The organism is Bacillus sp. Au-Bac7 (assembly GCF_021341655.1).
In the GTDB taxonomy this organism is placed as follows: domain Bacteria; phylum Bacillota; class Bacilli; order Bacillales; family Cytobacillaceae; genus Niallia.
Map to the genome: position 1 here is coordinate 519,043 of NZ_JAJTTG010000001.1, position 230,686 is coordinate 749,728.

Below are 230,686 nucleotides of genomic sequence, written 5' to 3' on the forward strand. Positions count from 1 at the left end.
AAATAGAGCAAATTGATTCTCCGCAAAATATTTATAATTATCCTGCATCCCTGTTTGTTGCTCAATTTATAGGAAAGATGAATTTTCTTACAGGTTATGCGGAAGGAAACAAAATTCATATCGGTTCACTTAACTTTCCTAACATGAATCGTTATAACAAAACAGTTACTGTTGCAGTCAGACCAGAAGATGTTGTTCTTGCAAGTGAGGTAGAAAATGGCCTTGATGCCATGATTGAAAAAGTGATGATGTTAGGTCATTATGCAGAGGTCAGCTTGAAAACAGAGTTTGGAAAGCTAAAAATGTTTATTGATCGCAGTGAAATAAGTCAATTTAAAATGCTTCAAAATATCCGCATAACTTTCGCAACCATTCAAACCTTTACAGATGAAAACGACTTACATACTAATGGTTATTCAAAAATACAAAATCTAACTAAAGAGGAGATTGAAGTATATGAGAAAGTCTAAATCATTAAAAAGAATGTTAACAGGAACAATATTAGCTGTCAGTACCTTTTCATTAGTTGCTTGTAATTCTAGCGAGACAAACAGTGCGGCAAGTGGAGGAGATGATGTAACAAAAATATCACTATACAGTTCAGGCTCTCAAAATGTTGAGACTTTCTGGGAAACGGTTATTCCTAAATTTGAAGAAGCACATAAGGATATTGATGTTGACTTCGTGTTCGTTCCGTCTGGGACTGGTGGACAGGCTACAATTGATCGAATCGTTGCAGCTAAAAAAGCAAATAAAGATTCAGAGATTGATGTTTATGAAGGAGCACTAGCTGATATTATCCGCAGTGAAGATGAAGGTGGACTTTTTTATGAACTTTCAACAGATTCGATTGAAAATCTAGAGAATGTTCAAGAAGAAAATTTGGAGGGTACTCAAAATCTAGCAGTTCCTTACCGTGCATCATCCGTAGTTCTTGCGTACAATTCGGACAAAGTAAAAGATGTACCGAACACAGCAGAAGAATTGAATACTTGGATAGAAAAAAATCCTGGTCGCTTTGCTTATAATGATCCAAATACAGGTGGAGCAGGAAGCTCCTTTGTCCTCTCGACTGTATATAACGAACTTGATGACAATGCTATGAATGTTCAGGATGAAAGTATTATAAAAGAGTGGGACAAGGGAATTCAAATACTGAAGGACATGGCACCAAACCTATATAAAGAAGGAGTTTATCCTAAAAAGAATCAAGGAACACTTGACCTGCTTGCAAACGGAGAGGTTGATATGGTCCCAGCATGGTCTGATATGGCTCTAGAACAAATAAATTCAAAATTATTGCCTGATACTACTGAACTAAAACAAATCGATCCAGCATTTACTGGCGGACCAGCCTATTTAATGGCTGTAGATAATGGGGATGAAAAGCGGAGAGAAGCCACAGAAACGTTCCTTGATTATGTGCTTACTCAAGATGTTCAAAAGTTAGTTATTGATACAATGTACGGCTATCCAGGTATTAAGTGGGACCTGTTATCAGCTGAGGATCAAAAGAAATTTGAAGCAGTAAGTGGCGGTTATCGAACTTTTAACGGTGGCGATCTATCGAGTGAATTAATGAAGGTTTGGCAAAAAGAGGTAGCAAGTCAATGAGTAGGGAAGTTGCCTTAAGAGAGAGTTATGTGATGAAGAAAAAAACAAAATTAGCAGTGTTAGGAATAGGGCTTGTGATGCCCTCTTTCCTAACTTTGCTAATTTTGGTCATCTACCCAGTGGCACTTGCTATAATGGAGAGCTTTCAAAATGAAGAGGATGCCTTTTCACTTGAAAACTACCAATATATTTTTACAGAACCATTAATCTTGCAAAGTATTCAACATACGTTAGTAATTACGTTCATTTCTTGTTTTTTGACTTTAGGATTAAGCTATATATTAGCCATTTATCTTAACTTTAGTAACAGTATTTTTTCTAAAATAATCAACAAGCTGTATTTTATCCCGTTGTTTATTCCTGGAGTCATCGCCATTTATGGATTTTTAAATTTTTATCGAGATAATGGCTGGGTTGCAAGAATCATCGGTGAAGGCAATATGCCTTCCATTATATATGACATGAAAGGATTATTAATGATTAATGTGTGGTTTAATATTCCCTTTACTACCATGCTGTTATTATCTGCTTTACAAGCCATTCCCCGTTCAGTCATTGAAAGTGCAAAAGATACGGGTGCATCAAAGTTAAGATTGTTTATTCATTTTATATTTCCTCTTTCTTATAAGACAATGCTAGTTGCTTTGACGTTTCTGTTTATGGGTTTAATTGGCAGTTTTACAGCACCTTTTCTCATCGATCGAAATGCGCCGCAAATGCTTGGTGTATCCATGCAGCAACATTTTTCTGTATACAATGAAATTGGTCAATCAAGCGCCCTTGCAGTCTTTATGTTTGTACTATGTTCGATAGTAGGCTATGTATATATTCAAAACAACATGAAAAAGTCAAAGAAAAATCTGTTTTAATTTTAGACTGGGGAGTTGGATAGGATGACGGTATTAAACCCTGTAAAAATGAAGCATTTAGAACGTGAGCAATCTAGCATTATTATTGAGGAAAAAGGATATTATGCAATTAATCTTCGCGCATATGCGTCTACCTCTTGGCAGGAAGAAAACAATGAATCACTCATGTTGAGACTGTATGTGAATAACGTGCATCACCAAGACATTGTATTATTCTATGGAAGACGGGACTTCACCTATAAGCGTCTGCTTGGCATGATGGAGCCTGGAACGTACGAAATAGAATATGTTTGTGAATCACCCCGGAACAGGGAAGCGGTTGCTCAGATTGAGAGCTGTACGATAGAAAAATTAGATTTATCTGACCGAGAAGCACTTGCGGTTCAGTATGCTCCTAAACTTTATGGTCGGGCAGTATATAGCCAGTTTGATAATTTATATACAGATACCCCTTTAGAAATGATTTATTTTTTTGATCAGTGGGAAAAAGGGTCGGTAATTGAATATCATATGGTATTTAGTCATGAAGATGAGGGTACACCTGCGGTTTTGTTAATGTCAAAGTGGGGGCGCTTATTAGATATTGAATATATGGCAAGAGTTTATTTGAATGAACATAACGAAATGGACCATGTTGAATATCAAGGGGCAGAACATCAGGTTAAATCTTATAAAATCGATGATAACCAAATTATTCTTCAAACTGCTACATGCAATGGGAACTTTACGGATGAAATTACAAGTTCCTATCATTTTTCCTTCATTCCAAGTTACGAATGGAAAATAGAAAATGAGGCTCGAGAAACAGTCATGGAGCGTTTTCCATATATCAATCATGTTATGAAATGGGAAGCTGAGCGCCAGTTAAAAAACGCTCCATTGCCTTACAATAGAATTCAAAATGTTAGTCAATATATTTTCCTTCAATCCTCTGTATGGGGGATTGAGCATGGTATCCCGAGTATAGACTTTCTATGTAGGCTTAATGGAGAAAACGAGTGGTACTCAAGTTCTCTCCATAATAAAAAGATAGGTGTATTCTCTGCAGCTTATACTGGCCCGTACAATCACTTTGGAACAGCTATTTGTCTACCGGAAGGGAAATCTATGGAAGAATAGTAGAAATAAAGATTGCTCTTATTAATGAAAAGTTACATACAATCAACGTGAAAAATTTGAAGATATATGCTTACGATGGAAATGACGACTTGCAGAAATATATGGAAGAAAGCTTTGACGAAGAGCTAAACAATATAGAATCGGCAAAGACAATCTGGCGAAAAGAACGGTAAGGAAGGTGTAAAACAACACGATGAGAGAAGAAGAGGCACATATATTATTTGAAATCAATTCAACCATTACGAATAAAAGTATGCAATCACACATACAACACACCTTTTTTGTCCCGGAAGATACGGACGTAATTTATGTGGATTTTTCTTTTGATCCACCACATCAAACAGTTGTAAATGAGAATAAACGACTAATGGAAGAAGCATCGATGTATTATGAATCAAAGTTACCACAGAATGGTGAAGAATTGATTAGAAACTTATTAACATTATCGATTGATGACCATGATGGTTTTAGAGGGGCACGCCATTATCATTCGCCTACCCAACATGTAATGATTAGTGATTTTCATTCATCTCCTGGATTTCTTAATAAAAGAAATCCAGCTGGGTTGTGGTCTGTAACGGTAAGTATTCATGCATTGGTAACGGAAAGCTGTCAATTTAAGCTGCGTGTATATAAAAAGCCTCATTCAGCAAACAAAACCTTGATTCCATGGAGAGATAAGCCTTTATGTCAACCAATTAATGAAAATGTTATAAGTATTCCAAGTTATCCATCAATAGAAGGTCCGGTGAAATGGGTGCCATCTGAATTGCATACACATACATTTCATAGTGATGGTAAACAGTCGCTGATTGAGATGGCAAGGGTTGCGAAAGAAATGGGCCTTAAAGCAGTCGTAATGACAGACCATAATACAATCAGTCCTTTTGAAGAAATGAAACAAGCAGAAGTTCTTTCTGGTCTGCATATCCTTTATGGTTTGGAATGGACGACCTTTTACGGACACCTCCTAACGGTAGGTTATGAATCGCCAACCTATACTGATTGGCGAGCAATAGGTCCTTTAGATATTGAAAAGGGCATAAGTGAAATTCGTCGTCATGATGCCTTGGTTGGCATTGCCCACCCGTTTCGGATAGGGAATCCAATCGGGACAGGGTGTCATTTTGAATTCCCAGTCGAATCAATCAATGCTTTTGATTTTATCGAAGTTTGGAATTCCACAAGGCCAGGGTCAAAAGCTTACAATCAGCGTGCCTTTCACTATTGGACAGACTTGTTAAATAAAGGCTATAGAATAACCGCAACAGCAGGAAGGGATTGGCACCATAATGAAGAAATAAATCCTTTGCCAGCCATTACATATGTCCAAATGTCACAAATCAGTGAAGATAAAAATATTTTCAGAACAGCTTTTTTACAATCCATCCGTGCTGGACGAATCAGTATTTCCTATGACAAACCACTTGAGCTTATAGTGATGCAAGAGGAAAAGACTTATAGAGTTGGAGATGTAATAAATAAAGTTGAAAATCAGCCATTCATTGTGCAAGTTACTTCAGAGGAGTGGGATTTTAATGACCGCATTGATAGGAAAGGCGCATTTATGGTGATAGTAACAAACGAGGGAGAACATTTTACTGGAAGCATAGGGCAGTTTCAACTCGAAACAGAGATAGCTAACAAAGACTTAAAATGGATTCGCGCAGAGTTATATGCGTCGATTGATAATGGAGACCCAGAGTTGGTGGCATTCACCAATCCTATCTATATGAAGTAATAATATGTCAGCTATACTGAATGAAAGAAGAAGGGTTCGGTATAATCGGACCCTTCTTCTTTCATACTTATTACATGTTTAGTTATTCCAAACATTGCAATTCTTGTAGATTACAATTTAAACTTCTTAACACTGTCGCGCAAACTTTCAGCCATTGTCGACATAGTGGAAGCTGAATTTGCAATTTCTTCAAATATGGCCGTTTGTTCTTCTGAGGTTGCTGCAATTTGTTGAACATTACTTGTTGTTTCAACAGATATTCCGCTAAGCTCCTCCATTGATTTGGAAACTTGCTGCACACCATTATTCATATCCTCAATCGCAACATTAACTTCTGTGATTTGCTTGTTAACTCCTTCAACTGACTTTTGGATGTTTACAAAAGCACCTCTAGCCTGGTCAAACGTTGCAACTCCATCTTCTAATTTGCTATAGCCGGTGTTCATTGCTTCTACAGCGTTGGAAGATTCTACTTTTATCGTTTCTATTTTATTTGTAATGTCATTTGCAGCAGTTCTTGATTCTTCGGCTAATTTTCGTACTTCCTCCGCTACGACTGCAAATCCTTTACCGTGCTCACCAGCTCTTGCAGCTTCAATCGAAGCATTTAATGCCAATAGGTTAGTTTGGTCTGCAATTGCAGTGATTAATGAAATAATTTCACTGATTTCATTCGTTTGTGTACTTAATCTATTTACAACTTCAGAAGTATGCTTCATCGATTGATGAATAACATTCATTTGCTCAATCGCTGAGTCAATAACCATTGATCCATTCGTGGCAATATCAGCAGTTTGATTTGAGTTTATGGAAACTTCTTTTGCATTATCAAAAATGAGTTCCATTCCTTTAGAAACATCAAATATTCCTTTGTTCATTTTATCAATATTTTGCGTCTGATTCTCGACACCATTTGAAACTTCCTGAATAGATTCAGTTACTTGAACAACAGAAAGATTTGTTTGCTCTGCACTTGAGCTTAGTTCTTCAGCCGTTGTCGAAACTTCTTGAGCGTTCTTAGCAATTTTATGAATAAGCGTGTTAAGGTCTGTGACCATATGCTGAACTCCACTTGCAAGCTGTCCGATTTCGTCTTTTCTGTTTATATTTAAATCTTTTATAGCCAAGTTGCCATCAGCGACTTCATTTACGTAGTCCTTTAAAGAAATAATCGGTTTAGTAATTCTTTTGCTGACAAAGTAGGCAATGACTATTCCTAAGATAATAAATATCAGTGTTAAAGCTAATGACGTATAAAGGGCTGAAGATTTTAAGCTATTGATAAAAGAAGCATCCATATCAACTCCAGCAATCATATCTGTTCCTTTAATAGGTGCAAATATCGATTTGTGAATGCCGAATTCATCCTTATAAATGTCGCTGAAATGAGTTGTTCCCTCAGAAAGAGTTTTTTTCATTTCATCTGAGAAAGTATAGTCTGAACCCTGCGCATCTGTGTTGCTTAAGGCAACAATGTATTCTTTATTATCCTTTTTCGCTAGAACATAAGTATTTTCAACCTCATGTTTTACTTGGTATTGATTTACTGTAGTTATTAGCTCGTGATAGCTTGTGCTGCTTCCGCTGTCGGCGCTTTGAACTATAGCTGGATCAATATTTTCTACCATGTCATTTAGAACAGTTTCTAAGCGATTCTCAAATTGATCAATAACATAATTATTGATAATATTCATCGAAAAAGTATAAAGAGTAGCACTAAAAATAACAGAAAATATAGCAATCGGTATAACAAAATCTAGAATATTTTTAAATAAGATCGATTTATTTCTAGATGGTAACTTCAATTTTTAGTCCCTCCATCTTTTTAATAGAATTTTCAATCGCGTTAATAAAATGATCGATATGTTCTACTTCCGTATATGGAGAAATGGAGAATAATTTTGCTACATAAATCGGCAGGCGCTCTTTTGAATCACTAGCATTCACTAAGCATTGTTTTTTCGTATCTCCAAAAAACACATCTTCCCGCTGTTGACCAAGTATTTCAAATAATTCATTGTTTAATTCGTTTGTATGTAAGATTTGTTCTGTCGTCGCTTGGCCATTTTGTTCTAAATCCCAATGAACTGTATCTTGATAGAGTCGGAATGTAGTAATAGGACCGATATTTTGATAGTTTGTGATACCCATATTAGGAATTCTTGCTGTTAATTTTTTTCTAAACTCAAGATTTACGCGTACATAATTAGCGAGTATTTGCTGGTAACCTTCCACGCCGAATGCCAATAAAGCAGCATATATTGCGATGGCACTTCCCATTCTTGAACACTCTAACGTATAACCTGTATGGTAGCTTCCATACCCACGATTACCGACATAAGGTGTTTCGAATTCTTCCAGATCAAGCAGACCAAGATCTTCGCCATTTTTAATTAAGAAAAGGCTTGTTAAATATGGTGTTTGACCAAGCTTTTGGAAATCAAAGCATAAGCTGTCTGCCAAGGAGATATGCTGCATTCTTTCATTAATATGACGCAGTCCCTCTAAAACCTCTTTTTCAAACCCAAGAGGATTTTGGGTGAAATCATAGGATGAAAATAGGGAATAAAAACCGCCTAAAGCAGAATCGGCATGAATATGTATTGGTTTTAACTGATGCTTTTTCTCTATTTCTGTTGTAATTTCTTTGATTTGCTTTACATCATCAATGCCGAAACTATCTGTTGTTCCAGTAGTTGCGACAACATATACAGGGATACCGCCTTTTTGAATGACTTCTTCCAGTTTACTTCTGAAATCTGTCATATCCATCGCAAAGTCATTGCCTGCTTTCACACGAATTAAATGGTTGCTTCCAATTCCAGTTGCTTCAACAGATTTTAACAAGCTGTAGTGAGCATTTTCAGAAGCAAAGCAGTATAGGTTATTAGGGATTCCTTCTTCTTTAGCATGCGGGAATTGCTTGGCAATTGCTAAACGGAGACCGCTGAAAACAGCTCCTTGGCCGCCCCAAGTTGTATAACCCCAGCTTTTTTTGTAATCATAACCAACCAGCTTGGACATCATGGAAATAACTTTTACCTCTGCTTCAGAAGCTGCCGGACCATATACATCCCATAAGTTATTTCCATTTAGAATCGATGTGGTTAATAGTCCAATAATCCCAGGTATGCTTGCCATTGGTAATACATTCGTTACGAAATTTCTTGTATGGTAAGGATGTCCGTTTGATAGATCAACTAGTTTTTTGACTATTTCCTCCATATCCATTCCTGATTCGGGAGCTGCCGCAGACTCCACGATTTCTTTGTAGAAATCATCACTTTTTTCTTGCATTGGACCTAATGTAGCTTTGTTTGGATCTTTTTTGCTGTCAATACCGGCAATTAGTTGTTCAATATAACCTAATAGCCTTAATTGCTGCCCGCGATCTCCATCCTCACTTGGAAATAACTGCTGTACTTTCTGTAAATCCATAATTTCCTCCTTATGATATGTATTGGATGCCTTTATGTGTTCTAACAAAAAAAGCCCTTAAAGAATCAAGGGCTGCAAAGAATATGGAAACATCCTGCAACCCAGCCGTCGTAGCTTTATACGCCTTAGACCTGAAGCTTTGCGTCCTCATCTTTCAATGAGTTTGCCAGAAAAACAAAAAGTATGTATGTAATGAACGTATTTTCTATCGTCCAAATTTCCTATTTTTTTAGGAAAATATTAAAGTTCATAAATTCTAAATATTAAATCTAAAGATATTATTCCTACCTAAAGAAGTTGGATGTGCATTGTTCATGTGGAAGAAGCGATCCTTAAGGAAAACAGGTAAGCTTGCCGCCAAAGCACATGATTTATGAAAGAGTCCTATTTTAACTTTTTTTGTTAGAAATTTGTACAAATTCATATATAATAAACGGATAAAATACACTTATCGAGGAGATTTATGATGGAATGGAATTTGAAAGCATTTAATGAGCTAAATACTGTTGAAATGTATACGATTTTACAAGAAAGAACAGCTGTGTTTGTTGTCGAGCAAAATTGTCCTTATTTAGAGGTGGATGGAAAGGATATTGAATCCTATCATTTGTTCGCCCAATTAGACGGAGAAATTGCTGCCTATGCAAGAATATTGCCAGCAGGGGTGTCTTACAAAGAAGCGTCAATCGGCAGAGTGCACGTTAAAAAAGCATACAGAGGACAGGGCCTCGCCCATGATTTACTGAAAAAAGCAATTATGTTTATCCAAGATGACCTAAACGAGACAGCAATCAAGATTCAGGCTCAGAGTCATTTAGAGAAATTTTACGCTTCATTTGGCTTTAAGTCTATTTCTAGTAGTTACTTAGAGGATAATATTCCTCATATCGATATGCTGCTCACTTTTTCAGAGTAAGAGGGAGGTTATATTGGGAAAGGGAGAGTGGCTAAGTTGAATCTCCAGCAGCTTGATGAATTATTGCGAAGTCTTGATTATATTGAAGAACTTCAAATTAAGACAGGAGAAAATGTGAATGACTTTGATGGTCATGAATTACATATAGAAAATGGGGATGCAATCCCTAGAATGCGGGAAGAGTATTTTTTTCATAGAGGACCAATATTTATAAATAAACATCATCGCTATGCAGACATGCCTTTGCATATGCATTCCTTTATAGAAATCAATTATGTGTATTCAGGCACATGCCGCCAAATTATAAATGGTGAGGAAATACTATTAACGAAAGGACAAGTATGTATTCTTGATACAGATGTTCCACACAGTATTCCTGCACTGGGGAAGGATGATATCCTCGTCAATATCATTATGAAGAAAGACACCTTCTCCACTGCTTTTTGGTCGCAATTTACAGGGAAAGGTGTCGTTTCTGAATTTTTACTGAATGCTATAACAGAGAATCAGCTTCATGACAGATATATTCTGTTTCATTCAGAGCAGCATGACGAACTGCAGCATACTATCAAAAAATTGCTGTGTGAGTTCTTTTTTCCGACAGACTATTCGACAGATATTATTAATGCCTTGCTGCCTGTTTTGTTTTTTGAACTGATGCGAATTTATCAGCTTGATAAAAACTTCGAAACTTACGAAAAAATCGGCCGCACGAATATGATGGAAATTCTTCATTATATTGAAAATAACTATAAGGACTGTACATTAACCTCACTTGCAAAGGTATTTAACTTTAATCCAAATTACTTAGGCAATATGCTAAAAACGCGCACCGGCAAGACGTTTATTGAACTGCTACAGTCACAAAGAATGGTTAGAGCAGCTGTTCTCTTGAAAAACACCTCTAAAAGCATCGCTGACATTGCCTATGAAATTGGTTATGAGAGCAGCAGCTTCTTTCATCGCAAATTTAAGGAGCATTATCATTGCACACCATATCAATATCGGAAAAAGGGGAATTGACACAGCTTAAGACCTCACCTGTAAAAAGAGCATATTTTATCTGTAAACCGTTTATTGTATCCGTATTCAGAAAGCGTTTTAATAAGTGTAAGAACTAGTTCGACTTTTTGAATCACAGGAGGTAATGAGAATGAACGGAGCAGTAAGTGTATGGCGTCAGCGCATTGGCTATGGCGTCGCTGATTTTTCATGTAATCTCGTTTGGCAGATGATTGGATTATATTTAATGTTTTATTATACAGATGTTGTCGGCATTGCAGCCGCCCAAGTAAGCTTATTGTTTTTGCTGACAAGAATAATTGATGGTGTTGCTGATGTATTGATGGGAATCATCATTGACAAGACTAACACAAAATGGGGCAAATCACGGCCGTATTTCCTATACGGAGCCATCCCGTTTGCTTTGCTTGGTATACTGGCCTTTTATGTACCGGATGTGGGTCCTGCTTCTAAGCTGCTTTATGCATATATTACGTATACAGGTCTGTCGATTGCTTATACGATGGTTAATATCCCGCTGGCGTCCATATTGCCGAACTTGACAAGTGATCCGCAGGAGCGGACAATGCTTGCAACTGTTCGGATTATCTTTGCCTTGTTCGGCTCGACAGCTGTCAGTGTACTGACAATGCCGATGGTAAATACATTAGGTAACGGGTCCCAATCTCAAGGCTTCTTTTGGACAATGGTTATCTTTTCTGTAATCGCATGCCTTTTATTCTTCTACACATTCCGCAATGTGCGCGAGAAGGTTGTTGTACAAGCAGAAAAAACAACTGTAAAACAAGCATTATCTACATTGAAAGGCAATAAGCCTTACTATGTTTTTGCAGTGAATATTTTGTTTATGTGGGGAGCCTACTTCTTTCAGCAAGGAGCGCTTATCTATTATTTCACTTATAATCTAGACCGAGCAGACCTTGTTGCCCTGATTGCAGGTATCGGGTCATTCGTTCCTATTGTCGGCACGGTGTTAACACCGATTATTGCAAAAAGAATGTATAAGCGCACACTATTTATGATTTCAAGCGCCGTTAATTTAGTAGGACTTTTCATTATGCTGGCGGCAGGCGGCAATATTGCGATTCTTATTACAGGTGCTATTGTGTCAGCGATTGGCCATGGAGCACGGCAAAGCATCTACTTCTCCATGCAGGCAGACCCTGTTGATTATGGGGAGTGGAAAACAGGTATCAATGCTGCTGGGATTTTGAGTGCGTTGAATGGCTTTATCGGAAAGGTAACGATGGCAGTTGCCGGCGCCCTTTTTGGCATGATGCTGACATGGGGGAATTATGTGCCGAATGAAGTGCAAACGAAAGAAGCATTGCTGGCAATTAAAATGGGCTACCTTATTATTCCGGCAATTTGTGTGATTATTTCGATGATTATTATGCGTTTTTATAATCTCGACAAAATCTATCCGCAAATCAGAGCCGAAATTGATGCCCGCATCAAGACGGAAACAAAGGAGGAAGCCATATGAACTTTCAAAAAATCGACGACCAAGTGATTGTCCGAAACGAAGGGTTCGAAGAAACCGCAGAAAAGCTAAAGCCTGTTCTTCACGAAACAGCTGTTAGTCCTAAAGCTTTGGTTAAAGTCAAAGCGGATGAAGCTGTAATCCATGGATGGAAAACAGAATTTATCGCACCAATCAGCTCATTATCGCAAAATGACTATGGTAAAAACGATTCCTTCATTCTAGATTTTGGCGACCACTATGTAGGATATCTTTCGTTTGATGTTCGTCCTGTCGGAAGCCCTCCCGATGCTCCGCTAAAGCTGCGTTTAACAATCGGTGAAATGCCAGTTGAAATGGCAGAGCCGTTCACAGATTATGATGGCTGGCTAAGCAGTTCATGGCTGCAGGAAGAAACGGTTTATGTCGATGTGCTCCCAGGTGCTATCACACTGCCGCGAAGATACAGCTTTCGGTACGTTAAGTTAGAAGTTTTGGCTACATCACCAAAATACCGTGTCGCATTTGAAAATGTAGAATGCAGGGCCGTAACTTCTGCTAATCAAATAGGGGTGGCAACGTTACATGAAGATCAACTGTTACAAAGCTTAGATGAAATCAGCATAAAGACACTAGCTGATTGCATGCAAGATATATTTGAGGATGGTCCAAAACGCGACCGCCGCCTCTGGCTGGGAGATCTGCGGTTACAGGCACTCGCAAACTATGAAACTTTTCAAACAAATGATCTTGTGAAACGCTGTCTGTATTTGTTTGCAGCAGTTCCTGATAAAGGTGGCCGAGTTGCTGCAAATGTATTCGTTGCCCCACAGCTGATTGCTGATGACACGTATTTATTTGATTATTCGTTATTTTTCTTGTCAACACTACGTGATTATTATGCTGCTACAAACGATTTAGAAACCTTGAAAGAACTGTGGCCGACTGCATACAGACAGTTGGAGCTTGCCTTAGAACGTTTGGATGAAAATGATATTCTTAGAGACTCTCCTGACTGGTGGTCGTTCATCGACTGGCAGGATGGGTTGAACAAGCAAGCACCTTCACAAGGGGTTTTAATCTATGTAATGAAACAGGCAATAGAGCTTTCAAGTATCCTTCAAACAGAGCAAACGGAATATTTAAAGCTGCGGCTAAAGGAAATTATGGCAGCAACAAAAGAGCATCTATGGGATGAAGAGAAGCAATTTTTTGTGAGTGGGCAAGACCGCCAAGTTTCATGGGCCAGCCAAATTTGGATGGTGCTGGCAGGTGTTCTCCCACAGCAAGAAAATCGACAGCTGTTAAATCGTTTGTTTCAAGAAAACCCAGATATCGGCATTGCAACACCGTATATGTACCACCATTTAGTCGAAGCATTGCTGCATGCGGGGGACAAAGACAGAGCCATTCTGGAAATGAAAGCATATTGGGGAGGCATGATTAAGGACGGAGCAGATACCTTCTGGGAGCTTTATAATCCTCATGACAAGAAATTTTCCCCGTACGGAAGCTATCTTATCAACAGCTATTGCCATGCATGGAGCTGTACGCCAACATATTTGATTCGAAAATACAATTTATAAGAAAGTAAGAGGCAATCGCAACATGATTGTCTCTTTTTTTGTAAAGGAGTGTTTCCGATTGTTTATTCTTATGTTATTTTAGTATAGATGTAAAAATATAGAAGGTGAGGAAAAGAATGCAACAAGATTGGCAGCTAATATGGCGTTTTTTAGGAATAGCATTTTACGTACTGTTTTATTTTGCGTGTATATTTATCATTAATATTGGTCAATCTTCCTTTAGCATCATAAGTGTTCCTGCTGTTTTGGTGCCCATATTGCTGATTTGGATTACAGGCTTAATGAGGAGAAAAGGTAAACTAACGCTTACAAACAGCATATCATTGCTGCTATTTACCATTCCTCCAATCATTTGTTTATATTTGTTAGGCCAAAATGAATACAAATCAACATTCACAACCGATAAATGGCTTCAATATGAGACAGAAAGAACCTATATGATTGATGATTTATTAGCAAACCATCCATTAAAGGGCAAACAGGAACAGGAGATTATTGCCTTGTTAGGCAGCAATATCGAGATGAACTACTTTAAAGAGGATGATAATATTGTTTATCATCTTGGGATGGAGCGCGGATTAGTTTCTATAGACAGTGAGTGGTTGGTCATTCATTTGGATGACAACAGAGTAGCTGATAAGGTGGAGGTTGTCACAGACTGAGCTTATTACAGAAAGAGGTTAAAAATTCCTTGTTAATTTTTAACCTCTTTTTATTTTGCCCATTATTCTAAAAAAGTTTGAATAAAGGAACGAAACATTTTGGTTAATAGATTGAAAGAAATAAGACGAAAGAAAGTCTAAAATTTTAATGGAAGAGCTAAATAATGATGTAAGTGAATTTAATTCAAGAAGGTGAAAAGGATGAAGCTGGGAATCATCGCGAAACCCACCCGAGAAAGCTTTAAGGATGCTAATCAAAGCCAATTAGATTTTATCGAACTATGCGTGAACGAAGGCCAGGATGTTGCTGAGTTCCATAAGAACCGAAACCAATTAATAAAGTGGAAAAAGCAGTATGGGATAGAAGTTGCTTCCATAGGCAGATGGAAATCCATTCGCTTAGATAAGCAAGGGCATGTCATACAAGCTGAGTTAGAGAAGTGTTTTCAATTAATTGATGTTGCAAGTGAATTAGAATGTGGAAATTTTGTAAGCGGTTGTAACTATGTGGATGAGTTATCTTACTATGATAATTGCTCTTCAGCAATCGCGTTTTTTTCTGCTCTCATTGATTATGCAAAGCCAAAGGGAGTCAAAATCTCTTCCTATAATTGCAGAAAAGTGAATTTTGTTCATAATCCGGAAGTCTGGAAAATCATTCATGGTCATTTAAAAGATTTAGGGATTAAATTCGATCCGTCACACAGCAGGTATTTTGGTGGAGACTATTTACAGGAGACTTTAGATTGGGGTGACCGTTTTAATCATATTCATTTAAAGGGTTCATTAATAGTTAATGGAACAAGAGTAGATGATCCTCCGGCTGGACTGGACCAAACTGATTGGAAATCATTTATTTCTTTATTAAGAGCAAAAGGCTATACAGGGGGATTAAGTATTGAACCGCATTCACCCATCTGGACGGGGGAACTTGGAAAGAGTGGTGTGAATTATACAATTGAATTTATGAAAAAACTCATTTTTTAAAGAGCAGGAGGATTAATATGACTAAGAAACTAAGATATGGCTTAATTGGAGCCGGCAGTAATGCAGAAAAAAAACACTTAAGCAATTATTTAAGTTTGCCTAATATTGAACTAGTTTCCATTTGTGATGTCAATCAGGAACATGCTAATAAGATAGCAAAAAAGTATCATGTTAAAAACATCTATACTAGCTATTCTGACATGATTGATAAAGAAAATTTAGATATTGTTAGCATTTGTACACCTAATTCCTTTCATACTCCAATCGCTATTTATGCTTTGCTGCACGGTGTCCATGTACATTGTGAAAAGCCGTTAGCACTAAATGCTATAGAGGCCCAAAAAATAGTCGATGCTAAAAATAAATCAGGTAAACAGTTAATGATTGGCCTAAATAATCGGTTTACAAATGAAGCGGTTTTTTTAAAAAGGCTTATTGATGCCGGCTATTTAGGAGAAATATACAAGGCGAAAACTGGTTGGATTAGAAGAAGCGGCATACCAGGAAGAGGAACTTGGTTTACAAATAAGGAGGTTGCTGGAGGCGGGGTTATGATTGATTTAGGTGTTCATTTTCTCGACTTAGCTCTTTATTTAATGGGACTGCCTGAGCCGAAATATGTTACAGGGGCAACCTATCAAAATTTCCACCAAACAGCTACTCGAAATAGAAATGGCTACAGTGGAAATCCAGCAGGTGTTTTTAATGTAGAAGATAGTGCTGCTGGCTTACTAAGCCTTCAATCCGGTGCTATTGTGCATTTTGAATTTGCTTGGGCTTCTAATATTGAAAACGATCAAACATACCTTGAAATATTAGGAACAAATGGAGGAGCAAGCATTATTAACGGGGAGCTGAAGGTTTTTTCTGAATTACTTGACACAACTGTTGATATTACTCCAATTCTTAATCCTAACATAAAGCTAAAGAATGAGTTTGAACACTTTGTAAACAGCATTGTTTTTGCTGAAGAATTATCTGCTCCTGCAGAACATGGTGTATATATGATGGATATTATCGATTGCTTTTATGTATCTGCAAGTATGGGCGAACCTGTGTTTTTTAAAAATAAAGAGAAAAGAGTAAGAATAATAAACTAAGTTAAAAACCATGATTGAAAAAAGGAGAGAAGTAGGAATGAAGCTGGGATTTAATAGTGCTATTTTAGATGGTTGTACTTTTGAAGAAGTCATAGATTTTGCATCAGAAAACGGATTTGCATGTGTGGAATTATGTGCTTGGCCAAGGGGAAAAGCGGTCCGAAAATATGCTGGTGTAACACATATTGATGTGGAACATGTAGATGTTGACTATATCCGTAATTATCTGGAAGCTAAAAATGTGAAAATCTCTGCTATTTGCTACTATCCGAATCCTCTTGATGGGGATAAGGAAAAGAGCGAGTATTATATTGCTCATCTTAAAAAATGTTTAGAGGCTGCTAAACAACTCAATGTGAATCTCGTAAACACTTTTATTGGCAGAAATCAGCATCTGTCTGTAGCTGAAAATCTTAAAATGGTAAGTGCTGTTTGGCAGCCTATTGTGGAATATGCGGAAAACTTAGGGGTGAAAATTGCCATTGAGAATTGCCCAATGCTTTTTACAAATGACGAATGGCCAGGGGGCCAAAACCTTATGACAACTCCAGCTATCTTTCGAAAAGTATTTGAGTTGATTCCAAGTAAAAATTTTGGGCTTAATTTTGATCCATCCCATTTTGTCTGGCAGCAAATGGACTATATTAAACCAGTGTATGAATTTAAAGATCGAATCTTTCATGTGCATTTTAAAGATGTGAAAATATATAAAGATCGTTTACATGATGTAGGAGTTATGGCTGCGCCCCTTGAATATCTATCTCCCAAATTACCTGGGCTTGGTGATGTTAATTGGGGTACTTATATATCTGCACTAACAGATATCGGCTATACAGGCAATGCCGTGATTGAAGTGGAGGATAAAGCATTTGAGGATTCATTAAAATCAAGAAAAGACTCTATTATCATTAGCAAAAATTATTTAAGTCAATATTTTGTGTAAGCAGATATCTGGCTGCAAAGTCTTAAACATGGGAAATTAAATTGTATAAAAAAATAGCAAGTGATATAGTATAGAAAATATTTACTAAAGCGCTTACAAATTTAAGTGAAACGGTTCATCCTAAAATTAGAGGGAGGTATAAAGCTGTGTTTGAACAATATTTAGTGTGTGAGGAAGGTTTTAGGAATGTAGAAGATAATGGTGAAATAATAGGTTTTGAGCTGAAAATCCGGATTCCCTACTACCGAGGTATTGCATTGTCTTTAATTAATCATATAGAACTAGAAGTTAACGGAACAGCCTTTTTACAGGATGATATGGTGTTCACCGTTAATTCCGGCAGTTTCCCTTATAAAGAATTAGCAACCGTTATAAATAATCGTTGGGAATTTGGCGAAAAAGCAACACTATTTGTTCGAAAACAAGGCGGATTAAACCCAGGAGAGCATCAGGTTCGCGTATTTGTTAGTTTGCGAATCTCCTATCTACCATGGCCAAATATAGGAGAAAATCAAAAGATACTGACACTGGAAGAGAATATTAGTTAATTATTTAATGACGGGGGTGGGAAAAATGACACAGAAAGCGAATATTAAAAGAGGGGTATCACTATATAGTTATCAGGAAGAGTTTTATACAGGAAAATTAAATCTCGAACAGTGTATTGCTGAAGTTGCCAAAACTGGTGCAAAAGGGATTGAACTTTTACCAGAGCAAATGCTTTTTGGATACCCGAAAGCTTCCGATGAATTTGTTGAGCAATGGTTTGGCTGGATGGAACAATATGGTGTAGAGCCTGTTGCGTATGATGCCTTTTTAGATAATAAATTGTATGCGAATCGACTTTTAACATTGGAAGAAAATGTAGATATGATGGTAAGAGATTTAAAGCTTGCAAAGAAACTAGGATTTAAGATTCTCAGAACTTTAGTATCAACACCTCTAGAAGTTGTACAAGCAAGTATTCCTTATGCCGAAGAGTACGGAGTAAAAATTGCGTTGGAAGTACATTCTCCTTTTACGTTCGGAACTCCTTGGTTTGAGGAAAGAATGGAGTATATCATTAGCAGTGGTACCCAGTGGTTTGGAATAATGCCGGATTTAGGGATTTTTGTTAAACGTATACCACCAGTTATGGAACAAAGATATATTCGTGACGGTGGCACACCAGAAATAATCCAATTTATAAGTGAAAACTATGCAAACGGTGTGGAAAAAGATAAAACATTAGAAATTGTTGCTAGTATGGAAAATTCCAATAAAGTGGACCTGGCTTATGCTGAATTGGCAAAGCATTTAATATACACAGATCCGCATATTTTGAAGAATTATATACCGTATATCATGCATGTCCATGGTAAATTTTATGATGTGACAGAAGATTATCAAGAGCCTAGTATCCCGTATAAGGAGATTATTGACATATTAGCGGAGGCTGGTTACGAAGGATATATTAATAGTGAATATGAAGGGAATCGGCATATACAAGATTTTATGGAGGTCGATAGTATTAAAAAGGTAAGTTATCATCAAACCTTATTAAGTAATTTATTAGATAAATAGTAAGTTTGGGCCTGTGTTTAGTAAGTACAGGTCCTCCCCTTTTTTTAACAAGATTATAGCGGCAGTTTTTAAGAAAAAATAGAATAACTATGGAGGCTAAAGGATGTTTAATACACAAACTGTCCAAACTTCAATAGATTCAAAAATTATAGCTATTTCCGTCATGCATGGCAATAGTACCCTTGATCACGTCCATAAGGATATAGAAATAATCTATGTCATAAAGGGAAATTTACAGGTAAAAGCGAACAATAAAACGACCGAACTGAATAAATCTGATTTTCTACTTGTTAATTCAAACGAGCTGCATTCTTTTCATTCTGATTCTGATAACTTATTTATCGTTTTTCATTTGAATTATTTGCAAACTTGCTCTCTTCTTGGTCAGGAAAATCCATTATTTCAATGTAATTCAATAGAACAGATAGCTTTATCACATCAAAAACTGCGAAGCAGCCTAGATGAGCTGTTGGCTGTTTACTTAAATCAACGCAATTCCTCGATGGTATTTTTTTTAGAGAAAGTGTTTAACGTAATTTCTATCCTTCAGCTAGAGTATTTAAAGGATAGCAGGCCGCTTGAAAAAAGAAGTTATACAACAGAAAATGGTCAAAATGAAAGATTAGTAGAAATACTTGAATATATTGAGAATAACTTTAGAGAGCCATTGTCCCTTGAAGAGGTTGCAAGTATTCAATATATAACAGTGCCGTATTTATCGAAGTTCTTTAAAAAGCAAACAGGAAAAACCTTCTCCGAATATGTAAACAAAGTTAGAGTAGCACATGCAGTTAATGAGTTAATATACACAAATAAATCGATTACCCGAATTGCATTAGACAATGGTTTCCCTAATTTAGCAGCTTTTAATAGAGTCTTTAATGAAAGATTTCAGGTGAAACCAATAGAATATAGAAAACAGCATATAGAACCAAAGGAACAACATGAAATCTTAAAAGAAGATAAAACAGCTGAAAAAAAAGAGGCTTTTAGAGCATTACGTACATATTTAGAAGATGTAATTACAGCAGACGATTTAACCAAGAAGATTTCTGAAGAAAAGGATATTATAGTTAAATTAGGCAAGATGGATGCTTTTACAAAATATTGGAACAAAACAATTAATATAGGATATGCAACCGATATATTAAGCTCAGATATGCAGGAACAAATCACTTTTATGCAAAACGAAATAGGATTTACTTATGCGAGGTTTTGGGGATTATTTAGTGATGAAATGCATGTGGAAGACTATTCTAAAGATAATTCCACTTACAACTTTACAAATATAAATAAGTTATTGGATTTTTTAATAAAAAATAGATTAAAACCGTTTATTGAACTTGGACCCAAGCCGAAAATAGTGTCCAAGTCTTTTGAGCATACCATCACATTTCAAACAAACAGTAAAAGATCACTTGAAGAATGGAAGAAATTATTAAGAGCGTTTTTATTACATTGTATTGAACGATATAGTATTGAAGAAGTGGAAACATGGTACTTTGAAATTTGGAGCAATGAAATTGATCCTATACATAATTTAAAGAATCCTAGTAATAATTTTGTTAAAAACATCCGGCATGACCCGGGGCAGTTTGAGGGATATTTTAATATTTTCAGCTGCTTAAAACAGACGGTAAATGAAATTGTTCCATCTGCTAAAGTTGGTGGATGTGGATTGCCTATGGATTTAGAAAGGGAAAAATTAGATAAGTTCTTTCGACAGTGGAAATTGAACGGAGTAATGCCGGATTTTTTGTCGATCTATTTGTACTCCATTGAAGTGGATTCAGATAGAAATGTTCCTAAAAAGAATATGCTCTCTACCAATCCTGATTATATGAAGATGAAGCTTAAGCAGGTAAGAGAATCTATGCTGAACGCTGGTTTTGACAATATGGAGCTTAATGTAACAGAGTGGAATATTTCCATATCTAACAGAGATTATCTTAATGACAGCTGCTTTAAAGCGGCATATATAGTGAAGAATATTGTAGATAATATTAAACAAAATGTTAATATGATGGGCTATTGGATGTTTTCCGATATTTTTAGTGATTTTAGAGATGCTAAAAATCTTCTCCATGGAGGAGCAGGGCTCGTTACGAAAAATGGAATCAGAAAACCTGGTTATCATGCCTTTGTATTATTAAAACATTTAGGGGAAATCCTTGTTGCCAAGGGACCGAACTATATTATCACCAAAAAATCAGGGGATAGATATCAAATCATCTGCTTTAATTATAAACACTTTGACTATTCCTATTATTTACATCCAGAAGGAAGCACGGATATAAAGGAACAATATGATATTTTTGAAAATAATGACAAGCTTACTATTTCATTGGAGATACAAGGTGTCACCAAGGGTGAATACAGAATGAAAGAACAAATCCTAAACAGAGAACAAGGCAGTGTGCTTGATGAGTGGTTAAATTTTGGTTCTGTTTATGATATGAAGCCAGACGAGGTTGGATATTTAAAGCGCAGATGTGTACCTTCCATGAAAGTTGATCATATTTATGTCGAAAACAATGCAATCAAAATAACTGCAGAGCTCAAGCCGCATGAAATCAGATTGTATGAATTGAATTTATTATATCGAGAATGAGCAGATGCCAGAAAAGAGGATGAAAAATGATCATTATTTTTCATCCTCTTTTTTTATTGGTTCTTAAAGATAGGAGCAAGCTGTGTAAAAAACCTTTGCCTGAAAAATAGTTATAAACATAAGAGGTTAAAAATGTCACCGTAACTTTTAACCTCTTATGTTTTACATTTGAAACAGAGCCTAGAAAAAGTCCAAAATTTGCGTTTGAGATGTTAAGAATTGAAAAGGAATATGCTGAAATAAAAGGTAAAATTATCTTTGTAAGCGGAACCAATATACCTGAAAAATAAAGGAGACTTAAAATGAGTAAACTTCGAATCGGAATTATCGGTTGTGGCGGAATAGCTAATCAAAAACATTTTCCAGCATTATCGCAATTTAAAGAGATGTGTGAGATGGTAGCTTTTTGTGATATTCATATCGAACGTGCAGAAAAAGCAGCTGCGGAATTTGGATCAACCGATGCAAAGGTTTATGAGAATTATCTGGAACTATTAAAAGATGAATCTATTGATATTGTACACGTTTTAACACCTAATGTTATGCACAGTCCGATTACTGTTGCAGCATTTGAGGCAGGAAAACATGTTATGTGTGAAAAGCCGATGGCTCATAATACAGAGGCTGCTGCGAAAATGATGGAGGCTTGGAAAAAGTCTGGGAAGAAGTTCACCGTAGCCTATCAAAACCGATTTCGAGAGGAAGTACAAGCTTTATATAAATCCTGTGAAAAAGAAGAGCTTGGAGATATCTATTTTGCAAAAGCACATGCTGTCCGCCGTCGTGCTGTTCCAACTTGGGGAGTGTTTCCTGATAAATCACAACAAGGCGGTGGGCCACTAATTGATATTGGTACACATGCTCTAGATATTACTTTATGGCTGATGAATAATTATAAGCCGGTTTCTGTTTCAGGCTCTGTATTTAATAAGCTTGGCAGCTTAGCAGAAGCTACAGAAGGAAATTTATTTGGTCCGTGGGATCCTGAAACATTTGAAGTAGAAGACTCAGCATTTGGATATATCAAAATGGACAACGGAGCCACTATTTTCCTTGAATCCTCCTGGGCACTAAACATATTAAACGCAAAAGAAGCGGCAACTACTCTTTGTGGCACAAAAGGAGGAGCAGAAATCATTTCGGGCATGGGTTATAAGGATAAAGAATTAGTTTATAACACAACACATAATGGACGATTAGTGGAAGAGCGAAGATCACCGGTTGGAAACATTGCCTATTTCGATGGCAGCAATAACTCACCAGAAGTGCTCGAAGCAAAGCAATGGCTAGAGGCTGTCCGAGAAGATAAAGAACCCCTTGTTAAACCAGAGGAAGCGTTTGTCGTAACGAAAATTTTAGACGCTATTTACCAGTCAGCAGAAACAGGGAAAGAAATTATTTTTGAAAAGGAGTAACAAAATGACGTTCATAATGAAATTGCCTTTTGTTGATACTGTCGTAGATAATAGTTTAATTAACACAACAATAAATGGAAAAAAGATTGGCTATGAATTTCAAATAAGATTAAGCTATTATCGCGGTCATTACTTATCTTGCATTGAAGAGCTATCAATTGCTGTAAACGATAAAATAATTGATTCAAATGATATTAATTTCTGTCTTAATGGAAAGGAATTCACAATAGGTCAATTGCCTAATTTAGTTTCAGAATTTTGGAATGTAGATAAGCCAGCTACTATTAAAGTTTATTCTCCAGGAGGAATAAAAGAGGGGGATTATAAGATTGATGTAACCCTCTTGCTTCGAAATGCATATATGTATGTTCCTGGAAATACAGATAACCACAATTACGCAGTATTAGATTCTTGCGGCAGCAAGACGCTGACACTAAATACGAAGGAAGGGAGAACTAAATTAGATGTCTGAGATAAAATTAGGAGTTTCCCTATTTAGTTTTTCAACAGATTTTGTAAAAGGCAAGCTATCATTAGAAGATTGTATCCGTTCAGCGGCAGAAATAGGGGCGGAAGGCTTTGAGCTAGTTGGGGCAACCATGCTGCCTTCTTACCCATATGCAAGTGAAAAAGTCGTGAATGAAATGAAAAGCATGATCGATCATTATGGAATTGATTTTGTCTCTTACGGAGCTAGTGCTGATCGAGGTGTCATAACTGGAAGAGATTTAACAGATGATGAATTAGTGCAGTCGACAATTTTAGATATAAAAACAGCAAGCAAATTGGGATGTAAATTAATGAGGGTACAACCACACTTATCACCAGCGGCAGTTTCGAAATTAATTCCTTATGCTGAGAATTACGGAGTGCAAATAGGTGTTGAGATTCATAATCCGCAAACACCATCTTCTCCAAAGGTTCAGGAGTATGTGGAAATATTTGAGCAAACAGGATCCAAATATATTGGCTTTGTTCCAGACTTCGGCTGTTTTGCAACAAAGCCAAATAAAGTTTACTGGGATGAAGCATTAGAAAAAGGTGCGCCATTAGAGCTGTTAGAAATGGCTGCTAATCTTCGCTATGACAGCATCCCACAAAATGAAGCTAGACAACGTTTAATCCATGCTGGAGCGAATGAGGCGGTAATGGGAGCTTTTCAGGGAATGTATGGCTTTGTAACGTTTACCCGCCAACCTGATTTAACAGGACTAGCGAAAATAATGCCACATGTCTTATATTTTCATGGGAAGTTTCATTATATGTATGATCATTTAGAAGAAGCGAGTATTCCGTATGAAGATATATTGCCAGTTATCAAGCATTCTAAATTTACAGGCTATATTATGTCAGAATATGAAGCATCAGAAAATGCTGTTGAAATGACAAAACGCCACTTACAAATGGAACGTAAAATATTACAAAATCTACAAACAGTATAATATTGATTGCTCGGTAAGCTCCCATACTAAAAGTATGGGCTTTTTTTTGCTGACAAAACGTTAGGTAAAAGCAGTATGCAATTTTTAACCCATTGTAAAAACAGATATTTATTAGATTAAATATCATGTGCTAACAGTGTAAAAAAAGGATATCTGCAGGAAGGTGATGTATATACAATATGATTAAGTAAGCGCTTAACTTATTGTAAATACAAGGCAGAGAGGAAGAGATTATAATAGTGAACTGATTTGGAAGATTTATATAATATAAGGGGGTAAGTATAAATGAGCAAAGGCTTGGATGGTAATGCTGTTACAGAGAGTATAAGTTCACAGAGCATAATCGTGAAGGATAAGGAAAGACTGTCTTTCTCAACCAAAATTAGCTATGGATTAGGAGATTTTGCAAGTCAGCTATTTTGGAGCTTCAGCGGTTCCTATCTTACGATTTTTTATACGGACGTAGTTGGGTTTACACCAGCAATTGTTGCGATGATTATGTTAGTTGCTCGAATCTTAGATGGAGTTAAAGATCCGATGATTGGTGTTTTAGCAGATCGTACAAAATCAAAATATGGCAGATTCAGACCATATATATTATATGGGACACCATTTCTCGCTTTATTCAGTGTACTTGCCTTCACAGCTCCTGGTTTTGGCGGAAATACGGAAGCTAAAATTGCCTGGGCTTTGTTTACGTATATCGGTTTAGGGCTGTTATATACAGTTGTTAATTTACCTTATGGATCTTTAGCTGCAGTAATGTCAAAAGATTCTGGTGAACGCACAGCATTAAGCTCCTTCAGGATGCTTTTCACAAACCTAGGCAGTGTGTTGCTTGCTGTTATCTCTATGCCATTAATCTTGTTTTTTAGTGGAGGCACAGGAGAGCAAATAACGGCAAAAGGATATACCATGACAGCGCTTGTTCTCTCAGTAATTGCTATCCCGCTGTTTTATATGGTTTTTTTCAAATGTAAGGAAGTGGTTCAGCCGATAAATAAAAATAAAATATCTATTAAAGATTCCCTTGCAGCTATTGTTACGAGTAAATCCTTAATATGTATATTCTTTATATTGTTAGTTTCCTTAACCGCCTTTTTTGGCAGAATGGGAGTGCAGATTTATTACTACCTATATGTTATAAAAAGGATGGATTTAATTGCGCTATTCATGCCTTTACCAGCCATAGGCGCAGCTATCGGGATTATCGTATTTGCAAGATTTGCTAAAAACATTGGCAAAAAAAATATGTTATACATCTCTTACAGTTTAGCGTCTCTTTCACTTCTTCTTTTATATTTTGTAGATTTTAATAATATACCGTTACTATTAATAGGGACATTCATTTTTGGACTAACGCAATTCGGTATTCCACTTGTAATTGCGATGGTGCCTGATGCGATTGATGAAATGGAGGATAAAAAAGGGGTGCGTGCAGATGGTACCGCTTACGCTGCAACGAGTATTGCTACGAAATTTGCCAGCGCTATTGGCGGTGCAGCAACTGTTTCGTTACTAGGATTTTTTGGGTATGTTGCCAATGCAGAACAAACCGCAGAAGCGATGAACGGCATCAATCTAGTAGTTAATATTGCTCCAGCCATCTTGTTCTTGTTAGCTATTATTCCAGTTAAATTGTATGGCTTAACAGAAGAAAAGGCAGCGAAAATTAGAGAAAGCTTAGATGAAAAACATCTCAATAAAGACAATAAATAAAATGTAAGGGTTATCATAACACGCAGTTCTTTTTGAACCTTCTTTTAGCAAGCATAGGGGATAAATAAATGCGTGTTTTTTTATGTCTTTGTACGAGAGATTAAAAAATGACCATAAATTTTTAATCTAAATAAGGGAGCAGTAAAGGAAGGATAAAAATTTAATACTTTGTGAAAAAGGATGAGAAAGTCCTTTTAAAAGAAAATCGCTAAAATGAAAGAGAGTTGTAAATTATATGTAATCAGAAATGAGGGCACAAGATGAACGAATCAACCACTATAACGATACACAACAGAAAAATATTAATGACCTTATTATTAGTCGGTACTTTTATTGCAGTCTTAAATCAAACATTATTAATTACAGCATTGCCGCAAATTATGGAGGAGTTTCATACAGATGCCAATAATGCACAATGGCTTATCACATCCTTTATGCTAACAAATGGAATTGTCGTTCCTATCTCAGCATTTTTAATTGCCAGGTTTACAACAAGGCAATTATTCTTTTCTGCTGTAATCATTTTTTTAATAGGCACTATATTAGGAGCTTTGTCCTTTTCCTTTTCGATGCTGCTAATGGCAAGATTTATTCAAGCTATCGGTGCGGGCATTATGATGCCGTTAGTCTCCAATATCATCTTAACAATAACTCCAAAAGAGAAGCGGGGAAGTGCCATGGGCTTGCTTGTTCTAGTAATCTGTTTTGCCCCTGCAATCGGTCCCTCCTTAGCTGGAGGAGTTGTAGATGTTTTATCATGGCGCTATCTGTTTTACGGTACTCTCCCAATGCTTTTAATAGTGTTAATTTTTTCGCTTGTAACACTAAAGAATGTGACAGAAACAAATAAAGATGAGCGTATTGATAGTCTTTCCATTATATTATCAAGCCTTGCTTTCGGAGGAATTCTATATGGACTCAGTCTTGCAGGATCGTTAGGCTGGGGAAGCCTGATTACTTATGCATGGGTCAGTATCGGAATTGTTGCACTAATATTGTTAGTGAAAAGACAATTAAAGCTTGCTCAGCCAATGCTTGAATTTAGAGTATTTAAATACAAAACATTTACAGTTTCTAGCATACTGATTGCGATTGCATTTGGAACAATGTTTGGTACAGAAACTATTGTCCCGTTATATACGCAAAATGTGGAGGGAGTTTCTGCCCTTACTTCAGGACTTATTTTGCTGCCAGGTGCGGCATTAATGGGGCTGATATCACCATTTGTTGGACGAATCACTGATAAAGTTGGGGTGAAATTGCTTGTCGTTCTTGGATTCGGGGTTATTACACTATCTACAATCCCTTTAAGTATCTTAAATATAGAAAAGTCAATTCTGCTCCTTGTTATCTTATATACGATAAGAATGGTTGGGATTGGTATGCTGATGACGCCAGTTCAAACAGGTGCTATGAATATATTGCCTCAACACCTATTCAGACATGGGGTAGCTGTGTATAGTACCTTGACCTCGATAGCAGGTTCTGTTGGAATATCGATATTAGTCTCTTTTTACACAAGCCTTGACAACCATTTAAGTTCGGAACAAATGGCGTTAGGAATAACTTTTTTGGTTATTACAGTAGTTAGCGGGTTAGGATTTCTGTTATCACTTAAGCTGCCAAAAGATAAATCAGCAGCGAAGGTCAAGGAAGTATCTGTTAATTCTTAATAGCATAGATAAACAAGCGGTCCATAATAATACAGAAGTGTTTAAGAAAAGCGTAGTTTACTTAAGACTATGCTTTTTTTGTTGCTGATAAATACGATAACTTTCCGATGCGTTCTCTCATTTTTTTAGTTAATACCGTATAAAACACGTGATATACTTAATGGAAAGCGGCGGAAGGGGGCAATAAACCAATTTGCAACGATGCTAATATAAGGAAACCTATAAAAGGATCAATCTACATAGGATGAATTAGCACTCTATTTTTAGAGTGAATGAGCTAAAGGAAAGGCTTCATTGATAAGCCGGGAATGTCTGCTTTTTGTTAACACATACTCACCGTCAGGGGGGAAACCAATGGCATTAGAACGAGGCCGATTGCTTATTGTTGATGATGAAATTCTGATAAGGCAGGGGATTAAGCATTACGTCAATTGGGAACAAGAAGGCTTTGAAATTGTCGGCGAGGCAGCGCATGGGCAGGAAGCTCTTGATTTAATAGAGGTTGTAAAGCCGGATTTTATCATTACTGATATTGTTATGCCAATAATGGATGGAGAAGAATTAACGAGAATTGTGAAGGAGAAATATCCTCATATTGAAGTGGTAGTGTTAAGCAGCTTTGGCGATTTTGATTATGTGCGCTCAACTTTTCAAAATGGGGTTCTAGATTATATTCTAAAGCCAAAGCTAGATGCAGAAAGTTTGTTAGCTGTGTTGAGAAAGATGAAAAAAAGGCTGCCTGCTCGCAAAATAGATGAAGAGGAGGCTTTGAATACCTTTGTTGCGAATGCTGTCCGAAAAATGCTGTCAGGCTATGAAGTGGAACATTCTCTTAAACTAACAGATCGCTTTTTGCATAGGAAGTATTGTCTCGTTTCAGTTGAGCAGAGAGACGGAACAGGAGAACTGTCTTCTGCTGTTAAAACATGGATTAACAGTGGTTTAAACGAACAAGGCTATATCTGCTTTATTACAGACAACATCCTCCTTATTAACGGGGACAATTTTAAAGCACTGCACTCTTTTTTGGAAAACACAGTGGCCATAAAATACAATCTTCAATTGATAGTAAGTGGAGAATTTGAGGATTTTATGCAAATAGGAAAGATATATAAAGAAGAAATTCTAAAATTAATAAAATGCAGCTTTTACTTTCCAGATATTCCGGTTCTCACTGTACAACATTTGCATATCACTGTGACAGACCTGGAGAAATTTCATTTAGACTGGTTTATTAATGAATTTAAATGTAAACGCTTTGATTCTGCTTTTGCTTATTTGGAGGATCATGTTGCAGCTATTTCTTCTATGTATACATTGGATGTGTATGAGTATAAGTCTTTTTTTAGCAATATTATTTTTAATATCACCATCCTGCTTAGCAATATGGAATATGAGATTCATAGCTTGGAACAGTCGAAATATGTTTACTTGAAAGGAATAGAAGAGGCAAATAGTGCAGAAGAAGTTGTTAAAAAGCTGGAGTGTTTTTTGCGTGATACAAAAACGGTAATTAATACAGTAAAAACGAAGCCGGAAAATGTCAATATCAAAAACATCATTGCATATATGAATGAGCATTATCGTGAGCCTTTGACACTTACTAATGTAGCGCAGCATTTTCATTTTAATCCATCCTATTTATCCAGCTATTTTTCAACACATATGAAAGAAGGCTTCAGCGAGTACCTTAACAGAGTTAGAATAGAAGAGGCATCTAAGCTTCTTGTTGCAGGCACTGCACCAATTTCAGAAATCAGCGGAATTGTCGGCTATTCAGACCACAGCTATTTCTGTAAAGTTTTCAAAAAGATGACAGGATTATCACCGAGCCAGTTCAGGCGCAGGCAATGGGTGGAAAAGAGTTGAGCATACTATGAAGCTAATTCCTGAACGTTTTAGACACAGCAATTTATTTATTACGATGTCCTTGATTACTGTAATGATTATCATCATCGTATCCATCACCATCACATGGACAACAATTCGCATGAGTGAACAATTCTTTTTCGATAAATTCAGTATTACGAATGCGAAGGTGATGAATCAAGTGAAAGAAAGTTACGAGAAATATCATTATTCAGTCGTTCTTGCAACTAACAGCATACAGCAAAGCATTGCCATAAAGGACATATTGACAGAAAAAAGGGAAACAAATGCAGTACAGTTTCAGTCCATCTATCAGATGAGCCAATTAATTAAACGGGTTGAACCTAATATGGCAGCATATGAGGTTGGCATTATTGTAGTTGGTGCAAATGGTCTGAGCTATGCGACAAACGACAGAACGTTTTGGCCAATTACTGATACAGAGTTAAAGGAAAGCAGTTTAGCGGAGAAAACGGCTGAAAACCCGAACAGATTAATCTATCAATATGACAAGCGGCTAAATGATGATGAGAGCGGCAGCTATATTGTTGCTTCACGGGCACTTGTGAATAGGTCTGGATATACTTACGGAGCGGCTTATATATCTATACGAGAAAACGAATTTCGGAAATTTTACTCTAGTTATACAAGTCCAGGCAATGATGTTTTTTTAGTTGATAAAGAAGGCGTCATTGTCTCAAGCAGCTTGTCAGAAAAAGTCGGCAGCACCTCTAAAGAGCTAAAAGAGTATGCCTCAGAGCTTGGCAATAGTGATCATGATGATTATCTGATAGGGGAGTTTATGGGTAAGGAGCAAATAATGATGATGGAATATGTACCAGCCTTTGATATGTACATGTTCAATATCATTGATAAGCATACAGCTTTTGGTGATTTAATTGATAAGAAAAAAATTATGCTTATTTCATTAAGCATTGTTATCGCAGCGCTGTTTATCGTTCTCCTTGTTTCAAGAAGGCTGACGAATTCTTTGTCCAGTCTTGTCAAACAAATTGAGAGTGCATCAGATTATGACTTTGATGAATATGTTGCTGTTTCAGGAACATATGAAACTCGAAAGATTGGTATTGCCTTTAATTCCATGCTTGATGAATTACATGAGTATGTCGATCAGCTCGTACTGTCACAGAAACAACGGCGGAATGCTGAGCTTGCTGCCTTACAGCAGCAAATTAATCCCCACTTTTTGTACAATACACTCGCATCCATTAAATTTATTGCAAGTAAAGGCAATATTGCCGAAACAGAAGCAATGATTAATTCGCTCATATCCTTATTGCAAAATACAATTGGTGATGTAAATGAGACGATTACCGTAGATCAGGAAATAAATAATTTGCGCAATTATGTGCTTATTAATCAGAAGCGCTATGGCGATTCCGTTAAGGTGAATTATTTTGTTGCACCGAACTGTCACGACATACTGATCCCAAAGCTAATTTTGCAGCCGTTTATGGAAAATTCCTTTTTTCATGGCTTTATCCATAAACCGCAAGGGTATATTCATGTTCTTGTATGGCATGAGGGCGACTGTTTGATTTGTGAAATTGTTGATAATGGGGATGGGATGGTAATAGCTGATGAGCATCTTCCGCAAACAAAACGGAAGCAGCAGTTTTCTGGCATTGGCATAAGAAATGTGCATGAGCGGATTCAGCTCATCTATGGCGAATCATACGGCGTGGAAATTTCCAGTGAGGTTGGCGAAGGAACAAAGGTACGAATCACCCTTCCTGTTCAAAGAAAATAATAAAATCTAAAAAAAGTCCTATTTGAACATTGGAAGCGGATTCATTTTTGTGAAAATACTACAAAAACACAAAAATATCTTCCTAACGATGCACCCCAATAGGATGATAACATAATAGTTGTAAGTGATAACGCTTACAAATAATATTCATACTTGGGGGGAAATCGATGAAAAAGATTCTTGCACTAATACTAGCCAGCGTTCTACTTTTGGCAGCCTGTTCATCTGGCTCCAATACAGAGAATGCTTCAGGAGACTCTAAGGATACAAATAAAATTACGGTATGGGCTTGGGATCCTAACTTCAACATTAAGGCGATGAACTTGGCAGTAGATTCCTATGCCGCTGAAAATGCTGACCTTGATATTGAAGTAATTGAAAACGCTCAAGATGATATCATTCAAAAGCTTAATACGTCTTTAAGCTCAGGAACGACGAAGGGGCTGCCAAATATAGTCCTAATTGAGGATTATCGTGCACAAAGCTTTCTTCAAGCATATCCAGACATGTTCTATGAGTTGAGTGATTCTTTTAAGCAAGAGGATTTCGCTCAATATAAAATTGCACCTACAAGTGTAGACGGCAAAAACTATGGTCTCCCATTTGATACAGGGGTAGCAGGTTTGTATGTCAGAACAGATTATTTAGAGCAAGCTGGCTATACAGTGGATGACTTAAAGGATATTGATTGGAATGAGTATATTGAAATCGGCAAAAAGGTGAAGGAAGCAACAGGCAAAAACATGCTTACACAAGACCCTAATGATCTTGGTTTGATTCGTATGATGATTCAGTCTGCTGGATCATGGTATACAAAGGAAGATGGTGTGACGCCTGACTTATCGGGAAATACAGCTTTAAAGACAGCGTTTGAAACATATAAAGCACTATTGGATGCAGATATTGTTTCACCTGTTTCGGACTGGAGTCAATTTTTAGCAGGTTTCAATAGCGGTGAAGTAGCCACAGTTCCATCAGGCAACTGGATTACTCCATCTGTTAAAGCAGAAAGCTCTCAAGCTGGTAAATGGGCAGTTGTTTCTATGCCGCGCTTGCCAGATGTGGAAAGCTCCATTAATGCTACTAACTTAGGCGGAAGTTCTTGGTATGTTCTAAATGTTCCTGGAAAAGAAAAAGCAGCTGAATTCCTAGCGAAAACGTTTGGCTCTAATGTTGATTTTTACCAAACATTGAATAAAGAAGTAGGTGCTATCGGCACTTATTCTCCAGCAGTGGAAGGTGAAGCATATCAAGAAGCAGATGATTTCTTTAATGGTCAGCAAGTCATCGCGGATTTTGCGAACTGGACAGAGCAAATCCCGCAAATTAACTATGGACTGCACACATATGCCATTGAAGATCTGCTTGTCGTAGAGGCTCAAAACTACTTAAAAGGTAAAGCTCTTGATACTGCCCTAGAGGATGCCCAAAAGCAGGCAGAGGCGCAGATTAAATAATCGAGTAAACTTTAGAGCCTTGGATTTTCTTACTAAATACCAAGGCTCTCTTTTATTACAGAATGCAAGGAGTGTTGAGTTGTGATTCCAGCTAGAACGAATCAGGATCTTCAGACAGCAAGAACTTCCAGAAGCCTGCGCACAAAAAATAATGCGATCGGTTGGTCTTTTATAACTATTGCCGCGGCCATGATTTGTTTATTTTATTTTTATCCAATGGTGCAAGCTTTTATCTTGTCCCTTCAATCAGGAACAGGCACTAACCTGACCTTTGTCGGTTTTGATAATTATGTCCGGTTATTTAAGGACCCGACTTTTCTGACAACAGTGAAAAACACGGTTATCTATCTCATTATCCAAGTTCCAGTAATGATACTGCTGGCATTATTTATCTCCGTTCTGTTAAATGATAAGACGTTAAAGTTTAAAGGTGTATTCCGGACGGCTATCTTTTTGCCATGTGTAACTTCATTGGTAGCTTACTCGGTTATTTTTAAATATTTATTCGGTAATGATGGCATTATCAATATGTTCTTATTAAAGGTTTCTATTATCTCCGAGCCCATTCAGTGGCTGACAGATCCTTTTTGGGCCAAAATCGCCATTATTGCAGCAATCACTTGGCGCTGGACTGGCTATAACATGATTTTCTATTTATCTGCATTACAAAATGTCGACCAGTCTATTTATGAAGCAGCTAAAATGGACGGTGCATCTAGCATTCAAACCTTTTTTAAGATTACAATTCCAATGCTGAAGCCGATCATTTTATTTACATCGATTACTTCTACAATTGGCACACTCCAACTGTTTGATGAAGTTATGAATATAACCCAGGGAGGGCCAGGGAACGCCACGATGACGATATCCCAGTACATTTATAATCTCTCCTTTAAATACACCCCAGACTTTGGGTATGCGGCAACGGTTTCTTATGCCATTGTTATTATGATTGTTATTTTCTCTATCATCCAGTTTAAAGTGGCAGGTGACAAAAATGATTAAGAAAGTATTTAGTTACAGTTTTTTAACGATTGTTTCAATCGTTTCGATTTTCCCTTTTTTATGGATGATTGTCAGTGCAACGAATAAATCAGTTGATGTTACAAAGGGGCGTCTATTGCCAGGTGGGCATTTTGTTGAAAATTTCAAAAACCTGCTTGAAACAGTAGAGATCATTCCAGCGTTGATAAATTCCGCGAAAATATCAATCATTACTACTGTTTTATCACTGCTGATTGCATCACTGGCAGGCTATGGCTTTGAAGTTTACAAAAGCAAAGCGAAAGACATGGTTTTTAACATTCTTCTGCTGTCGATGATGATACCGTTTGCAGCATTAATGGTGCCTTTGTTCAGAATGTTTGGCATGATTTCACAATCTGCGCCATATATAGGTATTGACACGATTGCAGCTGTTATTTTGCCGACAGTTACAACTGCATTTTTAATTTTCTTCTTTCGTCAGAGCACAAAGATGTTTCCAAAAGATATTTTGGAAGCAGGCAGAATTGATGGTTTGACAGAGCTAGGCTGTTTTTTCAGGATTTATGTGCCGACAATGAAAACGACTTATGCAGCAGCAGCCATCATCACGTTTATGGCGAGCTGGAACAGCTATTTATGGCCATTGGTTGTGTTACAGTCTCCAGAAAACCAAACAGTGCCATTATTGATTTCTGTTCTTGGGTCGAGCTATTCTCCCGATTTCGGCGTAATTATGACTGCGATTGTTATCGCGACATTACCAGCAGCATTCATTTTCTTCATCATGCAGAAGCATTTCGTTGCCGGCATGATGGGATCAGTTAAATAGAAGCAAGGGGAGTGTAATCAATGACGAAAATTATTCCAACATTAGATTGGCTTGAAGATGTGAAGGTATTTGCTGTTAACCGTCTTTTGGCTCATTCAGACCATAATTATTATGAAACATTTGAAGAGGCAAATCTTCGAGTGCCGATGAAGCTCAGGCACAGTCTGAACGGAGATTGGAAATTCCATTATGCAGAAAATCCACACAGCAGGCCACAACAGTTTTATGAAAAAGATTTTGATTGTGAAGGCTGGGAATACATCACCGTTCCGGGTCATATACAGCTGCAAGGATATGGCACGCCTCAATATGTGAATACGATGTATCCGTGGGACGGCCACAATGATATCCGTCCCCCTGAAATTCCTTCCGATCATAATCCTGTAGGCAGTTATGTCAAATATTTTTCTGTTCCAGAAAATATGAAGGGGCGTGCTGTTAATGTGTCTTTTCAAGGGGTAGAATCAGCTTTCTACGTATGGCTGAATGGGGAATTTGTCGGCTATAGCGAAGACTCCTTCACACCTGCTGAATTTGAGCTCACGCCCTATTTGGCAGAAGGGGAAAACAAGCTTGCAGTTGAAGTGTATCAGCGCAGTACTGGCAGCTGGCTTGAAGATCAAGACTTTTGGAGGTTCTCTGGGATTTTCCGCGATGTCTATCTTTACACAGTGCCTACCACTCACATCACAGATCTTCATGTTCGTCCTGAACTGGATGAAAATTTTACAAAAGGTAAATTAACAGCAAACGTTAAGCTGACAGGAAAACCTGCGTCTAAACTAAGCGCAGAGCTTAGAGACAAAACGGGCAAAACAATAGCTGCAGCAATGGGAGTGGAAGAGGCAAGCAATTGGTCCTTAACAATCAATGTAGACCAGCCGTCCCTTTGGAGCGCAGAAAGTCCATATTTGTATACATTATTCATTAGTGTTTATGACGAATCTGGCAACCTGACAGAAGTGGTGCCACAAAGGCTCGGCTTCAGGCGATTTGAGCTATCAGATAAAATTATGCGCCTCAATGGTGAACGAATTGTGTTTAAAGGTGTTAACCGACATGAATTTAATCCAAGACAAGGCAGAGCAATTTCGAAAGAAGACATGCTGTGGGATATCAAAACATTAAAGCAGCATAACATCAACGCTGTTCGTACTTCTCACTATCCAAACCAAAGCTATTGGTATGAGCTCTGTGACGAATATGGTGTTTACGTTATTGATGAAATGAACTTGGAAACACATGGGTCATGGCAAAAAATGGGGGCTGTTGAGCCGTCGTGGAATATTCCTGGAAATAAACCGGAATGGCAAGATATTGTTATGGACAGAGCCATTTCAATGGTGGAGCGCGATAAAAATCATCCTTCCATCTTAATTTGGTCGTGCGGGAATGAATCCTATGCTGGTGAAGTTATCTTGAACGTTGCCAACTATTTCAGAGAGACAGACCCAAGCAGACTCGTCCATTATGAGGGAGTGTTTCACAACCGTGCTTATAATGATTCAAGTGATATGGAAAGCCGTATGTATGCAAAACCGGCTGTAATTGAAAAATACTTGTCTGAAAATCCAGAGAAGCCATATATAAGCTGTGAATATATGCATGCGATGGGAAATTCACTTGGAGGCATGTACAAATATACAGAGTTAGAACAAAAATATCCTATGTACCAAGGCGGATTCATCTGGGATTATATCGATCAGTCCCTTTATAAAAAAGACCGGTTTGGCAAGGAATACTTAGCATATGGCGGCGATTTTGACGACAGGCCGACAGATTACGGTTTTTGTACAAATGGAATTGTATATGCAAACCGCCAACTGTCACCCAAAATGCAGGAAGTTAAATATCTTTACCAAGACTATAAGCTCTTATTAGACGAAAATGGTGTCACGATAAGAAATGAGAGTCTCTTCACAAATACAGACAGCTATCAATTAGAATATAAGCTGTTTTTGGAAGGAAAGGAACTGTACAGAAAAAGTACTTTGGCAGGAGTTGAACCGCAAAGCTCTCAATATTTCAAGTTCGATCTGCCTGAAAATCTGGATGCAGCTTTAGGTGAATATAGTATTCAAGCATCACTTACACTGAAGGAAAATACCCTTTGGGCAGAAGCAGGCTTTGAGATTGCATTCGGACAGTATGTTTATGAAAAGGGCAGCAAACAATTTAGTCCGCCTGTTGGAGAACTGCGAACTGTCCATGGTGATGTTAATATTGGTGTTCATGGTAAAGATTTTTCTGTGCTATTTTCTAAAGCATCTGGCAGTCTCGTTTCTTTGAGCTATGCTGGCAGAGAAATGATCTCATCACCTCCTGCCCCACTGTTTTGGAGAGCGACAACAGACAATGACCGTGGGTTTTCACAAAGCTATCATTCGGGAATCTGGTATGCGGCAAGTCTTGCGCGTAGGTGTAAGGACATTCAAGTGAAGGAAAGCAACAGTCAAACAAGTGTTGCATTCACATATGAATTCTCTGTGCATCAAGACATCGAGGTAACAGTCACCTACACCGTTTATTCAGATGGAAGTGTGCATGTGAAGTCAGCGTATAAAGGAGCTGACAGTCTGCCTCAGCTGCCGATTTTTGCGCTTACGTTTAAGCTTCCAGCAGATTACAGAAAGCTTGAATGGTATGCTCTCGGACCAGAAGAGAACTATTCTGACAGGAACATGGGCGCAAAACTATGCCATTTTCAGCAAGAGGTGGAAGAGAGTCTATCAGGGTATGTTATGCCGCAAGAATCAGGAAATCGAACAGGTGTCAGACATGTATCTGCCACATCAAAAGATGGCCGTGGTATTTTAATATCTTCTGTAAATACACCACTTGAATGTAATATCTCGCCATATACTGCCTTTGAGCTTGAGAATGCGCAGCATGTTTATGAGCTGCCGCCTATCCATTATACAGTTGTGACTGTGGCGGGCAGGCAGATGGGCGTTGGCGGTGATGACAGCTGGGGTGCGCCGGTTCATGAGGAGCATTTAATTCATGCTAATGAAACGATAGAATTTGAATTCCTCATCCAGAGAAAGTAAATTAGTTAGAGCGGTTCCGCTTAAAAATTTTGTTACAATAGCCTTATTATCCTTAATGTTGGATGATAAGGCTTTATTTTGCTAAAATAATGAAGGTGATAATTTTTGCAAAATTCAAATGATACTTCCTGATTTCAATCAAACAGATTTTGCAGTTATAATAGTTACTATATATTTTAGTTGTTGAAATAATTAACAAAGGATGTTAAACGTGATAAAACAAAACGATGATACAGTTCGAAATTTAATGGAGGAGATGTTTCATATTCAAGTTAAGTCCAATAACTTTATGCGGCTGCTAACCTTTGATGAGGACTTATCTGAAAATCTCGTGCTCCTCATGCTTCGCTTGAAACTGTTTGGATTTCTGAAAATCACGCAAATAGCAGAGGTTTTCCTACTGACACCAGGTGCTGCTACTAATATGTGTGATAAGCTGGAAAGAATGGGCTATGCGGAAAGAATTCGCTTGCAGGATGACAGGCGTATTGTCCGTGTTGCTTTAACGAAAAAAGGGGAAGACAGAGTCAACGCCATCTTTTCAAAATTTACAGATGAACAGCTCCTGAGTATTACCAACACACTGGCAGAGATTAATAAGCTCTTTAAACATATTGAGGATATAACTTAAACAGGTCGCAACGATCTGTTTTTTTCTTTGAATTAAATGGATATTTTATCGAATTTAGAATATATTATAATTATTAAATGTTTTAGTTATTAAAATATTAAGGGTGGGGGGAGGATATACTATGTCCATAAAGAGACTTATTTTAGGAGGGGTATTAATAATGGCATTATTTTCAATAGCAGGAATTATGTCTACGAAATTTGAACAACGCATCAGTTTAAAAAAATCTAGTCATCTAATTCTACAATCAGATTTTTCCGATCTTAAAGTAGTTACCGACAAGCCGGATTTATCCCTTGAATTAAACGGAAAAAAATCATTGCTGTCTACACCGTCTGTTCAAGTAAAGGAGGAAGGTGATAAAGCCTATATATCTATAAATATATTAAATAAAGGCTGGAAGAAATACTTGCCTGGTCGAAAAATGAGAGCGAAGTTAACACTAAATATCCCTTCTGGAATGATAGATACATTAGAAATAACTAATCAGAACGGAAAGACAGAAATCGGTCAAATTACGGATTTAAGGCTACTTTCCATAAATTCCGAAGTAGGAAGTATTCAGTTAAGTAGTTTTCAAGGAGGAAAGCTTGCCATTAAATCAAACAATGGCAGTGTCTCTTTAGGGAAAGTAAGTGCCCAAGTGAATATTGATAACAAAGTAGGCGGAATAAAAAGTCTTGAGCTGCTGCGTGTTCAAGGAGAAAATTATCTAAAAGTCTCTAATGGCAATATTCATATACAGCTCCCGAAAGAACTTTATACAACTAATACAGCCATACATGCCATCACTAAAAACGGAGCGATAACAGCAAATAACTCCCTTTTAACTGTGAAAAAAATTGGGCCGGGCAAAGAGCTGGTAAAAGAAGCCTCCAGTGCTGAAGACAAGTTGACCATATCCGTTTCTGTCGGCAATATCAACATAAAATAATGGTCAGTGATTCCGAAATATAACCATTCCAATACCCATTGGCACAATCATTAACAATCCGATAGTCAGTGTAGGGAAGGGAAGCTTTTCAGCAAAAATCGTACCCATTTCCCCTAAAAATCCTGCAGCAACAAAGGGAATTGCAGACCTTGTTTTATCTGCACCTTCCTTAGCATAAAACCAAGCATCCCAGACTGCATAAACATAAAATCCAGGATAAAAGAGCAGAACGTCAAATGAGGCTGTTTCTACTGCTTGCTGATGGTAACCGTTAAAATCAAGTGCGATAGCTTCATTAATTCTGCCAAGCATATTATCGAAATGCTCAAAAATAATAAAAATTACGCCCTTTAACAGCTCACGATTATAAATTTGGCCAAAGCCTGGCATGATCATGGAAATCAATGCAGCAATAATTCTCATATAAATACCTCTTAAAGTTAACTTAATGTCAGTTTCTCCTGTTACTACTTAAGATATACAAAATATGTAAAATGAATTATCACCTTCTCTACAAGGATAAAAATATGAAAATTCAGGCAGCACCGTATATAATAGGATATAGAAACGAAAATATTTTTTATAGAGAGGAAGGAATGTCAATGGAGTACCGTCTTGAAAGAGATACAATCGGAGAAATTAAAGTGCCGGCAGAAAGTTACTGGGGAGCACAAACACAGCGAAGCAAAGAGAATTTTCCAATTGGAACAGAAAGAATGCCGATGGAGATTATTCACGCCTTTGCTATTTTAAAGAAAAGCGCTGCTATTGTAAACCAAGAACTAGGCTTATTAGCAAAAGAAAAAGCGGAAGCGATTGGCTACGGTGCTGACCAAATCTTAAATGGCAGTCTTGAAGAGCATTTTCCCCTTGTGGTTTGGCAAACGGGAAGCGGCACACAGTCCAACATGAATGTTAACGAAGTGATTGCTTTTGCAGGCAACAAATGGCTTGCTGAAAAAGGATTAGACATCAGGCTGCATCCGAATGATGATGTAAACAAATCGCAAAGCTCAAATGATACATATCCGACAGCACTTCATGTGGCTGCAGTTGTTCAGCTGGAAGATACGGTCTTGCCGGCGATAGCCAAACTAAAAGAGACTTTTAAGGAAAAAGCAGCTGCGTTTTCTGAAATTGTTAAAATTGGGCGAACTCATTTACAAGATGCGACCCCATTGACATTAGGGCAGGAAATCAGCGGCTGGCACCGCATGCTTGAAAAGTCCGAAAGCATGATAGCAGCGAGTTTGCCGTACTTGCGTGAGCTGGCAATTGGCGGCACAGCAGTCGGTACAGGCTTAAATGCCCATCCAGAGTTTTCTGAAAGAGTTTCCGAAAAAATCTCCTTATTCACAAACAAAGAGTTTTTATCAGCAAAAAATAAGTTTCATGCACTGACAAGCCATGATGAGATAACATTCGCACATGGAGCGTTAAAAGGATTGGCTGCAGACATGATGAAAATAGCGAATGATGTGCGCTGGCTTGCGAGTGGGCCTCGTTGCGGCATTGGAGAAATCATGATTCCAGAAAATGAACCAGGCAGCTCTATTATGCCAGGAAAAGTGAATCCAACCCAAAGTGAAGCCGTAACAATGGTAGCTGTTCAAGTTATGGGAAATGATGCTGCAATCGGCTTTGCGGCAAGTCAGGGGAATTTTGAACTGAACGTCTTTAAGCCAGTCATTGCCTATAACTTCCTTCAGTCCGCCCGCTTGCTTAGTGACAGCATTATTTCCTTTAATGATCGTTGTGCGGTTGGAATTGAGCCAAACCTAGAGAAAATCGACAGAAATTTAAATGAGTCCTTAATGCTTGTAACAGCCTTAAATCCGCATATCGGCTATGAAAATGCGGCAAAAATAGCGAAAAAAGCATACGCGGATAACTCCACTTTAAAGCAGGCAGCATTAGAACTAGAATTATTAACAGAAGAAGAGTTTGATAGCTATATCCAACCGAAAGAAATGACATATCCGAAATAAGCAATCTTTTTATAACTGCACCTTTTAATAAAAGAGGTGCAGTTTTTAGTGCATTAAAAAGATAATATTTGTTAACTAAAAGAAAAAATAGTAGTATAGTCGTATGATAAAAGTAGTGTATAATAAATCTTCATAGATTAATAAATGAAATATAGGAACATGCTAAAACTTCAGGAGGTCATATCATTGCCTTTTCATCACATCTTAGACCATTTTCATACACAATATATGATCGTAATTCCTATCCTGTCTATCATAAGCTGTGCTTTAGGGCTGTGGATCAGCAAGAAAGTAAGGAAGAACGAAAATGAGAAAAATAGAAATGGAATTCTTATTTTTGGTTCATTGCTCTTAGGCTTTACTTTTTGGATAACCCTTTATCTCATTATGCAAATGGTGCCATTACCATATTCGCCTAGTAATTATCTGCTCTATTTAATCAGCATCTATTTGTTTTGTTTTATCGGTTCCTTAGTAATTCTGGCATTGGCACAAACCAAGGAAGTGAAGGAAAGCCAATATTTTTGGGGGAGTTTATTTTTAGCAGTATGTATTCTCGCCGCTGATACGATTGGTTTTGCCCTGATGTTTAAAAATCATCTCCATTTCAATATCATCCTGTATATTACTACTTCTTTGCTAACAATAGGATCTGCTTTTTCTGTGTTCCGGTTTGTGATTTTGATAACCACTGATGATGTCTTTCAAGCAACATCAAAAAGGCTGGAATATATCGGAATTGTCCTTGCAGGTGTGTCTCTTGCAAATATCCCCTATATTGTATTAGTTTCTATTTTGAAATTTAATTTAGGCTATATGTATAGTGATTACGAGATTTTTATTCCGTTCACCTTAACAATCGCAGCGAATTTATTATTAATGCTGCTGCCATATTTTTTAGGAGATACTATTTTAAATAAAAAGGCAAACTTTTATACATCCCTGTTTGAGCATAACCCCGTTGCCGTTATTGGCATCGATTTAGCTGGAGTAATCAATAGTGTGAATTCTGAAGGTATTAAACTACTAGAATATGAGGAAGAGGAATTGGTTGGAAAGAGCATTTCTGAAATCTTCATGAAGGTGGATAAGGAGAAGATTAAACACTATCTATTAGGTCATTTTAAAGGGAAGGTTCATAAATTTGAGACAGAAATAGTTTTAAAGAATAATACTCGAAAAGATGTTTTTGTTACGGCAGTCCGGATTATCACAAAGGAAAAGTTCATCGGCACCTTTGTACTGGTTGAGGATATTACCGAAAAGAAAAAATCAGAAGAGCAAATAAAACATCTAGCCTTTCATGATGATCTTACACAGCTTTCAAATAGACGGCTTGCAAAGATTACGATGAATCAATATGTGGAAAACAACACTCCGTTTACATTAATGCTCCTCGATTTTGACCGCTTTAAAAGCATTAATGATACTCTGGGGCATTCATTCGGGGATAGTCTGCTGCAAAGAATAGCAAAACGGCTTAATAATTTAGTAGAAGAGAACGGCAAAGTGGCAAGATTTGGCGGAGATGAATTTTTGATTATCATTCCAGATGGCAGTAGTGACAAGGATATGTATAAATCAATTGCTAAATCTATTAATCATGTTTTTAGACAGCCAATCCTTATAGACGGTTATGAGATTATTTTGACAGCAAGTGTTGGCATCAGCAGATTCCCCGAGCATACAACAGATGTGGATGACCTTGTAAAGTACGCAGATATCGCGATGTACCAGATGAAAGAAGCAGGGGCTAATGGGTTCAAGGAATTTAACAAGGAAATGTCCTTACATGCAGACCATAAAATCGGTTTAGAGAGTGATTTGCAAAAAGCCATGGATTATCAGGAGCTGTCCGTTTACTATCAGCCTAAGTATCATATAAAAAGCGGCAAGATTATTGGAGCTGAAGCTTTACTTAGATGGAAACATAATAAAAAAGGCTTTATACCGCCCAATGAATTTATTCCGCTGGCAGAAGAAAGCGGTCTAATCGTAAAGTTGGAAAAATATGTGTTTGCTCAAGTGTGCAAGCATATTCATAGATGGGCAACTTCAAGGAAAACATTCGGCAGGATTTCTATTAATATTTCAATTGTCACATTATTAAGAGAGGACTTCGTCTCATTTATTGCGGGACTTTTGCAAAAGTACAAAATAGACGGCAGCATTATTGAATTGGAAATAACCGAAAGAATTGTCATGAAGAATGAGCTTGTTGTCAATGAGACATTAAAGAAAATAAGTGAGCTTGGCATCAGCATCAGCATGGATGATTTTGGTACAGGCTATAGTTCGTTGTCCTATCTTCATAAGCTTCAGGTCGATTGCATAAAAATAGATAAGTCTTTTATTGATCAAATAGAAGGCAATATTGAAGTAGTTTCTGCCATAATCTCTATGGCACATAATCTTAAGCTGGAAATTATCGCAGAAGGTGTTGAAACTGAAGCACAAGTACAAAAGCTTATACAGCTTGGCTGTGAGCAGGCTCAAGGTTTTTATTTCTCCAAACCAATCACAATGGAAAGCTTTGAGGCCATCCTTTAAGTGTATCTTCAGCTGAAGGTGCATTTTTTTATTGATTTCCTATAGTAGATATTTACAATTCACTTTTGCTCTCTGTTACTATTAAAAGGGAAGCAATAAAAAAAGAGGGTGTAATCATGATACAAACAGAATTAGACATTAAAGAGTGGATTCATGACGATGAATGGATGATGGACATTTTACGAACGGTCCGTAAGCTCAACTTGCCTGATTGGTGGATTTGTGCAGGGTTTGTCCGAACAAAAATCTGGGATAAAATCCATGGTTTTTCACATAGAACACCTCTTGCTGATATTGATGTGATTTATTTTGACTCAACCGAAATATCAGAAGAGAAGGAAAAGCAGCTAGAGAAAAAATTAGAACAATACAATCCGAATCTGCCATGGTCTGTAAAAAATCAAGCTCGCATGCATGTTTTAAATAACTTCCCGCCATATGAATCTTCTGCTGATGGGATAGCACATTTTCCTGAAACGGCTACAGCGCTTGGAGTAAAGCTTCATAAAGATGACAGCATCGTTCTTTGTGCTCCATGGGGGATAAAAGATGCTGTTTTCCTTGAGGTTAAACCAACCCCGCCCTTTAAGGCAAACAACAGACATATTTACGAGGCAAGAATAAAGCAAAAAAAATGGCATTCTGTATGGGATAAACTGCGTATCACAGAATAAAGAAAAAACGGTTTTAGGATGTGTGTTTCCTAAAGCCGTTTTCTTTGAAAAATTACAGCAGCTTTGTCATAAACATGCTGTTCTCATCATGTTTATAATCTGCAAATGGACCACAATAAGTAAATCCTAATGTTTCATATAGCTTTCTTGCAGGCAAAAAAGCATCCATTGAGCCTGTTTCAAGGCTTAAGCGTTCATAGCCGCGGAATTGTGCGGCTTCTAAAATATGTAACATAATTTGTTTAGCAACACCTTTTCGCAAGTGGGCAGGAGCAGTCTTTACCGATTTTACCTCTGCATGATTTTTATCCAATTCCTTTAATGCGCCGCATCCTAACAGCGCACCATCCTCCCAGGCGCTCCAAAACGTTATTTCCGGCTTGCGTAATCCCTCTAAATCAAGGGCGTGGATGCTTTCAGGCGGTGAATGAAGTGTCATGCTATGAAGGTGATCCTCTAATAAGCCTGCAATTTCAGGTCCTTGTAAATCATCAACTTTAATGATCAATGTATGTGTTCTCCTCTCTTTAAACTAATTGAAATGACAATCTAATAGTATTATCCTACCATAAGGTTATTTGAATAGCATTATTATTTAGAATATTACTATTTTAGTCAGTTTGAAAGAGAAATAGACTCACTTCACAGCTAAATGGTGATGATTTGCAAATATATGTTGAACATTTAAGCATGAAGGTTATTGTTAATTTCTGGATCTTCACTGTTATTTTTATCTTTCATTCTGCTGAACAGATTGGCAAGAAGCGAACCAGACAAGTTATGCCAAACGCTGAAAATGGCGCTAGGAACTGCTGCCAGCGGTGAAAAATGAGCTGTAGCAATCGCAACTCCCAATCCTGAATTTTGCATGCCTACTTCCATTGCCACAGCCTTTTGCTTGGCCAAGTCCATACCACAAAGACGTGCAAAGAAAAAGCCGATGATAAAGCCAAGGACGTTATGAAGGATAACGACTCCAAAAATAATCAGCCCAGTTTCAGCCAATCTTTCAGCACTGCCAGCAACAACGGCAGACACAATTAAAACAATCGCAATTACCGAAACAAGCGGCATCGCTTTAGCACCAGCTTTAGCCTGCTTTCCAAAAAAGCGTTTAACGATAAAACCAAGAACTAATGGAATGATGACAACTTGTACAATTGAAAGAAACAAGGAACCTACACTGATATGTATCCATTTACTTGCAAACAGCAAAATCAGCAATGGTGTCACAATTGGTGCTAATATCGTCGAAACGGATGCAATGGCAACTGCGAGGGCAACATTTCCTCTCGCCAAAAATACCATAACATTAGATGCTGTACCGCTTGGGCAGCAGCCTACTAAAATGACGCCAACAGCAATTTCACTTGGCAAGTCCAACCCAACTGCGAGCAAAAATGCAAGCAACGGCATAATGATGAAATGACCAATTACTCCAAGAGCAACATCCTTAGGACGTGTGAATACTTCTTTAAAATCGGATAATTCTAAAGTAAGCCCCATGCCGAACATAACAATCCCTAATAAAGGAACAATATAGCTGCCAATCCAAACGAAATGATTGGGCATAATGTAGGCAACAGCGGCAAAAATTAACACCCATAATGTAAATGTTTTTCCGGCAAAGCTGCTGATTTTCTCGATGACTCCCATAACGAAACCTCCAAAGTATGATAATTCAGATTTTTGTAATAAAAACACTAACTATATTAGATTAAATATTAAGAAAAATCAATGTTTGACTATTTAAATAAATCTGCTTACATTTTGAAGGCAAAGAATTAAATTATTGTAGAAAATGTGGGAGTGGGTAAGTTGTTAGGAGGAGAATGGGAAATATGTCTATTTTTCTACATTTGTTTGTGAAGTATTGCTTTTCTAACTATACTTGCTATAAATAAAATAGACTCTATTTCCCCTCGTAAACTATATTTCAACAATCACAGGAAATAATAATCCTGTTCTCGTTGCGATACGTTTCAGCTGCATTCTCAGCACAGGACTTTTTTGAATGATAATAATCATTCTTTCTACGCCGAATTCTTTATATAAACGAAATGAGTTTTCCATGTATGGAATCATCTCTTGGGTTAGAACATCCATGTTTTTACAATCGATGATTAATCTGTACTCTTTGACAGGCACTCCTATCATTTTATTTTTGTAATCAGTGACAAACTCGAAAACTTTAGAGGGATCAAAGGTACCTTCTATTAACATATCAATCGTTTTGGAGAAGTGATTCACCTTAATGTCAAAACATCCTTTTTTTTCCATAAGATTATATCTCCTTAATAGTACTTCTGTATGAATTTTTTGTAATTATAGCATAGAGATAAGTAAAATAGGATAAATTTCTGTTTCTGCATGTGGTTTTTCTTCATAAGGACAGGGAATAGTGAAATAAATGGATATTAATGAGAAAGCAGGTGGGAACATGAATGTGATTTCCTACGCTTACAGAAAAAAAGGCAGCATGGAATTTAAATATGATAAATTTGCTTATTCCAAAGTAATACTATACCCAATCAAAAACTATTATTTTATTAAATTTATAAAATGGAATGCATCAGACCCATATGTTACAACAAAAGATCTCGAAGAAATGGAAATACTTGCAAATGAGGAAATGGGAACACTGGAATTTTATCTGCAGCGCAAAGGACGAACACTGGCGAAATGAAGCTTTTTCCAGTGTTTTTTATTATAAGCTAAAAAAGGAGTTTATCTTTATAGACGCGAAATAAAAAAACAGAGATTAAGCAGATAGGGGAGAATGTTTTGGAACGGAAAGAGTATTATGCAGTTATTTTTACATCAAAAAGAACAGATGGAGAAAATGGCTATGGGAAAATGGCTGAGAGAATGGAAGAACTTGCTGGACAACAGCCTGGCTTTATTGGAATAGAAAGTGCAAGGGATGCAAACTTAGGGATAACCGTGTCCTACTGGGAATCTCTTGAAGCGATTAAACACTGGAAGGAGAATTCTGCACATCAAACAGCCCAAAAGCTAGGTAAATCAAGCTGGTATGAAGATTACTTTGTCCGTATTTGCAAAGTGGAAAGAGATTATGGAATGAACGAATAAGAAAAAATAAACAATAGTCATAATAGGGGAAGGCAGGTTGACATATAACCAAAAGGTGTTATAAGATAAAAGTGTAACCAAAAGGTGTTATTTAAATTAAACTTAAAGGAGCATGCCTTTATGACAATTAGTCAAAATCAGGACAAGGTGCAGGATATTGTCCAAACTATTACTATTGATGCGGACATACAGAAAGTCTGGAACTTTGTTTCCACTTCAGATGGAATTGCTGCATGGTTTATGCCAAATAATTTTGAGGCAAAGCTTGGCCATGAATTTCATCTGCAATCTCCATTCGGACCGTCACCTTGTAAGGTGACAGAAATAAATCCTCCTCATAAGCTTGCATTTGATTGGGATACGGAAGGATGGTTTGTCACATTCTCCCTGCAAGAGGTAAATGGAAAAACAGAATTTACTATTGTGCATGGTGGATGGAAGGCTAATGACGAATTAATTGGCAAGGCAAATGAAAAGTCAGCTATAATCCGCGATAGAATGAACCAAGGCTGGGGCGGCATTGTTCAAAAGCTGAAAAAGGAAGCAGAAGCGTAAATGACAGCTTCTGCTGTAAAACAAGATGTTTTTCAAGCAATTGCCGACCCAACGAGAAGACATGTGCTGAAGCTATTGTCTGAAAAGGATATGCCAATCTCTGAAATCTCAAGCCAGTTTCCAGTAAGCAGGACAGCAATTGTCAAGCATTTGCAAGTGCTGGCAGATGCAAGACTTGTCACAGCAAAAAAGGCAGGCAGAGAAAAAATTTACTCTCTTCAGCCGGAACCCCTTGCGGAGGTTCAAGAATGGATTTCTTATTACGAACAGTTCTGGCACAATAAACTGTCTGTGCTTAAGCATTTAATAGAGGAAGAATAACAAAAAAGGCGCTTAAAAGGCGCCTTTTTCCTTTTGGTGAAATTCTTCACTGCAAGCAGAATGTACTAGGAAAATTACCAAAAAATATGTATGATAGAAAAGGAAAAGTAAGCGATATCAAAAATTCATCTTTACGTTTATAAACACGCTACATAAGAAAGTGGGGACTTGGATGGCAATTAACAGCTTTAGACATAATATTCCTCCTGAAACAGCTCTTAGCAAAAATACAAAAATCAGAAATGGTACCCATATTTTATATGTATCTGCAGAGTTTGAAAAATACATAGATAATGCGCTGTCTTTTTTAACTGCCGGAATTGAATTAAATCAAGGGATTCTTTTTATAGACAGCAACAAAGTCCGCTCCATCGTTGTTGCTAAACTCCAAATCCAAGGTATTACTAAATCACAATTGGAATCTATACTTTTTGTAGATAATGAGGACTTCTATGAACCGAGTAGGCCGCTTAATCCTGACAGAATGTTTCGGAAATTCTCAGAAACGATAGGTCCCCTTTTAAAAACTGGAAAACCAATTAGGCATTGGGGAAAGGTGATTTGGCTTGACGGACAGGTTAACTTGCTCGAAAAGCTAACGAAATATGAAGGTTGTGCCCAACAGTTTATCAAAAAAGTCAACAGCTTTGGCATCTGTGCATTTGATGGGATGAAGCTGCCAGCAACCGTACAAATGGAGATCATGAAATTTAATCAATACATTATGTCTGATAATGAGTTTGTAGTATCAAGCTTTTATGACAAAGAGAATCTGCATCCTTCCATTCGGAAGGAAATGATTTATGAGACTGCTATATCTTCCTTGAGAATTGCACAATCACATTATGCAAGAATTATAGAAGAAATGCCTGACGCCGTTTTTATCACTTCACGTGGCAATATAGCATATACAAACAAATCGGCTTTAAAGTTAATGAAAGCAAACACGGAGAATCTTCAACATAAAGTAGTATGGGATATCATTGACCCAGCCTATCATGAAGAGATTAAGCAAAAGGCTGCAAATGTTCTTAATAAGGATCGATTTTCTACATGTGAAGTTAAATTAATAGCAATGACTGGCAAAAAAGTCGATGTAGAAGTATTGTCGTTTCCCTTCGTTTTTGAGGATAAGGAAACGATTATTCATATTGCGAGAAACATAAAGGAACGTAAAGAAAATCATGAGCTGATGATAAGGAATGAGAAGCTGGAAATTGCAGGTCAGCTTGCTGCAAGCATTGCCCATGAAATCAGAAATCCGCTTACAGCTATTAAAGGGTTTATGAAGCTGGCAGAACAAGGGTCCTTAAACATTAAAGATGTGTATCCAATCTTAGATGCTGAAATTAATCGGATTGAGACAATTTCCAGTGAATTATTATTGCTAGGAAAGCCAGTGTCGACAGAAATTAAAGTGATGGATTTGTCCAAGCTTTTATATGATATCTGTACCTTTATGCAATCACAGGCAAATATGGAGAATGTGATGCTTCATTTTGAAATAATGGACAAGCCGTTATTTTGCAGATGTAATGGAGATCAAGTGAAGCAAGTATTTATGAATATCATAAAAAATGCGATTGAAGCAGTGCCTCACGGCGGTAAAATTATGGTCTATGCCAAGGAAGCGGATGGACATGCTTTGTTTGAGATAATCGATAATGGTGTGGGCATTCCTGAAGATATTCAAGACAGGCTAGGGGAGCCATTTTATACAACAAAGGAAAAGGGAACTGGTCTCGGTTTAATGGTTTGCTATAACATTATTGAACAGCATAACGGACATATTCGATTTCATTCCGCAAAAGGAGTAGGAACAACCTTTACGGTGAGCATTCCATTGGATTCATAAAAGCTTCAGGCAGCAGCTTTTTACAACCTTTTGTGATTTTTTGTATAATTATATTCTCTCTGTCTATCCTTATGAATAAGGAGGGAACAGTTTTGCTATTTTTCGAAGTAATTGCAGGTATACTGATTGTCCTTGCTTTCATTCATTTTTTCTGGACAAAAAAGCAGGAGAATTATAAGGACAGTCTGATACTACAGCATCTCCATACAAGTCAGGAAATAAGAAAAACGTTAGCAATGGGTTTGTTTCTGCGTTTTCTTCCAGCTGATAAGCAAATTACAAGCAGTCCGGTCTGGGTGAAAGAGGAAGTAACCTTAGAGTTATTTGCTGCAAACCTGCTGGAAAGAACAAGAGGTGGCACAGCTTGGGTGCTGAATGATACAGATGAAACGGGTGTAAACTTGGAGCACCAAACAAAAGATGGGCTGTACTTAGGACAAATTAATAGCAATCAGCATGAAGTCGGGGTTGAACAAATTGCCTTGATTCATTCAAACATCATAAAAAAACGTGCAGCAGGCGGTTATGTGATAACAGCTGGCACCTTTACGCCTAAGGCAATCACTTATGCTAAGGGGCTGAATATAGAACTAATGGACGGCATGGCACTTGCTGATCTATGGCTAGTAAGCTTAAGGAATGCGGAAAAGGAAATGAGTAGTATTAGGCCGCAGCTGACATAAAAAAAGGAAAATTCTCTGCGTGCTAAAGAGAATTTTCTTTTTTTTAGTTAATGAAATCTGTTTTTTATTCGGTAAGTGAAAATGACAGAGATTACTGCAATGCTGAAAAGAATTGCTTCTACAGCCAGCAGGCTTTTGATGACTCCCGCTTGGTATAAGCCTGGCAGGAAGTTAGCAGCAGCATGAAACAGAATCGCATACATTAAATACTTCCATTGTTTTTCCCTTATTGAAAGTAAAACGAGGATAGACAAGGCAATATGAAGGGCTATGGCACATATTCTTTCCATTCCGCCTGCAGCAAACAGCCATATGCTTGCGTTGGCAAGCTGTTCCTTGATGAGATTCAGCTGTCCCTCAGGGAGAGAAGCACCAAGCGTTTGCTCAAGACTTCCAGATTGGATAAGAAAATAAATGACTAACGTATTTACAGCAGAAAAAGCTCCGATTAAAACCGATTCTGTTCCGCCATGCCCGAGCCCATAGGAAAGTCCGTCTCTGTAAGACCGGTTGTTTTTTAACACTACTTGAAACGCAAAATATCTGCCGACTTCCTCAAATATTCCCGCCGCAAATGCCCCATATACTGCGAAAATATAAGGATTGTCTGTCCATTTCAATGCAATTCCTGATGGGGCAAGGACAGCTATATGCAAAAGCTTTTCTAGTATTTGTGAAAACAAAATAAAGATGAGTACTCCGGCTCCGAAAGCTTTCCAGGTAAACATGTTTTTAACACGCAGCACAATTAAGAGGATGATGGGAATAATGACAGTTAACACAATTTGTAGCAAGACTCCTGTAAGAATCGTAGACATAACTTTTCCTCTCCTTTCCATTTATCTGTTATATATAATGTATAACAGAAAGAAAAGGGTGTCAATTACTAATGGGTATTTCTTAAAGAGATTGGAATGGAAGTATTCTAAAAAATCATTGTATAATATAATCAGTTCTGCTTTAGGAGGAAAGACTATGCAAGTTCACGGATTTACGATAGATAATGAGACGAGATGCAAGCACTATCACAGTGCTATTGATGTTATCGCCATTAAATTCTATTGTTGTAATACATACTATCCTTGTTATAAATGTCATGAAGAGGCAGCAGATCACAAAATTCAAGTTTGGCCGAAATATAAATTTGCGGAGAAGGCTATTCTTTGTGGTGTGTGCAATACAGAGCATTCCATTGCTTCGTACAAGGAAATGAGCTCTTGTACTGTTTGTGGTGCGAAGTATAATGACAGATGTTCCTTACATCATCATTTATACTTTGCAGCGGAATAATAATATTAATTCAATTCAGCCACTTGCCGATAGCCCGAAACAGAAACCGCACGAGAAGATAAAGGGGTTCAGCTAATTCCATTGCTAATTCTGCCGCGTCAGCACGATCCTTTTTTTCCTTTTTCTTTTTTAGTTTCATTTCTTTAACCTGCCTCCTGTGATTTCGTTATATTTGTATTACTTGTATATTAACTATTTATACAAGTAATACGCGCTGATTTTTAAAAAGTTTCAAAATATGGAAAAGAAGAGACAAAACAAATATAACCTATGTAAATCAGTGTCCTTCACTTCAATCCCCTAAGTTAATAAATAATGTATTAAAACCGAAAATACAAAAAACCAAACTATTAATCAATAAAGGATATAAATAGTTTGGTTTTGAATTAGATTTACATACGTATGTTCCAGCATGTTTTTCCAGTCATGATCTTATTGCGCCGAAAGGCAATACGGCATGCACTCCCTTTACGCCATTGACAACTTGCGTAATCCGCAGATCAACAGCGGCACTTGCTAAGGCAGCAGCTTCTGTTCTGTTGATTTGGTATGTATTTTGCATGAAAGAAATCATTTCATTTAAGGCATCTGCTGCTGCGATATTTAAGTCTTCATTAAATCCTAGTGTTATCCAGCCTGAGGGTGTTTTTGCAATGGGTGCTTTCAGCTTCATATCATTCCTAACAATAAGCGTAATGTCAACAAGTTCCATCGGACACTCAATTGCAGTACCAGAAATTTCTCCGTCCCCTTGCAGCGCATGTCCGTCGCCTATAGAGAAAAGGGCATGCTCAACAGCAACAGGCAAAAACAGGCTGCTGCCTTTCACCAATTCCTTACAATCGATATTTCCGCCACAATAACGGGGAGGAGGTGTTGCGTGCACGCCTTCTTCCATTGGCGCCACTCCCATTACTCCCATAAATGGTTTAAGAGCAACTGTAAATGTTTTTCCATTTATATTTGTGCTGCCTGTCATTTGCTGTGAGTCAAGCTTCCAGTCAAGCTGAATCCTTTCTTCGTCTGCAATCCCAAGTGTGAGATTCTGCCAATTTTTAATACCGCCGCTCCAATTTCTGCCGTACCAGCCTGGGACAATCTCATTTATTTTAATTTCCAACACCATACCTGGCTGCGCATTTTTAACAGCAATTGGTCCAATCATTGGATGGCCGGGCTTTTTTTCCTGCTGACTGGAAATGAATGTTTTGTATTCAGCAGTTTCTGATTCAGAAAAGCCCCACTCAATATCTAAAGTTTGTAATTGAATACTGTCTCCTGATTCAACTGTCAGCACAGGGCGGTAGTCCTTGCTGAACGAACCATGAAAATTTTCTTGCTTTAAAGTTAATATATGTTTCAAGCAAACACTCCTTTCTTTTGCCTTTTATTTCTATATCCGAATAAAAAAACCCTTTTTCAGGAACTGAAAAAGGGTTTTTTAATAATAATTTTTTTCATCAGGAGTATGAATTTTTGTAAGAGTATGCACTTTTGTCGAAATTAATTTAGAAGATAGACGCTGCTTTAATGTAGGAAATATATGGCTGACATAATCATCTATCGTTCGGCAATAAGCTATTTCAGACAAATATATTTCAAAAGAACAGGACACACGAACGTGAATATCTCCATCTAAATCAAAGGGTTCAGAAACGGAAAGCACCTCGTATTTATCAGAAAACTTATTTTTTACTCCGTTAATCTTTTTCGACACATGCAGTTTATAGTTAGAAGTTTGTGTCGGCTTATAGTTAAAGTCTACTATACCAATTGCATTAATCATTGTTTCCTCCAAAAAAATAGACTAATAATGATTATACCATTTTAACAGAAGATGATAAGAGGAAACAGTAAAACGTTATGATTGGAAAAAGCAGGCATATAAGTAAGGGAGAGTCATATATATAAATAGTACGGCTTAAAGGGTGTTATGGTCTTTATCCTTTTCTTTTATTTCTTTGGCTCTGTAACACCGCTATTATTCTCTTAAAAATTTTTGCTGTTGCTTAAGAGACGATTATGCAGTTTAGACCAGCCATTCCATTTCATTACAGAGTTTATTTTTATGAAGGTTGGCCATTCATTCCTGAATCTAAAGGGAATGGAAAAATAATTTTTCATAAAGGAGACTATATGAATACAAAAGCAAAAATCAAAGGTGTAAAGTATAAGCCAGAGTATAATCATCCGAGATATAAAGTGAAATTAGAGACACCAGAGGGAAAAGAGCTAATCATAGAGTTCGATTATACAGACACATCAGGGAAGAAGGGCTATAAACCGATCGGTGTGAGACATGATGGAGAAGATATGGGTGTAAAGCTTTCATGGTATTCAAGGCATGTAGAAGGAATGACTGTATCTGAATTTTTGCGGATTTTAGCATTTAAGATAAATAAAAAATATAAAGTGATTTCTTAAATACTTAAATTGGTATCGAAAGCGGCTGGGCAACAGCCGCTTTCTTTTATTTATTGCAATGTTTTGGAAGAAAGCCATTCCATAATCGTCATGTTTTTACCGTTAATAGCCGTTACAGGGTCGTTGTTAAAAACATAAATCCAAGACCAGTGACCATCATATTGATAAGCACTTCCATCTGCATTGCGGTATAATCCGGATGTGTCATGGACGTCGTTATATAAGCTTAAATGGACATCTTGTGCATTTGCGGCAATAAGCCTTTCGTATGTTGGCAATGTGTTTAATTCTGGAAGCAACGTTGTATCATTTTTGGCTGTTACAAACCAGGTTGGTGTTTCTTTTAGAGCTGTAATATCTTCATCTGTTACATATTTATCATTTAAACCTTCGCACACAGGAAAGGCTGCTGCGAAATAGCCAGGGTGATCACGAGTCATAAGCAGTGTCATATAGCCACCATTTGAAGCTCCGCCGATATAAATACGATTTTTGTCAATGTCACGATTCTTGTTAACATATTCTTCAATGAGAGACATCAATGCTTCTGAATATTTGGAAGTGCCATCTGCTCTGCCTGTCAGCCCATCCATCCAATAAGTTGGAGCTTGAGGTGCCAATACGTATGCACCACCAAAAATGGATTGCATGTCGTCAGAAGCAAAATTCACTGCTTTGTTTCCAGAAATAGGGATGGTGGCATCCGTCCCGCCTTCACCGCCGCCATGCAGCCAGATAATTAACGGGTTTTTCTGTTTATCCTTTGCAGGGGCGAAATCAGCATATGTCAATGTAGTGCCATCAGCTGAATGTTTTCCTAAAGAAAATTCACCTACCAGGCCATTTTCTGTCCCCTTGTATGAAGTGACAAGAAGGCCGGAAATCGACTTACCTTTAGTTTTAATATCCTTTGCTTGTTGAATTTCATAACTAAAATCAACCCATTCGTTTAAGCCTGTTGCAAAGTCATAGTTCATCGCCGCACCTATTGTCACAGTTGGGCCGTGCTCGAGTTCAATAACTACATATTTGCCGTTTTTGGCAGCGTTTCCATTTTTGTCGGAAACAAAGGCATTTGTAACATTATTATAACCTTCCTCTAACAGGGGATTGGCAAGCCTGCTGTCACTCCTTGTGACATGTACTTTAAAAGTGTCTTTATCTACGCTGTTTTGGGGAATAGTTTTTCCAATATCTACAATTAGCTTGGTTACTGCTGGACCCCAATCCTTCACTTCGATAACTGTGCGATAAGAAGTATTATTCTTCCCTTTTTGTGCAGCACTTGCACCAGTGCTGTAAGAGAAAACTAAGATGAAGCCTAAAGTAAACAATAATGCAGATTTTATGTACTTGTTCATGTTTTAGCAGCTCCTCTCTTATGTTTATGAAACGCTTACAAAAATAATGCTATCATGTTGGCAGACTTGTGATAAGGGATAAAAATCCTATTTTAGCAAGTTAACCCATTAATATAGTAAAAAGTCATCGTACGGAAGCATTATTTTGCTTTTTGCTTGTCTTGACCATTGCTGAAATATTCAAGTAAACTAATAGAGAAACCATGAAAAAGTGAGTGATACCATTGGGTGTAACGATAAAGGATATTGCTAAATTAGCAAACGTGTCACATACGACTGTTTCTAGAGCGCTAAATGGAAGCCCTCTAATAAAACCAGATACAAGAAAAAAAATCTTGGAGCTGGCAGAACAGCTCCAGTATGTGCCTAATTATAGTGCCAAAAGTCTTGTCCTGAAGAAATCCTATACGATCGGCTTGTTCTTTACGAGCATATCAAATGGGACTTCGGCAAGCTTTCTTGCCAATGTAATAAAAGGAGTAAATGGGGAGATAGATGAGAATTATAATTTGTTTGTCAGAGGAATAGATGACTTTAAAGATTTAGCGGCAATCAACAGCCAAAGGTTTGACGGTATTGTCTTGATGAGCCAAAGCGATGACGATGATGCATTCATCCAGCATGTGCAAAACCAAAATATACCGATAGTTGTTCTAAATCGGGAAATTGATGATCCTTTCATTACGAATATTCTATCCAATGATGAATCTGGTGCAATGGAGGCAACTAGTTACTTAGTACAGCAGGGGCATGAACGGATTGGGATTATTGAAGGGAAAGAAAGCTTTAAAACAGCAGTAAAAAGAAAAAATGGCTATATGCAAGCATTGCTGCAAAGCGGCTTGGCCATAAACAAACGGTATATGGTTAAAGGCAGCTATGATATGGAAAGCGGCTATCAAGCAATGGAAAAACTTTTAGGATTAAACAATCCACCAAGCGCTGTTTTTTGTTCCAATGATGATATGGCTATCGGAGCGATTAATGCAGTATTTGCAAAGGGGTTGCATGTGCCTGACGATATTTCGATTGTAGGCTTCGACAACAGCCCATTCTCCCAATATGTAACACCAAAGCTGACAACTGTTCAGAGACCGATTGAGCAGATCAGCAGAAAAGGAGCGAAAAAATTGCTTGAACTTATTAATGATCCAAATGAGACTGGTGAAAGTGTTTTCGTTAAAACAGAACTGATTGTCCGAGATTCTGTACTCAATATATAATATAAATCAAAATGTTCACGTGAGCATAATCGGATGATTATGCTCATATTTTATTAGTAAAAGGTTGATAGAAATGGAAATCGAATGTATATTAATTTTGTATACGTTTTATTTGGCTTCACTCAAAATGTTAACGTGTGCATAAAAAGGAGGCGTTTTAGTTGAATAACAGCATAAAAGATTGTTGGACGAAAAAGTCTGGGAGATACCCTGAGAAAATCATTCAATTTGGCGAAGGTAATTTTCTGCGGGGCTTTGTAGATTGGCAAGTAGATAAGATGAATAAAAAAGCAGATTTTAAAAGCAGTGTAGCAGTTGTGCAGCCTCGTGCAAACGGAACAGTCTACAAGCTGAACGACCAAGACGGACTTTATACTTTATTTCTTCAAGGCATTAAAGATGGCGAGGCCGTCAGAGAGCATACAGTAATTGAAGCAGTTTCAAGAGGGATTGATCCGTATCAGCAATACGATGAATTTTTAAAACTCGCAGAAAATCCAGAGCTGCGCTTTATCATTTCCAATACGACAGAAGCAGGCATAGCTTATAATCCTGAAGACAAGTATACAGATACACCTCCAAGCAGCTTTCCAGGGAAGCTGACAGCATTATTGTATCATCGTTACATGCATTTTAAAGGAAGCAAGGATAAGGGAGTTGTCATTATTCCATGTGAATTAATTGACAGGAATGGAGAAGAATTAAAAAAAATCGTCCTTCAATATGCGGAATTATGGAAATTGGAAAGTGATTTTGTTGAATGGTTAACAGAACCTACAATTTTTTGCTCGAGTTTAGTAGACAGGATTGTTCCAGGCTATCCGAAGGATTCCATTAAGGAAATTACCGAAGAATTAGGGTATGAGGATAGCCTTATCGTAGTAGGAGAGCAATATCATTTATGGGTTATTGAGGGACCTGATTGGCTGAAGAAAGAATTACCTTTAGAGGAGGCAGGACTTAATGGATTCATCGTAAATGATATGACACCATACCGAACGAGAAAGGTGCGGATTTTAAATGGAGCACATACAGCGCTAACACCGGTTTCTTATTTATGCGGACAAGAAACGGTGGGCGAAGCGATGCTTGATGAGCAGATCGGCGGGTTTGTCAGGAGCCTGATCTTCGAAGAAATTATCCCAACAATTGACCTTCCTGAAGAGGAGCTAATCATGTATGCGAATGACATTATCGACCGCTTCTTAAACCCATATATTACCCACTATGTTATGGATATTTCCTTAAATTCTATTTCAAAGTTTAGAACAAGAGATTTGCCGACATTATTGGAGTATGCAGAACGAAAGGGCGAGCTTCCACAGAAGTTAGTTTTTTCGTTCTGCGCTCTCCTCTCCTTTTACAAAGGCAAACGGGGTCAAGATATAATTATCCTTCGTGACGATAAGGAAATTATCTCATTTTTTGATAAACAATGGAGTACAGTGGACGAAACCCGCACCTCTCTTTACAGCTTTGTCACCTCCGTTTTAGGAGAGAAAGCGTTGTGGGGGCAAGACTTAAGTGCAATCGAAAGCCTAGCTGACACTGTTACAGACTATCTTATGATGATGGAAACTTCCGGAATAAGAAATGCCCTTCAAGCATGCATGGAAAATAAAAAATCACTGTAAATAGCTGTCTGGAAAGTAGTCTAAATACTTAAATAAATGGAGGAGTAGACATGCGGGATTTTATTAAAATCAACGAAAGGGACAATTGTATAGTTGCCCTAAAAAACTTAAAAGCAGGCACTAAGCTGGTTGTAGACGGCAAGGAACTGACATTAACAGAGGATATTGGATATGGGCACAAAATCACTATTGAAAAAGTTGCTGCTAACAGTGATATTATCAAATACGGCTTTCCAATTGGCCATGCAACAACAGATTTGCTGGCAGGCAGTTGGGTGCACACACATAACACCAAAACAAATCTGTCTGGCATCGAGGAATATAGCTATTCTCGGCAAATTAGAGATAACCCGTATACAAAGGTAAATAAAACATTTAAAGGATACAGGAGAAAAAATGGCACTGTCGGTATTCGCAATGAACTATTTATTGTGCCCACAGTCGGCTGTGTTAACGGGATAGCTGACTTAATTGTAAAGGAATTCATCCGTGAAGTCGGCGATATTTCCCCTTTTGAAAACATTCAAGTAATCAAGCATAATTATGGCTGTTCTCAGCTTGGAGATGACCATGAGTATACTAAGACAATTCTCGGAAATGCAGCAACCCATCCGAATGCTGGCGGTGTATTAGTGCTAGGACTAGGCTGTGAGAATAATATTATTGAAGATTTTAAAGACTCCCTTGGAGAGTTCGATGAGAGCAGAGTGAAATTTTTGTCCTCCCAATCTGTGTCCAATGAAATAGATGCTGGCGTATTGCTGTTAAAAGAGATTTATACAAATGCAAAAAGCGACGTGCGGGAGGATGTTCCTTTATCCGAATTAAAAGTTGGGCTGAAATGCGGCGGTTCAGATGGCTTTTCTGGTATTACCGCAAATCCTTTGCTTGGACGCTTTTCTGATTTTTTAATAGCGCAAGGCGGAACAACTGTGTTAACGGAAGTGCCAGAAATGTTTGGTGCAGAGAAGATTTTAATGGAGCGGGCTGATACAAAAGAGGTGTTTGAAAAGACAGTAGCTTTGATCAATGATTTTAAGCAGTATTTCATGCGTTACAACCAGCCTGTTTACGAAAATCCTTCTCCAGGGAACAAAGCAGGCGGAATTACAACACTTGAAGACAAATCACTTGGATGCACCCAAAAGGCAGGGTCAGCGAAAGTCGTAGATGTGCTGAAATATGGAGAGAAGCTCGCTAAACACGGTCTAAATCTGCTAAGTGCTCCAGGGAATGATCTTGTGGCAACATCTGCGTTAGGTGCATCTGGCTGCCAGCTTGTTTTATTTACAACAGGGAGAGGAACGCCATTTGGCAGCTTTGTACCAACGATTAAAGTGTCGACAAATACACCTCTTTATCAAGAAAAATCACACTGGATTGACTTTAATGCGGGCAGCCTGCTTGAGGATGTAGAGGAAGAGGCCGTCCTTGAGGAGTTTATTAACTATATTATTGATGTTGCCAGCGGGATGCAGGTAAATCACGAGAAAAATAACTTTAGAGAAATTGCTATTTTTAAAGATGGTGTAACGTTATAGGATGGAAGGTGTGGAAATTTTCACACCTTCCAAAATATTTTGTGACAATAAGATGACATCGATTGCTCAACGGTGAACAATCTACTATAATAACAAATGTTAACGTTAACATTTTTTGAACAAGAATTATTAATACATGTAGGGAGAGAAGGGAATATGGCTAGAAAGATAGGTCTGACACATCAGCTTGCTTATGGAAGCGGTAACTTATTAGGAAGTGGAGCACTCGCTATCAGCGGAGCGTGGCTGATGTATTTTTTAACTACTTTTTGCGGTTTGTCTGCAGTTCAGGCAGCCTCCATCTTTTCAATCGCAAGTATAGTGGATGCGATCAGCAATCCAATCATGGGATTTATAACAGATAATTTCCATAAGACAAAGCTCGGCCGCAAATTTGGCAGACGGCGATTCTTTATTTTACTCGGAATCCCCCTTATGCTAGTGTATCCAATGATTTGGATGGAAGGGTTCGGATACTGGTATTATTTATCTGCATATATACTGTTTGAATTGATCTATACAGGTATCATGGTTCCTTATGAAACGATTGCTACAGAGATGACAGACAGCTTCTCTATGCGGACAAAGCTGACAGGCTATAAGGCTATCTTCGGTAAAATCGCGGGCTTTTTAGCAGCATTCATACCAGGACGTTTTATCGCAGAATATGGACAAGATGTGGCGAAGCCATTTTTTTACACAGGCATCGTGTATGGAGTCATTATGATGCTAGCCATGCTTGCGCTATATCTATTCTCGTGGGAGAGACCGCTTGAGAGTATTAAGAATGAGGACAGCGCCGGCAATCTCTTTGAATCTTTGAAAAAGCTTGTGGTTGATATGCTGTCTACTTTCAAAATCAGAACCTTCAGGCATCATTTAGGAATGTATTTGTTTGGTTTTGGTGCAGAGTGGCTGTTCGCTTCTGCGTTTACTTATTTTATTATTTTTGGATTAGGACAAAGCTCGGAGGTTGTATCCAATCTAAACAGCATGAACTCTATTCTGCAATTGATTTCAACAGCAATCTTTATCGGGATATGTTTGAAGATGGGCTTTGCCAAGCCGTATAGAATGGCGTTAACGATTGTTGTTCTTAGTGTAATAGGCTATACGGCGCTTTTTTTAACTGGATCTTCTAATCTTGTCATTTTGATCATTGTTATTACAGCTATTTTCGGATTTGGTACTGGCGGTGTTTACTATATTCCATGGACAGTATACACATTCTTAGCTGACGTTGATGAGCTCGTGACTGGAAGACGAAGGGAAGGAATATATGCGGGCACAATGACATTTGCAGGAAAGCTTGTTCGCGCTGTTATCGTCTTTTTGTTAGGATGGATTTTGGAGAAATTCGGCTTTGTTTCCGGCAATGCGGCACAGCCTGAATCTGCTGTCAATGCCATTGTATGGGTGTTTGCCGTTGGAGTCATCACGCTTGCCATAATCGCTATTTTAGTCACATACAAGATGAAACTGGACAGCAAAACACATGCGATGATTATAAAAGAAATAGAAAGAATCAACAATGGCGGTTCCAAACAGGAAGTAGACAAGGAAACGAAGGAAATAGTGGAATATTTAACAGGCTTTAAGTATGAACAGTGCTTTGGAAACAATTCGCTCGGCTATCAAAGCAGGAAAACGGTTTAGAAATAACGACAGACAGAAAAGTTTATTGTTGAAAAAATTCTTGAAAACTCTTACACTATAAATATAAATGTTAACGTGAACATAAAATGAACAAGAGGTGAGTAAAGGTGGAGAAAACGTTTGAAAAGAAGAAAACTTATAACGGCTGGGGAGCAAAAGCTGCGAAAAGCGTGATGAAAAGAAAGCCGGAAATTAACCCGAAGATGAAGTGGGAATACGAAGACGGCGTCGTTCTGGAAGGAATGTACCTGCTATGGAAGCAGACGGGTGACAGAGAATATTTAGACTATATTCAACGAAATCTTGATTTGTTTGTCGACGGGGTCGGCAATATTCCAAAATACAGCTTAAAGGAATTCAATATTGATCATGTTAATAACGGAAAAATTCTTCTAGATTTGTATAAAGAAACAAGGGATGAAAGATACAAAAAGGCCGCTGATCTGTTAAGAGAACAGCTGCGCCGCCATCCCCGTACGAAGGAAGGATCTTTCTGGCATAAACAAATATATCCTTACCAAGTGTGGCTTGACGGTTTATATATGGGATCTGTATTTTACGGTAAACATGTCCATTTCTTCGGGAAAGAAGAAGATTGGGAGGATGTCATCAATCAATTTCTGCTGTGTGAAAAGAACACGAAGGATGAAAAATCAGGATTACTGCATCATGCCTATGATGAAATGAGAGCACAGCCATGGGCAGATAAACAAACAGGACTGTCAAAGCATTACTGGGGCCGTTCAATCGGCTGGTTTGCGATGGCGCTTGTGGATGTTCTGGACTTTTTGCCAAGCAGCCATCCGCAAAAGCAGAGGTTAATAGAAATGCTTGAGGAAGTTCTTGCAGCTGTTATGAAGGTGCAAGATAAAGAAACTTCGCTTTGGTATCAGATTATGGATCAAGGCACTAGAAAAGGTAATTATTTAGAATCCTCTTGCAGCTGCATGTTTCTCTATTCTATCGCCAAAGGTGTGCGCCAAGGCTATCTCGGTGACGAATGGTTTGCAGTTGCAGAAAAAGTTTATGAAGGCATTCTCGACGAATTTATTACAGAAACAAAAGAAGGCTATATTAATGTTAATAAAATCTGTTATGTCGGCGGGCTTGGCGGTGCTGATAAGAGGGATGGGTCTTTCGCTTATTATATCAGTGAACCGATTGTTACAAATGACCATAAAGGAGTCGGACCATTTATTTTAGCAAGTGCTGAGATGGAATGGCTTAATCAAAAACGGAAATAGGGGGATATTATGAAGCGATTTATGGATGAGGAGACTTTTTTGCTTAATAACAAATGTGCTAAAGTGCTGTACCATGACTATGCGAAGGATCTGCCTATCATTGATTATCATTGCCATTTAGACCCGAAAGCAATCGCAGAGAACAAACGCTTCAAGAATATAACGGAAATATGGCTTGGCGGCGACCATTATAAATGGCGGGCGATGCGCACATTTGGGATTAATGAAGAGTTAATCACAGGAAGCCGTTCAGACAGTGAAAAATTTAAGGCGTGGGCAGAAACACTTCCCTATACAATCGGCAATCCTCTGCTCCATTGGTCTGCGATGGAAATGAAAAAATACTTTCAGATAGAAGAGCAGCTGTCAGGAGAGAATTGGCAAGAAATTTATGATGCTTGCAACAGACAAATAAGCAGTGAGGCATTCTCCGCACAAAGTCTTATTACAGGATCTAATGTGGAGTGGATTTGTACGACAGATGATCCTGCTGATACTTTGGAGCATCATCAGGCATTATCAAACAGTGCTTTTAGTACAAACGTTACCCCGACATTCAGACCTGACAGACTATTGAGAATTGGCAGAGAGGACTTTCATGAATATGTGCAAACTTTGGAAAAGTCCGCCCGCTTATCCATAAATAGCTTTCACCAGTTTGTCGATGCAATCATGGCTCGGATTATGCATTTTAATGAAAATGGCTGCTTTATTTCAGATCACGCCTTTACAACCATTCCGTTTGCCAAAGCAACGGAAAGTGAAATGGAGGCCATATTTGCGAAAAGACTGAATGGCGGACAGCTGTCAGATTTTGAAGTGGAGCAATATGAAACAGAGCTTATGCTTATATTAGGAAGAAAATATGCGGAGCTTGGATGGACAATGCAGCTGCATATTGGTGCGGCAAGGGACCCTAATACGAAAATGGTAAGAAGACTTGGCTCGGATTCCGGCTTTGATTTTATCGGTGATTGGAATTATGGAGAGAAGCTTTCTAGGCTGTTAAATGAACTAGAGTCAGAGGATGCTTTGCCGAAAACCATTTTGTACAATTTGAATGCTGTACATAATGATGTACTGGCAACATTGGCCGGCTCTTTTCAGGAGGGCGGCATAAAGGGGAAGATTCAGTTTGGAACTGCTTGGTGGTTTAATGATCAAAAAGATGGGATGGAAAAGCAGCTTTCCTCTTTATCTAATTTTGGTCTGTTAAGTACCTTTATCGGCATGCTGACAGATTCCCGCTCTTTTATGTCCTATCCACGCCATGATTATTTCAGGCGTATATTATGCAATCTTATCGGCAATTGGGTAGAACTAGGAGAAGCGCCTAATGATAGGAAGCTACTCGGTAAAATTGTTCAGGATATTTCTTATAATAATGCCGTTAATTTTTTCAGCCTAAGGGATAGAGTAGAAAGAAGACCATAAATAAAGGCTCTTGCTGTTTAGGGCAGCAAGAGCCTTTATTTTAATATAACTTCCTTTTATAAGGAGGCTTTTATATCCTTAATGATATTTGCTTGGCATTTTTGCACAGCTTCAATAACTTGCTGTTCAAATTGCTCGGTAACCCTGTATTTAGGTGTGCTCACACTGATTGCTCCATAGTTTTTTCCGTCAATTGTGACAGATGCACCGACACAAAATACTTCCTCTTCATGTTCGCAGTTATCAAAGGCATAGCCAATATCCCTTATTTTAGCAATTTCGTTGTGAAAGCCTTCCTTCGTAGTAATCGTGTTTTCTGTCATTTTGACAAGCTCGTTGTCTTCGAGATATGAGTCCACCACCTCATCGCCTTTATCGGCAAGCACTGCTTTGCCCATTGCAGAACAATACATTGGAATGCTTTTACCTACTTTGGAATAGAGGCAGATTGGATTTTTACTTTCAATTTTAGCAATATATACGATATTGGCTTTATCCTGTATGCCTAGATGGACTGTTTCAGTCGTCTCCTCCTGCAAGACTTCTAAATGGTGCTGGGCAATTTCTTTTATGTCCAGCTGCTCAATCGCCTTGTTTGCATACTTTATAATAGTTGGGCCAAGAGAGAATTTCTTCGTTTCGCTGTCTTTATATACATAGCCAATATAATTAAGTGTTTCGAGTATTTTTAAGGCAGTCGAGTTAGTCAGTTCTGTTTCTTTTGCAATTGTGTATAAAGCTTGTGCTTCTTGGCAGCCGGCTAAGTAGGACAAAATTTTGTCTGCTTTCAGCAAAACCGTTCCATAAAGTTGTTTTTCCATTGTCTTCCTTCCTTTTTCAAAGCTGGAAGGGAAAAAGACAAGACTGTTTTTTCCCTTATCCAAGCATTAGTTGATACTATTGTACACGTTTCGGATGAATTTCGCACTTTCCTCGATATGAGGATCAGCTGTCGACTCCATTAAATAATACATATATGGCTTGTTTTTCTTCAGTACCGAAAACAGCTTTTCGTAATCCAGCATCCCTTTTCCAACAGGAACGGTGGTTATTTTTCCGTCTTCTATCATAAAATCCTTAAGGTGGACAATGGCAATTTGGTCTCCGAATAGCTCTATTGATTCCTGGAACAATTTTTCTTGGGTTTTGTAGTTATCCAAAGTGATGAAGTTGACTGGATCATAAATAACCTGCAAATTATTGGAATAAATAATATCAAGCAATCTTCTCATGCAGTTTGGGGTATGAATGGGATGGTTGATACCACCTTCTATGCCGACAATTACGCCAAATTTTTCGGCTTCAGCAACAAGTTCCTTAACGCTGACAGCAACCTTTTGGAACGCTTCTTCTGTGAAGTTTTCCTCTGTGTATTCTATCACTTCGTTAACATTACCTGTTTCCGTGCCGACGATGCTGCAGCCAAAGTCTCTTGCATAACGGAGATGCTCTTTAAATCTTGTTAATTCCTGGTGTCTAATTTCATGGAGTGGATGAATCATATTAATATAGCATCCGAGAACAGCAATTTGGATGCCAGATTGTGAGAAAGCACGGCTAATATGAGATCCAAGACCAGATGAGAGGCTGCCTCTTTGTATATGTAAATCTGGAAATGATTTTGCTAATGCTAATTGCACAGCAGAAAATCCTTTTGCTGAAGCTTCCTTTGCAAGCCCTTCCAATGAATGGCTGCTCAAATCATGAGCCCTAATACCTAAATTCATCATTTTCCTTTTCCTCCCTCAATTGGATAAATAGATTTCAACAGGCAAAGTTTTCTTTTTTCTTGAATTCGTTTTCAAATACAGCTATAATGAACTTGTGTTTCCAAATAATAAATCGGATTTCCTTATAAGAAATTATACAAGATTATTGACGGAGGTGCAAGATGAATAAAGCGAATACTTTAAGTGTTTTGACAGATTGTGGGGTTGTCGCTGTTATCCGAGCTGATACCCCTGAAGAAGCGGTGCAGACATCCATTGCATGTGTGGACGGCGGAATTACTGGAATAGAAGTGACATTTACTGTCAAGGATGCGGAAAAAGCGATTAGAGAGCTTGTGGAAAGCTACCGAAATAACCAGGACGTAGTGATTGGTGCAGGAACAGTTTTGGATGGCCATACGGCAAGATTAGCGATAATGGCTGGCGCGCAATTTATAGTCAGTCCTTGCTTTGACAAGGAAACTGCTAAACTATGCAACTTGTATCAAATCCCTTATATGCCAGGCTGCATGACAGTAACAGAAATGAAGCAGGCCCTTGAATATGGTGCTGACATCATCAAGCTGTTTCCAGGCAGCGCTTTTGGACCGGATTATGTAAAGGCAGTAAAAGCTCCCCTTCCGCATGTGAATATTATGCCGACAGGCGGTGTAAGCTTGGAAAATATTCATGAGTGGATTGAAAACGGCTGTGCTGCTGTTGGTGTAGGCGGCAACTTGGTAGCACCAGCTAAAGAGGGCAATTTCGAGCAAGTTACCGCCTATGCAAGGCAGTATGTCGAAAAGGTTAAAGAAGCAAGAGGAAAAGCACAATGACGAAGGTTGTCACGTTAGGAGAAATCATGCTGCGGCTTTCCACAAGTCCAGGTGAACTTTTAACTTCTGCAGATACACTTCAGATGCATTATGGAGGCGGGGAAGCGAATGTCGCTATTGCTCTCTCAGGCTACGGGCATGATACATATTTCGTCAGCAAAGTTCCAGATAATGCATTAGGACGAGGAGTTCAGCGGCATCTTTTGGCAAATGGTGTGTCAACAGCATATTTGCTGCAAGGCGGTGAACGGTTAGGCACATATTATTTGGAAGCAGGCATTGGCGAACGAAGTCCGCGGGTAACTTATGACAGGAAGCATTCTAGTTTTGCCAATCTTTCTGCTAGTGAGTTAAACTTCGAGGAAATCCTTGACGGTGCATCATTATTCCATGTTTCTGGCATAACATTGGCGCTGTCACAAGATTTAAGAGAATTAACTTTGGAAGCTTTAAAAACGGCCAAAAGGAAAGGAATTAAAACCAGCTTCGATTTTAATTACAGAGCAACACTATGGAGTCAAGAAGAGGCCGCAACAGCCATTCTGCCAATCTTGCCTTATGTGGATATTTGTTCATGCGGAGAATTAGACGCAGTTTTTCTTCTCGGCATCAAGGAAGCTGATCATACTCTGTCAAAAGAGGAAAGACTTGTGTATTATTACCGGAAAATCAATGAAATTTTTCCGAATTTGGAGGTAATGGTGTCCACTTTCCGAAACAATATTTCAGCCTCTAGTAATGAACTGCAAGGAAATCTTTATGCAAATGGGACGCTATATCAGTCGAAAGTCCATGATATTCAGCCGATAGTGGACAGGGTTGGTGGCGGGGATGCATTTGCAGCAGGGATTTTAAACGGACTGCTAGAGAAAATGGATTATGAAAAGACAGTAACATTCGCAGCTGCGGCATCTGCCTTAAAACACACAGTTCATGGCGACTGCAGCCAATTTACGAAAGAGGAAGTTCAGAGATTCATAGAATCAGGCTCAGGAAGAATTTCCCGCTAATATCATTTTTTTGTATTGATTCATAAAAACATTTTAAGGAGCGATTGAAAATGACAGAATTAGATACTCGTTATGCTATCCACCCTGAGGACATGAAAAAATATACGACGGAAGATTTGAGAAACCATTTTCTCGTTGAAACTATCTTCACACCAGGTCAAGTTTGCCTAACGTATACTCATAATGACCGCATGATTTTTGGCGGGGTAACTCCAGCGCAATCAGAATTGACTATAACCCTCGATAAAGAACTAGGAGTCGAATATTTCTTAGAGCGCCGTGAGCTTGGTATCATAAATATTGGCGGTAATGGTTCTGTCACGTTAGATGGAGAAGTATATGACATGCAAAAAAGAGATGGTCTGTATGTCGGAAAAGGAACTAGAGAAGTAATTTTCCGTTCAGATGATCCGGAAAATCCAGCAAAATTTTATATCAATTCAACACCTGCTCATCATCAATATCCAACTGTTAAAATTGATATTAATAAAATTGAGCCTCTGCAAGCGGGAGAGCCTGGAACACTTAACGAACGTCGAATCTATCAATATGTGCATCCTAATGTTTGCGAAAGCTGCCAGCTGCAAATGGGCTTGACGATGTTGTCACCTGGAAGTGTCTGGAACACGATGCCATGCCATACACATGAAAGAAGAATGGAAGTATACCTGTATTTCGATATGGAGCCGCAAACTCGTGTGTTCCATTTTATGGGGCAGCCTTCAGAAACTAGACATTTGGTTATGAGTAATGAGCAAGCAGCTATTTCGCCAAGCTGGTCCATCCATACTGGAACAGCAACAAACAATTATACATTTATTTGGGGAATGTGCGGGGAAAACATCACGTATACGGATATGGACCATGTAAAAATGGAAGATTTGCGCTGATAAAACCAAAACGATGCGAAAAATAGGAGGAAATGATAATGACGACGCAATTTGATCAATTTTCTTTAGATTATTTTAAGCTGGACGGAAAAGTGGCTATTGTAACAGGCGGAAATACAGGTTTAGGACAGGGCTATGCAGTTGCTCTTGCAAAAGCAGGAGCTGATGTATTCATTGTTACCCATAACGATGACTGGGACGAAACAAAGGAACTGCTTGAGAAGGAAGGCAGAAAGGCAGTTTTTCATAAAGCTGACTTGACTGACAGAGCACAAGCAAAGGCATCCATTGAAGCATGTCAAGAAGCGTTTGGTAAAATTGATATTTTAGTCAATAATGCAGGAACAATAAGACGTGCCCCGCTGCTTGAGTATTCTGAAGAAGATTGGGATGCAGTTATGGACATTAACTTGAACGCTGTCTACTTCTTGAGTCAGGCTGCAGCAAAAATCATGAAGGAGCAAGGCGGCGGAAAAATTATCAATGTTGCGTCCATGCTGTCATTCCAAGGAGGAAAGTTCGTTCCGCCTTACACAGCAAGCAAGCATGGAGTCGCTGGTATTACAAAAGCATTTGCTAATGAACTGGCTGAATATAATATCCAGATTAATGCTATCGCTCCAGGCTATATCAAAACAGCCAATACAGCACCAATTCGGGCTGATGAAAAGCGAAATGCGGAAATCTTATCGCGCATACCTGCTAATCGCTGGGCAGATCCAGCAGATTTGATGGGCGTTATCGTTTTCTTGGCAAGCAAAGCTTCCGACTATATGAACGGCCATATTTTAGCAGTTGATGGCGGCTGGTTAGCAAGATAACAAAAAAAAAAGACATTTTTCAATCTGTGCTTTGAAAAATGTCTTTTTTGTTTTGTATAGAATTCGTAAAAAAAGGTATTCGATACAGTGATAAAGAATACATGTTAAGTGGGTTTTACCTGCAGAACACGTAATAAAATGACTTGGACAAAATAATTGGCATAAGAAAGAGGTATATATTTAACAAATGGCTATAAAAAGTCTTAATCATCTATTGTTTTCTGTCTCTGATTTAGAGAAGTCAATTGCTTTTTACCAAGATGTGTTTGATGCAAAACTGCTCGTCAAAGGCAGAACGACAGCCTATTTTGACTTGAATGGTATGTGGATTGCTTTAAATGTAGAAAAAGATATTCCCCGAACAGAAATCGAAGCATCTTATACCCATATCGCTTTTTCTATCGAAGAAGATGAATTGGACACGATGTATAAAAAGCTAACAGAGTTAAATGTAACTATTCTGTCTGGTCGACCGCGGGATGAAAAAGATAAAAACTCCATCTATTTTATTGATCCAGATGGTCATAAGTTTGAATTTCATACAGGTACATTACAGGAGAGATTAAATTATTATAAAGAGCATAAACAGCATATGAAATTTTATGATTAAGGAAGAGAAGCATATGCAAAGTTGCCGGATTTAAAAAGGAAACAGTCAGGTGCCGAAAAAAGCCGCAACAGTTTTTTACTTAGAAGAGCTGAAACAAATGGGAGAATGATAGTCATGGAGTTCAATAAATTACATTCCAATACCTATTGGTTTTGGGATATATCGAGACAAACACACTGATATAAGAGGGGTAGGATATAATATGACAAAAAAATGGGCTTTTGTATCTGATTTCGATGGAACTATATCAAAAAAGGATTTTTATTGGATTGTTATTGATCAGTATTTTCCTGAGGGTAAGGAACTTTATAAGGAATGGAAAAACGGGGCTATCAAGGATATTGATTTCTTAAGCACTGTTTTTTCCGCTATTCACCAGGATGAGGACCAAATCATTCGCGATGTTCACGGTATCCCGATTGATGAGCATGTGCCAGCATTTGTGAAAGCCGTCCAGCAAAGCGGAGGGGACTTTTATATATTGAGTGCGGGAACAGATTATTACATAAAGCATATTGTGGAGAAGTATAGATTAGAGCAGGTGATTATTCTTTCTAATGAAGGTGTGTTTAAGGATAGAAATATACACTTGAATATTAATAAAGAGGATTGGAAGTATTCCGAACGGTACGGAATTGACAAGTCCATTGTTATTCAAAAGCTTAAAAGACAATATGACAAAGTTTACTTTGCTGGAGACAGTGAGCCAGATTCCCATCCGGCTGCATTTGCTGATATTACTTTCGCAAGGGATGTGCTGAAGGACCTGCTTACAGAAAGAGGAATAAACTTTATCCCGTTTGATTCTTTTAAGGAAATTGAAGCAGAACTTGTAAAAACTGGTGATATCAAAGTGAAATAATAATTAAAAGTTAAGGTAATGTAAAGATATTGTTAATATCATGTATTTATGATGTAAATACAATATGATGGTGTTACTAAAGTGTAGAAAGGGGTGAGCTTTTGTTTAAAAAGTTTATTCGTAAAATCCAAGAATTTTCGGGAAGCCACAGTGATCGTCACAGACACAGAAGATACAGCAGCAGTCGCCGCAGATACAATCGCAGCAGCAGCAGTTCTGGCAGAAGAAAATACGACAGATACGGCGGCAGCCACCGTTACAAGCGTAAAAGCTATAGCAGCAGCTAACTAAAAACTCTTGCTCTATTAAAGGAGCAAGAGTTTCTTTATTGTCCGGTCAAGATCCTCCCGTATACTTGGTACATCCGGATAGCCCTCATTTATGCCAAGCAGCTTTTTTAAAAGCTCTACAGTGGCATCATTTAGGACAAGCTCATCAAGCCAGCTTCCCTTTCTTTTCCGCTTACCCGTATAGGTAGAGTACAGTAAAAAAAGAAGGCATTCTCCAATATCGTAAAAGTCATCCTGTTTTCGCTCAAGCGCTGCTTTTGAATCGCTGACTTTTTTGGCAAGCCCAAAGTCTATTAAATACAGATTATCTCCTTTTAATAGAATATTAGGTGGACGGATATCATCATGAAATATATGTTCCTTATGCAAATAATCAACAGCTGTTAACAGCTTGTCAATAAGCTTCAATGCTTCTAATTCGGAAAAGGTCTGCTTTTGATAAAAAAGCAAATCTTCTATATTTAAGCCTTCTACATACTCCATTATATAATAAGCTTCCTTGTCTGAGTGAATGGTATCAACCAAACGGGGAATTTGCTTATGGTGAAGACTAGCTAGTAAATCTATCTCAGAGAGGAAGCGCTGCCGCTCCTTTAACTTCAAAGCTTTACTTGGACGCAATTGTTTTGCTACATATTGTTGGCCAGTTTTTATATTTGTGCATTTGTAAATGATTCCATATCCACCCATACCAACACATTTATCAATTTTATAAGTATCGCCAAGAAAAGCACCTTTCTCTAACGGGCGGTCATATATCCATTTCAATAGAAACTTCCAATTCATTCCTACACATCCTAAGAGCTAATATTTAAGATTATTGTAGCAAATTACTCACAGTGATGATATTAGAAAGTAATTAGCAGGTTATTGGATTTTTTTAGGAATAGCAAGCTTTAAACTCTAATAAGATACATTAAAGGAGATAAGAAGGTGATACATTGGACAGTTATTTGATTTCACATTTTCTATTTTACGGGCTCATCTTTGCAGCATTTTTTTTCTCCTGGAGAATTGGCAAGAATATGCTTAAAAAGAAGGGGATTATAGCTGCAATCACCGCATCAATCTTGGCAAGCACCATCATTTTAACCATTTGCGGGGCAATTTGGCATCAAATTGTACCAGATTTAATCGGCAAGGGGATTATCCTGTTTATTTATAGTTTGGCCATTGCAGCAGGAAATGTACTCGTTATTAGTCTTTTACTCTATAAAAAGAGCAGTCAAAAGGGTTGAGTTCTTTTTACCAGGCTGCCAACAAAATGAAAAAGCATTGTCACGATATGGCAATGCTTTTTCATGCAAAAAATTACCGAAAAAGAAATAGGCAACCTAAAATTTATATGCTATACTTTTTCTTTTATGCATAATACATAAAAAAATTTTCAAAAAAGAATGTTTTTTTCCTGTTCATATAGAATATATAGGACATGGTTTTGTATAAACAATCATGTAATATAGAAGTGGTTGTTTGCTAACATCAGAGAAAGAGAGTGTGAAGAATAATCATGGAGGAACAAAAATTAGCGAGAGGATTAAAGAACAGACATGTTCAGCTGATTGCCATCGGTGGTGCAATCGGAACAGGATTATTTCTTGGTTCAGGGAAGTCTATCCACCTAGCAGGACCATCTATTTTATTTGCCTACATTATTACAGGCATCATCTGTTTTTTAATTATGAGAGCTTTAGGAGAATTGCTTCTTTCTAATTTGGAGTATCATTCGTTTGTTGATTTTGTACAAGATTATCTTGGCAGCATGGCTGCATTTATAACGGGCTGGACCTATTGGTTTTGCTGGATTACAATCGCGATGGCAGACTTAACAGCAGTCGGATTGTACACACAATACTGGTTTCCCACTGTACCGCAATGGGTGCCAGGTTTAATATTGCTTGTAATTCTTCTATGTATGAACTTAGCAACAGTTAAGCTTTTCGGAGAAATGGAGTTTTGGTTTGCGCTAGTTAAGGTAATTGCCATACTCGCATTAATTGTTGTCGGTTTATTTATGATCTTTAAAGGAATCACAACAGATGCTGGCCCATCAGGTTTCTCTAACTTATGGAGTCATGGCGGCATGTTCCCGAACGGTATGAATGGATTTATTCTATCCTTCCAAATGGTTGTATTTGCCTTTGTTGGAATTGAGCTTGTCGGATTGACTGCTGGAGAAACGGAAAAGCCAGAAGAAGTTCTACCGAAAGCAATCAACAGTATTCCAATCAGGATCTTGATATTCTATGTTGGGGCATTGCTTGTTATCATGGGGATTTATCCTTGGAATGCCATTAATCCAGCAGAAAGCCCGTTTGTTCAAGTGTTCTTGACAGTTGGAATTGCAGCAGCAGCCGGAGTAGTCAACTTTGTTGTCCTTACATCTGCAGCTTCAGCATGTAACAGTGCCATCTTTAGTACAAGCAGAATGGTATTCTCATTAGCAAAAAATGAAAACGCACCTGCACCAATGACTAAGCTGACAAAAAGACGTGTGCCAGCAAATGCACTATACTTTTCATTAGTCGTTATATTAGTGGCTGTTGTCTTGAACTATGTTATGCCTGAAGATGTATTTACATTGATTACGAGTATTTCAACTGTTTGCTTCCTATTCATATGGGCAATCATCGTCATTTGCCATATGTTGTATCGAAAAAGAAAGCCGGAATTGGCGAAAGGGAACCCATTTAAAATGCCCCTTTACCCAGCAGCTAACTATGTTATTCTAGCATTTTTGGCATTTATTTTAGTTGTCCTAGGTTTTGCAGAGGATACTAGAATCGCATTATTTGTGACACCAGTATGGTTTATTCTATTGATTGTCATTTATCAATTCCGTAAAAAAGCAGCTAAGTAAAAGAAGGAGAAAAGGCAGCGGATCGCTGCCTTTTCTAATTTTTACGGAAACTTTACAATAAAATAAAGTTTATCTTGACGTTCGGACAAACTTCCATTATTATAAATACATCAAGCAAGTAGAGCTGATAAATTAGTAGATTCATACATATTAAGATCCGATAGTTCAGCGGGAGAATACATCCTTGACAGGGATGGGGTCGGGGGTTCGAATCCCTCTCGGATCATCAAGAAGAGATCACTTTCCATAGAGGAAGTGGTCTTTTTTTGCGTTTTTTTAGTAATAAACGTCTAATCCTTCGCTATTTTTGATTAGACGTTTGCTGTCTTGTAATCAAGCTTTTAGTATTGCATGTTCTGCCCAGCCAATGATATTACCATTTACTCCGAATATTCTGCTATCCTAGCGCCGCCGAGTTTATATAACAACAGAAGTTGTTGGGCCATAAAAACAGGAGTCTCCATATAATCATTTTTTATCCAATACTTAGTCACACCAAATTGTGCAGAAGTAACATAACTAAGATAGATTTGTTGAGGTACTAATAAGTCAATGTCTCCCTCGGGATGAACGGTTGTTAAACCTTTTACTGTTTTTTCATAGAATATTTCTTGGAGTTTTTCGGAAAAAATCAATGGACCATTTTTTCCAAGCATAACAGTATAAAAATCTTTATGTTTATAAATATTTGTTAAGATTCCTTTGAATATCTCTTCTAATGTTTTGAGACTAAATGATTCTTTAGCTTCATTATGTATTTCAATTGCCTTTTCTAGATCATCCAGTACCTCTTTTATACTTTGTTCTAGTAAATCGAATTTATCTTTATAATGAGCATAAAATGTGGCGCGATTAATATCCGCCTTTTTTGTGATATCACTTACAGAAATAGAGTCAGCTCCCTTTGTTTGCAATAGGGTAAGATATGCACAAATAATAGCTTTCTTCGTTTTTGTAATTCTTCTATCTACCTTTTCCATTCGTACTCCTACTTTCGAATTATTTTCCCTATTTATAAAACGGTATGCAAAAATATGTTGCTTAAAATACATTTTTACCCATTTTAATGGTTTTATTTGGATGAAGTAGTTTGTAAAATTAATATACACATTGAATTATAACATACAGTGTGTTGGATAGGTGTTTAAACAAGGAGGGAAATGGATTGAGTAAATTACATGTTTTAATTGCTGGTGGGGGTATCGGGGGATTATGTTTAGCCCAAGCGCTAAAGAAGGCTGGAATACGATTTTCAGTATTTGAACGAGAAGATGATGTAGCAAAATCTGGTTACCGCTTGCATATGAATATGGATGGTGGTGAAGCATTAAAAAAATGCTTGCCAGAAAATCTATACCAACTATATATACAAACATCTAGAAAAAATCCTCGTCGTGAAATGGCTGTCTTGATTGATGAGCAGTTAAATGAAGTAGGAGTTCGCCCTCATATTGGCGCTCCCAATGATAAAGATTTTCCGCACACTGCTGTAAATAGAAAAACTTTATGTCAAATATTACTTAGTGGTCTGGAAGAAGATGTTTATTTTAACAAGAGAATAGTAGGGTTTGATCAAGATGAAGAGGAAGTGCGGGCCTATTTAGAAGATGGGACAGTGGTGCGGGGAGACATCCTTGTTGCTGCTGATGGCATAAATTCAGCTGTCCGAACTCAATTGCTGCCTGGAGTTTCACCGGTGGATACTGGTGCAAGAGCATTTTACTCGAAGTCACCTTTAACTAGTGAGCTAAGGGAGATTCTGCCAGAGGTTTTATTTGATGGTTTTACAAGTGTAATGGATGATAAGGGAATATTTATGGCAATTGGTCCATATGAAGCCAGACGACCAGTAATAGAGGCTGCCAAAGAACTGGCACCTCATTCAATCTTTGAACCTGTAGATGATTACATAATGATAACTTTAAATGTTTCAGCAAGGCACTTGAGCTTAACGGACGAAGAGCTTCGACAGTCTAATTCTAAGGTTTATCATGAAATCATGCTGAATTTTACGAAGAATTGGCATCCCGTTTTAAAAGGCTTAGTTGAACGAATACAACCAGAGACAGTTTCCCTCTTATCTGTTAGGTCTATTAATCCGATAGACCCTTGGCCAACAAGCCGCGTCACTTTACTCGGTGATGCTATTCACGCTATGCCGCCAAGCTTTGGAGCTGGTTGTAACCTAGCTTTAAGAGATGCTAGTATACTAGCAGAGCAAATAGCAGAAATGGAAAAACAGAATAAAGAATGGAAAAATGCGATATCTCACTACGAAGAAGAGATGCGTTTACACGATTACCCAATCTTTGAGATGTCCTCAAATATAGACTTAGCAAGAAAATTTAATCCTGTGTATAAATAATTAATCATCATTCCTATCCTGTTGTTTTCTTAAAAAAAGAGCAATAGGATAGGAATCGAAAAGTAGGAGTGGATAATGGATACCTATCAATTAATTTCAGAAGAAGCAAAGAAGAAATTGCTGATTATTTTAGCATGTTCGCTCGTGTTTTCATCCATGAGTGCCACTATGTTTAATGTTGCCTTGCCAGTAATAACAAAGGAGCTTTTCCTGACTTCCTCACAATCAAGTTGGATTGTCACAAGCTATATGATTGTTTATGCCCTTGGCTCTGTATCTTACGGAAAACTAGCTGATAAATATAAGTTAAAGAACTTGATAACAATAGGGATATTACTTTTTTCGCTAGGATCTTTATTAGGATTTCTCTCTAGTAGCTTTCCCTTGATTATTATTTCAAGAGTTATGCAAGCTATGGGTGCATCTGTGTTTCCTGCGTCTGCGATGATTATTCCAGCTCGTTATTTTTCACCAGAAACACGCGGCAGAGCGTTAGGGATGACATCAGCTGGTTTATCTTTTGGGGTTGCGATTGGCCCGATTATTTCAGGGGTTTTAACAACTGGTTTCCATTGGCATTATCTGTTTGCTTTATGTATTCTGCCAATCGTCTTTATCCCTTTATTTAGGAGTACGCTTGATAATCAATCAGGAAGTGATATTAAATTAGATTGGGTAGGAGCTATCCTTCTGGGGGGAATGGTTACTTTACTTTTACTAGGAATTTCGTCAAACCAAATGTTTTACTTCTTATTTGTTATCCTATTCGTTATTTTATTAATGTGGAGAATTAGGAAAGCAAAGGACCCTTTTATAAGAGGAGAATTATTTAAAAATAAAAAGTACACAATAATTCTTGTCTTATTTGCACTAAGCTCTGGTATTGGATTTGCTTTACCGTACTTAACGCCGCTATTTCTTTCAGATGTTTATCATATTAATGCTTTTACAAGTGGTCTTATAATGTTTCCAGGTGCCGCTTTAACAGCACTGTTATCCAAAAGAGGGGGATCGCTTGCCGATAAAAGGGGCGCAGCCTTTTTAGGATATATAGCAGTAACCGCCTATTTTGTTTGTTTTATTAATTTAATATGGCTTGTCGGAAAATCTCCCTATTTCATTATGGTAATTCTCGTGTTTGGCTATGTAGCGCAGTCATTCTTCCAAATGACCCTTGCAAATATGGTGTCACATGTATTGCCAAAAGCGGAAACTGGAGTAGGTATGGGGCTGTTTATGCTGACAAACTTTATCGCAAGCTCCATTGCAACGACATTAATGGGAACGTCTATTACTAGAGGCACCAGCTTTCTTAGCTTAAATATGTTTAACTTGGCAAATCAGGCAGCTGTTTATAGTGATATTTATCTCATGCTTACAGTGATTGTAGTTGTGATGTTTTGTATCTTTGTTTTTACTGTTGGTAAGAAAACTTATAGTAGAAATCTAAAAGAAAATGTATAAGTTTTTTAAAATAAATAAGGAGAGAGTAAACTTAGATGTAAATTCTTTGTTAACTTGAATATAACTAGATACTAACAATAGGCACTTTCTTTGGAGATAATATATCTCAAGAAAGTGCCTATTTTTTTTATGAGCAAAATTTCTAGTAATCAACGCAAATTTCTAAGAAATTATTTAATAAATAAACAATTCAACTTGATTTTTGGTATAGTAAAGATAAAGATTGTTTAATAATGCAACAGAAGGTGATGTTAAATGAAGGTTTTGGCGATTGCCCCCTATGAGGGGTTAAAAGAATTAATCATAGAATTAGGACGTAATCAAGATTTTGAGATACATGTAGAGGTTGGAGATTTAGAGAAAGGAGTTAAGCTTGCCAGCCGCGCAGCTGAACAAGGGTTTGATATTATTATCAGCCGCGGGGGGACAGCAGAACTCATCCAAAAGAAAGTATCCATTCCTGTTATTGAAATTGAAGTTTCCGGATATGACATGCTCCGAGTGTTAACCCTTGTAAAAGACTATCCTGGTAAGGCTGCAATTGTTGGCTTTCCGCCGATATCGGAAGGAGCAGCAACAGTTTGCCAACTACTTGAAATGGATATTTCCCCGTTTGTTATTTCTAAGGAGGAGGAAGTACAGCCAACGTTAAAGCAGTTGCTGAAAAAAGGATATGAAGTCATTATTGGTGATGCCATTACTGTGAAGGAAGCAGAAAATCTTGGATTAAATGGAGTATTAATTACGTCTGGAAAAGAAAGCATCTTAAAGGCTTTTCAAAATGCAAAAAAAATACACCATTATTTTTCCATACTAAGAAGAAAATTATCGATTGCCGAACAAATTCTTCAAGAAGAAGATGGCTTTGTTGTGTTTGATGCAAAGTTTAATAGTGTCTACTCTAATACATGTTTCACTGAACAATTAAAATTAACCTTTAAAGCTTCTGTCGATATCGAGGAGGCAGTGACAGAAGTTATTTCAAAAGGTGAATATTCCTCTCTAATTGAAAGTGATAATGTCTTTTGGAAGGTAAAGGGGACCGAATTGGAAGGATTTGAACTTCCGCTAGTTTTGTTCCGGTTACAAAGAGTGACATCTACTCAAAAAAAGCTTTCTGATGGTATAACCATTATTTCTACAGTGATGAATTCCAGCCCGATTAAATCTTCTTTTATAAAAAATAACCAGATGAAAAAGATTATTCAATCAGCTGAAAAATTTAGTGATAAAAAGGAATCGATCTGGATCAGCGGTGAAAAAGGGACAGGGAAGGGGAAATTAGCTCATTATATCCATTTCCATCGTTCCAAACATACTTTACCCCTGCTGACAATAAATTGTTCTCTTGTAAATGAAGAACAATGGAAATGGTTGTTGGAGGATGAAGGTCTGCTTGCCTCCAATGAGAAGGGAACTATTTTTCTCAAAAATATCGATACCATTTCTTTATCGATTCAAAAGGATCTATTGTCTTTTCTTATAAAGCATAACCTGAAGTCGCCTATTATTGCATCATCAAGAGAGAGTATTTTGACCATGATTGAAACTGGTGCGTTCTCAAGTGATTTATATTTTTTGCTGGCCCGACTGACATTAACTCTTCCGCCGTTATCAAAGCGAAAAGAAGATATTGATCATCTCGCTCGTATTTTTATTAATGAAACGAATACAAAATACGGCAAACAAATTGCAGGGATTCGGAATGAAGCTATTAAGGAATTAGAGAATTATAGCTGGCCAGGAAACATAACTCAATTGAAACAAGTGATAAATGAAACGGTGCTGTTAGCAAATGGACCTTTTATTGAAAAAGAAGATATAAGTCATATTTTAAATACAAAGTTAAAAGAAACGGAAATGGCTCAGCTAAACCTAATAGGTACGTTAGAGGAAATAGAACAGAGAATTATCAGGCAGGTTTGGCAGGAAGAAGGTATGAACCAAACTAAAACAGCTGAGAGGCTGGGCATTAACCGAACAACTTTATGGCGAAAATTGAAGGAATTGTAAATAAAAACATCAAAACTGTTTCAAAATTAAACAGTTTTGATGTTTTTATTATTTTGTTTAAAATAAATATTGTGAAAATAAACAATATAATCTATAATTCAACATGTAAGCGTTCTTATAACTGTTTAAAAAATAAACAATTGAATTGGAAGGTGGAAGGATATGGAGCTAAAAGGGATTATTCCAGCTATGTTGACTCCATTAACGATAGAACAAAAAGTCAACGATTCTGTTACAAGACAATTAACAAACCATTTGCTTGATTCAGGTGTACATGGGCTTTTCATTCTTGGGACAAACGGGGAATTTCACCTGCTGAATAAGGAAGAAAAATTAACATTTGCCAAAATTGTCATTGAGGAAGCAAATGGAAGAGTACCTGTAATCGTTGGTACAGGCGGTAATAGTACAGAGGAAACGATTGATTTATCACAAAAAATGGAGCAGTTGGGCGCTGATGCTTTGTCCGTGATTACTCCGTTCTTTATATCGCCATCACAAGCGGAAATGGCTGTTCACTTTGAAAAGGTAGCAAAGAGTACTTCCTTGCCGATTCTACTGTACAATATCCCGGCTAGAACAGGGGTTAATCTTGAGCCAGAAACTGTTTCACGACTAGCTAAAGTACCGAATATTGTCGGAATCAAAGATAGCAGCGGCAACTTTGCCAACATTGAGAATTACATTAATGCAACAAAGGATGAAGATTTTTCGGTTTTTGCTGGTACAGATTCTTTAATTCTTCAAACCTTACAAGCTGGTGGAAAAGGAGCAGTTGCTGCGACAGCCAATATGGTTCCGGATGTAGTAGTTGCAATTTACGACAAATGGTTAGAAGGAAATATAGAAGCGGCGAAGGAAAATCAAGAAAAGCTACAGCCTCTTCGTGACACCTTTAAACATGGTACCTTGCCTTCTGTATTAAAGAAAGCGGTAGAACTTTACAGTGTTCCAGTAGGTCCACCAAAAATGCCTGTATCTGAAGTATCAGGAGATGCGCTAGAAATAGTCACTGAAATGGTGGAATGGTATAAACAACGAAAAGAATCGATTGTTAAATAACAATAGTAAAACACAATCATAATGAAATTAGAAAGGTGGATGGAAATGCAAACGATTTATCAATTTCAAACTGCGCAAAATATTGTCGCAGGTCCAAACTCACTTCAGTTGCTTGGAGAAAAATTAAACCTACTAGGAGTAGAGGTGAAATCAGCACTGATTATTACACAGCCGCCGATGGTGGATTTAGGTTTTGTTGAACAAATAGTCAATCCGTTAAAAGAGAAAGGAATATCTGTTGATACTAACACAAATATTTTACCTGAACCAACATTAGAAAATATTGAACAAGTTTTTGAAGCAACGGCAAGTAATAATTATGATGTATTAATTGGTATTGGCGGGGGAAGTGTTCTTGATACAACAAAAATTCTCTCTGTGTTAAAAACAAATGATGCATCTGTTGAGCAGCTATTGGGGACTGACCTTGTGGCGAATCCAGGAGTTCCGACAATTTTAATTCCAACCACTTCCGGAACTGGTGCTGAAGTTACACCAAATGCAATCGTTACCCTGCCTGACCAAGAATTAAAGGTTGGTATTGTAAGTAAGTATTTACTTCCGACACTAGTTATCCTTGATCCTGTGCTCACTTTAAAATTACCTAAGCCAATCACGGCTGCAACAGGAATGGATGCTTTTACTCATTCTTTAGAATCCTTTATTTCAACAAAGGCAAATCCAATCAGTGATATGTTTGCATTAGAGTCAATCCGTTTAATCTCTTCCAGCATTGTGGAAGCTTATCAAAATGGAGAATCAATAGATGCAAGAGAAAAAATGCTGGTAGGGTCTATGTATGGCGGGATGGCTTTAACAAGTGCAGGAACAGCAGCCGTACATGCTTTGGCCTATCCTTTAGGCGGAAAATATAAAATTCCTCATGGTGTGGCAAATTCTATGCTCCTTCCACATGTCATGAAATACAATATGGATGCAATAACGGACCGATTGGCTTTAGTTGCTGAACCTATGGGAATCAGTACTGAAGGTCTTTCCAATAGCCAAGTGGCAGAAAAAGTTGTCGAAAAAATCGTTGAGTGGACCAATGTGTTAGAAATCCCTCAAGATCTTAAAAGCTATGGTGTTAAAGAGGAAGAATTGCCGGAAATTTCTGTATCAGCTTCACAAGTCACCCGTTTGTTAAATAATAATCCAAAAAAATTAAGTGTAGCAGATATTGAAGCGATTTATCGCCAGCTGCTATAATGCTAGATTATGAGAATATCAGTTATTTCGGATGATTTAACGGGAGCAAGTGATTGTGGAGGGCAGCTTATTCGTTTCGGTTTAAAGGTGTCCGTAATGGTGCAGGAACATTCTGAAAAAATGAGTGACTATGACGCAGTTATTTACAATACAGACAGCCGCTCTGTTACCGGGCATGAGGCTTATGAAAGCGTGAAAAAGGTATGTGACACGATAAAATCAGATCCAGTAGACGTAATCTATAAAAAGATTGATTCGACCATGAGAGGGAATATTGGGGAGGAAATCAATGCCATCTTTGATTCTTTTTCCCCGGATTTCGTGATCATTGCTCCTGCCTTTCCAGTGAATGGGCGTAAAGTCATTAATGGGATTCATTATCTAAATTCTGTTAAATTGGAGAATACCGAGGTGGCAAAGGATCCAAAAACACCTGTCCGGGATTCAGAGATTAAAAGATTGATAGAAAATCAATCAAAGCGGAAGGTAGAGCATATTACCTTTCAAGAGATTCATCAAGGGCATGACACTATCATGGAAAAATTGGTTTCCTGTAAGAACAATCAGATCTCTTATATTACAGTTGATTCTGCGCAAGAGTCTGATTTGGAAAAACTTGTCGAATTGATTCACCAGACTGATTTCTCCGTCGTTTGGGTTGGTTCTGCTGGTCTAATGAATTATTTACCGGAGATTTACGGGATGAAACAAGTCGAAAAAACGCTTCCTCTGCCTATCCATACTGAACCTGTTCTCTTAGTTGTTGGCAGTGTTAGTGAAACAGGCAGAATCCAGCTGCAGCATCTTTTGAACAATTCGGAAACGGTTGGACTGGAAATGAATTCGTCTAAAGTCTTACAGGACGAAGAATTAAAGGCAATGGAATTAATGCGAATTCTGTCTGAGGCTAAAGAGGCTTTATTTCAAGGGAAAAATGTAGTTTTATACTCTTCGAATAATGTGAATGAAACCCGTAACATTGGCGAGCAACTGGGATATGATGCTGTTAAAATTAGCAATATTATTTCCATGAGATTAGGTGAATTAGCAGCAGAAATCATCTCTATTCATGATTTAAAATATTTATTTTTAACTGGTGGAGATACTGCTCAGCAAGTTTTCCTACAATTAAATGCAAAAGAATTTATATTACTGGATGAAGTAGAATCTGGTATCCCGCTTGGCCGGGTATCCACTGATAAAGAATTTTTTATAGTTACAAAGGCTGGGAACTTTGGCTCAAAGGAAGTCATGTTAAAAGCACTTTATAAACTTCATGGGAGGGATTATGATGAAGCCGATTATAGGGATTACCATGGGCGACGCCGCAGGAGTGGGATCTGAGATTATCGTGAAAGCATTAGGCCATCCAGCTGTGTACGAAATATGCAGACCAGTTGTGATTGGGGACGCGAAAATGATTGAAAGAGCCATTCGTATTACTCAAGCACCATTAACTGTAGCAGCAGTTGCATCTGTCACTGATAGCAAATTTGAATTCGGTACAATTGACTGTATGGATCTGGATTTACTACCTGCTGACTTGCCTTTTGGAGAATTGTCGCCACAAGCAGGAGATGCAGCCTTTCAATATTTAAAGACAGCTGTTGAATTGGCAAAGAATAAAGAGATACAATCAATCTGTACCGCACCATTAAATAAAGAAGCGCTTCACAAGGGAGGACATCTATATCCAGGACATACCGAAATTCTTGCAGAATTAACGGAAACGGTGGATTATTCGATGATGTTATCTTCACCTAAATTGAAAGTGATTCATTTGACCACACATGTTGGTCTGATTAAAGCAGTTCAGTCGATTACACCAGAACGAACGTATAAAGTAGTAAAGCTTGCTCATGAAACATTAACACGTGCAGGTTATACAAATCCAAGAATTGCGGTTTGCGGAATCAATCCACATGCAGGTGAAAATGGCTTGTTTGGTGAAGGGGAAGAGGAAGAAAAACTAGTTCCGGGAATTGAGCAAGCAAGTGCTGAGGGAATAAATGTAAGCGGTCCCCACCCTGCTGATACCGTGTTTTTCCGTGCAGTTCGTGGTGATTTTGATTTGGTCGTCGCCTGTTATCATGATCAAGGCCATGTGCCAATAAAAGTATTAGGATTAGAAGAGGGTGTTAATATAACGGTTGGTTTAAATGGCGGAGTTATTCGTACCTCTGTAGATCATGGTACTGCATTTGATATTGCCGGAAAAAATATAGCTGATGAAAGAAGTATGCTCGCAGCCATCCAATCTGCCGCTGAATTGTCGCCAAAAGAAGTTTGCAAATAAGAATTTGATACCTATTAATTAGTACAAGGGGACTTAAAGTGTAATTTCCCAAGTAAATGGCTTTATTTTAATTTTTAGCAACTAGGAAATTTTAAGTTCCCCATATGGTATCGATACAAAATTCAATAGAACAGTGTATGTAAATATGTAACCCCTTACTTATGGTGGATAATAGTCTGGTAGAGAACTTTTAAAGGGTACCTGCATAGCAAATACTGTTTATTCCAGAAGAGCGGATATTAAAATAGAAATATAATTAAAAAGATAAGGTGATTAGTATGGGTAATAATAAATTAGTAATAAATGAGTCCATTCCAAATGGTAAATTATATCATGATGCTTATACAAATATTGATTTTTCTCTCATTCCATCAGGGCCTTTTTCAACAGCACATGCACCAACTATTATTAAGCTAGACAATGGAGATTTATTATGTGCATGGTTTGCAGGTTCGTTTGAAGGCAGTCCTGATATTTCCATAGTATTATCGAAATTTAATCATGATACGCTAGAGTGGAAGGAACCGAAAATTATTTCGCAAGATGATACTCGCAGTGAGCAAAACCCATCATTCTTCCAAGCACCTGATTCATCAGTATGGTTAATCTATACATCTCAGGAAGGTCGCCAACCAGATAAAGATAATATGCAGTTTACATCCATTATTAAATATCAGAAAACATACGACAATGGTGAAAATTGGACAAAACCAGAAGTATTGTTCAGCCAGCAAGGGACATTTGCTCGACAAGCTATTCAAGTATTAAGTAATGGTAGATGGATATTCAGCACATGGGTTTGTGAGGATTCAGAATTAGGACTTACAAACGATCCTACAGTATTTCAAGTATCAGATGATGAAGGATTAACATGGAAAGAAGTACGCATGCCTGACAGTAACGGACGAGTACATGCTAATGTTATAGAATTAGCAGATGGCCATTTAGTGGCATTTATGAGAAGTAGATTTGCTGATTATATTTATAGAAGTGAATCAACAGATTATGGAGATTCTTGGACAGTGCCTGAGCCAACCATCTTACCAAATAATAATTCAAGTATAAGTGCAATCAAACTTGATAACAATGCCATCGCAATTGCCTATAATGCAAACTCAGCTCAAAACCCTGAAAAAGGCAAAGTAGCATGGCCTGGATTAAGAAACCCAGTAGTCGTGTCTGTGTCTGAAGATGGCGGAAATACTTGGCCTATCGGTCGAATTATTGAACACGCAGAAGGTTTCATCGGAGCAGAGAATAAAACGAATAATTCACAATTTGAATATCCTACGATTTATCAAGATGTAAAAGGGATTTTACATTTAGTCTACGCTTATAAAAATAGAATATGTGTCAAATATAACAGTTTTTCAATTCAAGATATCTATGGTGAAAAACGGGAAAATGAAGGAGTTTACAATCCTACATCGGGAGAAATAAGTTAGATTGGTAGTTTCCTTTCTATACAGGCTTAAATTAGTCCCTTACCTAATGAGTGAACAGAGTAGGGGACTGATATAAAAGGAGAATGTTTTTTTTCGTTTGTTTGTAAGCGTAAACATAATAGGTTAGTATCAATACCGCTGTAACTCCCTGACAGGAGCTTAAGACTTTAACGCCGACTAAGATTGTTAAACATCTTAGCAGGTTTCTACATGCTATTGTTTTTCCAATATAGGAAAAGGTACTTGGTCAAGACTGCTCTAATCAGACTATTTGAGGTTGACGTTTAAGCTCTTTATGCTGATAAGACAGAGAATAACCGCCAGTATGAATGGCATTACTTGATGCAAACATCTGATGGTGCATTTCATCTGCCTAGCTATCTTAACCTTGAGAAATATGTTCGCATTACCGAGCAGAATTTGGTGTGCAGAAATAAGCAGCTGTTTAAGGCAGACTTAGAGACCTTGATAGTTTGAAATATAAGCATACTGTCATTATTTAAGAGAGGAGAAACAAAAAATGACAATGGAAATGATTCTTGCCCTTGGTATTTTGATTCTGATGATTGTCATGATCATGTCAGATAAATTTGCCTTCGGCGCACCACCAATCCTGGCCTCCCTTCTGCTAGTAGTCACCGGTTTGTCTACTGTTCAGGAGGCTTTCGCCGGCTTCGTAAATCCAAGCGTTATCATGGTTGCTGGTTTTATGGTTGTTATGGCAGGACTAATGAAGACTAGCTTGATTAGTAAGGTTCAATCTTCTATGCTCAAATTAGTTAATAAGGGCGGTTATAAAAGCTATGCTTTTTTACTAGTAGTAGTTATGCTTGGGGCTAGTTTAGCAGGTACCGGTTCTACTGGTTACTATGTACTAATTCTATCGTTGATAGCTACAATCCCTTATAATAAAAAAATGCCTACGTCCAAACTGATGATGCCTTTAGGATTTGCTACTAACCATCCTTTACTCCCTTTCAATGTAGCTCTCTTATATGGTGTTACGGTAAGCGTACTGGAAACAGCAGGTTATACTGGCGGGATTTCTATGTCAAAATTTGCTGTAGTGAATTTTATTTTGGCTATTGGTTTCTTAGCATGGAGTTTGATTGCTTATCGTCTTTTACCAGATCATCCGATTACAGAAGATTCTGGATATAGTGAAGTCGCGGTTACGACAGAAATTGTCACGATGCCTTCATGGAAAGAATACAGTACCATCGCAGCATTTATCCTAAGTGTAATTGGTATGATGCTTATGAACGTGTTGGGCAATGCCGCCTATGTAATTCCTGGCCTTGCAGGAGCATTTTTACTAATAATTAACGTGCTTGACTTCAAGGAAGTCCGCGATAATATGGGTGCACCTGTAATTCTTATGATGGCTGGCGTTATCGGCGTTGCTGACGCTTTGGCTAACTCTGGATTTACAGCAATGATTGGTGACTTTGTGGCGAATTCATTGGGTACAGATATTCATCCATTCCTTCTTATCTTTATTTTCGCACTTCTAACTAGTACTTGTGCTACTTTTACTGGTTCAAATATGGGTGCTGTATACATCTTTGCACCTATCGCTATTGCAACGAGCATTAGTTTGGGACTTAATCCTGCTGCGGCCGCAATTGCAGTTGTAGTATCTGGATGGAACGGCGGATATATGCCAGTCGATGGTATGCCTGCGATGATCTTAGGAATGGGTAAATATAAGCTTCCACAGTTCTGGTTATTTACAGTACCTATGTATCTAATTCGTATCTTTGCACTATGTGTCGGTGCTATTCTTATGTTCCCTGTAAACTGATAAGGCGTAAGTTGGAATAGAGAAGAAAAGAAGCGATAGAATTATATTTAAATTGTGAATGTTAAAGAGCGCCATTGTTTGAAAGCGGATTCAACATATTTGTGAAAATGTCTAAACCTAGGATGCATATGGGATTAGACATTTTTTATTATATAGAAAAGGAGCATTTCGGCTTTCTTCTACAAAAGAAACTTTCGCTTTTACAACAAAAGAGAAGTTTAACCGGTATAGTCATTTAGATATAATGAGTTAATAAGTAAATATTCGAAAGGAAGATGACTATGATATATATCGCTCTTCTTCGCGGGATAAATGTTGGTGGGAAAAATAAAATGGACATGAAGCAGCTTAAACAGACTTTTGAACAAGCAGGGATGAATGATGTGGTCACATATATCAATACAGGAAATATCATTTTTTCATCGATAAGTACTTCAAAAACGGATTTATCACGCATTTTGGAGGAAGCGATTCACTCTGATTTCGGATTGAAAATTAATGTATTAATATGCAGCTTTGATGACTTCAAAGCAATCATTCATTCTATTCCAGACACTTGGAGAAATGACAAAGACATGAAAAGTGATGTATTGTTTTTATGGGATGAAATCGATGATGAATCTGTACTAAAAAACCTAGTCATCAAACCAGATATTGACAGAGTGGTATATGTTCCCGGTGCCATTTTATGGTCCGCAGAAAAGAAAAATATAAGTAAAAGCGGAATGGTAAAGATCGTTGGTTCAAAGTTATATAAACAGGTTACTGTTAGAAATGTCAACACCGCTCGGATGATATATGAACTATTGCAACAAAACAGTTAGTTAGCAGATGATCAAGTTACATTGATTATTCAAGATTTTTATGTTGGAAAAGACATATCTTGGATACGAACAAAGAAACGGTTCAAAAAAAGATGAACCGCTTCTTTCCTGCCTATTCATTGCTGTTTAAGTAGTTATGCAGAGATTTTTCATAGATTATACTTAGTTAATCTTCTTGCAGCAATTCCTCTATAAAAATAATAGCAACATCATAAGACTCCATTTCAGTGATATTTATTCCTCTGTCAGTGGCAACATGTGCTGCAAATTGACCCCATTCTTCTAAGGTTTTAACTTTGTCTAAGACATCTTTAACTTCTTCATGCTGTCCTTGACCAACATAATCCACTAGTCGGTTTTTATCCCATTTCTCGCCAAATATGCTTGCTAAATAATCATATAAATTCCTCCTTTTCCTCCTTTTTTCAATCTTTCTTATTTGATTATGCTATCTAAACCTTAACGTATTCATACATAATAACAACAGCTTTTATCCTTCTAAGACACATTTCTCTTATGTGATTTTCTAGCTTTCTTACGAGAGAAAACCAAGGAGATGATAAAGGCAATAAAACAAGTACCAGCTAGAAATATAAACGCTGCTTTCATAGAGACATGCTCATAAACACTGCCGCTGATAATTGGGAAAGTTGTCATCCCAACGGCATAGACAGCCTGGAAGAAGCCCATTGCAGTTGAGCGTTTTTGCTGAGGAATAGATTGGAGCGCCTCAGAAGTTAACAGCGAAAATAAGATACCCGTACCCATGCCAGGGATTAATTGTAAAAAACAAACCATTAAAACGGAACTAGATTGCGGCACTAACAAACAGTAAATGCCAAGTAATAAAAAACTGGAATAGATCCACTGTTTTTTTGTGAGCAGCTCAAGGAATTTCGTTGAAGCAAGCTTAGCAAAAAAAACAGCAGAAATCATATAGATGATAGAGGAAAAACCAATTTCCATATTTTTGGCGCCCAATTCCTGGATAACTTGATTTGTAAAGGACATGGTTGTAGCCATTTGCACACCTTGCTGTACTAATGCTAAACAGGAATAAAGTAAAAGGTTCTTATCTTTTAATACCTGTAATAACTCCATTACAGAAACTTTAGGTTGATTGGTCGGTTTTGTTGTACGAAGGAAAAAGGCAAGCAGACATGCGAATAGGCCAGCTCCTAAGCTAAAGGCGCAAATCACCATCATGCCGACAGTATCATACAAGAAGGTGCTAGTGACAAATGCTAGTAATATCCCAGTGTTATTAGCCATAATGATCTTGCTCGTTGCGCGAGTCTGAGCTTCTTTATTAAAAAAGCTCATATACAATACCATAAAGGAAATCCAAGTTGCACTTGCTGTCCCTGATAATATATTTGCAATTAAAAAGCCCGTTTCATCTGGTAACAAAATTCGAAAAAAGGAAGCAGTACCAGCAAAAAATGTTCCCAAAATAATAAAAAGCTTATGATTACTGCTAAGATCAGCAAGAATACCTACTGGCAATCGTAGGGCAAGTTGTGAAATTCCATATGCACCGATAATAGCACCTACTACATTACTCGAAATATGGGCTAGCAGTAGATAGGTAGTTTGATAAGGGATATATACATATTGAGCGAACCAAAAAAACACCACAATCCATAAAATAAGCGATGCTTGGTTCCTTTGTATAGTTTGCATGGATGAAAATCTCCTTTCCGAATTATCTGTCTAGTCAGTAGATTGAAATACAAAGTTTGCACCGCAGTGGTTAACGTTAAGTTTTAAAGAGTAAGACAACTTCACCTTTCGTATTTATACCTTCTATGTAGAGACTATCTATATATATATCAGAGTATACAAAAGAAAATGAATGTTCAATAATTTCGCTTTGAAAATTAGTTAGAGAGTTCAGTGCAAAATGGACAGGGCTTTAGGTAGGAATAATCTATCCAGCTAACCAGAAATAGGTCACTTTCCATAGAGGAAGAGACCTGTTATAAATTTTACTTATCTTTTTCTTCTATCCGTAATACTTTTAAAATTCGATGGTAGGGACATTTCATGGGGGCTGTTTCATCATCGCGGAGAAAGTATTGCTTCCATTCTAGATTATCCGTCTCTCCATATGTGTTTAAGGAAGGGTGGATGCCGATTTTATCATAGTTTTTAAGTCTTTGCCGAATTTTTGTTTTCACCCGCTCAGCGAAAGTTGGTTTTTTAGTGAATTCCTTCAAGACCCACCTTGGCGTAATCGCAAACATCATAGTTGGAAAATATCTGCTTTGCCGATTTTTGTGGGCAGGTGTGGCGCAATACATGAAGTACTGCTCGCCATGAAAGCAAAACTCCCATAACGAATGATGCGGGTCTTTAGGAATATGTTCTGGCCATTCCATTTTATCGAGTGCAGCAAGCGTGCTTAATTGCTGCCAAAAAAGCTCCTCATATTGTTCTACACCGCAATCGGTTTTTAACTCATCAGGTGTTTCGAAGAAAATGATCAGAGAGGTATAATTTCCGAATGACCTGGACTGTTCTGTATAAGAGAGCAGCAGTTCTCCGAGCTCCACACTGCTGCTCTCTACCCGTGGATCGCCGATAAATCCGTATCGCAATTGATTTTTTCTAAATCCAATAACCGCAGGTATGCAAGGGAAGGGTTTATCCACATCCGTCATCTTCGCTTCAAAAGCTTCTAATGCCTTCTCTTGACATTTAGTTAAGCTGTTTATCGGCAAGGAGTCTTTATTATATAGAATGTTAATCATTATCACCTCACAATTGGTACTAATACTCTATTCAACTGGGAACAAAAGGGAAATATGTCCACTTAGGTCTGTACATTTCGTGTATAAATTTGACCTTTCGGTTGGAGGATTTATCAGAGCTGGTCAAGAATAGGTAATGTATAGTATTGCTTGTCATTTAGGCGATTAGGAGTGATTGAATTGCGGAAAAATCAGCTTGCGTTTGTTTTAATTCTAGTACTAATAGTTCTGTTAGTTGTGTATGGAGCCTACAAACTGATGAATTCACGCACTGTTCAATTGGTTGGGAGTATCGTAAATCACATCGATACGGAGGAAAAGCTAGTGGCATTGACATTTGATGACGGACCGACAAACAATGTCGAAGCACTTCTGCCGCTATTAGAGGAATATGATGCGAAGGCGACTTTTTTTTTAATAGGAAGTGAACTAGAACAGAACATGGAATTAGGAGAAGCGATTGCAGATGCAGGCCATCAAATTGGAAATCATACATACTCTCACAAGAGGATGGTTTTTAAGTTGCCTTCCTATATAAAGGAAGAAATAGAAAGCACAGATAGCTTAATTCGAGATACAGGCTTTGAAGGGGAGATTGATTTTCGCCCTCCATACGGAAAAAAACTAATTGGGTTACCTATATTTCTTGAAAAAAATAACAGGGAAACGATCACCTGGAATTTAGAGCCTGACAAGTTTTATCAGTCAGCAAAAGACAAGATACAATATGTGAAGGAAAATATCACACCAGGATCGATTATTCTTCTTCATCCGATGTATGACAAGACTGGAGAGGAATGGAATACAACAGAAGAGATACTTGATGCATTATCAAAGGATGGATATATATTCGTAACAGTAAATGAGCTTCAAGAAGCAGGCAGTTAGACGATAATAAATATAAGAAGAAACAGGATACACTAGCAGTATTAAATTGGATTAATTTACAAAGGAAATAAAGATTGCTATCCAGTTTTTCCGCTCATATAATAGACAAATATATAATGTTTAGTACTAAAGAACTATTTGGTAGAGATACAGAAGGGGAAATTTTTATGGACTTCACACAGCATCTGTCTTTTTTAAAACTGCAAGAGCCCCAGCTTCGATTGTTAATTGATTTAATAGAGGAATTTATTGTCGTAAAGGACGGTGCCGGCAAATGGATTCTCACAAATAAGAAGGTCATTGAATCATACCGGCTAGCTGGTGTCTGTTATCAAGGCAAAACAGATCTAGAGCTTGCCGAGCTTATACCAGACATGGGAGATAAATTTATTCGTAATCACGCAACAGATGAATTGGCTTGGGAGAAAGGCAGCTCTCTTAAAATGGAAAAATCATTAGTTGATCAAAATGGTGTGGAAAATACGTGGGAAGTCATTAAAACCCCTGTTTTTGATAGTGAAGGACAGCGCAGTCACCTAATTATCGTATCTCGCAATATTACAGACCGGAAGAAATCAGAGCAATTACTGCATGCAAGTGAACGGAAATTTCGGGTTATTACGGAAAAGATGAAGGATATTATTTTGCTTGTTGATAGTGCAGGCTCCATTCAGTATGTTTCTCCTTCCTTTAAGAGAATTCTCGGCTTTGACAGCTGTCCTTTAAAGGGAGAAAGCTTATTTACATTTCTCCACAAACTTGATGCAAAACAAATGCAAGAACGGCTTGATCGTGTAGTGGAAAAGAGACATGTTGATTATAAATTTGAATTTAGACTAATAGATGCCGCCAGTCAATACAGATGGTTTGAAGCAAATGGCTCTTGTGTAAGAGGAGACGACGGGGAACTTGATTATATCATTTTAGCTTCCAGAGAAATTTCGGAACGAAAAGAGTATGAACACAGGCTCGAGGAAATGGCTTATCAGGACTACCTCACCAAAATTCCGAACAGGCGCTCTTTAATGAAAAACTTGCCAAGGCTTATTTCAGAGTCCGAGCAAACGAATAAAATGCTTGCCCTTGCCTTTCTTGACCTTGATTTCTTTAAGCAAATTAATGACACATACGGTCATGAAATTGGAGACAAGCTGCTTGCTCTGTATGTCAGAAGAATAGAGAAAAATTTGCGGTTAACAGACAGTATTGCTAGAGTAGGCGGAGATGAATTTGTTATTACTATTGAAGGGCTGAATAGTAAAGAAGAGGCAGAAAAAATCATTTCCAGATTATGTGAAAGCTTAAAAGAGCCTTGGGCAATTGATGAGAACCATGTATTAAAAACATCGTCCTCCATGGGTGTTGCTCTTTACCCTAATGACGGGTCAACGATTGAAACACTGTTGAATATGGCCGATACAGCACTATATGAAGCAAAGAAAAACGGCAGAGGTCAATACCAGTTTTATTCAGAATCCGCTTTAGTATGAAAATATAACCAGCTTCCTTTTTTTGAAGCTGGTTTATTTTTGTAGATTTGAATTTTAAACAGGAACAAAATGAACATTTGTACCTATTAGTTGTTAATAACCGGATATTTATCTTCTGGAAATCATATGGTATTCTAAGTGTAATATAGGAAAAAAGTAGGGGTGGGGTCTTTGTTTTTAACGAAAAAAAGAGCGAAAAGAGAAACAGCTGAACAATTCACATTAGGGGATGTGGAGTTAAAGGTTGCTAGAAACAGTGAGGTATACAAACAAGTTCAGATGATAGGTTTAACAGCAGAGGATTTAATCCAGCTTAAAAGGATGCATATCTATGTGCTGAATAATATCGGGGGAATTGTAGACAGATTTTATAAAAATTTAGAAAATGAGCCGTCTTTGCTTGGAATCATTCAAGATAACAGCTCTATAGAGCGCTTAAAAAAAACACTGCGAACACATATAGGTGAAATGTTTGCCGGTGAAATCAATCGTGAGTTTTTGGAGAAACGGATACGAATTGCTCATGTTCATGTCAAAATTGGACTGCAGACGAAATGGTATATGTGTGCATTTCAAGATTTGCTGCTGTCCTTGCTTGGGTTGATTGAAGATAATTTCCCAAATAAAGAGGAGCATATGCCGTTAATTAGGGCTGTGTCAAAAATTTTAAACTTGGAACAGCAATTAGTTCTTGAGGCTTATGATGCAGAATCAGACCGAATTAAAGCGGAAGGGGAACAGGAAAAGCTGCTTATTCGCCAAAGTGTAGCAGAGGCTTCAGAAAATCTTGCTGCTATCTCTGAGGAAACAAATCAATCGTTCCAGCACCTTGTTGGTCAGTCTAACGACATGATTATATTCGCAAAAAAAGGTGCAGACTTATCCAATTTGGCAGAGGAGCGAGCATTACAAGGCAAACAGCAAATTAACATGCAAGCAGCCACAATGGAAAATATTCACCATAAAGTCAATGAAATTACAGGAGATGTGCATGTCTTGCTGTCTATCACCAATCAAATGGCTGAAATTATTAATATTGTGAAAGGAATTGCGGAACAAACCAATCTCTTGTCTTTAAATGCAGCTATTGAAGCAGCAAAGGCCGGAGAACATGGATTAGGTTTTTCTGTCGTTGCTGGAGAAGTGAGAAAACTTTCTGATGATACGAAGAAATCTGTCGCCAATGTGGCCACCTTGATTCAAAATACAAATGGACAAACAGAAAAACTGACAAGCTCTTTAGATAAAATCATGGAAGAAATCTCAAAAGGGAATAAAAGTATGCAGGAAACAGCTGAGCACTTCCAGCATATTTTAGAAGCAATGTGTGAAACAAAAGGGCAAAACAACAGGATAGATGAAAAACTTGCTTCTTTCATACAGCTCATCAATGAAATGGGCAGCGATTTTAAAGAGGTGGCTGTATCTGCAGACAAATTAACATGGATTGCTAAAGAGATGGAATAAACAAAAAAAGGCTGGCAGCGCCAGCCTCATTTTTTAGTGGTTTGTTCTTACATGTTGATCAGATGTCTTTTCCTTTGGTGACATGAAAAGCATACCGATATTAATCAGACCAGCGATTCCGACAAGTCCATAAACAATTCTTGATAATGCTGCATCTTGTCCGCCGAAAATAGCTGCTACAAGATCCCATTGGAAGAATCCTATTAATCCCCAGTTAATTGCTCCGATAATAGTTAGAACTAATGCTGTTTTCTGTAATGCTGTCATGACTATTCCTCCTTTTAGTGTATTTCGTTCTTAGTTTGTATTTACACTGTATGGAGGAAAGTGAAACATATTGTGAAAAGGTAAATGTATCCAAAAAGACCCCCCTCATAAAGGAAGGGGGATAAAATTAGTTTTTACCATAGAAGGTAATAAAATTTTCGTAATAATTGTCTGCATATATAAACTCTAAATTTTTACCTTTAGCCATTTTTAAAGTGATATAAGCACTTAAGCTTTTTCCTTTTGAAAGCATCTCGGAACCTTCTAGTTCTTCATCTTCATAATCAACTGCAAAGTACCAATTATCAAATACATCATAGTATTTGTTATTGACATAACCTTCAGAAAGCCAGCCAATATAATCCCTTGCTCCATAATTAGTAATAGTTACAGGCAATGCGATATAACTGTTATTTCCATCGAATAGATAGCTCTCCCCATATTCGTTAATCGGCTTGTCTATCTTCACTGTAAAATTGCCAACACGTACAGTTTTTCCGAAAGGCACCTTGCTAACTTTTTTTGCTGCAAGCTTAGAAGAATAAATATAACCAGTTTTTCCTTCATACGTTACCTTATACATTTTACTGCCAATCACCGATTGTGTGACAAGTTTAGCGTTTACAGGAATGGATATTAGTTTTTTCTGTTTTTTAGATGTGTTGTCATATAAATTGGCGTTATCTTTTGTGTAAAGCGTCACACTTGTAAGTTTTGTTGAAAGCTTGGATGCATACACATAACCTGTTTTGCCGTCGAATTTCACTTTATACATTTTGTCTTTTTTCGCGCTGGTTGTAGTCAGCTTCGTGTTAACTGGGATAGACTTCAGCTTTTTTGCGTTGCTTTTTGTACTGCTGTATAGATTTGCAGTTGACTTTATGTAATAAGTGTAAGATGAGGCAGCACTTGCTGTTTTTGTAAAGTCAGTCTGGAATAAAAGATTTGCTGCTAATGCTAATACAATAAGAAATGAGATCTTTTTGAAAAGTTTCTTCAATATTCTTCCCCCTAGTTTTTCTCTCTTTTCCAAAAAGATTTTATCATAAAAACTAGGAAAAAAGTATATGTTTTATTCCAAGTTATGCTAAATATTTTCTCCGCAGTAGCGTAAACTTAATTATTACATTTTGTCCAAATTATGGATTTTAGCGTAGTGGAAGTGTAATATGTAAATATCTGTTTGTTATTATACTAGGAGGGGAAAATGTGTTATCAACTTTATTACTAATCGGTTTTATTATTGGCATTATCATTTATTTGGTTACATATGTGTATGGAAAAGGTATCCCTAACGTCAAAAGAAGTTTGTCCGTTTTATGTGGGGGGATTATCTTGTTACTTGTTTCTATCCTTCTTATAGGTGGATTTGAAGGAATTCCGTTTGGAATAGTGAGCATAGGGGTCATTTCCATGGCGATTATTTTTTTTATTGTAGGAAAGAGTTCCTTTTGGAAAAAAACTCTTTGTTTAATTGTACTGTTATACGCAGTCGTATTTTCGGCGTACACTTATTTTGATAAAGTGAACTACTGGGTTGTCGACAAAGGGAATGTGGAGAGTCAAGGTCTGCTTACACATTTGCATAATATCGAGGGAAATCCAACTATAAGAGGTTATAAGATATTTAATATCCTTGAAGGAAGCAAAGGGATATTTTTAACACTTGGTGAGCAAATGAGAGGAAACACGATAGAATTATTGGATGTGGAAAACAGTAATGGACGAACAGAAATAAAAATTCGCACCAATTATAATAATTCGCTTGAAAAGAATCCTTTTATTGTGATTGGCCTAGATAAAATAGAATCTGAAATTCTGATTACAGATACCGATGGCACCGTTTATAAAGAAATTAGTGATTGAAATTTATTGAATAGAAAAAAACGAATAATCACATAATGTTAAAGGAGCATATGACCATTTTTGGAACCAAATGGACCATTTGTTCATAAAATTAGCTAAGCAGGCAATCTCTGATGAAGAAAGTAGGTGGAAAAAGTGGACATCAATAGAGCGAAACAGATCTTATCTTCTCCTGCAGAAATCGAAGTCCAATATAACGGAGTATCCATCTGGATTGATGAGATTAAAGAGGAAGATCAGACGGCCATTGTACACTTAGTGGGCGGCATAGAAGAAAGAACAGAAGTAGATATTGAAAGCTTAAAAGAAATGTAAAGGCTTTAGTATACACAATTACTAGAGGAAAGCCCATTGTCGGGCTTTTTTTGTGTAAAAAAACTCCAGTACTAAAAATGATTGCTGCTGCATACATTTTGAAAAAGATTTGTGCTTATAGGAGGAATTTATGAAAACAGATGTCTATTTAATTAATGGCTTTTTAGGCAGCGGGAAGACGAGCACTCTTTTAAAGTGTATGCAGCATTTCAAGAATATAAATAAAAAATATGCAATCATCCTTAATGAATTAGGAAATGCCAATTTAGAAAAGCATTTGTTTGAAAGTGAGTCGCTGTTTGAACTGCTAAATGGCTGTGTATGCTGCTCTGTTAAGGATGATTTGCGCACGACTTTAGATGAGGTTGCCGTAATGGCACGTGATCAGCAAATCGAGGTCGTTCTCCTTGAGGGGACTGGCGTGGCCAATCCGTCAGAGATAATCGACACCTTTAAAGAGGAGAGGTTTGCTGCCGATTTCAAGTTAAAGGAAAGCATCTGTGTTGTAGACAGCATGCATGTCGCAGAGTATACAAGCATCTTCTCGAGTTCCAAGGAAGTAAGACAGCTGCAGAAGGAACAGATTGAAAGAGGAAGTTTAATAGTTTTAAATAAAATGGATCAGGTTAATGAAAAAACAGCAGTTGAAAAAGCAGAAAAAATTATCAGGAAATACAATAAGCATGCACCAATTATCCATACAGCATACGGAGATGGCGTTACTCTCTATTTAGATGGAAGCGATACAGCCATTCCGCTTCCTGCAGAGGATTTGGGAGGACATCACCATCATCATCATATAAAGGCAGTCAAACTGACGTATAAACAGCAGGCATCCAAAAAAGAAATTGCGGAACTGTTAGAGCAGAATAAAGAGCGTCTTTACAGAGCAAAAGGAATTGTGCAAAACAAGGAAGATAATCAATGGTATCATTTCCAATATGCTTCAGGTTTAATGGAATGGGAAAATCTTGGCAAAAGGCGGCCTGCAGCTGCAGGAGAAATTGTGCTGATAGGCAATGATTTGCAAAAAGAAGAAATTCATATATAAAGAAATGTCTGCAAGGGTTCCTTGCAGACATTTCTTTTTGGAAGGAAAGACATAATAGAAGAAGGATAAGCATAGAGTAGATGATAGAAAGATAGACAAGCAGGTATATCAATTTTTTAAAGGAGATAGATATGTCCATTCCTACTAGTATAAAAGATTTTATTGTCTTTGCCTTATTCCTGTTCCTGATGTATTTATTTTTCTTCGGAGATGTCTCAACTCTACCAGTTGTCCAACAATTGCTAACGGATGATGTTCAGTCTATATTTATCGTTTTTCTGGCGATTTTCCTAGAAGCCCTGCCTTTTCTCCTGCTTGGTGCTATTGCTTCCTCGGTTATCAATATTTATGTTTCAGAAGCGATGATAGCCAAAATTATTCCTAAAAATCCAATTGCTGCAATTTTTGTAGGTGTACTTGCAGCATGTATTACTCCTGTTTGTGAATGTGCCATCATTCCTGTAGTCCGGAGACTTATTCAAAAAGGCGTCCCGGTCCATGTAGGTGTCGTTTTACTGATGTGTGCGCCGATTTTAAACTTTATCGTATTTGGAAGCACCTTTTATGCTTTCCGTTTAAATATGCCGATTGTCTATGGCAGGTTTATTGTTTGTATTGTTGCCGCTGTTATTGTCGGTTTTATCATGCATGCCTATTTCTCCAAAAAGAATGTTTTAAAAATGCATAAGGAAGATTTAGTCGGCAATGTACCTGTAAATGTGAATAAAGGAGATTCTAAATGGAAGGGAATTCTTCATCACACATGCTTTGAGTTTTTTGCCGTCGCTAAATATTTTATTATTGGTGCGTTGTTTGCTGCCATAGCCCAAGTATACTTGCAAGAGACTTTATATGGACTGGCTGGGGAAAATGTTTTTAAAGGAACAGCTGTTATGATGGCTTTAGCTTATATTCTGTCATTATGCTCGGAAGCAGATGCGTTTGTGGCGGTCTCCTTTACGAAGACATTCCAACCAGAGGCGATTCTTGGCTTCCTTGTATTTGGACCAATCCTTGATTTTAAAAACACGCTTGTTATGCTTGCATCCTTTAAATTTAAATTTGTGGCAGTCTTTATTTTAGTCGTTTCCGTTATTGTTTTTGCATTGTCCATAATCGCAGGTCATTTTATGTGAGTTGCATTGTCCAAAAACTGTCATAAAGGAGGAATGAAAAATGAGATTACGTTGGAGTCCGATGTGGCAGCTTTCAAATGAAATGCAAGGAATTATTATGATCGGGTTTAGTCTCATTATATTTAAGCTGTATGTGAAAAATATGCTTACTGCCTTTGTTGCACCTAAGATGCTTCCCTTTTTGCTTATATCGATGGTCCTATTGTTTTTGCTCGGCTTTTTTCGCCTGTTAAACAGTAACTTAAAAGGAGCAGATTGTGACTGTGATGTATGTGATGAAAATGTTCCGCCGTGGAAGCTCACTTTATCGTATCTCTTTTTCTTAAGTCCTCTTGTACTGTTTTTTTCGTTAAGCGACTATTCCTTGCATGATGATGCCTTGGCCAAGCTTACAGCTCATGAAGGAAATACAACGAAGCTTGCAGAAGGAACGGATTCAGCGATAGAGCTTGCAGCTGTTCTAAATGACAAGAAGTATATTGAGGTCGATGATGAGAATTATTTCCAAGTAATGGATGTGCTAAATAATCAGCTGGATGATGTGGAAGGAACACAGATTGTGATGAAAGGTTTTATTTACAGAGAAGATGGATTTGCAGAAAATGAGGCAGTGATTGCAAGATATGTCATGACACATTGTATTGTCGATTTGTCAGTGTATGGCTATATGCTTAATGGCAATCTTAAATCCGCAGAAACAAATGGCTGGTATGAAATAAAAGGAACGGTTGTAAAACAAGAAATCGACGGCGGTGCTATGCCGACCATTAAAGTGGACAGCATCAAAGCTGCTGAGGCGCCAAAGGATGAGTATTTATATCTCTTCTAGTTTGATAATCTTGCAAAATTTTCACTGTTCTTATAAGATAATAGTAATAAAATATTTATCGGGAGCTTGTGGAATCAGGCTGAGAGGATGACTAACTGTCGTCGACCGTATGAACCTGTTGGATAATGCCAGCGCAGGGAGTGTACATAATAATAGACACTTTGTTTAGGCAAAGTGTTTTTTCGTTTTTAAGCTTATGTTTTTGTAAACTCCCGAAGGTCTAACGACATTTTCCGAGTTACTTTAAACATGAGCTTTTTTGTTTGGAAATAATACTAGAAGGCAGGGAAGAAAAAATGACATCAGTAAAACACAACCCAACAGCAGAAGAGCTTCTTACCAGATTAAGAGAGAAAACGCCGCTTATCCATAATATCACGAATGTAGTTGTCACCAATTTCACTGCAAATGGATTGCTGGCAATTGGCGCTTCTCCTGTGATGGCTTATGCGAAAGAAGAGGTTGCAGATATGGCATCAGTAGCAGATGCTCTCGTGTTAAATATCGGTACATTAAATGCTGACAATGTAACAAGCATGATTATTGCCGGAAAAGCAGCGAACGCTGCTAATACACCAGTAATTCTAGATCCAGTTGGAGCTGGTGCAACGGCTTTTCGCACCACTTCCATTCAGCGTATTTTGCAAGAGGTTAATATAACGTTATTGAGGGGGAATGCTGCCGAGGTTGCAAATGTTGCCGGAATGGCAGCAGAAATAAGAGGAGTGGATTCTGTTTCTTCCTTAGATGATCATGCAGCAATCGCTGTTAAAGCCTCGCAAAAAATCGGTGCACCTGTATGTATTACAGGAGAGAAGGATGTTGTGACAAACGGGCAGGATATTTATTATGTTGGCAATGGTCATCCTATCATGACAAAAGTGACTGGCGCAGGCTGCCTGCTATCGTCTGTTTTGGCTGCGTTTATCGCTGTGGAACAAGACGTGCTCCTTGCAGCAGCTAGCGGTCTGGCTGTTTATGGGATTGCCGCTGAAAAAGTTGTAGATAATAAGCCGGAAATTGGCCCGGGCAACTTTCAGACAGCGTTTTTAGATGCGTTATACAGCATTGCTGAAGAGGATGTTAGGCACTATAAAAAAATAACAATGCAAGCAGGTGAGTGATATGAAGCAAAGAATAGCCTTGACAATTGCCGGCTCAGATTCTGGAGGCGGTGCAGGTATTCAGGCAGATTTAAAGACATTTCAGGAGCTCGGTGTGTACGGCATGTCAGCCATTACAGCAGTAACAGCACAAAACACTTTAGGAGTAGCTGCTGTTTATCCTATGTCTTTGGAAGCAATTGAAAAACAGATTGACGCAGTCGCCACAGATATCGGCACAGATGCTATTAAGACGGGTATGCTCTTTGACAGTGGTATTATCGAGCTTGTTGCAGCAAAAATCAGGCAATATGAATGGAAGAACATTGTAGTAGATCCTGTTATGATTGCAAAGGGGGGAGCGAGCTTGCTGCAAAATGCTGCAGTTACCGCCTTGAAGGAGCATCTTATCCCATTAGCAACAGTCATTACACCGAATATCCCTGAGGCCGAAGTTCTGACAGGCTTGTCGATTCGCAGTATGGACGAAAGGAAGGAAGCTGCTGTTTTGCTGCATAGCATGGGTGCTAAGCATGTTGTAATAAAGGGCGGTCACGGTGATGGGGATAACCTTGTTGATTTGCTTTATGATGGCAGTGTCTTTTTTACTCTTGACTCAAAAAGACTGAATACGAAGAACACGCACGGAACAGGCTGCACCTTTGCAGCAGCAATGGCAGCATCTCTGGCAAACGGGCTGTCTGTTCGCCAATCATTTGAGACGGCCAAGGAATTTGTTTATTTAGCAATAAAGCATGATTTGAACATAGGCCAAGGGCATGGCCCAACTAATCATTGGGCTTATGCAAAGATGCGTGCATCATCATTACAGTAGGGAAAGGGAGAAAGGTCATGGAGAAATACACAGTGCAGGAAATGAAGCAGCTGATGAAGCTTTATTTTATTATGGGCAGCAATAACAGCAAGCTGCCTCCAGAAGAAGTGCTTACACAAGCGCTGAAAGGGGGCATCACTATGTTCCAGTTCCGTGAAAAAGGAGAGAATGCCCTCGTTGGTTCTGCTAAAAAGGAGCTTGCCAAAAAGCTTCAGCAGCTTTGTAAATCTTATAAAGTTCCATTCATTGTTAATGATGATGTAGATTTAGCAGTAGAACTAAATGCAGACGGTGTGCATATTGGTCAGGATGATGAAACGGCACATTCTGTCAGAGAAAAAATCGGTGATAAAATTCTTGGTGTGTCTGCACACAGTCTCGCGGAAGTAGAGGCAGCAATATTAGCAGGTGCTGATTATATAGGGATTGGCCCCATTTACCCAACGAATACAAAAAAAGATGCAAAAGAAGTGCGTGGTACAATATTAATTAAGGATGTAAGGAGACAAAATACCGACATACCCATTGTTGGAATTGGCGGGATAACCGCGGCTAATGCCACACCAGTAATGGAAGCAGGCGGCGACGGTGTCGCACTTATTTCCGAAATCAGCGCATCAAACAATCCACAGCTCCAAACAGAGCGTGTAATGGCAGCAGTATCGAATCACTCTGAAAAAAACAAGGTTTTTAGCGAAAATTAAGGCAAACACCCAGCCAAATAGACATTTACCGCATAAGATGATTTTGTAGCAAGCAGCAAAGGAAACACGAAAAAAGCTGCAAATACGAAATCAGAAAGGGAGATGTTCTATGTACGGTTACGGATATGGCGGATATGGTTACGGCGGAGGCTGCGGCGGTTATGGTGGCGGCTTTGCGTTGATCGTTGTATTGTTTATACTATTAATCATTGTTGGTGCAACATTGATTTGCTAATAATTTTTAAAGCTGGCCTGAAAAGGCTGGCTTTTTTTGTTTATGTCAACTTTTGTTACGTAAGTTGGTGATTGGGATAGCATGGAATACCATCTGTTAACAGTTTGTTGAATCTTCATCTATGCAGTAAGTTTTATACATAAATATCTGGAAAGCGTATTAGAGATAGGGAAAGAGAAGATTAGTTAAAATAATTTAAGTTTTTAGAAAATTAAATTTATAAAAAATATTGACAGAATTTTTTATATCGGTAAAATAAGGTTTATCAAGTGTTAGATTATATGACACTTCATGTAAACTAAATTACAAAAAGGGGGAAATGACTTAATGGATAATTTAGAATTTTTGATGAACAGCTTGTGGACGATGGTTGGTGCAATTTTAGTTATTTTTATGATTGGCGGATTTATATTATTGGAAGCGGGTTCCACAAGAATGAAAAATGCTGGTCATATTGCCGGCAAAACAATCTTCACATTCGGAATTTCTTCATTAGTTTTCTGGGCTGTCGGTTATGGCTTTATTTTTGGAGGAAATGCAAACTTTTTTGTTGGAATGTCAGAGTTCTTCTACTCTGGTGAACAAATTCCGGATGCTGCGCTGCAGACTTCAGTATTCTTCGTATTCCAGCTTGCATTTGCCGGAATCTCCTTAACAATTGCACTTGGCGGTTTTGCAGAACGTGCTAAATTATCAGTTTACTTGATTTTCTCCGTTCTATTCTCTGCCATTGTATATCCGGTCATTGCGCACTGGATTTGGGGCGGCGGCTGGCTTGCTGAACACGGGAAGCAGGATTTCGCTGGATCAACGGTTGTGCATTTAACAGGTGCGATGGCTGCATTTGCTGCTACTATTCTCTTAAAGCCTCGTATCGGTAAATACAATGCTGATGGTTCTGCTAATCCGATTTTCGGTCATAACCAAGTGTATACGGCATTGAGTGTACTTATTCTCTGGGTCGGCTGGTTCGGGTTTAACGCTGGAAGCACAGTTTCTGTTGCAGATGGATTCTTCGGGTTTGTTGCTTTGAATACAAACTTAGCTGCAGCTGCCGGAGCGGTTTCTGCATTGTTAATCTCTTGGATTGTCCTAGGAAAATCAGATATTACAACAACGCTTAATGGAGCATTAGCTGGGCTTGTTGCAATCACTGCATCATGTGCGTTCGTTGATACTTGGGGTGCGGTTGTAATTGGTTTAATTGCTGGAATTCTTGTTTTCTACAGTGTTCGATTCTTTGAGAACAGAAGAATTGATGATCCGATTTTTGCACTATCTGTTCATGGTACTGCAGGGGTGTGGGGAACATTGTCAACTGGGTTGTTCGCAACGAAAGAGTTAGCTACTGTTGGGCAGCCAGGTTTATTCTACGGCGGCGGCTTCCATCAGTTAGGTGTTCAGGCGTTAGGTGTTGTAACATGTGCATTATTCGCATTCGTTGTCAGCTTTGCTATCTTGTTTGTAATTAAAAAGATCAGTGGACTGCGTGTAACAGAAGAAGAGGAGATTATGGGTCTAGATATCAGTGAGCATGGAACATACGGTTATCCAGAAGTGTTCTTGCCAAAGGATGAGTCAAAAAGCGTCTAATACATGACATAAAGCAAGCCTCACTTTTAAAAGTGAGGCTTCTCCTTTCTTATAAGCTTCATTTTTAAAAAAATATGCTAAAATATTATTAACTATATATGTGCAAGGAAGTGCGTGGATGTGCTCATATAATGGAAGATTATTAGAGTTAAAGAGAGAGAAGGAAGGTTTTAAGAAACTTCAACGTTTAACGAATGAAACCCTTAACAACCAGCATGATTTAATCTTAACAGAAACATTTGGTGCTGTGTATGAGGAGTTTATAAAAGAGCATGGAAAACCGCCTTGTGATTTTGCCTGGTTTGTAACAGGAAGTGCAGGCAGGAAGGAGCAAGGTGTCATTAGTGATCAAGATCATGGGATGATTTTTCAAAAGGATGCTCCTTTTGTGCAAGAATACTTTTTAGCTCTCGGTAAGATGGTGAGTGATGCACTAAACACGGTCGGCTATCCTTATTGTGAAGGCAATGTTATGAGCAGCAATCCTATTTGGTGTAAATCCTTTGCAGAATGGCAAGAACAGCTGAACAAATGGATGGAAATGGAGAATTGGGAATCAATTCGTTATTTGCAGATTTTTTATGACAGCAGAGAACTTATCGGCAACAAAGAGTTTGTAAACGAGCTAAGATCCGTTATCCATGCGTACAGGGAACAGCATCCTGCCTTGCTTGTCAGATTTTTAAATAATGTGATGAGAATTAAAAAAGGAGTCGGCATTTTTGGCCAGTTTTTTGTGGAGCGGACAGGAGTGCATCGCGGCTCACTGCATATGAAGAATACGCTGTATTTGCCTTATGTTAATTCAATTAGGCTGCTTGCGATAAAAGAGGGAGTTATCGCTACCTCTACATTAGGCAGGATGGCAGATTTGAAGAAGATCGGTGTCTATGAACCGTTAATGGTAGAATATGAGCGCTATTTTCGGCGGATTCTCACCTATCGCACAGCTTCATTTCAGGATGATAAGGACTACAGTGATGTCCATTTCTTAAATATTAACCAATTGACAAAGGAAGAAAGAACAGAGGTAAAGCATTTGCTGAGAAAAGGAATCAAGCTATATCAGCAAGTGAAAAGGCTAATTGAAAAAGGGTGAAAATGTGGGTGTGGAATCTTTTTTTCAATATATGAGAGACTTATATGGCAAGATGAATTCTAATGTGTTTAATCAAGGAACAGGGGTATTAAATTCCCAGCAGCATGCATTTATGAGACAGCTTCAAAAGGAATTGAAAATCGAAATTGCTTCCCAGTTGGCGTTGAAGGACATTGAGACAGTAGTTTTTGATATAGAAACAACCGGTTTTTTCCCAGATAAGGGCGACCAGATTATTTCGATTGGTGCTGTTAAAGTAAAGGGCTGTACAGTGACAGAGGAAGAATTTTACACATTGGTAAATACGAATGGTCCTATTCCTGAAGAAATTTCGTTACTAACAGGAATACGAAATGAGGACACAAAAGAAGCGCCCTTGTTATCAGAGGCGCTCGTAAAGTTTTTTGCGTTTGCTGAAAATGATACACTTGTCGCTCATCATTCGTCACATGAAAAGAACTTTATGCAGTCTGCGTGCTGGAAGCAATTCAAGACACCATTTAAACACCGTGTTGTTGATACTGCTTTTTTGTTTAAAATTGTTGAACCAAATAAAACAATTGTCAGTCTGGAGGATTGGTGCTCTTTAAATGGCATCCCGGCAAATAACCGGCATCATGCTCTTGGGGATGCGAGATTGACTGCGCAGCTTTGGTCGCGCTATTTAAAAAAAGCGCAGGACTTAGGCTGTGTTACATTGCAGGATATTTATGAAATGCTAGCTAGAAGATAAATTTTTAAACAACATACAAGAAAAGAGTGGGAACACATGCTAAAAAGCAGCAGACTGCTGTTGCGGAGCTGGAGTCTGGCGGATGCAAGCGATCTTTTCGAATATGCGCAAAGAGAAGAAGTTGGCCCAAACGCTGGCTGGAAGCCCCATAGAACAGAAGAAGAAAGCAAGCAGATTATTCGGTTGTTTTTAATGAAAGCAGAAGTTTATGCGATTTTGTTGCCTGACATAAACAAGGTGATTGGCAGTATTGGTTTGCATTCATATAAAGGAGAGAAGAGCTCCGGATTGAAAGAGCTGGAAATTGGGTTTGCGCTCCACCCTGATTATTGGGGATTAGGAATTATGCCGGAGGCGGTTCAATTAATCCTTGAGCATGGCTTTAATCAGTTGGATGCAGATGTGATTTGGTGCGGCCGGTTTGATTTCAATGACAGGTCTGGGCGCGTTCAGGAAAAATGCGGTTTTACTTACAGGTATAAAAAAATGGAACAACTGAAGGCTTTTGAAGAGATGACTGTTACGAGTCTTTATTACGCGATAACGAAAGCAGAATATAAGGAAAGAAAAAGGACCGAATCTTTGTAAAAGAAGACTCGGTCCTTTTTTTACAAAAAAAGACCGCTTCATCGGAAGCGGAAAGATTGGATAATTAAGAAGGATGTCACTATATATAGATAATTTTTTAATAGAATTACCTATATCTTGATTTGATAGTATCATATTCAGCAATTTAGCGCAAATATTTACTTCTTAATGGAACAGAAGCACAATATAAAAAGCGAAAATTAAAAGGAGTGCAATGATAATCAGTTTTTGTACCCAAGTTTTCGGAAATTTTCTACGTCCCTTTTGTTGGTTAAATCCAACAAATGAAATGATATTTACATATAGGACAACTGTAATAATCGCAAAACCAATAAACTGTGCTATGAAAAGTAGCAGTAAATAGCTTTTTCCTTGGAACATGGATGTGTCAGGAAAAGACGTTCCACTAATCAGTTGAATGATGACATCATTTATCGTTCCAAATAATGCAAACAGGATAACGATTGTCGCTAAGATTTTAATGAACTCCAGATAATAATAAGAAAGTTTTTTCATATAGTTTTCCTCTTTAAGAAATTTGGTGAATCTTGTTATTAATTATAGGAGAAACTGTAGAATGTTGCAATGAGATTACAAGTTTCGACACCGTTCGAGCGTATAATCGGAAATCTGCAAATATTATAAAAAATAATAAAACGTTCAAAAACTATCAAGATATGATTTTTTTTGAATGTTTTTGAAAGAAAATGCTTGAAATCTGAAATCGGTTACAGTATTATTAGTCTATCGACAACAAACCCAGTTCATTAAAAGAAAGGATGTGGGCAGTTGTTAACACCAGAAAGACATTCACTGATTTTGCAATTATTAAAACAACAAAACATTGTTAAAATACAGGATTTAGTAGACGCGACGGAAACTTCTGAAAGCACAATCAGAAGAGACTTGACACAATTAGAGCAAGAAGGATTTTTAAAAAGAGTTCATGGTGGCGCAGCACGACTGCAAGGAAAAATGAACGAACCGAGCATGGATGAAAAATCAGCCAAAAACCTTCAAGAAAAGAAAATGATTGCAGCATATGCTGCAAATCTTGTCGAAGAAGGCGAAAGTATCTATTTGGATGCTGGTTCCACTGTTACGGAGATGATTCCTTTTTTGCAAACAAAGAAAATAGTCGTGGTGACAAATGGTCTGATGCATATGAAGGAACTTCTTTCCTCAGGAATCCAAACCTATCTAATCGGAGGATATGTAAAGGAAAGAACAAACGCACTTGTAGGCAGAGGTGCACTATTAAGCTTAAACCAGTACCGCTTTGATAAATGCTTCATGGGAACAAACGGTATTCATCCTGAATTTGGATATACTACTCCTGATCAAGAGGAAGCAATGGTTAAGAGCAAGGCGATTGAGCTTTCAAGAGAAGCGTTTTTCCTAGCAGATGACACAAAATTTTCTGAAGTGTATTTTTCAAAGATTGCCGACATCCATGAAGCATCTATCATTACAAACGGTAATGATGGCGAGATTTTAGAGATGTACAGCAAAAAAACTAGTATAAAGGTTGTGACAGCATGATTTATACGTTGACATTGAACCCATCTGTTGACTATATCATTGAACTTAGCGAAGTGAATTTAGGAGAATTGAACAGAACAGAGCGCACGAGCAAGTTTGCAGGAGGAAAAGGCATCAATGTTTCCAAAGTACTGCAAAGGATGGGTGTACAAAGCAAAGCACTTGGTTTTGTCGGCGGATTCACTGGCAGCTATATAAAAGATCAGCTTAAACAAGAAGCGATTGACACTGACTTTGTGGAAGTAGAAGAAGATACGAGAATTAATGTGAAGGTGAAGGCTGCAGATGAAACAGAATTGAATGCAGCAGGCCCGGCAATTTCTGAAGAGAAATTAGCAGAACTGAAAGAAAAAATCAGCAAGCTGACATCGGAAGATATGTTAGTGCTAGCAGGCAGCATACCGTCTACACTTCCAGCAAACACATATGAAGAGCTCGTGAAAATCTGCTCTGAGAACGATGTATCTTTTGTAGTGGATGCAGAAGGAGACCTTTTGAAGAAGGTGCTTCCGTATAATCCATTCTTAATCAAGCCGAACCATCATGAGCTTGGAGATTTATTTAATACAACCATTACAACAGCAGAGGATGTTATCCCATATGGGAAGAAACTGCTAGAGCTTGGCGCACAAAATGTTATTGTTTCCCTTGCCGGAGATGGTGCAGTATTGATTAACCAGCACGAAACAATTATTAGCACTGTGCCAAAAGGCGAAGTCAAAAGCTCAGTCGGAGCAGGAGACAGCATGGTTGCCGGTTTCCTTGCTAAATACAATGAGACACAAGATTTAAAAGAATCATTCCGATACAGTATTGCTTCGGGCAGCGCTACAGCCTTCTCTATCGGTTTATGCACGAAAGAGAAAGTCGAAAGCTTGCTTGAGCAAGTAATACTGAAGTAATGATTACAGCTTGTGTATCCAGATGGATGCATAAGCTGTAAGCTCAATTAACATTATCAGCGAAAAGGAGCGTTACAGATGAGAATAACAGAATTGCTGACGCGTGATACTATCCTTTTAAATATAGAAGGAACACAAAAAATAGAAGCTATCGATCAATTGGTGGCAAAATTAGACACAGCAGGAAAGTTAGCAAATAAAGAAGAATATAAAGCAGCAATCTTAAAAAGAGAAGAGCAAAGCACAACAGGTATCGGTGAAGGAATCGCGATTCCTCATGCGAAAACGAGTGCTGTTAAAAATCCAGCGATTGCATTTGGCCGTTCTGTAAGTGGACTGGATTATGAATCTTTAGATGGTCAGCCGGCACATTTATTCTTTATGATTGCCGCTCCAGATGGTGCAAATAATACCCATCTCGAAGCATTATCAAGACTTTCTACCATTCTATTGAAGGAAGAAGTCAGAGCTAAGCTGCTTGCTGCTGCAACAGAACAAGATGTAGTGGACATCATCGACAGCTATGATGAGGAAGAGGAACAAGAGGAGCAAAACATTGCTGATAAAAAGAACTTTATCGTTGCTGTTACAGCATGTCCAACAGGAATTGCACATACGTATATGGCAGCTGATTCTTTGAAATCAAAAGCAGCAGAGCTAGGTGTAGATATTAAGGTTGAAACAAACGGCTCAGGCGGTGCGAAAAATGTCCTGACTGCAGAAGAAATTGAAAACGCTACAGCTGTAATTGTTGCAGCAGACACTAAAGTGCAAATGGAGCGCTTCAAAGGCAAGCACGTCATCGAAACACCAGTTGCTGACGGTATCAGACGACCGGCAGAGCTTATCAATAAAGCATTAAAACAAGAAGCTCCTGTATATCAAGGCGGTTCTGCTGCGAGTGATGCAGAAGAAAGCAGTAAAAAAGGCGGCGCGGGCATTTATAAACACTTAATGAACGGTGTTTCTAACATGCTTCCGTTCGTAGTCGGCGGCGGTATCTTAATCGCTATCAGCTTTATGTTTGGCTATAACTCATCAGTTGAAACCGACCCAAGCTATAATGCTTTTGCAGCAGTCTTGAAGCTAATCGGCGGAGACAATGCATTCTCCTTGCTAGTTCCAGTTCTTGCAGGCTTTATCGCAATGAGCATCGCAGACCGTCCAGGTTTCGCTCCAGGTATGGTTGCCGGTCTTATGGCAGCAAATGGCGGTGCAGGCTTCTTAGGCGGCTTGATCGCAGGTTTCCTTGCAGGTTATGTAGTTATCGGAATTAAGAAGGCACTGGAAGTATTGCCAAGATCTCTTGAAGGTATTAAAACAATTCTATTATTCCCACTGCTTGGTATTTTAATTACAGGTTTAATCATGCATTATGTTGTAATCGGTCCAGTTGGCGATCTAAACACGGCTATTACAAACTGGTTATCAGGACTAGGCACAGCTAACGCTGTACTGCTTGGTATTATCCTTGGTGCAATGATGGCTATTGACATGGGTGGTCCTATCAATAAGTCTGCATATGTATTCGGAACAGGTCTAATTGCTAACGGTGTTTATGAGCCGATGGCAGCAATAATGGCTGGTGGAATGGTTCCGCCGCTTGCAATTGCATTAGCATCAACTATTTTCAAAAATAAGTTTACAAAGCAAGAAAAAGATGCTGGTACAACGAACTACATTATGGGTCTTTCCTTTATCACAGAAGGTGCAATTCCATTTGCAGCAGCTGATCCGCTGCGTGTAATCCCATCTGTTGCAATCGGTGCAGCAATCACAGGTGGATTATCAATGCTGTTCAACATCGGTTTACGAGCACCACATGGCGGTATTTTCGTATTCGGTCTTGTGGATGGCAGCTGGCTGCTATACTTGTTGGCAGTAATTATCGGTGCTGTTGTAGGAGCAATCCTTCTAGGTATTTTGAAGAAGCCAGTCGCAGAGAAAAAATAATAACTAATTTAGGGAGGAACCTGCAGTTTCAGCAGGTTCCTTTTTTGTAGCAAAACGATATTAAAAGCAAAAGAAGTGCCGATTTAATGGGCATTTCCTTTTGCTTTTATTCGGAATAACACAGCAAGTGCAGCGATTAAGGCAACGCCTGCTAAAATATAAAATTGAAGACTTTCCATTTCCTTGCTTAACAATGCCATAATCGGAGGCCCTGCTGCGACACCAATAAAGCGCATCGAGCTGTACAGGCTTGTGATGGTGCCGCGTTCTTCCTTTTCAATCCCTTCTGTAATGAGGGCATCTAATGGGGGAAGACTTGCGCCAATTCCAATTCCTGAAATAGTTAGTACGGAGATGATATACCATAAATTATCATTAAAGCTGAGGGCAACTGTCCCAATAATAATGAACACGATGCCTGTGAAAGTAATCCACTTCATCAAATTTTGGTCTTTTTTAATTTTCTTTCCTGTAATGAATGAAGTCAGACAAAGTGCTCCAAGTGGAATCGCCAAGTACATCCCTTTTTTTATGTTTTTTATATGATATTTTTTTTCAAGTATGTCTGATAGGTAAAACTGTTCCGCAAAAAGGACGAACATGATGATAACACCAATTAAAAAAATAGCATAAAGCCATTTTTTGTCTTTTTTCATTACTTTTCTCGTATGTTGGATAAACACCCTGAAAGGCGGCGGTTCACTTGGACCTCCAGGCACTTTAACAAAAATCATGATGAGAAGGATGGAAATGAGACAAAATACAGGTATGGCCCAAAATGGCATAAACCAGACAATTCCGGCTATGATTGCACCAAGCACAGGGCTCAGCACCTTACCTAGAGTATTGGCTGTTTCAATCACACCTAATGTGCTGCTTATTTCCTCTTCTTTTTTAAACATGTCACCAACAAGAGGCAATACAATCGGGAATGCTCCTGCGGCTCCTATGCCTTGCAATGCCCTGCCTGCAAGAATAATCCAATAAGAGTTCTCTATTTTCCATGCTGCAAAGCCGCAAATCGCTCCTCCAATTCCGGCAATGATTAGGCTTGGAATAATGACTTTCTTTCTGCCGATATGGTCGGATAAATAACCGGCTACAGGAATGAGCAATATCGCCAAAATACTATAAACAGTAATAATCATGCTCACCTGAAAAGACGAGATGCCAAGTTGACTCTCGATATTTGGCAATACTGGTATCAGCATACTATTTCCAAGCGTCATTACTAATGGTATGGAAGAAATAGACAAAACAGACATTTTTGTAACTTTTACATCTTTACCCTTATTAGCTGTATCTTTGTTTGCTTTATCCTTTTTTTTATGTTCATCACTAAAACTGAAAAAGCCTTTTTCCTCATTTATGTGATCCATTTAAATTCTCCTTGATTTAAATAGTGCTGACTACTAATAATATGTACTTGTACGATTTTATTTACACTTGAGATTTTTAGGAAATACTGTGAACGCAAGTTATGTAAAGCTCTGTTCGCATAAAAGGATTAGCGTTATAATAATTAAAAAACACTTGGGAGGATAAGATGAAGGGAGAAATAATCTGTTTAAGTGTGGGCAAGCCAAAGAATTATGATTGGAACGGCAGAGATGTCTCAACTGCCATTGGTAAAACGGTTTTAGAAGAATGTTTTTTATCATTCGACGGCTTTGACGGCGATGGTGTTGCTAACGAAGAATTTCACGGTGGCAGAGACAGGGCTGTATGCTTTTATTCATATGAGCATTATCAAAATTGGGAAAAAAAGTTTAACACTGTATTAAAACCGCCAGTTTTCGGGGAAAATATTTGCGGCACAGGCATGCTTGAAAAGAATACATATATTGGTGATGTTTTTTCAGTTGGCGATGCTGTTATCCAAGTCACGCAAGGAAGAATTCCGTGCAGTACGATATCCAAGTACAATGACATTCCGACATTTTTAGGTCAGATAGTAGAAACATGCTACACAGGCTATTTTCTGAAGGTTCTAAAAGAAGGAACCGTTTCATCGTCTTCGCCTCTAATATTGCTTGAACGTAAACAAGAGGAAATTTCTGTATGGGATGCTACGAAAGTAATGCTCCTTGACCGGAATAATAAAAAAGAAGTAGAGCGGATGCTGCAGCTTGAAGATCTTGCCGCTGACTGGACGAACCGTTTCCAAAAAGCACTGCAGAAATAAAAATTATGTAAAATTCCTTGACATAAAGATCGGCGTATTTTATGATTGGTTTAACATAAATTTGAGTGATGACGAAGAGTAGTAACTATTGACTGGAACTTAAGAGAGCTGATGGTTGGTGAGAATCAGTGTTACACAATAGTGAATGGACTTCTGAGCTTCTAAACCGAAACTTGATATTCAAGAGGTAGGCTTTAGCGAAATGTCTCATCGTTACAAGAGACCGAAATATGCGCCAAAGAATCTTTGAGTGCATGATTTCTTAGAGTGAGCTTTTTAACAAAGCTAATGAAGGTGGCACCACGGGTCTCTCGTCCTTTTTTTACAGGAGAGAGACCCTTTTTGCGTTCAAAAAAATAATTTCATACTAAAATCAATGATTAAGAGTAGTAAGCTAATATGTCTGGTAAAGAGAGTCGGTGGTTTGGTGAAAACCGATCCAAACAGTTAGCTGAATGGACTTAAGAGTGCGGGTTTGAACAAATTAGTAGGGCTTGCCGGTTTCCACCGTTAACAGGATAGAATATTATTTGTATTCGAAAAGAGAGAGTGTTTTTCACTCTAACTGAGGTGGTACCGCGGTTTAACTAATCGTCCTCTATTATTGCAGCTTTTATGTCTGTAATAATAGGGGACTTTTTTATTGGATTTTTTAGAGGACACATAGACGGAGGTAAAGAAATGAAAACGACAGGCAGCCAAATGGTGATTATCGAAAAATTGGAAGGCGATACGCTCACACCAATCAGTATTTATCAAAAATTAACTGGAGAAAAAAAGTTCCTGTTAGAAAGTTCCTTAAAGCATGAAGCATCAGGCCGGTTTTCGATTATAGGCAGCGATCCTGTTTTTGAACTTATTGGCAATGGGCCAGTTACAACAGTGAAACGAAAAGACAGCGTAGAAACAGTGGATGAAAAAGCCTTGGATCTTGTCAAAAAACTCCTTCCAGTTCAAGACCTTCAATTGCCATATGGACTGCCGATAAATGCTGGAGCGGTCGGCTATGTCGGCTACGACAATATTAGGCAGTACGAAAATATTGGTCCGGAGGCGAAGGATGAGCTAAAGCTGCCAGACGTGCATTTAATGTTTTTTGAAGATTTCGTAATTTTTGACCATTTAGAACAAACAGTTTATTTGGTTGCATCTCCTTTAACAGACGAAACGACAGAAGAGCAGTTGAAGAACAGGCTCGAAACAAGAAAGCAGGAAATTCAGTCACAGTATACAGAAAGTACAGAAGATGTTCAGCTGTCTGCTTTTAAAGCAACTGTCACTAAAGAGGAATTTGTAGAAAAAGTAAACAAGGCGAAGCAATATATTGCAGAAGGAGACATCTTTCAAGTCGTACCTTCTCAGCGGATGTCAGCAGATATTAAAGGTTCGAGCTTTTCTTATTACAGAAAGCTGCGAGTGAAAAATCAATCACCTTATATGTACTATCTCGATTTTGTTGATTATGCTATCGTCGGCAGCTCACCTGAAAGTTTGATAAAGGCGAGCGATGGAACAGTTATTACAAACCCAATCGCCGGAACAAGACCTAGAGGAGCTACACCGGAGGAGGATATAGAGCTTGAAGCAGATTTACTGCAAGACGAGAAGGAATTGGCTGAACATAAAATGCTTGTAGACTTAGCTAGAAATGATGTCGGCAAGGTCAGTCATTTCGGAAGCATTAAAGTAGAGAAATATATGAAGGTTGAAAAATACAAGCATGTGATGCATATCGTTTCAGAGGTAAGCGGCCAAATCAAGGATAACCAGTCAAGCGTAGATGCACTCATATCATGCTTGCCTGCAGGGACAGTTTCTGGTGCCCCGAAGATTAGAGCAATGCAAATTATCAATGAGCTTGAAGGGGTCAAAAGAGGAATTTATTCTGGGGCAGTCGGCTATTTCTCCCAAAATGGCAACATGGATTTTGCACTGGCTATAAGGACGATGATTATTAAGGATGATAAAGCCTATATACAAGCAGGTGCTGGCATCGTATATGACTCCGTCCCTGAAAAAGAGTACGAAGAGACAATCCATAAATTAAAGGTGTTTTTGGAGGGACTATCATGATTTTATTAATCGATAATTATGATTCATTTACGTATAACCTGTATCAATATCTAGGAGAATTAGGCGAAGAAGTGAAGGTTGTTCGCAATGATGAGCTGACAGTGGAGGATATACAGAAGCTGAACCCTGCTAGTATTGTACTCTCTCCAGGTCCAGGCCGCCCTGAAAATGCCGGCATTATGATTGAAGTAATACAGAAATTACATCAACAGTTTCCGATTTTAGGAATTTGCCTCGGTCATCAAGGGATTGGCTCAGCTTTTGGGGCTAAGGTCGTAAGAGCAGAAAATATTATGCATGGGAAAACCTCTTATTTGGCAGATGTAAATAATGACCCGCTGTTTGCCGGATTAATTAGCCCGATTGAAGTGATGCGTTATCATTCACTTGTTATACAAAAAGACACATTGCCAAGAAACTTTGAAGTGTTAGCAGTATCTCATGACGATCAAGAAATAATGGCAATTAAACATAAGCGCTACCCAGTATACGGATTTCAGTTTCATCCAGAATCAGTTGGAACAGACACAGGCAAGCAGCTTCTTGCCAACTTTATTACAGAAACAAGAAAGGGAGTATTGAGATGAAGAGTTATTTACAAAGATTAATGAATCATGAATCACTGACAGAAGCGGAAATGCTTGACGTCTCGAGAACCTTTTTTACAGATAGCGTTACAGACAGTCAATTGGCAGCATTTATAACGGCATTAAAGCTAAAAGGCGAAACGGTTGACGAAATCGTTGGTTTAGTTAGAGCAGTCAGAGAACAGACATTAAAATTCGAAAATGTAGGTGGCTGTATCGATAATTGCGGAACAGGTGGCGATGGCTCTCATAGCTTTAACATCAGCAGCACATCTGCCTTCGTGTTAGCAGGAGCAGGCATTCCAGTTGCAAAGCATGGCAATAGAAGTGTTTCAAGCAAGACTGGCAGTGCAGATGTTTTGGAGCATTTAGGCATCCATTTAAATGTCACACCAGAGCAGAATGAACAGCAGCTAAAAAATATCGGCATTACCTTCTTATTTGCACAGCATGTACAGCCGAAAATGGGCAGAATCATGAAAGTGAGAAGAGAGTTGGGCATTCCGACAATTTTCAACTTAATTGGTCCTTTAACGAATCCTATTGAGCTGGAAACACAGGTGCTTGGCATATACAGAAGAGATTACACAGAGGTTTTTGCTGAAAGCTTGAAAAGATTAGGACGGAAAAGAGCCGTTGTCCTTAACGGGGCCGGCGGAATGGATGAAGCATCCCTGCAAGGAGACAATGAACTCGTTATTTTAGAAGAAGGAAAGATTCGAAAGGTAATTCTGCGACCGGAGGAAGTGAATCTGCCTGTGTACAACAATGAAGCAATCCGCGGCGGAGACGCAAAGGAAAATGCAGAGATCTTGCTTAAAGTGCTCAACGGGGAAAAAGGTGCATATAAAGACACTGTTTTGTTAAACGCAGGAATAGGTATTTTCGCTGCAGGAAAGGCAATGAGCATCGAAGAGGGAATCGAGCTTGCCAGACACAGTATTGACAGTGGGGCAGCTCTTTCAAAACTCGAACAGTTAGTAACGAACAGTTCATTATATGAGAAAGCAGGGATATAAAATGGAAACCATTCTAGATAAAATCATCGCCAAAAAGCTAGCAGTTGTTGAGGAGCTTAAGCAGCAAAAAGCTGTAATACAAAAAAATCCTACAATGGCGAGAAAATCATTTATGGAAAGACTGGCAAACACGGATCAGCTTGCGATTATTGCTGAGTTTAAAAGAGCTTCCCCTTCAAAAGGAGATATCAATATTGGTGTTGATCCAAAAGAGCAAGGCTTAAAATATGCGCAATACGGTGCTGATTGTATGTCTGTTTTAACAGACGGTCCGTTCTTCAAAGGCAGCTATGAGGACTTGGAGCGTGTCAGCTCTGCAGTTCCTATCCCTGTCTTATGCAAAGACTTTATCATTGATGAAATTCAAATAGATTTTGCTAAAGCAAAGGGCGCAAGTCTTGTGTTGTTAATTGCAGCAGCCCTTGATGATGAGAAGCTGAACCGCCTTTACAAGTATGCAGTTGCAAGCGGCTTGGAGGTGCTGATGGAGGTTCATAATGAAGAGGAGCTTGAGCGTGCCCTTCAAACGGACTGTCAGCTGATCGGTGTTAATAACAGAGACTTAAAAACATTCCACGTCTCCTTAGAAGTTACGGAACGTTTAGCGCCAACTATTAAGGAATCTGGCAGATACTTAGTGAGCGAAAGCGGAATTGCCTCACAGGAGGATATTGACAGAGTTGTTGCTGCAGGTGCAAATGCAATACTAGTCGGGGAAACCTTTATGAAAGCTGCTAATCTAAAAGAAACATTAGCAAGCATGAAAGTCCAAATATAAGGAAGTGACCATGTATGAATGTCAAAATATGCGGGATAAGAGCAGAAGAAGAAGCACTTTGCGCCGTTCAAAATGGAGCGAAAGCTATCGGATTTGTCTTTGCAGACAGCAAACGGAAAATCGAGCAGGAAACAGCCAGAACGATTATCGATAAGCTTCCTGATGACATCTGGAAAGTTGGGGTGTTCGTCAATGAAACAAGAGAAAGAATCGATGAAATTGTCCGGATTTCAGGCATTAATGTCATTCAGCTTCATGGAGATGAATCGAGTGAATATGCATCTTCCTTTGAATTGCCAGTAATAAAGGCGTTCAGCATAAAGGAAGAAAGCGATTTGGAAATAATTGCGGATTTTCAGTCTGATTATATCCTGTTGGATAGTGAGCGGGAGAGGTACTTTGGCGGAAATGGCAAAGCGTTTGATTGGAATATCGTCAAAAACTATGACTTTAAAGGCAAAAAAGTCATTCTTGCAGGAGGCTTACATAAAGACAATGTAAACCAGGCAAAGACAATGGTCGATCCCTTTATGCTCGATGTATCAAGCGGTGTAGAAACAGATGGGAAAAAGGATTTGCAGAAGATTGAAGGATTTTTACAGGAAGCACTTCAAGCAGTAAACAAATAGGAGGAGCGACAATCATGACAGTTAACTATTCATATCCAGACAGCACAGGACATTTCGGTATTTATGGAGGAAGATATGTTCCAGAAACATTAATGACAGCAGTTGTTGAATTGGAAAATGCTTATATCGAGGCAAAAAAAGACCCGGCATTCCAAGAGGAATTAAATTATTTGCTGAAGGATTATGTTGGCAGAGAAACACCCCTTTATTATGCTGAAAGACTTACAAAGCATTTAAACGGAGCGAAAATTTACTTAAAAAGAGAAGATTTGAACCACACAGGAGCACATAAAATCAATAATGCTATCGGCCAGGCGCTTTTGGCAAAACGCATGGGTAAAACAAAGGTCGTTGCCGAAACTGGAGCAGGCCAGCATGGTGTTGCAACAGCTACTGCCTGTGCGCTGCTCGGTTTAGAATGTACGATATTTATGGGCGAAGAGGATATTAGAAGACAGAAACTGAATGTATTCCGGATGGAGCTTCTTGGAGCAAAGGTCGAAAGTGTTACCTCTGGAAGTGCGACATTGAAGGATGCATGTAATGAGGCACTAAGATATTGGGTTACTAATGTAATGGACACCCACTATATACTTGGATCTGTTATGGGACCACATCCATTTCCAATGATGGTCCGTGATTTCCAAAGCGTCATCGGAACAGAGACGAAGGCACAGTTTTTGGAAAAGGAAGGAAGACTCCCAGAAGCAGTGATTGCATGTATCGGCGGCGGCAGCAATGCGATGGGCATGTTCTATCCATTTATTGAGGATGAAGATGTTGCTCTTTATGGTGTAGAAGCATCAGGACACGGACTAGATACAGATAAACACGCTGCATCCTTAACGAAAGGCAAACCCGGAGTGCTTCACGGTTCTTATATGTATTTATTGCAGGACGAGGATGGACAAATTCAAGAAGCGCACAGCATTTCGGCAGGACTTGATTATCCTGGCGTTGGACCAGAACACAGCTATTTAAATGATATCGGCAGAGTGAATTATGAATCGGTCACAGATGATGAAGCGTTTGAAGCATTGCAGCTGCTGTGCAGACTAGAAGGAATTATTCCTGCATTAGAAAGCTCTCATGCAATTGCTTATTGCTTGAAGCATGCACCTAAAATGAACGAAGAGGAAGCGATAGTCGTTTGCTTATCTGGCAGAGGCGATAAAGATGTTAATACAGTAATGGACAGAATGGGAGTGAATCAATAAGATGGTGACAATTGCAGAGCGTTTTGCACAAGTTGAAAAGAATGGCGACAAAGCCTTTGTTCCATATATTATGGCAGGCGATGGCGGCCTAGACACATTAGAGGAAAAAATTAAATTTCTTGAAAGCAGCGGAGCAACAGCAATCGAGCTTGGGATTCCGTTTTCCGACCCTGTTGCAGACGGACCGATCATTCAAGCTGCCGGAATTCGGGCACTTCAAGCAGGAACAACATTGAAGAAAGTGTTTCAAACATTAACTTCCTTCCGGGAAACGACAACCATCCCGATTGTTTTTATGACGTATTTAAATCCAATCATTGCCTATGGCATTGAGGATTTCTTTCAATCATGCGAAGAGTCAGGCGTTAACGGCATAATCGTGCCAGATATGCCAATTGAAGAAGAAGGCCTAGTGCAAGCTGCTGCTGACAAGCATCACATCGAAATCATCCGACTTGTAACATTAACAAGTTCATTAGATAGAATTGCACAGATAGCCAAAAAAGGCAATGGCTTTTTATATGCAGTCACCGTAACAGGAATCACTGGGGCAAGAACAGTCTTTCAAGAACAGCTAGGAGAGCATCTGCTTAAAGTGAAAGAAGTCAGCCCTATTCCAGTGTTGGCAGGCTTTGGCATCTCCACCCCACAGCATGTGAAAGACATGACGCAATATTGTGACGGCGTTATTGTCGGCAGCAAAATTATTGAGTTATTTGAGAAAAATGATTTAGAAGGAATTAGAAGCTTAATAGCAGCCAGCAAGAGGGTTTCTGTTTAAGAAGCAAAATTCATCCATATGAAAAACAGGCAGAAAATACTTTCTGCCTGTTTGATTTCAAAAGCGATTAAAAATAAATATTATAACCATACATAATGGAAACAAGCAATAAAACTACGAGAATTCCAGGCAGAAGATTTGCCACTTTAAATTTGGTCAGCCCTATTAAATTTAAGCCAATCGTCATAATCATAACCCCGCCGGTAGCTGACATTTCCAAAATAAATTGATCCATTAATTGCTGCGGAATCACACGATCAATCTGGGTTGCAAAAACAGCAATTAGCCCTTCATAAATAATAACAGGAACAGCTGAAAAAAGAACGCCGATTCCTAAAGTGGAAGTCAATATAAGTGCGATAAATGAATCAATAATCGATTTTGTAAATAAAACATCATGATTGCCGCGAATCCCGCTGTCGAGAGCTCCAATAATCCCCATTGCTCCAATTGCAAATATTAACGTACCTGTAACAAAGCCTTGTGAGATGCTTCCCTGCTTGTCAGAACCAACCTTTGCTTCTATCCATTGTCCAAGCTTGCTTATTTTATCTTCTATCGCTAATAATTCACCAATAATTGCACCTAACGAAAGGCTCAAAATCACAATCGTAAAATTCGCCGTTTTAAGTGCCATTTGAATTCCTAATACGACAATAGACAAACCCATTATATTCATAACAGCGTCCTTCATATTGTTAGGTATACGGCGAAGGACACTGCCAAGTAGTGCACCAATCATGATACCTACTCCATTAACTATTGCTCCCAGTAAAATCATTATGTTCATCCTATCTATCTATTTAGTTGTGTCTCTATAGATTATAGGAGGAAAATTCCGATAAATAAAGTCGAAGTTTTACTAGTTAATCGGAATAGATATACCGATATAACAAACAGTTAACTAGAGGTAGGGGGGAATTATAGACTAAATCCTCCAGAAGCATCTATAATTTGGCCAGTTATCCAACGGCTATCAGAGGAAGCAAGAAATGAAACAACGTCTGCAATATCTTCCACTTTACCTAAGCGGTGGAATACGGAGGATTCAGTGGCGAACTTTTTAATCTCCGGATTATCCAGCAGCTTGGAATTGATATCTGTCTTTGTATACCCAGGCATAATAGTATTAACTGTTATATCACGTTCACCAAGGTGTTTTGCTAATGGAAGTGTCATCGTGTTAAGCGCTCCTTTACTCAAACCATAGGCAATCGACCCTGTTAAACCAATCCGTACTTCTGCAGATGAAATGTTAATGATGCGTCCCTTTTCTCTTAGTCTTGGTATGGCATTCTGTATGAGGAAAAAAGGTGCTTTAATATTAATATCTATGATTTCATCGAAGATTTCTTCTGTTGTATTTTCAATGGTTCCTTGCGTTCCAATACCTGCATTATTTACTAATATATCAAATGAGACGGAGCTAGTTTTTTCTAACAGCTTTTCATCTAATTGCTGCAGCAGTTTTTTTACTCCGTGCAAAGACTGTAAATCAGCTGGAATGGAGAAAGCATCACCGCCTGCAGCGATAATTTCCTTAACCGTAGCATCAGCAGCCTTTTGATTGCTTCCATAATGAACAGCAACGATGGCCCCATCATCTGCTAACCTTTTGGCGATTGCACGGCCAATTCCACGGCTGGCACCTGTTACTAAAGCTATTTTGTCTTGTAAATTCTTCATATATAATCACGCCCCATTAATGTGAATTATTATTTAAAGCATACTTATATTTTATCGAAATTATCAGAAAACTCATTTGGCTTGTGATTTTAAAGACATATTGCCGTAATTACTTTATAAAATAAAGAAGGGGAACTAACCATGAAAAATACAGTAAAACTGGATGAAACAGATTATAAAATTATGAATTTATTATTTGAAAACGCAAGGATACCTGTCTCTGAAATCGGCAGTGTTATATCCATGACGCAGCCAGCTGTCAAAGAAAGAATTAATAAGCTTGAAGAGCAAGGGGTAATAGCTGGTTATAAAGCAAAGTTTGAACCTTCTAAAATTAATAAAAATATCTTAACGTTCATCATGTTTAAAACGAGCAAGTGCGCTGATTTTATAACATACTGTGAAGCGGCACCTGAAGTAGTAGATTTATATCGTGTCAGTGGGGAAGCCAACTATTTACTAAAAGTAAGGACCGATTCACTTGATTCGCTTGCTTCATTTTTAGATTCTTTAATGAGATTTGGATTATCACAACCCATAATCGTTATGAAAAGTGAGTTTGAGGAAAAGATCTCTTTTTGATTTTCTACATCCAGTTACAATTATTTGACAGCAACCAAGAATTAAACTAAATTAATAGTGAATACACCATTCATTATTAAGAGGTGGTTATTATCCAGTCAAAAAAAGAGGAAGTAAAAAAACAAATCGAAGCTGCCGCCTTGAAAGTGTTTTTTAACAAAGGATTTTTGAATGCAAAAATGAGCGATATCGCTGAAGAAATTCAAATTTCAGTCGGAAATATTTATACGTATTTCAAAAATAAAAACGATTTGTTTTATTCGGTCGTTCCACCATCCTTAGTCGATTATTTGCAAAAGGTGTTAGTTGAAAGCATTCATTTTGATAACCAGACATTGTTTGATGAGGCGAGGACGGAGAAAAGGACAGATATTTTTCAAAAGCAGATTAATCTATTAACCCAATATCATCAGCAGATTGTGATTATTTTTGAAAAAAATCAAGGAACGGAATACAGCAATGCCAAAAACGAGCTGATTGATTTAATGATGGAAACTAAAATGCCGTACGTTAAGAGTACGTACAAAAGATATGAAATAAACAGTGAGGATAATTTTATTTTATTGAATATTCTCGCTAATAGTTTCGTCAACATGATTTTAGACTTATTAAAGAGAGAGATGAGCATAGAAAGCAGACAGCAGATATTTGAGGTGCTTAGCATATACAGGCTGCATGGACTCAAAAGCTTAAATGAATAATACTGTACACTAAAGTGATTCACTTAGTTTAAGGTGAATCACTATTTTAAAAACTAAAAATGAATAAACTATTCATTTTTGAAAAATGGGAGGAAGCACTCATGAAGACAGGATATGCCTTACATAATTGCCATATAATCTATGGTGATGGGAAAAAATTTGCAGATACAAATATGACCATATTAGTAAACGAACAAGGGAGAATTCATCAAATCGAAAAGACAAGCAATCTCGTTGTTCCAAGTCATTATGAGAGCATAGACTTAACAGGGAACTATGTAATGCCTGGCCTCATCAACGCCCATGTACATCTGTTTGCAGACGGAAAGCCTTTTACATTGTCAGTAAGTGAAAAGCTTTTAAATTTTGCGTTTCACCATCTTTTGGATACATCGATAGGAAGAAGAATCTTAAAAAAACGGATGAAAAAAAATGCCATAACCGCCTTGCATTCTGGTGTAACGACGATGCGCAGCGTAGGTGAATTCTTTTATAAAGATGTGGAGCTGAGGGAGGAGATTCATGCGCACAAGTTCGTAGGTCCGAACCTACTTACAGCAGGCTACTTCCTAAGTGTAACAGGCGGTCACGGCGCACCTTATTTAGCCTTAGTCGGCGATTCTCCGTGGGAGGCGAGAAGAAATGTGAGAATAAATGTTAAACATGGGGTGGATTTAATTAAAATCTGTGTCACCGGCGGTGTTACAGATGCAAAAATGGTCGGGGAAGCTGGCCGGTTACAAATGACAGAGGACGAAGTTGCCGCCATATGTGAGGAAGCTCATAAAATCGGCATACGTGTTGCCGCACATGTGGAAAGTACGGAAGGAGTAAGAGTTGCACTAAAGGGAGGGGTTGATACGATAGAACATGGAGCGGAGATGGATGAGGAAATTATCAGTCTGTATAAATGTAATCCTAGAGCCTTAAAGGGTTACACAGCGTTAATTCCTACTTTGCAGGCTGGTTATCCTAGCGCAAAATTGGATTTGAGTCTGACGAAAGTGAGCGAAACAGTGCAAGAAAACTCTCGGCTTGTTTACGATTCGATGCTAGCAAGTGTAAGGCAGGCGGTAGAACATGGGATAAAAATGGGGATTGGTACAGATGCAGCAATGCCATTTGTGACACACTATGATATGTGGCGCGAGCTGGACCATCTTATGCGAAAAACGTCGCTCGATTCACTGCAGGTAATTGAAAAGGCAACAAAAACAAATGCAGAAATTCTCGGAATAGATCATCTAACTGGAACGATTGAAATGGGAAAACGAGCAGATTTAATTGTAATGGACCATAATCCATTAGAAAATATCAAAGCTTTATCAAATATAACGATGGTAATGGTAAAAGGTCAACTTATAAAAAATCCAAACGTAAATAAAATGAAGGAAGTGGATGATTTGCTAGATTTAGTATGGAGCAACGAATAAAAAAACCAGAAATATAAATTTCTGGTTTCAGCTTACTAATATAAGTGATGGCTCTAAGAGAGACAAAGAAAATATTGGCTATTGCCCGTTTTCTTGAATCCATTGCCGTTCACTTCATCTGTACAGTCAATCCACTGATATTTTTTTGCTTTGCTCTCTAAAACCTCACTAATCTCATCTTCCGTTTCGTGCATTAAGCTGATTACTTCCGTTAATGTCATCTTAAAGTGAGCGGCTGCCTCTTGATGCGGCAGCTGCTCTTTAAGAAGTGATAGAAACTGTGTTTTTGAATCAGCTTTCTGTGCTAAAGACTCTTCCTTATCTACAATATATTGGTAAACTGCTTTCTTAAACGGTGGCAGTGTGTTGACGAAATTCCTTTCAAGTATCTCCATCCACTTTTCATTTCTCATTATAGGCAACCTTTGCTATTTAAGCAGATACTAATCAGTAGTAGAGAATTATCGTAACTATTACGATTTACCAAAGAGCCATTAACAATGTCCATTAATTGTTTTCTTTCATATTGTACTTTTTCAGGAAGCGATCCACTCTTCCGCCTTTATCTGCAAATTTCTGCTTACCTGTGTAAAATGGATGTGAATCTGAACTAGTCTCTACTTTAATAAGAGGATAAGTATTGCCATCCTCCCATTTAATAGTCTCATTGGATTTTTTCGTCGAACCTGTCAGAAATTTGAAGCCGCTGTTCGTATCCATAAATACGACTTTTTCATAATTTGGATGTATATTTGCTTTCATATTATCACCTCATATTTTTTACTACATACTCATGATAATCGAAATCATTACGTTTTGCAAGTGATGTGCATTATATATTAATTGGAATCGTATTAAGCGTATATCGCAGGAAGAATCTAGTCTTAACTAGTTAAAAAAACCGGCTGCCATTATGTCAGCCGGTTTTTTGTGTTCTAATGTAGAAGTTTATTCAGCAACGACTGCAAATTGTTTAACAGTAGGAATAACCGAGGCTAATTCCTTATCTGGGTATTTTTTCTCGAGCTCGTGAATATCCTTAAACTCTGTGCTCCTGACCCATTTTAAGTAATCCTCCTTCGTTTCCCATTCCATATGTACGGTAATTTCTCCTTTGTTTTTTTCATTTTGGAGCAGAAGGAAGCGGATAAATCCATGGTTTTTGTCTACTAATCGGGAACGGTTTTTATAGATTTCAATGACTTCAAGCGCCTTTTCATCTGGGACTGGAAAGGTTGACTGAACAATAAACATGAAGCAAAACTCCTCTGAAATTAATTTTTTACTATCGTACCATAAATTTATCAGAAAATTCATCGTATAGAAGGAAAGCATATAAGAAATATGGAATTATTAAGTTAGAAACCTAGCAAAAATTTTTTCCTGAACAAAAATCATATGACAACATAAGAAAGGGGGGATTCGTTTTGCAGGTAAGGGTGCTTAAACCAAAGGACGCAAAAGATTACTGGAATTTGCGGTTAACAACATTAAAGCAGCATCCAGATGCCTTTTTATTAACCGTGGAAGAAGAACAAAAACGCCTCTATCCCATTAAGAGGATTACAGCTCTCTTAAAGGACCCAACAAGGGTTACTATAGGTGCATTTATGGATGAACGCCTTGTTGGCAGCATCACCCTTCAAAAGGAAACCTATAAAAAAATTAAGCATAAGGCAAGTGTGCTGTCATTTTTTATAGAAGATGATTTTCGGAACAAGGGGATTGGCAAACGGCTTTTGACAGAGGTAATTACTCTAGCAAAAAGGTATGATATTGAGCAATTGCTGCTGGCTGTCGTTTCCACAAATGCAGGTGCAATTGCCTTATACGAATCATTCGGCTTCACTGTTTTTGGATTGGAAAAGAACGCATTAAAGGTGGATGGACAATACTTTGATGAACAGCATATGATTTTCTATCTTTCGAGTAGTTGAGAGAAAAGGAGTTGCAGGGATGAAAACAAGAAGTGTAGGAATACTGTTATTTGATGATGTGGAAGTGCTTGATTTTGCAGGACCTTTTGAAGTGCTGTCAGTAGCCTCCTTTAAGGATCGTGATGATAGGAAACCATTTAAGGTAGAAACAGTTTCAGAAACAGGAGAGCTGATTGCTGCGAGGAACGGATTGCATGTGTTGCCTAGCTATTCCTTCGAAAATGCCCCAGCATTTGATATAATCATCATCCCTGGCGGACCGGGAGCAAGGCTGACAGAAATACATAATGAGAAATTGATGGAATGGATAAAACAGCAAAATAAAACGGCAGAGCTTGTGGCTTCTGTTTGTACAGGTGCCTTGCTGCTTGCAAAAGCAGGGCTTTTGGATGGGAAAAAGGCGACGACACATTGGGCTTCCTACGATAATTTCGCAGAAACCTTCCCCAAAGTGGAAGTGGTTAGAGGCGTTAAATTTGTTGATGAAGGCAGAATTGTCTCTTCAGGCGGCATTTCTGCAGGGATAACGATGGCATTCCATCTTGTGGAAAGATTAGTAGGAGCAGATGAAAAAGCCATAACAGCAAAAAGAATGGAGTATGATTTGCCAGAATAAGCTAAAAAAGAAGGCTTCTACTGCAGAAGCCTTCTTTTCCCTTGTTATTTATAAGAAATTGCTTCAAGTGAGAACCCATTTTTGGATTTTAAGAATTGGGTAAACAATTCAACAGAGCGAGTGTGGATATCTGTTTTTGGGATGACATAGGAGAAGTTTCGGTTAATCTGTTCATTTTTAAGCCGGATGGAATGGATTGTTTTCATATGAAGTTCTTTTTGAATCGAAAACTTAGAAACAATCGAAATGCCAATCCCTGCTTCAACAGACTCTTTAATAATTTGCGTGCTGCCAAACGATCTCAAAATAAGGGGAGAAAAGGCATGCTTTTCAAACAGTTTGTCAATAACCTCTCTCGTTCCAGAACCTTCTTCCCGTAAGATCCATGTTTCACCGTACAGGCTTTCCAGATCGATCGTGCGAAAGCTTGCTAAAGGATGATCAGTGCCTACGATAATTACCAGTTCATCCTGTTCAAAGGGAGTGATATGCAGGTGAGGGTGACTTTTGACTTCCCCATCAATTATGCCAATATCAAGACTGCCATCAAGTACTTGCTTCATGATGCTACTAGAATTGCTGATGGAGACTTTCGGTTCAATTAATTGGTGTACTTTCATAAAATCAGAAATATATCTGGGCAGTAAATACTCACCGAATGTATAACTAGACCCAATTAAGAGAGGACCGCTCACAACCTTCGTTATGTCATCAATAAGACCTTCCGCCTGTTCATACTCTTTTAGGATACGCTTGGCATGATAATACAATATTTCACCAGCACGAGTAAGCCGAACGTATTTGTTCGTACGATCGAAGAATTTCACTTCATACTTCTTTTCCAAAGCTTTTATGGAAAGCGTTACAGCAGATTGTGTAATATGGAGCTCTTCGGCAGCTCGAGTAAAGTTCTTCTTTTCAGCAACTGTGACAAATGTCAATAAATGATAATCCAATCCTTTCACACTCTCCTTCTGCCAGATTTGAAGTCTTCGTTTCGCATCTTCATTTTTTTAGTATATACTTAGTTCGCTTAAATAAATGATAAATCCTTTAACAATTCAAAAAATACTGAAAATTTACTATTTTTATACCGATTCCAGCTTTTTGAAAATAAATTGTGACTATTTCGATAATGAAAATATTTTCCTTGAATAAATAGGAGTAAACATCTATAATCAATAATGATTCTCAAATAGAACTGTTAAAATTATATAAAAGGAGCATATGATGATAAAGCGTTTTTTCACTTATTATTTACCGCATAAGAAATTATTCATTCTTGATTTCTCGAGCGCTGTCATTGTGGCAATTTTGGAACTTGCCTTCCCAATGGCTGTTACTTGGTTTATCGATAAGCTCCTTCCTGAGGGAAATTGGAGTACCATCGTCTCTGTAAGCTGCGGCTTGCTGGCATTATATTTAATAAGCACTTATTTGCAATATATTGTTAACTACTGGGGACATAAGCTTGGAATTAATATTGAAACAGATATGCGTGCACAGCTGTTCAATCATGTCCAAAAGCAAAGCTTTAAATTCTTTGACAATACAAAAACAGGTCATGTTATGAGCCGAATTACAAATGACTTGTTTGATATCGGCGAGCTTGCCCACCATGGTCCTGAAGATTTGTTTATAGCAATCATGACATTTGTCGGCGCCTTCTGGATTATGCTGACCATTAATGTGAAGCTTGCGTTAATCGTCATTTTCATCGTGCCTGTGCTCGTCTGGCTGATCACATACTGCAATAAGAGCATGAATAAAGCATGGAGGCATATGTACGGCGATATTGCCGATGTTAATGCCCGCGTTGAAGACAGTGTATCCGGTGTGCGTGTTGTCCAATCCTTCACGAACGAAGACTATGAAATGGAGCGTTTTTCTGTTAATAATAAACGTTTCAGAAAAGCGAAAATCGTTGCATACAAAGTAATGTCTTTAACTTCATCTTCTGTTTACATGCTAATGCGCTTTTTCACGTTAGTAGTATTGGTTTATGGAGCATGGCTGACATTTAATGGCCAGCTGACAAACGGTGAGCTAGTTGCATTTATTCTGTATGTTAACATTTTGCAAAAGCCAATAGATAAAATCAGTGCATTGCTGGAGCTGTATCCGAAAGGTATGGCTGGATTTAGACGTTTCTTGGATCTGCTTGATTCAGAGCCTGAAATTCAAGACCGCAAAGATGCAGTGGAAGTGCCTGCATTGCGTGGGGACATTCAATTTAATAATGTGACATTCGGCTATGATAACAGAACTGTTTTAGACCAAATCAGTCTGAACATTAAAGCGGGCGAAACAGTTGCATTTGTTGGTCCGTCCGGTGCAGGGAAAACGACAATTTGTTCATTAGTGCCAAGGTTTTATGATGTGAACGGCGGAGCCATTAAAATTGACGGCATGGATATCCGTGATATGACAAAGCATTCCTTGCGTTCTCAAATTGGGATCGTTCAGCAGGATGTGTTCCTGTTCACAGGTACATTAAAAGAAAATATCGCATACGGAAAACTAGATGCAACAGACGAAGAAATACATGAAGCAGTAAAAAGAGCTCACTTGGAAGATTTAATCCGCAAGCTTCCAGACGGCTATGACACACAAATAGGAGAGCGGGGCTTGAAGCTGTCGGGAGGACAAAAGCAAAGGCTGGCGATTGCGAGAATGTTCTTGAAAAATCCGCCAATACTTATTCTCGATGAAGCCACCTCTGCCCTTGATACAGAAACAGAGCAAATTATTCAAGCATCATTAAATGAACTTGCGAAAAACCGTACAACATTAGTGATTGCCCACAGACTCGCAACAATCCGCAATGCTGACCGCATTGTTGTTGTTACCGAAAACGGGATTGAAGAGGAAGGAGGACATGATGAACTGATTGAAAAAGGCGGTATTTTCGCTAATCTTCATCGTGTTCAATACCAGCGTTAACTTTTTAGATGCCTTTTTAGAAGGCATCTTCTTTTTTTTGCAAAAATAGCAATTGAAGTTAGTATTTAATATGCGATATATTGGTTATAAGTAATTTTTTATGGAGGTGCCTGTTTTATGCGACCGATAATGTTAGGAATTGCGTCTGCCTTCTTTTTTGCTTTTACGTTTGTTTTGAATAAAGCGATGGAGATGAATGGGGGAAGCTGGGTATGGAGTGCATCCCTGCGCTACTTTTTTATGGTTCCCTTTTTAGTGATTATTGTATTAATTAGAGGGAATTTAAAGCCGATTTTGCTGGAGCTTCGTAATAATGCTCTCAAATGGATATTGTGGAGTTCTGTCGGATTTGGGATTTTCTATTCGTTTATTTGTTTTGCATCCGCCTATGGGCCAGGCTGGTTAATTGCAGGAACATGGCAGCTGACGATTATTTCAGGAACACTGCTTGCACCGTTGTTTATGGAGCAAATAGCCGCAAGTGACGGAACTATTGTCCATGCAAGAAGAAAAATCCCCATTAAAAGCTTAGGCTTTTCCCTTTTAATAATTGTTGGAATCGTATTTATGCAGGTTGAGTTTGCAAGGAGCTTATCCCTGTCCCAAGCACTGCTTTGTCTCATACCAATACTCATTGCATCCTTTGCATACCCCCTTGGCAATCGGAAAATGATGGAGGTTGCAGGTGGCCGCTTTGATGTTTTTCAGCGAGTGCTTGGCATGACGATTGCTAGCCTGCCGTTTTGGCTTATTCTGTCTGTTTATGGATGGATGACTGCAGGTTTACCGTCTGTTATGCAAGTATACCAATCCGGAATTGTAGCTTTATTTTCTGGTGTTGTTGCGACGATTCTCTTTTTTGCAGCTACAGATTTAGCAAAGGATAATATGCAGAAGCTTGGTGCTGTTGAAGCAACACAGTCATTTGAAGTGCTATTTGCATTAATTGGAGAAATGGTGTTTCTTTCTGCAGGTTTGCCGAGTCCAGTTTCCCTGCTTGGAATTGGAATTGTGATTATTGGCATGGTATTGCATAGTATATTTTCCCGCAATATTAAAAAACTAAAATTAGCTAAAGAAGCGCATCATTTCAATTGATTATTAAAGTTTTGTTAATTATTGAAATTTTTTTACTTATTAGGCAGGTATATGTATACTATTGTATGGAATGGTAACAACAATGATCGTAATGAATGACAGTCATGATTTTGGCTATCACTTCTAAGAAACTAGATTTGGAGGACCAACAAAAATGACCAATGAACAAAACAAAGCAATAAAGCTGATCGCCCTTGATATGGACGGCACATTATTGAACAGCAACGGCGAAATACCTGAGGAAAACCGCAAAGCAATCAAAGAGGCACAAGATGCCGGCATTCATGTTGTCTTAAGCACAGGCAGATCAATCGCAACATGCAAAGATCATGCGGAAAGTCTGTTTCTTAAAACATATTTAGTTACAGTAAACGGCAGTGAAATATGGGATTGGCAAGGCAATTTAATTGAACGGAATTTAGTTGAAGCAGAGCAAATGCGCTGGCTTTGGGAGCTTGCGCAAAAACATGGTGCGAAAATTTGGGCCATCAGCTGCGGCAAGCTTTGGAATAACGAAATGCCTGAGGATATTGACGCAATCGAATGGCTGAAGTTCGGCTACCATATTGACGATGATGCCATTAGAAATGAAGTGTTGAAAGAACTGCAGGCAAGAAATATTTTTGAAATAAGCAATTCATCGCTTGTTAATATTGAAGTGAACGCTTTAGGCATCAACAAGGCCAAAGGGCTAAAAACGGTTTGTGAACGACTTGACATTACAATGGATGAAGTGATGGCAGTCGGAGACAGCTTGAACGACATCAGCATGATTAAAGAGGCAGGCATTGGTGTGGCGATGGGCAATGCACAAGATATCGTGAAAGAAACGGCTAATGCTACAACAAAAACAAATGACGAAAATGGCGTGGCGTATGCTATTCGCAAATGGGCATTACAGGCTGAGCAAGAGCCAGTATTAGAAAAATAAACTGCAGAAATTATGTTGAAACAAAAAAAATAACTGCTATAATAAATAAAAAAGAAGAAGCGAACGAAGAGAAAGGAATAGTATGCGATAACCATTCGTAAAAGAGAGTGGAGCTTATAAGCTGAAAGGCTCCATGACGACATGCCGCAGAACCTGCCTTTCGAGTCCTAGAAAACTAGGCGTGTTATCTGGCGTTATCAGACAAAGTGGGATAAGAGCATTGTCTTTTGTCCAATTAAGGTGGTACCACGGAAAAGCCCTTTTCGTCCTTTTTATAGGATGAAAAGGGCTTTTTTTTTATTACAGTCAAACAGATAAATGATACGGGATGTTGGAGGTAATCGTTTTGGACAGAAAAAGAATAGTGGTGAAAATCGGCAGCAGTTCGCTCACCAACTCAAAGGGAGAAATTGATCAGCTTAAACTAAAGGATCATATCGCAAGTATTGCAGCGTTAAAAAAAGTAGGCAAGGAAGTAATACTTGTTTCCTCTGGTGCAGTTGCAGCTGGATTCAAGCAGCTAGGATACCCGTCGCGTCCAGTGACGCTAAAAGGAAAACAAGCTGCTGCTGCAGTCGGTCAAGGTCTGCTGATTCAGCACTACACAGAGAGCTTAAAAGAATACGGAATCGTACCTGCTCAAATCTTGCTGACAAGAAATGATTTCAGCAAGAAGGAGCGTTACCGCAATGCTTACTCCACCTTGTCAGAGCTTTTGGAAAGAGGCATCCTGCCGATTATCAATGAAAATGATACAGTGTCAGTTGAAGAGCTTACATTCGGTGACAATGATATGCTCTCAGCACTTGTAAGCGGGTTAATCCACGCAGAACAGCTGATAATTTTGACAGATATTAATGGGCTCTACGACAGCAATCCGAAAGACAATCCAAATGCTAAACGTCTTGATTATATTGAAAAAGTAACACCAGAATTTTTAGAAGGAGCGAAAGGCAGCGGCTCAAAAGTAGGAACTGGCGGGATGAAATCGAAGCTGATTGCTGCAGAGACAGCTCTTAGTCTAGGCGTACAAGTGTTCATCGGCAGCGGGAGCGGAGAAGATAAGCTTTTAACCATCCTTGAAGGCAACGGAGATGGGACCTATATTGGTTCGGAAGGATTAAGTGCCATTACCAGCAATAGACAATGGATTGCCCTCCATTCCAAAGTAGAAGGAAAAGTATATGTGGATGAAGGGGCAGAACTAGCTTTGCTGCAAAAGGGAAGCAGCTTGCTTCCGGCAGGCATTTATGAAATTGAAGGATTATTCGAAAAAGGTGATGTTGTCGAAGTGATTGGCACATCAGGATTGATCGGTAAAGGGGAAGTTCTTTACGGCTCACAAGAACTCCATGAAATACTGGCAGGAAATCTATCTAAACAAGAGGGACAGCTGCAAGAAGTTATCCACCGCAATAGCTGGGTGAAAATCTAAAGGGGGTCGTACAAATGGGAGAAGTGCAAACAAAAGGAAAATTAGCGCAGCAGGCAAGCAGGGAGCTGTGGAAATTCACGACTAAGGATAAAAATGAGGCGCTTGCGCTTATTGCAGATCAGCTTTTGGCAGATCAAGCCTATATTATTGAGCAAAACAAAACAGACTTAATCAACGGAGAAAAGGCAGGATTGTCAGTATCTGTTTTGGACAGAATTATGCTTAATGGAAAAAGGATAGAAGACATGGCGCTGGCGATAAGACAGCTCATTGAACTTGAAGATCCAATTGGGGCAACACTGGAAGAAATCCAAAAAGAAAATGGCTTGCTGATCCGCAAAAAAACAGTGCCAATCGGTGTGATGGGCATGATTTATGAAGCAAGACCAAATGTGACGGTAGATGCAGCAACACTGTCGATAAAAACAGGCAATGCCATCCTGCTTAGAGGCAGTTCTTCTGCAGCGAGCTCCAATATTGCTTTAGTGCGTTCTATTCATGATGCGTTAAAGAAGTCAGCTCTTCCTGAAAATGCAGTCCTGCTTATTGAAGATACTAGCAGAGAAACAGCAAAAGAACTGTTCCATTTAACAGAATACTTGGATGTTCTTATTCCAAGAGGCGGGAAAAACCTGATTGATACAGTAGTTAAAGAGGCATCTGTACCTGTCATTGAGACAGGCGCTGGAAACTGTCATTTATTTATCGACGATAGCGCTGATAAACAAATGGCACTTTCCATCAGTCTTAACGGCAAAACACAGCGTCCATCTGTCTGCAATGCTTTGGAAACAATCTTAATTCACCAAAACTGGTATAAGCAATACGGCCAAGAATTGCTGCAAACATTAGCAGACCATGGTGTGGAAATCTACGGAGACAGTACGGTTACAAATGACTGGGCTGATGCCATTTTAGCAACGGAAGAGGATTGGTATACGGAATATTCCGCCTTGAAAATCAGTGTGAAAATTGTTGATGATGTAACAGAAGCGATCACACATATCAATAAGTATGGCACGAGGCACTCGGAGGCAATTCTGACCGAAAAGAGTGAAAATGCAGAAGTTTTCTTATCCAGTGTAGATGCAGCTGCTGTTTATCATAATGCAAGCACACGCTTTACAGACGGATTTGAATTTGGATATGGTGCAGAAATCGGCATTAGCACACAAAAGCTCCATGCAAGAGGACCAATGGGACTAAAAGCTTTGACCTCGTCGAAATACTATATATATGGAAACGGCCAAATCAGAAACTAATACGTTTATTTCATAAGATAGGAAGCGAATACCAATGCAGTTTGTAACAGTCCTGTTGCCAATATTTTTTATTTTTGCTGTCGGCTTTGTCGGTGAAAAAATTCTTCATATAAATACAAAGTCGATTACAACAATGACGGTCTACTTAATGACACCGTTATTGTCATTTAGCGTTTTTTACGAAACAACCTTTAATTTAGACTATCTTATGATGGCCATTTACGCATTAGCACTCGTATTCGGCATCATTGGCATCATTTATATTGTCGCAAAGCTAAGAGGGTATGACGTTAAAAAAACATGCGGGATGATACTGTCATCTGCCTTCATGAATAATGGAAACTATGGCACTCCACTTGTCTTGTTCGCATTTGGAGAGCCAGCCCTTCATTACGCCGTTATCCTGATGGTAATTCAGCAGCTGATTATGGCAACAATCGGCGTTTATTATGCCGCAAAAGGATCAGCAGACAATGAAGGCGCAAACGATACATGGAAGAAAGTCCTGAAAGTGCCGATTATGTATGGCGCACTCCTCGGTGTGATTTTTCATTTTTTAAATATCCCACTATCTGCAACCATGCTTGATGCCATTAAGATGGTAGGAGATGCAGCTATCCCAACAGTCATGCTCGTTTTAGGGATGACACTAGCAAAAATATCCGTCAAAAAAATCCAAGTCAAGCCATTATCCTTTGCCTTAACCTTAAGGCTTATCGTATCACCATTGATTGCGTGGGGCATGACATTAGTACTCCCAGTTGATGATATGCTTAAACAAGTGATGATTGTATTAGCTGCAATGCCGTCAGCCGCCAATACAACGATGTATGCTCTCCAATATGGAACAGAACCGGATTTTGTGTCAACAGCAACGCTGTTTAGTACATTAGCTAGTATTGTCACACTGCCGATTGTGTTGTTTATTGTTTAGTAGTTTTATAGATGAACAAAACCTTGATTGGATATTTATTCCATCAAGGTTCTGTTTTTTTAGACAGCCTAATCCACCAACAAGGCTGTCTTAATGTATCGCGTTCTTAAATTTCCCTCCATGCGCCTCCTGTGTATCCATAATCGTAATAAAGGCATTTGAATCAATTTCCAAAACGATGCTTTTAAATTTGGCAATTTCAAGGCGGGTGAACACGACATAGAGCACTTCTTTTTCTTGATCGAGATAGCCGCCTTTGCCTTTTAGTTTTGTCACACCTCTGCCAAGGCGGTCTGACAATGCTGCGGCTATTTCTTCGTATTCGTTTGTGATGACCATTGCTGCTTTTGTGTCGTCAAATCCTTGAATAACGGCATCAATTGCTTTGCTGGCGATATAGTAGGTAAGGATGGAAAACATGGCTTGTTCCCATTCAAGCACGAAGCCGGCCCATGTGAACACAAACACGTTTAGGAACATGACGAACTCGCCGACAGAAAAGGGCATCTTTTTGGATAAAAGAATGCCGAGTATTTCTGTGCCGTCTAAGGCGCCGGAATTGCGAATCACGAGTCCAACTCCTGTGCCGAGCAGCAGTCCCCCAAAAACCGTGGCAAGAAGGGGCTCTGTTGTAAATGGCTGAACATGATGCAACGCTGATTCGACTACAGCTAGCATGATAATAGCGAACAACGAGGAGACGCAAAAGTTCTTGCCAATATATTTATAGCCGGCGAACAAGAATGGAATATTGATAATTAGCACCAAGATTCCGAAGCTGAAATTGGTCATATAATTAATGATTAGGGAGATGCCGATAATACCCCCATCGATAATTGTATTTGGGATAAGAAATAATTCAATCGCTGCCGCAGCGAGGCTCGCACCGATCATTAGCATGATATACCGGATAATTAAATGTAATTTTCCTTCTTTTTTATGTGTTTTTCCCATTTGTCTTGAACCCTCCCGAAGTTAAGGAAGTAACATATTTATAATGCCAAGAAAGTGAAAAAATATTCCAGTTTTGGTTATATAATAATTTCTTTTGAAAACCGCTAATTTACGGGTTTTTTACATAAAATTCATTGCAAGTTTTTATGGAAAGATATAGAATATACAGTACATTATTATTCTAGGTAGGTGAAAGAAATGTTCAACCGGGAGCTGGTGAAGGGAAGTACGTCGTTGATTCTGCTGCAGTTATTAGCGGAAAAAGAAATGTACGGCTATGAGCTTGTGAAGGAAATGGAAAGCCGCAGTGATTATTCCTTACAGGTTAAAGAAGGTACATTATATCCAGCGCTTCATAAGCTGGAAAAGCAGGCATATGTGGAATCTTTCTGGAAGGACTCTGAAAAGGGACCTGCCCGGAAATATTATCGCATAACAGAGACAGGCCTAGAAATACTCGAGCAAAAAACGAAGGAATGGAAAAGCTTTGTGCAGACAATTGATAAGGTAATTGGGAGAAGAGGGGTATGATTTCTTCCAAACAGGAGTATTTGGATATCCTCCGTGCATGCTTAGAAAATTATGAACGAGTGGAGGACATCCTGCTTGAATATGAACAGCATTTAACAGACTTAATAGCAGAGATTTCTAGTCTTGGAATCAGTGAAGCAGAAGCGATGGAGCAAGTTATCGCAAGAATCGGCAAGCCAAAAGATATGGCAGCATTGTTTAGTGAGGAGAGAACGATAACTGCTTCCAGAACAAAGTGGATTTTCTTTTTCGGCAACTTTATCTTTTTTGCAGCAGGCTTAATTTTAACCGTTTTTTATCATTCTATTCCAAGCCCAACCGTGAAACAGCTGTGGTTTTTCCTGACAAGCATTCCGTTTTTAATAATATTTTTGTATTTATTTTATTGGCTGTTACTAAGGTTTGAAGTTGGGAAAGAGTTTGGTCTTGGTGGAAAAAAACTGTTTAAACGAACCTTTTACATAGCGCTTATGCCTAATCTATTCCTGATGATGATGGTCGTCTTGCGCATCATTCCGCCAGCTGTTTTTGCCCCAATGCTGACAAATGAATTTACAGCCGTTTGTATTGTTTTCACGATTCTGTTCTATCCAGTATCGATTTTAGGATTTCGCTACGGAACAACAAAATCGATTTGAAAATTCTGCTTTCCTATAAAGGAAAGGAGAATTTTTTTATGTAAATGTTTGCTCCATCTTACTTCTATCAGCATCTTCAATCCAATCATCATACTTTTCATACAGCGGACGAAGCCGTTCGGCATCCAGTGCTATTACTTCACAGCCACGATCATCATAGATAAAGAATATAATATCTTTTGTGATATTCACAAAGAAGACATCTGGATAACCAGTGTCGTATCCTCCGAATCTAGGCTGCAGCGGAAAATCCTCATTACAAGCTCCCTTTAGCAATCCAGCTAAATGTAAGTCGCTCTGTTTACAGTATAGTGAAAACTGTTGCATCTCAAATTGTTCAGCTTCCTCTAGTTCAAATGGATATGGAAACGTTTTTACATGGATGCAGTATAAAACATCCTTGTCTTTAACGTATGGTTGATATACCTTCAATTTATTTGTAGCTTTTTCTTTTGTTCGTTTATAGATATTTGTGACAAGAAATAAATCATCGTCCTGCTCGAATAAGTCATTAAAAATATCAAAGATCCGCTGATAGATAACCTGAAATCCTTCCAGATTCATGTCACCATTTTCTTTTAATGGATAGATATTTTCTCCAAGGGTAAAGTGAATGCCAATATCCCATTGATGATAAATACTAGGTACTAATGCGAGAATATGAAATCTTTCCTGGAGATAGTCAATAAGTTGCATGTCTTTTTCTCACTTTCAAAATTGCAATTGTTTTTTATTATCATACAATGTTTCATGCTGTTAAAAATACCCTGTTTTAGCAAGAATCGTTATACATCGGTATAATATATAGAAGAAATAAGCTTTGCAAAAAAGAATTTTTTTGCCCCGTATCTTTTTTGCCTGCTTAATCGTTCAAAGTATGACACCTGAAAAAAGGGGGGATTAAGTTTGAGCAAGCAACACTTAAAAAAATGGCAAAACAGCAATCTGCAAAAGCATTACGACAGCTTAAATAAGTATTGCCAATACCTTTCGATGAATAAATGGGAAAAGGAAGATATTATTCATGATGCCTTCATAAAGGCAATTGAATCATACAGTGATCGTGATATAACGCCAGCATTATTAAAGAAAATTGTTCAAAATCACTGGATTGATACACTTCGGAAAAGAAAGCTGGAGCAAAACCACGCCATGAAAACGGAAGCAGTGCAGAATGAATCTGCTGCTGAAAAGATGATGCTTGCTGAGCATGTAGCTGAAAAGCTTACTAATAAGCAAGCAGCGGTTTTTTTGCTGATTGAAGGCTTTGGCTATCGTATTAAAGAAGCAGCAGAAGTATTGCAAATGACAGAAACGGCAATAAAGTCGATCTTGTTTCGAGCCAGAAACCAAATGCACAAGCAGCATAGCGGAGAAGGTAATGACGTTAAAGATGCGAGCAGCCTTTATTATGAAGCGCTAAAACGGCAAAATCCCGATATTTTGATTAAAGAAATTTTGACAGCTCAAAAGCTTCATCATTCGAGTTCAAAACGGCATAATGCTGGGCCGATTCTGCAAATGGCAGCATAGCAAATGAAGAAAGGGGCAAAAAAATGAACGCTATTCCATATGTGATTGAACAGTCAAGCGGGGGAGAACGCTCCTATGACATATATTCAAGACTTTTGAAGGACCGCATCATCATGCTCGGAGATGAAATTAATGACCATGTTGCCAATAATATTGTCGCACAGCTCTTGTTTTTAGCTGCAGAAGACCCTGATAAAGACATTTCCCTCTATATTAACTCACCAGGCGGTTCCACTACAGCAGGCTTTGCTATATTCGATACGATGCAATATATTAAGCCAGATGTGCGTACCATCTGCACAGGTATGGCTGCTTCGTTTGGTGCATTGCTGCTGCTTGCAGGTACGAAAGGGAAAAGATATGCATTGCCGAACAGTGAAATTATGATTCATCAGCCTTTGGGTGGTGCGCGCGGGCAAGCGACAGAAATTGAAATTACAGCGAAAAGGATTCTGAAACTGCGCGAGCAAATAAATACGATCATGGCAGACAGAACAGGGCAAGATGTCCAAAAAATAGCTCATGACACAGAGCGGGACTATTTCATGTCTGCACTTGAAGCGAAAGAGTATGGGATTATTGATGAGATTATCCTGCCTAAATAAATTTGACTAACAAGCTGCCTGTGAACAACAGGCAGCTTTTCTTATTGCCTGATTCGTTTTTTCCCAAACGATACGCTATAATAAGGATTGACTATTTTGCAGGAAGATAAAAGGTGAAAATCATGACAGTAAAGCAAGTAACAATAGAAGAAGCATTTGAAAAAAGCATTCGCAATGGCAGCCCGCTCTTGTACAAAGATTCTCTTCGTGGAATAAAAGGATTACATGAGGGCCAAGTTATCGATGTGAAAAATAATGCAGGAAAATTTATTGGCAGAGGCTATTATGCCATTCAAAATAAAGGGATCGGCTGGATCCTCACAACTAATCCTCAGGAAGCGATTGATTATTCTTTTTTTGAAGGGAAAATTAAAGCAGCAAATAATCGAAGAGCAGCATTATATCATGATAATGAAACGACTGCTTTTCGCCTGTTTAATGGGGAAGGAGACGGCATCGGCGGTTTTACTGTCGACAAATATGATCAATACTTGCTGATTCAATGGTACAGCAAAGGGATTTACGAATATAAGGAGTGGATTATTAAAGCACTCGATACGCATGTTGAGTTTAAAGGCATTTATGAGAAGAAACGGTTTGATACGAACGGTAAATATGTTGAAGGCGATGATTTTACATTCGGAGAACCAGGAGAGTTCCCGATTATGGTGAAAGAAAGCGGCATGAACTTTGCTGTAGACCTAAATGAAGGGGCAATGACGGGGATTTTTCTTGACCAGCGTGAAGTTCGGAAAACAATTCGCGACAAGTATGCACAAGGCAAGGATGTGCTGAACACGTTCTCCTATACAGGTGCGTTTTCTGTGGCAGCAGCCATTGGTGGAAGCAAATCCACAACAAGTGTTGACTTAGCAAATAGAAGCAGAGCCAAAACCTCACTGAACTTTGAATACAATGATATCAGTCTAACAGACCAGAAGATTGTAGTAGAAGATGTTTTTCACTATTTCAAGTATGCCGTAAAGAAGCAGCTCGCATTTGATATGGTCATCCTTGACCCGCCAAGCTTTGCGCGAAGCAAAAAGCATACTTTCAGTGCAGCGAAGGATTATGCTAATCTTTTGAAAGAGGCAATCAGTATTACGAAACAATCAGGTGTTATCGTTGCTTCGACAAACTGCAGCACCTTTGATATGAAGAAGTTTAAACAATTTATCCACGAAGCTTTCGGAAAACAAAAAGATCGTTATACGATTCTAGAGGAATTTGGCTTACCGGAGGACTTTGCGAATATTCGTCATTTAAAGGAAAGCAATTATTTAAAAGTTGTGTTTATTAAAAAGCTTAAATAGTTTTTCAAAATAGTTATTGACTAACAAAAGCAAAATTTCTTTATCAAATCACTGTTTACTTAAATGTCTTTACCTAGTAATCTAATATTTAGCATTGATTATTAGTACATATGGAATGGGGATTGGAAAAAGTGAAAGCAATATTGTTTGATTTAGATGATACACTCCTTTGGGATAAACGCAGTGTTAAAGAAGCATTTGAAAAAACATGCAAGCTTGCTGAAGACAAATACCAAATTGCAGCTTCCAGCCTAGAAGAAGCAGTCCGAAAAGAAGCGCAAAGCTTATATCAAGCATATGAAACATATGCGTTTACACAGATGATTGGCATCAATCCGTTTGAAGGACTATGGGGAGAGTTTGCGGATCAGCATGAATCATTCCAAAAAATGAAGGCTATTGTTCCGATGTATCGTAAAGACGCTTGGACGAATGGACTTTTGGCGATGGGAATTGATGATAAGGAATTCGGAGCATATTTAGCAGAACAATTTCCTGCTTTTCGCAAAGAATCTCCTTTCGTATACGAAGAAACATTTGCAGTGCTCGATGAGCTTAAAGGAAAGTACAAGCTGCTGCTTTTAACAAATGGTTCGCCAGGGCTGCAAAACACGAAATTAACAATTACGCCTGAAATTGCACCATATTTTGACGAAATTGTTATTTCAGGTGATTTCGGTAAAGGTAAACCAGATCCTGCTATTTTTGAGCATGCCGTTTCCTTGCTTGGTCTAGATGTCAGTGACTGCATTATGGTCGGGGATAATCTTAATACAGATATTCTTGGCGCATCAAGGGTTGGAATGAAGTCGGTTTGGATTAACAGAGAAGAGAAAACGCCAGAAACGGTTCATCCAACATATGAAATTCAAGATTTGCTGGAGCTGATTCCTCTTCTTAAAGAGATTGGCTAAAAAAGAAGCTCATGAAGGCATTTGCCTAACATGAGCTTCTTTTTTTATTCCTTGTCATCCTTTGGCAGCAGATGTCTGTATGGAACAGGTGATGCCAGTACAACCGAAGTATTGATGGTGCCAAACGGTATTAACCGGTCGACCAATATCCGCATGCCATCAATTCCAGATACAGCAGCCTTTATTGTATAACTAATCGGTCCAGTCACACGGTGACATTCCAATATATCCGCTTCTGTCTTAATAAACTCCTCAAACTTATGGGGATCTTCCTTCAGTTCACTTATTTGAATGAACAGAAGTGTTTCCCTGCCAAGCTTTGCAGGAGAGACTCTTGCTGTGAATTCAAGAATAATTCCTCTTTCTTGCAGGCGGAGGAGGCGTTCTGATACGCTTGGCCGGCTTAAAGAAAGCTGTTTAGAAAGATCGCTTACCGTTATTCTTCCATCCTCCTGCAATAATTTTAATAATTGCACGTCTACCTTATCCATTTTTAACTCCTTTGCAAATTGAAATTATATATAGATTATTCGCTTCATTTTTAAGGTTAATTTTGTTTAATATATGCTTTTTGATATGTAAAAATGCTCCTTCTTATTCTATCATTAAATATGTAACATAACCACCAAATTTACCTGTGAATTTTGGCGATTTCGCCATCCTCTCTCATACCCAACTCAATATTTTATCATATTAGGAGTGTTTTGTTTGAAAAAAATATTAATCATGATTGCCGGCTGTTTCTTTACATCATTAGGCTTGTATGTGCTCAAAAGCTCTTCCCTTGTGACGGGCGGAACGGCAGGCTTAAGCTTAAGTGCCTCTTATTTAATGCCCATTTCGTTTGCGGTTTTGTTCACGGTCATAAATATTCCGTTTTATGTGTTGTCCTATAAAAAAATGGGCAAACAATTTACATTTTCAACGATTTTGGCAGTAACAACAGTCACTGTATTATCATCCCTGATTTCTGCGTATTTCCCGCCTCTAACTTTTCATCCGCTCATCGGTTCAGTTGTCGGAGGAATCATTATTGGAGCAGGTGTTGTTGTTCTATTTATGAATGGCTCATCCCTAGGAGGAGCACAAATTCTCTCCATTACACTGCAGAAGCAGTTTAACTGGAATATGGGAAAAACAAACTTTATTTTTGACACGGTAGTTATTCTTATTGGCATGTACAGTATTGGGGTTGTGAGAGGCTTATACAGTATATTATCTGTGCTAATTGTGTCTACTATGATGAGCTTCTTTAAGGAACAAATAGCAAAACGCAATAATAAGACTACTGTAAAAGTATCAAAAAAGGAACCGATATTGGAAACAAGTACTATGTAATAAAGGGAAAAAGCACCTTTAGCAGGCTCTTGAAAAAGTCTACCTAAAGGTGCTTTTTTTTGTTTCAAGGCAGTTTTAGAAGTGTAACATCACTGTGACACGCCTCTAAAAATCATTCTTTCTCCTTACTAAGGATTAGACCTCTTATTAAAACAGTCTACACATTTACGCTTAAGGGATTTTTAAAGTTTGTACTTCTTTTTCTAAATAATAGATTCCCACTCGAATATTTTGCTTATGGTTTCCGAAGTGCTCCCCGAAAAGAGTGAGCCCTCCTACTTTTTCTGAATCTTGTTCGACTGCAACTTTAAGTGTTAAAAATGGTGATTGATCTAATTGGATGTCATCGATAGTTACACTAGATAAAGCCTCTCCATCAATACCTGTATCGATTTTATTGATGCGAATTGTTTTCAGCAGGCCATACTGACTGAATTTATCATTCCACCAACTTGGGGTATATCGACCTCGCACATCTGAAAAGTTTCCTGGGACTGTATAAGTACCAAGTTTTACACCGTTTAAATAAAAAGTAATATCACTTGGCCAAACATTGTTAGATAAAGGGAATTCGGAAGCTAATTCCATGCTGATTTCTACCATTTCTGGTATTTGGTTAGGACCTAGGAGATTTGGGATTTTATATTCTACAAATCCTTCTGACAACCATAGGAGCTGTGTATCAACCCTTTTTGTATCCATAAAATATTTAGGGTCATCTGGCTTGCCGATTATTTCCGTTTCTGATGCAATTCCACATGTTGGTTTTGCTTGGAAATCCGTATAATGGCCAATCTTTAAATCGGTTAAATGCAGGGAATATTCTTTAAATATTTTCTTAGGAAAATGTATGTCAATATTATCTACTGCGAGCTCCACTATTTTTTGTAACCCTGACTTACCAGCAGTTCTAATTGATTTTACAATCCCAGCTTCTTCTAGCTTCTGCACATGGCGTGTAACGATAGCTGGACTTATATTTAATTGTTTAGCTAAATCTGAAATATTAGCTTGGTTAACCGCTAATAGTTCGATAATCTCGATGCGCGTTTCACTAGCAAGAGCTTGATAAACATGGAAGTAATCTTTAGAAACCTGAATTTGCATAAATGCTCATCTCCTTAACCAAAAGATTAAATAGTTGCTTGTACTTTTATTGTAACATTACACATGTTTAACCTCAACAGAAAACTCTATAACACCTGATAAAATAACATTGACAACGCTTTCTTTTGTTGTTAAATTAAAAATGTAAGACGAACATATTTATATATTTAACTATTTGGTTAAATATATAAATTAATCAAATGGGGAGGAAATCGGATGGGTACTTCAAAAAAACGGTGGAAGCTTTTAGGTGTGTTAGGTTTAGCAATTGGACTTATGGCAGGTTGTAGTAGTTCAGGTGCAAGTAGTAGCGCTAAAAATGAAATCACCTTTTGGAATCCGTTTACAGGGCCTGATGGGAAAAACATGCAAGCAATGGTAGATGAATACAACAAGACAAATCCAGAGTATAAGATTAAGAATATCTCTCTTAAAGAAACAGATATGTATACAAAAATTCCAACTATTGTGAACTCCGAAAAGAATATACCTGATTTAACAATTGTTCATGCAGAGCGTATTAAGCAGTTTAAAGACAATGATATGTTAACCTCTTATAATGATTTATTAACAGATTACCCAGAGATTAAAGCAGAAAATTATGTGCAAGAAGCTTGGAATATTGGAGAAATCGAATCTGAACGATATAGTATACCGCTAGATATACATACGTTTGGACTTTATTACAATAAAGACCTAGTGAATAAGTATTTGCCGACAGCGTTAGACGACAATATTGTGACATTTGCTGAAATAGAGCAAGTAGGCGAAGTTTCAAAAAAAGATAAGATTGCATCTATCGGTGTCTCTTGGTTAAAACCGAACTTTTTATCCCTGTATGCACAAAACGGTGGGGTTCTAACAGAGGATGGCATACAACCGACGTTAGATAATCAAGCAGCTCAAGATACGTTTAACTTGTGGAAGGAATTAGTGAAGACAGGATATACAACAAAGGATGGGGAAGATCCTACGCAAATGTTTTTAACAGGAAAAGTAGTCTTTTTGCCTGAAGGAATTTGGATGCAAAACCAAGTGAAGCAAAGCAAGATAAATTGGGGACTAACTAATGCACCGCAGGTATCTGATGACTTGTCAAAAACAGTTAACTGGTCTTCCTCCCATCAATTTGTCATGTTTAAAGATGAATCACGCAGTGATGAAAAAGCAAAAGGTGTCATGGAGTTCTTAAATTGGGTTAGAGACAATTCAATGGAATGGGCGAAGTCCGGGCAAAATCCTGCCACGTTATCACTGTTAGAAGAGGAAGAGTATAAACAGATGCCGCAAGCATTTTTCTTATCTACACCAGAGCAACAAGCAACTTTGAAAATTTTTGATTATAAGTACAATGGCTATGTTTCAGAAGCGCTTGATGCTCAAGCAGGCGATGTAGTTTTTGGAAAGCTGGATGTTGATAAAGCGCTTACGCAAATGCAAAAAGAAGTATCTGCGAAGGTTGAAAAAGATAAATCGAATAAATGATTTGGAGAAAATAGAAGGTAGAAGCTTACCTTTTGTATACGGCAGAAGGTAAGCTTTAACTATTGATATTGCGAGTTTAGTATGTTTTTTCTATTCAAACATAGAAAAAAAGGGGGAGTGGAGCGATGGAAACTGTTCCTGCTACAAAACAAGTGAAGCAAGTCAAAAATAAGAGGTCCAAAAAAGTGTCTGTTACACCATGGATTTTCTTAACACCTCATTTGCTGATATTTGCTGTCTTTTTCTTGATTCCTGTTTTCTTTGGTATCTATATATCTTTTACAGAATGGGATTTAATAAGTTCCCCTACGTTTATTGGCCTTGATAATTATAAGGAAATATTACTGCAATCTGATTCTATCTTTTATGAACAGCTACATACAGGCTTGAAGAATACGTTTTTATTCGTGCTTTTTGTTGTACCGTTTTGTATCCTTGTGCCATTATGCCTTGCAGCAGCTTTAAATACTAAACCTGCTTTATGGAAGTTCTTTCAATCACTTTTTTATTTACCATCTTTATTCGCGATTTCTGCGGTCGTGATTATTTGGACTTTAATGTTCAACGTCACATATGGCCCAATAAATAATATCCTGAATTTAGAAACGGTATGGACAGGAACACAACCCTATGCATGGATTGCATTAGTAATTTTAACTGTTTGGTGGTCTATCGGCGGCAATATGATTATTTATCAAGCAGCATTAAATGGCATTGCTAAAGATTTATATGAAGCTGCAGATATTGATGGAGCATCACCATTTCAGAAATTCATTAAAATCACACTTCCTAGTATAAGAGGACAAATTCTTTATACCGTAGTAATTACTACTATTGCACACTTTAATGTATATGGACAGCCGCTAATGCTTACAGGTGGAGGGCCTACTGACTCGACAAGGGTTCTCTTAATGGATATTCAGCAAAATGCATTTGGTTCAGGCCAATCTATCGCAGGAATTTCATCAGCAATGGCAGTTATTCTAGGCGTGTGCATAATGGTTGTTGCATCCTTGCAGTTCTTTTTCTTAAGAGAAAGGAAGAATTAAAGTGAAGGAGGGTTTGAAATGAGTGGAAAGAGAGTTAATCCATTTCCAAAAATCATTGCATTTGTCTTTTTGCTCGCGATGTCAGTTATTTGGGTTATACCTTTAGTATGGGGAATCGTAACTTCTTTTAAATCGGAAATTGAACTACAATCTGTTGGGTTTAAATTTCTACCAATCGAATGGGTGCTATCCAATTACACCTCTCTTTTAGTAGATAATGCAAGTACGCCGTTAGTGCGCTGGTTTACGAATTCCTTATTTATCTCCATTTCTCACACTTTATTAGTATTACTTGTTGTTACACTTTCTGCCTTTGCTTTTAGTAGATTAAATTTTAGAGGAAAGCATGGATTGTTTGCGTTTTTAATGGCAACGATGATGTTTCCGGCAGTAGTAAATTTAATTCCCCTTTATAAAATTATTGATCTATTAGGGTGGGTTAATTCTCCAATCGCCATGATCGTTCCTGGAGCTGCTGGCGTTTTTAATATTTTCCTAGTGAGACAATTTATGAATAATATACCAACAGAGTTTGATGAAGCAGCAAGAATGGATGGTGCGAATGATTTTCAAATATTATCAAGGGTAATTCTCCCTTTAATTAAACCAGTGCTGTTAGTCGTTTCCTTATTCTCTTTTACTGGTTCTTGGAATGATTTTTTATGGCCATCAATCGTGTTTAATGATGTGGAAAAAATGCCGATTACACCAGGGCTTCAATTGCTTCAAGGGATGTATCAGGCGCAGCCTACTTTATTAATGGCAGGAGCGATTGTTGCGATTGTTCCAACCTTCATTCTTTACTTATTTGCTCAAAAGTATTTCTTAGATTCTATGTCTCTATCTGCTGGAGTGAAAGGTTAATGAACAGAAGATTGGAAAGAAACTTAGTGAGAATAGCTGGGATTTGGCAGATAATTGATGGTTTATTTACGATCTTAGTGTATGGAACTTTGAAAAAAGTAGAAGGTGCAAATCTAATTGAAAACACGAGCTTTGCTTATATGAAAGCATTGGAATCAGTTGTTGGAAGTATCTATATATTTATCGCAATATTTGGATCCATTCTTATCGGAGTCGGCATGTTTAACTTGGTCTGTGCAAAAAAATATATTAAAGATGATCAAGTTCATGTAAAAGTGGCAGTGTGGTTTTTAGTATGTGGAGCTATGAGCTACATCATTATGGATATCATCAGTGTTGTCTTATACATGTCTGCTGGGATGATACTGTTGGCTAAAAACAAGTCTATCAAGAAGTTAATGATGAAAAGTAATCAACATATTGGAGGTATAAACTAATGAATGAATTACATCCTAATCCTCAGTTTAGAAGAGAGGAATGGTTTTTCTTAGATGGCAAATGGGATTTCGCCTTTGACGATGAGAAAGAAGGTGAAAAAAATAAGTGGTATGAAAAGTTTCCTAAGGGAACGGTGATTGAAGTGCCTTTCACTTATGAAACAAAGGCAAGTGGCATTCATCAAACAGAACATCATGAAATAGTTTGGTATGAAAGAACATTTAATATAAAGGATTTAGAGAAACACCCTATTCTTCATTTTGAAGGAGTAGACTATGAGGCGTTTATATATGTAAATGGTAAGCTTGCTGCACAGCATCAAGGCGGTTATCATGCATTTTCAGTAAATTTACAGGGGAAAGTTCATATCGGTGAAAATAAATTGAGTGTTAAAGTGTATGATTCAAAGGACTGTTCTCAGCCAAGAGGAAAGCAGAGGTGGCGAGAGGAGAACTTTGGATGCTGGTATGTACAAACTACAGGGATATGGAAATCAGTTTGGCTTGAATATGTTTCTCCTATTTATATAGAGCATGCAAAAATCACTCCTTTATTTGATGAACAAGAAATTCAGATTGAAATAGATACAAAAAATCTTCCGATTGAATCAGATGGATATCGTGTAGAAGCAAAGATTCTTTTTGATGGAAGGTTTATTAATTCTTTTACTGCAAATATAATAGATGGTTCTGCTTCACTGCAGGGAAGTGTGCTGGAAAGAAAAGATCCTTGGACCATGAAACCTTGGAGTCCAGAGAACCCTCATTTGTATGATCTTCAGCTTCATTTATATAAAGGCAACGAATTACTTGATACAGTGCATTCTTATTTTGGCATGAGAAAGATATCAATAGAAGGAAATAAGATACTGCTTAATAATAGAGAATTATATCAACGCCTTATTCTAGATCAAGGCTACTGGCAGGATTCTGATATGACGCCGCCGAGTACAGAAGCTTTAGAGGAAGACATACAAAAAGTGTTAGAGCTTGGATATAACGGAGTTAGAAAACATCAAAAGGTAGAGGATTCTCGCTTTTTATATTTAGCAGATAAATATGGGTTGCTAGTATGGGTAGAAGTGGGCTCTGCGTATGCATTTAATGATGTAGCAGTTAAGAACTTTTCGCAAGAATGGATGGAAATTGTGAAGCAAAACTACAATCATCCTAGTGTTATTACATGGGTTCCTTTCAATGAATCTTGGGGAGTTCACGATATTCATGTAAATAGGAAACAACAAGCATTTACCGAAAGTATTTATTATATGACGAAAACTTATGATCAAATGCGCCCTGTGATAACGAACGACGGCTGGGAGCATACCATTTCTGATATTATTACGCTTCATGATTATGAAGAATTCGGCAAAGCATTTACGAAACGCTATGAAAATAAAGAACATGTTTTATCAAATAAGATGCAATTCAACAAAGATTTCTATCCGTTTGCTGAAAATTATGCCTATAAAGGTCAGCCGATCATTATTTCTGAATTTGGCGGGATTGCTTTCCAAACAGAAGAAGGCTGGGGTTATGGGAATCAAGTGAAGGATGAGGAAGCGTTTTTCAAACGATTTGAAGAAATTCATTATGCGATTCAGGATTTAGACTATGTGGTTGGCTATTGTTATACACAGCTCACAGATGTACAACAGGAACTAAATGGGCTGCTTACTATTGATCGAAAGCCAAAAGTATCTGTCAGCAGAGTAAGCGAAGTAAATACAAGAAGACTGAAACCGTAGGAGGCAATATGAGTAGAGCAGAGTATCCAAGACCTCAATTTGTACGATCTGAATGGATAAATTTAAACGGCAAATGGCAATTCGAGTTTGATGATAAGAACGAAGGCTGGAAAGAAAAGTATGCTAATCAGGAGAAACTAACTAGAGAAATAAACGTTCCTTTTGTTTATCAATCGGAGTTAAGCGGCATAAATGACCGCACAATTCACGAATATATATGGTATAAAAAAGAAATAGAACTAAATCATCCACATGATAAGGAGACGTTATTACACTTTGGTGCAGTGGATTACTATTGTAAAGTTTATGTGAACGGGCAATTTGTTGGAGAGCACGAAGGGGGACATACGTCCTTTCATTTTAACATATCAGATAAGCTAGTTAAGGGAAAACAAACAATCACGGTTTTTGTGCATGATCCATTTGATGATGAAACCATTCCTCGTGGGAAACAGTTTTGGGAAAAGGAATCGAGGGGGATTTGGTACACCAATTCTACTGGTATTTGGCAAACAGTCTGGATAGAGCAGCTTGATAAAGAACATATTGAAAGTGTAAAGTTCACCTCTGATTTTGATCATGGCATGGTATCGATAGATCTTCTTATCAGTGATTTTACGAACTTAATAGAAGAAAATAGATTCTTAAACTACACTATTAGTTATAAAGATATCATGATTGCAGAGGATCAGATTAAGTTAAACAGTCATAATGTGAAAAGAGCAATTGATATCATGCAGAATAAAATATTTCGATCCAATTTCCATGATGCAGGTTTTGCGTGGACACCTGAAAATCCAAACCTTTTTGATGTAAAAATAGAATTGGTTAATGATGCTGGTCACGTACTTGATACTATAAAATCTTATTTCGGATATAGAAAAGTACATAGTGAAAATGGGATGGTGTTTTTAAATAATAAGCCATACTATCAAAAGTTAGTCCTGGACCAAGGTTATTGGCCAGAAGGATTATTGACAGCACCTTCAGCAAGTGATTTTAAAAGAGATATTGAATTAGCGAAAGAGATAGGATTTAATGGTTGTCGTAAGCACCAAAAAACAGAAGATCCCTTGTTCTTATATTATGCGGATACTTTAGGGTTCTTAGTATGGGGTGAGTGTGCTTCTGCTCCTGTGTATACAGAAAAAGCGGCTACGAGGCTTATGAAGGAATGGGTGGAAATAGTAGAACGAGATTATAATCACCCGTCCATTGTCACCTGGGTTCCGTTAAATGAAAGTTGGGGAGTTCCTAATATTCACGCTGACAAAAAGCAGCAACAATTCTCCAAAACAATGTATCATATGCTGCATGCTATTGATGGTACGAGGCTTGTCATCTCTAATGATGGCTGGGAAGCTACTACTACAGATATATGTGCTATTCACAATTATAATCATGGAAATCATGATGAAAAGGATAAGTATCGTTATTTTAAAGAAGCACTCTCTTCTGTTGAAAATCTATTATCATATGCACACGGTAAGTGGCAAGTTTATGCAAATGGATATTCTCATCAAGGCGAACCAATTATGCTGACAGAGTTTGGAGGAATAGGCTTTAAAGTGGATGATCAAAAAGGCTGGGGCTATACTTCGGTTGAAACGGTAGAAGAATATATCCGGGATTATCGGCGCATTATGGAGGCTGTCTACCAATCGAAAGGGTTATGGGGTTACTGTTATACACAGTTAACAGATGTGGAACAAGAAATAAATGGGATACTTACGTATAACCGCAAACCTAAATGTGATCTTTCTATTTTAAGAGAAATTAATAATCAATTTTACCCAAATAGACTTCCTGTAGTATTAAAACAGCGAAAAGATTGATTAGCTTAGTTATCTATCCATTATCTTGACTACCTCCTGAGTTTGATTATAAATCAGACTCAGGTTTTTTATATCTTCACTGCTAATTCTTTGTCGCCTTTTTAAAAGGAGAATTTTTTTGTTTAAATAAATTGACACTGATAATCATTTTCATTTACAATGAGAATAACCAAAAAAACAGATAATAAAAAAGAGCTAGGAAGGTGTAATTATATGCAAAATCAATTCTTGGTAACTAAGCCGTTTCAATATATGGTAGAATGTACTTGTCCTAGACCTGACCATACATTTTTTATTGATTTACATAAAGGGGATATTATTACTGTTACAGATGAGAAGAAATATGTTGATTCTCTAGGTTGGCTGATGCTTGTAATGATCAATGATTATACTGTATATATGTTTGTCCAGGAGCTGGAGGATTTCATTAACGAAGAAAAAATCGTTTCCATTATCGATATGGAATTAAAACGCAACTATCTTCAGTTTAAGGTAAATGAATCATTGGATAAAATGGATAAAGAAAGTTTTGAGCTATATGCTAAAGACTTGGCTAAGATAAAGGAAATGACCGAAATCGGTGCATTATCATAATAGACAGAAAATGGTCTGGCAGTATGCCAGGCTGTTTTTTTATATGTCAGTACCGATTGTTTGCAAACAGCTGTTTAGAGGACTACAATAGAGGCGTACAAAACATTCGAAAGATGGAGGCAATACAATGAAAGTTAAAGTAAACAGACATGCAGCGAAAGTCATGAAACAAATGCTGAGCAAAGCGGATGAAGGTGAAATGCTGCGTGTATACATAACAGAACATCATGGAAACCATGCTCATTATGATCTTAAGCTGGACAAGCAGACAGAAAATGATGAAGTGGTAGAATCAGATAAAGAAGTTGCGGTCCTTTTAGATACACGAGACAGTGAGTTCTTAGACGGTATCTGGATTCAATATTTCCATATGCCAGAGCCAGGTTTTGTTATTTACAATCCTAACAAAGAAATGCATAGTCATTAAAAAAACGGGGGAGAACCCCGTTTTTTTATTTCTTATCTAAGGATGATAGGCTTTGAATCAGGTCATCTTTAATGATTGTCCACCACTCACGATTGTTGATAAATTGCTGAACCATTTCCTTTATGAATGCTTTAAAAGCAGCGTCATAGTCTGGAGAGTCTTTAGCAGGCACGTCTTTTTTCAGGACATCCACTTCTTTTTGAATAATTTCTGCTCTAGGTCCCCATCTGCCGATTAACTCATCATTTTCATCGAGGAAGATGATAATTGGAATCGAGCGTGCAGTTCCATTTGTCAAAAATTGATCCATTAATTCCAGATTATCATCTCTGATTAAAAATCTTGTCTCGATTAACGCTTCATTAGCTAAGCGCAAAAAGATAGGCACATTGACCATGGCATCCCCGCACCAATCTGCACTAAGAATTATAGCCTTCATTCCTTTTGATTGCAGACCCTGCAGATTTTTCATATCTTGTGCTGGTACAGAGAATTCATTATAAACCTTTAAAAGATTCTCTTTATTCACCTCCATGCTGGATATGTACTGATGAGAAGACATTCCTTTATCAAACCAAACTTTAAGATTACTCAATTTAACACTTCCTGTTCTAATTATATTGGCTGAGCATAAGTTAATTTTACTAAAAATAAGACCAAGATAGTAATTATTAGCATTGCATCTGTAAGAAACTTAGTTACTAATGAAAAAGATTCCTTTAAAGAAGGAAAAACACTCCCCGAACAAGAATTATTGGTATAAGACAAATTGATGTGCAAATAATGTAATGAAAGGTATAATACAAAAAATGGTGAAGTTTGAAAACGGTTAACTAAGAAATTATTCCCATTTTCCGTGTGATCTATACAAAAATTAGATTAATTTTATTAAACTAATCTTTTCTATCTATTAATACTTGCGAATTCTTAATGAATTTTTGAAAGAATAGTGATAGGATTAAGATATCGAATCGATAAATATTATTTAGATTAAGGGATGGTAATCTAATGACAACAAGACTAAAAGTTAACGAAAGCAGTTCATCCTTACGCAGGGATGTTAAGCGACTAGGAATCATACTTGGTGAAGTGCTTGTGCATCATGGCGGGCAAGAACTTTTGCAAAAAGTCGAAACAATCCGTAAATTAGCGAAGGAACTGCGCAACAATTATAATGATGGTACATATCAAGAACTGAAAAAAGAAATGGAAAACCTAGAAAGACCGATGAGAAGGCAGGTTATCCGTGCATTCTCTAAATACTTCCACTTAGTGAACGTGGCAGAGCTTAATCACCGTATCAGAAGAAGAAGAGAATATCAGCTGCAGGAAAATAATCTTGTTCAGCCTGCATCAATTGAAAGTGCCATTCAGGCATTTAAGAGTAAAAACCTGACTGAGGATGCTATTCAAAATGTCCTTGATACTTTATCATTGGAGCTGATTATTACAGCGCATCCGACGGAGTCGACAAAGCGGTCTATTCTTGAAATTCAGAAGAGAATCGCAAGCCTTCTGAAACAGCTTGATAATCCAATGCTTACAAGAAAAGAGCGTAAGCAAATTGATCAGGAGCTGTTTGAGGAAATTACGATTATGTGGCAAACAGATGAGCTCCGTTTAACGAGACCGACAGTAATGGATGAGGTTCGAAATGGTTTATATTATTTCGATCAGACATTGTTTGATGTATTGCCAGAGATTCATCAAGAAGTACAGGATGCTCTTCATGAGAATTATCCTACGTACAACTGGAATGTGCCGAACTTCCTGACATTCGGTTCATGGATCGGCGGAGACCGAGATGGAAATCCAAACGTAACTCCAGAAGTGACATGGCAAACACTTCATAAGCAAAATAAGCTTGTTCTTAAAAAATATACAGATGCAGTCATTGAGTTAATGAAAAGATTCAGCCATTCTACGAACAGAATCAAAGTAAGCTCGAAGCTGATTCAATCAATCGTGGAAGAGGAACAGCTGTACTTAGATGAAGACACTAAATGGGCTGTTGAAACAGAAGTATATCGCAGAAAGTTTGCAGTCATTATTGAGCGACTGAAAGCTACTGGGAAATCAGAGAAAGGCTACACTGACTCTGAAGAACTGCTGAAAGATTTAATCTTAATTCAGGACAGCTTTGTGATCCACCAGCCGAAGGATCATGAACAAAAAGACTTACAGAAATTAATTCGCCAAGTGCGTTTATTCGGCTTCCACCTTGCGACATTAGATATTCGCAATCACAGTGGTGAGCATGAAGCAGCTATTTCGGAAATTCTGAAAAAAGTAGGAATTGCCGAGGATTACAGCAGCCTTGATGAAGAGAACAAAATGAATATCCTTGAGTCTGTTTTGAAGGACCCGAGACCGATTTTGTTATTAAATGAGGATTATTCTGCACAAACACAGGAAATGATTAAAACTTTCCAGATGATTCGCAATGCTCACAAAAAATTCGGCAAGCGGTCAATCACAGTCTATCTTATCAGTATGACTCAATCTGCCAGCGATTTGCTTGAAGTGCTCGTTCTTGCAAAAGAAGCAGGAATCTACCGTCTTCATGCAGATGGTACAGTGGAAAGCCATTTAAATGTGGCACCGCTTCTTGAAACAATCGATGATTTAGTGGCAGGTCCTGATATTATGCAAACACTGTTTGAACTGCCTGTTTACAAAAATCATTTAATCCAGCATGAGAACCAGCAGGAAATTATGCTTGGTTATTCTGACGGAAGTAAAGACGGCGGAACATTGACTGCCAACTGGAAGCTGTATAAAGCACAAAGAGAAATTCATGAAATGGCAAGCAGATATAAAATCGGCCTTAAGTTCTTCCATGGTCGCGGTGGTTCTCTCGGCAGGGGTGGCGGTCCGCTGAACAAGAGTATCTTGTCCCAGCCGGCTGAGACACTTGGAGATGGTGTGAAAATTACAGAACAAGGGGAAGTATTATCTTCTCGCTACTTGTTGGAAGACATTGCCTTCCGCAGTCTCGAGCAAGCTATTTCGACCTTGCTGAAAGCTTTTGCGCATATCTCTAATAATGAGCTAGACCAAACGGAAAAAGACAAATGGGAAACAGCGATGGAAGACATTTCTGCGATCTCGTTGAAAAAATATCAGTCATTAGTGTTCTTTGATGATGATTTTATGACATATTTTAAAGAAGCAACACCTTTGAATGAGATTGGCAACTTGAAAATAGGGTCAAGACCGATGAGTCGAAAAAGCAAGCAAACATTTGAAGATTTACGCGCCATTCCATGGGTATTTGCTTGGACGCAAAGCCGCCAGCTATTGCCGGCATGGTATGCAGCGGGAACTGGTCTTCATGAATTCGCAGATAGAAACACAAGCAACATCGGTATCTTAAAAGAAATGTACCAAAAATGGCCATTCTTCCGTTCCACAATCGATAATTTGCAAATGGCATTAATGAAAGCAGACTTAACAACAGCAAGAGAATATTCATCACTTGTTGAAGATGAGTCAATTGGCACAAGAATTTATGAAAACATTAAAGAAGAATATAATAAGACAAAAGCCATTTTGCTTGAAATTTCTGGAGAGGAAGAGCTGTTGGATCATACACCAACGATTCAGGAATCTGTCTATAGAAGAAACCCGTATGTAGACCCACTGAATTTCTTCCAAGTAGAGCTAATTAAACAGCTGCGTGATCAAGAAACACCAGATCCAGAGCTGCTGAATCAAGTGCTGCTTACAATCAATGGAATTGCTGCTGGCTTGCGTAATACAGGCTGATATAATAAAAACGCTCAGATTTTTCTGAGCGTTTTTTTGTGTATATCAAAGCTGTTACTTTATTGGTATTACGTCTTGCGGCAAAGCATCCTCCTGTATCCATTTTTCAATCATTTGATTAAAGAAAGTAGGATATAACAGGGATACTCCGTGACCGACGTCTCGGATAATGATCCCAGTACAATTTGAATTATTTAATACTATATCTGTTGCTGATTTTTTCATTACTGCCTTTTCTCTTTCACCAACAGAAACTAATATTTTGCTCTTTGCTTTTTTGAAATTTTCAGGGATTTCAAATGACATATTTTCTTCTAATATTCTAACAAGAGCATCTGATTTCATTTGAGAAATTTCCTTATAATAGGTTGCAAAGTACTCTTTATCAATGTAAAGTGCTTTCGCTTGAAGCTTTGCAAAAGATTGATTTCTAACTAAAGGAAAGGTTAATTTTATCGTAGGTTTAATCATTCTTTTAACAAAAGAATTAGGTCTTACTAATGCACTGTTTATGACCGCATAATGAATTAAATTAGGTTTCATACTTAACATTTGTATCGTTACCTGTGCACCTAGGGAAAATCCAATCACGATTATTTTTTTACCATTCGCGATTTTTTCTATCAAGTCATTTATTTTTTCTGCACTTGTTTGAATGGAAAAATTCAACTCACAATCGTTCTCCCCATGTTCTGGCAAGTCAATTGTCAGGCAATGATAATGACTGAAATATGGAGTTTGTTTATCCCACATCCAGCTACTTACTCCACCTCCGTGCAAAAATACCATCAATGAAGCGTTCTTATCCCCATACTCTTGGTAACGTAAACACAAAAAGCTCACCTCACTTTTTTCTGTTTGATCCTAAGTAAACGGTGTTGCCTCGTTGAAAAACAGTTCCATCATTATTAACTATATTTTAGAAAAAAAAAACAATTCTTTTCTTTTATAATTGGCTAAAGTTTAAAAGACAACAAAAAGGAGACACCAATCACTGTTTGAATGTGTGTCTCCAATTATGCTGTTATTTAGTAGCAAACTCGTTTGCACTTTGCTGTTTCTTAATTTAACTTATTTTTTAAATGGAGCTAAAAACTCTTCCACTTGCTCTGGTGTTTTTGCGTTAGCGCTGTGCAAATGGCCGATTTTTTCACCGTCTTTGAAGACAAGCAGACTTGGAATACCCATAACATCATACTTTTCTGCTAGTTCAGGCAGTTCGTCCTTATTGAGGCTGAACCATTTTTTGTCTGCATTTTCCTCGATGATCTCCCCAATGAACATATCCATTCTTGTGCAGTCAGGGCACCAAGTCGTGAAAAATTTAACAATATTTGTTTCGCCATTATTGATAATCTCGTTGAATTCCTCTGTTGTACTGATTTGTTTCATGATACACCTCTTAGCAATATTTTATACTAGCCACAAAAGCTACTAACGCCATTATACACTAAATATTAAATATTTCCTGTTTGCAGAACCGAAATTATTTACACAAAAATACCATCTGTATTTCTCCTGTAAATTGAGAAACTAAAAATAAAAAGAAAGGAGAATTCCAATGCTAAAAAATACTTTAAAAACAGTTTTAACAATGAGTATGGCTGTAGGTATGCTTGCAGCTTGTAGTCCAGACCCTGATGATATGGATACTACCAACAATATTAACGAAACAGGCCAGATTTCGAACCTGAAAACGGACACAAACAGCAACCGTTATCCACATACACAACCGATTAAGATTCAGGATGCGAAATATGAGTTCAGAATAGTGAATCGCGGTGCCGTGCCGAATGGAAATGCAAATGGAAACACAAATGCTAATACAAATAATGCAACTGCGAATCAAAAGACTCAAAATCCGACTACAAATAACATCCAACAATCACAGCCAGCGCCTGCCCAGCCTGCACCAGCACAACCGTCAGCTAAAAAGGCAGCTGAAATTGCCGGTGAAAATAAAGGCTCTAGTGAATACGTGGACGCTGTTATTAGCTTAACAAATAAAGAAAGACAAAAAGCTGGACTATCTGCGCTAACAGCGTATCCGGAATTAAATGATGTAGCCAATGTAAAAGCACAAGATATGAATGAAAAAGGCTATTTTTCTCATACAAGTCCGACATATGGATCACCATTCGACATGATGAGAGATTTTGGCATCAAGTATAAGTCAGCTGGTGAAAACATTGCCCAAGGACAAAGAACACCAGAAGAAGTCGTTAACGCATGGATGAACAGTGAGGGACACCGTGCTAATATTCTCAGCAAAGATTTCAGTCATATAGGTGTAGGTTTTGAAGAAACTGGTCATGAATGGGTTCAAATGTTTGTAAAAAAATAAGTGCAATGAATTAAAAAAGGGACATCTTCATTGGGAGATGTCCTTTATAATCAATATTTTTGATATCTTCCACTTGAATTAATACTGTCAGCTATACTATAGTATAAAAATATGACGTGACGATAATTTTTTGTCATAAATGTTGCCTAAGTGTAATATAATAAAAAGTATGTGTAAAATGGCAATGTGTCAGTTGATTGTAAAGAGGAGGATACAAATGGCTGCTACGAAAATTAATATTGCACCAGTAGAGAACAAATACATAAAACTAAACATGTCCGTTTCGGATATGGATAAGGAAAAGCTAGTAGATTTGGGAGATTCCTTTTTGCTGAAAATGAACAAGAAGAGCAAGAGCGGAAATGAATTGTATTTTTCCGTGTTATTTGCCAAAAAAATGATGAATAAGCCTTCTAGAACGTCGAATCCATCAGTAGCCATCACGAAAACAAAAAATTTAATTACAGTTGAACTTACCGTTATGCTTGAACTTGATTCAATTGCGCATAATGAAGGATTCTATTGGATTAAAACAGAAAATGCAGCATCTCCTGCATTTGAACTTTCCTATAAAATGAATGAAAGCTATTACGATAAAAAGGTAACGAATGTAATGGCTGAAAATGAAACGGAAACAGAGCAAGTTGACTAAAAAAGAGCGATACCTTGTATTTCGGGTATCGCTCTTTTTTGCTTATTCTTCTATGAGACCAAGCGTTTTTAAGCCATTATAAATACCAGAATCACTTACAGAGGTAGTGGTATGTTTTGCATAAGCAAACAGCTTTTCATGAGCATTACCCATGGCAAAGCCTTCGCCAACAACTGACAGCATTTCTTTATCGTTCATGCCATCACCAAAAGCAATCGCGTTCTTCGCATCGATATTCAGCCTTTTTAATACGGTACTAATGGCCATTCCTTTATTTACTTTGTCACTGATTACATCATAGGAGTGGCGAAAACCTTCGATATTCACTTGGGATAAATGAATCTCAGGGAAACCTTCATACAGATGAATATCCTCTTCGTTCAAGTTCATGACCGTAATGCCTAATATATTTGCTTTTTCATCTTCCGTGTACTGCTTATTGCTTCTTAAATGGAATTTCTTGCAGAATTGCTTTGTTACTTCACTGTCTGGATTAGAGAGGAGATTATGGCTGCTTGTGTAAAGCACAAGCTCATTGTTTTTTTCAGCAGCGATTTTTATGTATAAGTCCACTAAATTTGGATCCATTGGGCTTTTCACAATGTCTTGCCCGTCGTAAATAGCTAAAGCGCCATTATAGCCGATGAAAGAATTAATTTTTAATATTTCTCCTATATCTGCTATTTCATGTAGCGGTCTGCCTGTTGCCAAGAATATTTCAAGTCCTTTTTCCTTCATCAGTTTGACTGCGGTTTTAGTTGACTCTTGCATCGTGTCATCAGGCTGCAGAATAGTGCCATCAATATCTAGAAATAATGCTTGGAAATTTGCCATTATGTCCTCCAGTTGTCAATTTTAGAAAATGCTCATATGAGAACATTCTAACATAAAGGCAAGAAATAGAAAAAGACCAGGAGGGCTCCTGATCTAAAAGTTACAGAGAACATTATTTATGCCAAATTTTCCACCATGTTTTTTTAGGAGGTTCGGCTACAGCCGTTTGTCTGAATGACTGGACAAGCTCCTGAAAGCTTTTTTCTCTGTCTTTAATATCCTTAGACATTTGCTCACGCTCTACTTGGATAGCCTCCATCAGCATCCGATCATTTTTATGAAGCTGCTCTACCGTTTTGTTGATTTCACTGTTTGATTTAGACAGATGATCCATCATTGCTTTAATTTCTTTAGTAGAGGTAGTTGCTGCTGTCCATTGCTTTGAATAGGTTTTTCTTTCTGCTTTTGAAATTTGCGACAGCTTTCTAATATTAGTTTTAATGGATTCATAGTCGTCCGTTGTTTTTTGTGTGCTTGTATGTACGATTTCTGCGATATGCTCCATCTCTTCTTTGGCAGCATCCTTGTGGTCAGCAAGTGCACTTGACAGTTTTTCAATCGTTTCTGTTTTGCCTGCTTGTATTTCTGTTGAGATTGTTTCAAGCACCTCTTGTTTAATGCCGTTGCGTATTTCTTGCTTCACTTCATGAAGAAAATCCTGTTTATATGTTTCTAAAGACGAGAGCAATACTTGAAGCTGATTATCATCCTCTGTATTTCTGTCTATTTTCGTTATTAAATCATCATTATGAATGATTTGAATCTCATTAGCAGCAGCTTCTTCTAAGACAGGTGGTGTCATTTCTTTAATTGCCACGTCTTGTTCTTGCTTTGCTTCCTTAGGCTGAAGAATCATACTTAGTGTTTTTTTAACTTCTGTCGTATTTCGCTTTTCAGCATAAAGATTCTTTACTTCCAGCAGTAGGGAAAGCTCTTTGTCTGTATAAAAACGTGCTCCGTTTTTTGTACGAGGAATAACTAGCAGCTCTTTAAATTTATTTTCCCATTGCTTTAATGTTTTCGGACTTGTCGTCAGCTTTTGAGATGCTTCATGAATAGAATAAATGTTCATATTATACACTCCTTAAGGTAGGTTGAATAGAAAAAAAGATAAATTTATAAATGGCTATGCTTACCAATTACATAGTGCAGTGCTAATTTCCTGCAAGAAGACAAAAGCTATCAAAACCTCTTAATAGTAGACATATTTCAGCAAGCTTCAAACCTGCTCATAAAAGTGTATGGGTAGTTTTGGGCGTTTTGGAGAAGAATAAGGGAAATACCCTTAAAATGAGAGCATCCGAGGTGGTCAGCCTGTGAGAAGACGATTTATTCTTTTGACTCTGGTGTTCATGCTATTGCCATTTCACCATTCAGAGGCAGAGGAACTACATAATCCAATTAAAGCTAAATTGAAAATACTACAAACAACCGACATCCATGCAAATATTCTAGATTATGATTATAAAAATAATAACAGGACAATTGAGTATGGTTTAAGCAGAACAGCTTCTCTTATTCAAAAAATCAGGTCACAAAACGAAAATACCTTGTTATTTGATGTAGGCGATATGATAAAAGGAAATGCTTTAGCAGACTTTATCGCCAAAAGTCCATTTCTTCCTGTTACAGACATTCACCCTGCTTACAAAACAATGAATTTATTACAGTATGACGCAGCAACAGTGGGAAACCATGAGTTTAACTATGGACTGGATTTTTTATTAAAGACTGTTTCAGGAGCTGATTTCCCAGTAGTGAATGCGAATATTTATATTGACGATCATAATCAAATGGCAGAGGATGACCTGCATTTTTTTAATCCTTATACAATCATGCCATATCCCATCAAGACAGAGGCTGGAACAGTCGAAACAATCAATGTTGGTGTCATAGGCTTACTTACGCCCATTGCAGCCGAATGGGACAAGGAATACTTCAAAGATAATCTCATCATTAAGAATATGAGCGAAACAGCTGCAGAGATTGTACCAATAATGAAAAAAGCGGGAGCTGATATTATCATTGCACTTGTTCATGCAGGTCTTCAATCAGATGATGCCTTAAAGGATAAACGAGGCAATAATGTAGTGGATGTCAGCAAGGTAGAAGGAATTGATGTTTTATTGTACGGGCATTCTCACAGTCTGTTTCCGAAAAAGGGCGAAAAAAATATAGAGGGTATTAATCACCAAGCTGGAACGATTAATAAAAAGCCAGCGGTGCAAGCTGGTTTTTGGGGAAATCATTTAGGCATTATTGATTTATCATTGGAAAAACGGGACAGCGTTTGGAAAATTGCAGCATCGAAATCACAGGCGAAGCCGATTATTCGCATCATAAACGGCAAAAAGGTACCCGTTGTTTCACCGTATCAGCCAATTGAATATTTAATGGAGCCTTACCATCAAGAAACATTGGAGTATGTTAAAACCTTAAAGTAAGATACTGTAAGCAGGAAAATTGCTTCTCGGTAGGCAAACATACTATAGTGAAATAGAACGTAAAAGGAGGTCAGAAACGATGATGAAAACATTAAAAGATGCTAAATTTTCTGTCCTTGATTTATCGCCGATAACAGAAGGCAATACAGCAGCCGATGCCTTTCGAAACTCTTTAGACTTGGCTCAGCATGCAGAAAATTGGGGATATAACAGATATTGGGTTGCCGAGCATCACAGTATGCCAGGTATTGCCAGCAGTGCCACATCTGTCTTGATCGGATATCTTGCTGGAGGCACCAGCAAAATTCGCGTTGGAAGCGGAGGCATCATGCTGCCAAACCATGCACCACTAGTAATTGCCGAGCAGTTTGGGACATTAGAATCATTATATCCAAACAGAATTGATTTAGGGCTTGGACGTGCACCAGGGAGTGACCAGCTAACAGCAAATGCATTACGTCGAGGCGGGAAAGGTGATGGCAGTGATTTTCCGGAAATGTTAGAGGATTTAAGGAACTATTTAAAGCCTTACGAACAGACAGGCCTGCCTGTACGGGCGATTCCTGGTGAGGGATTGAATATTCCGATTTGGCTCCTCGGCTCAAGCGGATTCAGTGCAAAATTGGCAGGGGAACTAGGTTTGCCTTTTGCTTTTGCAAGCCATTTTTCACCAGATTATACCATTCCTGCACTACAAATATACCACCAACATTTCAGACCATCGAAAGACTTAGAAAAACCTTATGTCATGGTTGGAGCGAATGTGATCATTTCAGAAACGGAAGAGAGAGCAAAATATTTATCTACCTCCTCTCAGCAGCAATTTTTAAGCTTAATCAGAGGCAGACCGACACAGCTGAAGCCGCCAGTTGATAACATGGATGAAGTTTGGAGTCCTTATGAAAAAAATGTCGTTCAGCAGCAATTAAAATCCTCTATTATAGGGACTCAAGAAACGGTTGCCCAAAAGCTTGAGGCATTTCTAAATGAAACACAAGCAAACGAAATTATCGTCAATACGGCCGTGTTTGATCATCAAGAAAGACTAGAATCCTTCCGACTATTGAAGGAAATTGTCATGTAGCATTTGCTGTCTTTAGGTTATTGCTTGACTATATACCCGGATATGATTTATCTTTCTTACATGTGCTATACATGGAGGTTTTTTTTTGAAAACGACAATGGTTCTAAAAAATGCTGATAAAATTAATCAAATATTAAAAGATATAGTTAGTGACTCTTTTAAAGAAATTGAAGGGGAAGAGGTCTTGCTGTGTATGGAATGCTGTGACGTTGATCTATTTGTGACAGTGGACTCCCACGAAGAACTCCTCGATGCGATTAAAGAGAACTTCGAGCTTGATGAGTTCGGTGAGGTGCTCGATAATGACCAGTTTATTGCATTAATGAAAGAGCTTGATGAATATTATGTGCAGCTTCATATTGAATCTGGCTTTTATGACTATTTTCCAGCAGGAACTTATACTGTGAATGGTCAAGAAGAGGAAACAGAAACGGATATATTAGCTCCGAAAGGGATTTTTTACGCTCCATTTGAAGAGGCCGTAAAAGAGGATAAGTAAAAGAGGAAGGAGTTCCTTCCTCTTTTTTATGTAGTTTTTTGTTCATTGTCAGGTTCTTTCCATTTTAGAATGCCATCATCTTTATCGTACTCAATAATGACGTCTGATACCCCTTTTTCTTTAATAATCTGATCTTCAATCCGGTGTCGGATTAAATCAGCTTGTTCAACGGTTAATTTGCTATCGAGCTCAATGCTTAGCTCCACATGGAAATTCTCGCCTTCTTTATAAACAGAAACACCTTGAATGTCACGCACATCTGGATCAGCCATTGCAATAATGCCGATTCTGCCTTCCATTTCAGCATCACTTTCGCCAATTGCCCCCGCTGCGTTATCAAGAAATACTCGGCCAACTACAAAAAACATGAAAATCCCGATAATGATAGAGGCAAGCCCTTCTGCCTGATAGAATGGAGTGATTTGTGCGATAATAACAGCAGCCATCGCAAGTAGACCGCCGCCTGTTGCTACTAAATCTTCTAAAAACACGAGTTTTGTTGCTGGTTTTGCTTTTTTTAAATATAGAAAGCTGTCTTTAAATAGCCTTAAACCTCTAGAAGAGAGTCCTTCTTCGGCGACTATTTCTTTCATAGCTTTCATTAACACAAAGAACTCAAGTACAACAGCTAGAGCAAGTACGGAAATGTTGAGATAAAAACCCGTTGATTCTGTTGGATGGAAAAGATGATCAATTCCTTCACGAATGGTTTCATAGCTCATGATGCCTACAATCAGGACGGCAAATAACAACACGAGATTGACCAATCTGCCGAAACCTCCTGGAAAGCGTTTGGTCGGTGCTTTTTTGCTTAAGGCGGAACCGATAAACACAAAAAATTGGTTTGCTGCATCTCCGAGTGAATGCATGGTTTCTGCAAACATAGCAACGTTTCCTGTCAGCCCGAAAGCTGTCCCCTTAATAGCAGCAATCACTGTATTAATGACTGTTGCGTAAAGTGCCGATTTATTTCCGTTCCTTAGCAACCCAATAAAATCTTTCATTTTTTAACCCTCTCCTTGATTGTTCCAAAACAGTATACAGCCGCAGTTGTTTTATAAATACATGATTCCCAATAATCTACATACAATGCAATCCATTAGTTATGGGATGTAAACTAAAAAGAAGTCTGCCTAATAAGACGACAGACTGTAATATTATGTAAGTTAATTCTTGGAAGTTATATTATGCTTCTCTACAAGAACATGAAACAAAAAGGATGGAACAGCACATTAGATCGCTTTTTCTACTGCAGCATTCCAATCAGGAAAATAATGAAGGGCATGCCTCATTAAATCTGGATGGCTTGTTTTTATTTTCTTTTTGTTTAATTGCTCTCCGTTAGAACGCAAACCTTGAATTGCAGTGATTACTTCATCAAGACTCATTGTCACTTCCATTAACTTGCCTCCTTCAGTAGATTATCTACATTATTGCCCCTTTTCTTTTATTTAAACAAGGCAAGTTTATTTTATTTCCTTGGAAACCGCATGATATGTCATTTTAGACTACCGTTTGACACAGGCTGTTTAAAAATTTAGCTGCTTTTTGTTTGTCGCAACGTTTAGCAAACTATATAATAATAGGGGTTAAGTGCAAAACTGCACAAGTTAGGCCGTTTCAATTTAAAAGGGAGTGTAGGGACTAATATGAGAATTAAATATTTTTCTGGAGTATTTCTAGCATTTATGCTTCTGTTTATGATAAATGTGTCAATTGCTTCTGCACATGCCTATATCGTCAATTCAAATCCAAGTGAAAATGAAAGCTTGGACGAGGCACCGAAGAAAGCTTCTATTGAATACAATGAAAAAATACAGTCGGGTTTTGCTGTGTTTAATGTTACGAATTCAGCTGGTGAAAAAGTCGATAAAGGAAATGTGGAAGTAAACAATAAAACCTTGTCTGTAGATTTACAGGAAAATTTAAAAGATGATGTCTATACAATGGAATGGCGTGTCGTATCGGCAGATGGACATTCCATCTCCGGGCTCGTTCCATTCAGTATCGGTGAGCTGCCTGAAGGTGTTGAGCTTCCAAAACAGCAATATACAGCAGATACAAGCAGTATGGTGAGTGTTTCGATTAATAAAGTATTTTTATACACTGGATTGTCTGTCTTTATGGGACTTGTTCTATTTTATCTTGTTTGGTTCAGACCTGATGCACTTGAACAAAAGGTCAGAATCAGATCAAAACGAGTTGCTGCAGCTGGTTTGACTCTGATTGGAATTAGCTTACTGTCCTTTATTATCATTCAGACACAAGTAAATGCAGGTGTATCCTTCTTCCGGGCATGGAGTCCGTCCTTGCTGATTGAGACACTGAAAAGCACAAAAGAAGGAACTATTTGGGCTATTCAAATGCTTCTGTACATAGTGCTGCTGCTTGCTGTAATCTATGTGTTTAAAAAAGGCGAGTTATTAAAAAGAAGGCTATGGATTTTGCCGTTAATCAGTTTTATAGGAATTGTTGTCTGCAAAGCTTTTATTGGACACCCATCGAGTTCTCCATATGAAACTGTCGCGATTCTGATGGACTTTTTCCATCTTACAGCAGCTTCGATTTGGCTTGGTGGGATTATCGTCACTATCTTTCTCTTGAAGGAAGGGATTTTTGCAAAAGAAGGGCAGCAGCATGATGTGTACTGGAATACACTTCAGTCCTATTCTCTGTGGGCCTTGTTCACAGTAGCAGTTCTTGCTATTTCAGGGGCTGTTAACGGCTCCTTGCTCATCCCAGATTTTCATTCACTAGTAAGCACGACATACGGAATCACCTTGCTAGTGAAAATTGGCATTTTTGTATTAATGATCGGATTCGGGGCTTATCATCTTGTCAGCAGAACCTTGCTTTCCCGCCAGAAATTTTATAAAAAGACAATCATAATAGAAATGGTCCTTGGTGTGCTCCTGCTTGTTATCACAAGCGTCTTTACACAATTGCAAACACCGACACTGCCGATTGATCAACCTTTTTATGGAGAAGCAGAAATCGATTATAATGAGAACTTGAGTCTGACTGTCTCCCCAAAGAAAACAGGAATCCAAAATCAGTATGAAGTAACTCTATTTGATAATGACAGAGATCCGTTAGAGGATCCTGAACAGATTACAATCGAATTAAAGCAGGGAGACCAGGAAACTTCCTTCGCTCTTGAAAAGGCAGAAGACGGGAAATACACATCTAATAATCTTCAGCTCAATAAACCTGGGAAATGGGAAGTGACCGTTCATCTGTTGTTTAAAAACTTGGACAGCTATGACATTCCGTTTGAATTTAATGTTAGATAGCTTGTTAGAGAAATAATTATTTCTTGGGAAAGCGCAAGAAATGACAGAATTCTCATGTTAAGTCGCTTTTGCAGAGTTTCTGTCGAAAGAGAAACATATGTTTGTAAAGAAGAAAAGCCGTGCCTTTAGTAAACTGAAAGGCACGGCTTTTCTATTTAATGGATTTTTAAGCTGCTTCTTTTGAAATAAGCGTTGTTTAACCGGTAAGCAATGATTCCTGCCACTGCGGTAAAGATAATATCTTTTATTAGCGGTATGAGCATCCAGCTCCATGCAACAGCATAGGAGAAGCTGTCAGGCGCTTGCGCCCACCATTTATAGGAAAAATACATCCAGTTCGTGCCGAAAAGATAGTTAAGGATTAACCCGACAAAGCTGCTAATAATGAATCCAGCTAATGAGCTGTTTTTTTCGCGAATCCAGCCAACTGTAAAGGCAAGTAAGATATAGCTGAGAATGAAGCCGAATGTTGGACTAAAAAGGATTCTTAAGCCGCCTGAAAGCCCGGAAAATATCGGAAATCCGGCAAGACCAATCAGCATATAGCATAGCATGGCGACAGCTCCGAGTCTTTTGCCTAATAATAAACCGGCCATAATCGCAAAGAATGTTTGCAAGGTGATAGGTACGCCTCCGATTACTAGGAAGCTCGTTACATTTGCACCAATTGCCATCAATGCCACAAACAAAGCTACCATTGTAATATCAATCGCTCTCCATTTTTTCATAAGAATCATCCTTTATAAATTATGTATATTGACTAAAATTTACTATAAAGGGAGATTGTATATATGTCAACCTATTTTATTTTTTAGTTAACCTATTTAATTAGATGAACATACATAAAGCTTGCTGGATTGTTTCATACTACTAATAAACAAAAGCAGAAAGGAGAATACCCATGCAAAAAATGATCAAAAGCATTATTGGTATAACATTACTCAGTTGTTTATTTTCATTTCATACGCAGGCAGCCCCAGCAGAAAAAGAGCTCCCATCTTATGTGAAATGGGGCCAGATAGCGATGACAAAGACAAAGGAAAAGTATCCGAACAGTGAGATTATTGACTATAAACATATCGGAAAAGATACGCAAAAAAGCACTTCAATTGAAAAATTCAAGTTAATTGTAAAGCAGCAAGATAAGAAAGTAGGAGTCATGGTTAATTTGACGTTTGACACAAGAACAGAAAGATTGATCAATGTGGACTTGAAAGAAGAGGCTCCATAAGTGAATAAACTAATAAACTCCACTAGGTCTCTAGTGGAGTTTATGGAAAGAAGATTTTACACTAGTAAGCCTTCTTTATATTCTTTTTTTAATGTTGGCCAAAAGTCTTTATTTGCCTCAATTAAATCGTCCAGTACTGCTTTAGCTGTTTGGGCAGACGGAAGTGTTTTATTTAGCGTAAACGCTTGAAGGGCTTTTTCGTATGACCCTTCGATTATTGCTTCTACAAGAATCTTCTCAGAAGCGAGCTGCTGTTCAATCATCGCTTTATAGAAGTATGGTATGTCCCCGACAAATTCCGGCTTAGGTCCGTCTGCTGTAATGAATGCAGGTACTTCTATCATTGCATCTTGTGGCAGGTTTGGAATGGTGCCATTATTTTCTGTCATAACTAAATAGCGTTTACCAAGATCTTGAGCGATTGATACGGTCACATCCACAATGAATGTCCCATGTACACCAACTGCAAAGGAATCCTCTAAAATGCCAGTTTCCTGAAATTTATCAACTGTTTCAAATAATGTTTTTTCTCTGCCGTCCATTACTTCATTAGCCCTTGTGTAGTCTTTGTTGGATGTTTCTACAATATGATCCGGGAACAAATAGTATTGCAAGTATGGGTTTGGCAAATATTCAGGGAAATGATCCATTATCAATTTAATATTCTTAAATGTTTTAATCCAAGATGAATCAGCATGACGGTAGTCAATTTTAGAAACATCCTCCGTTAATAATCCATGTTTATAAACATGCTCTCTCACTTCATTCAGTCGCTCCACACCGTCCACTTTAATAGAAGTGAACCAGCCGAAATGGTTTAAGCCGAAGTAGTCGACAACAAGCTCTTCCCGTTCCACACCAAGGATTGCTGCTATATTACGCATAGTAGCAACTGGCATGTCACAAATATTTAGGACTCTTGCTTTCGGGCGAAGCTTGCGAACACCTTCTGCCACAATGGAAGCAGGATTCGAATAGTTAACAATCCATGCTGTTTCTTTCGCGTACTGCTCTACATAATCAATAAGCTCAATCATTGGAGAAATGGTTCTTAAACCGTATGCTAAACCTCCAGGTCCGCATGTTTCTTGACCGACTACATTGTGAGAAAGTGGGATTTTTTCATCGAGCTCACGCATCGCATATTTTCCGACCCTCATTTGAGCAAAAACAAAGTCTGCATTTTCGAATGCTGTTTTCGGATCTGTCGTTTCTGTAACAACGATAGAGTCCGTATACTCTGCAATAACAGCCTTTGCAGCAACCACCACTTTTGCTTGTCTTTGGCCATCAATGTCATAGAAGCGTATTTCTGATAGAGGCAAATCTTCCAGTCTGTCCATTAAACTTCTAATAATGCCTGGTGTATAAGTGCTTCCTCCGCCTGCAACTGCTAAGATATATTTTTTCATGTTATAATCCTCCTAATTGTTGGTCTACTTGGTCACGTACACTCTTCACATTCAATCCATATACAACTTGCACATTGTTGCCAGATTTAATAATTCCTTTTGAGCCTGTTTCCTTTAGAACTTGTTCATTGACTGCATCTGGGTCTTTTAAAATCAAGCGCAGCCTCGTATAGCAATTATCTACATTTTCTATATTTTCACTGCCTCCAAGCGCTCCAATAATAGTAGCACCTAGTGCAGTAGGGGAGCTGTTTTGTCCAGGTGTTTGCAATGTTTCTGCTTGTTTTATGTTTTCTGAAGCAGATTCTTCTTCTTCACGTCCAGGTGTTTTTAAATTTAATTTCAGGATTAGGAAGCGGAAGATGATGAAATATAAAGCAGCCATCAGTAAGCCTGTTAAGATGAACATTGGCCAGTTTGACTTCGTAGTTCCTAACGGAAGATTGTACAGCAGGAAGTCAATGAATCCGTTTGCACCAATTGCATGGACACCGAATAAGCTAAGCAGCATCATGCCTGTACCTGTTAATACTGCATGAACAACGAACAGGATAGGTGCTGTGAACAGGAATGCGAATTCAAGCGGCTCTGTCACACCTAATAAGAAGGATGTGAATGCTGCAGGGAAGAGAATCGCTTTTGCCATTTTCTTTTTCTTTTTATCTGCAGTCATATACATCGCAAGGGCTGCACCCATTAGGCCAAACATTTTACTAAGACCACGAGCATCCCAGTTAACTGTACTGCTTAATACTTCAATAGTGGGATCAGCCATTTCCGCAAAATAAATGTTTCGCGCACCATAGATGATCTCTGAGCCGATATGGGCAATACCGCCAAGCTCTGTATAAAGAAACGGTGTATAAACAAGGTGATGCAGTCCTGTCGGGATAAGAATTCTTTCCAGAAAACCATATACAAGGAGACCGAAAACACCAAGATTTTTGATGCCGCTAGCAAGTGTTGTGATTGCACTTTGTGCGAATGGCCAAAACTCTGCAGCCAGCGCACCTAGTATCATCGCACTAGGAATGGCGAGAATTGCAACAAAGCGGTGGCCGGAGTAGATAGCAAATACACCTTTAAATTCGATGTCACAATATTTGTTATGCAATATTCCGACAAGGGCCCCAAGCATAATGCCGGAGAAAACACCCATTTCAAGCACTTGCACATTCAGCACCATTGCTTGTCCAGCTGATTGCATGGATTCTAGCGGCACAAGCCGTCCCGTGAGATTTAAGACTTGATGCATGGCATTAATAAAGATGACGAAAGTAACTAGTCCTGTTAAGGCAGCATAGCCTTTATCTTTTTTTGCCAGCCCGATCGGAATACCGACAGCAAATATTAATGCCAAGTTCTGCAGGATAGAAACAGCAGAAGCAGAAATAAACTTGCCTGTATTTTGAATAATAGGTATCTCTAAAAATGGAATGTATTGTGCAAGATTTCCATTTCCAAACACATTGCCAAAAGCGATAAAAAGTCCGATAATCGGCAGTAACAATATTGGTGCAAATAATGATTTTCCAAAGGCTTGGAGACCATTCACCATTCTTTTCATATATGATCCTCCTTATGTGCGAAAGCGTTATCAACTTATAATTAAAGTATAGCGGCGTGCCGTATCCTTTGAAAGGGTATTCAAGCCATCTGTACTTTGTCTTTCAATCATGTAACATGTTACATTCTTAAGTATTTTAATATTCAGTGATAATGCCTTTTTTAACAGCAAGTGCTAAAAGCAGGTCAATGAGCATGAACATATTCGACTCATAGGAAGTAACTTCAAATTCCTGCTGTGATTCTATCGTCGGATCAAGAACAGTAAAAACGATATCGGCAATATTAGCAGTAGCACTTTTACTGTTCCCAGTAAATAGAATCGTTGTTAATCCTCTTTCTTTAGCAATCTCCACCTTCTCGACGACTTTCGCCGTGTTTCCAGAGCGGGAAAAGATAATAAGCAGCCTGTATTTTTCAATATTGTTGAGAAATATCGCCCTGCTGTCACTAGTCGATGAATTCGATACATAATAACCGAACAGCTCCAGTTTTTTTGCTAAGTAATTGGCGAATAATGTTGAAAAGCCTGCTCCATAGAAATAAATCATGTTATTTTCGTTGATGACAGATAAAAATCGCTCAATGCTCTTTTCATTTAATGAATCAAACGTTTGTTCAAAATGCTGTTTAAATGTATTTACTGCTTCTGTTAAAGGCTGATGAATGTCTTCTATGTATTCAGCATCAATGTCTACAAGCTTTGCTGCCTTTAAATTCAAATGATAAATAAATTCGCTATAGCCGCTAAACCCCAGTTTTTTACAAAGCCTGATAATTGTTGTAGTCGACACAAATAATTCAAGTGCTGCAGCGCGGATGCTCAGTGTTTCGTTCTCTAATTTTTTTCGGATTAAAAACAGAAGGATTTCATTCTCTGCTTCTGTTAAATGTCTTTCATTAGCATAATCAAAGTAAAGATGATCAATATTTTTCACGAATAAATCATTCCTCATATAAAGTTTTATATATGTATCTTATCAATAGCTGTACTAAATAAAATAGTCTAAATCTGCAAAATGCGCTTCTGTTTATTGTTCACCAATACAGCAGATATTTTGTATACGTTTATCTCCACATGAATAGGTCAAAATAGTTGAATAAGCATATGTATATTGATTTAATAAGAAAGAAAAGAATTTGTAGGAAAAACAAGTGAAATTTTTGGGGGCAATTACATGGAAATTGGAATAAGTACGTTCGTAGAAACAACACCAGATACGAACACTGGCAAAACAATCTCGCATGCAGAGCGGATCAGAGAAGTTGTGGAAGAAATCGTTCTTGCTGACAAGGTAGGATTAGATATTTTTGGTGTAGGAGAGCATCACAGAAAAGACTATGCGGCATCATCACCAGCTGTTATTCTTGCAGCTGCAGCAGCACAAACAAATAATATTAGGCTGACAAGTGCGGTAACTGTGTTGTCTTCGGCAGATCCTGTGAGAGTATATCAGGATTTTGCCACACTTGACGGAATTTCAAACGGAAGAGCAGAAATAATGGCTGGAAGAGGTTCGTTCATTGAATCATTCCCGCTGTTTGGCAACGATTTGCAGGATTATGATGAGCTTTTTGACGAGAAGCTTGAATTACTGTTAAAGCTTCAATCGTCTGAAATGGTAACATGGAGCGGCAAGTATCGACCTGCTATTAATAATAGAGGCGTATATCCAAGACCTGTTCAAGATCCGCTGCCGATTTGGATAGGAAGCGGCGGTAATGCGGAATCCGCTGTAAGGGCCGGTATTTTGGGTCTGCCGTTATGTTTAGCAATAATTGGTGGGAGCCCAGTGCAATTTGCACCATTAGTGCAGCTGTATAAGCGAGCAGCAGCACAGGCTGGTCATGATCCAGCTCGGCTTCCAGTTGCATCCCATTCGCATGGGTTCGTAGCGGAAACAACGGAAACAGCAGCTGATAAATTCTTCCCGTCTACAGCTCAGGCAATGAATGTCCTTGGTAAGGAAAGAGGCTGGGGGCCATACAGCAGGGCAAGCTTTGATGCGGCTAGAAGCTTTGAGGGCGCACTATATGTCGGCGATCCGCGCACAGTTGCAGATAAAATCATCCATCTTCGCAAACATGTCGGTGTAACTAGATTTATGCTTCATGTACCTGTCGGCAGTATGCCACATGAAGACGTTATGAAAGCAATTGAGCTGCTTGGCAAGGAAGTTGCACCAATTGTCCGCAAAGAAGTAGCGGATTGGGAAAAAACACTATAAGAAATATGCAAACCTGCAAATAAGTTTGGAAACAAACTGTTTGCAGGTTTTTTTATGGCTGATTTTTCTGCAGCTATCATAATAATTAACGAGTGCATATAGCGATAGTGTTTGAAATCCAAATAAAACAAACTAAAAACAACAATACAAACATATTATTTTGTAAAAATACAAAAAAACAAATAAAAACAGATGAAAAAACAAGATGTTGGTAGTATAATAGAAACATAATAAAAAGAAAAGGCTTACAAGAAAGGGTTTGGAGATATGATGAAAGTCTCAATATTTATAACTTGTTTAGCAGACATGTTTTATTCCAATGTCGGAAAAAGCACGGTGGAATTATTGGAGAAGCTTGGTTGTGAAGTCGATTTTCCTGAGCAGCAGACATGCTGCGGCCAAGTTTCCTTTAACAGCGGTTATCACAAAGAAACAAAGGAAGTCGCCAAGCATATGATTAAGGTATTTGAAGCTTCAGAGTATGTTGTCGCTCCATCTGGCTCCTGTGTGGCCATGCTTCATGAATACCCGCACTTATTAAAAGACGAAAAAGAATGGAAGGAAAGAGCAGATAAACTCGCAGCCAAATCCTATGAGCTGACGCAATTTATTGTGGAGGTTTTAAAAGTTGAGGATGTCAAGGCAAGCCTGCCGGCGTGTGCTACTTATCATAAATCATGCCATATGACGAGGCTGCTCGGAGTAAAGGATGCACCAAGCAAGCTGCTTTCACAGGTTGACGGCTTAACAGTTAATCCTCTTCCAAACAGTGAAAATTGCTGCGGCTTTGGCGGCACGTTCTCTGTTAAGATGGGGCCAATTTCCGAACAAATGGTGCAGGAAAAAGTTGAATCGGTTGAAGCAGCCAATGCAGATGTGCTGATTGGTGCTGATTGCGGCTGTTTAATGAATATTGGCGGTTATATCAACAGACAAGGTAAACAAATAAAAGTGATGCATATAGCAGAAGTTCTAAATAGTGAGGTGAAATAATATGCCGATGAAAATAGGAGATCAGCCATTTTTCGGAAGAGTAAAGGATGGTTTGGAAGACAGCTTTATGCGCTCTGCTGTTACTTCCGCACAAGAGAGAATGCAAGGCAAGCGGCTTGCAGCAGTGGAGGAGCTTGGAGACTGGGAGGAATGGCGCAAGCTTGGAGAGGAAATCCGCACACATACGCTGGAGAATCTGGACTACTATTTAGAAAAACTCAGTGAAAATACAGCTAAAAGAGGCGGCCATGTGTTTTTTGCTAAAACAAAGGAAGAAGCAAACGATTATATTAAAAGCGTTGTTGAAAAAAAACAAGCAAAAAAAATCGTGAAGTCTAAATCGATGGTAACAGAAGAAATCAATTTAAACGAAACACTAGAGGCTGCCGGATGTGAAGTGATAGAAACCGATTTGGGAGAATATATCCTCCAGCTGGATGACCATGATCCGCCATCCCATATTGTCGTGCCAGCACTGCATAAAAATAAAGAACAAATCAGAGATACGTTTAAGGAAAAGAAAGGCTACCAAAAAACAGAAATACCAGAAGAATTGGCATTGTTTGCGAGAGAACAGCTGCGCCAGGAATTTTTGACAGCAGATTTAGGGATAACAGGCTGTAATTTCGCTGTTGCTGATGCTGGCACAGTCTGTCTCGTCACTAATGAAGGGAATGCAGGACTAGTGACTGCACTTCCAAAAACACAAATCACTGTCATGGGAATGGAAAGAATTGTCCCGACATGGGAGGAGCTTGATATCCTTGTTTCCTTACTGTGCCGCAGCTCTGTCGGCCAAAAACTAACAAGCTATATCACAGGTCTAACTGGGCCGAAGGAAGAAGGCGATGTAGACGGACCAGAGGAATTTCACTTAGTTATCGTTGATAATGGCAGATCCAATATTCTTGGAACAGAATTCCAAAGTGCGCTCCATTGTATTAGATGTGCTGCATGTATTAATGTCTGCCCTGTTTATCGTCATATTGGCGGCCATTCGTATGGTTCCATTTATCCCGGTCCAATTGGAGCTGTTTTGACACCATTGCTTGGAGGCTATGAAGAATATAAAGAACTGCCTTACGCCTCGTCCCTTTGTGCTGCTTGTACAGATGCTTGTCCAGTGAAAATACCCCTTCATGAATTGCTGATTAAGCATCGCCGCAAAATAGTGGAGGATGAAGGGAAGGCCCCGTTGGCAGAAAAGCTGGCGATGAAAGGCTATGAGTTTGCTGTTAAACATCCGAGCATTTACCAGGCTGGCACAAAATCAGCTCCAGTTGCTCTCAAACCATTCACTAAGGATAACAGCATTAAAAGCGGGCCTGGTCCAGTTAAGCTTTGGACAGATACCCGCGACTTGCCGGCACCAAGCAAACAAAGATTCCGAGATTGGTATAAACAAAAAAGAAAACAGGAGGATCAGCATAATGGAGGGTAATGTCACAAATAAGGAATCATTTTTGGACCATATCGCCCAAAAGCTGAACCGGCCGAGAGGGCAAGCTATTAAAAAACCTGACTGGAACTATAAGCCCCAGCTGAATGTCCTGCAAAACGCCAATCAGGATGACTTGGCTGAAGTGCTGAAAAAGCAATGCGAAGTCATCCATACAGACTATATAGAGGCATCTGCTGATGAGGTTGCTGAAACAATGGAAAAGATCTTAAAAACTAATCAATTGCGTTCAGTAATTACATATGATGACCCCCGCTTTAATGAGTACGGCCTTAATGAAATCAAACAGAATGAATGGAAAGTAAACGGAATTAGCACTTATATTTGGGATAACACCAAAAAGCAAGAAAATATAAACGCTGCTGAAACAGCGGATGTTGGTATTACAATCAGCGACATGACATTGGCTGAATCAGGCACAGTACTGTTATTTTCCAACCGTAATAAAGGCAGATCTGTCAGCCTTCTGCCCAAAACCTTTATCGCAATCGTGCCAAAAAGCACGGTTGTGCCGCGAATGACACAGGCAGCAACAGCGATTGCCAAGCTTGTAGCGGATGGCGAGGATATTGCAAGCTGCATTGACTTTATCACAGGACCAAGCAACAGTGCTGACATTGAGCTTAATCTTATTGTTGGCGTCCATGGACCGATAAAAGCTACCTATATACTTGTAAAAGACAAATAAACAAAAATAAATAAAAATAAAACAAAAGTATATACAAAATAAACAAAAGTGAGTTATAATAAAAACAGATAAAACAAACATAAATAAAGATAAAACGGAGGAGAACAAAAATGGTAAAAAGCTTATGGCAAGAAGAAAAGGCAGCACAATTAGCTAGTGGACTTGATGAGTTAGTTTATCGCTCCAATTTAATCGGGACAGACCGGGCTGTCTGCAACTGGGGCGGCGGAAATACTTCCATGAAAACAACCGTAACAGATTTCAGAGGCCGTGAAGTTGAAGTGATGTGGGTAAAAGGAAGCGGCTCTGACTTAGCAACAATGAAAGCGCATAATTTTACAGGTTTGAAACTAGACGACATCACCCCGCTTATTGAAAAAGAAGAAATGCCAGATGAAGAGATGGTTGAATATTTGTCACACTGCATGATCGACAGCAAACATCCTCGTGCATCTATTGAAACATTATTGCATGCATTTTTGCCATTCAAGCATGTAGACCATACGCACCCTGATGCAATCATTAGCCTTTGCTGTGCAGATAACGGCAAGCAAATTGCTGAAGAAATTTACGGCAACCGCTTTGTTTGGGTTCCATACATTCGCCCTGGATTCACTTTATCTAAAATGATAGCAGAAGGGGTAAAAAACAATCCCAATGCCGAGCTAGTACTAATGGAAAAGCATGGTTTAGTTGTGTGGGGAGATACAGCTTCGGAAAGCTATGAAAAAACAATTTCTATCATTAATGAAGCAGAATCCTATATTAATAGTAAAATAAACGAAGCACAAACATTCGGCGGCGCTAAATATGATTCACTGAGCGTGGAAGATGCTGAAGAGATTTTGGCTGCTGTTATGCCAGTTATCCGCGGAGCTGTTAGTGAAGAAAAGAAGATGCTGTTAACTTATGACAGAGGAGAAGACGTCCTTGAGTTTGTGAACAGCCATGATGCAAAAACATTGTCACAAGTCGGAGCAGCTTGTCCAGATCATTTAGTTCATACAAAAATGGTGCCATTATATGTAGAATGGGACCCAGCAACAAAGGATATCGCTGCATTGAAGGAAGCAGTGAAAGAGGGAATAGCAGCATTTAAAGAATCCTATACAGCTTATTTTGATAGAAATAAGAATGAAGGAGATCAAATATTTGAAACAGCACCCCGCGTTATTTTAATACCAGGAATCGGCATGGTTAACACAGGCAAAAACGTTGCTATGTCTAAAGTAAGCGGTGCCTTGTATCACAGAGCAATTTCTGTTATGAAAGGTGCAACAGCACTAGGAAACTTTGTGTCCTTGAATGAAAATGAATCCTTCAATGTGGAATATTGGCCATTAGAGCTATATAAATTATCACTAGCACCTAAGGAAGCAGAATTTTCACGTAAAGTGGCATTCGTCACAGGCGGAGCTGGCGGAATCGGCAGTGAAACATGCAGGCTGCTCGCATCACAAGGCGCGCATGTTGTTCTGGCAGACTTGAACTTAGAAGGTGCAGAAAAGGTAGCCGCAGAAATCAATGAGACATATGGAGAAGAGCGTGCTATTGCAGTGAAAATGGATGTTACAAGTGAGGAAGCAGTACAAGCTGCCTACAAGCGGACAGCTCTTGCTTTTGGCGGTGTTGATATTATCGTTAATAATGCAGGCTTGGCAACTTCTAGCCCGTTTGATGAAACATCGTTAAAAGAGTGGAATTTAAATATGAATGTGCTTGGCACAGGGTATTTCCTTGTTGCAAGAGAAGCATTTAAACAAATGAAGGAACAGGCTCTAGGCGGAAGCATGGTATTCATCGGTTCGAAAAACTCCGTTTATGCAGGCAAAAACGCAGCTGCATACAGTGCAGTCAAGGCAATGGAAACACATCTTGCCCGCTGCATCGCTGCCGAAGGAGGAGAATATGGCATCCGCGTCAATTCAGTACTGCCTGATGCAGTCTTGCAAGGTTCTGCTATTTGGGGATCTAGCTGGCGTGAAGAAAGAGCGGCAGCCTACGGAATTGAACCAGATCAGCTTGATGAGCATTACCGTAAACGCACCACTTTACTTGTTAACATTTATCCGAAAGATATTGCAGAAGCTATCAGCTATTTTGCATCATCAAAAGCAGAGAAAACAACAGGCTGCATGATTACAGTCGACGGTGGAGTTCCAGCAGCATTTACAAGATAAATAAGAGAAGGAGGACAAAATTTGTCCTCCTGTTTTCTATTTTATAAGGAAAAAGCAGAGGGATTTTATGCGAATATAGAAAATAACCTTGTCATAGACAAAAAATATTAAAGATTAAAAATCAAGGATAATACTATGACAAAAGTATTACATTTTAACTGTTTTTTCACTAATTATGGAAGGAGATTGGGAGAATAATGTTTTTTTCGGCAAAACCTCGGGTAAATTGACAACGGGTTGGTAATCTTTGGGCAAATAGTTATAGGTTGGAATCCTCCATTTATCGCATATATTCTTTTTCCTAGATGTCTTAATATTATATTACAAAGAGTTATTGGGGGTCGTTTTATTCATGACAAGTTTAGTAGGAGCTGACGGCGAGCTTAAAGTCTTAAGGAGAAACAGACATACAGACAAACCTGTCTATACTACTAGAATGGAAAAGCGTGAATTAGAGAGAAATCTTCCAAGCTTAGATATAAGAGACGCTTGGAATATCAAATCCGTTCTGGAAAGCATTAAAGAAAGCTTTATGGAGCATGTGGCAAAGGTTAGGAAAATGGTGCAAGCAAGTCCGGCAAAACGGCTTGTAGTTACAGGGATTTTTACGGTTCTCTTTTCATTAGGCGCAAGTACTGCTTCTGCATGCATCCAGGAATATACATATGAAGTGAAAAAGAATGAAACAATTACAGAGATTGCAGCTACTCATGGCGTAACGGCAGAAGCGATTACAAATGTGAATGGCACTGTGTCCCAAGGGGATAAAATTTTGTTGCCAAAGGTGCAAGACAAAAAAGTAACAGCAACCGTGCTTAATATTCGTGCAAAGGCAACAACAGACAGCAGCATTATCGGCAAGCTGAAACAGGGGAATACGGTCAAAGTTTCATTTATTAAAAACGGCTGGGCCGGCATTCTTATTGATGGCCGTCTTGCCTATGTAAGCGCTGCTTATTTAGCAGATTCGGCTGTTAAGACATCGGAAACAACAATCAAGACAGTGACTAAATACGTGACAGCAGACTCTTTAAGGGTGAGGAGCGGCCCGTCTACAAAAGATGCTGTACTTGGCTCATTGAAAGAAGGAGCGAAAGTTACAGTGAAAGCAGACAAAAATGGCTGGTCCTCAATCGATTACAAAGGGAAAAAAGCCTATGTAAGCAGTGCTTACTTAGCAAATAAGACATCAGCGAGTGAAGCTGTCAAAAATACGGAAACTGCAAAGGATACAAAAACATATACTATTAAAAAGGGTGACACTTTTTATAAAATCAGCAAAAGTTATGGAATCTCTGTTTCCCTATTACAAGAAGCAAATCCGAATGTTGATCCAACTAAACTTCGAGTCGGCCAAGTTATTAACATACCTGCGATTACATCTTCTGACAGTCTCCTGAAGGTGGAGGCGACAATTGGCGGAATTAGTCCAGACGGCACCGTGCGTTTTATTACAAATGACGGTGTTACTTATGCTGCAAAGCCGGAAACAGATGGAATCCTCAACAGCCTTTATGAAAAGCAAGGGCAAAAGGCTACTTTAACTGTAAAGGCAAAAAGAGGGCAGCAGATGGTTATTACGGCGGTTAAGTAATCTAAAAGAATGCAGCAATTCCTTCCTATTAAATAAGTGCTTCTGTATATGAAAAGGATGATTTTATAAGCTGCCGCTTGGCAGCTTTTTTTATTTTTCATAAACATGCTCAGAAAAAAGTCTATCTGTTAATAACTGTAAAGGTTATAATGGATAAATAAGGAAGGAGTTGTTATGTGCATAAAAATCTTTTGGCCTATTCCATAATTTTTCTAGGACTTTGCGTAGCAGCAGGCTGCTGGGGCATTGCCAGCTCTTTAAAATCAGAAGGAAACTATGAGGTAATTCCAGTAAACGATAATAATATTCTTTTATTTTAATAAAGAAACCGGTGAGTATTGGCAAAAATTTGTGCCGTCTAAAAGGACCGACAGACTGGGAGAAGCAAGATTCACCTGTAGCAGACTAAGCTAAACAATAGAAAATAGAGAGGAAATAATAAGCAGCATGAAATATATCATCTTATTTGCCATAGTATGGGCAGGTGTATACTTAATTGAAAAACTCCTATTTAAATTGTTGGGTGTTCAAAAAAAGAAGGTATCTAAAACAGAGGGAAAGAAGGCAGACATATTCGGAAGGGTAATCATCGCCATATTAATCGTTTGTACCTCGCCGTTTATATTGGATGCCGATAGCTCCTTTATCTGGCCGGCATATTTGCTTGTCATATTCGGATACGAAGCATTCATGGAATGGAAATACATAAAAGGATCAAAACAATATATTGGCACCATTATTTTCATGATTATCTTTGGAGTAGCTTTTATCTCGCCATATATTTTGAATGGATACTTAAAGTCTAATTGCTAAGCGGATACCCGCTTAGCTTTTTTATTCTCTTGTAAATAAATTTTACGTATCCAAATAAAGTAAGAAATGTCTAAATCAGCAATAAAATTATCCGCTTTTTTGACAGTTGTGGAACCTACTGGAAAACGTTTTCATTTTATTAGATTTTTTTCACTTTTTTCGTTACTAGCTTAAGAAAAAATAAGTATAATAACCTTGCATACATACTAGAAAGGCATAAAGCTTGTAATTTATGGGAGGGAAGTAATGTGTATATGAAAGTTGATTCGTTTGCATTGCTTAATGAGTTTAATCAAATCTGGATGGAGTGCTGGGTTGAAAAGGGATATGGCTTTGAAATGTCTGAGATGGATGCAGACCGTTTTTTAATAATTGATCCAAATGAACAAAAAGTAGGAACTATTGAATTTAAGCCATATTCTCTCCATCCGACTAATAATATTAACAGTGTTTTCCCCTTTCACGAGCTGGAGAAAATTAAATCGTTGAAACTAGAGCAAATTATGGAGATTGATAAGGTAGCAATTTTAAAGAACCATCGCGGCAAAAATTTAGAAAGGCTGTTAACTTTGTATGTGGATTACGCACAATCCCGCCAAATCACCCATTGTGTCGTTCTGTTGGAAAGAGTTTTTTTTCGAGCATTAAAAACTGTTTACAAAATACCACTGGAAACTGCCGGCGAAAAAATATACTATAAAGGAGATTATGTCATTCCTGCTATCCTATATCCACAAGAGATATATGAACATAAAGATAAATTTTCTTGGCTGATTCAGCCAAAAGATATAAAAAGAAAAACGATATTTAAATAAGAATGGAGATATAGATGTCTAGTCTAAGTACAAAACGGTTTGCCTATTCCTTTATCGTTTTTTTTATTGTGGCAAACGTCCTTTGGAATATCATCTTCAGCAGCAATCAACAGCTGCTGGACTGGGGCGGTGTAAGCTTCCAGTTGATTGCCTGCAGTGCATCTATCTATTGGATCCTATCCACATTTTTAAAAGATAAAACTTCAGCTAAAAGCTTTTGGCTTTTGCTTGCATTAGGGGTGCTGTTCTATCTTGTCGGCACAATGCTTTGGAGCTATAACCAATTTATTTTAAATAATAATAGCGGCTATGGTAAATTAGCAGAGAAATTTTTTATCGTACAGAACATTTTATATTTTTTGTCCTTGCTTGTCCTGATTAACCAGATTAAAAGTTCGCTTTTAACTATTAGATTTTTGCTGGATATCTTAATTGCGATGTCGGCAGCAGTAACCTTTAGCTGGTTGTTTTTAATTAGACCTTTATTCAGTCAATCTGCTAATATTAGCTTTTCGTTAACAGAATTGATTTATCCCATATTAGATCTTATTGTCCTAGTAGGGGTAATTAGTCTTTTTAATACATCGAAAAGAGTTTTGGCTAAGAAAACTACCTTTCTGCTTGTTGCTGGTTTACTTACACAAATAGTCGCAGACACGATTTTTACTTATCTTAAAGTGATCGATGCTTATTCTGTCGGCAGTATTAATGAACCAATGTGGATATTATCAGCCCTTTTAATTGGGCTCTCAGGTATCTATCATCAACCAGCGCCTGCTTTTGCATTATCGCGCAATAACACACAGGAAAATGAAAATATTTACATAAAGCATATTATTCCCTATTTTGGTGTATTGATATTGACCTTCTATTTTACGTATTTGCTGTATGGCACACATCCGGTTTTTCTTGGATTATCCATCAGTATTATCCTGCTGATAATAAGGCAAATCTTTACATTGCTTGAAAACGACAGATTAGTCGATGATTTAAACAAATTAAATGAAGGTTTAGAGCAGAAGGTAAAAGAAAGGACAGACAAGCTCGTCGAAATTATCAATTCGATGGAATACCTTGCCTTTCATGATGTTGTTACAGGACTGCCAAATCGCAGGTATATGGAAAAGCGGCTTGCACAGGCTTTAGAGAATAACTGCTCAAGTAAAAAGCTTGCCTTTATCCTTCTGGATTTAGACCGATTCAAGCATATAAATGACAGTCTTGGCCATTCCTATGGTGACTTGCTTTTGAAGGAAGTGGGGGAAAGATTGTCAGCCAACGTTTCCCCAAATGGGGTTGTCTGCAGAATTGGCGGTGATGAGTATGCGCTCCTGATTGAAAATGCAGAGATCTGTAAAATCGAAGAACTTGCGCAATTAATACTTAAGAGCTTGCGAGAGTCCTATTTTATAAATAATGTTGAATTGAATATTACACCAAGTATTGGCATTGCTATGTATCCTGATCACGGCAGCGACCTAGATGCTTTATTGATGAAGGCAGATACGGCCATGTACAATGTGAAAGAAAATGGTAAAGATCATTTTAAAGTATATAATGGCTCCATGAGTATGAAGTCTATAATGGAATTAGAGCGCTCGATAAGAAAAGGGCTTGAACGAAATGAATTCATCTTGCATTACCAGCCGCAAATATCCTTACACACTCGTCAAATTGTTGGCGTGGAAGCATTGGTGCGCTGGGAGCGACCAGGAATCGGTCTTGTTCCGCCAGGTGAGTTTATTCCCATAGCTGAGGAAACAGGCCTCATTTTGCCAATCGGAGAAAGTGTTTTATGGCAGGCTTGCAGGCAGTCTGTGCTATGGTGTAAAAAGGGATTCCCTGATTTACGAATTGCTGTCAATATTTCATCTCTGCAGTTTCAGCAAGAGAATTTCGTTAACCTAGTAAAGACGATTATGAACGAAACTGGTGCAAATCCAAAAAACATTGAGCTAGAAATAACGGAGAGTATTGCGATGGGACCAATTGAACAAAATATGTCCAAGCTTGCTTGTCTAAAGGAAATGGGCTTTAATATTGCCATTGATGATTTTGGAACAGGCTATTCCTCTTTGCATTATTTAAGCAAATTTCAGATTGACAGATTAAAAATTGACCGGTCTTTCATCACCTCGTTGGAAAAAAGCGAGAAAGATACAGCGATTGTCCGAATGATTGTAATGATGTCAAAGGCATTAAACGTAAAAGTTATTGCGGAAGGTGTAGAAGACGAACATCAAAGAGCATTTCTAGAAGAAGTCCAATGTGATGAATTGCAAGGTTACTTGTTCAGCCGGCCGCTAAATGTGGAAGACTGTGAGAAGTTTCTTGTGAACAATGCATTGTGACAGAATAATGGAATCAAAAAGCACGCCCACATTTAAGAAATGGGCGTGCTTTTTTGTCCAAGGTGAAAATTCCTTTGATACTCTTTAGGTGTCACATTATATCTCTCTTTAAAGATTCTATTAAAGAAGCCATGATTTTGATATCCTATTTCATTTAAAATTTCGGCAATTGTCATGGATGTGTGATTTAGCAAATAGGAAGCTTTGTTAAGCTTTTGTTCCTGAAGTAGCTGTTTGAAGCTTTTCCCAGTACTTTTTTTAATAAGCCTGCTTAAATAGTTGGGATGGAAGCTGAAATGCTGTGCTACCTCTTGTAAGGTACAGCTTTGAAAATTTTCCTCCATGTATAGAAGGATATCCAATATCGGATTCTGTTTCCCATTAGCCGATTTGCTGTTATTGTCTGTTTGAAAATGTCGAAGCATTTCTGCAAAGATTAATACCATATAAGCGTTGATAATATCTTTTGAGCAAAAGCTAGGTTCGTAGAATTCACATAACAGATTCTCGACGTGTGAGCCTAGCTTATCACTGTTCTGACAGTGAAATAAAAGAAAGCGGTTATGCAGGCGATCATGTGATATAGCCTCTAATATAAAGTCGGAAATAATGCTATTGCTTGACAGCTGTCCGAGCATGGAAGCAGTAAAGTAGCTTTTATCCATGAGAATATTGATGATAATATCCTTTTCCTCTGCATCACAGATTGTATGAGGCACGTTTGTATCCATGATACAAACATCTCCGCACTGTAACGGGATAACTTTATCCTGGACGATAGCCGTGCAGGTCCCTGCATATACATAGTTCATTTCTATATAGTCATGAATATGGAAAGGAATAGTAGAATACCTGGAATGCTTAACAATTTCAAGAGTTGGGTTAGGCGGAGAATAGGCATTCTCCTTTTTTTGATCGTTGAACTTGAAGACATATACTTTTTGGTTATTAAGCTCTATGCTGTCACAGCTATCAAACAAGGAATTATAGTAATCTGGATTGGTTTTATAATAGAGCTCTCTGTCAGACATAGTAAACAAGAGCTCCATTAATTCAGTTTTTTGCATGCTCCACCTCTTTCTAAAAAGTTAAGTTTGGTAAAGTAAGTAGTTATATTCAGCAATTTTAATATAAATATATTTACATTACAATAAAAATTGTTAGCGGTTCCAATAACGATATTACTGAATTAACGTAATGCAAAGGCAGGTAAATTAGTTGGTCATATACCGATAGAGGAGTGGCGTAAATGGATTATACAAAGTTGGCAGAAAGTGTTGTTTCTGAAATTGGAGGCAAGGAAAATGTTTCAAGCATTACACATTGTATGACAAGGCTGCGATTCGTGCTGAAGGATGAAAGCAAAGCAAACACAGAAGCCATAAAAAAAATACAAGGTGTATTAGGAACAGCTGTATCTGGCGGACAATATCAGATAATTGTTGGAACAGGAGTGTCGAAAGCATATGATCAGGTTATAAAACTGCTATCGATAGAGCATGAGCAGTCTGCACAAAATACCGAACGTTCTAGTCAAGTCAAAGAAGGGGCATTTAATCGCTTTTTTAAACTCATATCTGGCATTCTCTTCCCAGTAATGGGTGTCATGACAGCCGCCGGTATCATAAAGGGCTTGCTTGCAGGTTTTACTTCCTTTCAGCTGCTATCAACTGAAAGTGGCACCTATCAAATATTGTACGCTTTTTCAGATGGATTCTTCTATTTTATGCCGATTATTCTTGGCGTTTCTGCTGCGATGAAACTGAACTCCAATCCATTTGTGGCAGCAACGATTGGAGCAGGGCTCGTTTACCCTAATATTACTGCTCTTTACAATGAAGGAGCTCATATTACGTTCCTGCAAATACCGGTTGTGCTGGCGAGTTATGGAAATTCGGTGTTTCCGATTATTGCAGCAGTTGCCTTGGCAGCATTTATAGAAAAAAGAATAAAAGATAAAGTGCCGGATGCGGTGAAGTTCTTCCTGACTCCGCTCCTTGTTCTCATCATTACAGTACCTACAACCTTTTTATTAATTGGACCGCTGATGACTTATTTAAGTGATATTCTTGCATCTGGTACACAAGCAGTTTATGGGATAAGCCCAGTAATAACAGGAATAATCCTTGGAGCATTTTGGCAATTGGTCGTTATCTTTGGTCTGCATTATGCGTTTATCCCGATTCTAATGAACAATATTACAACAATGGGAGAAGACCCGATCAATGCCATTTTAAATGTAACTGTATTTGCCTTGGCAGGAGCAGCCATTGGTTTTGCTTTAAAGCAAAAAGATAAAGCGAATCGCTCACTAGGATTTTCGACAGGCATGACAGGGCTCTTTGGAGTAACGGAGCCGATTATTTACAGTATTGCGATTCCCTACAAAAAGCCATTTGTCGCTGCCTTTATAGGTGGAGGAATTGCCGGGGGCATAACAGCCTTTATGAATGCAAAAATGTATGGATTTGGCGGCAATGCACTTTTCGCTGCACCACTGTTCATCAATCCAAAAGGGATTGATTCTAGCTTTACAGCTTATATAATTTCAGCGCTTGTAGCATTTTTCGTAACATTAGCTATTACTTATATTCTGACTGGAAAGCAAACAGCTAAATTAATGGTTAATAAAGATAAGGGCAGGGAGATATAATGGAAAAATTAACTAAATTATTAACGCAGCAAGAAAATAATTATATATTTCCTTTTCTATGGATGCATGGAGAGTCTAAGGAAGTAATTGAGGAATATATGCACGAAATTTATAAAAGCGGGATAAGAGCGGTTTGCGTCGAGCCCCGGCCCCATCCTGATTTTGTCGGTGAAAGATGGTGGAAAGATTTACAGATCGTATTAGAAGTGGCTAAGGAAAAGAACATGAAGGTATGGTTGTTTGATGATGCACATTTTCCAACAGGCTATGCAAACGGGGCAATAATAAAGCATCATCCAGAATTACGAAAGAAATTTTTAAAAATAACACAGCTTGATTTTCATGGCCCGCAAAGAAATGCTGGCATTATCGTTAGACATGCAAGTGGGGACCGAAATTCAATTCTGTCTGTAGGAACAGACGGAACTGCGGAAATAAACGGACAAAAGGACACAGCTGACCAGATTATTGGCATAATAGCTGCAAAAATCATAGATTACAATACAGTCGATACCGATAGACTTGTTGATATTACGAAGCATTTAGAAAATGGTGTTGTTTATTGGGATGTTCCAGAAGGCAATTGGCGAATTTTTATTTTAGTAGAAACTTTCAGCGGTGGAGAAAGATCAACAGAAGGTTATTTAAATCCAATTGATCCAAATGCCACCCAAGTATTAATAGATACAGTTTATCAGCCTCATTTTGACAAATTCTCATCGTATTTCGGGACAACGATTGCTGGTTTTTTTACAGATGAACCTAGATTCGGCAATATAAAAGGCCCGGATGCTATTATCGGAAAAACGGAAATGGTGCTGCCGTGGCATGCAAACATCGTTGCTTTGTTGGAGGAGACATTCGGAAAATCAGCCAAGGAACTATTGCCTCTGCTCCTTACAGATGGTACAAAAAAACAGCATCAAATAAGGCATGCTTATATGAATCTCGTTTCAAAAATGTATGCAGAAAATTTTACAAATAAACTAGCTCACTGGTGTACTGAGCATGGGGTAGAATATGTTGGTCATTTAATAGAGGATAATAATGCACATGGAAGATTAGGCTATGGTGCCGGACATTTCTTCCGCGCACTTGGCGGCCAAAGTATGTCAGGCATTGATGTAGTCTTACATCAGCTCCTTCCTGGAATGGATGAAGGCTATTTCAAAACATTCACTTCAACAGGATGGGACGGAGAATTCTTTCATTATGGCTTAGGTAAACTTGGGGCATCGCTTGGTCATTTGGACTCCCAGAAAAAAGGCAGAACAATGTGTGAAATATACGGAGCCTACGGCTGGTCTGAAGGATTAAATCTGATGAAATGGATGACAGACCATATGCTTGTTAGAGGAATCAATCACTTTGTGCCCCATTCTTTTGACATGGCACCATTTCCAGATGCAGACTGTCCGCCCCATTTTTATGCACATGGCATCAATCCGCAGCATCGCTATTTGCATTTATTAATGAATTATACAAATCGGGTGTCAGAGCTGTTAAGTGACGGTCAGCATGTCGCCACATCACTAATTCTTTATCATGCAGAAGCAGAGTGGTCAGGGAATGCAATGCTTTTCCAAAAACCAGCAAAGGTATTAACACAGAATCAAATCGATTTTGATATAGTATCACTAGACTTGCTTATGAATGCTGAGGTGAAAAATAATAAAATCCTCTTACATCAGGAGGAGTTTCATAACCTAGTCATTCCATATGCAGAACGGCTGCCGAAAGCATTCTTTGAAAAAGCAGCACAGCTGATTCGCGCCGGAGCAATGCTGATATTTATTAATGCTCTCCCTGTTGGAGCAAGTGAGGATGATTTAGTAAGTGAAGAAATAAAATGGCTAGAAGAATCAGAACAAGTCAAGATAGTGCCTTTAGAAAAGCTTGCAAGCATGATGAGAGCAGAAGGGGCCTATGAAATTATGTTAGAAAAGGCAGCAGCTGACCTGCGATATTACCAATACCGTCATTTAGAAAACACCGTGTATATGTTTTTTAATGAATCACCAGATAGTGAGATTATCAATAAAGTGACACTCAAGGAATCAGGTTATCTATATAAATATGATCCATGGGAAAACAATTGCCTTCGTTGGGTGGAGACAATTCAAAATGAAATTCCATTATTCTTGGCACCGCAGGAAGCAGCAATATGGATTGTGTCCGACTGTCAGCTCGACGCTCAACAAGTTCCTGCCAGCAAGCAAACGGGAGAATGTGAAATAACTGGCCCGTGGGAGGTTTCATTAGCAACAGCAGCTGAGTATCCGAGCTTCCATAAAAGCTTTGTGTTGGAGGAATTAACAAACATCGCTAAACCTTCTTTGTATCCAGCATTTTCTGGTAGTGTTCGATACCAAAAAGAGTTATTCATAAATGATTGTTCAACTGATTATCAGCTTGATTTAGGCGAAGCTTATGAAATTGCCGAAGTGTTTATAAATGACTCTTCTGCAGGAGTAAAGGTAAGTAAGCCATACGTTTATGATATTTCTCCCTTTGTTCAAAAAGGCCGGAATTTGTTGACAGTGGAAGTGACGAATACACTTGGAACTGCCCAAAAAGACTATCTTTCTCAATACAGAATCTTGCAGCCAACAGGGCTGCTTGGAAGTGTGAAACTAAAAACATTTCAAAAATAGTCGCAGCTAAAACAGGACTGGTTTTATATCAGTCCTGTTTTTTTTTTTTTTTTTTTAGTAAAACGGTTTCATTTTTTGATTGCCTAAACTTTGAGATTGTTAGTAATATAGTAATGAAGCTTCTAACAGAGAAGTCAGGGGGAATTTATATGGATGCACTTCTTTTAAAGCAATTAATGGAACTGACAGAAGAAGAGGCCGAGATATTATCTCAAGAGAAAAAGGTCAGGAAAGACCTTTATACAAGTCAAAATCATTTCATTATTGAAAGTGAAAAATTTCTGGATAAAAACAAAATGATAACCGTTAGGAAACATACTAGATTTATTGATTTTCCAAAGCACAAACATAACTATATTGAAATTAATTATGTTGTGAAGGGAGAACTGCGGCAAAAGGTAGATAATAACGCCATTATTTTGAAAAAAGGGGAGCTGCTTTTTCTTAATCAGCATATCGAGCATGAGATTGAGGCATGCGGGGAAGATGATCTTGTCCTTAATTTCATTATTCAGCCATTGTTTTTTCAATTTATCTTTCAATACTTAAACGGTGAGAATATCATTACCGAGTTTTTAATTAACAGCTTATTTAATCACACGCAAAATGGACAATATTTATATTATGCTGTAGCAGATGTGGCGGAAATTCAAGTACTGGTTGAAAATCTCATTAAGGAGGAGAACGCAAACTCCCTGCTAGCAGAATCAAAAATGAAGCTGTATATGGGTCTGCTTTTAATTGAGCTTGTGAAAAATACGGATAAAATCACGAAAAACCTTTCATCCTCTTCTCAGCATTTCCTTATTGTTGAATCATTAAAATATATTGAAGAGCACTATAAAAGCGGCACTCTTCAGGAGCTTGCCAATCACTTAATGCAATCTAGCTCAAGCTTAAGTAAAAATATTAAAAAAGCGACTGGCTTTACATTTAAAGATTTAATACAGGAAAAGCGCTTAACGAAAGCGAAAGAACTACTGGAAACGACCGATTTTCCTGTCCGGACCGTAGTGGAAGAAGTAGGCTATGATAATATCAGTTATTTTTACCGAATCTTTAAAGAAAAATATAAGAAAACACCAAAAGAACTGAGAAAAGCACTGGCAAGGTAGCGAAACTTGCCGGTTTTTTTGTGGTTAATTTTTCTATTTAGGAATTTAAGGACAACAAATAAGAAAAATAACGTTATTTTATTATGCGTTTTCATTCAGTAAAATACTAATTAGGAAACGTTTTCAAAAGGGGAACAAGGAGAGGTATTATATGAACAAATCTGTCTTGGCCGTTGATATTGGAGCCTCAAGCGGACGACTGATGCTCGGTTCTTTAAAACAGGGGAGACTGTTTTTGGAAGAAGTGCACCGCTTTTCGAACAGCATTGTCAAAAAAGGACAATACTATTGCTGGGATTTAGAGCAGCTCTTTGTCGAAATAAAACAAGGAATAAAAAAATGCAGTGATTTAAATGTAAAGCCGGAAAGTATCGGCATTGATACATGGGCAGTCGACTTTGTACTGCTCGATGATAACGGTGAGCTGCTGACAGAGGCAGTGTCTTACAGGGATGACCGGACTGACGGCATGATGGAGGAGGTTTTCGAGCATATCATCAAGGAAAGGATTTACTTGGAAACCGGCATTCAGTTTCAAAAATTCAATACGATGTATCAGCTCCGCGCCCTTCAGAAAACAGATCAAGAAAGTTTGGATAAAGCAGCTGCATTTTTAATGATTCCAGATTACTTCCATTACTTGCTGACAGGTAAAGCGGTTAATGAATATACTAATGCCACGTCCACACAGCTTGTTAATGCCTTTACGAAAAAGTGGGATAAACAATTGCTTGAAGCGATTTCTATCAAACCAGAAATCTTTCAGGAAATCAAAACACCAGGCACCGTATTAGGAGAAATAAAAGAAGAGTTGGCAGAGGAATTCGGGTTCAGCTTAAAGGTTGTGCTGCCTGCGACACATGACACTGCTTCTGCCGTAATTGCAGTGCCGGAACATGAGGAGACTATTTATATCAGTTCAGGCACATGGTCTTTAATTGGAGTAGAAAACAGGTTCCCGATATGTGTGACGAAGGCATTGGATTACAACTTCACAAATGAAGGAGGCATTGACTACCGCTTCCGGTTTTTGAAGAACATCATGGGATTATGGATGATTCAAGAAGTGCGCAGAAATTATGATAATCAATATTCATTTGCTGAATTTGTGGAGCTTGCAAAAGCGGCAAGCCACTTCACATCGATTGTCAATGTTAACGATGACCGTTTTTTAAATCCAGAAAATATGATAGAAGAAATACAAAAATACTGTGCAGAAACAAATCAAGCTATTCCTTCAACACCAGGTGAGATCGCCAAATGTGTATATGACTCTCTAGTAGAGTGCTATGTTGCAGCAATTGGTGAAATTGAAGAAATCTTCGAGAAGAAATTTACAAAGATTAATATTATCGGCGGGGGCTGTCAAAACGAACTGCTGAACCAGCTCATAGCTGATGCCACAAAAAAGCAAGTGTTTGCAGGGCCTGTTGAGGCAACAGCAATCGGCAATATCGTTTCGCAATTAATTGCTTTAGGAGAAATAAAGGATATACATGAAGCGAGGAAGTTAATAAAGCATTCTTTTGATGTAAAAGGATATGAAGCAGCACAAACAATATGAGGAGGCGCAATGATGTCAGTAAAAGAAAACTTTGAAGCAGCAAAAAAACAATACGAACAATGGGGCGTGGATGTAGAGGCAGCCTTGAAAAAGTTACAAGAGATTCCTATTTCCATACATTGTTGGCAAGGTGATGATATTGGCGGATTTGAGGCCAATCCAAGTGAATTGTCAGGCGGGATTGATGTAACAGGCAATTATCCTGGCAAAGCAACTACACCTGAACAGCTGCGCAGTGATTTAGAAGTAGCTTTATCGCTCATTCCCGGCAAACATCGCGTAAACTTGCATGCCATTTATGCAGAAACAAACGGAGAAGCGGTCGAAAGGGATGAAATTGAACCGAAGCATTTCGAAAATTGGGTAGCTTGGGCTAAAGAGCAAGGATTAGGCCTTGATTTTAACCCGACTTTATTTTCTCATAAAAAAGCAGAAGACGGACTGACACTTTCTCATCCAGACGAAGACATCCGTGAGTTTTGGATCAGACACTGTATTAAAAGCAGACAAATTGCAGAGTACTTTGGCAAGGAATTAGGAACGCCTGCATTAACAAATATTTGGATACCAGACGGATATAAAGACATTCCAAGTGACAGACTCACACCTCGTATCCGCTTAAAGGAATCATTAGATAAAATCTATGCTGAAAAAACGGATGAACGCTACAATTTAGATGCAGTAGAAAGCAAAGTCTTTGGCATCGGATCTGAATCATATGTTGTCGGCTCTCATGAGTTTTATATGGGCTATGCCTTAAAAAATAATAAGCTCTGCTTGATGGATACAGGCCATTATCACCCGACTGAAACAGTATCCAATAAGATTTCATCGATGCTGCTGTTTTCCGATAAATTAGCACTTCATGTATCAAGACCTGTCAGATGGGATAGTGACCATGTCGTTATACTTGATGATGAACTAAAAGAAATTGGTCTTGAGATTGTCCGCAATAATGCCATTGACAAGGTGCTTATCGGCTTGGATTTCTTTGACGCAAGCATCAATCGTGTGGCAGCATGGACAATCGGCACAAGAAATATGATTAAGGCATTGCTTAATGCCCTATTGATGCCGAATGAGAAATTAAAACAGCTGCAAGAAAGTGGCAATTTCACAGAAAGATTAGCATTAATGGAAGAATTCAAGACATATCCTTTCGGAGCGGTTTGGGATTATTATTGTGAAACAATGAATGTGCCTGTAAGAGAAACATGGCTGGAAAATGTGAAAGCATATGAACAGGATGTTTTAGCTCAGCGCTAGTTTGTTAACTCCTCCCTAATATTAGGGAGGAGAAAAAAACAACAAAAATGAAAACCTTTACAAAAAGGGGATGGAGAGTATGATACGCAAAGGCTTTATTATGAATGTTTATCCAGATAAGCATGCTGAATATGAAAAACGCCATAATGAAATATGGCCGGAAATGGTAGCAGCACTTCATGATCATGGTGCAAAAAACTACACGATATTTCTTGATAAAGAGTCAAGCAAGCTGTTTGGCTATGTTGAAATAAAAGATGAGGAAAAATGGAGCAAGATGGCAAGCACTGCCATCAACCAGAAATGGTGGGAATTCATGGAGCCTTTAATGGAAACCAATGCTGATAACAGTCCTGTTACTATTTCATTAGCAGAAGTTTTCCATATGGATTAACGATTTAAAGGTGTGCATGATGACTAAAGGAGAGAGAGAACATGGCGAAAGACAAAAAATTTGCGGCAAAAAACGTAACAGGCTGGAAAGCAACGATTGCTGTAGCAATGGCAAACTATATTGAAGCAGGCTCTATTATCGCCGCTGCAAGCAGTTTAACAATGTGGCAAGCATACTTGAATATTGACAGCATGGGTGTAGGGTTGTTAAGTGCATTAAGTGCAAACGCTTTCGGTGCGGCGATAGGTGCATTGATTGGTGGGCCATTAACAGATAAATTTGGACGGAAATTTATTTTTAGCTATGATTTGCTCGTCTATATGATTGGTGTTGCATTGATTGCAGCCTCTGTCAATTTCCCGATGCTGCTAATCGGAACGATTATTACAGGGTTGGCAGTTGGTGCCGGTGTTCCTGTTTCATGGACGTATATCGCAGAAGAATCTCCGCAGCATAAACGGGCAGCCCATGTCGGAACCGCCCAGTTGGCATGGTCAATTGGTCCAACGTTAACCTTTGTGTTTGCAGTTATTTTGGCTCCACTAGGGCTTGCTGGTTCAAGAATTATTTTTCTACACTTGCTGGTTATCGCGTTTGTGACATGGTATATAAGACGAGGCTTGGATGAATCGAAAATTTGGGAAGAACAACAAGCGAAAGAAAAAGCAGAAGCATTACAAGGCAAAGCAAAAACGAATGTATTGAAGGAATTATTTACACTAAAAGCTAATCGTCAGGCATTGGTTTTGTTAATCGGAATTTATTTATTCTGGAATTTAACAGCAGGCGCAATGGGGTATTTCATGCCGTATATTTATGAAAATGTCGGCGGGTTAAGCACAGGGCAGGCTAATATGCTGCAAGCATTTTTGTGGCTGTTCACCGTGCTGACAACATACTTCCTGTTTATGAAGCTTGGAGATAAGGTCAGCCGGAAAACATTGTTTGGAATTGGAGCAGGCATGGGACTTGTTGCTTGGATTATCCTGACATTCATGCCAATGACATGGCCGACACTGATTGCCTTTGTTATTCTGTGGGGAGCTGCAGCTGGAATTGGTGCACAAGCATTTTATGCTCTATGGACAAGTGAGCTTTTCCCGACAAAATATCGTGCGAGTGCACAAGGACTTATGTATTTTATCGTACGAACTGGTATTGCAGTCTGGTCGTTTATCCTGCCGCTATTGATGGATACGTTAGGGTTTACTGTTGCAGGTATAGTAATGATTGCCTTCCTTGCGATTCATATGATTATCGGTATAATTCTTGCACCTGACACAAGAGGAAAAACATTGCAGCAAATTGAAAAAGAGCGTTACGGTGATGTGCTTGAGCATAAATCTGTTCATAAAACGGTATAAAGTTTAGCTAATACGAATGGGGGCAAAGGTTATGATACTGATGCCCCTTTTTTTGTAGCTTGTATTATATAAAATAGTAGCTAATTATGGTATAGTAAAAATACAAAATCAAACGTAAAACCAAATAAACAAAAATTAGGGACTGTAAAGAAAGGGAGATATTAGTTGCTTGTTGCAGAAAGGCGCAGAAAAATTGTTGAATTAGTAAACGAAAGATTAAGCATTCGCGTATCAGAGCTGAGTGAAATCTTTTCTGTTACAGAAGAAACAGTCAGAAGAGACTTAGAAAAGTTAGAACAAGAGCAGCTGTTAAGCAGAAGCCACGGCGGAGCTGTCAGCATTGAAAAAGAAGCAACCGATATTCCGTTTATTGTGCGGGAAATTACCAATTCTGCTGAAAAAAAGGCGATTGCTGCCGAAGCTGTGAAGCTGATTGAGCCAAGTGAGCAAATCTTATTGGACGGAAGCACAACAGCATGGTATATGGCTCAGGAATTGCCTGATATGCCTTTGACGGTTATCACGAATTCTATTAAGGTAGCCCTAGAGCTTAGCAAAAAGGAACAAATTAAAGTTATTTCCACAGGCGGAATGCTCCTTGCCAACTCGCTGTCCTATGTTGGACCCCTGTCAGAACGATCTTTAGACAGCTATTATGTCAACAAGCTGTTTCTATCATGCAAGGGTGTGCATTTGTCAGGCTTAAGTGACTCCAATGAGTGGCAGGCTATATTAAAGAAGAAGATGATCGATATTTCTTCCCAAGTTATCTTGCTTGCCGATTCTTCTAAATTCGGAGTAAAAACCTTCGCTCATATTTGTGATTTGAAAAATGTTCATCATGTCATTTCCGATGTGAACATCCCTGCTGACTATCAGAAGGAGCTGCAGGAAAAAACAATTCCTTATTCTATTGTAAAGATTTGAAACCCAATCATGGGTTTCTTTTTTTATAAGGGAAAACAGACATAAAATGTTCATAAATGCATTATTTTTTCTTTTGTTTGTTTTTGTTTATGTTGACTTATATTTGTTATCCTTTTATGATAAAGATGTAAAAAGAGAACATACGAAAAAAGCAAAAATAGCAGATTAAGAGAAAACAAAGGAGTGCATGAGAATGCCAACAAAGGTTCAGAAGAAAAACCTAGAAGACGCCCCCTTCCTGAAGGAAATGTATAATGCTGCTTTTAATATGTGGAGGCTTGGATGGGATGAACGAAATGGCGGCAATATCAGTTATTTGCTGAAGGAAGAAGAGGTGAAAGAATACTTAGATGCGAGTAAGGTGGTACGCACAATACCGATTCCGACGTCTGTAGAAGAACTCGAAGGCAAATTTTTTATCGTAACTGGCTCAGGCAAATACTTTAAAAATGCGAAGGAGGACCCTTGCAACACGTTTGGAATTATTAAGGTAGGAGAGAGCGGGCAAAGCATTGATCTGTTGTGGGGATTGGAGGATGGAACACTTCCGACAAGTGAGCTTCCTGCCCATTTCAAAAGTCACACAGAAAGACTAAAGGTGGACAGCGAACATCGTGTTATCATGCATAATCATGCGACAAATATTATTGCCATGACTTTTACTCATGAACTGGATGAAGCAATGTTTACGAAAACCCTCTGGCAAATGTGCACAGAATGCATCGTTGTATTTCCGGACGGAATTGGCATTGTGCCATGGATGATTCCTGGTACGGCAGAAATCGGACTGCAAACAGCACAAAAGATGAAGGAGCATCGCCTCGTCATATGGCCCCATCATGGTATATTCGGTGCAGGTACAACAATTGATGAGACATTCGGTCTAATTGAAACTGCTGAAAAAGCAGCGCAAATTTACACAGCAATCGGAGACCCAGCGCGCATAAAACAAACCATAACAGACAGAGAATTAGCTGACTTAGCAAAAGCATTTCATGTTACCCCCCGTCCTGGCATTATTATTGCTTAATAGATTACCGAATCTTTTACGTTTTATTTGTGAAATATTGAACATATAAAGGAGGATAAACATCATGTCTTCACATGTTTTATATATACCAAGTACGAACTTAATCGGAAGAGGCTGCCTAAATGAAGCAGGCGAATATTTACATCAGCTGAAGTTTACGAAAGCACTGCTTGTAACTGATAAAGTATTAGTAAACAATGGTATTGCAGAAAAAGTGATAAATATACTGAAAAACAATGCTATCGATTATATTATTTACGACGAAGTAAAGCCTAATCCGACAATTGCTAATGTAATGAATGGCTTGCAAGTATTTCAAGAAAATCAATGTGATTTTATCGTTTCTGTCGGTGGAGGTTCACCGCAGGATGCAGCAAAGGCTATTGGCCTTATGGCAGCTAACGGCGGAGATTTAAGAACATACGAAGGTGTAGGAAAAACAGCGCATAAATCTGTCCCGATTGCAGCAGTTAACACAACTGCCGGCACTTCAAGCGAGTATACGATTAACTATGTTATTACAGATGAAGAACGGCAAGTGAAGATGGTGATGGTTGATAAAAACAGTCTTGCAGCAATTTCCATTAATGATCCTGAGCTGATGACGGCAAAACCTGAAGCATTGACAGCTGCTACAGGGATGGATGCTTTAACACATGCGATTGAAGCGATTGTGTCAAAAGGAGCATACAGGATTACAGATGCTCAAGCTTTGGCTGCAGTTGAAATTATCTTTGAATATTTGCCAAAAGCAGTCAAAAATGGGGAGGATCTCAAAGCAAGAGAGCAGATGGTATTCGCCATGTTCCTTGCTGGTGTAGCATTTAATAATGCAGGACTTGGTTTTGTCCATGCAATGGCCCACCAGTTAGGCGGCGTTTACGATTTGCCTCATGGTGTGTGTAATGCGATGCTTCTGCCAATCGTTGAGAGGGAAAATGCTAAACGAGACCCAAGTAAGTTTCCGGCAATTGCTAAGGCTATTGGAATTCAAACAGAAGGCAAATCAGCTTTGCAATGTGCAGAGGAAGTGATAAATGCAATTGAACAATTAAGCGTTAGTGTGGGTATTCCTGCAACTCTGTCAGAATTAGGCGTATTTGAAGCAGACTTAGAAAAGCTTGCTCAGTTTGCGCTTGTGGATGCTTGTGCCCCAGGGAATCCATTTCAGCCTACAAAAGAAGAAGTAATCGCCATGTATAAGGAGATTTTATAAAGTAATATAAAAAGAGGCTGGTACAAAAGTATGTAAGTATACAAAAAAACCAAACTAATAAATAGTTTGGTTTTTTTGTGGGGCGGAGGGCACTCGACTCCTGTGGGAAATAGAGGTGGATGAGACACCGCAGGCGAAGACGAGGAGGCTTTAGCTTCCTCCCCGCGGAAGGCGCAATGAACTGAACGAATGATAAAGTTATCTACTATTTATAATCCCAAGCTTTATTTTTTCAAATATTCCTGTTTAGATAGGTTATATTTTGTTTTGTAGCATCCTCATTTGCTGATTAAAAAGCACGTTTCATTACTTTCCACAGCCAATATCCGCAAAATCCCCCAAGTGTATTAAGGATAACATCATCCACATCACAAGCACCTATCCTTGTTACAAGCTGAAGCAGTTCGACAGAAACAGACAAGGCAAAAGCGCAGCCTATAACCGAGGAAAGCTTGCGGACATTAGCAAAAAGAAGGGGAATAAAGAACCCGAACGGCATAAAAGCGAGGATGTTTCCGAATAAATTATTCGTCCATAACCCCAGATTAAAGGAAGACAATCCGCCTATGTCTGCAAGAATACTTCTAAATGGAATGAAATTATAAGCAACAGTTCCTTTGACTGCTTGTCTGTACCCTGAAAAAAACAATAAATAAAATAAAATTACTATATATACAGCAAATAAACAGAAGCACATTCCTCTGAAAATCTTTCGTCTACATTCCATTACTCTTGCTCCTTATAATGAAAAAATTCACAGCAGTTTCCGAACATTATATAAGAAAAATGAAAGATTTGTACAGAAATTAGCTAAAAAAATGCATTTAACCTATTGATGAATTGTTTTCTTCTTGATATAGTTACTTAGGTAACTAATTTTAATTTAACCTTATAAGTTAGGAGCACCTGCTGCTATGAATGATGTTCATGAATTATTTCACTCGATAAACCAGCTTGCCAGACAAATGACAAAATCATTGAATGATGCACTTCAGCCGTTCGATATTTACAGTTCACAGTGGACTGTTCTCTTTTTGCTTAAAACAAAGGGTTCTATGACACAGAAGGAAATTTCCGATTATTTAGCAATTGAGGCACCGCCGATTACAAGAACGGTGCAAAAATTAGTAGCAAATGATTATGTGAGACAAGTAAAGGGAATCGACAAACGCACAAAAAGGATTGAGCTTACCGAAAAAGCGTTGGAGAAGTACCCAGAATGGGAAAAAGCAGTCCTGCAAATGAACGAGGAGCTGATTCAGCCATTAACTCCCGCATCTCAACAGCAATTACTGACATTGATTTCAGATTGGAATCAGGATTTATCAACTAGGGGGAAGGAATTTGAGTAAGGAAACACTTTGGACGAAAAGTTTTATTAATATTTGGGTTAGCAACTTTTTTTTATTTTTAACATTTTATTTTTTAATGGTGTCTCTGCCCGTTTATGCCATCAATGAACTGCATGGGAAACAATCAAGCGCAGGTCTGATCACGACAATGTTCTTGCTGACAGCCATTGTCATCAGACCGTTCGCAGGCAAGCTGATGCAAAAATACGGGAAGAAGACACTGCTTGTACTGTCATTGGCGATCTTCTTTCTTGTGGCGCTATTCTATTTCTTGCCTGAATCTGTCGGAAGCCTACTGATTGTCCGTGCCTTTCATGGCATCGGATTCGGGATGGCAACTACTGCAACAGGAACGATTGTTGCAGATATTATTCCCAACTCCAGAAGAGGCGAAGGAATGGGCTATTATTCAATGTCGATGAACCTTGCGATGGTTGCAGGGCCGTTCCTTGGTTTGATGGCCATTAATTCATGGGGAGCAGATACACTATTTTTGCTGGCTGTAATATTTGCGGTTTTTGCAATCCTAACAGGTTTATTTATTAAACTGCCGAAAAATACAGTTCCCGCAAGCGAAGCACCGGCAGAAAAGACTCCATCTAAATTCGGCGGCATTCTCGAACCGTCTGCTATTCCGATCAGCATTGTTGCTGCACTGTTTGGAATCGTTTATTCATCTATTTTGTCCTTTGTGTCTGTATATGCAGACGGCAAAGGCTTGCAGAGTGTGTCAGGCTACTTCTTTGTCGTATATGCTATAATCATGCTGATCGGCAGACCATTTGCAGGACGCTGGTTTGACCGGTATGGTGCAAATGTGATTGTTTATCCATGCATTCTGCTATTTGCTATAGGAATGCTGACATTGAGCAATGTAAACACAGCCTTTTTCTTCTTGTTTGCAGCAGCGTTAATTGGCTTAGGTTATGGAACGCTCTTTCCAAGCTTCCAAACAATCGCCATTCAAAAAGCTGCTCCAGAAAAGCGCGGCTTAGCAACAGCAACTTTCCTGTCATTATTCGACAGCGGCATCGGAATCGGGTCCTTTATAGTAGGTTTTGTCGGAGACATGATTGGCTTCGGTTCGCTATATTTCTACAGTACTTTCTATATCTTATTAGCACTTGTCGTTTATTATTTCCTACATGGAAAAGCGGCAAAACAGGCTAAGTTAATGAGCAATGTATCGAAAGCTGGATAAATCTTGAATGCCTGAGCAAATTAATTTGCTCAGGATTTTTTATGGAAACAAAGAGCTTTTAACCATTTGCAGAAAAATTAAAAAATATTTTTTGATTATTGACAAATGTGTGAACTTTTTATTATCCTAAGGGTATAACAAATGTTAAGTGCTGTAACAAATGTGACATGAAGAACCTTAAAGTGTTTATCTGTGACAGATGTTACAGTTTTTTTAACTTAAAAATGAAAGCGCTATTATTTAGGGTGAGGAGGCTCAATAACAAGCAAATAAGGGGAGGAGAAGGGGGCTTATATGCAGTTAGCTTTTATACTTTGTTTGATACTTATTGTGCAATATCTTTTATCGCTGTTTCAGATTAAGCAATACAAAAAGAATATCGATAAAATTGTCAGCGGTTACAAAGGTCAGGATGGTTTTTTTATGTTCTCAGGAATGACACGCGGAAAGCTTAAGCACGGAGCAATTGCTGTCTTAATTGTTGATAGTAACTATATCATTCATGAATGTCACTTGTTAAAAGGGATGTCAGTCTTAACTAAATTTAAGGCGATGGAAATCTATAAAGGCAAGCATGTTGGGGAAATTGTCAGCTACATCCATGATGAGATTCCTAATAAGGGCAAAAATAAACTTCCTTCCTCAAGAAAGGCATTGTTACAGGCAAGTGAAAATGCATTATTAACAATCGCTAAGAAAAAGGTGTCATTAGGAGTATAAATAAGGGGGTCAAACAATGGAATGGATCAAATGGTTAGGAGAGCATTTTATTGGGATGTTTCAGGCAGGCGGGGAAACCTTTATGGGGCTGGTAACAGGCATTGTTCCTACTCTCGTCGTTCTATTAACATTCACGTATGCAATGATGAAATTTGTTGGAGAAGAAAGAGTTACACGAATCATTCAGTTTGCTGCTAAATACACAATCCTTCGCTATACACTCATGCCAATTCTATCACTTCTTATGTTAACAAACCCAATGGCATATACTTTTGGCCGTTTTTTACCAGAAAAGCAAAAGCCCGCCTTCTACGATTCAGCCGTATCATTCGTTCATCCAGTCACAGGTTTATTTCCTTATGCAAATGCAGGAGAGCTCTTTGTCTATTTAGGAATTGCTAACGGCATCCAAGAATTAGGGCTGCCGATAGCAGACTTAGCTGTCCGTTACTTTATCGTTGGTGTCGTTATTATTTTGATTCGTGGAATCGTAACTGAAATAATCACAAAATATTTAGCGAAAAAGGATGGCGCTGATATAGCGTAGAAAAGGGGGAGATTGTAAATGACAGCTTATCGCGGTGTTTTCGTATCCAAAGGCTCAGGCGGCTGGGGTGTTGGTCTGTATGTGGAACCAGATTCTAAAAAGAACAAAATTGTTTCGATTACAGGCGGAGGGATTCATCCAGTTGCCGCAAAAATAGCAGAGTTAACTGGTGCTGAGGCAGTAGATGGCTTTAAAGGCTCCTATCCAGAAGAAGAAATGGCCTGTGTTGTTATTGACTGTGGCGGAACTGCACGGATTGGCGTTTACCCAATGAAACGAATTTTGACAGTCGATGTTCTTCCTTCCTCTCCATCAGGTCCGCTGTCCAAATATATTACCGATGATATTTTTGTATCAGGTGTAACAACGAAAGATGTGGCGATTTCAGAAAGCTATAATCAATCTGCAAGTGCCGAAGAAGCAGCAGAGCGTCCTAAATTTGATACTAAAGATAAAGACAAATTCCAGGAGAACTATAAACAATTAAAACAAAACATTGCAGCAAAACAAAAAGAAAATATCTTGCTGCGTTTCTCAAAAGGAATTGGCAATGTCACAGGCACATTTTATCAAGCTGGCCGGGACACAATGGATATTTTGCTAAAGAATATTCTGCCTTTTATGGCGTTTGTAAGTATGCTCATGGGAATTATTAATTATACAGGTGTGGGCGATTGGATTGCACAGGCACTTACTCCTCTTGCTGGTTCCCTTTGGGGGCTGCTTGTCATAGCGGTTGTCTGTACATTGCCCTTCTTATCTCCTGTGTTAGGACCTGGCGCCGTAATCGCCCAAGTTATTGGCGTATTAATCGGTTCGCAAATAGCGTTAGGCAATATTCCGCCCCAATATGCTCTTCCTGCCCTATTTGCCATTAATGGGCAAGTTGGCTGTGATTTTATTCCTGTTGGTTTGTCTCTTGGCGAAGCTAAGCCAGAAACAGTTCGCTACGGAGTACCTGCGATTCTTTACAGTCGTTTGATCACAGGTGTTGTTGCTGTAGTCATTGCTTATTTTGCTAGTTTTGGCATGTATTAAATACGTGGAAGGATAGGGTCGATGTGTTTAAACAGGATAGAAGGATGCTCGTTAAAATTGCCCAAATGTATTATGAGGAAGGTGCCACCCAATCGGAAATTGCCGACAGAATTGGAATCAGCAGGTCCCTCGTTTCTAAGCTGTTAACGAAAGCGAGGGAAGATGGTATTGTCGAAATTATCATTCATGATGACCATATTCATCAATTTAGAAATATTGAACGGAAAATAGAGCGTCTTTATGCATTAAGGGAAGTAGTATGCATAGAGAGTGTTGGCAAGGAGACGTCAAAAAAGCAATTAGGCGAAGCGGCCAGTGAGTATTTACATCGTGTTATCAGAGATGGCCAGATTATTGGCATGTCCTCTGGCACGACATTAAATGAAGTGGCAAAGGCTATCAGTTCTGTGCAGCACTATCCAACAGCAACCGTTGTTCCATTAGTCGGAGGGATGGGGAACGAGCGAGTAGACATTCATTCGAACAGTATTGTCTCAAAGGTCGGCAATGCCCTTCAATCGAAGTATGAGTTACTGCATGTTCCAGTAATGGTAGACACAAAGGAAGCGAGAGAAGTATTAATACGCCAGCCTTCTATCCGGTCTATTTTTCATTTAGCAGAACAATCACATATTGCCATTGTAGGTATAGGCGGCCGGCCAGAGGATTCGACGATGGTAAAATCGTACATGGGCTCTGATCATCTGCAAATCACGAATGACTCAGAAATTGTCGGCGATATTTGTTATAACTTTATTAATAAGTTTGGCAAGCCTGTTCAAAATGCTTGGAATGACAGAGTGATAGCAATGGAACTGGAAAAATTAAAAGCAATACCGCTCGTTATTGGTGTAGCTTCCGGTCTGGAAAAGGTTCAAGCCATAAAAGCTGCCTTGGAGGGTAGTTTAATTCATGTGCTGATTACAGATGAAGCAACTGGAACTGCCCTTGTAGAAGGCTAGCAAGAGTTGAAGTCGTGCATATGAACTCTGATTTATTCGAAAATTACCATTGACAGGTATTATTTAACACCTTAAACTGAAAATGCGGAACAAATGATAAGGGTTGGAACAAATGTAATGAAGTTCACTATATTGTTAGACTATATAACATTTGTATTTCTAAAATATTAAATTGTAAGCGCATTACAAATACGAGGGAGGAATTATTAATGTCAATTTACACAAAGCTTTTACAAAGAGAACGTGAAAATGCACCCATTAAAGTCGGAGTTATCGGTGCAGGCCAGATGGGTTTTGGAATGATTGCGCAAATCTCCAAAATTCCCGGTATGATCGTAACAGGTATATGTGATGTAAATGTTCAGGCAGCACAAAGAGCTGCTGATTTCTATTCCTCTCAATCTGCCCGCAAGGATTCTATCGTAGTTACAAACGATTATCGCAAAGTCATTCAGTCAAACAATGTGGAAGTAATCGTAGATGCCACTGGTGTTCCAGAAGTAGGCGCAAATGTTTCATTAGAAGCGTTAAGGTCTAAAAAACATATCGTTCTGCTCAATGTAGAAGTGGATATAACAATTGGCTCCATCATGTATCAAATGTTCAGCAATGCCGGACTAATTTATACAGGCTCAGCCGGTGATGAGCCTGCTGCTACACTAGAATTATATGAATTTGCCAAAACGATGGGATTGGAAGTGCTTGTTGCCGGCAAAGGGAAAAACAATCCATTTAACCCGTTATCAAACCCTGATACAGCAGCTGCTGAAGCAAAAAGTAAAAACATGAGTGCCCATATGCTAGCGGCCTTTCAAGATGGGACAAAAACAATGGCAGAAATGAACCTGTTAAGTAATGCGATTGGGTTAATTCCAGATAAGGTCGGCATGCACGGTGTATCAGCAACAGTGCAGGATGTTGCTGATAAATTGGACTTAAAGGAAAATGGCGGGGTATTAAACAGCTTTGGGGTTGTAGAGTATGTAAACGGATTAGCACCAGGGGTTTTTGTCATTGTCAAAAGTGAGCTTGAACCAGTTGATGAAGAGCTGCGCTACTTAAAAGTTGGCAAAGGTCCTCATTATGTATTTTACCGCCCTTATCATTTGGCTAGTTTAGAAACGCCGATCACTATTGCAAAAGCAGTATTAGAGCATGACTCTTCCATTCACCCACTCGGGGAGCCTATATCTGAAACAGTAACGGTCGCTAAAAGAGATATAAAAGCTGGAGAAACATTAGACGGCATTGGTGGATACAGTGTTCGCGGTGTTCTGGAAACGCATTCTGATATGAAGAAAAATGGTCATATTCCAATTGGTTTAATTAGTGGAAAAGTAATAGCAAAACGGGATATAAAAACAGGAACGTTCCTGACTTTTGATGATATAGAGTTAGATACAAATACAACGGTTTGGAAATTAAGAGCATTACAAGATCAGCTTTTTCCATCTAATTTAGAACAACGGCCGCTTGTGACACTATAAGTAATGAACCAATAGGAGGATTAAGGATGACAACATCAGTCGTAAAAGAAATAGGTGTATTAGTTTCCGCATTTAAAGAAGATAAAATCTTAATATTATTCGGGCCACAGGCACCGAAGGAACTTCGAGAAATGGCAGTTATTCATGAATTTGAGCTGTTGGATAGTGAGCCATTAAAGCATGGCGGCACGATTGCATTTGGAGACGAGACTTTTACTATTACAGCGTTAGGAGATCATGCAAATAAGAATTTCAAGGAATTAGGGCATATATCTATCTATTTTCAAGAACCAGTAGATGAAGTGTTGCCTGGAGCTGTGTTTGCTGCACCATATTCCTTCCCAAATTCTATTAATGAAGGAACAGTAATTTCAGTAAAATAAACAAGCGGGAAAGGGAGAATCAAGTATATAAACTTGAGCTCTTTTTCCCTTTTTTTATCCTCTTTTAAATTGATTTTTGATTAGTAAAAAATATCAGAAAATACACGCTTTTCCCTTGACTAGAAGAGGAATACATTATATGATTTTTACAAATGTAACAGTATTGAACAAATGTAAAGGGAGGAACAATAATGAAGATTAAAACATTAAAGCTTCCTGAAATGATTACAGAACAGAAATTAAAAGAGCTGTATAAAGAACTGTGGCTAATTCGGTATTTCGATGAAAAAGTTGACCAGTTTTTTGCGAAAGGAATGATCCATGGAACAACACATTTATGTGTTGGCCAAGAGCCATCTGCTGCTGGATCCATTGCAGTGATTAGCAGAAAAGATAAGATTATCAGCACCCATCGCGGGCACGGCCACTGTATTTCGAAAGAAGGCGATGTGAACAAGATGATGGCAGAGCTCTTTGGCAGAGAAACAGGCTACTGTAAAGGAAAAGGCGGATCGATGCATATTGCAGATTTAGAAAAAGGCAATCTGGGCGCCAATGGGATTGTCGGCGGCGGGCTTCCGTTAGCAGTCGGAGCAGCTCTTACCTCCAAAATAAAAAATGAGAATTATGTGGTGCTTTGCTTCTTTGGAGATGGTGCATCAAATGAAGGCAGCTTCCATGAATCGCTGAACTTAGCAGCGATTTGGGATTTGCCGGTAGTTTTTATTTGCGAAAATAATCAGTATGGGATGTCCGGCCCAGTCAAAGATATGACAAGGATTGAAAATATTGCCGACAGAGCCGGCAGTTACGGCATACCTGGCAAAGTAGTGGACGGTCTTGACATGATTGAGATAATGAATTCCGTTCACGAAGCGGTTGAGCATGCACGCAATTCTAAAGGACCATCCTTAATTGAAATGAAAACATACCGCTGGAAAGGCCACTCTAAAAGCGATGCAAAAAAATACCGGACTCGGGAAGAAGAGAAGGAATGGCGCGAAAAGGACGGAATTAAACGCTTTAAAGACACGTTAATCAATAGTGGTGTCTTAACAGAAGAAACAGCTAAACAGCTTCAGGAAGAAGCCTATGAAGAGATTGAAAAGGCTGTAACATTCGCTGAAAACAGTCCAGAACCATCCCTTGATAGATTACTAGAAGATGTATATGCCTAAAAGAGAGGAGCTAAAAAATGGCTACTAGACAAATAACCTATTTAGAGGCAGTCAGGGAAGCAATGAGTTTAGAAATGCGAGAGAACGAGGATGTGTTTATCCTCGGTGAAGACATCGGTGTATACGGAGGAGCCTTTGGCGTTACTCGGGGTATGATTGAGGAGTTTGGACCGGAGCGCGTTCGTAATACGCCAATCTCAGAGGCAGCGATTGCAGGTGCTGCCATTGGTGCAGCTTTAACAGGAATGCGTCCAATATTGGAGCTTCAATTCTCTGATTTTATTACAATAGCTATGGACCAAATGGTGAATCAAGCGGCGAAAACACGCTATATGTTTGGAGGTAAAGGCAAGGTGCCAATGGTGCTGCGCACACCTGCTGGTTCAGGAACAGGAGCAGCTGCTCAACATTCACAAAGCTTAGAAGCATGGATGGCCCACATCCCCGGCTTAAAGGTAGTCCAGCCTGCGACAGCTTATGATGTTAAAGGATTGCTAAAAGCGGCAATGGATGATGATAACCCCGTTATTTTTTACGAGCATAAGCTTTTGTATAAAACAACAGGAGACGTGCCAGAAGAATCATACAAAATCGAGTTAGGTAAGGCAGATATTAAACGGAGCGGCACAGATGTGACAATTGTTGCAACCGCTATCATGGTTCATAAAGCACTCGAGGCAGCGGCTGAACTGGAAAAAGACGGCATAAGTGTGGAAGTCATTGATCCGCGTACGCTTGTTCCACTAGATACAGACACGATTATACAATCTGTCAAAAAGACTGGACGATTAATTGTAGTTCATGAAGCAGTAAAGCGAGGCGGTTTTGGTGGAGAAATTGTCAGTGTTATTGCAGAGAGCGAAGCATTTGACTATTTAGATGCCCCAATTAAACGGTTAGGAGGAAAGGAAGTCCCGATTCCATACAACCCGAAATTAGAAAAAGCTGCCATTCCCCAAGTTCCCGATATTGTTGAGGCAGTGAAAGAAACAGTGAAGAACAGGTAAGGAGGGAAAGCCAATATGGCAAAAGAAATATTTATGCCTAAGTTAAGCAGCACGATGGCAGTCGGGACACTTCTGCAGTGGTTTAAAGAAGAAGGAGAGACTGTCGAAATCGGTGAACCGCTGTTTGAAATAATGACAGATAAAATTAACATTGAAGTAGAAGCCTATGATGATGGTGTGTTGTTAAAAAAATATGTCGATGTTGACACGGAGGTACCAGTTAACCATATTGTTGGCTATATCGGTGCAAAGGGTGAAGCAGTGCCTGCCAATTCGCCAGGCATTGCTGGCGGTGAAACAGACGTGAGAGAACAAGCAGAATCAGTTTCTATTCAACAAGAACTCTCCCATAATCACATACAAACGGAAGAAAAACCTCGGGCAACCCCAGCTGCTCGGCAAATGGCCCGCACAAACAAACTAGATTTAGTTTTCATTAACGGAAGCGGACCAAACGGCCGCATTCATAAAAAAGATGTGTTGCTGCAACTAGAAGATAATACAAAGGCAACACCACTTGCGAAAAAAATAGCTGCAGCAGCACAAGTGGACTTAAATACTGTTGCTGGAAGCGGAGCACAGGGCAAGATTGTGAAAGCAGACGTATTATCAGCGCTGCCAGCAAAATCAATGGAATCAGAACCAGTGCTAGAATCAATGGAAATACGGAAGAAAATGTCTGGGATTCGAAAAGTTATTGCCGAAAGGATGGCACAAAGCGTTTATACCGCACCACATGTTACATTAACCACAGAAGCAGACATGACCAAAGTAAAAGAACTGCGAACATCCCTCTTACCAGTTGTCGAAAAACAAACAGGCCTTCGTTTATCGTTTACAGATATTATCATAAAAGCGGCAGGGACCGCATTAAGTCGTCATCCTCATGTGAATGCATCTGTAGTAGGAGACGAAATTGTTCAGTACAGAGAAATTAACATCGGTTTGGCAGTAGCGGTTCCTGACGGTTTAATGGTTCCAGTCATAAAAGACGTTTCTTCAAAAGGACTCACTGCAGTTACAATGGAGGCAAAAGATATCGGACAGAGAGCGCGTGAAAATAAGCTGCTCCCAGAACAACTAAAAGGCTCTACCTTTACGATCTCCAACCTTGGAATGTATGCAGTTGATGCTTTTACGCCGATCATTAATCAGCCTGAAAGTGCCATATTAGGAGTCGGCCGCATTCAGGATAAACCTGTAGCTATAAATAACAGTCTGGAAATTCGGCCAATGATGACATTAAGTCTCTCCTTTGATCATCGAGCAATCGATGGAGCCCCGGCCGCAGCGTTTTTAACAGAATTAAAGCAAATATTGGAAAACCCATATGAGTTATTAGCATAGGAGGTATAATGGTGAAAACCTATGATATTGTTGTTATCGGCGGAGGACCGGGTGGATATACAGCGGCTCTGCATGCAGCAGAGCTTGGACAAAAGACAGCCCTTATTGAGGCAGACTTTCTCGGTGGAACATGCTTGAATCGAGGCTGTATTCCCTCCAAAACATATTTAAAGCATGCTGAAATTATTGAACAAATCGAAAAAGGGAAAGAGTGGGGAATTGACTCAGGACCGCTTCAGTTATCTTTAAGTAAAATGAAGAACCGAAAAGATGACGTCGTTAAACGCCTTCGCAACGGTATTGCTTTCCTTTTAAAAAAAGGAAAGGTGGATGCTTATAACGGCTATGGAACAGTACTGCCTGATGGAAAAGTAATGATTCAATCAGCTAGTAAGGAAGAGACTATTAAGGGCAATAAAATCATTATTGCAACTGGCTCTGTCCCTGCGGTGCCGCCGATTTCAGGATTAGAAACTGTTTCCTATGAAACTAGTGATACAGTTTTCGATTTGGAAGAGATACCTAAATCGGTCGTCATTATCGGCGGTGGCGTAATTGGAGTAGAATTTGCAACTATCTTTGCTGCCTTACAAGCAGAAGTAAGCATTATCGAAGCTTCTGACAAGATTATCCCAACAGAGGATATCGAAGCTTCCAAGTTCTTAACTAGTAGTCTCAAGAAAAAAGGGATTACCATCCATACAAATGCTAAAGTGCAGAGAGTAGAGGAAACTGAAGGGACGAAACTAGTAGTCTGTGAGGATGAAAAGGGGAATGAGCAAAAGCTTCACACAGATATATTAATCGTATGTACTGGGCGCAGGCCGAATCTATCAGCAGTTACAGGGCTTTCATTAGAAACGAACGGACCTTTTCTTCAAGTTAACAGCCAAATGGAAACAAGCATGACAAATGTGTATGCGATCGGAGACGTCATTGGCGGATGGCAGCTAGCACATGCTGCAAGTGCAGAAGGAATAGTTGCTGTAAATAATGCTTCAGGAAGAAAAGACCTTATTGACTATAAAGTAATGCCGCGCTGCATTTATACCCTTCCTGAGATTGCATCTGTCGGTTTGTCAGAAGAAGCAGCAAAAGCGCAAGGAATGGACGTGAAAATAGAGACATTTAATTTTGGCGGGAGCGGGAAAGCAATAAGTGCCGGTCAGCCAGAAGGATTTACTAAAATCATTTATGAAGCAAGGTTTGGCGAGATTATCGGTGTCGTTATGGCAGGTGGAAATGTAACAGAATTGATCGCAAACGCCTCAGCTTTTATGTACCTAGAAGGAACAATAGAAGAAGCAGCTTCCATGATTCATCCACATCCGACAATTTCAGAAACCTTCTATGAAGCAGCGCTGAATGCAGTCTACAAATCAAAAGCGAATAAAGAAATACATTCGGCTATCTAATCATATTCGCAACAAAAAAGCCTAGTAATAATAGGCTTTTTTGTGCAGTTAAAATAATAAGAGGAATAGACGAAATTAAATAATAAGAATTTTCTTAAAATGTCTTGACTGAACAGGTTCTGTATTTTATGATGATTACAAATGTAACACTATTGAACAAAAGTAAAAATCACTACAAACGAAAGGAGGGAGACAACAATGGAAAAGTTAATTCAATTAGATGAAAAGGTAATTCAATTGCATGTTAAAGCTGCAAATAGGGAGGAGGTAATGACGAGGCTTTATGAAAAGCTAAAGAAATACAATTATGTTAAAGATACTTTTTTAGCTTCTATTTTAGAAAGGGAAAGCATTTTTCCAACAGGCTTGCCTCTAGCTTCGATGGGCGTGGCAATTCCCCATACTGATCCAGAACATGTAGTCACCCCGATGATTGCTGTGGCAGTATTAGAGCACCCAGTAGAATTTATCGTAATGGGCAGTACAGATACACCAGTGAATGTGGAGATTGTCTTGATGTTAGCAATATCTGAACCTACTAAACAGCTTGTGATGCTCGAACGGTTAATGGGTGTCTTTCAAAATGAAGCTGCCATGTCCCAGTTGAAAAATGCTGCATCTGCTAAAGAGCTGCTTTCTGTATTAGACAGGGAAATAAATCAGATTAATGTTTAGCAATTTTTTTTCACCAGAAATGTAAGCGCTATCTATTGTGAGGGGGTCTTATTATGATTAAGCAAGCTGTAGATTTTGTATTAGATTTAGGTCCATCTATTATGCTGCCGATCATTATGACAGTATTTGGCTTACTGTTAAAGCAAGGCTTTAAAAAGTCATTTACAGCAGGTATAACCATTGGGATTGGTTTCATAGGTGTAAATCTTGTTATCGGGCTTTTATCGGGGGCAATCGGACCAGCTGCCCAAGCGATGGTAGAGAAATTAGGATTAAATTTAGATATTCTTGATGTGGGATGGCCAATCGGTGCTGCTATTTCCTTTGGAACGCCTGTAGCACCATTAATGATTCCATTAGTACTGGTTTTAAATGTAATCATGCTGTCAACGAATTTAACAAAAACGCTAAATGTTGATATTTGGAACTTCTGGCATTTAATCTTCGCTGCCTCGGTCACTTATTATGCCTACGATAACATGATTTTAGCTATAGCAGTTGGATTAATTGTTTCTGCGATAACCCTCAAATTGGCGGACTGGACCGCCCCGGCTGTCGAACACCACTTTGGGTTAAAAGGAGTCTCAATGGCTCACTCGGAAACAGTTAACTTTGCTCCCATCACATATGCTAGCAACCGGATTGTGGATAAAATACCAGGAATTAATAAAATCGAGGCAGATCCTGAAACATTAAAGAAAAGATTTGGGATTTTTGGAGAGCCCCTCGTAATGGGATTAGTGCTTGGATTGCTGATTGGCTTTCTCGGTGGATACGATGCTAAAGGAATTCTAACATTAGGGATTCAGATGTCTGCAGTATTAATTTTGATGCCAAGAATGGTAGCTCTATTAATGGAAGGACTAATCCCTATTTCAGAAGGAGCCCGCGACTTAATCAATAAAAAGTTCCCTGGTAAGAATGTTTATATTGGGCTTGATACAGCGATTGTTATCGGAACAGCATCAAATATGGCGGTTGCACTAATCATGGTTCCTATTACCTTATTATTAGCTGTAATTTTACCATATAACGGTATGCTGCCTTTTGCGGATTTTGCAGTACTTCCCTTTACAGTCGTTTGGGCAGTCGCAGCAGCACGCGGCAATATTATCCGCGGCATTATTAACAGTATCGTCACCTTGATGATCGTCTTCTTTATTGCTACTAATCTTGCAGATTTAGCAACAACGATGGGAAGAGCAGTCGGCTTTGATTTCCCAGAGGGAGCTACACAAATTTCTGGTATAGATTTAGGATCACACGTCATTCCATGGATTATCGTCCGATTGCTTGACCCAAGCAATCCATACTTTATCGGTGCGATTATAGCTGCGATTTTGTACGCCTCGCTCTGGTATTGGGTCAGAAATGACATTAAAAAACAATATGCGAAAGAAATGGGATTAGATGCGAAGACATTAAAGCCTGTTCAACTAGAGGAAGATGAAACTGCTTTTAAAGCTTAATTATTTATTATAGGAGGAATTACAATGGCAAAAAAAATCTTGGTTTCCTGTGGTACAGCAGTTGCCACATCCACAGTCGTAGCGAAAAAAATAGAAGAAATATTAAAAAACAAAGGATTGAATGTTATTGTGGAGCAATGTAAAGTATCGGAGGTGCCATCTAAAGCGGCAGGTGCAGATTTAATTGTCACAACAACACCAGTAAGTAATACAGGCGGAACACCAGTAATACAAACAATCTCTTTTTTGACAGGGGTTGGAATTGATGCAGATATGGAAAAGATTATTAGCCATTTAGAATAAGCCATAAAAAAGCAAAAAAACGATGTTGTGTTTTTTTGCTTTTTTAAAATGGAGGAGAGATGATGAAGCACTATCGCTACAGTACAACAGTATTTTGGTTTTCTATTATTTTTCCTGTGATCTTAATGATTGGCATGTTTATTTGGGCTATAAACAGCCTAATAAATAATGGTTCAGAGGGTATTTATTTGCTTGTTTTAATCGTGATGCCTCTATTATTTGTTTCCTCTGTTATTGGTTTAAATAACCCTTCGCAAATTACTGTCACTTCTGAGGCAATCGCATTTATTGGGTTTTGGCGAAAGCATGAGTATAAATGGCAAGAGGTCACAGAATTTACCGTTAAAGATTATGGATATGTAGGAAAATCCTTTATCAGAATTGGCAATTTCCGTCTGTTAGGAGGCCGCTATTGGATTTCTAATAAGCTCGAAGGGTATCAAGAATTATTAACCATAATAAAAGCACAAGCAGAAGGACGTGAAAAGCATGAAGGTGAAACCGTACAGTCAAAATGACAGAGCACTGCCGATGAAAGTTGCTGCTTACTATAACAAGGAACAAATAAACTATGAAGAGCGGCATATTCCTACTATCGGTGACGAGGAAGTGTTAATTCGCATGGAGTATTGCGGACTATGCGGAACAGATATTCATAAAGTAATCGACGAAACAGTGCCGCCTGAAACTGTTCTTGGCCATGAAGTTTCAGGGGAAATAGTGAAAACAGGTGCTAAAGTAAAGGATTACAAAGTGGGTGATAGAGTATTTGTCGCTCACCATGTTCCATGCTTCACCTGCCATTATTGCAAGAGAGGTTCGTTCAGCTTATGTGCGCAATTTAAACAAACCAATCTAGATCCAGGCGGATTTTCTGAATATATCCGTGTGCCAGCATTGCATGTAAAACATACGATGGGGCTACTTCCAAACGGAATGAGCTATGAACAAGGAGCGCTTGTCGAACCAATCGCCTGCTGTCTTCATGGCTTTGAATTAATAGATACACACCCAGGAGATACGATTTTTATTATGGGCGCTGGCCAAATTGGCCTCCTGCAAGTACAAATTGCCAGAGCCTTATATGCTTCCAACATTATTGTCAGTGATATTAATCCTTTTCGTTTGGATAAAGCACTAGAGTTCGGTGCTGATGAGGCTATTAACAGTCAAAAGGAAAATGTAGCAGAAAAAGTATTAGAGCTGACAAATGGAAGGGGAGCAGATATCATCATCATTTCCGCCAGCATTTCCTCTCTTTTACCTGAAGCATTGGAATGTGTTGCAAGAGGCGGGACCGTATTAGTTTTTGCACCATTTAAAGACACAGAGGTAGCCATACCTGCAGCAAAATTTTTTAATGATGAAATTAAAGTAATCGGCTCCTACTCTTCCAATCCATATAATTATGAAAAAGCTGTGTATATGTTGAAAAATAAAGTGTTTGATGTAGAAAGGATGATTACCCACCGCTTTCCGTTAGCAGAGTTAGATAAAGCAATCGCAACGGCACATAATCCTACTGCAAGTGTTTTGAAAGTGCTAATAACACCATAGAAAGAGGGGGAGCAATGGTTGATTTAAGGTTAAATGAAAAAATAGTACTAGTAACAGGAGCGGATGATAGTCTTGGTACCGTTATTTGCGAAAAGCTTGTAAAGAATGGCGCTAAGGTTTGGAGTCATCAATTTAGCGAAAATACAGCAGGTTCCAATCAGCATTATGTGAATACAACCACTATTATAAGTAAATTGGACTCACGTGAAGAGGTTCGAACGGTAGTCAATAAAATCATCGCAGAAGATAAAAAAATAGATATTCTCATCAATCTGGCAGAAAAGAAGGATAGCTTTACAATTGATCAGCTGACACCACAGACATGGTTAGCTGCTTTTCAAAGAAATCTGGATACACCTTTTCTATGCTGTCAGGAAATTCTCCCAGCCATGATAGAGCATGGCAGCGGAACCATTATTAATATAACTTCACAAGCGGCATTTACAGGAGATATTGGTCCTCATTATGCGGCATCCAAAAGTGCATTAAACTCATTTACAAAGGGCTTGGCAAGAGAGTTTAAAGAAAAGGGCATAAAGGTGAAGGAAGTTTGTGTTCCTGTTAAGCTACATGATCAGTCACTCCCTTTAAAGAGTAGAAGACACATGATCGAAGCAGTAGCAAATAAGACGTTACTAGCATGTTCAGCTTATTTGGATGAAGAATAGTTTATGATTTGAGGTGCTGTATATGAAAAAAAATATTCTTATTATAGGCGGAGCAAGTGGCATCGGCAAGGAAATTGCGTTACATTATGCAGCAGATAAACATCAGGTTGCTGTTGCAGATATTAATAAACAATCCTTGGAACAGTTAGTTCTAGAAAACGGCCAAAGTACTCTTATTCCATTGGAAGCAGACGCTAGTTCTTGGGAAAGTATCGAACTCCTTGCAGAACAAATAAAAAAGAGGTTTGGCACCATTCACACACTTGTTTACTCAGCAGGTATTACAAAATCAATCAGCTTACTTGAAATGGATTGGGCTGTTTGGCAAAAAACATTGGCTATAAACCTGCACGGTCTTTTTTACAGCATTAAATTCATATATCCGTTGATCGAGAGCGGCGGAAGCATCGTTATTATTGGGTCAGGCTCTGCTATTACTGGCACTGGCGGCGGAATCCAATATACGGCCTCAAAGGGCGGGGCATTTGGGTTAATGAGATCCCTTGTTCAAGAATTGGGAAATAACCATATAAATATAAATGTTGTCGCACCAAGGGTAATTGAATCAGATATGCTCGATATTTTATATCCGACAGAACAATCAAAGGCTGAGCTGAAAAAAGCCATTCCAATTGGACGGCTTGGTACACCAATTGATGTTTGTCAGGCGGTAAAATATTTAAGCAGTGAGGAAGGCAAATATGTGCATGGCCAAATCTTGCTGTTAGATGGCGGAAGAACATATAAAAGTGTCTTATAAACAGTTTCCCCGAGAATCATAATTCTCGGTTTTTTTATGATAAGACGTAATGATTTTCCTAAAAATATGCTGTAATATGTTCTTATACATAACATTTGTAATTACGGATTGGCTGTAGAAAGAGGAGATGATGAAGCGTGGAATGGCAAGAAAAACGACAATTAGTGAAGGTTTCCAGCATGTACTATAATGACGGCTGGACACAAGCACAAATTGCCCAAAAACTAGGTGTTTCAAGACCAGTTATTTCAAAGTTATTGCAAAGGGCAAAGGATGAAGGAATCGTTAAGATATATATAAAGGATGAAAGTGTGCACACTGTAGAATTAGAAAGAAAGCTGGAGCAATATTTTGACCTAGCAGATGCAGTGGTTGTTCCTAATAATGGGCTATCGGCAGAAAGAGCAAAACGGGAAGTAGGTCAAGCGGGGGCCAGCTATATTTCTAACAATATGAAAGACGTTAAAAGTATTGGAATCTCTTGGGGAGAAACGTTAGCTAATCTCGTACAGGAGTATCCTTTTGAGCGAAAAGAAGATATTACCGTTGTTCCATTAGAAGGAGGGATGGGAGTTAAACAAGTACAAATCCATGCAAACCAACTGGCAAACGAATTAGCGAAAAAACTCCAAAGTACATGTGCCTATTTGTATGCACCCGCCATTGTCGAAACAGAAGAACTAAAACAGCGGCTGATGGGGATGGAGGATATTCAAACAGTTTTAGAAATAGGCAGGAATGTAGATGTTGCTCTCATCGGAATCGGAAATCCTTTTGATGATTCAACATTATTGAGACTAGGATATTTACAAGAAAATGACCTTGCCCAACTTCGAGACGTAGGTGCAATCGGCGATATAGGCTTCCGCTTTTTCGATCAAAACGGGAAGCCTATCAATGATTCGTTAAATACAAAAGTAATCGGCATTACGTTGGAAGAGTTTAAAGGAATCAAAAATGTAATTGCAGTTGTGGAAGGGGAACATAAAGTTGCAAGTATATTAGGGGCATTACAGGGCAAGTTTATTGATGTATTGATTACCGATGAATTAACTGCAAATGCTATTATTAAAAACATAACGTGAGTAAATTTTTCTGTATATCTTGTACCTAATCCAGAAAAAATCGAATATAATAATGTTAATTAGTGGTATTTACGATGCATCATAATACGGAATCAATTTTCCTCATTAAGGATAAGGAGAGATTACGATGGAAATCACAAAATTAGATGTCTTCCTATATTGTTCACATTGTCAAGATGAAACTCTGCACAGTGTTCAATATTTAAACCATAAAATCTCTAGTACAGAGTGTACAAATTGCCACCGTAAACTTGATATGCATTTGAATCCGAAAAGAGAGCTATATAAAGAAATATATAAACGAATTGTTACAAAACCTACTAGACTAACCCAAGAATACAGAGATGATTTAAATAAATTTCTTGGAGAATTTCCAAAACGTGCGCTAAGCAAACCATATCGACTTAAAAGATATATGGATGAAACAAGAACGGCATTAAAGAAATTTAAAGACGGCAACTAAATAGCTTAAAATACCGCAGCAGGATAGTTATCTATCCTGTTTTTTTATGAAGAAAAAAATACTGCTTTTCTAAATTGGAATATTGATCTTTGCAGAAACTAGGGACAAGCAATAAAAATATTAATTTAATTTAAATAATCTGCAGTTAAAACAAAAAATGAACAAAGATGTATGTCAAAAGTGAAACGCACCATTCCTGTATGGGAAATCTCAGCAATATATTACATGGTATTCTTGCTAATAAGAGGTATATTTGCTCTGTGAAATGGCAAACTGACAAGAAATGAAAATGGAAATAAAGGAAAAAAATTCATTTTAGTTCTTTTTTTAGAGCTTTTTATATAATATAATAACTGTATTACGCATAATAGTACACTTAGTACAGATGGGGGGCTGAATATGTTTGAACTGGATATAAGAAGCAGGACACCTATCTATGAACAACTGGTGGAAAAGTTGATCGAGCTGATTGTGACAGGAGTGCTGAAGGCTGATGAACAGCTTCCATCTGTTCGAACGATGGCGACACAGCTGACGATTAATCCGAATACCATCCAAAAGGCTTATCGTGAGCTCGAAGTAAGAGGCTACATCTATTCCGTTCAAGGAAAGGGCAGCTTTGTGAAGGCTTCTGAGTTCGTTCAAGATGACAGCAAAATAAAAGAGGCGCTAGAGAGGTTGGAAAAAGCGGTGAAAGAAGCATTGTACTTAGGCATTCAGCCTGAGGATTTGCTTATGCATATCAGGAAATTGATTAATTAAGGGGGAGGGAATAATGCCGATGATTGAATTAAAACAAGTCGTAAAGCGCATTGATAAGGATATCATTCTCGACCATATGAGTTTGAATATACGAAAAGGTAGCATTTATGGACTGCTTGGCTCCAACGGGGCAGGAAAAACAACAATCTTAAAAATGATAGCGGGAATTTATAAGCAGGAAGAAGGAACGGTAACAGTAGATGGAGAGATGGTATTTGAAAATACTTCCCTGAAACAGAAGATGTTCTTTATTGCAGACTATCCTTCTTTTTTACCGCATTATACAACAAAACAAATGGCTTCTTTTTACAAGGAACAGTTCTCCAATTGGAATGATGAATTATTCAATAAAATGGGAGATCAGCTAGCTATAGACAAAAATAAAAAAATCCATCATTTTTCCAAAGGTGTACAAAGACAGATCGCTTTTTGGCTTGCTTTCTCCACACAGCCGGAAATTTTAATATTAGATGAGCCTTTTGACGGCTTGGATCCTGTTATACGTTCGAAAGTAAAGAAACTAATCGTAAACCAAGTCGCAGAAAATGAAATGACGGTTATCATTTCTTCTCATAATCTCTCAGAAGTGGAAGATTTATGTGACCATATCAGCATTATTCATAAAGGAAAATGTTTGATTGAAAATGATATTGATGATATAAAGCTTGATTTCCACAAAATCCAAGTCGCTTTTTCCGAACAAGGTGCAAAAGAATTATTGAAAGATTCTTTAGACATTGTTCATTTTGAACAGCGTGGAAGTGTCAGCATGCTTATCGTTAAAGGAGATAGAGAAGCAATTGTCAAACAGATTGAGCTATTATCGCCCTTATTGCTGGATATCTTGCCTCTTACATTAGAAGAGATTTTTATTTATCAAATGGAGGAATTAGATTATGCCATCAAAGAAACCTTTATATTATAAGCAATTATATCTATTAATCTTCCGCAATGTCGGCTGGATTGGTATTCTTTCTTTTTTAGTCTTGTTTTTTGCGATACCAATGCATCTAGTTCTCTTAGACAAAAAGGAATATAGAGAATGGGGAAATAACATAGTATTTGAACAGATTTTCGATGTCATTCCAGAGATTCAAATGGGTGTCTTATTGTTGACTCCTATCTTGCTTGGCATTTTTCTGTTTCGTTATATACAAAATAAAGCATTTAGCGATTTAATGCACAGCTTGCCTGTCAGCAGAAAGTTCCTGTTTCATTTTTTCACTTGGAACGGCTTTATTGTGTTAGTTTTACCAGTAGTTTTAAATGGTTTAATTCTAATGGCAGCTTATTCAATTTTTGATCTAGGAATATTTATTTCTATTAAAAGTATTTGGAGCTGGATTGGCATTTTTACTGTTTATACATCGGTAATATATTTTGCTTGTATCTTTGTCGGCATGCTTACAGGTTTATCCATTACTCAAGGATTGTTTACAGCTCTTTTTCTGCTATTTCCAGCAGGAGTTATCTTTATGCTTTTTTATAACTTCAGCACCTATGTGTATGGTTTTCCTCTCGAAAAATATATCTCTGACAAATTAATATATTTGTCACCGATACTGGCACCAGCCATCATCTACAGCAATTATTCAGACTTAAAGGTTTGTATAGCTTATATCGTCCTATCAGTCATTTTTTATGTGGCTGCAATGCTTCTTTACAAAAGACGCAATGCTGAAACTGTATATCAGACCTTGACATTCCGTAACTTGAGAGGATTGTTTAAGTACACAGTCACGATTTGCTTTATGCTTTTGGCTGGTTTGTATTTTCAAGTGATGAATAACGGCATCGGTTTTCATCTGTTTGGTCTTTTAATCGGCTCATTAATCGGCTATTTGATTGGTGAAATGTTTATCCAAAAATCATGGCGAGTATTCAACCGCCTAAAAGGATATGCTTATTTCTTTATTGCAGTAGTAATTGTGGCAGGAGTTTCACCATTCTTAATTAACAAATATGAACAATACATTCCAGAAGTGAATGACATTAAAAGCGTAGCTATAAATGACAGTATGACGTATACAGATGAGGCAATGAAGAAACTGTCTTCTTCAGAAAACATGGAAAAAGTTATAGAGATGCAACGTGAATTGATTAAAACACAAAACACAGTAGAAATATATGGGGAAAGTGTAATACCGCTGACAATAGAATATAAGCTCAACAATAATAAGAAAGTGACAAGAACATACACAATTAATCAAGATGATTATAGTAAATGGCTTAAGCCGATTTATGAATCAAAGGAATATAAGCAGCAAGTGTATGATTTTGAGTCACAAACGAATATTACAGAGGTAACGCTCGAATTTTCTTATGAAGGCGGAGCTATTACCATAACTAATCCCGAAGAACTTAAAGGCTTTTTGTCTGCGTTAACTGCTGACAAGCAGAAAGAGTCATATGAGGATATGAAAACCAGATATATTTCTTCTGCAAGTATTTCTATCCTAAAAGAGAATGATGAAAATAATTACAATTATTATGATAGTTTTATAACCTTAAAAGATAAACAAACGATTGCATGGTTAAAAAAGCATGGATATCATAATGAACTGACCATCAAACCGGAATTTGTTGAAAAAGTTGTTGTGTTTAAAGCTCGTGATTTAGGGATTGATATTAACCGTGATTATGATTATGTTCCTGAAAATATTGAAGAAGAACTAGATAAGCTTTCAAATAAAGTAGAAGTAAATACAGAAAGCTTACAAAAAGAGATTATTTCAACCTATTCTTATGGGAAAGAAAAATATGCCGTATATGTAAAGACAAGAGATCAATATGGATTAGAAGTAAATTATATTACGGAAGAAAACTTACCAGAAAGTATTAAAAATAGTCTGGAAAAATAAGTGAATGATAGGAAAGGCGGAGGTGCAAATGACTGACAATTACATAAACGAAGCATATATTGCAGTCCTTGCCCAGAAGCTTTTCCGCTCTGTCTTCTGTATTATAAAGCAGCAGCAATTAGCGGAGCTTGTCGTGCAGAAGGCGGTAACTTCCAGTCTTGATAAAACAAGTATGGCTCAAGCAGAATGGGAGAAATATGTGCAGAAGCTCGCAGTTCGCACGGCAATCAATTGTAAAAATTCAACAGTTGAGCAAAAGGAGAAGCTCCTGCGCCGTATGAAGGAGAGTGAAGCTAGCTCGTTAAGCTCAACTAAAAAAGAAAGCAAAGCAGAAAAAAAGCTCGGAAGCATGGTAGGATGTTAATCCTGCCATTTTTGTTTTCTTATTTTGAAAATAGATAGAAATTGCCCCATTATATGGTAGAATAAATTTGGAAAACAAACATTTAAAGGAGCACTAAAACTATATGAATTTTGAACCGCTATTTTTTAATCCGATCTTTATGGACCGTATTTGGGGAGGAACGGAGCTTCGCAGCTTCGGCTACGATATACCAACAGAAACTACAGGTGAATGCTGGGCTTTTTCTGCTCATCCAAATGGACAGAGCGTTGTTAAAAACGGCCAGTTTGCTGGTAAGACTCTAGGTGAATTATGGGAAAACAACCGTGAGCTATTTGGAAATGCCGAAGGAGACCGTTTTCCTTTACTGACAAAAATTTTGGATGCCAATCAAGATTTATCTGTCCAAGTGCACCCGAATGATGAATATGCAAAAGTTCATGAAAATGGAGAGCTAGGAAAAACAGAATGCTGGTATATTGTAGACTGCAAGGAAGGTGCTGAAATTATTTTTGGCCACCATGCTCAAACAAAAGAAGAATTAGCCAGCATGATTACTGAAAATATATGGACTGAGCTGCTGAATAAAGTGCCAGTTAAAAAAGGTGATTTCTTCTTCGTGCCAAGTGGGACTATTCACGCAATTGGCGAAGGCATAATTATACTGGAAACACAGCAAAATTCCGATACAACCTACCGTGTTTATGATTATGACAGGAAGGATGCAAACGGCAATACTAGAGAGCTGCATGTTGAACAGTCAGTTGCTGTTACAACAGTTCCTCATAAAGCGGACGAGTATGATGTGAAGGTAAAAACAAATGGTGACTTAACAGCAACCACCTTTATTGAGTGCCCTTACTTTTCTGTTGAGAAATGGGAACTACAAGGTTCGAGCATAAACAATCAGACAAAACCATTTCTTCTATGCAGTGTTATTGAAGGGGAAGGCAGCATTAAAAAAGATTCTGCTGTTTATCCGTTTAAAAAAGGCGATCACTTCCTACTGCCTAGCGATTTTGGCAGCTTTGAACTGGAAGGAAGCAGTGAATTGATAGTTTCTTATCTATAATGTCGAAAAGAGGTGCATAGGGCACCTCTTTTTTTGTTGAAAATCACCAGAAAAAGTGGCTTTTTATAAGATGGAGTCATTACCAATAATCTGATTATATATACAAAAACGAGGTGCAAAATCACCTCGTAAGGAAAGCTTTCAATCAGCCAATTTTAACAGCGGTCGGCTTACGCAAAGAATATGTGTAGAAGTGGGTAAATCCACATGCCTTTGCAAGCTCGATTCCTTCTTTAAAACCTGCGCCTGCTGTTGCGGCATGATGGGAATCAGAACCGATTGTCAGAAGCTGTCCGCCTAATTCTTTATACAGCTTTAAGATGTCATCATGTGGCATAGAGAGCTCAAGGCTTGTTCTTAAGCCGGATGTATTAATTTCAAGACCGATTTCCCTGTTGATGGCGATTGTCAAAATGTCAGCGATTAAGTCTTTATGCTTAGTAAAGTCATATAAACCTCTTGTAGAAAAAGCATAGCGTTTCATTAAGTCAAAATGGGCGATAACATCAATATCCGCATTTTTAACCATTTCCTTTAGTTCAAGGAAATAGTCTTCGTATATATCCTTTTCAGGATGTGCATTCATAAACTTTCTAAGGGTTGTGCCACCTAAATTATGGACAGATCCTAATATGAAATCAAAAGGTATTGGTGACAGCACACGATGATAGCTGTCCATCATTTGATGAGGTTCACATAATTCAATCCCGAGCTTTATCGTGAGTTTTCCTTTAAACAGTTCCTTGCATTTATTAATATCGTTTAAATACTTTTCCCACTCCATGTGCCCAAAGGTAGGCGCGTTCGGGTTGACAGAAAAATGTTCTGTAAAACAGATTTCATGAACGCCATTATGGATTGCGCTTTGGCAAATTTCCTCCATATCGGCTTTGGAATCAAAGGAATGATTGGAGTGATGATGATAATCGGTATAATATTGCATAATTCCTCCTAAATGAAAAGACTCTCTATCTATTATTTCATAGTATAAATTACATGTCAGTTTATTTAATTCTTTTTGACAAAAAAACAGTTTTCCCTCTATAATATAAAGATAAGAAAAAAGCGTATATTAAAACCAAGTAAACCTGTAAGAAAAGTTTATTTAAGGGGATAATGGGAGGTAAACGAATGACAATTCATCAAAGGCTAATGTGGAAGCAAGAAGAACTTGCCCTTTCCATCGACTATCCAAGAAACAGAGCTAATAAAAATAATCATGTTATCCTGATTTGCCATGGCTTAATTGGCAGCCGAATTGGAGTGGATCGTCTCTTTGTGAAATCAGCAGCAGAGCTTGTAAATAACGGTTATACTGTGTATCGATTTGATTATGCAGGCTGCGGTGAAAGCACAGGCGAGTACGGCAAATTTGGTTTGAGTGACCTGATTGCTCAAACGAAAACAGTGATAGACTATGCATGCCGACAAGAGGAAACAGACGAAATTATTCTTCTTGGTCACAGTTTAGGAGGCGCTGTAACACTGCTTCAAGCGAACAGAGATGACAGAGTAAGCAAGCTAATCCAGTGGGCAGCCGTTGGAAACCCGTATGAAGATTTAGCGAAAATAGTCGGAGCGGATGATGTCTCCGCTTTAACAGAAACCGAGACAATCGATTTTTACGGCTATCCACTTTCAGGCTATTTCTTTCAGTCGATGAAAAAGTATCAGCCTTTGCAAGAATGCACCAGCTTTAATGGTGATGTCCTGCTTTTGCATGGCAATGGTGATTCAGATATTCCCCATGATTACCTAAAAGAATATAAACGGAATTACGAACAACGTGCAAATGGCACAGCAGAAGCTTTTATCATAGAAAACGGAGAGCATACTTTTTCTTGTGCCAGTCATTATGAACAACTGATAGAGAAGACAGTTCAATGGCTTAATAAACAAATGTTGTGATTTGTTCGTTTACTCTAAAAATATACTAAACTGAGAGATTAGGATAACGAAAACTTAGTAGTGCGAAGGATTCTGCAGACAGAATCCTTTTTTTATTGCTGTTTTATTATCATGTTTTTTGGGAGGAAAAATTTTTTTCATAACCTATTCAACATTTGTTTGCGGCTGTCGATATTACCGGTAGAGATAGGAGGGACTCTTTTTGACAGAAAAATTTAAATTCAAAAATCTTAGAATAGGCTATAAATATGGAATTGTGTTTTTGTTGACACTTGTATTATTTATCACTTCTATATCAATAACCTTTGTATCCTTAAATAAGATGTCCAAAAACAACGATGAAGTAAGCAGCAAAAACGAGCTAAGTATTAACACAATGGAGTTAGTGGCGTTATTTCAAGAGAAAAATACGCAAATACCGCTTTATTTTCTTGATGCAAACGATCAAAAACTTGATGAATACTTAGAATTAAGTAAAAAGTTTACAGCGACTGCACTTAAAGTCGAGAGTAGTATAGAAGGCGAAGAAGCGAAAAAAATATATTTACAGCTGATTGAAAATAACCAAAAAATTGATGAAATATTTTTCAACTCTGTTGTTCCGAACGTGAAGGACTTTAATACAACAGCATATAAAGAATTGGAAAAAGAAATCACAGAGTTAAAAGTAAAGGTAACAGATGAAGGGGAGCAGTTGAACAAGCTTGTCGCTGCAGAAAATAATCAGTCAATAACTGCATTAAAAGCCCTTGTAAGCAGAACTAGCTTGCTTGTCGGCGTATTGACTGTTGTGACAATTGTAGTTTCCAGTGCTATTTTAATCATCATCTCAAGAAGAGTACAAAATCAGTTAAAACATGTCATTGAGGTAAGCGATTCCATCGCAAATGGAAAGCTCGCTATTGCACCACTTGCGGAAGATTCCAGTGATGAAATTGGTCAATTATCCAAATCTATTAATAAAATGGGCTCAAGTTTAAAAGAGACAATACATGGTATTTCTGGGATGTCGACAAATCTTGATTCAAGAAGTATGGAAGTATCAGAAGCAGCTGTTGAGGTAAGCGAAACAATTGATATGATGACAACGACAGTAATGGAGCTAGTAGAAGGGGTCAATGTCCAGGCAGATGCAGCCTCAACGATTGCCGCAAATATGCAAGATTTCAATCATCAAATTGCCGAAGCAGATGAAAATGCAAATGAATTAGTAAAAACATCCGCGGCTGTTACAACGTCAAGCAAAGAGGGAAGCAGACTGATGCATTTGTCCTTAGAACAGATGCATACGATTAATACAGTTGTAACAAGCAGCGTTAAGAAAATGAAAGAGCTTGAAAGCAATACAGCTAATATTACTGAACTTGTCACATTTATTAAATCAATTGCAGAGCAAACAAACTTGCTGTCCTTAAATGCCTCGATTGAAGCAGCAAGAGCAGGGGAAGCTGGCAAAGGTTTTTCTGTAGTGGCAGAGGAAGTGCGTAAGTTGGCTGTGCAAACTTCTGATTCTATTAATGATATTACAGGATTAGTAACAGCCATTCGGGAGAACAGTATTGAATCTCTGACTCAGCTTGAAAAAGGGTATGAGGAAGTAAACAAAGGAGCAGAACAAATTAAATTAACGGAAAGCTCCTTTAATGAAATCCTGGCAGGCATTGCTAATCTGACAGATAAAACGATGAACATTTCTGAAATCATTAAAGAATTCAGCAAAACGAGCACAGGCATAAGTACATCTGTTGAGCAGATTGCAGCTGTGTCGGAAGAATCAGCAGCGTCCTTTGAAGAAGTTTCTGCTTCGATGATGCAGCAAAATGATATGATGACAAGCATTACGGCAAACTTTAAAGAAATTACGCAAATGGTAGATGATATGAACAATATGATTCAAAAATTTGAACTAGAGAAGGAGGAAAAGGGACATGCGTAAACTGCATAAACAACTAGCAGCAGGAGCAATGGTACTAAGCATTTCCCTTCTGTCCGCCTGCTCTCAAGATACAGTTAAGGAAACAGCTAAAATAAAGCTTTCACAAGATGATAGTAAAGTTTATGTCGGCTTCTCTCTCGATACTCTCGCAGAAGAACGCTGGTATAAAGATAAAGATGCTTTTGAAACGACTGTTAAGGAGCTTGGCGGTGAGGTGAAAACACTTGCTGCCAACGGGGTTGACAGTGTGCAGATTAAACAGGCTGAATTGTTGATTGCAGAAGGTGTTGATGTTTTAGTCGTTGTACCTCATAATGCCGAAGTATCTGCCGAGATAGTGGAAATAGCTCATAAGGCAGATGTTAAAGTAATATCTTATGACCGATTAATTAAAAATGCTGATGTTGATTATTATATTTCTTATGATAATAAAAAAGTCGGCCAGCTGCAGGCACAAGAAATTTTGAAAAAACAAAATAAAGGGAATTTTGCTTATATCGGCGGTGCTGAGACAGACAATAACGCCATCCTCTTCAGAGAAGGAGCTATGGAAGTGCTGAAGCCGTATATAGATAAAGGACAAATTAAGCTTGTATATGATCAATATACAGCTGAATGGAAGCCAGAAACAGCCGAGAGCAGCATGAAGCAAGCTTTAAAAGCTAATAAAAATGACATTCAGGCAGTTATCGCAGCAAATGACGGCACTGCCGGCGGTGTTATTAATGCCTTAAAGGCAAGCGGCTTAAAGATTCCAGTATCCGGCCAAGATGCAGAGGTTGACGGAATTAAACGCATCCTTGCAGGAACACAAACAATGACAGTTTATAAACCGATTCAAGCAATTGCAGAAAATGCTGCAAATATCGCGATGAAGGCGGGGAATCAGGAGGAAATCGAA

220 protein-coding genes, 1 tRNA gene, 3 pseudogenes, 2 riboswitches and 3 other annotated features (2 of these 229 running past the window's edge) are annotated in these 230,686 nt (G+C 38.3%); of the genes and pseudogenes, 177 read left to right on the forward strand and 47 right to left on the reverse strand.

Annotation, left to right across the window (positions count from 1 at the left end; all coding sequences use genetic code 11):
• The 5 genes from LXM54_RS02760 to LXM54_RS02780 form a co-directional block, all read left to right on the forward strand.
• On the forward strand, positions 1-470 hold the end of the coding sequence (locus LXM54_RS02760; RefSeq protein ID WP_233313563.1) for an ABC transporter ATP-binding protein. It extends 634 nt beyond the left edge of the window; the window shows 470 of its 1,104 coding nt (coding positions 635-1,104); its start codon lies off the left edge, out of view; the stop codon is at positions 468-470.
• Positions 457-1,614, forward strand: a complete 1,158-nt coding sequence (locus LXM54_RS02765; RefSeq protein WP_233313564.1) for an extracellular solute-binding protein — start codon at positions 457-459, stop codon at positions 1,612-1,614. The genes LXM54_RS02760 and LXM54_RS02765 overlap by 14 nt, the downstream gene beginning before the upstream one ends.
• Complete coding sequence (locus LXM54_RS02770) at positions 1,611-2,483, forward strand: ABC transporter permease (RefSeq protein WP_233313565.1); 873 nt, start codon at positions 1,611-1,613, stop codon at positions 2,481-2,483. Before LXM54_RS02765 ends, LXM54_RS02770 begins: the two co-directional genes overlap by 4 nt.
• Positions 2,484-2,507: 24 nt before the next feature.
• Positions 2,508-3,602 carry a hypothetical protein gene (locus tag LXM54_RS02775; RefSeq protein ID WP_233313566.1) on the forward strand — a complete coding sequence of 365 codons (1,095 nt, stop codon included), beginning with the start codon at positions 2,508-2,510 and terminating at the stop codon, positions 3,600-3,602.
• A 193-nt stretch (positions 3,603-3,795) separates the two neighbouring features.
• Entirely contained in the window at positions 3,796-5,343 is a 1,548-nt protein-coding gene (locus LXM54_RS02780; protein WP_233313567.1) for a CehA/McbA family metallohydrolase, read from the forward strand.
• 110 nt (positions 5,344-5,453) lie between these two features.
• Here LXM54_RS02780 and LXM54_RS28390 read toward each other — a convergent pair whose 3' ends face one another.
• The 3 genes and pseudogenes from LXM54_RS28390 to LXM54_RS02790 all read right to left on the reverse strand — a co-directional run bounded on the left by LXM54_RS28390 (position 5,454) and on the right by LXM54_RS02790 (position 8,781).
• Positions 5,454-6,401, reverse strand: coding sequence for a methyl-accepting chemotaxis protein (locus LXM54_RS28390; protein WP_442780424.1), 948 nt, complete (start codon positions 6,399-6,401; stop codon positions 5,454-5,456).
• Positions 6,396-7,037: pseudogene (locus LXM54_RS28395) on the reverse strand (HAMP domain-containing protein); the annotation flags it as partial. The gene LXM54_RS28390 and the pseudogene LXM54_RS28395, both read right to left, overlap by 6 nt.
• A 94-nt stretch (positions 7,038-7,131) precedes the next feature.
• Positions 7,132-8,781, reverse strand: a complete 1,650-nt coding sequence (locus LXM54_RS02790) for a pyridoxal phosphate-dependent decarboxylase family protein (protein ID WP_233313569.1) — start codon at positions 8,779-8,781, stop codon at positions 7,132-7,134.
• 92 nt (positions 8,782-8,873) lie between these two features.
• Positions 8,874-8,959: riboswitch (cyclic di-GMP riboswitch) on the reverse strand.
• A 288-nt stretch (positions 8,960-9,247) separates the two neighbouring features.
• Between LXM54_RS02790 and LXM54_RS02795 the strand changes: the two genes are divergently transcribed.
• From LXM54_RS02795 to LXM54_RS02910, 24 genes are all read left to right on the forward strand, one after another.
• Positions 9,248-9,697, forward strand: a complete 450-nt coding sequence (locus LXM54_RS02795; RefSeq protein ID WP_233314737.1) for a GNAT family N-acetyltransferase — start codon at positions 9,248-9,250, stop codon at positions 9,695-9,697.
• 27 nt (positions 9,698-9,724) lie between these two features.
• Positions 9,725-10,720 carry an AraC family transcriptional regulator gene (locus tag LXM54_RS02800; protein WP_233313570.1) on the forward strand — a complete coding sequence of 332 codons (996 nt, stop codon included), beginning with the start codon at positions 9,725-9,727 and terminating at the stop codon, positions 10,718-10,720.
• Between the two features lie 130 nt (positions 10,721-10,850).
• Positions 10,851-12,206, forward strand: coding sequence for a glycoside-pentoside-hexuronide (GPH):cation symporter (locus tag LXM54_RS02805; RefSeq protein ID WP_233313571.1), 1,356 nt, complete (start codon positions 10,851-10,853; stop codon positions 12,204-12,206).
• Entirely contained in the window at positions 12,203-13,768 is a 1,566-nt protein-coding gene (locus tag LXM54_RS02810; protein WP_233313572.1) for an alpha-L-rhamnosidase-related protein, read from the forward strand. The genes LXM54_RS02805 and LXM54_RS02810 overlap by 4 nt, the downstream gene beginning before the upstream one ends.
• 116 nt (positions 13,769-13,884) lie before the next feature.
• The gene (locus tag LXM54_RS02815; protein WP_233313573.1) at positions 13,885-14,430 is read left to right on the forward strand and encodes a hypothetical protein; all 546 of its coding nucleotides are present in this window, start codon (positions 13,885-13,887) and stop codon (positions 14,428-14,430) included.
• A 201-nt stretch (positions 14,431-14,631) separates the two neighbouring features.
• Positions 14,632-15,417, forward strand: coding sequence for a sugar phosphate isomerase/epimerase family protein (locus tag LXM54_RS02820; protein ID WP_233313574.1), 786 nt, complete (start codon positions 14,632-14,634; stop codon positions 15,415-15,417).
• A gap of 17 nt (positions 15,418-15,434) precedes the next feature.
• Positions 15,435-16,517 (forward strand): Gfo/Idh/MocA family protein, encoded by a 1,083-nt coding sequence (locus LXM54_RS02825; RefSeq protein ID WP_233313575.1) that lies wholly within the window; start codon positions 15,435-15,437, stop codon positions 16,515-16,517.
• 37 nt (positions 16,518-16,554) lie between these two features.
• Complete coding sequence (locus tag LXM54_RS02830; protein ID WP_233313576.1) at positions 16,555-17,460, forward strand: sugar phosphate isomerase/epimerase family protein; 906 nt, start codon at positions 16,555-16,557, stop codon at positions 17,458-17,460.
• Positions 17,461-17,606: 146 nt separating this feature from the next.
• On the forward strand, positions 17,607-18,008 hold the full coding sequence (locus LXM54_RS02835; RefSeq protein WP_233313577.1) for a C-glycoside deglycosidase beta subunit domain-containing protein: 402 nt from the start codon (positions 17,607-17,609) through the stop codon (positions 18,006-18,008).
• Positions 18,009-18,033: 25 nt separating this feature from the next.
• Entirely contained in the window at positions 18,034-19,023 is a 990-nt protein-coding gene (locus LXM54_RS02840; RefSeq protein WP_233313578.1) for a sugar phosphate isomerase/epimerase family protein, read from the forward strand.
• A gap of 103 nt (positions 19,024-19,126) precedes the next feature.
• Positions 19,127-21,634 (forward strand): GH39 family glycosyl hydrolase, encoded by a 2,508-nt coding sequence (locus tag LXM54_RS02845; protein ID WP_233313579.1) that lies wholly within the window; start codon positions 19,127-19,129, stop codon positions 21,632-21,634.
• A gap of 302 nt (positions 21,635-21,936) precedes the next feature.
• Positions 21,937-23,049, forward strand: coding sequence for a Gfo/Idh/MocA family protein (locus LXM54_RS02850; RefSeq protein WP_233313580.1), 1,113 nt, complete (start codon positions 21,937-21,939; stop codon positions 23,047-23,049).
• Between the two features lie 4 nt (positions 23,050-23,053).
• Positions 23,054-23,521 carry a C-glycoside deglycosidase beta subunit domain-containing protein gene (locus LXM54_RS02855; protein ID WP_233313581.1) on the forward strand — a complete coding sequence of 156 codons (468 nt, stop codon included), beginning with the start codon at positions 23,054-23,056 and terminating at the stop codon, positions 23,519-23,521.
• Positions 23,514-24,491, forward strand: coding sequence for a sugar phosphate isomerase/epimerase family protein (locus LXM54_RS02860; protein WP_233313582.1), 978 nt, complete (start codon positions 23,514-23,516; stop codon positions 24,489-24,491). Before LXM54_RS02855 ends, LXM54_RS02860 begins: the two co-directional genes overlap by 8 nt.
• A gap of 285 nt (positions 24,492-24,776) precedes the next feature.
• On the forward strand, positions 24,777-26,210 hold the full coding sequence (locus tag LXM54_RS02865) for an MFS transporter (RefSeq protein ID WP_233313583.1): 1,434 nt from the start codon (positions 24,777-24,779) through the stop codon (positions 26,208-26,210).
• A gap of 260 nt (positions 26,211-26,470) precedes the next feature.
• On the forward strand, positions 26,471-27,883 hold the full coding sequence (locus LXM54_RS02870) for an MDR family MFS transporter (protein WP_233313584.1): 1,413 nt from the start codon (positions 26,471-26,473) through the stop codon (positions 27,881-27,883).
• 354 nt (positions 27,884-28,237) lie between these two features.
• Positions 28,238-29,752 (forward strand): response regulator transcription factor, encoded by a 1,515-nt coding sequence (locus LXM54_RS02875; protein WP_233313585.1) that lies wholly within the window; start codon positions 28,238-28,240, stop codon positions 29,750-29,752.
• 7 nt (positions 29,753-29,759) lie between these two features.
• Complete coding sequence (locus LXM54_RS02880) at positions 29,760-31,523, forward strand: cache domain-containing sensor histidine kinase (protein WP_233313586.1); 1,764 nt, start codon at positions 29,760-29,762, stop codon at positions 31,521-31,523.
• A gap of 167 nt (positions 31,524-31,690) precedes the next feature.
• Positions 31,691-32,980, forward strand: coding sequence for an ABC transporter substrate-binding protein (locus tag LXM54_RS02885; protein ID WP_233313587.1), 1,290 nt, complete (start codon positions 31,691-31,693; stop codon positions 32,978-32,980).
• 135 nt (positions 32,981-33,115) lie between these two features.
• Positions 33,116-33,985, forward strand: a complete 870-nt coding sequence (locus LXM54_RS02890) for a carbohydrate ABC transporter permease (protein ID WP_267913310.1) — start codon at positions 33,116-33,118, stop codon at positions 33,983-33,985.
• Positions 33,978-34,796 carry a carbohydrate ABC transporter permease gene (locus LXM54_RS02895; protein ID WP_233313589.1) on the forward strand — a complete coding sequence of 273 codons (819 nt, stop codon included), beginning with the start codon at positions 33,978-33,980 and terminating at the stop codon, positions 34,794-34,796. Before LXM54_RS02890 ends, LXM54_RS02895 begins: the two co-directional genes overlap by 8 nt.
• Before the next feature lie 20 nt (positions 34,797-34,816).
• Complete coding sequence (locus LXM54_RS02900; RefSeq protein ID WP_233313590.1) at positions 34,817-37,846, forward strand: glycoside hydrolase family 2 TIM barrel-domain containing protein; 3,030 nt, start codon at positions 34,817-34,819, stop codon at positions 37,844-37,846.
• 211 nt (positions 37,847-38,057) lie between these two features.
• Positions 38,058-38,477 carry a MarR family winged helix-turn-helix transcriptional regulator gene (locus tag LXM54_RS02905; protein WP_233313591.1) on the forward strand — a complete coding sequence of 140 codons (420 nt, stop codon included), beginning with the start codon at positions 38,058-38,060 and terminating at the stop codon, positions 38,475-38,477.
• A 160-nt stretch (positions 38,478-38,637) separates the two neighbouring features.
• Positions 38,638-39,411, forward strand: a complete 774-nt coding sequence (locus LXM54_RS02910; RefSeq protein ID WP_233313592.1) for a DUF4097 family beta strand repeat-containing protein — start codon at positions 38,638-38,640, stop codon at positions 39,409-39,411.
• Between the two features lie 3 nt (positions 39,412-39,414).
• Here LXM54_RS02910 and LXM54_RS02915 read toward each other — a convergent pair whose 3' ends face one another.
• Positions 39,415-39,834 (reverse strand): hypothetical protein, encoded by a 420-nt coding sequence (locus LXM54_RS02915; protein WP_233313593.1) that lies wholly within the window; start codon positions 39,832-39,834, stop codon positions 39,415-39,417.
• A gap of 179 nt (positions 39,835-40,013) precedes the next feature.
• Between LXM54_RS02915 and fumC the strand changes: the two genes are divergently transcribed.
• The 3 genes from fumC (at position 40,014) to LXM54_RS02930 (ending at position 44,623) form a co-directional block, all read left to right on the forward strand.
• On the forward strand, positions 40,014-41,399 hold the full coding sequence (gene fumC / locus LXM54_RS02920) for a class II fumarate hydratase (RefSeq protein WP_233314738.1): 1,386 nt from the start codon (positions 40,014-40,016) through the stop codon (positions 41,397-41,399).
• A gap of 186 nt (positions 41,400-41,585) precedes the next feature.
• Entirely contained in the window at positions 41,586-43,949 is a 2,364-nt protein-coding gene (locus LXM54_RS02925) for a sensor domain-containing protein (protein WP_233313594.1), read from the forward strand.
• 116 nt (positions 43,950-44,065) lie between these two features.
• Entirely contained in the window at positions 44,066-44,623 is a 558-nt protein-coding gene (locus tag LXM54_RS02930; protein ID WP_233313595.1) for a nucleotidyltransferase family protein, read from the forward strand.
• 52 nt (positions 44,624-44,675) lie between these two features.
• Here LXM54_RS02930 and LXM54_RS02935 read toward each other — a convergent pair whose 3' ends face one another.
• From LXM54_RS02935 to LXM54_RS02945, 3 genes are all read right to left on the reverse strand, one after another.
• Positions 44,676-45,131 (reverse strand): GNAT family N-acetyltransferase, encoded by a 456-nt coding sequence (locus LXM54_RS02935; protein WP_233313596.1) that lies wholly within the window; start codon positions 45,129-45,131, stop codon positions 44,676-44,678.
• Positions 45,132-45,307: 176 nt separating this feature from the next.
• Positions 45,308-46,279, reverse strand: a complete 972-nt coding sequence (locus LXM54_RS02940; protein WP_233313597.1) for a bile acid:sodium symporter family protein — start codon at positions 46,277-46,279, stop codon at positions 45,308-45,310.
• A 273-nt stretch (positions 46,280-46,552) separates the two neighbouring features.
• Positions 46,553-46,903: a hypothetical protein gene (locus LXM54_RS02945; RefSeq protein WP_233313598.1), complete on the reverse strand. Its 351-nt coding sequence runs from the start codon at positions 46,901-46,903 to the stop codon at positions 46,553-46,555.
• Positions 46,904-47,063: 160 nt separating this feature from the next.
• Here LXM54_RS02945 and LXM54_RS02950 point away from each other — a divergent pair, with 160 nt between their 5' ends.
• The 6 genes from LXM54_RS02950 to LXM54_RS02975 all read left to right on the forward strand — a co-directional run bounded on the left by LXM54_RS02950 (position 47,064) and on the right by LXM54_RS02975 (position 51,130).
• Positions 47,064-47,309 (forward strand): hypothetical protein, encoded by a 246-nt coding sequence (locus LXM54_RS02950; protein WP_233313599.1) that lies wholly within the window; start codon positions 47,064-47,066, stop codon positions 47,307-47,309.
• Positions 47,310-47,407: 98 nt separating this feature from the next.
• Entirely contained in the window at positions 47,408-47,716 is a 309-nt protein-coding gene (locus tag LXM54_RS02955) for an antibiotic biosynthesis monooxygenase family protein (protein ID WP_233313600.1), read from the forward strand.
• A gap of 120 nt (positions 47,717-47,836) precedes the next feature.
• Entirely contained in the window at positions 47,837-48,271 is a 435-nt protein-coding gene (locus tag LXM54_RS02960) for an SRPBCC family protein (RefSeq protein ID WP_233313601.1), read from the forward strand.
• Positions 48,272-48,592, forward strand: coding sequence for an ArsR/SmtB family transcription factor (locus LXM54_RS02965; RefSeq protein WP_233313602.1), 321 nt, complete (start codon positions 48,272-48,274; stop codon positions 48,590-48,592).
• Between the two features lie 172 nt (positions 48,593-48,764).
• Positions 48,765-50,447, forward strand: a complete 1,683-nt coding sequence (locus tag LXM54_RS02970) for an ATP-binding protein (protein ID WP_233313603.1) — start codon at positions 48,765-48,767, stop codon at positions 50,445-50,447.
• Between the two features lie 92 nt (positions 50,448-50,539).
• Complete coding sequence (locus LXM54_RS02975) at positions 50,540-51,130, forward strand: restriction endonuclease (RefSeq protein ID WP_233313604.1); 591 nt, start codon at positions 50,540-50,542, stop codon at positions 51,128-51,130.
• 47 nt (positions 51,131-51,177) lie between these two features.
• Here the strand turns inward: LXM54_RS02975 and LXM54_RS02980 are convergent, their stop codons facing one another.
• Positions 51,178-51,948 carry a YhfC family intramembrane metalloprotease gene (locus tag LXM54_RS02980; RefSeq protein WP_233313605.1) on the reverse strand — a complete coding sequence of 257 codons (771 nt, stop codon included), beginning with the start codon at positions 51,946-51,948 and terminating at the stop codon, positions 51,178-51,180.
• Between the two features lie 157 nt (positions 51,949-52,105).
• On the opposite strand from LXM54_RS02980, the gene LXM54_RS02985 reads away from it, so the two are divergent.
• Positions 52,106-52,420, forward strand: a complete 315-nt coding sequence (locus LXM54_RS02985) for a CHY zinc finger protein (RefSeq protein WP_233313606.1) — start codon at positions 52,106-52,108, stop codon at positions 52,418-52,420.
• A gap of 10 nt (positions 52,421-52,430) precedes the next feature.
• On the opposite strand, the gene LXM54_RS27870 is transcribed toward LXM54_RS02985, so the two are convergent.
• The 3 genes from LXM54_RS27870 to LXM54_RS02995 all read right to left on the reverse strand — a co-directional run bounded on the left by LXM54_RS27870 (position 52,431) and on the right by LXM54_RS02995 (position 54,206).
• Positions 52,431-52,559 carry a hypothetical protein gene (locus LXM54_RS27870; protein WP_267913273.1) on the reverse strand — a complete coding sequence of 43 codons (129 nt, stop codon included), beginning with the start codon at positions 52,557-52,559 and terminating at the stop codon, positions 52,431-52,433.
• A gap of 285 nt (positions 52,560-52,844) precedes the next feature.
• The gene (locus tag LXM54_RS02990; RefSeq protein WP_233313607.1) at positions 52,845-53,783 is read right to left on the reverse strand and encodes an acetamidase/formamidase family protein; all 939 of its coding nucleotides are present in this window, start codon (positions 53,781-53,783) and stop codon (positions 52,845-52,847) included.
• A 78-nt stretch (positions 53,784-53,861) separates the two neighbouring features.
• Positions 53,862-54,206 (reverse strand): hypothetical protein, encoded by a 345-nt coding sequence (locus tag LXM54_RS02995; RefSeq protein WP_233313608.1) that lies wholly within the window; start codon positions 54,204-54,206, stop codon positions 53,862-53,864.
• Between the two features lie 350 nt (positions 54,207-54,556).
• Here LXM54_RS02995 and LXM54_RS03000 point away from each other — a divergent pair, with 350 nt between their 5' ends.
• A complete protein-coding gene (locus LXM54_RS03000) occupies positions 54,557-54,844 on the forward strand; it encodes a hypothetical protein (protein ID WP_233313609.1) in 288 nt (95 codons plus the stop codon).
• A 50-nt stretch (positions 54,845-54,894) separates the two neighbouring features.
• Here LXM54_RS03000 and LXM54_RS03005 read toward each other — a convergent pair whose 3' ends face one another.
• The gene (locus tag LXM54_RS03005; RefSeq protein WP_233313610.1) at positions 54,895-56,205 is read right to left on the reverse strand and encodes a prolyl oligopeptidase family serine peptidase; all 1,311 of its coding nucleotides are present in this window, start codon (positions 56,203-56,205) and stop codon (positions 54,895-54,897) included.
• Positions 56,206-56,429: 224 nt separating this feature from the next.
• Between LXM54_RS03005 and LXM54_RS03010 the strand changes: the two genes are divergently transcribed.
• The 6 genes from LXM54_RS03010 (at position 56,430) to uxaC (ending at position 64,937) form a co-directional block, all read left to right on the forward strand.
• Complete coding sequence (locus LXM54_RS03010; protein WP_233313611.1) at positions 56,430-57,428, forward strand: LacI family DNA-binding transcriptional regulator; 999 nt, start codon at positions 56,430-56,432, stop codon at positions 57,426-57,428.
• A 161-nt stretch (positions 57,429-57,589) separates the two neighbouring features.
• A complete protein-coding gene (locus tag LXM54_RS03015) occupies positions 57,590-59,062 on the forward strand; it encodes a tagaturonate reductase (protein ID WP_233313612.1) in 1,473 nt (490 codons plus the stop codon).
• Between the two features lie 50 nt (positions 59,063-59,112).
• The gene (locus LXM54_RS03020; RefSeq protein WP_233313613.1) at positions 59,113-60,603 is read left to right on the forward strand and encodes a UxaA family hydrolase; all 1,491 of its coding nucleotides are present in this window, start codon (positions 59,113-59,115) and stop codon (positions 60,601-60,603) included.
• 156 nt (positions 60,604-60,759) lie between these two features.
• A complete protein-coding gene (locus tag LXM54_RS03025) occupies positions 60,760-62,259 on the forward strand; it encodes an MFS transporter (protein WP_233313614.1) in 1,500 nt (499 codons plus the stop codon).
• Positions 62,260-62,366: 107 nt separating this feature from the next.
• Complete coding sequence (locus LXM54_RS03030) at positions 62,367-63,503, forward strand: glycoside hydrolase family 88/105 protein (protein ID WP_282581391.1); 1,137 nt, start codon at positions 62,367-62,369, stop codon at positions 63,501-63,503.
• Between the two features lie 9 nt (positions 63,504-63,512).
• On the forward strand, positions 63,513-64,937 hold the full coding sequence (uxaC, locus tag LXM54_RS03035) for a glucuronate isomerase (protein ID WP_233313615.1): 1,425 nt from the start codon (positions 63,513-63,515) through the stop codon (positions 64,935-64,937).
• A 56-nt stretch (positions 64,938-64,993) separates the two neighbouring features.
• Here the strand turns inward: uxaC and LXM54_RS03040 are convergent, their stop codons facing one another.
• Together LXM54_RS03040 and LXM54_RS03045 are read right to left on the reverse strand one after the other, a co-directional pair.
• Positions 64,994-65,758, reverse strand: coding sequence for an IclR family transcriptional regulator (locus LXM54_RS03040; protein ID WP_233313616.1), 765 nt, complete (start codon positions 65,756-65,758; stop codon positions 64,994-64,996).
• Between the two features lie 66 nt (positions 65,759-65,824).
• On the reverse strand, positions 65,825-66,667 hold the full coding sequence (locus LXM54_RS03045) for a sugar phosphate isomerase/epimerase family protein (protein WP_311315896.1): 843 nt from the start codon (positions 66,665-66,667) through the stop codon (positions 65,825-65,827).
• A 161-nt stretch (positions 66,668-66,828) separates the two neighbouring features.
• Here LXM54_RS03045 and LXM54_RS03050 point away from each other — a divergent pair, with 161 nt between their 5' ends.
• The 7 genes from LXM54_RS03050 to LXM54_RS03080 all read left to right on the forward strand — a co-directional run bounded on the left by LXM54_RS03050 (position 66,829) and on the right by LXM54_RS03080 (position 71,966).
• A complete protein-coding gene (locus LXM54_RS03050; protein WP_233313617.1) occupies positions 66,829-67,482 on the forward strand; it encodes a bifunctional 4-hydroxy-2-oxoglutarate aldolase/2-dehydro-3-deoxy-phosphogluconate aldolase in 654 nt (217 codons plus the stop codon).
• A complete protein-coding gene (locus LXM54_RS03055) occupies positions 67,479-68,492 on the forward strand; it encodes a sugar kinase (RefSeq protein WP_233313618.1) in 1,014 nt (337 codons plus the stop codon). Before LXM54_RS03050 ends, LXM54_RS03055 begins: the two co-directional genes overlap by 4 nt.
• Positions 68,493-68,542: 50 nt before the next feature.
• The gene (kduI, locus tag LXM54_RS03060) at positions 68,543-69,382 is read left to right on the forward strand and encodes a 5-dehydro-4-deoxy-D-glucuronate isomerase (protein WP_233313619.1); all 840 of its coding nucleotides are present in this window, start codon (positions 68,543-68,545) and stop codon (positions 69,380-69,382) included.
• A gap of 38 nt (positions 69,383-69,420) precedes the next feature.
• Positions 69,421-70,203, forward strand: coding sequence for a 2-dehydro-3-deoxy-D-gluconate 5-dehydrogenase KduD (kduD, locus tag LXM54_RS03065; protein WP_233313620.1), 783 nt, complete (start codon positions 69,421-69,423; stop codon positions 70,201-70,203).
• Between the two features lie 187 nt (positions 70,204-70,390).
• On the forward strand, positions 70,391-70,813 hold the full coding sequence (gene fosM, locus LXM54_RS03070) for a FosM family fosfomycin resistance protein (RefSeq protein ID WP_233313621.1): 423 nt from the start codon (positions 70,391-70,393) through the stop codon (positions 70,811-70,813).
• 202 nt (positions 70,814-71,015) lie between these two features.
• Positions 71,016-71,675: an MtnX-like HAD-IB family phosphatase gene (locus LXM54_RS03075; RefSeq protein WP_233313622.1), complete on the forward strand. Its 660-nt coding sequence runs from the start codon at positions 71,016-71,018 to the stop codon at positions 71,673-71,675.
• Between the two features lie 150 nt (positions 71,676-71,825).
• A complete protein-coding gene (locus LXM54_RS03080; RefSeq protein ID WP_233313623.1) occupies positions 71,826-71,966 on the forward strand; it encodes a hypothetical protein in 141 nt (46 codons plus the stop codon).
• Positions 71,967-71,980: 14 nt separating this feature from the next.
• On the opposite strand, the gene LXM54_RS03085 is transcribed toward LXM54_RS03080, so the two are convergent.
• Positions 71,981-72,751, reverse strand: coding sequence for a serine/threonine protein kinase (locus LXM54_RS03085; protein WP_233313624.1), 771 nt, complete (start codon positions 72,749-72,751; stop codon positions 71,981-71,983).
• Between the two features lie 155 nt (positions 72,752-72,906).
• On the opposite strand from LXM54_RS03085, the gene LXM54_RS03090 reads away from it, so the two are divergent.
• From LXM54_RS03090 to LXM54_RS03100, 3 genes are all read left to right on the forward strand, one after another.
• Complete coding sequence (locus LXM54_RS03090) at positions 72,907-73,203, forward strand: hypothetical protein (RefSeq protein WP_233313625.1); 297 nt, start codon at positions 72,907-72,909, stop codon at positions 73,201-73,203.
• Positions 73,204-73,475: 272 nt separating this feature from the next.
• A complete protein-coding gene (locus LXM54_RS03095) occupies positions 73,476-74,825 on the forward strand; it encodes an amino acid permease (protein WP_233313626.1) in 1,350 nt (449 codons plus the stop codon).
• Positions 74,826-74,979: 154 nt separating this feature from the next.
• Positions 74,980-75,051: transfer RNA gene (locus LXM54_RS03100), tRNA-Val, on the forward strand.
• A gap of 154 nt (positions 75,052-75,205) precedes the next feature.
• Here the strand turns inward: LXM54_RS03100 and LXM54_RS03105 are convergent.
• A complete protein-coding gene (locus tag LXM54_RS03105) occupies positions 75,206-75,805 on the reverse strand; it encodes a TetR/AcrR family transcriptional regulator (RefSeq protein WP_233313627.1) in 600 nt (199 codons plus the stop codon).
• A 185-nt stretch (positions 75,806-75,990) separates the two neighbouring features.
• Between LXM54_RS03105 and LXM54_RS03110 the strand changes: the two genes are divergently transcribed.
• The 10 genes from LXM54_RS03110 to LXM54_RS03155 all read left to right on the forward strand — a co-directional run bounded on the left by LXM54_RS03110 (position 75,991) and on the right by LXM54_RS03155 (position 89,307).
• The gene (locus LXM54_RS03110) at positions 75,991-77,190 is read left to right on the forward strand and encodes an FAD-dependent oxidoreductase (protein WP_233313628.1); all 1,200 of its coding nucleotides are present in this window, start codon (positions 75,991-75,993) and stop codon (positions 77,188-77,190) included.
• A 75-nt stretch (positions 77,191-77,265) separates the two neighbouring features.
• Positions 77,266-78,654, forward strand: coding sequence for an MFS transporter (locus LXM54_RS03115; protein WP_233313629.1), 1,389 nt, complete (start codon positions 77,266-77,268; stop codon positions 78,652-78,654).
• A gap of 255 nt (positions 78,655-78,909) precedes the next feature.
• Positions 78,910-80,667: a sigma-54-dependent Fis family transcriptional regulator gene (locus tag LXM54_RS03120; RefSeq protein WP_233313630.1), complete on the forward strand. Its 1,758-nt coding sequence runs from the start codon at positions 78,910-78,912 to the stop codon at positions 80,665-80,667.
• 162 nt (positions 80,668-80,829) lie between these two features.
• Positions 80,830-81,729 (forward strand): 4-hydroxy-tetrahydrodipicolinate synthase, encoded by a 900-nt coding sequence (dapA, locus tag LXM54_RS03125; RefSeq protein WP_233313631.1) that lies wholly within the window; start codon positions 80,830-80,832, stop codon positions 81,727-81,729.
• Between the two features lie 45 nt (positions 81,730-81,774).
• Positions 81,775-82,938, forward strand: a complete 1,164-nt coding sequence (locus LXM54_RS03130; protein WP_233313632.1) for an iron-containing alcohol dehydrogenase — start codon at positions 81,775-81,777, stop codon at positions 82,936-82,938.
• A gap of 9 nt (positions 82,939-82,947) precedes the next feature.
• On the forward strand, positions 82,948-84,282 hold the full coding sequence (locus LXM54_RS03135) for a four-carbon acid sugar kinase family protein (RefSeq protein WP_233313633.1): 1,335 nt from the start codon (positions 82,948-82,950) through the stop codon (positions 84,280-84,282).
• Positions 84,230-85,234, forward strand: a complete 1,005-nt coding sequence (pdxA, locus tag LXM54_RS03140) for a 4-hydroxythreonine-4-phosphate dehydrogenase PdxA (RefSeq protein ID WP_233314741.1) — start codon at positions 84,230-84,232, stop codon at positions 85,232-85,234. The genes LXM54_RS03135 and pdxA overlap by 53 nt, the downstream gene beginning before the upstream one ends.
• Before the next feature lie 278 nt (positions 85,235-85,512).
• A complete protein-coding gene (locus tag LXM54_RS03145; RefSeq protein WP_233313634.1) occupies positions 85,513-86,679 on the forward strand; it encodes a sialidase family protein in 1,167 nt (388 codons plus the stop codon).
• A gap of 520 nt (positions 86,680-87,199) precedes the next feature.
• Positions 87,200-88,483 (forward strand): SLC13 family permease, encoded by a 1,284-nt coding sequence (locus LXM54_RS03150; protein ID WP_233313635.1) that lies wholly within the window; start codon positions 87,200-87,202, stop codon positions 88,481-88,483.
• A gap of 281 nt (positions 88,484-88,764) precedes the next feature.
• Positions 88,765-89,307, forward strand: a complete 543-nt coding sequence (locus LXM54_RS03155; RefSeq protein WP_233313636.1) for a DUF1697 domain-containing protein — start codon at positions 88,765-88,767, stop codon at positions 89,305-89,307.
• Positions 89,308-89,473: 166 nt separating this feature from the next.
• Here LXM54_RS03155 and LXM54_RS03160 read toward each other — a convergent pair whose 3' ends face one another.
• From LXM54_RS03160 to LXM54_RS03170, 3 genes are all read right to left on the reverse strand, one after another.
• A complete protein-coding gene (locus LXM54_RS03160) occupies positions 89,474-89,656 on the reverse strand; it encodes a hypothetical protein (RefSeq protein ID WP_233313637.1) in 183 nt (60 codons plus the stop codon).
• 149 nt (positions 89,657-89,805) lie between these two features.
• The gene (locus LXM54_RS03165) at positions 89,806-90,990 is read right to left on the reverse strand and encodes an MFS transporter (RefSeq protein WP_233313638.1); all 1,185 of its coding nucleotides are present in this window, start codon (positions 90,988-90,990) and stop codon (positions 89,806-89,808) included.
• Between the two features lie 305 nt (positions 90,991-91,295).
• Positions 91,296-92,057 (reverse strand): YqcI/YcgG family protein, encoded by a 762-nt coding sequence (locus LXM54_RS03170; RefSeq protein WP_233314742.1) that lies wholly within the window; start codon positions 92,055-92,057, stop codon positions 91,296-91,298.
• 213 nt (positions 92,058-92,270) lie between these two features.
• Here LXM54_RS03170 and LXM54_RS03175 point away from each other — a divergent pair, with 213 nt between their 5' ends.
• The 4 genes and pseudogenes from LXM54_RS03175 (at position 92,271) to LXM54_RS28405 (ending at position 95,905) form a co-directional block, all read left to right on the forward strand.
• On the forward strand, positions 92,271-92,948 hold the full coding sequence (locus LXM54_RS03175; RefSeq protein ID WP_442780425.1) for a polysaccharide deacetylase family protein: 678 nt from the start codon (positions 92,271-92,273) through the stop codon (positions 92,946-92,948).
• Positions 92,949-93,115: 167 nt separating this feature from the next.
• The gene (locus tag LXM54_RS03180; protein ID WP_233313640.1) at positions 93,116-94,438 is read left to right on the forward strand and encodes a sensor domain-containing diguanylate cyclase; all 1,323 of its coding nucleotides are present in this window, start codon (positions 93,116-93,118) and stop codon (positions 94,436-94,438) included.
• 231 nt (positions 94,439-94,669) lie between these two features.
• Positions 94,670-95,140: pseudogene (locus tag LXM54_RS28400) on the forward strand (protoglobin domain-containing protein); the annotation flags it as partial.
• A gap of 228 nt (positions 95,141-95,368) precedes the next feature.
• Entirely contained in the window at positions 95,369-95,905 is a 537-nt protein-coding gene (locus LXM54_RS28405) for a methyl-accepting chemotaxis protein (protein WP_442780427.1), read from the forward strand.
• Positions 95,906-95,938: 33 nt separating this feature from the next.
• On the opposite strand, the gene LXM54_RS03190 is transcribed toward LXM54_RS28405, so the two are convergent.
• Positions 95,939-96,172: a DUF378 domain-containing protein gene (locus tag LXM54_RS03190; RefSeq protein ID WP_233313642.1), complete on the reverse strand. Its 234-nt coding sequence runs from the start codon at positions 96,170-96,172 to the stop codon at positions 95,939-95,941.
• 127 nt (positions 96,173-96,299) lie between these two features.
• Positions 96,300-97,172, reverse strand: coding sequence for a hypothetical protein (locus tag LXM54_RS03195; RefSeq protein WP_233313643.1), 873 nt, complete (start codon positions 97,170-97,172; stop codon positions 96,300-96,302).
• 209 nt (positions 97,173-97,381) lie between these two features.
• On the opposite strand from LXM54_RS03195, the gene LXM54_RS03200 reads away from it, so the two are divergent.
• The 13 genes from LXM54_RS03200 to LXM54_RS03260 all read left to right on the forward strand — a co-directional run bounded on the left by LXM54_RS03200 (position 97,382) and on the right by LXM54_RS03260 (position 108,259).
• Positions 97,382-98,038, forward strand: coding sequence for a hypothetical protein (locus tag LXM54_RS03200; RefSeq protein WP_233313644.1), 657 nt, complete (start codon positions 97,382-97,384; stop codon positions 98,036-98,038).
• 135 nt (positions 98,039-98,173) lie between these two features.
• Positions 98,174-98,353 (forward strand): H-type small acid-soluble spore protein, encoded by a 180-nt coding sequence (locus tag LXM54_RS03205; protein ID WP_233313645.1) that lies wholly within the window; start codon positions 98,174-98,176, stop codon positions 98,351-98,353.
• Between the two features lie 130 nt (positions 98,354-98,483).
• Positions 98,484-99,404 (forward strand): CobW family GTP-binding protein, encoded by a 921-nt coding sequence (locus LXM54_RS03210; protein WP_233313646.1) that lies wholly within the window; start codon positions 98,484-98,486, stop codon positions 99,402-99,404.
• Positions 99,405-99,535: 131 nt separating this feature from the next.
• A complete protein-coding gene (locus LXM54_RS03215; protein WP_233313647.1) occupies positions 99,536-100,540 on the forward strand; it encodes a permease in 1,005 nt (334 codons plus the stop codon).
• 40 nt (positions 100,541-100,580) lie between these two features.
• Positions 100,581-101,369 carry a TIGR03943 family putative permease subunit gene (locus LXM54_RS03220; RefSeq protein ID WP_233313648.1) on the forward strand — a complete coding sequence of 263 codons (789 nt, stop codon included), beginning with the start codon at positions 100,581-100,583 and terminating at the stop codon, positions 101,367-101,369.
• Between the two features lie 48 nt (positions 101,370-101,417).
• Positions 101,418-101,527, forward strand: a riboswitch (TPP riboswitch).
• 138 nt (positions 101,528-101,665) lie between these two features.
• Positions 101,666-102,493, forward strand: coding sequence for a hydroxyethylthiazole kinase (gene thiM / locus LXM54_RS03225; RefSeq protein ID WP_233313649.1), 828 nt, complete (start codon positions 101,666-101,668; stop codon positions 102,491-102,493).
• Position 102,494: 1 nt separating this feature from the next.
• Positions 102,495-103,307, forward strand: a complete 813-nt coding sequence (thiD, locus tag LXM54_RS03230; RefSeq protein WP_233313650.1) for a bifunctional hydroxymethylpyrimidine kinase/phosphomethylpyrimidine kinase — start codon at positions 102,495-102,497, stop codon at positions 103,305-103,307.
• Between the two features lie 17 nt (positions 103,308-103,324).
• Complete coding sequence (gene thiE / locus LXM54_RS03235) at positions 103,325-104,011, forward strand: thiamine phosphate synthase (RefSeq protein ID WP_233313651.1); 687 nt, start codon at positions 103,325-103,327, stop codon at positions 104,009-104,011.
• Between the two features lie 109 nt (positions 104,012-104,120).
• Positions 104,121-104,246, forward strand: a complete 126-nt coding sequence (locus tag LXM54_RS03240) for a YjcZ family sporulation protein (RefSeq protein ID WP_233313652.1) — start codon at positions 104,121-104,123, stop codon at positions 104,244-104,246.
• A 327-nt stretch (positions 104,247-104,573) separates the two neighbouring features.
• On the forward strand, positions 104,574-105,839 hold the full coding sequence (locus LXM54_RS03245) for an ammonium transporter (RefSeq protein ID WP_233313653.1): 1,266 nt from the start codon (positions 104,574-104,576) through the stop codon (positions 105,837-105,839).
• A gap of 118 nt (positions 105,840-105,957) precedes the next feature.
• The gene (locus tag LXM54_RS03250; RefSeq protein WP_233313654.1) at positions 105,958-106,938 is read left to right on the forward strand and encodes a DUF294 nucleotidyltransferase-like domain-containing protein; all 981 of its coding nucleotides are present in this window, start codon (positions 105,958-105,960) and stop codon (positions 106,936-106,938) included.
• Between the two features lie 4 nt (positions 106,939-106,942).
• Positions 106,943-107,671 carry an exonuclease domain-containing protein gene (locus LXM54_RS03255; RefSeq protein ID WP_233313655.1) on the forward strand — a complete coding sequence of 243 codons (729 nt, stop codon included), beginning with the start codon at positions 106,943-106,945 and terminating at the stop codon, positions 107,669-107,671.
• 36 nt (positions 107,672-107,707) lie between these two features.
• Positions 107,708-108,259, forward strand: a complete 552-nt coding sequence (locus LXM54_RS03260; protein WP_233313656.1) for a GNAT family N-acetyltransferase — start codon at positions 107,708-107,710, stop codon at positions 108,257-108,259.
• Positions 108,260-108,424: 165 nt separating this feature from the next.
• Here LXM54_RS03260 and LXM54_RS03265 read toward each other — a convergent pair whose 3' ends face one another.
• The gene (locus LXM54_RS03265) at positions 108,425-108,775 is read right to left on the reverse strand and encodes a hypothetical protein (protein WP_233313657.1); all 351 of its coding nucleotides are present in this window, start codon (positions 108,773-108,775) and stop codon (positions 108,425-108,427) included.
• A 273-nt stretch (positions 108,776-109,048) separates the two neighbouring features.
• Between LXM54_RS03265 and LXM54_RS03270 the strand changes: the two genes are divergently transcribed.
• The 3 genes from LXM54_RS03270 to LXM54_RS03280 all read left to right on the forward strand — a co-directional run bounded on the left by LXM54_RS03270 (position 109,049) and on the right by LXM54_RS03280 (position 112,656).
• On the forward strand, positions 109,049-109,801 hold the full coding sequence (locus LXM54_RS03270; protein WP_233313658.1) for a DeoR/GlpR family DNA-binding transcription regulator: 753 nt from the start codon (positions 109,049-109,051) through the stop codon (positions 109,799-109,801).
• Positions 109,798-110,703 (forward strand): 1-phosphofructokinase, encoded by a 906-nt coding sequence (gene pfkB / locus LXM54_RS03275; protein ID WP_233313659.1) that lies wholly within the window; start codon positions 109,798-109,800, stop codon positions 110,701-110,703. Before LXM54_RS03270 ends, pfkB begins: the two co-directional genes overlap by 4 nt.
• 78 nt (positions 110,704-110,781) lie before the next feature.
• On the forward strand, positions 110,782-112,656 hold the full coding sequence (locus tag LXM54_RS03280; protein ID WP_233313660.1) for a PTS fructose transporter subunit IIABC: 1,875 nt from the start codon (positions 110,782-110,784) through the stop codon (positions 112,654-112,656).
• 83 nt (positions 112,657-112,739) lie between these two features.
• Here LXM54_RS03280 and LXM54_RS03285 read toward each other — a convergent pair whose 3' ends face one another.
• Positions 112,740-114,035: an MFS transporter gene (locus LXM54_RS03285; RefSeq protein WP_267913275.1), complete on the reverse strand. Its 1,296-nt coding sequence runs from the start codon at positions 114,033-114,035 to the stop codon at positions 112,740-112,742.
• Positions 114,036-114,202: 167 nt separating this feature from the next.
• Between LXM54_RS03285 and LXM54_RS03290 the strand changes: the two genes are divergently transcribed.
• The 8 genes from LXM54_RS03290 to trpA all read left to right on the forward strand — a co-directional run bounded on the left by LXM54_RS03290 (position 114,203) and on the right by trpA (position 121,925).
• Positions 114,203-114,841 (forward strand): MOSC domain-containing protein, encoded by a 639-nt coding sequence (locus LXM54_RS03290; protein ID WP_233313661.1) that lies wholly within the window; start codon positions 114,203-114,205, stop codon positions 114,839-114,841.
• 59 nt (positions 114,842-114,900) lie between these two features.
• Positions 114,901-115,163 (forward strand) — a binding site (T-box leader).
• Positions 115,164-115,208: 45 nt separating this feature from the next.
• Positions 115,209-115,443 (forward strand) — a binding site (T-box leader).
• A 79-nt stretch (positions 115,444-115,522) separates the two neighbouring features.
• Positions 115,523-116,914, forward strand: coding sequence for an anthranilate synthase component I (gene trpE / locus LXM54_RS03295; protein ID WP_233313662.1), 1,392 nt, complete (start codon positions 115,523-115,525; stop codon positions 116,912-116,914).
• Entirely contained in the window at positions 116,911-117,501 is a 591-nt protein-coding gene (locus LXM54_RS03300; RefSeq protein ID WP_233313663.1) for an anthranilate synthase component II, read from the forward strand. Before trpE ends, LXM54_RS03300 begins: the two co-directional genes overlap by 4 nt.
• Positions 117,498-118,520: an anthranilate phosphoribosyltransferase gene (trpD, locus tag LXM54_RS03305; RefSeq protein ID WP_233313664.1), complete on the forward strand. Its 1,023-nt coding sequence runs from the start codon at positions 117,498-117,500 to the stop codon at positions 118,518-118,520. Before LXM54_RS03300 ends, trpD begins: the two co-directional genes overlap by 4 nt.
• Position 118,521: 1 nt before the next feature.
• Positions 118,522-119,298: an indole-3-glycerol phosphate synthase TrpC gene (trpC, locus tag LXM54_RS03310; RefSeq protein ID WP_233313665.1), complete on the forward strand. Its 777-nt coding sequence runs from the start codon at positions 118,522-118,524 to the stop codon at positions 119,296-119,298.
• A gap of 14 nt (positions 119,299-119,312) precedes the next feature.
• Positions 119,313-119,927, forward strand: coding sequence for a phosphoribosylanthranilate isomerase (locus LXM54_RS03315; protein ID WP_233313666.1), 615 nt, complete (start codon positions 119,313-119,315; stop codon positions 119,925-119,927).
• 14 nt (positions 119,928-119,941) lie between these two features.
• Positions 119,942-121,144: a tryptophan synthase subunit beta gene (trpB, locus tag LXM54_RS03320; RefSeq protein WP_233313667.1), complete on the forward strand. Its 1,203-nt coding sequence runs from the start codon at positions 119,942-119,944 to the stop codon at positions 121,142-121,144.
• A 1-nt stretch (position 121,145) separates the two neighbouring features.
• The gene (gene trpA / locus LXM54_RS03325) at positions 121,146-121,925 is read left to right on the forward strand and encodes a tryptophan synthase subunit alpha (RefSeq protein WP_233313668.1); all 780 of its coding nucleotides are present in this window, start codon (positions 121,146-121,148) and stop codon (positions 121,923-121,925) included.
• A gap of 67 nt (positions 121,926-121,992) precedes the next feature.
• Here the strand turns inward: trpA and LXM54_RS03330 are convergent, their stop codons facing one another.
• On the reverse strand, positions 121,993-122,706 hold the full coding sequence (locus LXM54_RS03330) for a DUF554 domain-containing protein (protein WP_233313669.1): 714 nt from the start codon (positions 122,704-122,706) through the stop codon (positions 121,993-121,995).
• Between the two features lie 140 nt (positions 122,707-122,846).
• Positions 122,847-123,611 carry an SDR family oxidoreductase gene (locus LXM54_RS03335; RefSeq protein ID WP_233313670.1) on the reverse strand — a complete coding sequence of 255 codons (765 nt, stop codon included), beginning with the start codon at positions 123,609-123,611 and terminating at the stop codon, positions 122,847-122,849.
• Positions 123,612-123,752: 141 nt separating this feature from the next.
• Here LXM54_RS03335 and LXM54_RS03340 point away from each other — a divergent pair, with 141 nt between their 5' ends.
• The 3 genes from LXM54_RS03340 to LXM54_RS03350 all read left to right on the forward strand — a co-directional run bounded on the left by LXM54_RS03340 (position 123,753) and on the right by LXM54_RS03350 (position 126,327).
• Positions 123,753-124,193, forward strand: a complete 441-nt coding sequence (locus tag LXM54_RS03340) for an Lrp/AsnC family transcriptional regulator (RefSeq protein WP_233313671.1) — start codon at positions 123,753-123,755, stop codon at positions 124,191-124,193.
• Positions 124,194-124,276: 83 nt separating this feature from the next.
• Positions 124,277-124,894, forward strand: coding sequence for a TetR/AcrR family transcriptional regulator (locus tag LXM54_RS03345; protein WP_237941523.1), 618 nt, complete (start codon positions 124,277-124,279; stop codon positions 124,892-124,894).
• A 101-nt stretch (positions 124,895-124,995) separates the two neighbouring features.
• Positions 124,996-126,327 carry a metal-dependent hydrolase family protein gene (locus tag LXM54_RS03350; RefSeq protein WP_233313673.1) on the forward strand — a complete coding sequence of 444 codons (1,332 nt, stop codon included), beginning with the start codon at positions 124,996-124,998 and terminating at the stop codon, positions 126,325-126,327.
• 53 nt (positions 126,328-126,380) lie between these two features.
• Here LXM54_RS03350 and LXM54_RS03355 read toward each other — a convergent pair whose 3' ends face one another.
• The 3 genes from LXM54_RS03355 to LXM54_RS03365 all read right to left on the reverse strand — a co-directional run bounded on the left by LXM54_RS03355 (position 126,381) and on the right by LXM54_RS03365 (position 127,581).
• Complete coding sequence (locus LXM54_RS03355; protein WP_233313674.1) at positions 126,381-126,740, reverse strand: hypothetical protein; 360 nt, start codon at positions 126,738-126,740, stop codon at positions 126,381-126,383.
• 94 nt (positions 126,741-126,834) lie between these two features.
• Positions 126,835-127,089, reverse strand: coding sequence for a type B 50S ribosomal protein L31 (locus LXM54_RS03360; protein WP_233313675.1), 255 nt, complete (start codon positions 127,087-127,089; stop codon positions 126,835-126,837).
• A 186-nt stretch (positions 127,090-127,275) separates the two neighbouring features.
• On the reverse strand, positions 127,276-127,581 hold the full coding sequence (locus tag LXM54_RS03365) for an antibiotic biosynthesis monooxygenase family protein (protein WP_233313676.1): 306 nt from the start codon (positions 127,579-127,581) through the stop codon (positions 127,276-127,278).
• A 173-nt stretch (positions 127,582-127,754) separates the two neighbouring features.
• On the opposite strand from LXM54_RS03365, the gene LXM54_RS03370 reads away from it, so the two are divergent.
• Together LXM54_RS03370 and LXM54_RS03375 are read left to right on the forward strand one after the other, a co-directional pair.
• Positions 127,755-128,264 (forward strand): GNAT family N-acetyltransferase, encoded by a 510-nt coding sequence (locus tag LXM54_RS03370; protein ID WP_233313677.1) that lies wholly within the window; start codon positions 127,755-127,757, stop codon positions 128,262-128,264.
• 19 nt (positions 128,265-128,283) lie between these two features.
• Positions 128,284-128,880, forward strand: a complete 597-nt coding sequence (locus LXM54_RS03375) for a DJ-1/PfpI family protein (protein WP_233313678.1) — start codon at positions 128,284-128,286, stop codon at positions 128,878-128,880.
• 44 nt (positions 128,881-128,924) lie between these two features.
• Here the strand turns inward: LXM54_RS03375 and LXM54_RS03380 are convergent, their stop codons facing one another.
• Positions 128,925-129,836 (reverse strand): LysR family transcriptional regulator, encoded by a 912-nt coding sequence (locus tag LXM54_RS03380; protein WP_233313679.1) that lies wholly within the window; start codon positions 129,834-129,836, stop codon positions 128,925-128,927.
• Between the two features lie 274 nt (positions 129,837-130,110).
• Between LXM54_RS03380 and LXM54_RS03385 the strand changes: the two genes are divergently transcribed.
• From LXM54_RS03385 to LXM54_RS03410, 6 genes are all read left to right on the forward strand, one after another.
• Positions 130,111-131,823 carry an ABC transporter ATP-binding protein gene (locus LXM54_RS03385; protein ID WP_233314744.1) on the forward strand — a complete coding sequence of 571 codons (1,713 nt, stop codon included), beginning with the start codon at positions 130,111-130,113 and terminating at the stop codon, positions 131,821-131,823.
• 117 nt (positions 131,824-131,940) lie between these two features.
• Complete coding sequence (locus LXM54_RS03390) at positions 131,941-132,921, forward strand: DMT family transporter (protein WP_233313680.1); 981 nt, start codon at positions 131,941-131,943, stop codon at positions 132,919-132,921.
• Positions 132,922-133,075: 154 nt separating this feature from the next.
• Complete coding sequence (locus tag LXM54_RS03395) at positions 133,076-133,852, forward strand: Cof-type HAD-IIB family hydrolase (protein WP_267913276.1); 777 nt, start codon at positions 133,076-133,078, stop codon at positions 133,850-133,852.
• Between the two features lie 57 nt (positions 133,853-133,909).
• Positions 133,910-134,126: a binding site (T-box leader), on the forward strand.
• Between the two features lie 72 nt (positions 134,127-134,198).
• A complete protein-coding gene (gene proB / locus LXM54_RS03400; RefSeq protein WP_233313681.1) occupies positions 134,199-135,287 on the forward strand; it encodes a glutamate 5-kinase in 1,089 nt (362 codons plus the stop codon).
• Positions 135,288-135,301: 14 nt separating this feature from the next.
• Positions 135,302-136,549: a glutamate-5-semialdehyde dehydrogenase gene (locus LXM54_RS03405; protein WP_233313682.1), complete on the forward strand. Its 1,248-nt coding sequence runs from the start codon at positions 135,302-135,304 to the stop codon at positions 136,547-136,549.
• Positions 136,550-136,583: 34 nt separating this feature from the next.
• On the forward strand, positions 136,584-137,483 hold the full coding sequence (locus LXM54_RS03410) for an AEC family transporter (RefSeq protein WP_233313683.1): 900 nt from the start codon (positions 136,584-136,586) through the stop codon (positions 137,481-137,483).
• Between the two features lie 90 nt (positions 137,484-137,573).
• Here the strand turns inward: LXM54_RS03410 and LXM54_RS03415 are convergent, their stop codons facing one another.
• Positions 137,574-138,437: a YitT family protein gene (locus tag LXM54_RS03415; RefSeq protein WP_233313684.1), complete on the reverse strand. Its 864-nt coding sequence runs from the start codon at positions 138,435-138,437 to the stop codon at positions 137,574-137,576.
• A gap of 198 nt (positions 138,438-138,635) precedes the next feature.
• On the opposite strand from LXM54_RS03415, the gene LXM54_RS03420 reads away from it, so the two are divergent.
• Both LXM54_RS03420 and LXM54_RS03425 read left to right on the forward strand, forming a co-directional pair.
• The gene (locus LXM54_RS03420; protein ID WP_233313685.1) at positions 138,636-138,968 is read left to right on the forward strand and encodes a PadR family transcriptional regulator; all 333 of its coding nucleotides are present in this window, start codon (positions 138,636-138,638) and stop codon (positions 138,966-138,968) included.
• Positions 138,965-139,606 carry an HAAS signaling domain-containing protein gene (locus LXM54_RS03425; protein ID WP_233313686.1) on the forward strand — a complete coding sequence of 214 codons (642 nt, stop codon included), beginning with the start codon at positions 138,965-138,967 and terminating at the stop codon, positions 139,604-139,606. The genes LXM54_RS03420 and LXM54_RS03425 overlap by 4 nt, the downstream gene beginning before the upstream one ends.
• A gap of 36 nt (positions 139,607-139,642) precedes the next feature.
• Here LXM54_RS03425 and LXM54_RS03430 read toward each other — a convergent pair whose 3' ends face one another.
• Positions 139,643-140,302 (reverse strand): DUF3885 domain-containing protein, encoded by a 660-nt coding sequence (locus tag LXM54_RS03430; protein ID WP_233313687.1) that lies wholly within the window; start codon positions 140,300-140,302, stop codon positions 139,643-139,645.
• Between the two features lie 210 nt (positions 140,303-140,512).
• On the opposite strand from LXM54_RS03430, the gene LXM54_RS03435 reads away from it, so the two are divergent.
• From LXM54_RS03435 to LXM54_RS03450, 4 genes are all read left to right on the forward strand, one after another.
• Complete coding sequence (locus tag LXM54_RS03435; protein WP_233313688.1) at positions 140,513-141,139, forward strand: sigma-70 family RNA polymerase sigma factor; 627 nt, start codon at positions 140,513-140,515, stop codon at positions 141,137-141,139.
• Positions 141,136-141,744 carry an ATP-dependent Clp endopeptidase proteolytic subunit ClpP gene (clpP, locus tag LXM54_RS03440; protein WP_282581435.1) on the forward strand — a complete coding sequence of 203 codons (609 nt, stop codon included), beginning with the start codon at positions 141,136-141,138 and terminating at the stop codon, positions 141,742-141,744. The genes LXM54_RS03435 and clpP overlap by 4 nt, the downstream gene beginning before the upstream one ends.
• 119 nt (positions 141,745-141,863) lie before the next feature.
• Entirely contained in the window at positions 141,864-143,057 is a 1,194-nt protein-coding gene (locus tag LXM54_RS03445) for a class I SAM-dependent rRNA methyltransferase (protein WP_442780428.1), read from the forward strand.
• A gap of 131 nt (positions 143,058-143,188) precedes the next feature.
• On the forward strand, positions 143,189-143,971 hold the full coding sequence (locus LXM54_RS03450; RefSeq protein WP_233313691.1) for an HAD family hydrolase: 783 nt from the start codon (positions 143,189-143,191) through the stop codon (positions 143,969-143,971).
• Positions 143,972-144,015: 44 nt separating this feature from the next.
• Here the strand turns inward: LXM54_RS03450 and LXM54_RS03455 are convergent, their stop codons facing one another.
• Positions 144,016-144,462, reverse strand: coding sequence for an Lrp/AsnC family transcriptional regulator (locus LXM54_RS03455; protein WP_233313692.1), 447 nt, complete (start codon positions 144,460-144,462; stop codon positions 144,016-144,018).
• Between the two features lie 208 nt (positions 144,463-144,670).
• Between LXM54_RS03455 and LXM54_RS03460 the strand changes: the two genes are divergently transcribed.
• On the forward strand, positions 144,671-145,309 hold the full coding sequence (locus LXM54_RS03460; protein WP_396953800.1) for a YitT family protein: 639 nt from the start codon (positions 144,671-144,673) through the stop codon (positions 145,307-145,309).
• A gap of 171 nt (positions 145,310-145,480) precedes the next feature.
• Here the strand turns inward: LXM54_RS03460 and LXM54_RS03465 are convergent, their stop codons facing one another.
• Positions 145,481-146,416 carry an ArsR/SmtB family transcription factor gene (locus tag LXM54_RS03465; protein ID WP_233313694.1) on the reverse strand — a complete coding sequence of 312 codons (936 nt, stop codon included), beginning with the start codon at positions 146,414-146,416 and terminating at the stop codon, positions 145,481-145,483.
• 216 nt (positions 146,417-146,632) lie between these two features.
• Between LXM54_RS03465 and LXM54_RS03470 the strand changes: the two genes are divergently transcribed.
• From LXM54_RS03470 to LXM54_RS03505, 8 genes are all read left to right on the forward strand, one after another.
• Positions 146,633-147,901 carry an extracellular solute-binding protein gene (locus tag LXM54_RS03470; protein ID WP_233313695.1) on the forward strand — a complete coding sequence of 423 codons (1,269 nt, stop codon included), beginning with the start codon at positions 146,633-146,635 and terminating at the stop codon, positions 147,899-147,901.
• Positions 147,902-148,026: 125 nt separating this feature from the next.
• On the forward strand, positions 148,027-148,950 hold the full coding sequence (locus tag LXM54_RS03475) for a carbohydrate ABC transporter permease (protein ID WP_233313696.1): 924 nt from the start codon (positions 148,027-148,029) through the stop codon (positions 148,948-148,950).
• 18 nt (positions 148,951-148,968) lie between these two features.
• Complete coding sequence (locus LXM54_RS03480) at positions 148,969-149,814, forward strand: carbohydrate ABC transporter permease (RefSeq protein WP_233313697.1); 846 nt, start codon at positions 148,969-148,971, stop codon at positions 149,812-149,814.
• Positions 149,814-150,251, forward strand: coding sequence for a hypothetical protein (locus tag LXM54_RS03485; RefSeq protein ID WP_233313698.1), 438 nt, complete (start codon positions 149,814-149,816; stop codon positions 150,249-150,251). The genes LXM54_RS03480 and LXM54_RS03485 overlap by 1 nt, the downstream gene beginning before the upstream one ends.
• Positions 150,251-151,999, forward strand: coding sequence for a glycoside hydrolase family 2 protein (locus LXM54_RS03490; RefSeq protein ID WP_233313699.1), 1,749 nt, complete (start codon positions 150,251-150,253; stop codon positions 151,997-151,999). Before LXM54_RS03485 ends, LXM54_RS03490 begins: the two co-directional genes overlap by 1 nt.
• Positions 152,000-152,007: 8 nt before the next feature.
• Positions 152,008-153,834, forward strand: coding sequence for a glycoside hydrolase family 2 protein (locus tag LXM54_RS03495; protein ID WP_233313700.1), 1,827 nt, complete (start codon positions 152,008-152,010; stop codon positions 153,832-153,834).
• A gap of 213 nt (positions 153,835-154,047) precedes the next feature.
• Positions 154,048-154,428 carry a hypothetical protein gene (locus tag LXM54_RS03500; RefSeq protein ID WP_233313701.1) on the forward strand — a complete coding sequence of 127 codons (381 nt, stop codon included), beginning with the start codon at positions 154,048-154,050 and terminating at the stop codon, positions 154,426-154,428.
• Between the two features lie 127 nt (positions 154,429-154,555).
• Positions 154,556-154,855 (forward strand): iron-sulfur cluster assembly accessory protein, encoded by a 300-nt coding sequence (locus tag LXM54_RS03505; protein WP_233313702.1) that lies wholly within the window; start codon positions 154,556-154,558, stop codon positions 154,853-154,855.
• 25 nt (positions 154,856-154,880) lie between these two features.
• On the opposite strand, the gene LXM54_RS03510 is transcribed toward LXM54_RS03505, so the two are convergent.
• Positions 154,881-155,450: a thioredoxin family protein gene (locus LXM54_RS03510; protein WP_233313703.1), complete on the reverse strand. Its 570-nt coding sequence runs from the start codon at positions 155,448-155,450 to the stop codon at positions 154,881-154,883.
• A gap of 413 nt (positions 155,451-155,863) precedes the next feature.
• Between LXM54_RS03510 and ppc the strand changes: the two genes are divergently transcribed.
• A complete protein-coding gene (ppc, locus tag LXM54_RS03515) occupies positions 155,864-158,623 on the forward strand; it encodes a phosphoenolpyruvate carboxylase (RefSeq protein WP_233313704.1) in 2,760 nt (919 codons plus the stop codon).
• 54 nt (positions 158,624-158,677) lie between these two features.
• Here ppc and LXM54_RS03520 read toward each other — a convergent pair whose 3' ends face one another.
• Both LXM54_RS03520 and LXM54_RS03525 read right to left on the reverse strand, forming a co-directional pair.
• Entirely contained in the window at positions 158,678-159,457 is a 780-nt protein-coding gene (locus tag LXM54_RS03520; RefSeq protein ID WP_233313705.1) for an alpha/beta fold hydrolase, read from the reverse strand.
• Positions 159,458-159,694: 237 nt separating this feature from the next.
• Positions 159,695-160,015, reverse strand: a complete 321-nt coding sequence (locus LXM54_RS03525) for a thioredoxin family protein (protein WP_233313706.1) — start codon at positions 160,013-160,015, stop codon at positions 159,695-159,697.
• 169 nt (positions 160,016-160,184) lie between these two features.
• On the opposite strand from LXM54_RS03525, the gene LXM54_RS03530 reads away from it, so the two are divergent.
• Together LXM54_RS03530 and LXM54_RS03535 are read left to right on the forward strand one after the other, a co-directional pair.
• On the forward strand, positions 160,185-160,967 hold the full coding sequence (locus tag LXM54_RS03530) for a CAP domain-containing protein (RefSeq protein ID WP_233313707.1): 783 nt from the start codon (positions 160,185-160,187) through the stop codon (positions 160,965-160,967).
• Between the two features lie 217 nt (positions 160,968-161,184).
• Positions 161,185-161,619: a hypothetical protein gene (locus LXM54_RS03535; protein ID WP_233313708.1), complete on the forward strand. Its 435-nt coding sequence runs from the start codon at positions 161,185-161,187 to the stop codon at positions 161,617-161,619.
• Between the two features lie 42 nt (positions 161,620-161,661).
• On the opposite strand, the gene LXM54_RS03540 is transcribed toward LXM54_RS03535, so the two are convergent.
• Both LXM54_RS03540 and LXM54_RS03545 read right to left on the reverse strand, forming a co-directional pair.
• Complete coding sequence (locus tag LXM54_RS03540) at positions 161,662-162,453, reverse strand: HAD family hydrolase (RefSeq protein ID WP_233313709.1); 792 nt, start codon at positions 162,451-162,453, stop codon at positions 161,662-161,664.
• 112 nt (positions 162,454-162,565) lie between these two features.
• Positions 162,566-163,525, reverse strand: coding sequence for a MerR family transcriptional regulator (locus tag LXM54_RS03545; RefSeq protein ID WP_233313710.1), 960 nt, complete (start codon positions 163,523-163,525; stop codon positions 162,566-162,568).
• Between the two features lie 244 nt (positions 163,526-163,769).
• Between LXM54_RS03545 and LXM54_RS03550 the strand changes: the two genes are divergently transcribed.
• The 3 genes from LXM54_RS03550 to LXM54_RS03560 all read left to right on the forward strand — a co-directional run bounded on the left by LXM54_RS03550 (position 163,770) and on the right by LXM54_RS03560 (position 166,480).
• Complete coding sequence (locus tag LXM54_RS03550; RefSeq protein WP_233313711.1) at positions 163,770-164,897, forward strand: metallophosphoesterase; 1,128 nt, start codon at positions 163,770-163,772, stop codon at positions 164,895-164,897.
• A gap of 79 nt (positions 164,898-164,976) precedes the next feature.
• Positions 164,977-165,981 carry an LLM class flavin-dependent oxidoreductase gene (locus tag LXM54_RS03555; RefSeq protein ID WP_233313712.1) on the forward strand — a complete coding sequence of 335 codons (1,005 nt, stop codon included), beginning with the start codon at positions 164,977-164,979 and terminating at the stop codon, positions 165,979-165,981.
• A gap of 85 nt (positions 165,982-166,066) precedes the next feature.
• Positions 166,067-166,480: a hypothetical protein gene (locus LXM54_RS03560; protein WP_233313713.1), complete on the forward strand. Its 414-nt coding sequence runs from the start codon at positions 166,067-166,069 to the stop codon at positions 166,478-166,480.
• Positions 166,481-166,506: 26 nt separating this feature from the next.
• Here LXM54_RS03560 and LXM54_RS03565 read toward each other — a convergent pair whose 3' ends face one another.
• Positions 166,507-167,484 (reverse strand): cation diffusion facilitator family transporter, encoded by a 978-nt coding sequence (locus LXM54_RS03565; RefSeq protein WP_233313714.1) that lies wholly within the window; start codon positions 167,482-167,484, stop codon positions 166,507-166,509.
• 228 nt (positions 167,485-167,712) lie between these two features.
• Positions 167,713-167,880 carry a hypothetical protein gene (locus LXM54_RS03570; protein WP_233313715.1) on the reverse strand — a complete coding sequence of 56 codons (168 nt, stop codon included), beginning with the start codon at positions 167,878-167,880 and terminating at the stop codon, positions 167,713-167,715.
• A 249-nt stretch (positions 167,881-168,129) separates the two neighbouring features.
• On the opposite strand from LXM54_RS03570, the gene LXM54_RS03575 reads away from it, so the two are divergent.
• The gene (locus tag LXM54_RS03575; protein ID WP_233313716.1) at positions 168,130-169,773 is read left to right on the forward strand and encodes a copper resistance protein CopC; all 1,644 of its coding nucleotides are present in this window, start codon (positions 168,130-168,132) and stop codon (positions 169,771-169,773) included.
• Positions 169,774-169,928: 155 nt separating this feature from the next.
• On the opposite strand, the gene LXM54_RS03580 is transcribed toward LXM54_RS03575, so the two are convergent.
• On the reverse strand, positions 169,929-170,501 hold the full coding sequence (locus LXM54_RS03580) for a biotin transporter BioY (RefSeq protein ID WP_233313717.1): 573 nt from the start codon (positions 170,499-170,501) through the stop codon (positions 169,929-169,931).
• Positions 170,502-170,674: 173 nt separating this feature from the next.
• On the opposite strand from LXM54_RS03580, the gene LXM54_RS03585 reads away from it, so the two are divergent.
• A complete protein-coding gene (locus tag LXM54_RS03585; RefSeq protein WP_233313718.1) occupies positions 170,675-171,004 on the forward strand; it encodes a DUF3889 domain-containing protein in 330 nt (109 codons plus the stop codon).
• 56 nt (positions 171,005-171,060) lie between these two features.
• On the opposite strand, the gene LXM54_RS03590 is transcribed toward LXM54_RS03585, so the two are convergent.
• From LXM54_RS03590 to LXM54_RS03600, 3 genes are all read right to left on the reverse strand, one after another.
• Positions 171,061-172,416, reverse strand: a complete 1,356-nt coding sequence (locus tag LXM54_RS03590; protein WP_233313719.1) for a 6-phospho-alpha-glucosidase — start codon at positions 172,414-172,416, stop codon at positions 171,061-171,063.
• Position 172,417: 1 nt separating this feature from the next.
• Entirely contained in the window at positions 172,418-173,983 is a 1,566-nt protein-coding gene (locus tag LXM54_RS03595; protein ID WP_233313720.1) for a PTS transporter subunit EIIC, read from the reverse strand.
• A gap of 136 nt (positions 173,984-174,119) precedes the next feature.
• Complete coding sequence (locus LXM54_RS03600) at positions 174,120-174,920, reverse strand: MurR/RpiR family transcriptional regulator (RefSeq protein WP_233313721.1); 801 nt, start codon at positions 174,918-174,920, stop codon at positions 174,120-174,122.
• A gap of 240 nt (positions 174,921-175,160) precedes the next feature.
• On the opposite strand from LXM54_RS03600, the gene LXM54_RS03605 reads away from it, so the two are divergent.
• From LXM54_RS03605 to LXM54_RS03645, 9 genes are all read left to right on the forward strand, one after another.
• Positions 175,161-176,210: an LLM class flavin-dependent oxidoreductase gene (locus LXM54_RS03605; protein WP_233313722.1), complete on the forward strand. Its 1,050-nt coding sequence runs from the start codon at positions 175,161-175,163 to the stop codon at positions 176,208-176,210.
• Positions 176,211-176,480: 270 nt separating this feature from the next.
• On the forward strand, positions 176,481-177,203 hold the full coding sequence (locus tag LXM54_RS03610; protein ID WP_233314746.1) for a (Fe-S)-binding protein: 723 nt from the start codon (positions 176,481-176,483) through the stop codon (positions 177,201-177,203).
• A gap of 1 nt (position 177,204) precedes the next feature.
• Positions 177,205-178,644 carry a LutB/LldF family L-lactate oxidation iron-sulfur protein gene (locus tag LXM54_RS03615; protein WP_233313723.1) on the forward strand — a complete coding sequence of 480 codons (1,440 nt, stop codon included), beginning with the start codon at positions 177,205-177,207 and terminating at the stop codon, positions 178,642-178,644.
• The gene (locus LXM54_RS03620) at positions 178,631-179,350 is read left to right on the forward strand and encodes a LutC/YkgG family protein (RefSeq protein WP_233314747.1); all 720 of its coding nucleotides are present in this window, start codon (positions 178,631-178,633) and stop codon (positions 179,348-179,350) included. Before LXM54_RS03615 ends, LXM54_RS03620 begins: the two co-directional genes overlap by 14 nt.
• Positions 179,351-179,439: 89 nt before the next feature.
• Positions 179,440-181,530, forward strand: a complete 2,091-nt coding sequence (locus LXM54_RS03625) for a bifunctional aldolase/short-chain dehydrogenase (RefSeq protein ID WP_325169554.1) — start codon at positions 179,440-179,442, stop codon at positions 181,528-181,530.
• A gap of 352 nt (positions 181,531-181,882) precedes the next feature.
• Positions 181,883-183,124 carry an SH3 domain-containing protein gene (locus LXM54_RS03630; protein WP_233313725.1) on the forward strand — a complete coding sequence of 414 codons (1,242 nt, stop codon included), beginning with the start codon at positions 181,883-181,885 and terminating at the stop codon, positions 183,122-183,124.
• 447 nt (positions 183,125-183,571) lie between these two features.
• Positions 183,572-183,937, forward strand: a complete 366-nt coding sequence (locus LXM54_RS03635) for a DUF4181 domain-containing protein (RefSeq protein WP_233313726.1) — start codon at positions 183,572-183,574, stop codon at positions 183,935-183,937.
• Between the two features lie 248 nt (positions 183,938-184,185).
• Positions 184,186-184,752: a hypothetical protein gene (locus tag LXM54_RS03640; RefSeq protein ID WP_233313727.1), complete on the forward strand. Its 567-nt coding sequence runs from the start codon at positions 184,186-184,188 to the stop codon at positions 184,750-184,752.
• Between the two features lie 14 nt (positions 184,753-184,766).
• Positions 184,767-187,103, forward strand: a complete 2,337-nt coding sequence (locus tag LXM54_RS03645; RefSeq protein ID WP_233313728.1) for a putative bifunctional diguanylate cyclase/phosphodiesterase — start codon at positions 184,767-184,769, stop codon at positions 187,101-187,103.
• Between the two features lie 32 nt (positions 187,104-187,135).
• Here the strand turns inward: LXM54_RS03645 and LXM54_RS03650 are convergent, their stop codons facing one another.
• The gene (locus LXM54_RS03650) at positions 187,136-188,170 is read right to left on the reverse strand and encodes an AraC family transcriptional regulator (RefSeq protein ID WP_233313729.1); all 1,035 of its coding nucleotides are present in this window, start codon (positions 188,168-188,170) and stop codon (positions 187,136-187,138) included.
• Positions 188,171-188,352: 182 nt separating this feature from the next.
• On the opposite strand from LXM54_RS03650, the gene LXM54_RS03655 reads away from it, so the two are divergent.
• From LXM54_RS03655 to LXM54_RS03700, 10 genes are all read left to right on the forward strand, one after another.
• Complete coding sequence (locus LXM54_RS03655) at positions 188,353-189,756, forward strand: PTS transporter subunit EIIC (protein ID WP_233313730.1); 1,404 nt, start codon at positions 188,353-188,355, stop codon at positions 189,754-189,756.
• A complete protein-coding gene (locus LXM54_RS03660; RefSeq protein ID WP_233313731.1) occupies positions 189,756-192,410 on the forward strand; it encodes a glycosylhydrolase-like jelly roll fold domain-containing protein in 2,655 nt (884 codons plus the stop codon). Before LXM54_RS03655 ends, LXM54_RS03660 begins: the two co-directional genes overlap by 1 nt.
• A 149-nt stretch (positions 192,411-192,559) precedes the next feature.
• The gene (locus LXM54_RS03665) at positions 192,560-193,525 is read left to right on the forward strand and encodes an AraC family transcriptional regulator (RefSeq protein ID WP_233313732.1); all 966 of its coding nucleotides are present in this window, start codon (positions 192,560-192,562) and stop codon (positions 193,523-193,525) included.
• A gap of 151 nt (positions 193,526-193,676) precedes the next feature.
• A complete protein-coding gene (rhaB, locus tag LXM54_RS03670) occupies positions 193,677-195,089 on the forward strand; it encodes a rhamnulokinase (protein ID WP_233313733.1) in 1,413 nt (470 codons plus the stop codon).
• A gap of 12 nt (positions 195,090-195,101) precedes the next feature.
• Positions 195,102-196,355 (forward strand): L-rhamnose isomerase, encoded by a 1,254-nt coding sequence (gene rhaA / locus LXM54_RS03675; protein ID WP_233314748.1) that lies wholly within the window; start codon positions 195,102-195,104, stop codon positions 196,353-196,355.
• A gap of 79 nt (positions 196,356-196,434) precedes the next feature.
• Entirely contained in the window at positions 196,435-196,749 is a 315-nt protein-coding gene (rhaM, locus tag LXM54_RS03680) for an L-rhamnose mutarotase (RefSeq protein WP_233313734.1), read from the forward strand.
• 41 nt (positions 196,750-196,790) lie between these two features.
• The gene (locus LXM54_RS03685) at positions 196,791-198,113 is read left to right on the forward strand and encodes an MFS transporter (protein ID WP_233313735.1); all 1,323 of its coding nucleotides are present in this window, start codon (positions 196,791-196,793) and stop codon (positions 198,111-198,113) included.
• A gap of 165 nt (positions 198,114-198,278) precedes the next feature.
• Complete coding sequence (locus LXM54_RS03690) at positions 198,279-199,040, forward strand: DeoR/GlpR family DNA-binding transcription regulator (protein WP_233313736.1); 762 nt, start codon at positions 198,279-198,281, stop codon at positions 199,038-199,040.
• A gap of 193 nt (positions 199,041-199,233) precedes the next feature.
• Positions 199,234-200,070: a rhamnulose-1-phosphate aldolase gene (rhaD, locus tag LXM54_RS03695; RefSeq protein ID WP_233313737.1), complete on the forward strand. Its 837-nt coding sequence runs from the start codon at positions 199,234-199,236 to the stop codon at positions 200,068-200,070.
• A gap of 64 nt (positions 200,071-200,134) precedes the next feature.
• On the forward strand, positions 200,135-201,286 hold the full coding sequence (locus LXM54_RS03700; protein ID WP_233313738.1) for an iron-containing alcohol dehydrogenase: 1,152 nt from the start codon (positions 200,135-200,137) through the stop codon (positions 201,284-201,286).
• Positions 201,287-201,575: 289 nt separating this feature from the next.
• Here LXM54_RS03700 and LXM54_RS03705 read toward each other — a convergent pair whose 3' ends face one another.
• Positions 201,576-202,013 carry a VanZ family protein gene (locus tag LXM54_RS03705; protein ID WP_233313739.1) on the reverse strand — a complete coding sequence of 146 codons (438 nt, stop codon included), beginning with the start codon at positions 202,011-202,013 and terminating at the stop codon, positions 201,576-201,578.
• A 187-nt stretch (positions 202,014-202,200) separates the two neighbouring features.
• Between LXM54_RS03705 and LXM54_RS03710 the strand changes: the two genes are divergently transcribed.
• From LXM54_RS03710 to manA, 26 genes are all read left to right on the forward strand, one after another.
• Positions 202,201-202,638 (forward strand): MarR family winged helix-turn-helix transcriptional regulator, encoded by a 438-nt coding sequence (locus LXM54_RS03710; protein ID WP_233313740.1) that lies wholly within the window; start codon positions 202,201-202,203, stop codon positions 202,636-202,638.
• Positions 202,631-203,839: an MFS transporter gene (locus LXM54_RS03715; protein ID WP_233313741.1), complete on the forward strand. Its 1,209-nt coding sequence runs from the start codon at positions 202,631-202,633 to the stop codon at positions 203,837-203,839. Before LXM54_RS03710 ends, LXM54_RS03715 begins: the two co-directional genes overlap by 8 nt.
• Positions 203,840-204,133: 294 nt before the next feature.
• A complete protein-coding gene (locus LXM54_RS03720) occupies positions 204,134-204,559 on the forward strand; it encodes a transcriptional regulator GutM (protein ID WP_233313742.1) in 426 nt (141 codons plus the stop codon).
• Between the two features lie 16 nt (positions 204,560-204,575).
• The gene (srlA, locus tag LXM54_RS03725) at positions 204,576-205,106 is read left to right on the forward strand and encodes a PTS glucitol/sorbitol transporter subunit IIC (protein ID WP_233313743.1); all 531 of its coding nucleotides are present in this window, start codon (positions 204,576-204,578) and stop codon (positions 205,104-205,106) included.
• 18 nt (positions 205,107-205,124) lie between these two features.
• A complete protein-coding gene (srlE, locus tag LXM54_RS03730; protein ID WP_233313744.1) occupies positions 205,125-206,144 on the forward strand; it encodes a PTS glucitol/sorbitol transporter subunit IIB in 1,020 nt (339 codons plus the stop codon).
• A 23-nt stretch (positions 206,145-206,167) separates the two neighbouring features.
• Positions 206,168-207,106 (forward strand): sugar-binding transcriptional regulator, encoded by a 939-nt coding sequence (locus LXM54_RS03735; protein ID WP_233313745.1) that lies wholly within the window; start codon positions 206,168-206,170, stop codon positions 207,104-207,106.
• A gap of 209 nt (positions 207,107-207,315) precedes the next feature.
• Positions 207,316-208,593, forward strand: coding sequence for an NAD(P)H-dependent oxidoreductase (locus tag LXM54_RS03740; RefSeq protein ID WP_233313746.1), 1,278 nt, complete (start codon positions 207,316-207,318; stop codon positions 208,591-208,593).
• Positions 208,594-208,619: 26 nt separating this feature from the next.
• Positions 208,620-208,976 carry a PTS glucitol/sorbitol transporter subunit IIA gene (locus tag LXM54_RS03745; RefSeq protein ID WP_233313747.1) on the forward strand — a complete coding sequence of 119 codons (357 nt, stop codon included), beginning with the start codon at positions 208,620-208,622 and terminating at the stop codon, positions 208,974-208,976.
• 191 nt (positions 208,977-209,167) lie between these two features.
• Complete coding sequence (locus tag LXM54_RS03750) at positions 209,168-210,154, forward strand: thiamine pyrophosphate-dependent dehydrogenase E1 component subunit alpha (RefSeq protein ID WP_233313748.1); 987 nt, start codon at positions 209,168-209,170, stop codon at positions 210,152-210,154.
• Between the two features lie 17 nt (positions 210,155-210,171).
• A complete protein-coding gene (locus LXM54_RS03755) occupies positions 210,172-211,161 on the forward strand; it encodes an alpha-ketoacid dehydrogenase subunit beta (RefSeq protein ID WP_233313749.1) in 990 nt (329 codons plus the stop codon).
• Between the two features lie 15 nt (positions 211,162-211,176).
• A complete protein-coding gene (locus LXM54_RS03760) occupies positions 211,177-212,508 on the forward strand; it encodes a dihydrolipoamide acetyltransferase family protein (RefSeq protein ID WP_233313750.1) in 1,332 nt (443 codons plus the stop codon).
• A gap of 8 nt (positions 212,509-212,516) precedes the next feature.
• Positions 212,517-213,923: a dihydrolipoyl dehydrogenase gene (lpdA, locus tag LXM54_RS03765; RefSeq protein WP_233313751.1), complete on the forward strand. Its 1,407-nt coding sequence runs from the start codon at positions 212,517-212,519 to the stop codon at positions 213,921-213,923.
• A gap of 198 nt (positions 213,924-214,121) precedes the next feature.
• On the forward strand, positions 214,122-214,598 hold the full coding sequence (locus tag LXM54_RS03770; protein WP_233313752.1) for a PTS sugar transporter subunit IIA: 477 nt from the start codon (positions 214,122-214,124) through the stop codon (positions 214,596-214,598).
• 53 nt (positions 214,599-214,651) lie between these two features.
• Positions 214,652-216,067, forward strand: a complete 1,416-nt coding sequence (locus LXM54_RS03775; RefSeq protein WP_233313753.1) for a PTS galactitol transporter subunit IIC — start codon at positions 214,652-214,654, stop codon at positions 216,065-216,067.
• A gap of 24 nt (positions 216,068-216,091) precedes the next feature.
• The gene (locus LXM54_RS03780) at positions 216,092-216,370 is read left to right on the forward strand and encodes a PTS sugar transporter subunit IIB (protein ID WP_233313754.1); all 279 of its coding nucleotides are present in this window, start codon (positions 216,092-216,094) and stop codon (positions 216,368-216,370) included.
• A gap of 59 nt (positions 216,371-216,429) precedes the next feature.
• The gene (locus LXM54_RS03785; protein ID WP_233313755.1) at positions 216,430-216,888 is read left to right on the forward strand and encodes a hypothetical protein; all 459 of its coding nucleotides are present in this window, start codon (positions 216,430-216,432) and stop codon (positions 216,886-216,888) included.
• Positions 216,860-217,927 (forward strand): alcohol dehydrogenase catalytic domain-containing protein, encoded by a 1,068-nt coding sequence (locus tag LXM54_RS03790; RefSeq protein WP_233313756.1) that lies wholly within the window; start codon positions 216,860-216,862, stop codon positions 217,925-217,927. Before LXM54_RS03785 ends, LXM54_RS03790 begins: the two co-directional genes overlap by 29 nt.
• A 14-nt stretch (positions 217,928-217,941) precedes the next feature.
• Entirely contained in the window at positions 217,942-218,595 is a 654-nt protein-coding gene (locus tag LXM54_RS03795) for an SDR family NAD(P)-dependent oxidoreductase (protein ID WP_233313757.1), read from the forward strand.
• A 22-nt stretch (positions 218,596-218,617) separates the two neighbouring features.
• On the forward strand, positions 218,618-219,355 hold the full coding sequence (locus LXM54_RS03800) for an SDR family NAD(P)-dependent oxidoreductase (protein WP_233313758.1): 738 nt from the start codon (positions 218,618-218,620) through the stop codon (positions 219,353-219,355).
• Positions 219,356-219,534: 179 nt separating this feature from the next.
• Positions 219,535-220,440 carry a sugar-binding transcriptional regulator gene (locus LXM54_RS03805; protein ID WP_245399977.1) on the forward strand — a complete coding sequence of 302 codons (906 nt, stop codon included), beginning with the start codon at positions 219,535-219,537 and terminating at the stop codon, positions 220,438-220,440.
• Between the two features lie 127 nt (positions 220,441-220,567).
• The gene (locus LXM54_RS03810) at positions 220,568-220,903 is read left to right on the forward strand and encodes a bh protein (RefSeq protein WP_233313760.1); all 336 of its coding nucleotides are present in this window, start codon (positions 220,568-220,570) and stop codon (positions 220,901-220,903) included.
• Between the two features lie 399 nt (positions 220,904-221,302).
• Positions 221,303-221,665 carry a GntR family transcriptional regulator gene (locus tag LXM54_RS03815; RefSeq protein ID WP_233313761.1) on the forward strand — a complete coding sequence of 121 codons (363 nt, stop codon included), beginning with the start codon at positions 221,303-221,305 and terminating at the stop codon, positions 221,663-221,665.
• Positions 221,666-221,684: 19 nt separating this feature from the next.
• The gene (locus LXM54_RS03820) at positions 221,685-222,590 is read left to right on the forward strand and encodes an ABC transporter ATP-binding protein (protein WP_233314749.1); all 906 of its coding nucleotides are present in this window, start codon (positions 221,685-221,687) and stop codon (positions 222,588-222,590) included.
• The gene (locus LXM54_RS03825) at positions 222,562-224,526 is read left to right on the forward strand and encodes a DUF6449 domain-containing protein (RefSeq protein WP_233313762.1); all 1,965 of its coding nucleotides are present in this window, start codon (positions 222,562-222,564) and stop codon (positions 224,524-224,526) included. Before LXM54_RS03820 ends, LXM54_RS03825 begins: the two co-directional genes overlap by 29 nt.
• 28 nt (positions 224,527-224,554) lie before the next feature.
• Entirely contained in the window at positions 224,555-224,890 is a 336-nt protein-coding gene (locus tag LXM54_RS03830; protein WP_233313763.1) for a hypothetical protein, read from the forward strand.
• A 103-nt stretch (positions 224,891-224,993) separates the two neighbouring features.
• Complete coding sequence (gene manA / locus LXM54_RS03835) at positions 224,994-225,941, forward strand: mannose-6-phosphate isomerase, class I (RefSeq protein WP_233313764.1); 948 nt, start codon at positions 224,994-224,996, stop codon at positions 225,939-225,941.
• Positions 225,942-226,086: 145 nt separating this feature from the next.
• Here manA and LXM54_RS03840 read toward each other — a convergent pair whose 3' ends face one another.
• Complete coding sequence (locus LXM54_RS03840; RefSeq protein WP_233313765.1) at positions 226,087-226,884, reverse strand: histidinol-phosphatase HisJ family protein; 798 nt, start codon at positions 226,882-226,884, stop codon at positions 226,087-226,089.
• A gap of 188 nt (positions 226,885-227,072) precedes the next feature.
• Between LXM54_RS03840 and LXM54_RS03845 the strand changes: the two genes are divergently transcribed.
• The 4 genes and pseudogenes from LXM54_RS03845 to LXM54_RS03855 all read left to right on the forward strand — a co-directional run.
• Positions 227,073-227,849: an alpha/beta hydrolase family protein gene (locus LXM54_RS03845; RefSeq protein ID WP_233313766.1), complete on the forward strand. Its 777-nt coding sequence runs from the start codon at positions 227,073-227,075 to the stop codon at positions 227,847-227,849.
• A 376-nt stretch (positions 227,850-228,225) separates the two neighbouring features.
• Positions 228,226-228,819: pseudogene (locus tag LXM54_RS28410) on the forward strand (HAMP domain-containing protein); the annotation flags it as partial.
• A gap of 126 nt (positions 228,820-228,945) precedes the next feature.
• Positions 228,946-229,785 (forward strand): methyl-accepting chemotaxis protein, encoded by an 840-nt coding sequence (locus LXM54_RS28415; protein ID WP_442780429.1) that lies wholly within the window; start codon positions 228,946-228,948, stop codon positions 229,783-229,785.
• Positions 229,778-230,686, forward strand: the 5' portion of a protein-coding gene (locus LXM54_RS03855) for a sugar ABC transporter substrate-binding protein (RefSeq protein WP_233313768.1). The gene runs 132 nt beyond the window's last position; 909 of the gene's 1,041 nt are visible here — the first part of the coding sequence; it begins with the start codon at positions 229,778-229,780; its stop codon lies off the right edge, out of view. The genes LXM54_RS28415 and LXM54_RS03855 overlap by 8 nt, the downstream gene beginning before the upstream one ends.

Coding starts and splice junctions, on each gene's coding strand:
- LXM54_RS03105 (WP_233313627.1), bottom strand. CDS start 75,805: ATGGAAAAGGTAGATAGAAGAATTACAAAAACGAAGAAAGCTATTATT.
- LXM54_RS03240 (WP_233313652.1), top strand. CDS start 104,121: ATGTACGGTTACGGATATGGCGGATATGGTTACGGCGGAGGCTGCGGC.
- LXM54_RS02775 (WP_233313566.1), top strand. CDS start 2,508: ATGACGGTATTAAACCCTGTAAAAATGAAGCATTTAGAACGTGAGCAA.
- trpB (WP_233313667.1), top strand. CDS start 119,942: ATGACAGTTAACTATTCATATCCAGACAGCACAGGACATTTCGGTATT.
- LXM54_RS03565 (WP_233313714.1), bottom strand. CDS start 167,484: ATGAAAGATTTTATTGGGTTGCTAAGGAACGGAAATAAATCGGCACTT.
- manA (WP_233313764.1), top strand. CDS start 224,994: ATGAATTTTGAACCGCTATTTTTTAATCCGATCTTTATGGACCGTATT.
- trpA (WP_233313668.1), top strand. CDS start 121,146: ATGGTGACAATTGCAGAGCGTTTTGCACAAGTTGAAAAGAATGGCGAC.
- LXM54_RS03390 (WP_233313680.1), top strand. CDS start 131,941: ATGCGACCGATAATGTTAGGAATTGCGTCTGCCTTCTTTTTTGCTTTT.
- LXM54_RS02900 (WP_233313590.1), top strand. CDS start 34,817: ATGACGAAAATTATTCCAACATTAGATTGGCTTGAAGATGTGAAGGTA.
- LXM54_RS03260 (WP_233313656.1), top strand. CDS start 107,708: ATGCTAAAAAGCAGCAGACTGCTGTTGCGGAGCTGGAGTCTGGCGGAT.
- LXM54_RS03130 (WP_233313632.1), top strand. CDS start 81,775: ATGCAAACGATTTATCAATTTCAAACTGCGCAAAATATTGTCGCAGGT.
- LXM54_RS28390 (WP_442780424.1), bottom strand. CDS start 6,401: ATGGTCACAGACCTTAACACGCTTATTCATAAAATTGCTAAGAACGCT.
- LXM54_RS02845 (WP_233313579.1), top strand. CDS start 19,127: ATGTTTAATACACAAACTGTCCAAACTTCAATAGATTCAAAAATTATA.
- LXM54_RS03395 (WP_267913276.1), top strand. CDS start 133,076: ATGACCAATGAACAAAACAAAGCAATAAAGCTGATCGCCCTTGATATG.
- LXM54_RS03760 (WP_233313750.1), top strand. CDS start 211,177: ATGGCAAAAGAAATATTTATGCCTAAGTTAAGCAGCACGATGGCAGTC.
- LXM54_RS02960 (WP_233313601.1), top strand. CDS start 47,837: ATGACAATTAGTCAAAATCAGGACAAGGTGCAGGATATTGTCCAAACT.
- LXM54_RS03495 (WP_233313700.1), top strand. CDS start 152,008: ATGAGTAGAGCAGAGTATCCAAGACCTCAATTTGTACGATCTGAATGG.
- LXM54_RS03165 (WP_233313638.1), bottom strand. CDS start 90,990: ATGCAAACTATACAAAGGAACCAAGCATCGCTTATTTTATGGATTGTG.
- LXM54_RS03415 (WP_233313684.1), bottom strand. CDS start 138,437: ATGGGAAAAACACATAAAAAAGAAGGAAAATTACATTTAATTATCCGG.
- LXM54_RS03750 (WP_233313748.1), top strand. CDS start 209,168: ATGAAGATTAAAACATTAAAGCTTCCTGAAATGATTACAGAACAGAAA.
- LXM54_RS03420 (WP_233313685.1), top strand. CDS start 138,636: ATGTTCAACCGGGAGCTGGTGAAGGGAAGTACGTCGTTGATTCTGCTG.
- rhaB (WP_233313733.1), top strand. CDS start 193,677: ATGAACAAATCTGTCTTGGCCGTTGATATTGGAGCCTCAAGCGGACGA.
- LXM54_RS03455 (WP_233313692.1), bottom strand. CDS start 144,462: ATGGATAAGGTAGACGTGCAATTATTAAAATTATTGCAGGAGGATGGA.
- LXM54_RS02860 (WP_233313582.1), top strand. CDS start 23,514: ATGTCTGAGATAAAATTAGGAGTTTCCCTATTTAGTTTTTCAACAGAT.
- LXM54_RS03720 (WP_233313742.1), top strand. CDS start 204,134: ATGCAGTTAGCTTTTATACTTTGTTTGATACTTATTGTGCAATATCTT.
- fosM (WP_233313621.1), top strand. CDS start 70,391: ATGGCTATAAAAAGTCTTAATCATCTATTGTTTTCTGTCTCTGATTTA.
- LXM54_RS03005 (WP_233313610.1), bottom strand. CDS start 56,205: ATGAACAAGTACATAAAATCTGCATTATTGTTTACTTTAGGCTTCATC.
- srlE (WP_233313744.1), top strand. CDS start 205,125: ATGACAGCTTATCGCGGTGTTTTCGTATCCAAAGGCTCAGGCGGCTGG.
- LXM54_RS03710 (WP_233313740.1), top strand. CDS start 202,201: ATGAATGATGTTCATGAATTATTTCACTCGATAAACCAGCTTGCCAGA.
- trpC (WP_233313665.1), top strand. CDS start 118,522: ATGGAAACCATTCTAGATAAAATCATCGCCAAAAAGCTAGCAGTTGTT.
- ppc (WP_233313704.1), top strand. CDS start 155,864: ATGACAACAAGACTAAAAGTTAACGAAAGCAGTTCATCCTTACGCAGG.
- LXM54_RS03045 (WP_311315896.1), bottom strand. CDS start 66,667: ATGATGAATTTAGGTATTAGGGCTCATGATTTGAGCAGCCATTCATTG.
- LXM54_RS03530 (WP_233313707.1), top strand. CDS start 160,185: ATGCTAAAAAATACTTTAAAAACAGTTTTAACAATGAGTATGGCTGTA.
- LXM54_RS02915 (WP_233313593.1), bottom strand. CDS start 39,834: ATGAGAATTATTGCTGCATTGATTTCCATGATCATGCCAGGCTTTGGC.
- LXM54_RS02825 (WP_233313575.1), top strand. CDS start 15,435: ATGACTAAGAAACTAAGATATGGCTTAATTGGAGCCGGCAGTAATGCA.
- LXM54_RS03280 (WP_233313660.1), top strand. CDS start 110,782: ATGAGAATAACAGAATTGCTGACGCGTGATACTATCCTTTTAAATATA.
- LXM54_RS02870 (WP_233313584.1), top strand. CDS start 26,471: ATGAACGAATCAACCACTATAACGATACACAACAGAAAAATATTAATG.
- LXM54_RS03475 (WP_233313696.1), top strand. CDS start 148,027: ATGGAAACTGTTCCTGCTACAAAACAAGTGAAGCAAGTCAAAAATAAG.
- LXM54_RS03290 (WP_233313661.1), top strand. CDS start 114,203: ATGAAGGGAGAAATAATCTGTTTAAGTGTGGGCAAGCCAAAGAATTAT.
- LXM54_RS03845 (WP_233313766.1), top strand. CDS start 227,073: ATGACAATTCATCAAAGGCTAATGTGGAAGCAAGAAGAACTTGCCCTT.
- LXM54_RS02940 (WP_233313597.1), bottom strand. CDS start 46,279: ATGGGAGTCATCGAGAAAATCAGCAGCTTTGCCGGAAAAACATTTACA.
- LXM54_RS03335 (WP_233313670.1), bottom strand. CDS start 123,611: ATGAAGAATTTACAAGACAAAATAGCTTTAGTAACAGGTGCCAGCCGT.
- LXM54_RS03525 (WP_233313706.1), bottom strand. CDS start 160,015: ATGAAACAAATCAGTACAACAGAGGAATTCAACGAGATTATCAATAAT.
- LXM54_RS03465 (WP_233313694.1), bottom strand. CDS start 146,416: ATGCAAATTCAGGTTTCTAAAGATTACTTCCATGTTTATCAAGCTCTT.
- LXM54_RS03215 (WP_233313647.1), top strand. CDS start 99,536: ATGTCCATTCCTACTAGTATAAAAGATTTTATTGTCTTTGCCTTATTC.
- kduD (WP_233313620.1), top strand. CDS start 69,421: ATGACGACGCAATTTGATCAATTTTCTTTAGATTATTTTAAGCTGGAC.
- LXM54_RS03635 (WP_233313726.1), top strand. CDS start 183,572: ATGAAATATATCATCTTATTTGCCATAGTATGGGCAGGTGTATACTTA.
- LXM54_RS02995 (WP_233313608.1), bottom strand. CDS start 54,206: ATGATTAATGCAATTGGTATAGTAGACTTTAACTATAAGCCGACACAA.
- LXM54_RS03540 (WP_233313709.1), bottom strand. CDS start 162,453: ATGGCAAATTTCCAAGCATTATTTCTAGATATTGATGGCACTATTCTG.
- LXM54_RS03655 (WP_233313730.1), top strand. CDS start 188,353: ATGGATTATACAAAGTTGGCAGAAAGTGTTGTTTCTGAAATTGGAGGC.
- LXM54_RS03375 (WP_233313678.1), top strand. CDS start 128,284: ATGAAAACAAGAAGTGTAGGAATACTGTTATTTGATGATGTGGAAGTG.
- uxaC (WP_233313615.1), top strand. CDS start 63,513: ATGAAGCGATTTATGGATGAGGAGACTTTTTTGCTTAATAACAAATGT.
- LXM54_RS03585 (WP_233313718.1), top strand. CDS start 170,675: ATGCAAAAAATGATCAAAAGCATTATTGGTATAACATTACTCAGTTGT.
- LXM54_RS28405 (WP_442780427.1), top strand. CDS start 95,369: ATGCAAGCAGCCACAATGGAAAATATTCACCATAAAGTCAATGAAATT.
- LXM54_RS03825 (WP_233313762.1), top strand. CDS start 222,562: ATGCCATCAAAGAAACCTTTATATTATAAGCAATTATATCTATTAATC.
- LXM54_RS03545 (WP_233313710.1), bottom strand. CDS start 163,525: ATGAACATTTATTCTATTCATGAAGCATCTCAAAAGCTGACGACAAGT.
- LXM54_RS03075 (WP_233313622.1), top strand. CDS start 71,016: ATGACAAAAAAATGGGCTTTTGTATCTGATTTCGATGGAACTATATCA.
- LXM54_RS03785 (WP_233313755.1), top strand. CDS start 216,430: ATGATGAAGCACTATCGCTACAGTACAACAGTATTTTGGTTTTCTATT.
- LXM54_RS03800 (WP_233313758.1), top strand. CDS start 218,618: ATGAAAAAAAATATTCTTATTATAGGCGGAGCAAGTGGCATCGGCAAG.
- LXM54_RS03500 (WP_233313701.1), top strand. CDS start 154,048: ATGCAAAATCAATTCTTGGTAACTAAGCCGTTTCAATATATGGTAGAA.
- LXM54_RS03575 (WP_233313716.1), top strand. CDS start 168,130: ATGAGAATTAAATATTTTTCTGGAGTATTTCTAGCATTTATGCTTCTG.
- LXM54_RS03000 (WP_233313609.1), top strand. CDS start 54,557: ATGAATACAAAAGCAAAAATCAAAGGTGTAAAGTATAAGCCAGAGTAT.
- rhaD (WP_233313737.1), top strand. CDS start 199,234: ATGCCAACAAAGGTTCAGAAGAAAAACCTAGAAGACGCCCCCTTCCTG.
- LXM54_RS03830 (WP_233313763.1), top strand. CDS start 224,555: ATGACTGACAATTACATAAACGAAGCATATATTGCAGTCCTTGCCCAG.
- LXM54_RS03795 (WP_233313757.1), top strand. CDS start 217,942: ATGGTTGATTTAAGGTTAAATGAAAAAATAGTACTAGTAACAGGAGCG.
- LXM54_RS03150 (WP_233313635.1), top strand. CDS start 87,200: ATGACAATGGAAATGATTCTTGCCCTTGGTATTTTGATTCTGATGATT.
- LXM54_RS02810 (WP_233313572.1), top strand. CDS start 12,203: ATGAACTTTCAAAAAATCGACGACCAAGTGATTGTCCGAAACGAAGGG.
- rhaA (WP_233314748.1), top strand. CDS start 195,102: ATGTCAGTAAAAGAAAACTTTGAAGCAGCAAAAAAACAATACGAACAA.
- LXM54_RS03610 (WP_233314746.1), top strand. CDS start 176,481: ATGAAAGTCTCAATATTTATAACTTGTTTAGCAGACATGTTTTATTCC.
- LXM54_RS02985 (WP_233313606.1), top strand. CDS start 52,106: ATGCAAGTTCACGGATTTACGATAGATAATGAGACGAGATGCAAGCAC.
- LXM54_RS03050 (WP_233313617.1), top strand. CDS start 66,829: ATGAATAAAGCGAATACTTTAAGTGTTTTGACAGATTGTGGGGTTGTC.
- thiE (WP_233313651.1), top strand. CDS start 103,325: ATGGAGAAATACACAGTGCAGGAAATGAAGCAGCTGATGAAGCTTTAT.
- LXM54_RS02875 (WP_233313585.1), top strand. CDS start 28,238: ATGGCATTAGAACGAGGCCGATTGCTTATTGTTGATGATGAAATTCTG.
- LXM54_RS03650 (WP_233313729.1), bottom strand. CDS start 188,170: ATGCAAAAAACTGAATTAATGGAGCTCTTGTTTACTATGTCTGACAGA.
- LXM54_RS03705 (WP_233313739.1), bottom strand. CDS start 202,013: ATGGAATGTAGACGAAAGATTTTCAGAGGAATGTGCTTCTGTTTATTT.
- LXM54_RS03300 (WP_233313663.1), top strand. CDS start 116,911: ATGATTTTATTAATCGATAATTATGATTCATTTACGTATAACCTGTAT.
- LXM54_RS03120 (WP_233313630.1), top strand. CDS start 78,910: ATGAAGGTTTTGGCGATTGCCCCCTATGAGGGGTTAAAAGAATTAATC.
- LXM54_RS03245 (WP_233313653.1), top strand. CDS start 104,574: ATGGATAATTTAGAATTTTTGATGAACAGCTTGTGGACGATGGTTGGT.
- LXM54_RS03590 (WP_233313719.1), bottom strand. CDS start 172,416: ATGAAAAAATATATCTTAGCAGTTGCAGGCGGAGGAAGCACTTATACA.
- LXM54_RS03470 (WP_233313695.1), top strand. CDS start 146,633: ATGGGTACTTCAAAAAAACGGTGGAAGCTTTTAGGTGTGTTAGGTTTA.
- LXM54_RS03840 (WP_233313765.1), bottom strand. CDS start 226,884: ATGCAATATTATACCGATTATCATCATCACTCCAATCATTCCTTTGAT.
- LXM54_RS03210 (WP_233313646.1), top strand. CDS start 98,484: ATGAAAACAGATGTCTATTTAATTAATGGCTTTTTAGGCAGCGGGAAG.
- LXM54_RS03535 (WP_233313708.1), top strand. CDS start 161,185: ATGGCTGCTACGAAAATTAATATTGCACCAGTAGAGAACAAATACATA.
- LXM54_RS03740 (WP_233313746.1), top strand. CDS start 207,316: ATGTCAATTTACACAAAGCTTTTACAAAGAGAACGTGAAAATGCACCC.
- LXM54_RS03135 (WP_233313633.1), top strand. CDS start 82,948: ATGAGAATATCAGTTATTTCGGATGATTTAACGGGAGCAAGTGATTGT.
- trpE (WP_233313662.1), top strand. CDS start 115,523: ATGAAAACGACAGGCAGCCAAATGGTGATTATCGAAAAATTGGAAGGC.
- LXM54_RS03645 (WP_233313728.1), top strand. CDS start 184,767: ATGTCTAGTCTAAGTACAAAACGGTTTGCCTATTCCTTTATCGTTTTT.
- LXM54_RS03315 (WP_233313666.1), top strand. CDS start 119,313: ATGAATGTCAAAATATGCGGGATAAGAGCAGAAGAAGAAGCACTTTGC.
- LXM54_RS02805 (WP_233313571.1), top strand. CDS start 10,851: ATGAACGGAGCAGTAAGTGTATGGCGTCAGCGCATTGGCTATGGCGTC.
- LXM54_RS03505 (WP_233313702.1), top strand. CDS start 154,556: ATGAAAGTTAAAGTAAACAGACATGCAGCGAAAGTCATGAAACAAATG.
- LXM54_RS03250 (WP_233313654.1), top strand. CDS start 105,958: ATGTGCTCATATAATGGAAGATTATTAGAGTTAAAGAGAGAGAAGGAA.
- fumC (WP_233314738.1), top strand. CDS start 40,014: ATGGAGTACCGTCTTGAAAGAGATACAATCGGAGAAATTAAAGTGCCG.
- LXM54_RS03605 (WP_233313722.1), top strand. CDS start 175,161: ATGGAAATTGGAATAAGTACGTTCGTAGAAACAACACCAGATACGAAC.
- LXM54_RS03085 (WP_233313624.1), bottom strand. CDS start 72,751: ATGAATTGGAAGTTTCTATTGAAATGGATATATGACCGCCCGTTAGAG.
- LXM54_RS03780 (WP_233313754.1), top strand. CDS start 216,092: ATGGCAAAAAAAATCTTGGTTTCCTGTGGTACAGCAGTTGCCACATCC.
- thiM (WP_233313649.1), top strand. CDS start 101,666: ATGACATCAGTAAAACACAACCCAACAGCAGAAGAGCTTCTTACCAGA.
- LXM54_RS02840 (WP_233313578.1), top strand. CDS start 18,034: ATGACACAGAAAGCGAATATTAAAAGAGGGGTATCACTATATAGTTAT.
- LXM54_RS03810 (WP_233313760.1), top strand. CDS start 220,568: ATGGAAATCACAAAATTAGATGTCTTCCTATATTGTTCACATTGTCAA.
- LXM54_RS27870 (WP_267913273.1), bottom strand. CDS start 52,559: ATGAAACTAAAAAAGAAAAAGGAAAAAAAGGATCGTGCTGACGCGGCA.
- LXM54_RS03355 (WP_233313674.1), bottom strand. CDS start 126,740: ATGAGAAATGAAAAGTGGATGGAGATACTTGAAAGGAATTTCGTCAAC.
- LXM54_RS03490 (WP_233313699.1), top strand. CDS start 150,251: ATGAATGAATTACATCCTAATCCTCAGTTTAGAAGAGAGGAATGGTTT.
- LXM54_RS02790 (WP_233313569.1), bottom strand. CDS start 8,781: ATGGATTTACAGAAAGTACAGCAGTTATTTCCAAGTGAGGATGGAGAT.
- LXM54_RS02930 (WP_233313595.1), top strand. CDS start 44,066: ATGATACAAACAGAATTAGACATTAAAGAGTGGATTCATGACGATGAA.
- LXM54_RS03180 (WP_233313640.1), top strand. CDS start 93,116: ATGGACTTCACACAGCATCTGTCTTTTTTAAAACTGCAAGAGCCCCAG.
- LXM54_RS03285 (WP_267913275.1), bottom strand. CDS start 114,035: ATGGATCACATAAATGAGGAAAAAGGCTTTTTCAGTTTTAGTGATGAA.
- LXM54_RS03020 (WP_233313613.1), top strand. CDS start 59,113: ATGCGGGATTTTATTAAAATCAACGAAAGGGACAATTGTATAGTTGCC.
- LXM54_RS02965 (WP_233313602.1), top strand. CDS start 48,272: ATGACAGCTTCTGCTGTAAAACAAGATGTTTTTCAAGCAATTGCCGAC.
- LXM54_RS03775 (WP_233313753.1), top strand. CDS start 214,652: ATGATTAAGCAAGCTGTAGATTTTGTATTAGATTTAGGTCCATCTATT.
- LXM54_RS03595 (WP_233313720.1), bottom strand. CDS start 173,983: ATGAAAAGAATGGTGAATGGTCTCCAAGCCTTTGGAAAATCATTATTT.
- LXM54_RS03805 (WP_245399977.1), top strand. CDS start 219,535: ATGTACTATAATGACGGCTGGACACAAGCACAAATTGCCCAAAAACTA.
- LXM54_RS02885 (WP_233313587.1), top strand. CDS start 31,691: ATGAAAAAGATTCTTGCACTAATACTAGCCAGCGTTCTACTTTTGGCA.
- LXM54_RS03770 (WP_233313752.1), top strand. CDS start 214,122: ATGGAAAAGTTAATTCAATTAGATGAAAAGGTAATTCAATTGCATGTT.
- LXM54_RS03615 (WP_233313723.1), top strand. CDS start 177,205: ATGCCGATGAAAATAGGAGATCAGCCATTTTTCGGAAGAGTAAAGGAT.
- LXM54_RS03350 (WP_233313673.1), top strand. CDS start 124,996: ATGAAGACAGGATATGCCTTACATAATTGCCATATAATCTATGGTGAT.
- LXM54_RS02765 (WP_233313564.1), top strand. CDS start 457: ATGAGAAAGTCTAAATCATTAAAAAGAATGTTAACAGGAACAATATTA.
- LXM54_RS03815 (WP_233313761.1), top strand. CDS start 221,303: ATGTTTGAACTGGATATAAGAAGCAGGACACCTATCTATGAACAACTG.
- LXM54_RS03425 (WP_233313686.1), top strand. CDS start 138,965: ATGATTTCTTCCAAACAGGAGTATTTGGATATCCTCCGTGCATGCTTA.
- LXM54_RS02950 (WP_233313599.1), top strand. CDS start 47,064: ATGAATGTGATTTCCTACGCTTACAGAAAAAAAGGCAGCATGGAATTT.
- LXM54_RS03340 (WP_233313671.1), top strand. CDS start 123,753: ATGAAAAATACAGTAAAACTGGATGAAACAGATTATAAAATTATGAAT.
- LXM54_RS03745 (WP_233313747.1), top strand. CDS start 208,620: ATGACAACATCAGTCGTAAAAGAAATAGGTGTATTAGTTTCCGCATTT.
- LXM54_RS03220 (WP_233313648.1), top strand. CDS start 100,581: ATGAGATTACGTTGGAGTCCGATGTGGCAGCTTTCAAATGAAATGCAA.
- LXM54_RS02820 (WP_233313574.1), top strand. CDS start 14,632: ATGAAGCTGGGAATCATCGCGAAACCCACCCGAGAAAGCTTTAAGGAT.
- LXM54_RS02830 (WP_233313576.1), top strand. CDS start 16,555: ATGAAGCTGGGATTTAATAGTGCTATTTTAGATGGTTGTACTTTTGAA.
- LXM54_RS02945 (WP_233313598.1), bottom strand. CDS start 46,903: ATGGAAAAAAAAGGATGTTTTGACATTAAGGTGAATCACTTCTCCAAA.
- LXM54_RS03040 (WP_233313616.1), bottom strand. CDS start 65,758: ATGGAAAAACAACTTTATGGAACGGTTTTGCTGAAAGCAGACAAAATT.
- LXM54_RS03330 (WP_233313669.1), bottom strand. CDS start 122,706: ATGATTTTACTGGGAGCAATAGTTAATGGAGTAGGTATCATGATTGGT.
- LXM54_RS03630 (WP_233313725.1), top strand. CDS start 181,883: ATGACAAGTTTAGTAGGAGCTGACGGCGAGCTTAAAGTCTTAAGGAGA.
- LXM54_RS03385 (WP_233314744.1), top strand. CDS start 130,111: ATGATAAAGCGTTTTTTCACTTATTATTTACCGCATAAGAAATTATTC.
- lpdA (WP_233313751.1), top strand. CDS start 212,517: ATGGTGAAAACCTATGATATTGTTGTTATCGGCGGAGGACCGGGTGGA.
- trpD (WP_233313664.1), top strand. CDS start 117,498: ATGAAGAGTTATTTACAAAGATTAATGAATCATGAATCACTGACAGAA.
- LXM54_RS03660 (WP_233313731.1), top strand. CDS start 189,756: ATGGAAAAATTAACTAAATTATTAACGCAGCAAGAAAATAATTATATA.
- LXM54_RS02780 (WP_233313567.1), top strand. CDS start 3,796: ATGAGAGAAGAAGAGGCACATATATTATTTGAAATCAATTCAACCATT.
- kduI (WP_233313619.1), top strand. CDS start 68,543: ATGACAGAATTAGATACTCGTTATGCTATCCACCCTGAGGACATGAAA.
- LXM54_RS03410 (WP_233313683.1), top strand. CDS start 136,584: ATGCAGTTTGTAACAGTCCTGTTGCCAATATTTTTTATTTTTGCTGTC.
- LXM54_RS03485 (WP_233313698.1), top strand. CDS start 149,814: ATGAACAGAAGATTGGAAAGAAACTTAGTGAGAATAGCTGGGATTTGG.
- LXM54_RS03115 (WP_233313629.1), top strand. CDS start 77,266: ATGGATACCTATCAATTAATTTCAGAAGAAGCAAAGAAGAAATTGCTG.
- LXM54_RS02865 (WP_233313583.1), top strand. CDS start 24,777: ATGAGCAAAGGCTTGGATGGTAATGCTGTTACAGAGAGTATAAGTTCA.
- pdxA (WP_233314741.1), top strand. CDS start 84,230: ATGAAGCCGATTATAGGGATTACCATGGGCGACGCCGCAGGAGTGGGA.
- srlA (WP_233313743.1), top strand. CDS start 204,576: ATGGAATGGATCAAATGGTTAGGAGAGCATTTTATTGGGATGTTTCAG.
- LXM54_RS03755 (WP_233313749.1), top strand. CDS start 210,172: ATGGCTACTAGACAAATAACCTATTTAGAGGCAGTCAGGGAAGCAATG.
- LXM54_RS03405 (WP_233313682.1), top strand. CDS start 135,302: ATGGGAGAAGTGCAAACAAAAGGAAAATTAGCGCAGCAGGCAAGCAGG.
- thiD (WP_233313650.1), top strand. CDS start 102,495: ATGAAGCAAAGAATAGCCTTGACAATTGCCGGCTCAGATTCTGGAGGC.
- LXM54_RS02895 (WP_233313589.1), top strand. CDS start 33,978: ATGATTAAGAAAGTATTTAGTTACAGTTTTTTAACGATTGTTTCAATC.
- LXM54_RS03570 (WP_233313715.1), bottom strand. CDS start 167,880: ATGGAAGTGACAATGAGTCTTGATGAAGTAATCACTGCAATTCAAGGT.
- LXM54_RS28415 (WP_442780429.1), top strand. CDS start 228,946: ATGGAGCTAGTAGAAGGGGTCAATGTCCAGGCAGATGCAGCCTCAACG.
- rhaM (WP_233313734.1), top strand. CDS start 196,435: ATGATACGCAAAGGCTTTATTATGAATGTTTATCCAGATAAGCATGCT.
- LXM54_RS02980 (WP_233313605.1), bottom strand. CDS start 51,948: ATGTCTACGATTCTTACAGGAGTCTTGCTACAAATTGTGTTAACTGTC.
- LXM54_RS02910 (WP_233313592.1), top strand. CDS start 38,638: ATGGCATTATTTTCAATAGCAGGAATTATGTCTACGAAATTTGAACAA.
- LXM54_RS03555 (WP_233313712.1), top strand. CDS start 164,977: ATGATGAAAACATTAAAAGATGCTAAATTTTCTGTCCTTGATTTATCG.
- LXM54_RS02855 (WP_233313581.1), top strand. CDS start 23,054: ATGACGTTCATAATGAAATTGCCTTTTGTTGATACTGTCGTAGATAAT.
- LXM54_RS03025 (WP_233313614.1), top strand. CDS start 60,760: ATGGCTAGAAAGATAGGTCTGACACATCAGCTTGCTTATGGAAGCGGT.
- LXM54_RS02795 (WP_233314737.1), top strand. CDS start 9,248: ATGGAATGGAATTTGAAAGCATTTAATGAGCTAAATACTGTTGAAATG.
- LXM54_RS03360 (WP_233313675.1), bottom strand. CDS start 127,089: ATGAAAGCAAATATACATCCAAATTATGAAAAAGTCGTATTTATGGAT.
- pfkB (WP_233313659.1), top strand. CDS start 109,798: ATGATTTATACGTTGACATTGAACCCATCTGTTGACTATATCATTGAA.
- LXM54_RS03665 (WP_233313732.1), top strand. CDS start 192,560: ATGGATGCACTTCTTTTAAAGCAATTAATGGAACTGACAGAAGAAGAG.
- LXM54_RS03155 (WP_233313636.1), top strand. CDS start 88,765: ATGATATATATCGCTCTTCTTCGCGGGATAAATGTTGGTGGGAAAAAT.
- LXM54_RS02970 (WP_233313603.1), top strand. CDS start 48,765: ATGGCAATTAACAGCTTTAGACATAATATTCCTCCTGAAACAGCTCTT.
- LXM54_RS03145 (WP_233313634.1), top strand. CDS start 85,513: ATGGGTAATAATAAATTAGTAATAAATGAGTCCATTCCAAATGGTAAA.
- LXM54_RS03480 (WP_233313697.1), top strand. CDS start 148,969: ATGAGTGGAAAGAGAGTTAATCCATTTCCAAAAATCATTGCATTTGTC.
- LXM54_RS03430 (WP_233313687.1), bottom strand. CDS start 140,302: ATGCAACTTATTGACTATCTCCAGGAAAGATTTCATATTCTCGCATTA.
- LXM54_RS03095 (WP_233313626.1), top strand. CDS start 73,476: ATGGAGGAACAAAAATTAGCGAGAGGATTAAAGAACAGACATGTTCAG.
- LXM54_RS03190 (WP_233313642.1), bottom strand. CDS start 96,172: ATGACAGCATTACAGAAAACAGCATTAGTTCTAACTATTATCGGAGCA.
- LXM54_RS03820 (WP_233314749.1), top strand. CDS start 221,685: ATGATTGAATTAAAACAAGTCGTAAAGCGCATTGATAAGGATATCATT.
- LXM54_RS03790 (WP_233313756.1), top strand. CDS start 216,860: ATGAAGGTGAAACCGTACAGTCAAAATGACAGAGCACTGCCGATGAAA.
- LXM54_RS02815 (WP_233313573.1), top strand. CDS start 13,885: ATGCAACAAGATTGGCAGCTAATATGGCGTTTTTTAGGAATAGCATTT.
- LXM54_RS03580 (WP_233313717.1), bottom strand. CDS start 170,501: ATGAAAAAATGGAGAGCGATTGATATTACAATGGTAGCTTTGTTTGTG.
- LXM54_RS03055 (WP_233313618.1), top strand. CDS start 67,479: ATGACGAAGGTTGTCACGTTAGGAGAAATCATGCTGCGGCTTTCCACA.
- LXM54_RS03365 (WP_233313676.1), bottom strand. CDS start 127,581: ATGTTTATTGTTCAGTCAACCTTTCCAGTCCCAGATGAAAAGGCGCTT.
- LXM54_RS03265 (WP_233313657.1), bottom strand. CDS start 108,775: ATGAAAAAACTTTCTTATTATTATCTGGAGTTCATTAAAATCTTAGCG.
- LXM54_RS02880 (WP_233313586.1), top strand. CDS start 29,760: ATGAAGCTAATTCCTGAACGTTTTAGACACAGCAATTTATTTATTACG.
- dapA (WP_233313631.1), top strand. CDS start 80,830: ATGGAGCTAAAAGGGATTATTCCAGCTATGTTGACTCCATTAACGATA.
- LXM54_RS02770 (WP_233313565.1), top strand. CDS start 1,611: ATGAGTAGGGAAGTTGCCTTAAGAGAGAGTTATGTGATGAAGAAAAAA.
- LXM54_RS03700 (WP_233313738.1), top strand. CDS start 200,135: ATGTCTTCACATGTTTTATATATACCAAGTACGAACTTAATCGGAAGA.
- LXM54_RS03685 (WP_233313735.1), top strand. CDS start 196,791: ATGGCGAAAGACAAAAAATTTGCGGCAAAAAACGTAACAGGCTGGAAA.
- LXM54_RS02850 (WP_233313580.1), top strand. CDS start 21,937: ATGAGTAAACTTCGAATCGGAATTATCGGTTGTGGCGGAATAGCTAAT.